This is a genomic window from Bradyrhizobium sp. USDA3516 (assembly GCF_057651995.1).
This window is the reverse complement of record NZ_JBYGYN010000008.1, coordinates 114787-338452: the sequence shown is the minus strand read 5'-3', so window position 1 is coordinate 338452 and position 223666 is coordinate 114787. Positions and strand designations below refer to the sequence as shown.

222 protein-coding genes, 1 tRNA gene and 1 pseudogene (1 of these 224 cut by a window edge) are annotated in these 223666 nt (G+C 63.5%); 128 read left to right on the top strand and 96 right to left on the bottom strand.

What is annotated here, in order from left to right; all coding sequences use genetic code 11:
* The first annotated feature begins 62 nt into the window (after positions 1–62).
* A complete protein-coding gene (locus tag AC24YW_RS25345; protein WP_487485275.1) occupies positions 63–1340 on the top strand; it encodes a FecR domain-containing protein in 1278 nt (425 codons plus the stop codon).
* A 48-nt stretch (positions 1341–1388) separates the two neighbouring features.
* On the top strand, positions 1389–4130 hold the full coding sequence (locus AC24YW_RS25340; protein WP_487485274.1) for an EAL domain-containing protein: 2742 nt from the start codon (positions 1389–1391) through the stop codon (positions 4128–4130).
* A gap of 142 nt (positions 4131–4272) precedes the next feature.
* On the opposite strand, the gene AC24YW_RS25335 is transcribed toward AC24YW_RS25340, so the two are convergent.
* The 9 genes from AC24YW_RS25335 to AC24YW_RS25295 form a co-directional block, all read right to left on the bottom strand.
* Positions 4273–5235 (bottom strand): VOC family protein, encoded by a 963-nt coding sequence (locus AC24YW_RS25335; RefSeq protein ID WP_487485273.1) that lies wholly within the window; start codon positions 5233–5235, stop codon positions 4273–4275.
* A gap of 67 nt (positions 5236–5302) precedes the next feature.
* On the bottom strand, positions 5303–5911 hold the full coding sequence (locus AC24YW_RS25330) for a glutathione S-transferase family protein (protein WP_487485272.1): 609 nt from the start codon (positions 5909–5911) through the stop codon (positions 5303–5305).
* A gap of 14 nt (positions 5912–5925) precedes the next feature.
* Positions 5926–6699: an ABC transporter permease gene (locus AC24YW_RS25325; RefSeq protein WP_487485271.1), complete on the bottom strand. Its 774-nt coding sequence runs from the start codon at positions 6697–6699 to the stop codon at positions 5926–5928.
* A 38-nt stretch (positions 6700–6737) separates the two neighbouring features.
* A complete protein-coding gene (locus tag AC24YW_RS25320; protein ID WP_487485270.1) occupies positions 6738–7535 on the bottom strand; it encodes an ABC transporter ATP-binding protein in 798 nt (265 codons plus the stop codon).
* Positions 7532–8299, bottom strand: coding sequence for an ABC transporter permease (locus tag AC24YW_RS25315; protein ID WP_487485269.1), 768 nt, complete (start codon positions 8297–8299; stop codon positions 7532–7534). The genes AC24YW_RS25320 and AC24YW_RS25315 overlap by 4 nt, the downstream gene beginning before the upstream one ends.
* Positions 8300–8320: 21 nt before the next feature.
* The gene (locus tag AC24YW_RS25310) at positions 8321–9346 is read right to left on the bottom strand and encodes an ABC transporter substrate-binding protein (protein ID WP_487485268.1); all 1026 of its coding nucleotides are present in this window, start codon (positions 9344–9346) and stop codon (positions 8321–8323) included.
* Between the two features lie 48 nt (positions 9347–9394).
* Positions 9395–11113 carry an FAD-dependent monooxygenase gene (locus tag AC24YW_RS25305; protein ID WP_487485267.1) on the bottom strand — a complete coding sequence of 573 codons (1719 nt, stop codon included), beginning with the start codon at positions 11111–11113 and terminating at the stop codon, positions 9395–9397.
* 127 nt (positions 11114–11240) lie between these two features.
* Positions 11241–11849 carry a TetR/AcrR family transcriptional regulator gene (locus AC24YW_RS25300; protein WP_487485266.1) on the bottom strand — a complete coding sequence of 203 codons (609 nt, stop codon included), beginning with the start codon at positions 11847–11849 and terminating at the stop codon, positions 11241–11243.
* 377 nt (positions 11850–12226) lie between these two features.
* Entirely contained in the window at positions 12227–12487 is a 261-nt protein-coding gene (locus AC24YW_RS25295) for a hypothetical protein (protein ID WP_025037643.1), read from the bottom strand.
* A 261-nt stretch (positions 12488–12748) separates the two neighbouring features.
* Here AC24YW_RS25295 and rocF point away from each other — a divergent pair, with 261 nt between their 5' ends.
* The gene (gene rocF / locus AC24YW_RS25290; protein WP_487485265.1) at positions 12749–13726 is read left to right on the top strand and encodes an arginase; all 978 of its coding nucleotides are present in this window, start codon (positions 12749–12751) and stop codon (positions 13724–13726) included.
* A gap of 168 nt (positions 13727–13894) precedes the next feature.
* The gene (locus AC24YW_RS25285) at positions 13895–14173 is read left to right on the top strand and encodes a hypothetical protein (RefSeq protein ID WP_487485264.1); all 279 of its coding nucleotides are present in this window, start codon (positions 13895–13897) and stop codon (positions 14171–14173) included.
* 94 nt (positions 14174–14267) lie between these two features.
* Here AC24YW_RS25285 and AC24YW_RS25280 read toward each other — a convergent pair whose 3' ends face one another.
* From AC24YW_RS25280 to AC24YW_RS25255, 6 genes are all read right to left on the bottom strand, one after another.
* Positions 14268–15482 (bottom strand): mandelate racemase/muconate lactonizing enzyme family protein, encoded by a 1215-nt coding sequence (locus tag AC24YW_RS25280; RefSeq protein ID WP_487485263.1) that lies wholly within the window; start codon positions 15480–15482, stop codon positions 14268–14270.
* A 138-nt stretch (positions 15483–15620) separates the two neighbouring features.
* Entirely contained in the window at positions 15621–16907 is a 1287-nt protein-coding gene (locus tag AC24YW_RS25275; protein ID WP_487485262.1) for an NRAMP family divalent metal transporter, read from the bottom strand.
* 148 nt (positions 16908–17055) lie between these two features.
* Complete coding sequence (locus tag AC24YW_RS25270; RefSeq protein ID WP_036007759.1) at positions 17056–17241, bottom strand: hypothetical protein; 186 nt, start codon at positions 17239–17241, stop codon at positions 17056–17058.
* Between the two features lie 220 nt (positions 17242–17461).
* Entirely contained in the window at positions 17462–18094 is a 633-nt protein-coding gene (locus AC24YW_RS25265; RefSeq protein WP_487485261.1) for a hypothetical protein, read from the bottom strand.
* A gap of 40 nt (positions 18095–18134) precedes the next feature.
* Complete coding sequence (locus AC24YW_RS25260) at positions 18135–18455, bottom strand: hypothetical protein (RefSeq protein ID WP_487485260.1); 321 nt, start codon at positions 18453–18455, stop codon at positions 18135–18137.
* Between the two features lie 154 nt (positions 18456–18609).
* Positions 18610–18942, bottom strand: coding sequence for a hypothetical protein (locus AC24YW_RS25255; RefSeq protein WP_487485259.1), 333 nt, complete (start codon positions 18940–18942; stop codon positions 18610–18612).
* On the opposite strand from AC24YW_RS25255, the gene AC24YW_RS25250 reads away from it, so the two are divergent.
* Both AC24YW_RS25250 and AC24YW_RS25245 read left to right on the top strand, forming a co-directional pair.
* Complete coding sequence (locus AC24YW_RS25250) at positions 18935–19162, top strand: hypothetical protein (protein WP_487485258.1); 228 nt, start codon at positions 18935–18937, stop codon at positions 19160–19162. The two genes, AC24YW_RS25255 and AC24YW_RS25250, sit on opposite strands and share 8 nt — an antisense overlap.
* A gap of 193 nt (positions 19163–19355) precedes the next feature.
* Complete coding sequence (locus AC24YW_RS25245) at positions 19356–19547, top strand: hypothetical protein (RefSeq protein WP_487485257.1); 192 nt, start codon at positions 19356–19358, stop codon at positions 19545–19547.
* 45 nt (positions 19548–19592) lie between these two features.
* Here AC24YW_RS25245 and AC24YW_RS25240 read toward each other — a convergent pair whose 3' ends face one another.
* The 3 genes from AC24YW_RS25240 to AC24YW_RS25230 form a co-directional block, all read right to left on the bottom strand.
* Complete coding sequence (locus AC24YW_RS25240; protein WP_487485256.1) at positions 19593–19937, bottom strand: response regulator; 345 nt, start codon at positions 19935–19937, stop codon at positions 19593–19595.
* 113 nt (positions 19938–20050) lie between these two features.
* A complete protein-coding gene (locus AC24YW_RS25235) occupies positions 20051–20305 on the bottom strand; it encodes a DUF3551 domain-containing protein (RefSeq protein WP_487485255.1) in 255 nt (84 codons plus the stop codon).
* A gap of 156 nt (positions 20306–20461) precedes the next feature.
* A complete protein-coding gene (locus AC24YW_RS25230) occupies positions 20462–21232 on the bottom strand; it encodes an EAL domain-containing protein (protein WP_487485254.1) in 771 nt (256 codons plus the stop codon).
* Between the two features lie 345 nt (positions 21233–21577).
* Here AC24YW_RS25230 and AC24YW_RS25225 point away from each other — a divergent pair, with 345 nt between their 5' ends.
* Complete coding sequence (locus AC24YW_RS25225; protein WP_487485253.1) at positions 21578–21826, top strand: hypothetical protein; 249 nt, start codon at positions 21578–21580, stop codon at positions 21824–21826.
* A gap of 121 nt (positions 21827–21947) precedes the next feature.
* On the top strand, positions 21948–22217 hold the full coding sequence (locus tag AC24YW_RS25220; RefSeq protein ID WP_487485252.1) for a DUF6894 family protein: 270 nt from the start codon (positions 21948–21950) through the stop codon (positions 22215–22217).
* Here the strand turns inward: AC24YW_RS25220 and AC24YW_RS25215 are convergent.
* The 7 genes from AC24YW_RS25215 to ligD form a co-directional block, all read right to left on the bottom strand.
* Positions 22211–22435 (bottom strand): hypothetical protein, encoded by a 225-nt coding sequence (locus tag AC24YW_RS25215; protein WP_487485251.1) that lies wholly within the window; start codon positions 22433–22435, stop codon positions 22211–22213. The two genes, AC24YW_RS25220 and AC24YW_RS25215, sit on opposite strands and share 7 nt — an antisense overlap.
* Positions 22432–22632: a hypothetical protein gene (locus AC24YW_RS25210; RefSeq protein WP_487485347.1), complete on the bottom strand. Its 201-nt coding sequence runs from the start codon at positions 22630–22632 to the stop codon at positions 22432–22434. Before AC24YW_RS25210 ends, AC24YW_RS25215 begins: the two co-directional genes overlap by 4 nt.
* Positions 22633–22949: 317 nt before the next feature.
* The gene (locus AC24YW_RS25205; protein WP_487485250.1) at positions 22950–23609 is read right to left on the bottom strand and encodes an SOS response-associated peptidase; all 660 of its coding nucleotides are present in this window, start codon (positions 23607–23609) and stop codon (positions 22950–22952) included.
* Positions 23610–23624: 15 nt separating this feature from the next.
* Positions 23625–24038, bottom strand: coding sequence for a hypothetical protein (locus tag AC24YW_RS25200; protein WP_487485249.1), 414 nt, complete (start codon positions 24036–24038; stop codon positions 23625–23627).
* 107 nt (positions 24039–24145) lie between these two features.
* Complete coding sequence (locus AC24YW_RS25195) at positions 24146–24373, bottom strand: hypothetical protein (protein WP_487485248.1); 228 nt, start codon at positions 24371–24373, stop codon at positions 24146–24148.
* Entirely contained in the window at positions 24370–24594 is a 225-nt protein-coding gene (locus AC24YW_RS25190) for a hypothetical protein (protein ID WP_487485247.1), read from the bottom strand. The genes AC24YW_RS25195 and AC24YW_RS25190 overlap by 4 nt, the downstream gene beginning before the upstream one ends.
* On the bottom strand, positions 24594–25517 hold the full coding sequence (gene ligD, locus AC24YW_RS25185; protein WP_487485246.1) for a non-homologous end-joining DNA ligase: 924 nt from the start codon (positions 25515–25517) through the stop codon (positions 24594–24596). Before ligD ends, AC24YW_RS25190 begins: the two co-directional genes overlap by 1 nt.
* A 135-nt stretch (positions 25518–25652) precedes the next feature.
* On the opposite strand from ligD, the gene AC24YW_RS25180 reads away from it, so the two are divergent.
* Complete coding sequence (locus AC24YW_RS25180) at positions 25653–25841, top strand: DUF3606 domain-containing protein (RefSeq protein ID WP_487485245.1); 189 nt, start codon at positions 25653–25655, stop codon at positions 25839–25841.
* Positions 25842–25956: 115 nt separating this feature from the next.
* Here AC24YW_RS25180 and AC24YW_RS25175 read toward each other — a convergent pair whose 3' ends face one another.
* Complete coding sequence (locus AC24YW_RS25175; RefSeq protein WP_487485244.1) at positions 25957–26739, bottom strand: FRG domain-containing protein; 783 nt, start codon at positions 26737–26739, stop codon at positions 25957–25959.
* Positions 26740–26770: 31 nt separating this feature from the next.
* Between AC24YW_RS25175 and AC24YW_RS25170 the strand changes: the two genes are divergently transcribed.
* From AC24YW_RS25170 to AC24YW_RS25160, 3 genes are all read left to right on the top strand, one after another.
* A tRNA-Pro gene (locus AC24YW_RS25170) sits at positions 26771–26844 on the top strand.
* Between the two features lie 221 nt (positions 26845–27065).
* Entirely contained in the window at positions 27066–27509 is a 444-nt protein-coding gene (locus AC24YW_RS25165; protein WP_487485243.1) for a hypothetical protein, read from the top strand.
* Between the two features lie 472 nt (positions 27510–27981).
* Positions 27982–29097, top strand: coding sequence for a RelA/SpoT domain-containing protein (locus AC24YW_RS25160; RefSeq protein WP_487485242.1), 1116 nt, complete (start codon positions 27982–27984; stop codon positions 29095–29097).
* 160 nt (positions 29098–29257) lie between these two features.
* Here the strand turns inward: AC24YW_RS25160 and AC24YW_RS25155 are convergent, their stop codons facing one another.
* On the bottom strand, positions 29258–30775 hold the full coding sequence (locus AC24YW_RS25155) for an FAD-dependent monooxygenase (RefSeq protein ID WP_487485241.1): 1518 nt from the start codon (positions 30773–30775) through the stop codon (positions 29258–29260).
* Positions 30776–30970: 195 nt separating this feature from the next.
* The gene (locus AC24YW_RS25150; protein WP_487485240.1) at positions 30971–31180 is read right to left on the bottom strand and encodes a hypothetical protein; all 210 of its coding nucleotides are present in this window, start codon (positions 31178–31180) and stop codon (positions 30971–30973) included.
* A 569-nt stretch (positions 31181–31749) separates the two neighbouring features.
* On the opposite strand from AC24YW_RS25150, the gene AC24YW_RS25145 reads away from it, so the two are divergent.
* The gene (locus AC24YW_RS25145; RefSeq protein ID WP_487485239.1) at positions 31750–32136 is read left to right on the top strand and encodes a hypothetical protein; all 387 of its coding nucleotides are present in this window, start codon (positions 31750–31752) and stop codon (positions 32134–32136) included.
* On the opposite strand, the gene AC24YW_RS25140 is transcribed toward AC24YW_RS25145, so the two are convergent.
* Entirely contained in the window at positions 32022–33188 is a 1167-nt protein-coding gene (locus AC24YW_RS25140) for a hypothetical protein (protein WP_487485238.1), read from the bottom strand. The two genes, AC24YW_RS25145 and AC24YW_RS25140, sit on opposite strands and share 115 nt — an antisense overlap.
* A gap of 261 nt (positions 33189–33449) precedes the next feature.
* On the opposite strand from AC24YW_RS25140, the gene AC24YW_RS25135 reads away from it, so the two are divergent.
* A complete protein-coding gene (locus tag AC24YW_RS25135; protein ID WP_487485237.1) occupies positions 33450–34736 on the top strand; it encodes a PBSX family phage terminase large subunit in 1287 nt (428 codons plus the stop codon).
* Positions 34737–35987: 1251 nt separating this feature from the next.
* Positions 35988–36563, top strand: coding sequence for a portal protein (locus tag AC24YW_RS25130; RefSeq protein WP_487485236.1), 576 nt, complete (start codon positions 35988–35990; stop codon positions 36561–36563).
* Between the two features lie 75 nt (positions 36564–36638).
* On the opposite strand, the gene AC24YW_RS25125 is transcribed toward AC24YW_RS25130, so the two are convergent.
* Entirely contained in the window at positions 36639–36935 is a 297-nt protein-coding gene (locus AC24YW_RS25125) for a hypothetical protein (protein ID WP_487485235.1), read from the bottom strand.
* On the opposite strand from AC24YW_RS25125, the gene AC24YW_RS25120 reads away from it, so the two are divergent.
* From AC24YW_RS25120 to AC24YW_RS25110, 3 genes are all read left to right on the top strand, one after another.
* Positions 36934–37233, top strand: a complete 300-nt coding sequence (locus AC24YW_RS25120; RefSeq protein WP_487485234.1) for a hypothetical protein — start codon at positions 36934–36936, stop codon at positions 37231–37233. The genes AC24YW_RS25125 and AC24YW_RS25120 overlap by 2 nt on opposite strands.
* A gap of 12 nt (positions 37234–37245) precedes the next feature.
* A complete protein-coding gene (locus tag AC24YW_RS25115) occupies positions 37246–37431 on the top strand; it encodes a hypothetical protein (protein ID WP_487485233.1) in 186 nt (61 codons plus the stop codon).
* 746 nt (positions 37432–38177) lie between these two features.
* Positions 38178–38939 (top strand): hypothetical protein, encoded by a 762-nt coding sequence (locus AC24YW_RS25110; protein WP_487485232.1) that lies wholly within the window; start codon positions 38178–38180, stop codon positions 38937–38939.
* Here the strand turns inward: AC24YW_RS25110 and AC24YW_RS25105 are convergent.
* Complete coding sequence (locus AC24YW_RS25105; protein ID WP_487485231.1) at positions 38936–39436, bottom strand: hypothetical protein; 501 nt, start codon at positions 39434–39436, stop codon at positions 38936–38938. The two genes, AC24YW_RS25110 and AC24YW_RS25105, sit on opposite strands and share 4 nt — an antisense overlap.
* 801 nt (positions 39437–40237) lie before the next feature.
* On the opposite strand from AC24YW_RS25105, the gene AC24YW_RS25100 reads away from it, so the two are divergent.
* The 36 genes from AC24YW_RS25100 (at position 40238) to AC24YW_RS24925 (ending at position 68664) form a co-directional block, all read left to right on the top strand.
* Positions 40238–41899, top strand: a complete 1662-nt coding sequence (locus tag AC24YW_RS25100) for a portal protein (RefSeq protein WP_487485230.1) — start codon at positions 40238–40240, stop codon at positions 41897–41899.
* Positions 41892–42524, top strand: coding sequence for a hypothetical protein (locus AC24YW_RS25095; protein WP_487485229.1), 633 nt, complete (start codon positions 41892–41894; stop codon positions 42522–42524). Before AC24YW_RS25100 ends, AC24YW_RS25095 begins: the two co-directional genes overlap by 8 nt.
* A gap of 109 nt (positions 42525–42633) precedes the next feature.
* Positions 42634–43581 carry a hypothetical protein gene (locus tag AC24YW_RS25090; protein ID WP_487485228.1) on the top strand — a complete coding sequence of 316 codons (948 nt, stop codon included), beginning with the start codon at positions 42634–42636 and terminating at the stop codon, positions 43579–43581.
* Positions 43582–43657: 76 nt separating this feature from the next.
* Positions 43658–43837, top strand: coding sequence for a hypothetical protein (locus AC24YW_RS25085; protein WP_487485227.1), 180 nt, complete (start codon positions 43658–43660; stop codon positions 43835–43837).
* Positions 43830–44129, top strand: coding sequence for a hypothetical protein (locus tag AC24YW_RS25080; RefSeq protein WP_487485226.1), 300 nt, complete (start codon positions 43830–43832; stop codon positions 44127–44129). Before AC24YW_RS25085 ends, AC24YW_RS25080 begins: the two co-directional genes overlap by 8 nt.
* Before the next feature lie 115 nt (positions 44130–44244).
* The gene (locus AC24YW_RS25075) at positions 44245–45336 is read left to right on the top strand and encodes a YncE family protein (protein ID WP_487485225.1); all 1092 of its coding nucleotides are present in this window, start codon (positions 44245–44247) and stop codon (positions 45334–45336) included.
* A complete protein-coding gene (locus tag AC24YW_RS25070; protein ID WP_487485224.1) occupies positions 45333–46181 on the top strand; it encodes a M23 family metallopeptidase in 849 nt (282 codons plus the stop codon). The genes AC24YW_RS25075 and AC24YW_RS25070 overlap by 4 nt, the downstream gene beginning before the upstream one ends.
* A complete protein-coding gene (locus AC24YW_RS25065; RefSeq protein ID WP_487485223.1) occupies positions 46178–46513 on the top strand; it encodes a hypothetical protein in 336 nt (111 codons plus the stop codon). Before AC24YW_RS25070 ends, AC24YW_RS25065 begins: the two co-directional genes overlap by 4 nt.
* A gap of 148 nt (positions 46514–46661) precedes the next feature.
* A complete protein-coding gene (locus AC24YW_RS25060) occupies positions 46662–47291 on the top strand; it encodes a hypothetical protein (RefSeq protein ID WP_487485222.1) in 630 nt (209 codons plus the stop codon).
* 324 nt (positions 47292–47615) lie between these two features.
* Positions 47616–48107 (top strand): hypothetical protein, encoded by a 492-nt coding sequence (locus tag AC24YW_RS25055; protein ID WP_487485221.1) that lies wholly within the window; start codon positions 47616–47618, stop codon positions 48105–48107.
* A 424-nt stretch (positions 48108–48531) separates the two neighbouring features.
* A complete protein-coding gene (locus AC24YW_RS25050) occupies positions 48532–49494 on the top strand; it encodes a DUF5309 domain-containing protein (protein ID WP_487485220.1) in 963 nt (320 codons plus the stop codon).
* Between the two features lie 68 nt (positions 49495–49562).
* Positions 49563–49925, top strand: coding sequence for a hypothetical protein (locus AC24YW_RS25045; protein WP_487485219.1), 363 nt, complete (start codon positions 49563–49565; stop codon positions 49923–49925).
* Position 49926: 1 nt separating this feature from the next.
* Positions 49927–50238, top strand: coding sequence for a hypothetical protein (locus AC24YW_RS25040; RefSeq protein ID WP_487485218.1), 312 nt, complete (start codon positions 49927–49929; stop codon positions 50236–50238).
* On the top strand, positions 50238–50570 hold the full coding sequence (locus tag AC24YW_RS25035; protein ID WP_487485217.1) for a hypothetical protein: 333 nt from the start codon (positions 50238–50240) through the stop codon (positions 50568–50570). Before AC24YW_RS25040 ends, AC24YW_RS25035 begins: the two co-directional genes overlap by 1 nt.
* Positions 50567–51220 (top strand): phage adaptor protein, encoded by a 654-nt coding sequence (locus AC24YW_RS25030; RefSeq protein ID WP_487485216.1) that lies wholly within the window; start codon positions 50567–50569, stop codon positions 51218–51220. The genes AC24YW_RS25035 and AC24YW_RS25030 overlap by 4 nt, the downstream gene beginning before the upstream one ends.
* A 9-nt stretch (positions 51221–51229) precedes the next feature.
* The gene (locus AC24YW_RS25025; RefSeq protein ID WP_487485215.1) at positions 51230–51661 is read left to right on the top strand and encodes a hypothetical protein; all 432 of its coding nucleotides are present in this window, start codon (positions 51230–51232) and stop codon (positions 51659–51661) included.
* A 1-nt stretch (position 51662) separates the two neighbouring features.
* A complete protein-coding gene (locus AC24YW_RS25020) occupies positions 51663–52424 on the top strand; it encodes a hypothetical protein (protein ID WP_487485214.1) in 762 nt (253 codons plus the stop codon).
* Positions 52425–52520: 96 nt separating this feature from the next.
* Positions 52521–53132, top strand: coding sequence for a hypothetical protein (locus AC24YW_RS25015; RefSeq protein ID WP_487485213.1), 612 nt, complete (start codon positions 52521–52523; stop codon positions 53130–53132).
* Positions 53133–53620: 488 nt separating this feature from the next.
* Positions 53621–54028, top strand: coding sequence for a DUF6968 family protein (locus AC24YW_RS25010; protein ID WP_487485212.1), 408 nt, complete (start codon positions 53621–53623; stop codon positions 54026–54028).
* A 306-nt stretch (positions 54029–54334) separates the two neighbouring features.
* Complete coding sequence (locus AC24YW_RS25005) at positions 54335–55807, top strand: hypothetical protein (protein WP_487485211.1); 1473 nt, start codon at positions 54335–54337, stop codon at positions 55805–55807.
* Positions 55804–56118 carry a hypothetical protein gene (locus AC24YW_RS25000; RefSeq protein ID WP_487485210.1) on the top strand — a complete coding sequence of 105 codons (315 nt, stop codon included), beginning with the start codon at positions 55804–55806 and terminating at the stop codon, positions 56116–56118. The genes AC24YW_RS25005 and AC24YW_RS25000 overlap by 4 nt, the downstream gene beginning before the upstream one ends.
* Positions 56119–57294: 1176 nt before the next feature.
* The gene (locus tag AC24YW_RS24995; RefSeq protein ID WP_487485209.1) at positions 57295–57735 is read left to right on the top strand and encodes a hypothetical protein; all 441 of its coding nucleotides are present in this window, start codon (positions 57295–57297) and stop codon (positions 57733–57735) included.
* 169 nt (positions 57736–57904) lie between these two features.
* On the top strand, positions 57905–58483 hold the full coding sequence (locus tag AC24YW_RS24990) for a tetratricopeptide repeat protein (protein ID WP_487485208.1): 579 nt from the start codon (positions 57905–57907) through the stop codon (positions 58481–58483).
* Between the two features lie 244 nt (positions 58484–58727).
* A complete protein-coding gene (locus tag AC24YW_RS24985) occupies positions 58728–58949 on the top strand; it encodes a hypothetical protein (RefSeq protein WP_487485207.1) in 222 nt (73 codons plus the stop codon).
* Complete coding sequence (locus tag AC24YW_RS24980) at positions 58946–59260, top strand: hypothetical protein (RefSeq protein ID WP_487485206.1); 315 nt, start codon at positions 58946–58948, stop codon at positions 59258–59260. The genes AC24YW_RS24985 and AC24YW_RS24980 overlap by 4 nt, the downstream gene beginning before the upstream one ends.
* 1187 nt (positions 59261–60447) lie before the next feature.
* A complete protein-coding gene (locus tag AC24YW_RS24975; protein WP_487485205.1) occupies positions 60448–61017 on the top strand; it encodes a tetratricopeptide repeat protein in 570 nt (189 codons plus the stop codon).
* 131 nt (positions 61018–61148) lie between these two features.
* A complete protein-coding gene (locus AC24YW_RS24970; protein ID WP_487485204.1) occupies positions 61149–61604 on the top strand; it encodes a hypothetical protein in 456 nt (151 codons plus the stop codon).
* A 248-nt stretch (positions 61605–61852) separates the two neighbouring features.
* Entirely contained in the window at positions 61853–62632 is a 780-nt protein-coding gene (locus AC24YW_RS24965; RefSeq protein WP_487485203.1) for a hypothetical protein, read from the top strand.
* Positions 62633–63349: 717 nt separating this feature from the next.
* Positions 63350–64204, top strand: a complete 855-nt coding sequence (locus AC24YW_RS24960; protein WP_487485202.1) for a tail fiber domain-containing protein — start codon at positions 63350–63352, stop codon at positions 64202–64204.
* Positions 64205–64211: 7 nt separating this feature from the next.
* Complete coding sequence (locus AC24YW_RS24955; protein WP_487485201.1) at positions 64212–65408, top strand: hypothetical protein; 1197 nt, start codon at positions 64212–64214, stop codon at positions 65406–65408.
* Between the two features lie 109 nt (positions 65409–65517).
* Positions 65518–65958, top strand: a complete 441-nt coding sequence (locus AC24YW_RS24950; protein ID WP_487485200.1) for a hypothetical protein — start codon at positions 65518–65520, stop codon at positions 65956–65958.
* A 114-nt stretch (positions 65959–66072) separates the two neighbouring features.
* Positions 66073–66594 carry a hypothetical protein gene (locus tag AC24YW_RS24945; RefSeq protein ID WP_487485199.1) on the top strand — a complete coding sequence of 174 codons (522 nt, stop codon included), beginning with the start codon at positions 66073–66075 and terminating at the stop codon, positions 66592–66594.
* A gap of 55 nt (positions 66595–66649) precedes the next feature.
* Complete coding sequence (locus AC24YW_RS24940) at positions 66650–66916, top strand: hypothetical protein (RefSeq protein WP_487485198.1); 267 nt, start codon at positions 66650–66652, stop codon at positions 66914–66916.
* 11 nt (positions 66917–66927) lie between these two features.
* Positions 66928–67401: a hypothetical protein gene (locus AC24YW_RS24935; RefSeq protein ID WP_487485197.1), complete on the top strand. Its 474-nt coding sequence runs from the start codon at positions 66928–66930 to the stop codon at positions 67399–67401.
* On the top strand, positions 67367–67588 hold the full coding sequence (locus AC24YW_RS24930; RefSeq protein ID WP_487485196.1) for a hypothetical protein: 222 nt from the start codon (positions 67367–67369) through the stop codon (positions 67586–67588). Before AC24YW_RS24935 ends, AC24YW_RS24930 begins: the two co-directional genes overlap by 35 nt.
* Before the next feature lie 74 nt (positions 67589–67662).
* The gene (locus AC24YW_RS24925) at positions 67663–68664 is read left to right on the top strand and encodes a phage tail protein (protein WP_487485195.1); all 1002 of its coding nucleotides are present in this window, start codon (positions 67663–67665) and stop codon (positions 68662–68664) included.
* On the opposite strand, the gene AC24YW_RS24920 is transcribed toward AC24YW_RS24925, so the two are convergent.
* Positions 68647–69840, bottom strand: coding sequence for a hypothetical protein (locus tag AC24YW_RS24920; RefSeq protein ID WP_487485194.1), 1194 nt, complete (start codon positions 69838–69840; stop codon positions 68647–68649). The two genes, AC24YW_RS24925 and AC24YW_RS24920, sit on opposite strands and share 18 nt — an antisense overlap.
* Before the next feature lie 75 nt (positions 69841–69915).
* Between AC24YW_RS24920 and AC24YW_RS24915 the strand changes: the two genes are divergently transcribed.
* From AC24YW_RS24915 to AC24YW_RS24880, 8 genes are all read left to right on the top strand, one after another.
* On the top strand, positions 69916–70605 hold the full coding sequence (locus AC24YW_RS24915; protein ID WP_487485193.1) for a hypothetical protein: 690 nt from the start codon (positions 69916–69918) through the stop codon (positions 70603–70605).
* Positions 70602–70832: a hypothetical protein gene (locus tag AC24YW_RS24910; RefSeq protein ID WP_487485192.1), complete on the top strand. Its 231-nt coding sequence runs from the start codon at positions 70602–70604 to the stop codon at positions 70830–70832. Before AC24YW_RS24915 ends, AC24YW_RS24910 begins: the two co-directional genes overlap by 4 nt.
* Before the next feature lies 1 nt (position 70833).
* Entirely contained in the window at positions 70834–71217 is a 384-nt protein-coding gene (locus AC24YW_RS24905; protein ID WP_487485191.1) for a hypothetical protein, read from the top strand.
* A complete protein-coding gene (locus AC24YW_RS24900; RefSeq protein ID WP_487485190.1) occupies positions 71214–71513 on the top strand; it encodes a hypothetical protein in 300 nt (99 codons plus the stop codon). Before AC24YW_RS24905 ends, AC24YW_RS24900 begins: the two co-directional genes overlap by 4 nt.
* Before the next feature lie 63 nt (positions 71514–71576).
* Complete coding sequence (locus tag AC24YW_RS24895) at positions 71577–72005, top strand: GNAT family N-acetyltransferase (RefSeq protein WP_487485346.1); 429 nt, start codon at positions 71577–71579, stop codon at positions 72003–72005.
* A gap of 212 nt (positions 72006–72217) precedes the next feature.
* Entirely contained in the window at positions 72218–73486 is a 1269-nt protein-coding gene (locus AC24YW_RS24890; protein ID WP_487485189.1) for a CaiB/BaiF CoA transferase family protein, read from the top strand.
* An 89-nt stretch (positions 73487–73575) separates the two neighbouring features.
* Positions 73576–74781 carry an acyl-CoA dehydrogenase family protein gene (locus AC24YW_RS24885; RefSeq protein ID WP_487485188.1) on the top strand — a complete coding sequence of 402 codons (1206 nt, stop codon included), beginning with the start codon at positions 73576–73578 and terminating at the stop codon, positions 74779–74781.
* An 8-nt stretch (positions 74782–74789) separates the two neighbouring features.
* A complete protein-coding gene (locus AC24YW_RS24880; RefSeq protein WP_487485187.1) occupies positions 74790–75353 on the top strand; it encodes a flavin reductase family protein in 564 nt (187 codons plus the stop codon).
* Between the two features lie 7 nt (positions 75354–75360).
* Here the strand turns inward: AC24YW_RS24880 and AC24YW_RS24875 are convergent, their stop codons facing one another.
* Positions 75361–76278, bottom strand: a complete 918-nt coding sequence (locus tag AC24YW_RS24875) for an NAD(P)-dependent oxidoreductase (protein WP_487485186.1) — start codon at positions 76276–76278, stop codon at positions 75361–75363.
* A 160-nt stretch (positions 76279–76438) separates the two neighbouring features.
* Between AC24YW_RS24875 and AC24YW_RS24870 the strand changes: the two genes are divergently transcribed.
* From AC24YW_RS24870 to AC24YW_RS24845, 6 genes are all read left to right on the top strand, one after another.
* The gene (locus tag AC24YW_RS24870) at positions 76439–77422 is read left to right on the top strand and encodes an ABC transporter substrate-binding protein (protein WP_487485185.1); all 984 of its coding nucleotides are present in this window, start codon (positions 76439–76441) and stop codon (positions 77420–77422) included.
* 75 nt (positions 77423–77497) lie between these two features.
* Complete coding sequence (ilvD, locus tag AC24YW_RS24865; RefSeq protein WP_487485184.1) at positions 77498–79192, top strand: dihydroxy-acid dehydratase; 1695 nt, start codon at positions 77498–77500, stop codon at positions 79190–79192.
* 94 nt (positions 79193–79286) lie between these two features.
* On the top strand, positions 79287–80132 hold the full coding sequence (locus AC24YW_RS24860; protein WP_487485345.1) for an ABC transporter ATP-binding protein: 846 nt from the start codon (positions 79287–79289) through the stop codon (positions 80130–80132).
* Positions 80129–80914: an ABC transporter permease gene (locus tag AC24YW_RS24855; RefSeq protein ID WP_487485183.1), complete on the top strand. Its 786-nt coding sequence runs from the start codon at positions 80129–80131 to the stop codon at positions 80912–80914. Before AC24YW_RS24860 ends, AC24YW_RS24855 begins: the two co-directional genes overlap by 4 nt.
* Positions 80911–81678, top strand: a complete 768-nt coding sequence (locus AC24YW_RS24850; protein WP_487485182.1) for an ABC transporter permease — start codon at positions 80911–80913, stop codon at positions 81676–81678. The genes AC24YW_RS24855 and AC24YW_RS24850 overlap by 4 nt, the downstream gene beginning before the upstream one ends.
* Before the next feature lie 32 nt (positions 81679–81710).
* A complete protein-coding gene (locus tag AC24YW_RS24845) occupies positions 81711–82757 on the top strand; it encodes a 2,5-dihydroxypyridine 5,6-dioxygenase NicX family protein (protein ID WP_487485181.1) in 1047 nt (348 codons plus the stop codon).
* Here the strand turns inward: AC24YW_RS24845 and AC24YW_RS24840 are convergent.
* Genes AC24YW_RS24840 through AC24YW_RS24820 form a run of 5 tightly spaced genes read right to left on the bottom strand, consistent with a single transcriptional unit; the run spans position 82754 to position 88472 of the window.
* Entirely contained in the window at positions 82754–83746 is a 993-nt protein-coding gene (locus AC24YW_RS24840) for a 3-hydroxybutyryl-CoA dehydrogenase (protein ID WP_487485180.1), read from the bottom strand. The genes AC24YW_RS24845 and AC24YW_RS24840 overlap by 4 nt on opposite strands.
* Before the next feature lie 3 nt (positions 83747–83749).
* Positions 83750–84838: an NAD/NADP octopine/nopaline dehydrogenase family protein gene (locus tag AC24YW_RS24835; protein WP_487485179.1), complete on the bottom strand. Its 1089-nt coding sequence runs from the start codon at positions 84836–84838 to the stop codon at positions 83750–83752.
* Complete coding sequence (locus AC24YW_RS24830; RefSeq protein ID WP_487485178.1) at positions 84835–86370, bottom strand: class I adenylate-forming enzyme family protein; 1536 nt, start codon at positions 86368–86370, stop codon at positions 84835–84837. Before AC24YW_RS24830 ends, AC24YW_RS24835 begins: the two co-directional genes overlap by 4 nt.
* Before the next feature lie 2 nt (positions 86371–86372).
* Positions 86373–87662 carry an acyl-CoA dehydrogenase family protein gene (locus tag AC24YW_RS24825; RefSeq protein WP_487485177.1) on the bottom strand — a complete coding sequence of 430 codons (1290 nt, stop codon included), beginning with the start codon at positions 87660–87662 and terminating at the stop codon, positions 86373–86375.
* A gap of 12 nt (positions 87663–87674) precedes the next feature.
* The gene (locus AC24YW_RS24820; protein ID WP_487485176.1) at positions 87675–88472 is read right to left on the bottom strand and encodes an alpha/beta fold hydrolase; all 798 of its coding nucleotides are present in this window, start codon (positions 88470–88472) and stop codon (positions 87675–87677) included.
* A gap of 211 nt (positions 88473–88683) precedes the next feature.
* Between AC24YW_RS24820 and AC24YW_RS24815 the strand changes: the two genes are divergently transcribed.
* From AC24YW_RS24815 to AC24YW_RS24805, 3 genes are all read left to right on the top strand, one after another.
* On the top strand, positions 88684–89445 hold the full coding sequence (locus AC24YW_RS24815; RefSeq protein WP_487485175.1) for an SDR family NAD(P)-dependent oxidoreductase: 762 nt from the start codon (positions 88684–88686) through the stop codon (positions 89443–89445).
* A gap of 41 nt (positions 89446–89486) precedes the next feature.
* On the top strand, positions 89487–90323 hold the full coding sequence (locus AC24YW_RS24810; RefSeq protein ID WP_487485174.1) for an enoyl-CoA hydratase family protein: 837 nt from the start codon (positions 89487–89489) through the stop codon (positions 90321–90323).
* 312 nt (positions 90324–90635) lie between these two features.
* A complete protein-coding gene (locus tag AC24YW_RS24805; RefSeq protein ID WP_487485173.1) occupies positions 90636–91886 on the top strand; it encodes a flavin-dependent oxidoreductase in 1251 nt (416 codons plus the stop codon).
* Between the two features lie 9 nt (positions 91887–91895).
* Here the strand turns inward: AC24YW_RS24805 and AC24YW_RS24800 are convergent, their stop codons facing one another.
* Positions 91896–92351: a cupin domain-containing protein gene (locus AC24YW_RS24800; protein ID WP_487485172.1), complete on the bottom strand. Its 456-nt coding sequence runs from the start codon at positions 92349–92351 to the stop codon at positions 91896–91898.
* Positions 92352–92380: 29 nt separating this feature from the next.
* On the bottom strand, positions 92381–93556 hold the full coding sequence (locus tag AC24YW_RS24795; RefSeq protein ID WP_487485171.1) for an ABC transporter substrate-binding protein: 1176 nt from the start codon (positions 93554–93556) through the stop codon (positions 92381–92383).
* 251 nt (positions 93557–93807) lie between these two features.
* On the opposite strand from AC24YW_RS24795, the gene AC24YW_RS24790 reads away from it, so the two are divergent.
* The 3 genes from AC24YW_RS24790 to AC24YW_RS24780 all read left to right on the top strand — a co-directional run bounded on the left by AC24YW_RS24790 (position 93808) and on the right by AC24YW_RS24780 (position 96619).
* Complete coding sequence (locus tag AC24YW_RS24790; protein WP_487485170.1) at positions 93808–94326, top strand: MarR family winged helix-turn-helix transcriptional regulator; 519 nt, start codon at positions 93808–93810, stop codon at positions 94324–94326.
* A gap of 124 nt (positions 94327–94450) precedes the next feature.
* Positions 94451–96139, top strand: coding sequence for a benzoate-CoA ligase family protein (locus AC24YW_RS24785; protein WP_487485169.1), 1689 nt, complete (start codon positions 94451–94453; stop codon positions 96137–96139).
* Between the two features lie 15 nt (positions 96140–96154).
* Positions 96155–96619, top strand: a complete 465-nt coding sequence (locus AC24YW_RS24780; RefSeq protein ID WP_487485168.1) for a RidA family protein — start codon at positions 96155–96157, stop codon at positions 96617–96619.
* A gap of 12 nt (positions 96620–96631) precedes the next feature.
* Here the strand turns inward: AC24YW_RS24780 and AC24YW_RS24775 are convergent, their stop codons facing one another.
* The gene (locus AC24YW_RS24775) at positions 96632–97360 is read right to left on the bottom strand and encodes a CBS domain-containing protein (RefSeq protein WP_487485167.1); all 729 of its coding nucleotides are present in this window, start codon (positions 97358–97360) and stop codon (positions 96632–96634) included.
* A 210-nt stretch (positions 97361–97570) separates the two neighbouring features.
* On the opposite strand from AC24YW_RS24775, the gene AC24YW_RS24770 reads away from it, so the two are divergent.
* Complete coding sequence (locus AC24YW_RS24770) at positions 97571–99424, top strand: PHA/PHB synthase family protein (RefSeq protein ID WP_487485166.1); 1854 nt, start codon at positions 97571–97573, stop codon at positions 99422–99424.
* Here the strand turns inward: AC24YW_RS24770 and AC24YW_RS24765 are convergent.
* Genes AC24YW_RS24765 through AC24YW_RS24755 form a run of 3 tightly spaced genes read right to left on the bottom strand, consistent with a single transcriptional unit; the run spans position 99421 to position 102952 of the window.
* On the bottom strand, positions 99421–100407 hold the full coding sequence (locus tag AC24YW_RS24765) for a CHAD domain-containing protein (RefSeq protein ID WP_487485165.1): 987 nt from the start codon (positions 100405–100407) through the stop codon (positions 99421–99423). The genes AC24YW_RS24770 and AC24YW_RS24765 overlap by 4 nt on opposite strands.
* Positions 100407–101945 carry a bifunctional aminoglycoside phosphotransferase/ATP-binding protein gene (locus AC24YW_RS24760; RefSeq protein ID WP_487485344.1) on the bottom strand — a complete coding sequence of 513 codons (1539 nt, stop codon included), beginning with the start codon at positions 101943–101945 and terminating at the stop codon, positions 100407–100409. Before AC24YW_RS24760 ends, AC24YW_RS24765 begins: the two co-directional genes overlap by 1 nt.
* Before the next feature lie 23 nt (positions 101946–101968).
* Complete coding sequence (locus tag AC24YW_RS24755; RefSeq protein ID WP_487485164.1) at positions 101969–102952, bottom strand: zinc-dependent alcohol dehydrogenase family protein; 984 nt, start codon at positions 102950–102952, stop codon at positions 101969–101971.
* Between the two features lie 169 nt (positions 102953–103121).
* Between AC24YW_RS24755 and AC24YW_RS24750 the strand changes: the two genes are divergently transcribed.
* Together AC24YW_RS24750 and AC24YW_RS24745 are read left to right on the top strand one after the other, a co-directional pair.
* The gene (locus tag AC24YW_RS24750; RefSeq protein ID WP_487485163.1) at positions 103122–103955 is read left to right on the top strand and encodes a universal stress protein; all 834 of its coding nucleotides are present in this window, start codon (positions 103122–103124) and stop codon (positions 103953–103955) included.
* A 64-nt stretch (positions 103956–104019) separates the two neighbouring features.
* Positions 104020–106713 carry a bifunctional acetate--CoA ligase family protein/GNAT family N-acetyltransferase gene (locus AC24YW_RS24745; protein WP_487485162.1) on the top strand — a complete coding sequence of 898 codons (2694 nt, stop codon included), beginning with the start codon at positions 104020–104022 and terminating at the stop codon, positions 106711–106713.
* Between the two features lie 347 nt (positions 106714–107060).
* Here the strand turns inward: AC24YW_RS24745 and AC24YW_RS24740 are convergent, their stop codons facing one another.
* Both AC24YW_RS24740 and AC24YW_RS24735 read right to left on the bottom strand, forming a co-directional pair.
* Entirely contained in the window at positions 107061–107549 is a 489-nt protein-coding gene (locus AC24YW_RS24740) for a phage holin family protein (protein ID WP_487485161.1), read from the bottom strand.
* Entirely contained in the window at positions 107550–107825 is a 276-nt protein-coding gene (locus tag AC24YW_RS24735) for a hypothetical protein (protein ID WP_487485160.1), read from the bottom strand. It abuts the gene before it with no gap.
* A gap of 175 nt (positions 107826–108000) precedes the next feature.
* Here AC24YW_RS24735 and AC24YW_RS24730 point away from each other — a divergent pair, with 175 nt between their 5' ends.
* From AC24YW_RS24730 to AC24YW_RS24720, 3 genes are read left to right on the top strand one after another with little or no spacing between them, the layout of a single operon-like run.
* On the top strand, positions 108001–109137 hold the full coding sequence (locus AC24YW_RS24730) for an ABC transporter permease (protein ID WP_487485159.1): 1137 nt from the start codon (positions 108001–108003) through the stop codon (positions 109135–109137).
* A gap of 2 nt (positions 109138–109139) precedes the next feature.
* Positions 109140–109907 carry an ABC transporter ATP-binding protein gene (locus AC24YW_RS24725; RefSeq protein WP_487485158.1) on the top strand — a complete coding sequence of 256 codons (768 nt, stop codon included), beginning with the start codon at positions 109140–109142 and terminating at the stop codon, positions 109905–109907.
* A gap of 3 nt (positions 109908–109910) precedes the next feature.
* Positions 109911–111014 carry an ABC-type transport auxiliary lipoprotein family protein gene (locus tag AC24YW_RS24720; protein ID WP_487485157.1) on the top strand — a complete coding sequence of 368 codons (1104 nt, stop codon included), beginning with the start codon at positions 109911–109913 and terminating at the stop codon, positions 111012–111014.
* Between the two features lie 6 nt (positions 111015–111020).
* Here AC24YW_RS24720 and AC24YW_RS24715 read toward each other — a convergent pair whose 3' ends face one another.
* Positions 111021–111338, bottom strand: a complete 318-nt coding sequence (locus AC24YW_RS24715) for a c-type cytochrome (RefSeq protein WP_487485156.1) — start codon at positions 111336–111338, stop codon at positions 111021–111023.
* Between the two features lie 152 nt (positions 111339–111490).
* On the opposite strand from AC24YW_RS24715, the gene AC24YW_RS24710 reads away from it, so the two are divergent.
* The 3 genes from AC24YW_RS24710 (at position 111491) to AC24YW_RS24700 (ending at position 113431) form a co-directional block, all read left to right on the top strand.
* Positions 111491–112204, top strand: a complete 714-nt coding sequence (locus AC24YW_RS24710) for a helix-turn-helix domain-containing protein (RefSeq protein ID WP_487485155.1) — start codon at positions 111491–111493, stop codon at positions 112202–112204.
* A 97-nt stretch (positions 112205–112301) separates the two neighbouring features.
* A complete protein-coding gene (locus AC24YW_RS24705; RefSeq protein ID WP_487485154.1) occupies positions 112302–112427 on the top strand; it encodes a hypothetical protein in 126 nt (41 codons plus the stop codon).
* Between the two features lie 275 nt (positions 112428–112702).
* Positions 112703–113431 carry a Crp/Fnr family transcriptional regulator gene (locus tag AC24YW_RS24700; RefSeq protein WP_275514340.1) on the top strand — a complete coding sequence of 243 codons (729 nt, stop codon included), beginning with the start codon at positions 112703–112705 and terminating at the stop codon, positions 113429–113431.
* A gap of 10 nt (positions 113432–113441) precedes the next feature.
* Here AC24YW_RS24700 and AC24YW_RS24695 read toward each other — a convergent pair.
* Positions 113442–113570: pseudogene (locus AC24YW_RS24695) on the bottom strand (cyclase family protein); the annotation flags it as partial.
* Between the two features lie 300 nt (positions 113571–113870).
* On the opposite strand from AC24YW_RS24695, the gene AC24YW_RS24690 reads away from it, so the two are divergent.
* The 5 genes from AC24YW_RS24690 to AC24YW_RS24670 all read left to right on the top strand — a co-directional run bounded on the left by AC24YW_RS24690 (position 113871) and on the right by AC24YW_RS24670 (position 119860).
* Positions 113871–114842: a TRAP transporter substrate-binding protein gene (locus AC24YW_RS24690; protein ID WP_487485153.1), complete on the top strand. Its 972-nt coding sequence runs from the start codon at positions 113871–113873 to the stop codon at positions 114840–114842.
* Between the two features lie 65 nt (positions 114843–114907).
* Positions 114908–115459: a TRAP transporter small permease gene (locus AC24YW_RS24685; protein WP_487485152.1), complete on the top strand. Its 552-nt coding sequence runs from the start codon at positions 114908–114910 to the stop codon at positions 115457–115459.
* Positions 115450–116742 carry a TRAP transporter large permease gene (locus tag AC24YW_RS24680; RefSeq protein ID WP_275500581.1) on the top strand — a complete coding sequence of 431 codons (1293 nt, stop codon included), beginning with the start codon at positions 115450–115452 and terminating at the stop codon, positions 116740–116742. The genes AC24YW_RS24685 and AC24YW_RS24680 overlap by 10 nt, the downstream gene beginning before the upstream one ends.
* Before the next feature lie 22 nt (positions 116743–116764).
* Positions 116765–117571 (top strand): SDR family NAD(P)-dependent oxidoreductase, encoded by an 807-nt coding sequence (locus AC24YW_RS24675; RefSeq protein WP_487485151.1) that lies wholly within the window; start codon positions 116765–116767, stop codon positions 117569–117571.
* A gap of 162 nt (positions 117572–117733) precedes the next feature.
* Positions 117734–119860: a molybdopterin oxidoreductase family protein gene (locus AC24YW_RS24670; RefSeq protein WP_487485150.1), complete on the top strand. Its 2127-nt coding sequence runs from the start codon at positions 117734–117736 to the stop codon at positions 119858–119860.
* Here the strand turns inward: AC24YW_RS24670 and AC24YW_RS24665 are convergent.
* Complete coding sequence (locus AC24YW_RS24665; protein ID WP_487485149.1) at positions 119833–121221, bottom strand: caspase family protein; 1389 nt, start codon at positions 121219–121221, stop codon at positions 119833–119835. The two genes, AC24YW_RS24670 and AC24YW_RS24665, sit on opposite strands and share 28 nt — an antisense overlap.
* A gap of 166 nt (positions 121222–121387) precedes the next feature.
* Between AC24YW_RS24665 and AC24YW_RS24660 the strand changes: the two genes are divergently transcribed.
* A complete protein-coding gene (locus AC24YW_RS24660) occupies positions 121388–122170 on the top strand; it encodes an enoyl-CoA hydratase/isomerase family protein (protein WP_487485148.1) in 783 nt (260 codons plus the stop codon).
* 116 nt (positions 122171–122286) lie between these two features.
* Here AC24YW_RS24660 and AC24YW_RS24655 read toward each other — a convergent pair whose 3' ends face one another.
* The 3 genes from AC24YW_RS24655 to AC24YW_RS24645 form a co-directional block, all read right to left on the bottom strand.
* Positions 122287–122715, bottom strand: a complete 429-nt coding sequence (locus tag AC24YW_RS24655; protein ID WP_036007469.1) for a GlcG/HbpS family heme-binding protein — start codon at positions 122713–122715, stop codon at positions 122287–122289.
* On the bottom strand, positions 122708–125683 hold the full coding sequence (locus AC24YW_RS24650; RefSeq protein ID WP_487485147.1) for an FAD-binding and (Fe-S)-binding domain-containing protein: 2976 nt from the start codon (positions 125681–125683) through the stop codon (positions 122708–122710). The genes AC24YW_RS24655 and AC24YW_RS24650 overlap by 8 nt, the downstream gene beginning before the upstream one ends.
* A gap of 104 nt (positions 125684–125787) precedes the next feature.
* Positions 125788–126522, bottom strand: a complete 735-nt coding sequence (locus tag AC24YW_RS24645) for a GntR family transcriptional regulator (protein ID WP_487485146.1) — start codon at positions 126520–126522, stop codon at positions 125788–125790.
* A gap of 133 nt (positions 126523–126655) precedes the next feature.
* Between AC24YW_RS24645 and AC24YW_RS24640 the strand changes: the two genes are divergently transcribed.
* The 8 genes from AC24YW_RS24640 to AC24YW_RS24605 all read left to right on the top strand — a co-directional run bounded on the left by AC24YW_RS24640 (position 126656) and on the right by AC24YW_RS24605 (position 138993).
* Positions 126656–127858: a pyridoxal-phosphate-dependent aminotransferase family protein gene (locus tag AC24YW_RS24640; RefSeq protein ID WP_487485145.1), complete on the top strand. Its 1203-nt coding sequence runs from the start codon at positions 126656–126658 to the stop codon at positions 127856–127858.
* 132 nt (positions 127859–127990) lie between these two features.
* Positions 127991–129190 carry a pyridoxal-phosphate-dependent aminotransferase family protein gene (locus tag AC24YW_RS24635; RefSeq protein ID WP_487485144.1) on the top strand — a complete coding sequence of 400 codons (1200 nt, stop codon included), beginning with the start codon at positions 127991–127993 and terminating at the stop codon, positions 129188–129190.
* A gap of 57 nt (positions 129191–129247) precedes the next feature.
* The gene (locus AC24YW_RS24630) at positions 129248–130045 is read left to right on the top strand and encodes an enoyl-CoA hydratase/isomerase family protein (protein WP_487485143.1); all 798 of its coding nucleotides are present in this window, start codon (positions 129248–129250) and stop codon (positions 130043–130045) included.
* Positions 130046–130614: 569 nt separating this feature from the next.
* Positions 130615–134523, top strand: coding sequence for a beta strand repeat-containing protein (locus AC24YW_RS24625; RefSeq protein ID WP_487485142.1), 3909 nt, complete (start codon positions 130615–130617; stop codon positions 134521–134523).
* 199 nt (positions 134524–134722) lie between these two features.
* Positions 134723–135697, top strand: a complete 975-nt coding sequence (locus AC24YW_RS24620; protein WP_487485141.1) for a Bug family tripartite tricarboxylate transporter substrate binding protein — start codon at positions 134723–134725, stop codon at positions 135695–135697.
* 167 nt (positions 135698–135864) lie between these two features.
* Positions 135865–136407, top strand: coding sequence for a tripartite tricarboxylate transporter TctB family protein (locus tag AC24YW_RS24615; protein ID WP_487485140.1), 543 nt, complete (start codon positions 135865–135867; stop codon positions 136405–136407).
* 16 nt (positions 136408–136423) lie between these two features.
* Positions 136424–137941 (top strand): tripartite tricarboxylate transporter permease, encoded by a 1518-nt coding sequence (locus tag AC24YW_RS24610; RefSeq protein ID WP_487485139.1) that lies wholly within the window; start codon positions 136424–136426, stop codon positions 137939–137941.
* Positions 137942–138111: 170 nt separating this feature from the next.
* Entirely contained in the window at positions 138112–138993 is an 882-nt protein-coding gene (locus AC24YW_RS24605; protein WP_487485138.1) for an outer membrane protein, read from the top strand.
* Positions 138994–139069: 76 nt separating this feature from the next.
* On the opposite strand, the gene AC24YW_RS24600 is transcribed toward AC24YW_RS24605, so the two are convergent.
* Positions 139070–140263 (bottom strand): CaiB/BaiF CoA transferase family protein, encoded by a 1194-nt coding sequence (locus tag AC24YW_RS24600; protein ID WP_487485137.1) that lies wholly within the window; start codon positions 140261–140263, stop codon positions 139070–139072.
* A gap of 118 nt (positions 140264–140381) precedes the next feature.
* Positions 140382–140594, bottom strand: coding sequence for a hypothetical protein (locus AC24YW_RS24595; protein ID WP_487485136.1), 213 nt, complete (start codon positions 140592–140594; stop codon positions 140382–140384).
* Between the two features lie 286 nt (positions 140595–140880).
* Between AC24YW_RS24595 and AC24YW_RS24590 the strand changes: the two genes are divergently transcribed.
* From AC24YW_RS24590 to AC24YW_RS24575, 4 genes are all read left to right on the top strand, one after another.
* Positions 140881–143853 (top strand): M10 family metallopeptidase C-terminal domain-containing protein, encoded by a 2973-nt coding sequence (locus AC24YW_RS24590; RefSeq protein ID WP_487485135.1) that lies wholly within the window; start codon positions 140881–140883, stop codon positions 143851–143853.
* A 262-nt stretch (positions 143854–144115) separates the two neighbouring features.
* Positions 144116–145144 (top strand): right-handed parallel beta-helix repeat-containing protein, encoded by a 1029-nt coding sequence (locus AC24YW_RS24585; protein ID WP_487485134.1) that lies wholly within the window; start codon positions 144116–144118, stop codon positions 145142–145144.
* Positions 145145–145229: 85 nt separating this feature from the next.
* Positions 145230–146060 carry a right-handed parallel beta-helix repeat-containing protein gene (locus AC24YW_RS24580; RefSeq protein WP_487485133.1) on the top strand — a complete coding sequence of 277 codons (831 nt, stop codon included), beginning with the start codon at positions 145230–145232 and terminating at the stop codon, positions 146058–146060.
* Between the two features lie 124 nt (positions 146061–146184).
* The gene (locus AC24YW_RS24575; RefSeq protein WP_487485132.1) at positions 146185–146739 is read left to right on the top strand and encodes a tetratricopeptide repeat protein; all 555 of its coding nucleotides are present in this window, start codon (positions 146185–146187) and stop codon (positions 146737–146739) included.
* A 201-nt stretch (positions 146740–146940) separates the two neighbouring features.
* Here AC24YW_RS24575 and AC24YW_RS24570 read toward each other — a convergent pair whose 3' ends face one another.
* Both AC24YW_RS24570 and gspD read right to left on the bottom strand, forming a co-directional pair.
* Positions 146941–147534, bottom strand: a complete 594-nt coding sequence (locus AC24YW_RS24570; protein ID WP_487485131.1) for a prepilin peptidase — start codon at positions 147532–147534, stop codon at positions 146941–146943.
* Between the two features lie 3 nt (positions 147535–147537).
* Positions 147538–149922, bottom strand: coding sequence for a type II secretion system secretin GspD (gene gspD / locus AC24YW_RS24565; RefSeq protein ID WP_487485130.1), 2385 nt, complete (start codon positions 149920–149922; stop codon positions 147538–147540).
* Between the two features lie 138 nt (positions 149923–150060).
* On the opposite strand from gspD, the gene AC24YW_RS24560 reads away from it, so the two are divergent.
* Genes AC24YW_RS24560 through gspM form a run of 9 tightly spaced genes read left to right on the top strand, consistent with a single transcriptional unit; the run spans position 150061 to position 157513 of the window.
* Positions 150061–151749 carry a GspE/PulE family protein gene (locus AC24YW_RS24560; RefSeq protein WP_487485129.1) on the top strand — a complete coding sequence of 563 codons (1689 nt, stop codon included), beginning with the start codon at positions 150061–150063 and terminating at the stop codon, positions 151747–151749.
* Positions 151750–151752: 3 nt separating this feature from the next.
* On the top strand, positions 151753–152964 hold the full coding sequence (locus tag AC24YW_RS24555; protein ID WP_487485128.1) for a type II secretion system F family protein: 1212 nt from the start codon (positions 151753–151755) through the stop codon (positions 152962–152964).
* 22 nt (positions 152965–152986) lie between these two features.
* Positions 152987–153442 carry a type II secretion system major pseudopilin GspG gene (gspG, locus tag AC24YW_RS24550; RefSeq protein ID WP_487485127.1) on the top strand — a complete coding sequence of 152 codons (456 nt, stop codon included), beginning with the start codon at positions 152987–152989 and terminating at the stop codon, positions 153440–153442.
* Complete coding sequence (locus AC24YW_RS24545) at positions 153405–153896, top strand: prepilin-type N-terminal cleavage/methylation domain-containing protein (protein WP_487485126.1); 492 nt, start codon at positions 153405–153407, stop codon at positions 153894–153896. The genes gspG and AC24YW_RS24545 overlap by 38 nt, the downstream gene beginning before the upstream one ends.
* Positions 153877–154269, top strand: coding sequence for a PulJ/GspJ family protein (locus AC24YW_RS24540; RefSeq protein ID WP_487485125.1), 393 nt, complete (start codon positions 153877–153879; stop codon positions 154267–154269). The genes AC24YW_RS24545 and AC24YW_RS24540 overlap by 20 nt, the downstream gene beginning before the upstream one ends.
* Positions 154270–154280: 11 nt before the next feature.
* Positions 154281–154985 (top strand): hypothetical protein, encoded by a 705-nt coding sequence (locus AC24YW_RS24535; RefSeq protein ID WP_487485124.1) that lies wholly within the window; start codon positions 154281–154283, stop codon positions 154983–154985.
* Positions 154982–155896, top strand: a complete 915-nt coding sequence (locus AC24YW_RS24530) for a type II secretion system minor pseudopilin (RefSeq protein WP_487485123.1) — start codon at positions 154982–154984, stop codon at positions 155894–155896. Before AC24YW_RS24535 ends, AC24YW_RS24530 begins: the two co-directional genes overlap by 4 nt.
* Before the next feature lies 1 nt (position 155897).
* On the top strand, positions 155898–156935 hold the full coding sequence (locus tag AC24YW_RS24525) for a PilN domain-containing protein (RefSeq protein WP_487485122.1): 1038 nt from the start codon (positions 155898–155900) through the stop codon (positions 156933–156935).
* A complete protein-coding gene (gene gspM / locus AC24YW_RS24520; RefSeq protein ID WP_487485121.1) occupies positions 156932–157513 on the top strand; it encodes a type II secretion system protein GspM in 582 nt (193 codons plus the stop codon). The genes AC24YW_RS24525 and gspM overlap by 4 nt, the downstream gene beginning before the upstream one ends.
* 16 nt (positions 157514–157529) lie before the next feature.
* Here gspM and AC24YW_RS24515 read toward each other — a convergent pair whose 3' ends face one another.
* Entirely contained in the window at positions 157530–161129 is a 3600-nt protein-coding gene (locus AC24YW_RS24515; protein ID WP_487485120.1) for an autotransporter outer membrane beta-barrel domain-containing protein, read from the bottom strand.
* A 380-nt stretch (positions 161130–161509) separates the two neighbouring features.
* Between AC24YW_RS24515 and AC24YW_RS24510 the strand changes: the two genes are divergently transcribed.
* A complete protein-coding gene (locus AC24YW_RS24510; protein WP_487485343.1) occupies positions 161510–162148 on the top strand; it encodes a hypothetical protein in 639 nt (212 codons plus the stop codon).
* Between the two features lie 64 nt (positions 162149–162212).
* On the opposite strand, the gene AC24YW_RS24505 is transcribed toward AC24YW_RS24510, so the two are convergent.
* A complete protein-coding gene (locus tag AC24YW_RS24505; protein ID WP_487485119.1) occupies positions 162213–163175 on the bottom strand; it encodes a UDP-glucuronic acid decarboxylase family protein in 963 nt (320 codons plus the stop codon).
* A gap of 213 nt (positions 163176–163388) precedes the next feature.
* Here AC24YW_RS24505 and rfbF point away from each other — a divergent pair, with 213 nt between their 5' ends.
* On the top strand, positions 163389–164159 hold the full coding sequence (gene rfbF, locus AC24YW_RS24500) for a glucose-1-phosphate cytidylyltransferase (RefSeq protein ID WP_487485118.1): 771 nt from the start codon (positions 163389–163391) through the stop codon (positions 164157–164159).
* A complete protein-coding gene (rfbG, locus tag AC24YW_RS24495; RefSeq protein WP_487485117.1) occupies positions 164156–165214 on the top strand; it encodes a CDP-glucose 4,6-dehydratase in 1059 nt (352 codons plus the stop codon). Before rfbF ends, rfbG begins: the two co-directional genes overlap by 4 nt.
* A gap of 6 nt (positions 165215–165220) precedes the next feature.
* Here the strand turns inward: rfbG and AC24YW_RS24490 are convergent, their stop codons facing one another.
* Positions 165221–166111 carry a phosphotransferase gene (locus tag AC24YW_RS24490; protein ID WP_487485116.1) on the bottom strand — a complete coding sequence of 297 codons (891 nt, stop codon included), beginning with the start codon at positions 166109–166111 and terminating at the stop codon, positions 165221–165223.
* On the bottom strand, positions 166101–167054 hold the full coding sequence (locus AC24YW_RS24485; protein WP_487485115.1) for a sulfotransferase family protein: 954 nt from the start codon (positions 167052–167054) through the stop codon (positions 166101–166103). The genes AC24YW_RS24490 and AC24YW_RS24485 overlap by 11 nt, the downstream gene beginning before the upstream one ends.
* Positions 167055–167223: 169 nt before the next feature.
* On the opposite strand from AC24YW_RS24485, the gene AC24YW_RS24480 reads away from it, so the two are divergent.
* The 3 genes from AC24YW_RS24480 to AC24YW_RS24470 are packed head-to-tail and all read left to right on the top strand — an operon-like array spanning position 167224 to position 169857.
* Positions 167224–168141 carry an NAD-dependent epimerase/dehydratase family protein gene (locus tag AC24YW_RS24480; protein ID WP_487485114.1) on the top strand — a complete coding sequence of 306 codons (918 nt, stop codon included), beginning with the start codon at positions 167224–167226 and terminating at the stop codon, positions 168139–168141.
* The gene (locus AC24YW_RS24475) at positions 168119–168937 is read left to right on the top strand and encodes a transketolase (protein WP_487485113.1); all 819 of its coding nucleotides are present in this window, start codon (positions 168119–168121) and stop codon (positions 168935–168937) included. The genes AC24YW_RS24480 and AC24YW_RS24475 overlap by 23 nt, the downstream gene beginning before the upstream one ends.
* Positions 168934–169857, top strand: a complete 924-nt coding sequence (locus tag AC24YW_RS24470; protein WP_487485112.1) for a transketolase family protein — start codon at positions 168934–168936, stop codon at positions 169855–169857. The genes AC24YW_RS24475 and AC24YW_RS24470 overlap by 4 nt, the downstream gene beginning before the upstream one ends.
* On the opposite strand, the gene AC24YW_RS24465 is transcribed toward AC24YW_RS24470, so the two are convergent.
* The 11 genes from AC24YW_RS24465 to AC24YW_RS24415 form a co-directional block, all read right to left on the bottom strand.
* On the bottom strand, positions 169840–170829 hold the full coding sequence (locus AC24YW_RS24465; RefSeq protein ID WP_487485111.1) for a glycosyltransferase family 2 protein: 990 nt from the start codon (positions 170827–170829) through the stop codon (positions 169840–169842). The two genes, AC24YW_RS24470 and AC24YW_RS24465, sit on opposite strands and share 18 nt — an antisense overlap.
* A 363-nt stretch (positions 170830–171192) precedes the next feature.
* On the bottom strand, positions 171193–171942 hold the full coding sequence (locus AC24YW_RS24460) for a glycosyltransferase family 2 protein (protein ID WP_487485110.1): 750 nt from the start codon (positions 171940–171942) through the stop codon (positions 171193–171195).
* A gap of 11 nt (positions 171943–171953) precedes the next feature.
* Positions 171954–173357 (bottom strand): capsular polysaccharide export protein, LipB/KpsS family, encoded by a 1404-nt coding sequence (locus AC24YW_RS24455; RefSeq protein WP_487485109.1) that lies wholly within the window; start codon positions 173355–173357, stop codon positions 171954–171956.
* Positions 173358–173361: 4 nt separating this feature from the next.
* A complete protein-coding gene (locus AC24YW_RS24450; protein WP_487485108.1) occupies positions 173362–174750 on the bottom strand; it encodes a surface carbohydrate biosynthesis protein in 1389 nt (462 codons plus the stop codon).
* Between the two features lie 25 nt (positions 174751–174775).
* Positions 174776–175708: a phytanoyl-CoA dioxygenase family protein gene (locus tag AC24YW_RS24445; RefSeq protein WP_487485107.1), complete on the bottom strand. Its 933-nt coding sequence runs from the start codon at positions 175706–175708 to the stop codon at positions 174776–174778.
* Entirely contained in the window at positions 175705–176595 is an 891-nt protein-coding gene (locus tag AC24YW_RS24440) for a class I SAM-dependent methyltransferase (RefSeq protein WP_487485106.1), read from the bottom strand. The genes AC24YW_RS24445 and AC24YW_RS24440 overlap by 4 nt, the downstream gene beginning before the upstream one ends.
* Complete coding sequence (locus AC24YW_RS24435; protein WP_487485105.1) at positions 176592–178118, bottom strand: oligosaccharide flippase family protein; 1527 nt, start codon at positions 178116–178118, stop codon at positions 176592–176594. The genes AC24YW_RS24440 and AC24YW_RS24435 overlap by 4 nt, the downstream gene beginning before the upstream one ends.
* A gap of 10 nt (positions 178119–178128) precedes the next feature.
* Positions 178129–178950: an SDR family oxidoreductase gene (locus AC24YW_RS24430; RefSeq protein WP_487485104.1), complete on the bottom strand. Its 822-nt coding sequence runs from the start codon at positions 178948–178950 to the stop codon at positions 178129–178131.
* 13 nt (positions 178951–178963) lie between these two features.
* Positions 178964–179665, bottom strand: a complete 702-nt coding sequence (locus tag AC24YW_RS24425; protein WP_487485103.1) for an acylneuraminate cytidylyltransferase family protein — start codon at positions 179663–179665, stop codon at positions 178964–178966.
* A complete protein-coding gene (locus AC24YW_RS24420) occupies positions 179662–180570 on the bottom strand; it encodes a Gfo/Idh/MocA family protein (RefSeq protein WP_487485102.1) in 909 nt (302 codons plus the stop codon). Before AC24YW_RS24420 ends, AC24YW_RS24425 begins: the two co-directional genes overlap by 4 nt.
* On the bottom strand, positions 180567–181616 hold the full coding sequence (locus AC24YW_RS24415) for a nucleotidyltransferase family protein (protein WP_487485101.1): 1050 nt from the start codon (positions 181614–181616) through the stop codon (positions 180567–180569). Before AC24YW_RS24415 ends, AC24YW_RS24420 begins: the two co-directional genes overlap by 4 nt.
* Positions 181617–181815: 199 nt before the next feature.
* On the opposite strand from AC24YW_RS24415, the gene AC24YW_RS24410 reads away from it, so the two are divergent.
* A complete protein-coding gene (locus tag AC24YW_RS24410; RefSeq protein ID WP_487485100.1) occupies positions 181816–182427 on the top strand; it encodes an acetyltransferase in 612 nt (203 codons plus the stop codon).
* 1 nt (position 182428) lies between these two features.
* On the opposite strand, the gene neuB is transcribed toward AC24YW_RS24410, so the two are convergent.
* The 7 genes from neuB to AC24YW_RS24375 form a co-directional block, all read right to left on the bottom strand.
* A complete protein-coding gene (gene neuB, locus AC24YW_RS24405) occupies positions 182429–183499 on the bottom strand; it encodes an N-acetylneuraminate synthase (RefSeq protein ID WP_487485099.1) in 1071 nt (356 codons plus the stop codon).
* The gene (neuC, locus tag AC24YW_RS24400) at positions 183496–184674 is read right to left on the bottom strand and encodes a UDP-N-acetylglucosamine 2-epimerase (protein ID WP_487485098.1); all 1179 of its coding nucleotides are present in this window, start codon (positions 184672–184674) and stop codon (positions 183496–183498) included. Before neuC ends, neuB begins: the two co-directional genes overlap by 4 nt.
* Positions 184667–185893 carry a LegC family aminotransferase gene (locus AC24YW_RS24395; protein WP_487485097.1) on the bottom strand — a complete coding sequence of 409 codons (1227 nt, stop codon included), beginning with the start codon at positions 185891–185893 and terminating at the stop codon, positions 184667–184669. The genes neuC and AC24YW_RS24395 overlap by 8 nt, the downstream gene beginning before the upstream one ends.
* The gene (locus AC24YW_RS24390) at positions 185886–186905 is read right to left on the bottom strand and encodes an NAD-dependent 4,6-dehydratase LegB (RefSeq protein ID WP_487485096.1); all 1020 of its coding nucleotides are present in this window, start codon (positions 186903–186905) and stop codon (positions 185886–185888) included. Before AC24YW_RS24390 ends, AC24YW_RS24395 begins: the two co-directional genes overlap by 8 nt.
* Positions 186906–187039: 134 nt before the next feature.
* Positions 187040–188242, bottom strand: coding sequence for an HAD-IIIA family hydrolase (locus AC24YW_RS24385; protein WP_487485095.1), 1203 nt, complete (start codon positions 188240–188242; stop codon positions 187040–187042).
* Between the two features lie 83 nt (positions 188243–188325).
* Complete coding sequence (locus AC24YW_RS24380; protein ID WP_487485094.1) at positions 188326–190836, bottom strand: hypothetical protein; 2511 nt, start codon at positions 190834–190836, stop codon at positions 188326–188328.
* A 62-nt stretch (positions 190837–190898) separates the two neighbouring features.
* Complete coding sequence (locus AC24YW_RS24375; RefSeq protein WP_487485093.1) at positions 190899–191771, bottom strand: class I SAM-dependent methyltransferase; 873 nt, start codon at positions 191769–191771, stop codon at positions 190899–190901.
* 459 nt (positions 191772–192230) lie between these two features.
* Here AC24YW_RS24375 and AC24YW_RS24370 point away from each other — a divergent pair, with 459 nt between their 5' ends.
* Genes AC24YW_RS24370 through AC24YW_RS24360 form a run of 3 tightly spaced genes read left to right on the top strand, consistent with a single transcriptional unit; the run spans position 192231 to position 195127 of the window.
* Entirely contained in the window at positions 192231–192971 is a 741-nt protein-coding gene (locus AC24YW_RS24370) for a hypothetical protein (protein ID WP_487485092.1), read from the top strand.
* A gap of 59 nt (positions 192972–193030) precedes the next feature.
* A complete protein-coding gene (locus AC24YW_RS24365; protein WP_487485091.1) occupies positions 193031–193906 on the top strand; it encodes a hypothetical protein in 876 nt (291 codons plus the stop codon).
* Between the two features lie 30 nt (positions 193907–193936).
* A complete protein-coding gene (locus AC24YW_RS24360; protein WP_487485090.1) occupies positions 193937–195127 on the top strand; it encodes a hypothetical protein in 1191 nt (396 codons plus the stop codon).
* 13 nt (positions 195128–195140) lie between these two features.
* On the opposite strand, the gene AC24YW_RS24355 is transcribed toward AC24YW_RS24360, so the two are convergent.
* From AC24YW_RS24355 to AC24YW_RS24315, 9 genes are all read right to left on the bottom strand, one after another.
* Positions 195141–197102: an acyltransferase family protein gene (locus AC24YW_RS24355; protein WP_487485089.1), complete on the bottom strand. Its 1962-nt coding sequence runs from the start codon at positions 197100–197102 to the stop codon at positions 195141–195143.
* 99 nt (positions 197103–197201) lie between these two features.
* Complete coding sequence (locus AC24YW_RS24350) at positions 197202–198041, bottom strand: SDR family oxidoreductase (protein ID WP_487485088.1); 840 nt, start codon at positions 198039–198041, stop codon at positions 197202–197204.
* 12 nt (positions 198042–198053) lie between these two features.
* Positions 198054–198815: an SDR family NAD(P)-dependent oxidoreductase gene (locus tag AC24YW_RS24345; RefSeq protein WP_487485087.1), complete on the bottom strand. Its 762-nt coding sequence runs from the start codon at positions 198813–198815 to the stop codon at positions 198054–198056.
* A complete protein-coding gene (locus tag AC24YW_RS24340) occupies positions 198812–199660 on the bottom strand; it encodes a sugar phosphate isomerase/epimerase family protein (protein WP_487485086.1) in 849 nt (282 codons plus the stop codon). Before AC24YW_RS24340 ends, AC24YW_RS24345 begins: the two co-directional genes overlap by 4 nt.
* Entirely contained in the window at positions 199657–200421 is a 765-nt protein-coding gene (locus tag AC24YW_RS24335; protein WP_487485085.1) for an SDR family oxidoreductase, read from the bottom strand. Before AC24YW_RS24335 ends, AC24YW_RS24340 begins: the two co-directional genes overlap by 4 nt.
* Positions 200414–201103 (bottom strand): acylneuraminate cytidylyltransferase family protein, encoded by a 690-nt coding sequence (locus AC24YW_RS24330; RefSeq protein ID WP_487485084.1) that lies wholly within the window; start codon positions 201101–201103, stop codon positions 200414–200416. Before AC24YW_RS24330 ends, AC24YW_RS24335 begins: the two co-directional genes overlap by 8 nt.
* The gene (locus AC24YW_RS24325; RefSeq protein ID WP_487485083.1) at positions 201103–203022 is read right to left on the bottom strand and encodes an N-acetylneuraminate synthase family protein; all 1920 of its coding nucleotides are present in this window, start codon (positions 203020–203022) and stop codon (positions 201103–201105) included. The genes AC24YW_RS24330 and AC24YW_RS24325 overlap by 1 nt, the downstream gene beginning before the upstream one ends.
* 22 nt (positions 203023–203044) lie before the next feature.
* A complete protein-coding gene (locus AC24YW_RS24320; RefSeq protein WP_487485082.1) occupies positions 203045–204421 on the bottom strand; it encodes a GHMP family kinase ATP-binding protein in 1377 nt (458 codons plus the stop codon).
* A 226-nt stretch (positions 204422–204647) separates the two neighbouring features.
* Positions 204648–205871 (bottom strand): phenylacetate--CoA ligase family protein, encoded by a 1224-nt coding sequence (locus tag AC24YW_RS24315; RefSeq protein ID WP_487485081.1) that lies wholly within the window; start codon positions 205869–205871, stop codon positions 204648–204650.
* 86 nt (positions 205872–205957) lie between these two features.
* On the opposite strand from AC24YW_RS24315, the gene AC24YW_RS24310 reads away from it, so the two are divergent.
* A complete protein-coding gene (locus tag AC24YW_RS24310; protein WP_487485080.1) occupies positions 205958–207109 on the top strand; it encodes an AGE family epimerase/isomerase in 1152 nt (383 codons plus the stop codon).
* A 12-nt stretch (positions 207110–207121) separates the two neighbouring features.
* Here the strand turns inward: AC24YW_RS24310 and AC24YW_RS24305 are convergent, their stop codons facing one another.
* The 6 genes from AC24YW_RS24305 to AC24YW_RS24280 form a co-directional block, all read right to left on the bottom strand.
* Positions 207122–207961 (bottom strand): ABC transporter ATP-binding protein, encoded by an 840-nt coding sequence (locus AC24YW_RS24305; protein ID WP_487485079.1) that lies wholly within the window; start codon positions 207959–207961, stop codon positions 207122–207124.
* A 144-nt stretch (positions 207962–208105) separates the two neighbouring features.
* Positions 208106–209389: an ABC transporter substrate-binding protein gene (locus AC24YW_RS24300; RefSeq protein ID WP_487485078.1), complete on the bottom strand. Its 1284-nt coding sequence runs from the start codon at positions 209387–209389 to the stop codon at positions 208106–208108.
* Between the two features lie 35 nt (positions 209390–209424).
* Positions 209425–210498, bottom strand: a complete 1074-nt coding sequence (locus tag AC24YW_RS24295) for a branched-chain amino acid ABC transporter permease (RefSeq protein ID WP_487485077.1) — start codon at positions 210496–210498, stop codon at positions 209425–209427.
* A gap of 3 nt (positions 210499–210501) precedes the next feature.
* Positions 210502–211395 carry a branched-chain amino acid ABC transporter permease gene (locus AC24YW_RS24290; RefSeq protein WP_487485076.1) on the bottom strand — a complete coding sequence of 298 codons (894 nt, stop codon included), beginning with the start codon at positions 211393–211395 and terminating at the stop codon, positions 210502–210504.
* 118 nt (positions 211396–211513) lie between these two features.
* The gene (locus tag AC24YW_RS24285; RefSeq protein ID WP_487485075.1) at positions 211514–213445 is read right to left on the bottom strand and encodes an AMP-binding protein; all 1932 of its coding nucleotides are present in this window, start codon (positions 213443–213445) and stop codon (positions 211514–211516) included.
* Positions 213442–214263, bottom strand: a complete 822-nt coding sequence (locus AC24YW_RS24280) for an ABC transporter ATP-binding protein (RefSeq protein ID WP_487485074.1) — start codon at positions 214261–214263, stop codon at positions 213442–213444. Before AC24YW_RS24280 ends, AC24YW_RS24285 begins: the two co-directional genes overlap by 4 nt.
* A 334-nt stretch (positions 214264–214597) precedes the next feature.
* Here AC24YW_RS24280 and AC24YW_RS24275 point away from each other — a divergent pair, with 334 nt between their 5' ends.
* On the top strand, positions 214598–215272 hold the full coding sequence (locus AC24YW_RS24275; RefSeq protein ID WP_487485073.1) for a Crp/Fnr family transcriptional regulator: 675 nt from the start codon (positions 214598–214600) through the stop codon (positions 215270–215272).
* A gap of 8 nt (positions 215273–215280) precedes the next feature.
* On the opposite strand, the gene AC24YW_RS24270 is transcribed toward AC24YW_RS24275, so the two are convergent.
* Together AC24YW_RS24270 and AC24YW_RS24265 are read right to left on the bottom strand one after the other, a co-directional pair.
* Positions 215281–216543, bottom strand: a complete 1263-nt coding sequence (locus AC24YW_RS24270) for an MFS transporter (protein WP_487485072.1) — start codon at positions 216541–216543, stop codon at positions 215281–215283.
* Positions 216544–216629: 86 nt separating this feature from the next.
* Positions 216630–217511 (bottom strand): uroporphyrinogen-III synthase, encoded by an 882-nt coding sequence (locus AC24YW_RS24265; RefSeq protein WP_487485071.1) that lies wholly within the window; start codon positions 217509–217511, stop codon positions 216630–216632.
* 141 nt (positions 217512–217652) lie between these two features.
* On the opposite strand from AC24YW_RS24265, the gene purU reads away from it, so the two are divergent.
* The gene (gene purU / locus AC24YW_RS24260) at positions 217653–218516 is read left to right on the top strand and encodes a formyltetrahydrofolate deformylase (protein ID WP_487485070.1); all 864 of its coding nucleotides are present in this window, start codon (positions 217653–217655) and stop codon (positions 218514–218516) included.
* A 58-nt stretch (positions 218517–218574) separates the two neighbouring features.
* Here the strand turns inward: purU and AC24YW_RS24255 are convergent, their stop codons facing one another.
* Positions 218575–218871: a hypothetical protein gene (locus AC24YW_RS24255; protein ID WP_487485069.1), complete on the bottom strand. Its 297-nt coding sequence runs from the start codon at positions 218869–218871 to the stop codon at positions 218575–218577.
* A 470-nt stretch (positions 218872–219341) separates the two neighbouring features.
* Here AC24YW_RS24255 and AC24YW_RS24250 point away from each other — a divergent pair, with 470 nt between their 5' ends.
* From AC24YW_RS24250 to AC24YW_RS24230, 5 genes are all read left to right on the top strand, one after another.
* On the top strand, positions 219342–220520 hold the full coding sequence (locus tag AC24YW_RS24250) for an ABC transporter substrate-binding protein (protein WP_487485068.1): 1179 nt from the start codon (positions 219342–219344) through the stop codon (positions 220518–220520).
* A gap of 161 nt (positions 220521–220681) precedes the next feature.
* Positions 220682–221551 carry a branched-chain amino acid ABC transporter permease gene (locus AC24YW_RS24245; protein WP_036015727.1) on the top strand — a complete coding sequence of 290 codons (870 nt, stop codon included), beginning with the start codon at positions 220682–220684 and terminating at the stop codon, positions 221549–221551.
* An 8-nt stretch (positions 221552–221559) separates the two neighbouring features.
* Positions 221560–222588: a branched-chain amino acid ABC transporter permease gene (locus AC24YW_RS24240; protein ID WP_487485067.1), complete on the top strand. Its 1029-nt coding sequence runs from the start codon at positions 221560–221562 to the stop codon at positions 222586–222588.
* Positions 222585–223340: an ABC transporter ATP-binding protein gene (locus tag AC24YW_RS24235; RefSeq protein ID WP_487485066.1), complete on the top strand. Its 756-nt coding sequence runs from the start codon at positions 222585–222587 to the stop codon at positions 223338–223340. Before AC24YW_RS24240 ends, AC24YW_RS24235 begins: the two co-directional genes overlap by 4 nt.
* Positions 223333–223666 carry the beginning of an ABC transporter ATP-binding protein gene (locus tag AC24YW_RS24230; protein WP_487485065.1) on the top strand. The gene runs 383 nt beyond the window's last position, so only the first 334 of its 717 coding nucleotides appear in the window; the start codon lies at positions 223333–223335; its stop codon lies beyond the right edge, outside the window. The genes AC24YW_RS24235 and AC24YW_RS24230 overlap by 8 nt, the downstream gene beginning before the upstream one ends.

The window sequence follows — 223666 nt, the reverse complement described above, 5'->3', positions numbered from 1 at the left end:
TAATCCTATCTTGAGTGATTCCGGATACCCCTCAGGCTTGGAACCGCGGGCTGAGGATCATCATGTTCGGCAAAGTTGGAATGCGGCGCGCCCTGGCGGCGGCGCTGATCCTGGGAACGGCCTCCAGTGCACTCGCGGCGGACGACGGTGTGTGGTCGGTCGGCAAATCCTCGGGTGAGGTCTGGCTGGCAGCGAGCGGCGCCCAGCAGGTCTCGTTGACGTCGGAAGGAACGCTGAAACCTGGCGATACCATTCGCACTGGCCGCAACGGGCGCGTCCTCCTCGTCCGCGGCGAGGAAACGATCCTGATCTCTCCCAATTCGGTGGTGGGCCTGCCGGCCGAGAAGAAGGAGGGCCTGTCGACCACCATCATCCAGCAGGCGGGTTCGATCCTGCTCGAGGTCGAGAAGCGCAACGTCAAGCATTTCGAGGTCGAGACGCCCTATCTCGCCGCCGTCGTCAAGGGCACGCAGTTCAGCGTCACGGTCGGTGCCGGTAGCACCAAGGTCGGCGTGCTCCGCGGCCAGGTCGAGGTCTCCGATTTCAAGACGGGACAGATCGCGCAAGTGATGCCCGGACAAGCGGCCACCGTCTTCGAACACGGCAAGTCCGGTCTCAGCCTCAGCGGTGCCGGCACGCTCAATCCGATCGAGCAGGGCAAGCCCCGCGCGCCCACGATCGAGCGTGTCCCGGTGCCGAAGTCGGGCCTGTCGGCGCCGCGCCATGCGGCCAACGGCCATGCCATCCATGCGCTCGGCCCGATCGACAAGGCAAGCAAGCCGGCCGGCGCACCCAAGGCATCGGGGCAGGCGGCCGGGGGGCATGCCCCCAAGGCGGGAGCCGTGCGCATTTCGGTCGCGCTGGGGGAGGTCAAGCTGAACGTCCACAAGGCGACGCGCGGCCTCGCGCACGGCGGCGTTCCGCCAGGGCAGGCGCGTAACGCGAATGCCAGGGGCGACAGTCAGACGGTCTGGAGCGATGGCAAGACGAGCCCGGCCACATCCAACGGCGCGGCAGGCAGCGGTGCCGCCAGCACGAACGCCACGATCGCCGCGACGACAGCCGGCGCATCCAGCGATGCGCCGCGAGCAAACAACGGAAACGCCGGCGGCAACGGTAATTCGGGTAACAACAACGGCAGTGGCGGCAACAGCGGCGGCAGCAACAACGGCAACAACGGCAACAATGGCAACGGCGGTAACGGCGGTAACGGCGGCAAGAACGGTCACGGCAACAGCAGCCATGCCGACAACGGCGCCACCGGCAATGGCAGAGGCAACAACGGCAACGGCCACGGAAATGGCGGCGGCAATGGCAGCAATGGGCACGGCAGACGCTGAACTCTAGGTGGACGCGTCCGTCGGGGGCGGGTGTGGGGGGAGGCTCGGGTGAGACGCTATCGGCCGCATATTCTTGTTGTGATCGCACTTGCGATCGTGTTGTCCACGGGCTGGCACGCCGCGCTTCGCAACGCGCTCACCGATCTCAGGTTCAAGTGGCAACCCCGTGAGGCCACCGGCGACATCGTTGTGGTCGGCATCGATACGCCGTCGATCGACCAGATCGGGGTTTGGCCGTGGCCGCGGCGTCTCCATGCCGAGCTGCTGCAAAGGCTGGAAGCGGCAGGCACGCAGGACGTTGCCTTCGACGTCGACTTCAGCACGCCGTCGGACCCTGCCTCCGACGAGGCCTTCGCCAAGGCGCTGCGGGACGCTGGCGGCTCGACCATCCTGCCATCCTTCAAACAGCCGACTGCGAAGGGCGGCCCGGCCCACGTCAACCGCCCGCTGAAGTCGTTCGCCAACCAATCGTGGCCGGCCGTCGTCAATGTCGCGATCGAATCCGACGGGCTGGTTCGCCGCTATCCGTTCAGGGAGAAACTTGGCGACGCCTTCGTGCCTTCGATGGCCGTCGTGGTGGCCGGGCAGGACGCCAATCGGCGGCCGCCCTTTCTGATCGATTTCAGCATCAGCACGGCGTCCATTCCGAGGGTCTCCTATGTCGACGTTCTGCGCGGCGATAGCGCCACGCTCGACAAGCTGAAAGGCAAGAGGATCATCATTGGCGCCACCGCGCTCGAGCTTGGCGATCGCTTCAGTGTCCCCAATGGCAAGATCGTCTCGGGGCCGGTGCTGCAGGCGCTGGCCGCGGAATCGATCCTACAGAACCGCATGCTGCGCTGGACGTCCGACTTCGGCATGATCCTGGGCATGGGTGCGATCTGTCTGCTCATGATGTATTCGTGGCGCCGCCTCGCTCCGGGAACTCGCGTCGCAGCGCTGGTCGGCTCCGGCGCAGCCATGGAATTGGCCGCGATCTTCGTGCAGGCGAGATGGCCGCTCGTGATCGACACATCACTGTTCCACATCACCATCATCGCCTATCTTGCCGCGATCGCGCTCGACGAAATCGATTTCCGCAGCCTGCTCGGGCGCATCGCCGAAAGCCGCTTTCATCGCATCGCGATGGCGCTCGGCGACGGGCTGGTCTGCACCGACGAGGATCACCGCATCACGGTCTGGAATCCCGGCGCGAGCGCGATCTTCGGCTACATGCCCACCGAGATCATCGGCCGCCCGTTCGACACGCTCTGTGCCGTGCCGGCGAATGGCGATGCGAGGCCATCGATGCTCGACTCCGCGCGCCAGGCGCTTCTGGTGCCGGGCGGCGCCGTCGTCGTCGAGTTCGAAGGCCGGCGCAAGAACGGGGAAACCTTCCCGGTCGAGGCGAGCTTCTCAGGCTGGCAGGGAACGGACGGCTTTCAATATGGCGCGATCCTGCGCGATATTTCGGTGCGCAAACGTGAAGCCGAGCGCATCAGGTATCTGGCTGAGCACGACGCGCTGACCGGCCTTGCAAACCGGAACATGCTGCATGTCGGTCTCACCGACCTGATCGCCGCGGCGGAGCGGCAATCTTCGGGAGTTGCCCTGCTCGTGCTCGGGCTCGACGGCTTCCAGGAGATCAACGACATGCTCGGGCACTCCGCCGGCGACCTCGTGCTGCGCGCGGTCGCCGAGCGGCTCCGGAGCGAAGTCGACGGCAAGGCGATCGTCGCCCGGCTCAGCGGCGACGAATTTGCCATCGCGATCGATTGCGCTGACCTCGGCGAGCTGATGCCCGCGTTCGCCGAGCGGATCGCGCGCGCGTTCGAAACCCCGCTCGTGGCCGGCACGCGCCAGCACCGGGTCAAGATCAGCATTGGCGTTGCCGTCTATCCTGAGGGCGGGAGCAACGCCGATGATCTCCTGAGCAACGGCCATCTCGCGCTGACGAAGGCCAAGGCGACCAGGCGCGGCGGCCACGTCGTATTCGAATCCGCGATCCGGCAGGAGCTCGAGAACCGCTTGATGCTGGAGAGCGAGCTGGCGCTCGCCGCCGATCGCGGCGAGTTCGAGCTGTTCTATCAGCCCCAGGTTCGCCTGATCGACGGCAGCCTGGTCGGAGCCGAAGCGCTCATCCGCTGGCGGCATCCGGTACGTGGCTACGTCTCGCCGGCCGAATTCATGCCTGTCGTCAACACCTCTGCGCTCTCGGAGCGGATCGGGAACTGGGTGATGGAGACCGCCTGCCGTCAGGCGCGAGCCTGGGAATTGTCGGGCAAGGACGTGCGCGTGGCGATCAACCTCTCGCCCTCGCAGCTCCAGTCCGGCGATCTCGCGCATTCCGTCGCAGCATTGCTCGAAGCGACGGGGCTGACGCCGTCGCTGCTCGAGATCGAAGTCACCGAAGACATCCTGCTGCAGGACGAGCGCCGCGTGCTCGCCATCTTCAAGCGGATTCAGGAGCTCGGCGTCCGGATCCTGTTCGATGATTTCGGCACCGGTTATGCGAGCCTGAGCTACCTGAAGAAGTTTCCGCTCGACGGCCTCAAGATCGACCGTTCCTTCGTCTTCGGTCTGCTTTCGAGTTCCGACGACGCCGCCATCGTCGGCTCGACCATCGGCCTCAGCAAGCAGCTCGGCCTCACAGTCGTGGCCGAAGGCATCGAGAACCACGCAACGGCCGACTTCCTTGTCAGCATGGGATGCGAGGAAGGGCAGGGCTATTTCTTCGGCCGTCCGATGCCGGCCGAGGCATTCGAGAAGCAGTTTTTGGCGGATGAGCTCGAGGCCGTTAGCGCCGCCTGAGCGGGCTTTCGCCTGCGCGTTGACGCCAGCACTCCGAATGAGGCTGGTTGTTCTGGCGAGCACCGTCGCGCGGGCCAACATCTGGTATTGGCATCCAGTGACGGTGCGCGCTCCGCAGTTACTCCTGGTTCTCTAGCGACTCTCAGGCCACGACCGAGGCGAGCCAGGCGCAGTTCGGGTCGGGGACCCGGACGCCGCGAGCTGCTGCATCCAGTCGCATGTTGCGCATGCGAGCTCGCTGCTCCTCCGGAAGGTGCAGTCGCTCATGCCCCCATAGACTCGGGCCATCAAAGGTTTCGAAAGGCTGCCATGTCGCGGGGTCGATCACTTGCGCTCCCCAACCGTACTCCACGAAGAAGTCGGAGGGCGAGTGAGCATAGAATGATGTCATATGATCGTTCGTGTGCCGACCGAGCGTATAGGCTATGCGCCCCTCTTCGAGCTGGGCGAGATCATAGCCTTGCCCCACATCGTCGAAGCTTTGCATCTCGACCATGAAGTGGTGGAAACTGCGTTTGCCCGAGCCGACCATGGCAAAGCTATGGTGGCGGCCGTTGATATGCAGGAAGTAGAGCGGGTATGGCGACAGACCATAGTCGGTAATGTGGAAGCCCAATAGATCGCGGTAGAACGGCAAGAGATCATCCACAGTCGCGACGTTCATCACGACGTGCCCCATCCCAAGAGGGCCGGTCTTGAAGCCCGAGATGGGCCGCCCTGGCTTGAACGGGTCGGGCGAGATCTCCTGCCCATGAAACACTTCCACCCGGTGGCCCCCCGGATCGCGAAATACGATGAGATCCGCGACGCGGCGCTCGTCCGCAAGAGCGCGCGTGCCCTTGGCAACAGCCACGCCGGCGTTATCCAGGCGAGCGGCCAACTCGTCGAGGTCCGCCTTGCTTTCGGCCTCCCAGCCAAGGAAGCCCAGACCATTATTCTCAGCTCCGGTCACGACGAGCCTTTGCTGTCGATCGTCCATGCGAAACGCCAGAACCTTGGCGGCTGCGTCGACCTTCTGCATCCCGAGCAGCCGCGTCGCGAAGCCCTCCCAGTCCTCAAGTTTGGTCGATTCTACGCCGACGTAGCCCAATGATTTGAGTGCCATGAACCGTTTCCTCCGCCGTTTCCCAGATCGATGTGTTGCTTAAACTCTCGGCGCCAGCCTCGCAGGCCTAAAGGGCTATGCCTTCCGCTACGAATACGCGTTGCGCGGAAGGACGGGATTTCAACTCGCTCCAGCGAGCAGCGCACGCCGCCGGGACTTCGAGTTTGAGACGCTCGCAAGCCCAGAAGAGCGTGTAGAACAGCGCGCCATCGGCGAATGTTTGCCCTGCGTTCCGTCGCAGGTGACGATCGACCACTACGAACCCTTCCTGGATGATCTCCCGGCCGCGCGCTCGCGTCGCCTCATGATCCGCTTCAGCCATCGCAAACTTGTCCGGACGAAACGCGCGCGAGAAGCCCTGCATGTGGATGGTCGAAACGATGAACTCGGCCAGCTCACTTGCGCTCAGAAGCGTCTCCGGATCAGACGGTATCAGGCCCGCCGAAGGCGTCTGCTCGGCAAGATAGCGCGCGATCACGGGGAATTCGGTGAGCACCGACCCGTCTGCACGTTCGAGCGCAGGCACCTTGCGTTTCGGATTGACCGCCGTGTACCAGGCCTGAAAATTATCACCGTTGCGGATATCGACCTTCCGCAGTTCGAAATCGCACCCGATTTCATGCAGCAGATAGTGAATGCCGATCGAGCAGGCGCCGGGCGCAAAGTAGAGCTTCATCGTTCGACTCCCGATTAATGCAAAACGACATCCTGATCGACGGGACGCCAGGCAAGACAACGCCGCTGCAAAGCCATCAGCACTGCGTCGGACGCGAAGACGATGAGTACTATCAGGGTTATGCCGGCATAGACGCCCGCAATGTCCGCAGAATTGTAGGATTGCTCGATGTAATGACCAACACCGTTCTCGGCCGCGAGAAACTCGCCGACAAGGGCCGCATTGATCGCCCATGGAAGCGCGGCCCGCAGCGCCGTCCACACGAACGGCTGGACGCTGTTCCAGATCACCTCGCGCGCCACTTCGATCTTGCTTGCACCGAAGATCGACACTGTCTGCACGAGGTATGGGCCGATGGACCGTATTCCGGCTGATGTCGCGACGAAGACCAGGAAGAAGGTCATCAACGCGACGAGCACGACTTTCGATCCGAGACCAATGCCGAACCACAGGATGAGGATGGGACTCAGCGCCAGCTTCGGAATACCGACGCCGGCTCGGGCGAACGGCTCGACCACCGCTCGAAGCCGTTCGGACAATTGGACCAGAAAGGGAAGGACGACACCGAGACCCGCTCCCAACATGAGGCCTATGCTGGCCTCTGCGGCGGTCGTCGCCATCATCGGGAAAAGTTCTCGATTCGAGATCAGCTCCATGACCCTCTGGAGAGTGGCTTGCGGCGTCGCCACAAGCGTCGGATATACCCGCGCGGCGGCGAGCCACATGCCAGCCAGCACGACGGCGACCGCCGTGCGCGCGATGATCAATGGCGACGGAACGATCGCCATCTGCGACCGAGCTGCCGAGATAATTGACAAATTCGGCATCAGACTTGCGCCCTGATCCGGCTAAACAGGCCCGGGAACTGCGGTGCGGTCACGATACTATCGAGTGCTCTGGGCCGCGGGATATCGATGACGTGTTCGCCTCGAACGCAAGCGGGCGACTTCGTCAGCGTTATCGTCCGGTCTCCAAGGGCGATCGCCTCATTGATGTCGTGGGTGACGAACAGGATCGTCTTCCCTCCTCGTTGCCACAACTTGACGAGATCCGACTGAATATGGAGCCGAGATTCGGCGTCGAGCGCCCCGAATGGCTCGTCCATCAGGATGACCGGCGGATCGTAGGCCAGCGTTCTGATGATGGACGCGCGCTTGCGCATGCCGCCGGAAAGTTGGTGCGGGTAGTAGCCTTCGAAGCCGCCGAGCCCCACCGTCACGATCAATTCGTCGACGCGCGTTTTCGTTTCGCTGTTGAGCCGACCTTGGACGAGGAGTGGATACTCGACATTCTCTCGCAGCGTCCGCCAGGGCAGGAGATTGTCGTCCTGCATCACATATCCGATGCGACCGCCGCATCCCGGAGACGGCTTGCTTCGGCTCGAGTCGTTGATGACTTCGCCGCGAAACAATATCTCCCCCTTCGAAGGGATATCGATCTGCGCGATCATATTGAGCAACGTCGATTTGCCGGAGCCTGAGGGACCGATCAACGTGAGGAACTCACCTTCGTAGAGCGCAAACGACATGCCCTCCACGACCCAGCGATCGCCGTCTTTGCTCTGCCCTTGGAAGCGCTTGCCAAGGTTGCAAACATCCAGGAGCGGCTTACCATTCTCTCTCATGTGAGGCTCGTGCCTTTGGAATGAGAACCCTTCCAAGCCAGCAGGCGGTCGTGCAAACGATCGATGCCAACGTTGGTGATGGCGACGACCAGCGCGAGCGCTGTCACGGCGGCGAGTGCGCCTGTGACCTCGAAATTCCCTGCAGAAAATTGAACAAGATAACCCAATCCTCGGTTCGAGGAGATTAATTCGGCGATGGCTGCTCCGCCAATTGAAAGAGGTAGCGTGACCTGCACGGCCTGAAAAATGAACGGTAAAGCAGAAGGCCAGATGATTGTGCGCAACAACTGCGGTTCACTCGCGCCAGCAACCTTTGCCATCCGGAGAAGTCGAGGATCGACGCCTCGAACGCCTTCCATTGTGCTGAAGAACACGAGGAAGAAGCTTACGCTCGCGACGAGTGCAACTTTGCTCCAGATGCCGATTCCAAACCAGATAATGAAGAGGGGAATGAATGCGACCTTCGGCAGCCCGTATCCAATCAATATGAATGGGTCGAGCACCGCCGTCACGAACGGCCGTTTCCGCAGGACAAACGGAAGCGCCAAGCCTGGCAATCCGCCGATGACAAATCCGAGGATGGCAGCCAGCAACGTGTAGCCTGCGTTGCCACCCAGGACGCCGTTCAGCGACCACTGATACAGCTGCTGACCAACGAGAAGCGGCGAACTTATCAACTCGGGCCCGGTCCAGACACTTGCTGCTTGCCAAACGAGCAACAGCATAGCGCCGAACCCGAATCTATCGAAGGTTGCTTTACTCATGGGTTCTATTCCGCCGTCCCGCTACGGGGTGAACGCTGTCAGATAAAGTTCCGACTCGGGGGGCAGTTTGGCGTCAGGAGGAATGATTCCGCTGATCCGATCGAAGGCGATAACGTTGTCCAGCATCGCGCTCGTCAGCTTCATGTCCGGCTGAGCGAACGGGGCAAACACCTCGTATGATGCCTTCAAGATATCGGGCTCCATCTTGTCGAATGATTTGCCGAGCGCCTCCAGACTCGCGGAACGGTCTGTCTTCATCAAGGCGATGGCATCCTTCAGGGCCGCCACGAATCCCTGGCAGCGCACCGCCTCGGCATCGCAGTAGCCCGGCCTGACTAGAACGACGTTGTATGGAAAGGGCTTCAGCTCAGGGAGCGAGACTTCCGGCCCCGACAGCCATCGAATACCGCCTTCTTTGACGGCCAGAAGAGAGAACGGAGGCGAGAACACCATGGCGTCGATCGTGCCTGCCTTGAGCGCCGCTACCATTGCGGGCGGCTGTAGCGCGGTAATCGTGAAATCGGTTTCCGGGTTCATTCCCGCCTTCACCGCGACGAACCGCAGGAAACTGTGGGGTAAACCGTTGATTGCGTCGACCCCGATCGTGAGGCCTTTCAAGGCGCGGATTTTCGCCATTGCGTCCGCGTTCGGCGCCATTTCCAGCCTCTTGGCTACGACGTCGCGGATCACGATATCCGTCGTGAAGCGATCCTGTGTATTGGCTATCGCGACGAGCTTCTGATTTCGCGCCGCGGCCGCGATTTGGATGCCTCCTGAGATCAACGAGAAGTCTGCGCTCTTGCCGAGCATCGCGTTGATGACGCCGGGACCGGCGACATAGATGACCTTCGGCTCGATCCCATGCCGGCGAAAGAAGCCGCGCTCCTGCGCGATGTAGAGCGGCGCGAATAGGAGGGACTGAGCCGGCAAGGCAATCGTCGTCGGGACCGGGGATTGTGCGAGCGCTGGCGAAAAGCCGTACAGGGCGCCCAGAGCGATCATCGCAAGACTCAATGTACGTCCTGCGTACTGCATTCCCTTGTTCATAGAATTCCTCCCTGGCATTTTTGTTGATTTCGTGAGTTTGCGTTGCTCTCAAGCGGCGGACGGCTCCTCGTCGTTTCTGATGTCCGCGCCCGCCAATGCCGTTCCAAGAGCACGTTCGAGGAATTTTCCCGGATCGGGCGCGGCGTTGAAGCTACGCGCGGCGACGTAGCCGTCGGGCCTGATCAGGACCATCCCTCGCGGACCGATGCCGTACGATTGGATGAAGAGTCCGTCTTGATCGACGTAGTCGCCGCCGGCGCCAATGCTGCAGGAGCGCCCTGGAACATGAAGCTCTACGGAAACCTTGGCAAAGGCGCGCTGCCAATCTTCTCCGCCGGGTGTCGTCAGCATCAGGAAGTAGCCGGCACGGGCGAGATCGATGGTCGACAATCTGTCGTTTGGTCCTTGCAGCCAGAGATGGGGTGCTCGGTGTCCGGGACACGCAACCGGTTCGTACTGCTCAATGCGGAAGGGCGGAGCCGACGTCCCGTCAGGCGATATCCATCGGGAGGAATAGGCGTGACCGAATGTCTGGCCTATGTAGTCAAAGTGCTCGCGAAGGCCTGGGATCACGTCCCGAATGTGACGCTCCGCCGCCGCGGAATCCGGGCCCTCGAGCATCTTGGCGATCGGGCTGTCGTGCGTTGCCATCCCGGAAAGACCGCTCTCCGCCATCTTCATTGCGTTGTGAACGCTTTGCTCGATGTTGGTCTGAGCGACAGGACGACGCTCCTCGTTATAGCTTTCGAGAAGCGAGGCCGGAGCGTTGCCGCGCAACACGAAGGCCAATTTCCACGCCAGATTATGCACGTCACCGATGCCGGTGTTCATTCCTTGCCCGCCCGTTGGCGGCAGCGGATGGGCGGCATCCCCCGCAATGAATACACGACCTTTGCTGAACTGGTCCGCAAGGCGGGCCTGCATTCGCCACGGCAGGATGCTATGGATGTCGAGCGGAACGTCGTCCGAGCCGATGGCTGCGCGAACGATCGCTTCGCAGCGCTCGCTCGTGAACGACTCGACGCCTTCCTTGGCCGGGTCGAAGGCGAAATTGTACGTCCAACGTCGCCGGCCATCGAGAGCAATGAGCACTCCGCATGTCGTGGCGTTGTAGATCCACCACAGCAGATAAGGCCGCTTTTCGACGAACTCCCACAGGTCGGCCTCGAAGTAGATGCCGATCTGCCGGCCGATCCGTCCTCGCCCCGTCATCCCGATGCCGAGGCGGTCCCTCACGAAGCTACGCGCGCCGTCCGCGGCAATCACGTAGCGCGCGTCGATCATGAGATCCGCGGCCCCCTGCCGACATTCGAGCCGCACACCATCAGGTCGGGACGCGAGTTCCTTGAGCTCGGTCGAGAACAGCAATTTAACGGGAGCAAAGCTTCGCGCAACATCAACCAGGATCGGCTCGAGCACGTCCTGAGGGCATGACGTCTTGCGGCTCGGACTGGCGGCTTGATGGGCCCGGTCGCGATCGGGAATGCCCCGCGTCGCCAATACCGCGATATCCGGCCCTATCAGCCGGGACAGGAAGGAGACTCCCGCGTTGCGCTCTGGAGGCAAGCCGGCTTTTGCGACCGACTCTTCGCAGCCAATCGTTCGGAATATCTCCATCGTACGCGCGTTGACCACATGCCCCCGCGGATGAGCCGATGTCGACGCATTTCGCTCGACGAGAATCGTGTTCACGCCCAACGAACCCAGCAAGGCGGCAGCCGTCAGACCCACCGGCCCGGCACCGACAATCGCCACTTCGGTCTCCATGAGACCTCCTCCCGATCGCCCTGAATTATATTTAGCGACGGAGAACCAAGCGCAACTTTGACTGACAGTCAATAGAATCTTGACTAACAGTCAATCAGGCAGCGCGGAACGCGCCGTCAACCCTCTGTCAAACGGATGGAATATTCTTTTCGCCAAGAAGCTCGGCGTTGGCGACTGCAAGCGGGAAAAGCCGAAACGCCATCTCGACGATGGCCGCCTTGTTCTTTATCTGTCCCTGAACCCAGGCCAGAACGAGCTCATCGAAATAGCCAAGCCATGCCCGCGTCGCGACAGCAAGTTCAAGCGAGGGCGCAGTCACGCCATAGAAGCCGAGGACCAGCCGAATTCCGTGGCTGCGCGAACGTTCCCAAATGTCCTGGATTGCCGCAGTGCCACCGCCGCGCGAGTGGAAAACGTAATCGACCCGGCGTCGATGGACCTCCTCCATATGCGCTACCAAGAAGCTGCGCAGCTTTTCGGGAGCCGACCCCGTGAGTGTGGCCCGCAGATGAATCCGATCCAGGCGGTCAGCGGCAGCTTGTGAAATTTCCTCGTAGAGTTTGGCCTTCGATCCAAAGTAGTGGAATGTGAGTCCATGGGCTACGCCCGCTTCTCGGGCAATGTCTTCCGCTGAGATCTCGTCGAAAGGGCGTTGGGTAAACAGTCTGGTTGCAGCTTCAAGGATTCGGTCGCGAGCCGGAATGTCGGCGCGTTTCTTCTTTCGTGCAGTGACCACCGGTTCGACTCAGCCATTGAACTGTGAAAGCACGACCTAACCATTCAGGTTGACGGCGAGTCAACCGGTGGCCGCGGTGGCCGAGCTGACGCGGGCCGTGCTCACTTGGCCACCGATGGCGACCAGGCAGGCGTTAGGCTGTTCGCGTGGGCAGGCTGCTGGTGTTGCCATGCCGCCTTGCCTTGAGCATGTGGCTTGTCGACGTCGCGAACGCAGCTGGCGAAGGCTTGCACGACCGGGCTCAGCATTCGGCCCTTCGGCGTGAACACTGCCGTTTACAGGTGCCAGCGGGACATGCGACGAATCGTGCCTTCGGCACATCCTCAGCGGCCGAACCGCCGCATCGCGCCGATCTTGGTGCGGCGGTTGCAGAAGCGCTACCGCCGGCGCGCGACCGCCACACCAAACAGGAAGGCGACGAACAGGCTCGCGAGCGGTGCTTCGCGCGTGATCGCGGAAACCGTCGCGAGTGCCCCGCCGGGCTTGCGCGATTCCTCGACTGCGGAGGTCAGGCGGTCGACCGCCGCGTGCAGGCCTCCCGCGACTTCACCGATGGTGCGGGAGACGTCCGCGGCCGTATCGATGGCGCGCTCGGCCATGCCGGGTTGGGACGTGGATTGCGGTATCTCCGTGCTCAAGGACGCGACCTCCCAGGCGTGATGATCGAAGCCGGCACCTTTGGCTATCCGCGCGAGCGCTCGTTTTGAACAGCGGGTCTCAAGACCTTTGGCTATCCGCGACAGGCGCCGTGATTGACGGCGGGTGCCGGCCTTGGATGGGCAATTCAGCGCGAGCAATTTTGTTCCTGATGACAAGCCGCTGGCTGCGGCTCCCCCGGGAAACGACGGGGGCGAATCTCTGTTAGGCTGGGGTGGCCTTGCTGATGTCAGGAGACAGCCGTGACCGATCGGACCATGACGGATCGAGCCCGGCGCATCGCCTTGCTCGGTGCTCCCATCGACATGGGCGCTTCGCAGCGCGGCACCTTGATGGGGCCCGCGGCGTTGCGCACCGCCGGCCTCGCGACGCTGCTGGAAAGCCTTGATTTCGAGGTCGTCGATCATGGCGATCTGTCGGTCGCCGACGTCCGGGACCTCACCGACAGGCCGCCCGAAAACGCCAATCACTATCGCGAAATCCAGCGCTGGACGCGCGCCCTCAGCCGCAGAGGCTACGAGATCGCGACGTCAGGTGCGCTGCCGATCTTTCTCGGCGGCGATCACACGCTGTCGATGGGGTCGGTCAATGCCATGGCGAGGCATTGGCAGGAGCGCGGCCGCGAACTCTTCGTGCTCTGGCTCGACGCCCATGCGGACTACAACACGCCGGAGACGACGATCACCGCGAACATGCACGGCATGTCAGCCGCGTTCCTGTGCGGCGAGCCCGGGCTCGACGGCCTGCTCGGCGAAGATCCACGCGCCTCGATCAGCCCGGACAAGCTCGACCTGTTCGGCGCGCGTTCGATCGACAAGCTCGAAAAGGAGCTGATGCGCTCGCGCCGGATCCGGATCGTCGACATGCGCCAGATCGACGAGTTCGGCGTCGCCGTCCTGATCCGCCGTGTCATCGAACGGGTCAAGGCGAGCAATGGCGTGCTGCACGTCAGCTTCGATGTCGATTTCCTTGACCCTTGCGTGGCGCCGGGCGTCGGCACCACTGTGCCGGGTGGCGCCACGTACCGCGAGGCGCATCTGATCATGGAGCTTCTGCACGATTCCGGCGTCGTCGGATCGGTCGATATCGTCGAGCTCAATCCGTTCCTGGACGAACGCGGCCGGACTGCGCGCACGGCGGTCGAGCTGATCGGCAGCCTGTTCGGTCAGCAGATCACCGACCGGCCGACGCCGAGCAATGCCATCGCGCCGGGCGAGTGACGCGGCGCATTCAAAGTCTGAAAGCGCGGTGGTCCAACAACCGTGCCATGGAACTCGTCTGAAGCCATCGGCGATGCCCCGTGGGCAGCAAACCTGCCGGTGGGAAGCGCGGAACCGGAGCAGGCTCGAATGGGTTAACCTGCGATAGGAAAATTGCGGACCCCTTCGATGACAAATGGTCGCTTCGCCTACTCCATGTCCAGAGCCCTGCGCCATCCCGGCGTGATCGCACTGATCGTGGCGGGCATGACAATTGCGGCCATGCTGATCGTCGATCACGGCCCGTGGAGCCGGGCCAAGACACAGCCGGCCCATGTCGCGATGTTTGCGACCACGGGCGAAGCGGCACGCGCTGCCGGTGCTCTGGTGCTCCCGACCGACCCGAAATCGCCGATCGAGCCGCAGCGGCCGAAGACGTCTCCAACCGTTAATCCCGTGACGCCGTAAAGCGCGACGAATCGTCATCGCGCTTTACGTTATTGTTTGAGCATGATCTCTTCGGAAAACCGCTACACACTTTTCCGGATCATGCTCTAGCCTCTCAGCCCTTGCGGCCGTAGTTGAGGAGCCCGCCAGTCGTCTTCGGCGGATGGGCCCGCAAGGCGTCCTCGTTCGGCTCGGTGCCCCAGCCAGGCCGGTTCGGGATGATGAGATGGCCGTTCTCGATCTCCGGCTCGTGCGTGAACAGCTCGCGGTCCCAGGACAGACGATCGATATCGATCTCCATGATGCGCAGGTTCGGCACCGCGGCGCAGAAATGCGCGTTCATCATCGAGCAGAGATGGCCATAGAAATTGTGTGGGGCGACGTTGACCTCGAAGGCTTCAGCCGCTGCTGCGATCTTCATCGACTGCCAGACGCCGTTCCAGGGCGTGTCGATGATCGCGACGTCCATGGCCTGAGCGTGGAAGTAGGGCAGGAACTCGCGCAAGGAGAGCAGCGTTTCGCAGGATGAGATCGGGTGCGGGCTCTGCTTGCGAATATAGCCGAGCGCTTCCGGGTTGAAGCTGTCGATCTCCACCCAGAACATGTCGAGGTCGGCGATGGTGCGCAGGATCTTCAAGTAGCCTTCGGTCTTGGCGTTGAAGTTGCAGTCGAGCAGGATGTCGACGTCGGGCCCGGCGCCGTCGCGGATCGCCTCCAGATGCATGTGCAGGTCGCGCAGGATCTTGCGGTCGACGTTGATCTCGGGCGCGAAGGGCGAGCCGAAGCCGGGGCGCCAGCCGGTCGGCTTGCCCTCGTCATAGGAGAAGATGTTGGTCTTGAGCGCGGTGAATTTCTTCTCGCGCACCTCGCGCCCCATCGCCTTGACTCCGTCGAGGCTTTCGATCGCCGGCTTGTACCAGGACGGGTGATTGATGCGCCACGTGGCGCAATGCGACCAGTAGACCCTGACACGGTCGCGGATCTTGCCGCCGAGCAGCTCATAGCAGGGAATGCCGAGCGATTTCGCCTTGGCATCGAGCAGCGCATTCTCGATTGCGCCGAGCGCTTGCGCCACCACGCCGCCGGCCGCAGGACGCGTCGCCGCGAACAATTCGGCAAAGATGCGCTCGTGCTGGAAGACGTTCTGCCCCATGACCCGGGCCGAGAGGCGCTGGATCGCGGCGCCGACCCCAGGCGAGCCAAAGCCTTCGTCGAATTCGCTCCAGCCGACGATGCCGTCCCCGGTCGTCAGCTTGACGAAATGATAGTTTCTCCAGCCGGCATCGCAGGCGAGGATCTCGAGACTCGTTGCTTTTGAAGATTCGGTCATGTCGCTCCCTGTTGCCCGGCCGGGCTTTTCTTATAGCCCGATCTTGAGCCGGGCCCGGACCGCATTGTTAAGCCAAGCGCGGGGCGGCGGGAAGATGCAGCGATGCGGCGCGGCAACGCGTCCGAAGCAGGCCTTGCGTCAGCCGATCAGCGACGAGCCGAGCAGGGCGAGAACGGCGAGCGCCATGACTGCGGTGCCGAGCCAGCCCAGCGCGATCAGCCAGGAGCGGGCCCTGAAGCGGCCCATGATGGTCCGGTTCGAGACGATCAGCATCATCATCGCCATGATGGGAACGGCGACGATGCCGTTGAGCACCGCGCTCCACACCAGCATGTGGATCGAGTCGATGCCGGTGAAGCCGAGGCCGAAGCCGATCAGGGTTGCCGCGGCGATGATGGTGTAGAAGCCGGCCGCCTCGTCCGGCTTGGCCTCCAGCGTGGCGTGCCAGCCGAAGATCTCGGCAACGCCATAGGCCGCCGAGCCCGCCAGCACGGGAATCGCGAGCAGGCCGGTGCCGATGATGCCGGTCGCAAACAGGGCGAAGGTGAAATCGCCGGCCAGCGGCCGCAGCGCTTCGGCCGCTTCCGTCGCCGAGCCGATATTGGTGACGCCGTTGGCGTGCAGGACCGATGCGGTGGTCAGGATGATGAAGAAGGCGATGCCGTTCGAGAGCAGCATGCCGGAGATGGTGTCGGTCTTGATGCGATCGAGCTCGTGGTCGCCGCCGCGCTTGAGCTGGCGAAGCGGCTTGTCGCGCTCGCCCTGGTTCATCTCCTCGACCTCCTGCGAGGCCTGCCAGAAGAACAGATAGGGGCTGATGGTGGTGCCGAGCACGGCCACGACCATCAGGAGATAGTCGGCGCTGGCGTTCGCCTTCGGCCATACCGCGGCGAGCAGCGCCGTGCTCCAGGGGATCTGCACCGTGAAAGCGGTGGCGACATAGGCGAACAGCGCCAGCGTGAGGAATTTCAGCACCGGCGAATAGCGACGATAGGGCACGAACACCTGCAGCAGGGTCGAGCCGGCGGCGAAGATCAGCGCGTGCTCGTGCTTGAGGCCGCCGATGACGAGCGAGAGCGCCTCGGCCATCGCGGCGATGTCGGCGGCGATGTTGAACGTGTTCGCGGCGACCAGCATGGAGACCAGCGCCAGCACCGCCCAGCGCGGCGCGACCTGCATGACGTTGGCGGCGAGCCCCTTGCCGGTAACGCGGCCGATCTGCGCGCTGACGAGCTGGATCGCGATCATGAAGGGCGTCGTCAGAAACACGGTCCACAACAGACCGAAGCCGAATTGCGCGCCGGCTTGCGAATAGGTGGCGATGCCAGAGGGATCGTCGTCGGCAGCTCCGGTGACGAGGCCGGGCCCGAGCCTTTGCAACAGCGTCGGCGCGGATTTCGTCGGGGTGAGGGCGCTGTCGCTCATGAACGGGCTCGAACGGAGGCGGACGTCGTCTTAGCAAATGCGAATCGAATACCATAAGTTCCCGCTACCGAAGCGGGCGGCTGATTTCCGAAAATGCTAAGTGCGTTTGCTCCGTCGGGCAAAACAGGGCTATATTGCCATCATCGGCCTACCTGATACTGACGAACATGCCCCAGGCGGCGGCCAGCGCCGCGCCGGTGAAGAGAACCACCGGGTTGTCGCAGAACGTGCCGCCATATCTGCACACGTCCGCGCCGAATTGGCCGAGCTCATGACGGCTCGCGGAATAGAACAGTCCCGACAGCACCAGCAATGCAGCGGCGACGTAATACATCGAAGGTCTCTCCGGCTTGCCCCGTCCATTCGACATGTCCCAGCATGAGGCGAAGAGATTTCACTTCGCCCAATCCACTTTGCGGCATTTGAGATAAAGTTTGACCCGTCGGGCAAAACACTGGCAAGATGGCACCATCGAGCGTGCCGGCGTGATGACCGGTCGTCGACATCAAAAGGCCCCGCATCGCGGGGCCTTTGTCGTGTCGGGGCTCTGCTGCCTATCGCCGCATTCCATAGAGCTCGCGCTCGCGGACGATATCCTCAGGCGACAAGGGCGGGCTTGCCGCGTCGAAGTCGGTCCAGCCGGACTTCTGCCACGCGGCGCTGCGCTCCTGAAGGTTGACCGCGCGCTCGTGCAGAAGCGCATCGAGGCGCGCACGGTCCTGGTCCGGCACCCGCGCCGACACCAGCGTGCCGCCGCGGCGGACGCCCTCGGCATAACGCGATGCGTCTTCCTTGGAGACGCCGGCTTCGGTCAGGGCGCCGATGATTCCGCCGGTGGCCGCGCCGGCAGCAGCGCCTGCCGCGGTCGCGGCGAGCCATCCGGCCGCGACCACCGGGCCGAGGCCCGGAATGGCGAGGAGGCCAAGACCTGCGAGCAGGCCGGCAGCGCCGCCGAGCCCCGCGCCGATGCCGGCACCCGTGCCGGCGCCTTCGGCGCGATCGTCGACGCCGTCGCGGTCACGATCGACCTTGCCGGCGACCTTGCCGGAGCGTGAGCCGTACCAATTGTCCGAATTGTTGGCGACGAGGCTAATGTCGGAATGCGGCACGCCGGCGCTTTCGAGCCGGGTCACGGCCCGCTCGGCATCGGTGTAATTGTCGTACAGGCGAGAGATGGTGGTCGTCATGTCTGGATCTCCTTGCTCGCGGATGACTTGATGTCGCGAATTACTTGGCGGGATTGACGTTGCCCTGGAAGTCGACGCTGACGTCGGTCTTGGTGCCGGCCTTGTCGGCCTTGCCGCGCCAGACGCCCTCGTTGTCCTTCTGCAGGCCGGAGACGTTGGAATAGCCCGCGCCTTCGATCCGCGATTTCGCCTGTCCTTCGGTGAAGCTGTTGCGGCCCGCGACCGGTGCGTTGGAGTTGTTCTGGTCGGAGCTGTTGACCGCGTTGTTGCCCGGCCCGCTTTGCGCCGGTTGCGACTGAGCGCCGGCGGGCGCCGAGCCGAGCAGCGCCAAGGTTGCGGCCAGAACTGTCAGACGTTTCATGTTGTTGTCTCCTGCAAGTGATTGTGCCGGCGACAACAGGTGAGATTCGAAATGGTTGCTATCCTCGAGGAGGAGTTTGCTGCGGCGCTCTGGGCGGGACAATCCGGCAGCAGCGTCGTCGCTGGTCCGCCGCGCCGGCGTGCGTCGCCGCCCGCTACTTCGAGGCTTGCACGGACTCGGCCTGGCCCTTGCTGGACTCCCACGGCGCCGGAAGGATCACGCGAATGGGGCGGGCTTCGGTGGCGGTTTGAACCACAGGAGCAGCCTGGTCCTTGACGGGCTCAGCCAGCGCTACGCTCATCAGTGCAACCAGCATCGCCAGGGAAGTTGTCATCAGCCGCACGTCAAGCATCGAAGCCTCCTGTTTGCGCACCAACGCGATCAGCCGGCATTGGTTCGAGCGACGGCCGGGAACAAGTGGCAATTTATCGGGTTTGTAAGCACAAGCCTGGATGACCGGGCTGCTGGAGGAGGACACGATGAACACCAAGGCAATCATAGCGGCCGCCGTGCTGACGTCGGTTGCGGCTCCCGCGTTTGCGCAATCGTTCTACGTGGTGCAGGACGTCAAGACCAAGAAGTGCACCATCACGGAATCGAAGCCGACGACCACGGAAACGACGGTGGTCAGCGGCGACACCGTGTACAAGACCAGGTCTGAAGCCGAGACCGGCATGAAGACCGTCAAGGTCTGCACCTCGAACTGACGCACTGAGCGAGGGTCTCACCCGAGCCTTTCGTTTGAACGTGCCCGCGCGGAGCAATCCGTCGCGGGCTTATCTTTTGCTAACTTCACGCCGCGCACCCCGTGCTATGGCCGTCACACGCGGCAGATGGGAACTTGTGGACTCCCTGGGGATTGTTGTCAGCGCTTTGAACGACGGGTGAGCCGCTCCGACCATGCAATCACGCTATCCCTTGTTGAAGAGGTGGACGGCGGACGATCATGAGCGGCTGAAAGCGCTGGCCGAGGCAGGCCGGCGGCCCGACGAGATTGCCGCAGTGCTCAACCGGAGCGAAGCCGCCGTGCGGGTGCGGGCCTGGCAGCACGGCATCGCATTGCGCACCGTCACGCAGAAGCGCGGCAGATAGCGCGGGCGAGGGCGGCAGGGCGCCGCAAGGCCTCAAGCTCCTGCCCTAACCAAGTCCCGTCGCTTGTTGCATCAGGCGCGCGAGATCATCTTCGGTGAAAGGCTTTCGCAGCAGGGGAAGGCCGCCCCGTCGCGGCTCCCGGCCCGACACCTGAAGCACCTTGACGCTCGGGCGGACGCGTCGCGCGCGCTCGGCCAGCTCGTGACCGTCCATGTCCGGCATGTTGATGTCGGTGATCAGGATGGAAATGCTTTCATCATCCTGCAACGAACGTAGCGCTTCGGGTCCGCTCCGTGCGCGAACGACCATGCATCCGAGATGCTTCAGCATGCTTGCGAGCACGTCGAGCACGTCGGGATCATCATCTACGAGCAAGACTGTCTGGCTCATGGGCAAAGATCTCCTTGCCCGTCAACTTAGGTAAATCCGATACGTTCCCTGGCAAAGGCGCCTTGGCACGCCGATCGCGTCGGCTGCCAGGGTACAGGGTTCGTTGACTTACGTCACCGATCGGGCCTTGGTCTCGTCGCAGGACGGGCCGGGTGCGGGGCCTGCTGCTGGAATCTCACGCGCGGATTGATATCGCAATAGCTGGTCCATCGTCCCGACGCCGAAGCCAGGCACTGCTCTCTGGTCTCGTACATGCACTCGCCGGGGTAGCCGACATTGCCGCCGAAGACGCACCAGGGATAGTCGCGGGCGTTTGCTGCTGAAGACAATCCCGCCAGCACGACCCCGGTAAGCAAAGCGAGTCGCATTCGACCCTCCATCGTTAGTGGCCGACGGATGATAGAACATCCCGACGAGGAGTGAAGTCTCGACGGGCGGTCCGCGCAGGCCGGCAGTCATCAACCAGGGAGATGGTGTTTTGTTCTTGTGCTGTCGCAAAGGTGAACGAACGCTCGCCGCGTTCCTCAACCGGCCAGCGACGCCTCGAGCGGCTGAAATCCCGCGACCTGCGGCAGCGACATGAAGCCGGGCCTGGCGAAATAATAACCCTGGAACAGGCGGATGCCGGCGGCGCGCAGGATGGTGAGCTCGGCCTCGGTCTCGACGCCTTCGGCGAGCAGGGTGATGTCCAGCTCGCGGGCGATTGCGGCCAGGGCCGACACGATCACCTGCTTCGGGTGGCTGGCGTCGATGCCGCGCAGCAGCTCCATGTCGATCTTGATCAGGTTCGGCTGCAGCCGCGCCAATAGGCTGAGGCCGGCATAGCCCGCACCGAAATCGTCGAGCGCCGTCCAGAAGCCCAGCGCCTTGTAGGCCCGCACGATGTTCTCGACATGCGCCGGATCGCTCATCCGCTCGTTCTCGGTGAACTCGAACATCAGGTTCTCGGCCGGAAAGTTGGCGCGCTGCGCTGCGGCGAGCGATTGCTGGATGCAGGCGCGCGGCTCGTACACGGCGTTCGGCATGAAGTTGATGGAGAGACGCGCCCGTGGATCCCTGAACAGCCTGCCGGCCGTCTCGATCGCCATGACGCGGGCGGCCTGGTCGAAGCGGTAAAGCTGATCGTCGGTGAGCTGGCTCAGCACGCTGTGCGCGCTTTCGCCGCCGGGGCCGCGGACCAGGGCCTCGTAACCCCAGACGCGGTGCGCCGTGATGTCGACGATCGGCTGGAAAGCCATCTTGAACGCGAACGGCAGCTCCGTACCGTCTCTGCATCCCGCACACGTCACAGCCATCACGCAACCCCATGCCCTGAGGCCGCAACCCTACCTGCTCCGGAGTTAAGGAAGAGAGAAACGGGTCGCGATTGGCGAAGGGCGGGGGGCAGCGTTCAATTGTGCACGCAAGCAGGCTCGAGGTGCGGTGCAGGCCGGCCCGCGAAACACGCCTGAAACAGTGCTGAAACCAGATCGTCCTGAACTCGGCGCCCGCCGGCGCCGACCAACCAAGCGAAACGGAGAGACAATCATGATCCAGATCGGTTCGAAGGAAGAAGTCGCGCTGCTGCTGGCGCTGTTCGGCACCCACACCCAGAAGGCAGAGCGGCCGAAGCCGAAATCGCAAGAAAGGTGAGAGACGCCATGCCCGGTTTGGCCGAATGCCAGAGCCTGCTCCGGCTCCTGATCGCCAGGGGCGATCCCAAGGCCATCCCGCTTGCCAAGGGCGCCATCGACCAGTTCCTGAACACGGCACCCGCGTGCATGCGCGGGCGGGGTCTGCGCGTGCTGCAGCGCGATGCGCTCGACCAGCACGATGTCGCGGTCGGCGTGCAGCGCTCGTTCGCCGAGACGGTGGACGCCTATATCGAGCACAAGCTCGCCGAGGAGTGAGGCCGGCCCACGGTCGCGGATCCCGCGGTGTTCCCGGAACACATTGATCCCAAGCGATTCTTTTCGACGCGCTAGCAACCTTTGCCCGCTCTTGGGCCTATAGGCCAAAGGGAATGCGGACATGCCCAGATATTACTTCGACCTTCGCGACGACAAGGGAATTGCGCTGGACGAGGAAGGGCTGGAATTGTCGAGCCCGCGCGCGGTTCAGGCCGAGGCCGCCAAGTCGGTTGCTGACCTCGCGCGTGATGCGCTGCTCTCCGCGCCGCTCACCGGCGATCGGCAGGAGATGGCGACCGAGGTTCGCGATGCGAGCGGCCCGGTGATGCAGGTGAAGTTCAATTTCCAGATCGAAGATCTGAAGTCGCTGCCGCGGTCACGCGGTCATTGACGCGTCAGCGTCGGCCGGGACGGCTCGCGCAACGGCGGCGGGGACTGCTCGCCGTCCAGCACCGCGATCTTGCGGCCGAGCTGCCAGACCTCGACCTTGCCGAGCCGCGTGAACCGCTTGGCAAAATCCAGCGCGCTGGAATCGGACGGGGCCTCGAAGGCTTCGGCGGAGCGGAACACGCCGTTCTCGCCGATGAGATAGGCGCGATATTGCATCATGTCGGCGCCCTCAGGCCGGGCGAGCGCAGCCAGGCGTCGATCTGGATCGCCGTCTCGTCCTGTCGCGCCTGGCGCAGCAGCATGTCGCGGCGGCGGCCGGGCGAAAGCGTGCGCGCCTCTTCGCGGCAGCGCGCAGCTTCGCCGGCGAGTCTTTCACTGAGGGTGTTGGTCTGTTTGAAACGACGCCGCTTCAGCATCATGGCGCTGCCTCCTTGATGGAGTGGGGCGGGAGCGCGGTTGCGTTCTCATCACCGATACATGCCAGGGGACCTTGCGGTGATGATATACCTTAACCCCATCGGCGGTGGAGAGTCATTTCATTTGATAGGGCGCGCAGATTAATTTTGCGGGAGAAGCTTGAGCATCTTGAGCCACTTACTCAAGTCGCTCGGCGTGCGCCTTGTTCGGCTTCGCGGAGGACGTCGTCGGCGCGCGCCAACAGGGGATCATCGGTTGGTCCGGGCATAGCGGGCGCAGCGCGGAGGGGTGCCGGATGTTCCTGGCTGCAAGCCCACTAGGCGATTATGTCTTCTTTCTCAGTCCCCCTCGCGACGATTTTCAGGGCGTTGTCTTCAAGGGGTCGCTGCAATGCCTTGGCTTCGTCCCAAGGGGCTCGCATCCAAACGTCCCATTCTTCCGCGGTCGTCAGGATTACCGGCATTGCCTTGGGGTGGATCGGCTCAACAACGGCATTCGGGGCAGTCGTCAGAAACCCGTAGACCTGATGCGGTCCCGGAACGGGCTTCGACTTCGTGCCCCGGTCGCCGTTGAAGGTGGTCCAGATGCCGGCGAACGCGTATAGCGGCCGCTCTTCCGCAAGCGCAAACCAAACGACGTCTTTCTTCTTCGTCTCCGGGTTGGGCTCGGGCGCGTACTCGGCAAAGCTGTTGGCGGGCACGAGGCAGCGGTGCTCCGGCTTGAGCCAAGCGCGCCAATGTGGGGATGAGGTATTGCGGATGTTCGTGACAGGCGGCCCGCCGGTGCGGGGCGGCGGCGGCATGCCCCAACGCATCATCACCAGCTCGCGCTCGCCACCTGCATCGCGAATGACAGGGGCGGGGTAATCCGGAAAGACACCGGGCATCGGCGGCAGGTTGCCTTCGTAGCGACGAACGATGCGGAAGAGGTCGGCGATAGCCGCCTGATTGGTGGTGATCGAATACAGATTGCACATGAGTGGGATTGTCTCTTATCGCTCGCCCGGCCACCAGATCGAGGGCGGGTGGCCTGCTGAAATCTTTGTCGGTCGCAGCGCCACAAGCTCGCTGCGCTTGTAGGGATAGCCCCGCACCTGCGAACAGTCCTTGCAGCGCATGTAGCGTTCGAGTTCGTGTATGGGCGTGGTCTTTGGGCGTCGAATGATCTCGAGTGCTACTGTCTGGTTGGTGTCGCAGCCGTGACAGCGGACCTCGAGGTATGGGTATCCTCCATTGATGGCATCGCCAATGGTCGGCGAGGGCTGTGCGGGTCCCTTGTAACCGAGCATCCGGCTGTTCCACGCCACGCAGGCAAGCTTGTCAGCTTCCTTGCGCGCCTCTCGGGCGCGCTCGGCCGCCATCTTGATCTGAGTGCCGAAGAGATATGAGCGCGACTTCGTGGACATACAGTCATCAAAGGCATGAGCCGACAGGGTTTGGCAAATTATCGATTCCTAGTAGGCGACGGTGCCGGCGAGCTACTGCCTCTCGTGGCTGTGGACAACCAAGGCACTCAGATGCTCACCAGCTGGCGGCCGGTGCCTTTGCAATCAACGCATGCGCAATCTGGCCCGACAATCTCCGGGGCGAACTTGCCCCAGTTGCCGTCACCACCGCATTCGAGACAGCGGATTTCGCCGGCGCCGCAGCCGAGGTCAAGGACTTCCGTCGGGGCCTCGGTATTACCGTTGAAAGCACAGAAGACCACCATCCACGCGGTAGTGCTCGGCGAAGTCGTCATGTTTTGTAAGCCCTCGCAAAGGCACTTTCAGGATATGCGTCGATAGTTTGACGACGAAGCCACTCGACCGCTTCAAAGAGGTTGCTGACCGTTTTGGTCGCGCTAAATCCATTCAGATCATCACCAAGCTTCACTTGGAAGCCAGCGTCCCAAAATGTGACGATCGCAAAGTTGATTTCGCTATCGTAAAGATCCTGAAGTATGCGCGCGCTGTTGTCCATCACAGGTCCTCTCTCAATCCTTTGAAGAACGGATGCCGCACCTTTCCCTCGGCCGACTTGGCGCGGTACTCGATCTCGGCAAGCAGCTTCGGTTCGACCCAGATGCCCTTGTGCGCGATGCGCTTGGCATAAGGCTGCGTCCTGCGCCGCAGCGGCTCCAGACGCTTGCGTAGCTCGGCTGCTGATGTCTTGTCGAAACCGTGGTCGACCTTGCCCGCATAGATCAGATCATCGCCCTTGCGGCGGCCGAGATAGACGCCGTCCCACTTGCCCTCATCAAGGGCGAAGCCCGCGATGGTCAAGGTTTCGCGCTGCGCGCAGGTCGTCTTGGCCCAGTTGTTATTCCTGCCACTGCTGTAGATGCTGTCACGGACCTTGGAGACCACGCCCTCAAGGCCGACCTTGCAGGCATGCGCGAACATCTCGCGGCCGTCCATCTCGAAACTCTCGCTGAACTGCACGTCTGTGCCGGCAATGACCTTTTTCAGCTCGGCCTTGCGCTGTTCCAGCGGTACGCGGCGGAGGTCTCGTCCATTGAGATAGAGCAGGTCGAAAACCACGAGCACGATCTTTGAGGACGTGCCCTTGAGCTCATTCTGAAGCACCGAGAAATCGGTCGTGCCGTCCTCGGCCGGGACGACAATTTCTCCGTCGATGATCGCCGAGCCGGCCTTGATGTGCCAGGCGTCCTCGGCAACCTTCTTGAAGCGCCTCGTCCAATCGTGGCCCCGGCGGGTGTAGATGGTCACGGCTTCGTTGGCCAAATGCACCTGGACGCGATATCCGTCGAACTTGATTTCGTGAATCCACCGTTCTCCGGAAGGCACCCTCGGGACGGAGGATGCCAAGGCCGGTTCGATAAAGCCCGGGAAGGGCGCCTTCACGCCGGTCGCCGATGCTTTCCGCTGACGCTGGGACGCCACTCAACAACTCCACGCTACAAACTCGTTTGATTCGAATCTTTGTACGGGGATTCGTTCCGGGCGTTGTGGCGCGCTTAACGAGCTGAAGGAACCAACTGAATCTCCATGCGTTTTCGCATGGCATGGAGGTGCCATATGGCTAAAGCGAAGAAGCAGACCGCTCGCGGTCGTAAGCAGGACCGCGCGCGCGTGGCGGGCGGACAGAACTATGAGGTGCAGTACGAGGCGAAGAAGACCCGTCGCTCCGCTTCGGCGGTGAAGAAGGCGGTCAAGAAGGTGGGCAGCAGCCGGAAGAAGGTGGAGAGCAAGCTGAAGCGGGGCTAAGTGATCGGATTTTTTCGAGCCGATGCGAGCCGAAGCTGCCCCGTTCCTTTTTTGGAAGGCGGGGCAAGCTGGCTGGCCCTAGCCCGTGAGCCCGGCCACCGGCAAACGGTGGGCGCTAGGTTGAAGGGTGATACTTCTTTTTAAGAGCTTCGGCCAAGCCAGAAAGATCACCAAATATTTGGAATGCATCAATGCCGCTCAATTCCAAGCGTCGTAGAAGCCCAATCTTTGCTTTATGTGAAATCTCAATTGACGTCAGGCATCTTTCATTGGACGCGAGCAACTGAAAATCCAAGTCGTTGTGCACGGTGAACAATCCGCTTTGCCTTTCAACCCGAGTGAAATCACGTCTAAAAAAAATAGGAAGAGGCAGGGCAAAGGGCCAATCCTTTCGATTCAGAAAACGCTCTTCATAGTCCAAATCCTGGTCGTTACTCACGTCGAAGATAAACTTGTCGGAAGGCGAGGCAGAAGTCGGGCTCAGTTGACCTTTCGTTGTTAGCGAGGAGAGGATGAACGGGTTTAGGAACCAGATTCTTGGACAATCTGTTTCCCCAGACAATGCAAAGTACATTGCGATGTCTAAGCGATCAGACCAATCAAGCAATCTGGTCGGTACGCCGTGGTGCTGCATTAAATACAGAGTTTGCCAGGCGCTGTAGTGGTGAGGAATCAATGATCCCCCTCGCTGCCGGAATTCGGCGAAGTAAGCATGCTCAGCATGACTTGGATGAGTTACTCGGAGCAGACCGGGCTGCAGGGACCATGCGCCCATCCGCTGGCCTCGAAACCAACAGCCGCTTTTGATAGCCATCACGCGAGCCTGGGCGTCGGCTACGGCCTGATCGAACTCCGAGACGTCTTTCACCTGACGCCATGGAGGGACGACGTTTGACATCAACTCGGCTCCTATCTTACGTTGTTCCTTAAGGGGATTAGCTCAGCCCGGTAGAGCACCCGCCTGGGAGGCGGGGGGTCCGTAGTTCAAATCTACGATCCCCGATCGTCGCACTATTCAAGAGACATATCCACTTTGGTGGGATTAGTTCGATGACGCAATATGCTCGACAGAGCGTTTCTCCCCTTTGACACGTCGGGCAAAACACTGGCAGAATAGCATCATCGAGACGAGTTTGTTTTGAGCCCGCGCCGGGGATTTCCGCCGCGGGTTTTTTGCGTCTCGATTCAGAATTGACCGGAGTGAATTTTCAGACGGATTTCCAAATGACTGAAGCAGCGAACTACAACCTTCTTTCACAGAATGCGCTCGCGAGGGCGGCTGCGCGCCGCGCTCTGAAGCAGCGGACGTTGACTGAAATCAAATCCCTGGCGCGGACGCACACAAATCTTGCGATCAAGACTCTCGTGCAAATCATGCGCGACAAGGACGCCCCCGCCCACGCCCGCGTCATGGCGGCCAACGCCATTCTTGATCGCGGATGGGGCAAGCCGATGCAGCCGATCGTGAGTGAAGACGACAATCCCATACGGTTCGTCCACCGCATCGAGCGCGTCATCGTGCATCCCGGCGACGACGTGACGATGGAAGCGCATATCGAGGAGAGCGTGCAGCACGCGTCTGTCAGTGTCCTTGGCAGCCTCGGCGCGGTTCGTGATCGCGATGCTGATCACGAAGAGCTTTGGTTGCAATCGCAGGAGCAGGCATGAGCGATATACTTCAGAAACTGTTTCAACGGCGTGTTGAGCCAGAGCCGAAGCCCGAATGGCCGCGATGGATTGCGGAGGCGCTTGCTTACAGGCCCCAGGAGCCCGCTCCGGTGGAAGCCGCGCCAGCTAAACCGGTCTCGCCGGAAACCGAGGATCGCCGCAATATTCGGGTATTGACCCGGGTATCGAGCCCTTGAAACTCAAGCCCGCGCAATAGCGCGGGCTTTTGACTGCCCATTTCGGCTACAGGGAGCCGAGTTTGGTGACTTCCACAGCATTTCAGCTCGTGGACCCTGGCCGGACCTGCTCGTCGTTCTCAATATGTTCGGTTGTCGAGACGAGTATATTGTACTGCCGTACCCACCCCCGAGGCGGTAATATGGACTTGTTGATTCCGCCCTCAGCAGGGCGACAGCCATATATTATGGACGTAGGCCGCCCTGTGTCTGAATTTCCTCGTTTCAATTACAGCATGAAAGAAGTGCTGCGAGCGGGTGAGGCCCTGGCCGGGTCTGTGCCGTGGAATAACGAGGCCGAAGCAAGCGCGGCTAGAGAAGTCTTCCGGGTTGCGCACAACTGGCGCGATTCTCATGCCTACCCCATGAGGATGGTTCGACAAGAGTTGGTGAGCCAACTCCGTCGGCAAAAGCTGGGCGTGGCGGGCGCAACTGGCGCGCGGCTAAAAAGAATGCCGTCGATACGCCGTAAGCTTGCGAATATCCCGGGCAATTTAAACCAGATGAATGATCTCGCGGGCTGTCGCGTTATCCTGCCATCCATGGGAGACGTCGAGAGTTTCCTCCAAGGTTTCCGGCGCGATACCTCGAATGAGGTCTTCCGTGAGTATCCGTACATCCAGCAAATGAAGCCGGATGGATACCGAAGCCATCACATGGTCCTGAAGTTTCGTGGCGAGGGTGACGCGCAGGTTTATCAGGGGCGCCGTGTCGAGGTTCAGATCAGGACCCAGTTGCAACACTCTTGGGCAACCGCAGTCGAGGCCGTTGGCTTATATCGTCGCGAAGATCTAAAAGCCGGTCGTGGCGATCCTGACTGGCTTCGGCTTTTTAAACTTATGTCGGAGGAGTTCGCCGTAGAGGAAGCGTGCGAGCAACTGAGCGGAGAGCGACTTTCCGAGATAACCAAACTAGAAAGAAAGCTGGACGCTGTCGAAACGCTTGAGCGCCTTAGTCAGGCGTTTGCGTACAGCGAAAGTATCGTTTTCGATCCCAACGACAAGCCAGACTATTTCCAGATTGAATATGACCGCGCTGAGGGACGTGTTCGCATCAAGCCATTCTTCGGGCCGATATACGCCACCATGTCTTACGATGCTGCCGAAGTGAAAAATGCAGAGAGCGGCACTAAAGACACAAAGATCGTTCTTGTTGAAGTTGACGAGATAGAAAATCTGCGCGCGGCATACCCGAATTATTTTGGCGACGTTCAAAAGTTCAAGAGCAAGCTTCGTATTGCCGCTGGGTTGCCCGAAAAACTTGATCGTTCGATCCCAGTGCAAGAACGAGTTCCGAGACGGAAAGAGCGAGTTTATGATCTGTCTTGGCTTCGCGGCTACAAGAAGTGGTAATTTCTAGTTCGTGGGCTAGAGCTGGAGTTGAGGCTCTCGCCTGTCGGTGCGTTGACCCGTCGGGCAAAACACTGGCAGAATGGTATCATCGGAAATTCGGAATAAGCCCGCGGGTCTGCCGCGGGCTTGTTTGCTTTGGCGGCGCAGAGACGTTCGTGCGTTACGCACCACCCGGCCCGAACCACCGCGTCAGCGCCTCCGCAAGTCCGCACTGGCTCTCGTCGCCCACCCAGGCGACATGGCCATCGGGCCGCACCAGCACCGCGCTCGGAGCGGCGACCGCGCCGATGACCGGAAGCTGCCAGGCGCCGTCGTAATCGGCATCAACGATCGCAAGGCGATCCGCCCAGGACGTGATGTCGATGCCGCGCTTGCCGAAATTGAGCAGCACGCCGCGCGCGCCGTGCAGCAGCGTGAACAATTTTTGCGGCCGGCCGTCGACCACGAGATCGAGATCGGGCATGCGGCGGCCGAGCAGTGCGTGGCCTTCGCCGAGATCGTAGGCAATGTCGAGCCCGCTCATCATCGCGCCAAGGCGCCGGCGCGGCTCGTCCATGGCGAGCAGCTCGGCGATCACCTCGCGGGCGGCCTTGCGGCCGTCGTCGCCGCGGCGGAGCAGGGCGATCTGCGCCATGGTGGTCTTTAGGACGCGCGCGGCCACGGGATGGCGCTCGCTGTGATAGGTGTCGAGCAGGCTCTCGGGCGAGATGCCATGGACCACCTGCGCCAGCTTCCAGCCGAGATTGACCGCGTCCTGCACACCGAGGTTGAGGCCCTGGCCGCCGACGGAATGATGAATGTGCGCGGCATCGCCGGCGAGCAGCACGCGGCCCCTGCGATAGGACGCCGCCTGCCGCGCCGCGTCGGTGAAGCGGGAGATCCAGGCGGGATTGTTGACGCCGAAATCGGTGCCGTAGACGGCTTCGAGCGCCGCGCCGAGATCGCTTAAAGAGGGCTCGCCAGTGCGCGCGAGATTTGGCTCCGTCAGCACGACCAGCACGCGGCCGCTTCCCGTCTTGCTGAGGCCGTGGAAGCCGAGCGCGTCGTGACGCAGGCCAAATTCGGGCGGGTCGCGCATCTCGACCTCGGCCATGAGGTTGCTGAGCGTGGGTTCAGAACCGGGAAAGTCGATGCCCGCGTGCTTGCGCACCAGGCTGCGGCCGCCGTCGCAGCCGACGAGATAACGCGCGCGCAAGCGCATCCCGCCGGACAGCGTGACGTCGAGGCCGGTCTCGTCTTCTGTAAAGCCCGTCACCTCGCGGGCCCGATAGATCGGCACCGCGAGCTCGGCGACCCATTCGGCGAGGAGGCGCTCGATCTGGTTCTGCCGCAGCGCGAGGCCGTAAGGATGACGGGTGGGGAGATCGCCGATGTCGAGCCTGGTCCAGGCGAAACCGGCGAGCTGGGTGATCTGCCCTTCGCGCAGGAAGCGCTCGGCGACTCCGCGCTGATCGAGGACCTCGATCGTGCGGGCATGCAGTCCGCCGGCGCGCGTCTCGGCGATGTCCTGGCTCGCGCGCCGCTCGACGATGGCGACGTCGACATGCGCGAGCGCGAGCTCGGCGGCCAGCATCAGGCCGGTGGGTCCGGCGCCGGCGATGATGACCGCATGGCCGGCAGCTGCGTGGTCTGCGCTGGTTCGGCTGCGCGACCGGGCCGTCGGAATCGGGAAAGGCATGGCATGACCCCCTTGACCTGTTGTTCGGGTCGAGCGTCTTACGCGATCATCGGGGGCTTGAAGCAAGCCCCTTGCACACCACATATCGAGATGGGAGGAGAGGTTTTGCGATTTTTGCGCGCTGTCGATTGACGCGCCGGGCAAAACACCTTCGTAACTGGCATCATCGAGATGCGCGCTGCCCCGCGGGGCGGCTCAATCGTCCTTCGACATATCGCCGGGTTTGGTGGGCAGATCGATGCTGCCGCCCTCGCCATGCGCGAGATCGCGGCCGTCATCCGCCGTCGCGCCGGCGTCTTCGACGATCTGCGTGGAGTGTTCCTTCTCGATGCGCGGCTTTGAGGGCGGACGATCTCGCAACGTGTCGTCTTGCAAAGTGCCGGGTGCGTTCGTCTTGTTGGTCATGGCCGGGTCGCTCCTGACTGTCCAACGCGGCCCGCACGAATTCGTTCGTTTGACACGTCGGGCAAAACACTGGCAGAATGGCATCATCGAAACGAGTTTGAGTTGGCCCGCGCGGAACGCAATCCGCGGCGGGCCTTTTCAATTCAGCGGAAGGTTTTGACACGTCGGGCAAAACACCGGCAGAATGGCATCATCGAGACGAGTTTGGTTGACCCGCGCGGAACAATCCGCCGCGGGTTCTTTCGTCTCGATGTCGCAATCGGACGGCGGCGGCGCATTGCGGCCACGCACTTAGCTTGAAACGCGTTCAGGGAGCGCCGATCGGCGCGCCGTCGTCCGAACCCATTGCTGGCCGTGCACGCGCGAACGTGCCGGCCCGCGGCGCCGGGCGAATAGCCCGCGCCGCTGCGGTCTCCGGGTTCAACGGAGATAGGGTTCGCGCCCGAAACGATCGCGCCTCGCCGCGCGATCTGCCGCGCATTTCTTTTATAGGGAGAGACGATGACCGCCTATCTGATATCGCTGGCCCTCGCGGGCCTCGTTGCCATCGTGCTGTGGGAGACGTTCGCGTGAGCGAGGACATCATCGAAGGTGAGCTCGAGCCTGCGCCGGTCCGCTTGCCCGCGCGCGGGAAGACGTCGCGGGCGCGTAATCTGACCGAAATACGCTCGCTCGCGCGCAGCCACACCCGAACCGCCATCCGGGTGCTCGTCGGCATCATGCGCAGCGAGGATGCAACGCCCGCGGCGCGCGTCTCGGCGGCCAACGCCATCCTCGATCGCGGCTGGGGTAAGGCCGCACAGCCGGTCGAAAACGGCCAGGACGGCGTGCTGGAATTGATTCACCGGATCGAGCGCATCATCGTGCATCCGGGAAGCTCGAACAGCGGCGACGCCGTCGCGACGCTCGAGACGGCGGAGCTCCCGATCTGCAATGGCGCCTCGATCGAGCGTTGACCCGTCGGGCAAAACACTGGCAGAATGACATCATCGACAGAACTTGGTGTTGCCCGCGCGGATGCAATCCGGCGCGGGTTTTTCGTTTGATGCCTTCGGCTAGTTCCTGGTCTGCTTATCGGTCGGATGCCGCCCGCCATAGGCGCGCTGCACCTGGTCGCTGCAATAGGAGAGCTTTCGGCCGTCGCCGGTGAAGCGCCGTTGTCGATGATCCAAAGGATGACGGTCTTGTCGTCGATCTTCTTGAACATCAGGTTCTCGCGGTCCGGAGTGGTGTCCACGTTTTGTACGCTGACGGCGTCTTTGTCCGAAGCCGGCTGCAATGTGCAATCGGCGCCCACTCTGACGGTGTCGGGAAGCTGAACCCGCGTCTTTTCGATCTTGCAAATGTTCGAGGCCGTGGTGATCGACTTTCCGGAGAACGTAACGACGGTGTCGTTGAACTTCGCGCAGCGCTTCTCAAAGTCGGGGCCGGCCGCTGCGTAGACGCCGTTCCGCGGGTGAGCGCCTTTCAAAGCTTGCTCCAGTTCGGTTTGCCGGTTTGCTTCCACCTTGGCTCTCAGTGTGGCCTCGGCGATCGCGCGCTGTGTCGTCAGAGGGCAGTAGGCCGCACGCCAGGGCGGATCCTTGAGCTTCCCATTCAGGCTCTTCTGAACGGAGATCGTCGCATCGTCGATCCGCTTGACGAACATGACTTCGTTGAATTGCCTGTTCTCCCAATTGGGATCGCGTGGGTTGAGGTTCTGCGCCAGATTGTAGTCATCACAGACCATTTGAACCTTCAGCGAGCCCGGGCCAAGATCGATGATCTTCTTGAAGTCGCAGCCCCATTCGTAACCGCTAACAGACTTTTCGCCGATTCTGATGTCATTGCCTTCATCGCAGGACGACTCGAAATTCTTGCCGGGTTCGGCATAGGCGCCGGCCTTCGGACGCCATTTGTCGAATCTCGGAGCGGGCCGCTCTTGTGCGATCGCGTCGGACGCGAATGTGGTTAGCATCAACGCTAGCATCGCATGATTCAGAATTCCGAGGGTCGGTAACGTTCTCACACGAGTCTCCCCTGTCGGCCGGATCGCGCAATCACCTCGCGCGAGCAACGTAGTTAGTCAATCATCAATGGTTGAGCAAGTTGGCCGAGATCGCATCATCCTGGCTGCGGGCGGGGCGTGCTGGCCTATCTCATTCGAATGGAGTTGAACATGTCCTGGGAAGATATGATGCGCAGGATCTTGCAGCCCGCAGTGCACGAAGACTGGTCCGCGATGTGGCGCAGGCGCACCGGCCTGCCCTAGGGCGAGTGAGCGCAGCCATTGTCCATCCTGAAAATTCCGACGGCGAAGATCTTCGAGCCGCTGCTCAAACCTGCCCGCTATAAGGGCGTTTACGGCGGACGCGGCTCGGGAAAGTCGCATTTCTTCGGCGAGCTCCTGGTCGAGACCTGCCAGGCCGAGCGCGGCACGCTCGCAGTCTGCATCCGCGAGGCGCAGCGCACGCTGGCGCAATCGTCGAAGCGTCTGATCGAGGCCAAGATCGCAAGCCTTCGTCTCGGCCACGGCTTCAAGTTGTTCAGCGACAAGATCGAGACGCCCGGGGACGGGCTCATCATCTTCCGCGGGCTTCAGGATCACACGGCCGACTCCATCAAATCGCTGGAGGGGTTTCGCATCGCCTGGATCGACGAGGCACAATCCTTGAGCGCGCGCAGCCTCGCGCTGCTGCGGCCAACGATCCGCACCAAGGATTCCGAGCTCTGGGCGAGCTGGAATCCGCGTCGCAAGAGTGATGCGATCGACGATTTTTTGCGGGGGCGGCAGCCGGACGGCGTCGTGGTGGTGAAGGCGAACTGGCGCGACAATCCCTGGTTTCCGGATGTGCTCGAGGAGGAGCGGGTGCTCGACCAGAAGCTCTATCCGGAGCGTTACGACCACATCTGGGAGGGAGACTATGCGCGCGCCTTCGAGGGCGCCTACTTTGCCTCGCTGCTCTCGGAGGCGCGTGCGCAGGGGCGGATCGGGAAAGTTGCCGCGGACCCGCTGCTGCCGCTGCGTGCCTTCATCGACATTGGCGGCGCCGGCGCCGCGGCGGATACCTTCACGATCTGGATCGTGCAGTGGGTCGGCAGCGAGATACGCATTCTCGACTACTACGAGAGCGTCGGCCAGGTGCTGGCGTTTCACGTCAACTGGCTGCGTTCGCGCGGCTATGATCACGCGATCCTTTACCTGCCGCACGACGGCGTCGCCACGAACAACATCACCGGCAAGCGCTATGAAGATCACCTGCGCGAAGCCGGCTTCACGGTCGAGCCGCCGGTGAAGAACCAGGGACCTGGCGCGGCCATGATGCGGATCGAAGCGCTGCGGCGGCTCGGCCCGCAGCTCTGGTTCAATGCAGAGACGACCGAGCCCGGCCGCGAGGCGCTCGGCTTCTATCACGAGCGCAAGGACGAGCCGCGCAACATCGGTCTCGGCCCCGAGCACGACTGGTCGAGCCACGCCGCGGATGCGTTGGGGTTGATGGCGATCTGTTACGAGCAGCCGGGCAGGGTGGCCGCTTTCAATCGGCCGATCCGGTATGCCGAGCAAGGCTGGGTGTAAGACAGGGTGCACCCGGTAGAACCTGCGGTTGACACGTGTGTTCTATTGAATGTGACTTCAACCGCTGCGTGAGTTGCTGAAACGCAGCTCCCGTCCTCGATGGGTTAGCCGGGGCACAATTTTTCTGACGCCGGTCGGTCCGCTCTGATCGCTACTTCTTCTCGACGCGCCCGAAAATTCTGAGGAACGCGAGGCCCGAGAGCCCCGCCACGTAAGCGAGGAGGACAAGTCCGGGCCCCTCGGGTCCAAGAATGAGATACCAAAGGAATCCGAAGATGCCGAGTATGAGGGAGTGTAGGAGGGCGGTCTTCAGGCAACCCGCGCTTTCTCGCCCTGAAGGAGCCGGCATCTTCAATCTCGCTGTTGTCTTCTTTGAAGTTGTAGCATGGGTGGAATGGAATGGCTGTCGGGAATTTGCTGGCTCGCCTGATCACAATGTTCGGAAAAGGGGAGCTGGCGAAAACGCTTGCGCAATATGACCCGCCCTCGCGGCGATATTCTCCATGACGGTCTCGTTGGAGCAGAAGACCTGGGGCGGAATTCTCGGCACTGCGGCGGGAATAACCGGTGGAGAGGCTCTTGGCGGTCCCTACGGAGCAACTGCTGGCGTACTTGCGCTGGCGCCAGCAGGGGCTCTCGCGGGAGGATGGGCCGCGCACGGTGCCTATCTTCAAGGTTTGCTCATCAACGACATTCACCCCGAGAACTGGACCGTTGACGCGGCGGGCGCGATCATCCCGGCAATGCCAGGGATGGCGAACGATCCGCCGCGACAGATGCGAGCCGTTCGAGCGCCTTCGATAGCGGAGCGCCTCCGCTTCAGTATTCTCCTGTTCCGAATGCAAGAACGTTCGGCATGCCCGTGCCGAGCTCTGACGTGCTCGGCACGGATCCATCGAAACCGGTTTCGCGGGGCAGCCGCGCCCTGGGACCTTGCCGACCACTTCGGCCATCGGAGCGGCCTCGTTGGGGTATTGGGGCCGGCGAGCGCAAGCTATGCGTCCTTCCAGCGTGGATACGACACGCCGTCGCTTCCAGTCGCGAGCGCGCCGTCTCCGAACGCACCCGAAGAGATCATCGTCGAGGCGCCCGCGGTCCGCGCAGCCACATCCGCCGATTGACGCGGCGCGATGTGTCTGACGAGACGGATGTGTTTACCTCAGGCGCCTCGCCCGTCCCATACCTGCCACGCTGGTGAAGTGTTGCGCCTCGCATGTTGCAGTGAATGAGTTCTGACCAAAAGAGTGTTTCATGGCAAAGATGTCGATCTCCGAAGTGAAGGCGATGCTCGCCTCCGAGAAAGCCAACGCGCTCGCCGCCATGCCAGCGGCGCGGCTCGCGGAGGAGCGAGCCGATGCGATGGACTATTATCTCGGCGACATGCGCAAGGACATGCCGGCGCAGGATGGCCGCTCGCGTGCAGTGTCGACCGACGTCGCCGACACGATCGAAGGCCTGATGCCGCAGCTGATGGACATCTTCGCCGGATCTGACGAGGTCGTGCGTTTCGAGCCGGTCGGTCCGGAGGATGTCGCCGCCGCGCAGCAGGAGACGGACTACGTCAATCACGTCTTCATGCAGCAGAACGGCGGCTTCATGGTGCTGTACTCCTTCATCAAGGACGCGCTGCTGTCGAAGGCCGGCATCGTCAAGGTCTGGTGGGAGGAGCGGGAGGAGGAGAGCCGCGAGACCTATTACGATCTCAGCGACGACCAGTTCGCGCTGCTCGCCCAGGACGTCGCGGAATCGAACGGCGCAATGAAGATCGTCGCGCATACGGTGCATGGCGCGACTGATCAGCGAGATACGTCGCAGGCGACGGCTTAGGGTTCACGGTCGCGGCGAGCCTCGAGGTTATCGACCCAGGTGCCATTGTCTGCCAGTTCGCGCGATTGCCGCGGGTCAGTCGACGAGGCCGGAATCAGCTTCTGGAAAATGTACAGGATCTGAAACATGGCTGAAGGGCAATATCCTATCGCCAAAGTCGAGCTTCCCCTTCTTGGTGGGATCGCCGGCCACAATGGCTTGATCCGGGACTACATTCGTTACGGCACGTACTAGATCGGTCAGCCTACTTGCCGGCAAACGAAAGTGCACGCATGTTTCCTGCGCAAAGCTTGGTTCACCGGAAAGAACATCATGGTCGCTCTCTTCACAGTTTTGACGGGGTTCGCCGTCATCTGGTCGGTCGTTGTACATGCGGGTCTTCAATGCCGCACGCGAGCATCTTCCGCCGCAGTTTCAGGACTACGAGAGCGCGCGTTATGCACTCGATGTGTGGGCGTTGCAGCACCCGATGCCACTGACCGTGCAGGCAGACTATGTCCGACTTGTCAGGGGAGCTCCCTTCATGGTGCTCGCCGGCGCATTGGCCTGCCTTTCATCTGGTCGGGCGGATCTGATGGTCTTCGGCGTGTTGTTCTTGGCGGGCTTTGTTTACAGCGTATTTTACGAGGATCGACGAGCAGAACTGCAAAAGGGCCGAAGCCCAGAGTGATGAGGAGAATCAATGAGCGACAAAGTGGGCGCGCAGGCAGCGTCGACATCCTGCGCCTGGCGCCACGCTGTTGAGCACCACGCGAAGGTCGTTGAGATAAAGCCCCGCGATGAAAAGAAGACCGCAAACCCAGATCGCAGCGAGGATGGTCAAAAGCCGCGCTCAGCATCGCCAAAACTTCCACTGCGGTCAACTTAGGAGATTGTGATGGCGAAAAGCCACAACCCCGATCGATGGCCGGATGGCCTGTCGTTCGCAGCGCGGTTTCCGCTCTTGCCGATCGGCAGGGTTGCGGAACATATTACTGGAATCCCGGCTCCACGACAGCGCCGCGATGGACCGTGAACCGGAGTCTGGGTGCGCCCGGAGCGGGATTGGAGACTGTTTTCCTTGCACCTGGAATGACCACCCGCGATACGCTCGGATTCGGCGTCAGCGGGAATGCTTCGACGCTCATCCCGTCGGTCAGCTTGAATGCCACGTTTCCCGATCGGGGTGGTCTTCTTCCGCCGCTTGCAGCACCCAAGACGCCATGCGCGACGGGAGCCACTAGCCTGACTCGCTACGTTTAGGCGCCGCTTGCAACGCGCGCCGCTTTCGTTCAGCAATCCCGGATCAATCGCGGACTTCCCTTTCCGAGGTTCGTGTTGGGCGCTCCGCTTTCTCGGAGTCCAACGGAGTGGCAGGCCTTTTCTTATGACACAAGAATGGCTCTGCGCGCGCGTAGGGCTGGACTGACGTGATTGGACAGTCGACCGCTGATGGTCCGAACCATGAGTCACCTTGACAATGTTTTCGTTTTGTTCCATTCCTATTCTGGGTCGTCTGTATGAAGGCATGCGATCTAGACGTGATCAGTTCCGCTGTTTATGCCATTGCCGCGCGTCGCTTACGCGGCGAGGAGTTTGTCACACAATGCGCGTGATTGACCTCGGATATCGCAGGTGATGAAGCGGTGCGCTCGCGTTTGCCTCGCCGTGGTGGCGATGGGGGTATCCAACCCTGTCTTCGGCGCTCAACAATCCATCCGATGGGTGGACGGCGCCTTCTGCGAGTTCGAGACCAGATTCGATCCGGCCAAGGATGACGAAGAGAGTCTGCAGAACACCATCAACGTGATCTTCGACGACAAGTTCTATTCTTACATTTCCGCCTTCACACCACCCGACGCGCCAGGCGGCGTGCGTCGAATGACGACGGCCGAACTCGAGCGGACGTGCAAGCTCGCAAAGGACAGGGCCGCCAGTCTTCCGGTCATCGCGCTTCCCGGGATCGAACAGTTCAGAAGATTGAAGATTGAGGAACTGGAGGATCATTGCTGGTTCTCCACGATCCGGAATCGCGCGGAAGCTGGTGAAACGGCCGCACTTCGGGAGTACACGCCGTCGGCAGCCGCCTGTTCGGCATATATCGATGCGCTCGAGGGGAAAACGGATATTCGAGCTTTCTGGCGTAGAATGACCGACACTAAATGCCGTGCTTCCACGGATCCTGAGAGATGCAGGATTGATGCTCAAAAAGGGCACAGCGATGCGGATGCTGACGAACAGAGAAAATCCGACGTGCTTGGATTAGGATGGAACAACTGCTCGACCAGTTATCTGAAGAAGAACATGTGGGCCAAGCAATCCGAATTGATGCGAAAGGCCCTTGAGGCAAATTTCCGTCGGCGCTTCAAGGTCAAGGCGTTTCCCTGCGCCGACTAGCTGATCCCGGTCGCAGGTGACCGGGCTTCTGAAAGCTCGATAGAATTCTGATTGCCGATCGGGTGCGGGCGGCGTCTGCAGCCGATGTCGGCGCATGTCGTGATGGAGAATGCTGCGTGCCTCTTGATCCCGTAATTCAGAGCCTCATAGACATGATCGAGCCACCGGAAGACGGCCATCGAGCCGTCGGAACAAGCGACTTCGGTGCTGACAGGGATGTCGGCACGACGCCGCATGTGGGCGTCGACATGAACCGTGGGCGTGGCGTGCTGCCGCACGGCAGCGTCGCGTCTCCTGTTTATGGCAAGGTTACGGAAGTTCATCCAGCTCTTGGCCGTATCGTCATCGAAGAGTGGGATCCGATCCGCAAGCAGCCCACGGGCTACCATGTCGAGATACTCCACACGCAGACGCAGAGTGTAAAGCCGGATGACAAAGTCAAGCCAAGGGACCAGATCGGCACGCAAGGCGACGTCGGAGCCCGTGGTGCCTTCCATGCGCATATCCAGGTTCTTCACGGGGCCGACAGAACACCGATCAACCCGCTGAGGCACCTGTTCGAGTACCACAATCCCGGCGAACCCGTGCCGCCGCTGCGTCAATTCCAGCCGGAGCGGTTGCCTCCGCGACTTCGAAATGCTCCGACCTCGCGGCCGGCCAACCAGGGGAGGCCAACGTCCGATCGCGCATCGGGCGTCTTGCCCCAACGCGCGACACCGTCACAGCTTTCGCCGAGCACAGCAATTCCGGGTGCAGAAGGACCTACGTCGATTGGTGGCCCCGCGGGCCCGAGGCCGTTGTCGCCCGCTGCGCGCCCGCAATCGGCGGCGCCGCGTAGCGTTGCGCCGCCTGCCGATCCGGGATTGCCGCCGCTGCATTTCAAACCCGAGGCGCCGCGGAATTCTGGTCCGTTCACAGTGCCCGGACCATTCCGATCCGATGCCTCGGACCGACAAGATATCTCGCCGCCTTCTTCGGGCCCCAGAGCGCAGGTCTTGCCGGCCCATCCAGGTTCATCATTGCTCCGGCAGCCGGCATTTCCGTTCGAAGCGCTATTTGCTTCCGACCGCGGTCGAGCGTTGGACCAATGGGCGTCGTCCTCGATTGCCAGATATGCGGTGCCGCCGTCAGAACCTTCAGCTGGACCGATCACCCCAGCAGGCCGACCCAATCCCGATCAGGCGTCAGCGGGTGGAATACTCGGCATGATCCAGGAATACATGCGCAACAACGGCTACTAGCCGCTGCTGCCCCTCTGCCGCCAATCCACGCGGCAAAACCTGAGAGTTCAACCAGACATGCCCGTTCCCTTGCTAGCCCCGGCGCTCTCGGCGCCGATGGGGTCTCTCGTCACGCACGACGTCACCATCGTCACCACGCGCAGGCTTGCGCAGGCGCGGGTGATGGGGGTGCCGCCGGAAGAATTCGGCATCGAGCGCGGTGCGCGCAGCATCCGTGACTGCAACTATTGCTTCCACGAGGTCGTCACCAAGACCGAGGCGCAGCTGATCGCGGAGGGGTTTGACGCCGCCCAGATCAGGGCCTTGCAGCCGCATACCGGAACGACCGAGATCGAGACCCTGGCGCGCGACACCGTCGAGGAGCACCTGTCCGCGACCGCCGGCGGCGGCAGCGCCAATTCGGCGGCGCGGCTGGTGCGCATCACCGAGCATTACGTCCGGATGGACTATGAGGGCTCGGGCCGGCCCTGCCTCTACCAGGTCATCACCGGCGGCGACCAGGCCGAGATCCTGCGCAAGGACGGCAAGGACTGCATCACGCCGTTCGACGAGATGCCGTTTGCGGCGACCACGCCCGTGCCGGTGACCCATCGCTTCTTCGGCCGCTCGATCGCCGACCTCGTCATGCCGTTGCAGCGCGAGAAGACGGCGCTGAAGCGCGGCGCGCTCGACAATCTCTACCTGCACAACAATCCGCGCGTCGAGGTCGCCGAGCAGAATGCCGGGCCGAATACGCTGGACGATCTCCTGGTGTCGCGGCCGGGCGGGGTGGTTCGGACCAAGACGGCGGGCGGGCTGAACTGGCAGGTGGTGCCAGATATCACCACGTCGATCTATCCGATGCTGCAATACATCGACGCCGAGCTCGAGATCCGCACCGGGCTGGCTAAGCAGACGCAAGGCATCGACGCCAACGCGTTACAGAACCAGTCGGCGACCGCGGTCGCGCAGGTGTTCTCGGCCTCGCAGATGCGCATCAAGTTGATCGCCCGTATCATGGCCGAAGGCGTTCGCGACATCTTCGCGCTGCTGCACGGCACGATCCGCAAGCATGGTCAGCGTCAGGAGACGGTGCGGCTGCGCAATGCCTGGGTCGAGGTCAATCCGCGCAACTGGAAAACGCGGGAGGACATGACCATCAATGTCGGCCTCGGCGCCGGCGGCAAGGCGCAGCAATTCGCCCAGACCATGGCGATCGCCAACGTCCAGAAGGAGCTGCTCGCCGGCGGCAAGCTCAATCTGGTCGGCGACCTTCAGCTCTACAACACCGCGGCCGAGCTGACCCGGATCATGGGGCACCGAAATCCCGATCAGTTCTTCAACGATCCTACGGCCGTCAATCCACAGACCGGGCAGCTGTTGCATCCGCCGCCGGCACCGCCGCAGCCGCCGCCCGATCCGAAGCTGCTCGCGCTCCAGGCGCGCGTTCAGGCGGACCAGCTTGCCGCCGCGCACCGGGTGCAGATCGAACGTGAGAAGGCGCAGGCCGACGCGATCCATCTCCAGGTCAAGACGCAAGGAGAGATCGAGCTCGCCAAGATCAAGGCCGCGCTCGAGGCCAAGATGACGGTGCTGGAGACGCATCTGAAGGCGGCGATCGAAACTGGGAAGATGCAGCGGTCATATCCGCCGGGTGCGCGCAAGGCGAGAGACGGCCACCACTACGTGCCGGACCCGAACCGCCCCGGAAAGCATCTGCTGGTGGTTCATCATGGCTGATTATTCTCTGGTGCCGGTCGAGCATCAGCCGGACTTGGAAAACGTCTCTCTCGTTCCGGTCGAGCATGATCCGTTCAGTGATAGTGGCCTGCCCCAGCAGGCGCCTACGCAGCTGGCGCAGATGCCGATTCAATCTCCGCAGGGCCAGCCGCAGGTTCTACAGGCACAGTTTCCGTCGCCACAGGCACAACCGGCGTGGCCAGAGCCGCCAACGCAGCCGCAACAACCGGCAACGGGAGCCGATCAACCCGCCGTGAATGGGCAGGTGCCTGGTGATGGCTATCGCGGTGCGTTTGGCGACGTTGGACGTGATTCAAACAATCCGCCATCGGATCAGGGAGCGGTCGAGCCAGCTCCTTTTGGCGGCTACGCCAATCCGACACTGGCGGAGTCGCTCGTGAATCAGGCCAAGATGAACGAACAGAAGAAGATAATCGAAGCCGACCCCCGCGCAGGTCGGTACTTGGATGGAGGAGAGCTCTACGGTTTTGCGACCACAAAACTCCCGATCTCCGAATTTCCGATCGACGGGGGACGGGATGGCAGTTCACAACAGACGGGCCGTTCTACGCATTTGACGGGAAGCGCCGTGCGGTCATCGATGCCAGCCCAGAGCGGCCGGTGACGGTCAAAATCCCCGAGAACGGGAAGTTCTCGATAACTCGTCCTTGATGGATGCGATATTGCAACCACCTTATAACCAGCTCTCTCTCCACAAAGTGTGAGGCAAACCGATGTTGCGGGCAGCTCGGATTATTTCGGTACTGACAGCGATGGTGCTCGCCCCAGTCGCTCTGGCACAAAAATCAAGCGGGTATATGAACCTGGATGACTTGAGCAGCGATTACGGCGCGCAGCTCGCCGTCTTCCGCATCATGATTTCGAAAACGGACGCGATCTGTCCGGAGCAAATGGGACTATTGCGAATTGCGCCGAGTGGTCGCGTGACGGACATCGAGGCCATTCTCTGGCAATTGCCCGAGTTGCGGAGTAGCGACGGCAAGATCGTCAAAGGCGCGGACCTATCGCCCGTTCCCGCCCCCGATGACTTTACTTACCGACGGCGTTTCGCGATGGAAGCCTGCCGTATCGATCTTGATATCACCGAGCAACAGAAACGGGATGGCGAATGGGTACCGTTGTTGTCGCTACTACGGCCCAATGCTCCGGAACGGCGGAGTGCCACCCCGAGCCGTGCAACCGACGAGCCTCCGGCCGCGTCGTCAGCCCGGCTCGAAGCATTCGATCGGCATATGCGCGCACGGGCGCATGCGGGAAATTTACTGCAGGGATGGACCGCGACTTCCAAGGGCACCGTGGGATTTGAGGGGGCGAAAGACTGCTTCGAGGCAGTTGCAACCTACCGGATCGATCAACTCGGCTTGACGCTGTTGTTTCCCGCCGGTCTGGAAGGCGAACTTAACCGGTTCTTTATCGAACGCGTCGACGCGGATGCCGACCACAGCACGCTTTTTCTCTCGCGCGGTTCCTGCCGCGTCGGGTTTACGCTCAGCGCGTCGATTTTGCGCGATGGCGTCTGGACTCCGCTTCCGATCGCGCCGCCAAGGCCGGAGCCGAGCCCGGATACCGGACCTGCCTTTGGTGGCTACGCCAACCCGACGCCGGCTGAGTCTCTGGCCAATCGGGCTCAGATGGAAGAACTGATGAGAAGTAGGAAATAGCAATCCAAGACACGCGTACGGCCGTATCGTCTCCCGATCATGTTTGGCCAGCGCGAGCGTGAGAGGAGGGCGGGTGATGGTTGTTTTTGAATGGACTGCTTCACCGCTTCCGAACCGGATATCATGCACATGGAGAGCTTGCCAGGCGCAGGTCGACGCCGCGCTCGCCGCGCATCAGGCGCAGCTCCAGCAACGAAAGCTGCGGCGCTCCATTTCACCACATCCGCCGTACAACGTGGAGGAAATCAATGTCTGACGAGAGTGCACTGGAGAGGGCGACCGAGCGCGCGGCGCGCGCCGAGGCGCTGCTCGGTGACGAGTTGCTGTGCGAGTCCTTCGACGCGCTCGAGAAGAGCTACATCGCGGCATGGCGTGCCACCACCGTCGACGACGCCGCCGGTCGCGAGAAGCTATTCCTCGCCATCAATATCGTCGGCAAGGTGCGGGATCACCTCGCTGGCGTCGTTGCCAATGGCAAGCTGGCGCGGGCGGAGCTGAAGGAGCTCGCGGAGGCGGCGGAGCGGCGGAAGCGGTTTGGGATCATTTAGCTCTTGCAACCGAGGCGAGAGCCGTCAATAATGTTCTTCGTTTGTTCTTTGACCGGTGATGGGTCATTGTACAGGGGGCCCCACCCAAGGCTTGAGTGATTGCATGCGGTTCTGCTTGATCGATATTGATCTGCGTTCTTCGTTCTTTTTGGCTGCGCTGGGGTTGCTTGTTACGGCCACTGCGTGCCGTTCCCAAGGGGCTTCGCCTGCACCGCCAGCCAAGCCTCCAGCCGTTCCCACGTTCGAGAAATTGCCGCGTGCGCCGCTGCCGAAAGGCGAGTTCATCGCGTGGTGCGGCGAGCGCGAGCGCTATCTGCTCGCGACGGATGGTCAGTATATCGACGCATACGATCGAAGCACCAAGATCTCCGCCCCATCTCCTACCGGATCCAGATTGGTCCAATGCGGAGCGGATGGTCAGTACATCGTTTTTCCTGAGGAAAGTGCCGGGCGTGTGAGGAAGTTCGACCTCGAGACCGGCAAGAGCGCGATCTTGGCGACATTCGACAACCGGTCACGTCCCATCGGCATTACATTCTCATTCTCTCCGGACATGAAGACCATAGTTTCGGACAAGCCGCTGCAATTAACGGCAGAACCTGGAGAGTTGCGCACCATCAGCCTCCCCGCGAGGGTCTTCAAAATCGTTTGGTCGCCCGACGGCTCGAAGTTCTTCGTGGTCCACTCCGATGCAGTCGATGTCATGGACGCGCAGGGCAAGAGAATAGGAGGAGGCAAGATTCGAAGAGATTCGGCCGTCACCGCAGGGTGGTTCGACGCTGAACAGACGTCACTGTTTCTGTTTCTCTTCTCGGACGAAATTCAGGGCATCGGCTCTTTTGTGAGATGCCGCATCGCGGATTGGCGATGTGTGCAACTAAAGGAGCGGGTTGAGCAGGCCGCAGGCGGTGGTAAGGGCTTGATGGGGATCGTCGGTCCGATCGATCGACCCAAGTTGCCCGACGATGATTCAAGCGTGCCCTATGCGCGCTACGCGGCGGAGCTTCGGGACAATTCATTTCGTCTGCTGTTCCGGCAGGAGTTTACTCTGGCTGCCGGTCAAACCAACCCTCGGCTTTATGTGTCCCCATCGGGTGCAACGGCGGTGTTATCGTGGCGGCTGACGGAAACCGCGAAATGTCCGGATCCGGCCAACGACAAGTGCCAGCCCGGATGGATACTGGATATCGGAAAGGCCATTAAATGAGTGATCCTTACAATCCGGGGTCGCCGTTTCGCCCGACCTCGGCCTATGGCACGCGAAAAGATCCGATCACCCGCGAACTCGGAAAATTCCACTCGGGCCAGGATTTCGCGGCCCCCGCCGGCACTCCGATTCCGGCAGCGGCGGCTGGAGAAGTCGTTTACGCTGGCTTCAACGACAACTTTGGCAACACCGTCATCGTGAGGAATGAAGCGGGCTACAGCCTCTATGCTCATATGCAGGAAGGCAGCCCGATGCCGAAGCCCGGCCAGCGCGTCTGGCCCGGCGATATCATCGGCAACGTCGGAAGCACTGGTGCCCGCAGCACCGGGCCTCATTTGCATTACTCGGTCATTAAAAATGAAAATGCGACCCCGGCCTTCGGACCACCCTATCGAAATGGAGGAGCTCTTGGCGTTGCCGTAAACCGCAACACCACGATTGACCCTGCCAGATTTGACACCAGTGTCCCTCATCTGGTTCAGGCGGCGGCCGCAGCCGGGGGGCCGGTTACTTTGGCTCCCCTGCGCGGAGTGGGTTTTCCAAGTCGCGACGGTGTTGTTGCCGATCGCTACGGCGCCTGGAATTCTCCGTCGGGTGACCCTGCCGCCGCTCAATCGGCAATGGCACCGCGGCCCGGTGGATTGCCGGGAATGATCGCCGACTATCTGCGCCAGAGCCAGGGAACGGCAGGCACCTCCGCAACCGATAGCTTGCCCGCCGTGCCCGCAGTGCCATTCGTGACGGAAGAAGATCCATTGTCCGAAGGGCGGCCCGCCAGTTTCAAGGATCGCTTCGGCGATTGGTCTGCCATTCGCCAATTGTCATCGCACTGGGAGTCAAGATGACTATCGGCGCCGATGCATTGGCGCGCCTGCGCGCGAGGCTGGTCGGAAACCAGGCGGCGACCAGCACGCCCGTACGAAACTTCACGCGCGTCGGCGTGATCGGCATCTTTCGTTCGCTCAAAGGAATGCTCTCGTTCTGCGCTTTCACTCTCCTCCTCTTCGGTCAGTCAGGCGCGCAAGAGAACCTGCTCGACAAGGAGGCATTCCATCGGGGGGTTGATTATTGCCGCAGTGTCGTCGTGCGCCCGATCGCGCTCAGCGACGAAGTTTGTTCAGGACCAAGATTGTCTATGAAGCCTATCCCGAAAACCAGGCCGAGGTTGACGAGATGATCACAAGACTGCGCCTGAACATGAAGGTGATCTACGATCCGTAGCCAGACCTATAGAAACTGAGCAGTCCGTCTATTGAAGAGGGCACGTTCGCGTTATCAAAGATGAACCTTTGGAATCATGAAAAGAACGTCGCAAGGGGTGCCAAATGAGTATTGATCAGGTGCATCCCGCGGCCGATCCCTCTAAAGAAATCGGTCGCTCACCATGGTTCGCCTATGCCTTGGCCGGCGTTACCCTGATTGGCTGGTTCGGCGGGCGTTTCCTGATGTTTCTGTTGCCCGATGCGTCTTACTGGCTGCTCCTGATCGGTGCAATTGGTGCGATCATCGCGATGATCTGGCTGATCGCGTGCGCCTTTCTGCCAAAGCCTCGGGCCGCACCTATTCTCCTAGCCACTCTCGTGATCATTCAGGCTGCAAGTATGATGGAGCCGCAGTCTCACGGAGGCGTCACGGGACTTGGATTCCGCATCCACGCCTCGCCGATCGAGCAGTATCTTGCGAAGTGCAAGAAGTTCGATTTCGCGGAGAACGGCGAAATGCGCGTCATAAGGGTCTGCGAGAGCAGTTCTCTTGAGCCGGGATTTCCACCCGGATTGGCGTATTCAACGGTCATACATGATCCCACGGGGAATCTTCTCAAGCCGGAGTCGGAATGGTCGCAAGAATGGAACCGGGCGTTCGACAAGGCTCGAGAGACTGAAGCGGCGATATTGAGGTTTCGGGGCGCTACACGGCCGTTCGGCGATTTTTATCTCGCCAATCTTTCATACTAGAGCGGATCTCCAATGAGATCCGGCTAGCGTTCCGCGAAGGTCGTTGACCATCCTTACATCCTAGAGTGCAAAACCGGTTCGGCCGGCTTTTTTTTCAAGGCGGCCAGCCAAGCTGCGCGATGCGACGCGTATTCGACGCACGTTCTGGCGTCCGTGGCGCGCGAGTGCCCTGGATTCAGATCAGCCGACATGCATCTGCTGAAACGTCAGTGTGCGCCAACCCGACATATTTGAGGAAATGAAATGACAGATCCCACATTCTACGTCGCAGCACAGTAGCGCGGTACCAACAAGATAACTGGGTACGTTCCGTCGACTTTTCTCATGCGCACCGGCAAGTATGTGATTGATCCCGCGGCCGGAGCATCACAGCAATTCCTGTACTCCGATTCGTTGGGGAGCAACAAAACGCCGGGGCCGATCGCAAACCCCAAAAACTACGTGATCGTTCCAAAAGTCCATGATGAGGCTGCGGCGAGACGTGTCGCTGACGCGATCGCGGCGATGCGAGGTCTGGGTACAGTGCCAGCATTGACGCTGCTGACGCATTCATTCATGGCCGATGGGCCAGAAGATCTGCAGCGCCATCAGCGATGGGGAATCCCAGCAAATTCGTTCGTCCCCGCCTATATCAGCTCCGCGTCTGACCATTTCGGATATGTGACTGGGGCGGCGGGGCTACCGCGCGAACTGGCCGAGACTGGTGGAGGGATGCGCAATCTGTTCAACCGGATCATTCATCCACGAGGCAATATTGACACCAGTGGAAAGCTTTCTGAGCAAGATCAACGAAGCCAATATTGCTCAAGGTTATGAAGCTGGCGCTGCGGCAAAGCAACAGCCATCGGCCTTCAACGATTACGGCTATCCCGCCTCAGCTCGAATCACCGGCAAGGGGATTGGGGAAGGCAGTGGCGTCTTGTCGTTCGCGTCTTCGCTGACCGGCATAAATCCGGACGAGCTGGTGCCGCCCGCGTGGCCGCCAAAGACTGATGCGCCGGTGCGCTATCTCAGTTCGTACGTAGTGCGACCATAACGTCACATTCGCCGCAATGCCGCCCCTGCGTTGGCGGGCTCCCGGCAACGAGGTTTCGCCCTGCCGAACCGGAATTGAAAGTTCCGCGCGATCGTTTCAGGCGAGACCGCAACCCTGAAGTTCGAAATTTCCACGCCTTGACGCACCGGCGGTCGGACGACATCCCGCACGCAAGGTGACGCGCGGCTTCTTGAAGGAATCCCAATGGCTCTACCAACCTCAACTTTCGTCACCTACTCCGCGGTGGGCAACCGCGAAGACCTCAGCGACATGATCTATCGCATCGACCCCGTCGACACGCCCTTCATGAGCGGCGTCGACAAGGAGAAGGCGACTGCCGTCAATCACGAATGGCAGACGCAGGCTCTTGCCGCGGCCGACGGCGCCAATGCCCAGCTCGAGGGCGACGATCCCAACACCAACACCACCACGCCGACCGTGCGCCTCGGCAATCTCTGCCAGATCTCCTACAAGGTCGCCCGGGTCTCGGGCACCCAGCAGGCGGTCGATCACGCCGGGCGCGACAACGAGCTCGCCTACCAGGAGATGCTCAAGGGTCTCGAGCTCAAGCGCGATCTCGAGACTATCCTGTGCGGCACCAACCAGGCCAAGGTGGTCGGCAACACCACGACGCCGCGCAAGACGGCGTCCATCCTGTCCTGGATCGTGTCCGCGACCTCGAAGGGCACGGCCGGCGGGGCTGCGGACCCGGCGGTCGCCGACGGAACCGGCACGCGAACCGACGGCACCCAACTCGCCTTCACCGAGGTGCGCCTGAAAACCGTGCTCTCGACGATCTGGACCAATGGCGGCAAGCCAGGCACCATCATGACCGGCGCCTTCAACAAGCAGGTGTTCTCGACCTTCACCGGCCGGTCCACCGCGATCGAGGAGTCCAAGTCGAAGAAGATCGTTGCATCCGTCGATGCGTACGAATCCGATTTCGGCAAGCTCAAGGTGGTCGCCAATCGCTTCCAGCGGCCGCGCGACGTCCTGGTGCTCGAGCTCGACAAATGGGCGGTGGCCTATCTCAACGGTCGCAACATGATCTCGATCCCGCTCGCCAAGACCGGCGATTCCGATCGCCGGCAGATCCTGGCCGAATACGCGCTGGTATCGCGCAACGAGAAAGCCTCCGGCGGCGTGTTCGACAACACGACGTCCTGAGCGCCCGCGATCATTCACCTCAACCTCGGGGCAGCCTTCGGGCTGCCCTTTTCTTTTGGAGAGCCAAGATGCCGATTCCCGGCAATCGTACCCTCAATACCGCCGATCTCACCGCCTACACCCCGTCATGTGGCGCGAGCCCCGTCGCCGCTTATGTTCGCGTTCCCTTTCGCTGCCGCGTGTTGAAGGTCGCTGGCATCCTCGGTGGTGCGATCACGACCGCCGACGGCACCATCACCGTCGCGGCGAATGCGGCAACGCTGGCGACGTTCACGGTGACCCAGGCAGGATCTGCTGCGGGTCAGCTGTTCTCTGCGGTCCCGCCGTCGCCGACCTATCTCAACGAGGACGACGTGATCGTGCTGACGCCCTCCGGCGCGTCAGGTGCCTCGATCCCCATGCATTACTCCATCTCCGTGAGGACCGCCTGACATGCCGTTCCAGTCCAAACAAAACTCCTCGCGTGTCGGCCCGACCCAGACGATCGTCTATGACAGCAGTGTGGGTGCCGCCAGCGCTTTCGGACCGGGGACCTATCAGGTCCGTCTGGTCGCGAATTCAGGCTGCTGCTACCGGATCGGCGACGGCGCCCAGACTGCAACCATCTCCGATCCTTATCTGCCGGCCAATGTGGTCGAGTACGTCACCGTGAGTCCCGGCCAGCGCATTGCGGCGCTGAAAGCCGCGACCAACGGTCTGGTCACGGCGACTGCCGGTACGCTGTGGGTGACGGAGCTGTCGTGATGGAAGGCATTCTGATCAGGCCTCACCTCGACAGCAACGGCCGCGAACTGGCGATCGAGCACGTCCAGGATGTAGCGCCAATTCTGGAATGGAATAGGCGGGCGCGCCAGGACGAGCAGCGCGGTGACTGGGGGCGGCATGTCGCCCGCATCCCCAACGTCATCTACGTGCAATGGCTCAACGAGGAGCATGCGAGGGGCAACACCTCGCTGCGGCTGTTCACGCCCGAATTCGACGCGATCGTGCAGAAAAAGCTCGACGACCCCGAATGGGCCTATTTGCGAACCGATAGGCCGAGATTGCAGGCCGGCTGGTCAGCGGAGCTCACGTGACCCAGATTACCGATTACACATCGCTGCAAGGCGCAGTGATCGAATATCTCGCGCGCGATCAGGATACGACATTGATCGCGCGGATCCCGACCTTCATTCAGCTCGCGGAAGCCAAGTTCAATCGCCAGCTCTTCGTGCGGCAGATGGAGCAGAGGGCGACGGCCCTCGTCGACCTCGGCTCGAACGAGCCGGAGTTCATTTCGTTGCCATCGGACTTTCAATCCATGCGTCGGGTCCGGCTGTCCAGCGTGACAGGAAAGCCCTGCCTCGAGTTCAAGTCGGGGACGCAGATGGACGAGTATCGCTTTGCGACCTCCGATGTCGCCGCGCGGCCGCGCTATTTCACGGTGTTCGGCGGCGAGCTCGAACTGGCTCCGACGCCGGATGCGGCCTACACGATCGAAATGGTCTATCGGCAGAACGTTCCGTCGCTCGCGGCGAACGGGAATAACTGGCTGCTCACCATGGCACCCGATCTCTATCTCTACGCAGCCCTGCTGGAGTCCGCGCCGTACATCAAGGAAGACGCGCGCATCCAGACCTGGGGCCTCGGCTTCACGTCGGCGCTCGCCGACATCAACAATCTCGGGCTGACGTCGACCTTCAACGCAGGGCCGATGACGGTGCGCGTTTCCGGACAGGTCATCTAGGAGGGCGACATGGCAAGCTTCAACAAGTTCTATTGCTTCGTGCAGGACGTAGCCAATGCACTGCACGACATGAAGACCGGCACGGCGCAGGTGTACAAGGTCTATCTGACCAACACGGCGCCGGTCGCGACGAATACGGTCTATAATACACCGGCAGATCTCGCGACCGGCAACGGCTATACCGCGGGTGGGAGCAGTGTCGGTACGATTACCGGTGCGCAGACGACCGGCACGTTCAAGTTTGTGGGCAGCACCGATCCGAGCTGGACCGCCTCGGGTGGTTCGATCGGGCCGTTTCAATATGCGGTGCTCTACAATTCGACCTCGTCGACCAAGCCGCTGATTGGCTGGTGGGATTATGGCCTCGCCCTCACGCTTACAAACGGTAATACCTTCACTGTCGATCTCGACCAGGCCAACGGCATTTTGACGATCACCTGATATGGCAGCTTTTCTCGATGTTTGCCGCTTCAATCCGTCCGCCGGCGGAACGGGCGATTGGACCTTCGCGTCGGCCGTAACCGGCTATCAAAGCCCGGCTGCGGCCGGGGTCGTCAACGGACTCTCGTACAAATACCGCGCCGAGAGCGCCGATCTCAGTCAATGGGAGATCGGGGAGGGCGCCTACAACACCGCGTCCGGCGTGCTGGCCAGAACAACGGTCTTGTTCAATTCTTCGGGGACCACCGCAAAGATCAACTTCGCGACGATACCGCAGGTGGCGGTCGTGGCGCTCAAGGAAGACCTGATCTCGGTCGAAGAGAGCAACGGCTTTACCTCCGCCCAGAAAGGCCAGGCGCGAAGCAATATCGACGCGCAGCAGACGATATCGAGCTTTTCGGCCATCCTCGGCGCAGACGTGACGATGTCCGCCGTCAACACGCTGTTCGACGCCGTTTCCCTCTCACTGGGAACGAGTGGGACTTTCTTGATGATCGGGACCATGTCGCTCAAGGATACCAGCGCCGCTGCCAAGTTTCTGGCTCGGTTGACTGATGGCACCAACATCTTCGCTTACAGCGGATGGGTCTATTCCACGGGAGCTGGGAACGCCGTACAGGTTACGCTCGCGGCGATCGTCACCAACCCTGTGGCTCCCGTCAGAATGCAGGGGTTCAATGCGACCAGCGCGAACGGCAAGATCGTCTACAACGACGCCGGCGCCGGTAGGGACACGCAACTCGTCGCGATCAAGATCGGCTGAGCTTTTCGGATGCTGCACCTGGCCAGCGGCCAGGCCGAACGCTGCTGCATTCGGTACCAAGCCAATAGCGATCGGACGCAATTCGGAGCCTGATTGATGTCGCTTCTTGGTTTTGACGCTGCCGGGCGGCTTGCGCTCGGGCAGTTGCCGACGCTCGGCCTGACCAACACGGTCCTGCTCACCACGACGGGGAGCTGCGCGATTGCGGGGCAAACGACGACTTTCAGGTCGGCACACTCGGGCGATCGCGGTGTGTTCTCCCTATCTGGGCTCGCAGCCACAACCACGGCCGTGCTGCAGGGGACGGGCCGCAGCTACGCCGCCGCGGGAGGCGCTGCCTCGTTCAAACGGTCCTTTGCAGCGGCCGCTGCCGGCCTCTCTGTCAGTGGGCAGCCGGCAAACTTTGCTGTGCGGTTTGCTCCTTCGCCTTCTACCTATCTGCTCGCGGGCAACGTCGTTGCGCCGCGCGTCTCGATGCGAGCTGCCTGCGGCCCTTATGACGCGAGCGGCTATCCTTCGACGTTTTCCCGCAATTTCGAGGCTTGGTATCCGCGGCCTTTCGATCTCGACGGCTGGACTGCAGCCGCGCGGCAGCACGAGGCCTGGACATCGAGCAACGGTGCTGCGGCTTCCTGGGTATCGGAGGCGGAGGCATCGACCGCCTGGACGCTCGCTTCGATCGACCCTGAACCTTGGACGATGGAATAATGCCACTCCTTTCTTACGGCGAATACCGCCCGGATCTCAGCGATTATGAAGGCCAGGCCTCGCGAGTTCTCAGCAAGAGTTACACACCACGTTTTCGGACAGTGCACTTCCTTTCACCCGGCGCACGTTCGGCGTGATCGTACAAAGCCAATGAATTGAAAATAGAGAATTACATGAGCGATCCCCGGTTTGTGGCGGTGGCGATTTCAATCGTTGTCTACGTGCTGCCAGTGGAAGCACGAGTGACTGGGAGGAATTCTGTAAGAGTATTCCGGCTGATTTGATGAGCAGTGAGACCGCAGGACGGGCTTGCTGGTCCAAAACGTTTGAGAGCGAACAGAACAAGACCGGGTGGTGCAAAAATCAATACGGCAACTTTGACCCGCCTCAATGGTTGACAATGTTCCGCATTTGTTCTAGTCCCTGTTAGGGCAAGGTGTTCTTCGGACTCCATCGTTTCAGGGTGAAAAATTGAACGGGCTTTGTCGATGCCGTGGACTGAACGCGCGCTCATAGAATATGTATTCCATTACGGCAAGCGTCAGCGTAGGGCAGTAGCGCGGCTTGGATTTCCCGACCGAGATGAAACTAGCGAGGACCTGTGGGTTTGTTCGTTTCAAATCGAAGGTCTTAAAGACAGCAGCGTCCGCCGAGCTCGAGGAGTGGACGGGCTTCAAGCTCTTACAATTGCGAGTATGGCTGTTCGCCGCACTCTCGAGCGTTTGAAGATGATCACCTTCGCGAGGGAATCTTACGAAGTCGTTTTTCCACGGTATTTGCCGTTCTGCTACGGTGTCGAATTTCATCGACAGCTTTGCAAGATGGTCGATGAGTGCATCGCGCAGAAGAAGAGGCAGATTTCCAGGCGGCGCAGCCAGAGAAATTCGCGCTCATAAACTGATGTCAGTTTGCTGGTCGGCATGCCTCGATCGCGCGACCCGCGCGTGCGGGGCTTGGGCCTGTTAACGCGCGAAGCCGTCGGGTAACTGGTCGGAAATCCGTTTCCCGTCGTTCAGGATCAGCCCGCCGCGGGTATGAAGATCGCATCTTACCGAGAATCCTTGCCGGCTTGGCCTGGCAAACAGACGCAACTTTACTCGGCGCCCAGATGTCGAGCTCTGTCGCAGGGCGCTTTCAACCAGGCGCCACCGAGCAATGTGCAGCACTTCGCGCATACAACGTCGAAATGAGATCAACGAACAATGCCACTCCTTGCCTACGGCGAGTATCGCCCGGATGTCAGCGATTATGAAGGCCAGGCCTCGCGCAACATCCTCAATGTCATTCCGCGCGGCGACGGCTACGGGTCGTTTCCGTCTTTCTCGGCGTACACGTCTGCGCTGCCGGCACCGTGCCGCGGCGCATTCTATGCGCTGAAATCGGACGGTACGGTCGTCACCTTCGCCGGCACGGCCACCAAGCTCTACCGGCTCAACAACATCGACTTCACCTGGATCGATGTCTCCAAAGGTGCAGCCTCCTATTCGGCGCTTTCGGCGACCGCACAGTGGCAGTTCGCGCAGACCGGCAACTTGGTCTTTGCGACGCAGGCGAACGCGGTTCTGCAGGTCTTCGATCTCTCGTCGGCCACGGCCTTCGCCGATGCGCTCGGTTCGCCGCCGCAGGCCGCCTATATCAGCGTGGTCGGCCGCTTCCTGGTGCTGTCAGGGCTGCTGTCGACGCCGTACCGGATCCAGTGGTCCGGGCTGAACAATTTCAACGCGGCGGACAGCTGGACCAGCGGCATCAAGTCGTCCGATTTCCAGGACTTTCCCGACGGCGGCATCGTGCGTGGCGTCGCCGGCGGCGAGTCCGGCATCGTGTTCCAGGACCAGGCGATCCGGCGGATGTCCTATGTCCCGGGCTCGCCGATCATCTTCCAGATCGATCGTATCACCCAGGACAAGGGCCTCTATGCGCCGTACTCGATCATTCGCGCCGGCGAGCGCATCTTCTTCTATGCCGGCCAGGGTTTTCACAAGATCGAGCCGGGCGGCGTCCCGCAGCAGATTGGCCGCGAGAAGGTCGACCGCAGTTTTCTGGCAGATCTGGATAAGGGCAACCTTCAGCTCTTTATGGGCGCCGCCGACCCGCGCTCGACGCGCGTCTATTGGGCCTACAAGTCGGTATCGGGCATCGTTGGTGCTTACGACAAGCTGCTCGGCTACGACTTCCTGCTGGATCGCTTCTTCCCGGTCGCCGTCACCGGCGAGTATCTGCTGGGCATCTCGCAGACCGGACTGACGCTGGAGAACCTCGACAGCATCTCGTCGTCGCTCGATGCGCTGACGCTAAGTCTCGATGCCTACGCGACGGCGGTGCAGCCGGAAATCGCGCAGTTCTCCGATGTCCATTTGCTGGGCTTCTTCCGCGGTCCGAGTCTCGAGGCGACGCTGGAGAGCGCGGAGCAGGGCACGGACGAGAACCGCATCACCATCCGCGGCTTTCGGCCGGTGACCGATGCGGCAACGCTGTACGGCTCGGTCTCCTGGCGCGATACGCCGGCGGCGGCCGCGACGGCGGGTGCGGAAGTGCTGGTCAATGCGCGCACAGGCCGTTGCGACGTCAGGCGCGACACCCGCTATTCCCGCTTCAAGGTCCGCATCCCGGCCGCGACCAACTGGTCCTTCTGCGCCGGCATCGTTCCCGATCTCACACCCAACGGCACGCTATGACGGCTTACGTCCCCGGCATTACCGAAACCGACCTGAAGAAGATCGTGCTCGCGATCCAGCAGCTCGCGGCCGGACGATCAAATGCCGTCGGCAGCGTGACGCTGGCGACGGGCGCATCGAGCACGACGGTGACGACGGTGAATTGTGCGGCGGGATCGGTGCCGATCCTGGTGCCGGCGTCGGCGAACGCGGCGGCGGAGGCCGGCAATGGCACGATGTATGTGAGCGCCGTTGCGAACGGCGCGTTCACGATCGCGCATGCGAACTCGGCGACGACGGGCCGGGTGTTCTTTTGGGCGGTGGTGGGGTGAGAAATCCTGGGAAGATCAAGCAAACCATTGCTTAGCTGGCCTGTCTCAATTTGCGATGGGCCTGTCCGGGTGTCTCTGACTTCGCTCGCGATCTAACGAATACTCCGATCCGTCGCACCGAAGTGCAAAAGGTATCGGGCATTACCGTAGTTTCAACTCAATGAATTTCGAGGAGAGATGATGTCTAATGCTGATAGTTGGCTAGGCCCCTATCGTGTGCCTGTTGATCCCTGGCAGCAGTTCCTCACGCGGCCCACAGATCTTGACTTGTTGCAGTACGTCGATAAGTCTCTGAATACGCCCATCGATGCGGGCTTGAACAGGAGCTCGAATCTCGGGAGAGAGCAGCTCTTCCAGTCACGTGGATCCGATCGAGCCAATCTGTTCCCGGTGAAAGGCTGGACCGTCGCTGATGCGACTCCCACAGGCCCTGCAGCGATATTGCGCAGCGGGCCCCTAGAGCAGCCCCGAGCCGGTATCAGTTCATTCGTCTCTCGTGCTGGGGATGCTCCTATCGGAAATTCCCATCCACCAGGCCCGCGCCTGCCGGGACGAAACCCCGGCGCTTTAGGAGCACTCCTGATGATCATCCAAGCTTTGGATGATCTAGTCGAAAAACCGCAGCGAGTTTTTCCTCCACAGCCTGAACCCAATCCGAATACAGAATCCGAACGGCGCATGTCGTCGGACGAAGATGACGACACGCCCAAGACGCAACGGCCGGATCCAAACATCAGACGGCTGACGACGGTCGAAGAGTCTCCACCCTTGGCACCAGAGGCTGAAGCCGGCGGAGAGAATTACGACGGGTGCGACGAGGAATGGGCAGAAGCGCGAAAAACTTGCGAGGACGGGTTCAGAGGCCCGCGCGGGTATGCTCCGCAGTCGAGGCCGCTTGGCCGTCGAAGGTGGAGTTTAAATGACTGCATCGAGAGTCTCGTAAGCGCTCGGTGCGGCGGAAAGCCACTTAAGGAAGGACCTAGTGGTAAGGAACGTGCGAAGCGCAACAATGAAGCGGTCCAAAAGAAGCGAATGGATCGAGAACCCAGGGATGACCCACCAAAACAGCGCTAGATGCCGATCCCGTGAAGTGACATGGTCATGCTTCCATAATCGCTGGGGTTTGAGATAGACGGACCCCGGCGCGGCCTGCGTAACTGCGCCAAGGGGGCTATGATGTCATCGCTGTCGACAAGGATTGTGTCGCTCTCGTTTGAACTATTATATGATGAGCTCGAGCCTCTTCTGAGAGCTGCACGAGCGGCGTCGCCGGAGGAAGCTAGTGTTGTCGGGCTATCAGAGGCACTTCAAGAGAAGCTCGGACAGCTGGAAGGAGAGCGATCACATGCGAGATACCTTCTCTCCGGCCTTAATGCCTTAAATTTCAATCTGATGGAGTGGGAGTATTGGAGAGACGCCGAACTCGTCTCAAGAGAACTCGTGCGATTGTCATTAGCCTTCGACGAGGTGTTTTTTCTCGATGATGCTCGATTGAGGCAAGCAGCCTGCTTAAAGCGCCTGGGCCGAATAAGAGACTTCAAGAATGTAGAGAGAGAGATTCCAGCGGGCACAAGATTCTGGATGCGGGACAGATTTTGGTATGTCGACGAGATATGATTCGCGAAGAAACATCTTGATGCAGATTTATGCAGGGCGTCGACAACTGGAGCCTTGATCCGCATGAGGAGCTCTTCATCAATATAGACCGCTGACAGGTCGCGGCAGGCAGGACGTTGACAAGAGTGCTGGGGGCGTCAGAACATGCACTCGGATAGGAGTCCGAGTAATGACGATGGAGCGCGATGATCCCCTTTTGAAACTGGCTGAGTGGGTATGGCAATTGCGCCGAGAGCAGCCGCTTCACCGCGTCATCGAGATTGTCAGTGAGCGGGCGCAGCAAGCAGATAGTGACGACTATCACTTCCTTGCGTTTGAACTCGCGGGCCTGCTGCGTTATGCGGGACGAATTGACGAAGCAATCCAGATCCTCGATGAGGTGTCTGATCGTTTTCCTGATGACGTTCGTGCTCTAATGGCCAAGTCGTCCATTTATTTCTGGACGCTCGATCAACCCGAGCGAGCGCTTGAGTGTATTGAGGTGGCATTGGAGCGTGCCCGACGGACCGGCTTCTCCCGTCGGGAAGCCCTCGGGGACAAGGCTCGGATTTTGGTGGAACTCTCTCGCGGTGACGAGTTGTCCGACGTGCTTGAGGAGATCATGTCTCTTCAAATGCTGCCGGGCATTCCCGATGTTGCTCGCGAGCGCGATTTCGTCGACCGCGCCCCCCCAAGGTCTTATCCGGAAGAACGTCCTGGAGCGCTACAACGAGTTTCGTCCAAGGCGTCCCGGGGATGGTGCTGGTGACGAACCACCCAAATTCGAACCTGCAAACGATTGGATGTGAAAACGTCGGCCGCCTTCGTTGAGGGTTCATCTGCGGTCCGGCGCGAGCGGCCTTGGGAGAGCAAAGGCGCTGCTCGATGTCCAGAGCGCGAGCGCCGTTTCTCACTCCCCCACGTGCTTGGTGTCTCCCGCCGCCCCAGCCCGAGATGACAGTACGGAGCAGGGCACGGACGAGAACCGCACTACCATCCGCGGCTTCCGCCCGGTGACAGACGCCGCAACGCTGTTCGGCTCGGTGTCCTGGCGCGATGCGCCGGCGGCGGTCGCAACGGCGGGTGCGGAAGGGCTGGTCAATGCCCGCACCGGCCGTTGCGACGTCCGGCGCGACACCCGCTATTCCCGCTTCAAGGTCCGCATCCCCGCCGCGACCAACTGGCCCTTCTGCGCCGGCATCGTTCCCGATCTCACACCCAACGGCACGCTATGACGGCTTACGTCCCCGGCATCACCGAGCCCGACCTGAAGAAGATCGTGCTCGCGATCCAGCAGCTCGCGGCCGGACGATCAAATGCCGTCGGCAGCGTGACGCTGGCGACGGGCGCGTCAAGCACGACGGTGACGACGGTGAATTGTGCGGCTGGATCGGTGCCGATCCTGGTGCCGGCGTCGGCGAACGCGGCGGCGGAAGTGGGTAACGGCACGTTCTATGTGAGCGCCGTGGCGAACGGCGCGTTCACGATCGCGCACGCGAATTCGGCGACGACGGGGCGGGTGTTCTTGTGGGCGGTGGTGGGGTGAGGGGGCGACCGTTGTCGCCCGTCACCTACTGACGCGCCTGAAAACAAGCCCGCCTCCATGCGCAATCTTTTTGATCATTGATACTTTCGGAGAGCTCATGAACTACATTGAATATCGGCAGGGATTTGGTCGTCCATTTGAGCCGGACCAGGAGCCTGGGAAGCGAGCCACAGATTTTGATCTTCTGCAATACATCCGCGGCTTGCCTGGAGCGCAGCCGAGATATTCCCCCGCCGTCCCGATAGGGATTGGATATGGGAGCGTTGCGCCGGGATCACCCGTCGAGACAATGCGCTTCTTGGGGCTGAATCCTGGCCCGGCGAATGGATTGACCGTAGCCGAAGCAACTACGACCGGACCTGCGGCCGTACTGCGCAGTGGCCCTTTGGAGCGAACCCCGCAAGCTGCAGATCGGTCCCTCCCCCGTCCACGAGGCGCCCCTGTAGGAAGACCACGCCCGCAAGGCCCGGGAAGAGTTTCTGGCGGAAGACTGGGAGCGTTGTGGATGCTTCTACGGACGCTGGATGGGCTCGTCGAAACGCCAGAGCCGATCCAACCGCCGGATCTGGGCTCTGGCCTAGGGGCGGAGACGCCTCGAACTACCGATGCAGAGGCCGGAGGAGCTGTGAATCCTGATGAGCGGCACCTCACGCGGATGCCTTCTGAGCGATCCAACTCGGATGACCTTAATCCGCTTGCCACTCGCAGGCGGCCGACCGGAAATCTTCCTACTCTCGGGGGCCAAACGTCAGTAGGAAGAAAGCGTTCCGGTATGAGAGTGGACGCTCGAAATGGTGGCGGAGGCCGCAATGTAACCCGAACTGACGACGAAGACTTTTGTGGAGCTCGTTGGGCTCGGGAGAAGGAGCAATGTTGGAATACTTGGCAAGAGCGCCGTGATAACGGGTTGAACGGCTACCCGTGGGACGACTTTCTTGACGGGTGCAAGGAGAACGCTCGTCAAAGGTTCATGGCCTGCTTTCAAAACGGGGGGCGTCCGCCTCAACCAGAGCTCCCCGAGTGGGGGCCTGAGCATGAAGAAAGATGGCTCAATGAGCAGCGCTGAGTTGGTTGCTCGACGCTGGTGAGCAATGTTATGTTCAGCAGATAGAGAGGTATTCTAACTAAGTTGAGAAGGTGTCGTCATAGCTTCGTTCATCTCACCCAAGGTGTTTGATGACTGGATCGTGGAAGTCCGTAGTGGGACTTCTTTGGATGCAGTTATTCGCGTTGTGGCAGACCGGATGGCGAGTGCGGACGATGGGGACTATCGGTATCTTGCCAATGAGCTTGCGTGGTTGTTACGGGAAGCCGGGCGAGACGAAGAAGCGCTACAGGTTTTGGATGATATGCTAGAGCGCTATCCTAGCGATGTTCGTCCTGCCATCAGCAAGGCAAACATCTATCTAAATGCTCTCGATCTACCCGAGGAAGCTCTTAGATCGATTGACGTTGCGGTGATGCGTGCGCATCGAACGAAGTTCTTTCTGAGGGAGGCGCTTGGCGACAAGGCTCGGATTCTGCTGAAACTCTCCCGCGGCGATGAGTTGTCCGACGTGCTCGAGGAGATCATGTCTCTTCAAATTATGCCGGGTGTTCCCGATATCGGTCGCGAGCGTGACTTTGTCGATCGAGCACCCCCGGGCCTCATTCGGAAGAACGTGCTCGAGCGTTACAACGAGTTTCGTCCAAGGCGTCCGGAGGACAGCTTGGCTGACGAACGACCCAAATACGAACCGGCAAACGATTGGACGTGAAAACGTCAGCCGCTTTCGTTGACGCTTCATCTGCGATCCCACGCGATCGAAATTGGCCGCGCTGAGGCTGGCGAACGTTCGCGTCGTCACGGGAGCTGGCGTTTATTCATTGTCTTCATTCGGAATTGGTCATGAGCAATAGGCTGCCGCAGACATGCGGCGTCTACCCGGATCGACACCACCACGCGCAACTCGTCTGCGTCGATCCGAACAGCGTGCGCGAGGTCTGGCCGCTTGCCGCTCCACTCATTGAGCGGGCGATTGTCGAAACGGGCTTGGCGTCGTTCGTGGCAATCGAGCGTGACATCCTCGTTGGCACGTCGCTGCTTTGGGTCGCCTGGAATGGTTCGGTGATCGAGGCGGCTGCATCCACCAGCCTCCAGCAAACGGATGCCGGCAAGGTCTGCGTCATCACGGCATGCGGCGGCACTCGCATGACGCGCTGGCTGCCGCTGATCCGCGGCATCGAGGCGTATGCGCAAGCGGAAGGATGCCATTGCGTGCGCATCTTCGGGCGGAAAGGCTGGGCTCGCGTTCTCGATGGATATGAACAGACCTACGCGATTATCGACAAGCGCTTACCGTAGCGGCGAGGCGCTCGTCCGGTAGCGGCAGTCGATACGGTACCCATTGCAATTCATGCACCGGGGGTTGCGTAGGTTCATGATTTGTTCTAATATGATCCTCCGCTTGGCAAGCATCGAGGCCGAAGATGTCGTGTATCGAGCGTCGTTCCGGTGAGAAGGGCGTCAGGCGGCGCGCGACGCGCCGGTGGCGATACAGCTTGACGCTTGGGGACGGAGACCGGCTATCCCGTCTCGTTGCGAGAAGCGGATTGGCGCTGCTCTGCTTGTTGATTGGCCTGGACGGTCGCACTCCGGCGGCGCAAGAGGCTGACTTCTCGTCCTACGTTCGCGCGGCTGAATATTGTCGTGGCGACGTGGCCCGGCCGGTCGCCTTGTCGCAAGACAAGCATGTGCTCTGTCTCGATGGCGCGATCCCACCGGACCTCAATGTTTCGATCGCAGCCGATTTGGCAGACCATGGCATCGCTATCGTGCGCAGCCGCGGAGGCGACGCCGAGCGGGCAGTCGAGTTGGCGAATATGCTCCGAGATCGCAATGCAGTCGTCGTTGTCAGCGATTTCTGTCTGTATGCCTGCGCCAGTTTTATCCTGCTTGCTTCGTCCGAGGCCTATGTTCCCAGCGATGCCTTGGTGGCCTGGGGAGTTTTTCGGCGATATGGCAATGACGACTGCATCGGCTTTATCGAGGGGGAGGACCAGCTGGGGCCCTTCCTGACGTCGTTGCGCTGCTCGGCGGCTGACGCTGACGAGATGCAAGTGAGTCGTCGGTGGAATGAATTCTATCGCGAAAGAGTCTCCGCTACTGCTTTCGCCGATCCACCGGAGAGCAGGTTCGTCAGGCGCGAATTGATGAATCTGTATCGATCGACTGGTGAGTATCCTGTCGTGCTGTGGACCTGGAACCCTCGCCATCATGCCGCTGCGATCAAGACCAGGATCGTCTATCAGCACTATCCGGATAGTCAGGAAGAGGTCGATGCAATCGCAAAGCGGTTGGGTCTCACTCGTCGCGTGATCTACGACCCCTAGTGAGCAAGTCGTCCACGAATTGCCAGATCGGTGCCACACCTCTCGCATGAGGCGCCTGTGTGGCATGTCGATCGATACATCGTTCAAATGACTTTTGTTCCGTGAGAGCACAAATGACACGATCATTCAGATATCCCTATACGCGTGTCCCCAATTTCGGCATTGAAGGCGCGATACCTCGGCCGCCCTGGTGGGCGGATCCCGATCATTGGAGAGTGGTCCCACCGGCGTCTCCGCCATGGTCGCCACCGCCATCCGTCTCTCCCGATTCGAATCCCTTCGGTGATCCACCGCAGATGCCCGCTCCGCTGCGGCCAACTCCGAACAGAGAGCGGGCGCCTGGCGGATCAGATTTGCTTGATTGGCTGTTAGGCGCGCGTCGTGCTGAGCGGGGCCGGGATGCAAGGCCGCTTCCGTCAACGCCCGGCATTGACGGGCCGTCCCCGGATTTCATGGACCGGCAGCCTTGGCGGTTCGCGCAACCGGAGTCCGATCGCGTCCGGCCGCTGCCATTTCAGTCGAGTCAGCTGGAAGCATTGCTGCGGCAACGGCCGGTGGAGATGCTCCGTTTGAGCGGAAACGAGCGTTCGGAAGGCAGGGCAGTCCAACCGCCGATTTTCTTTCCATTCGACTGACAATTTACATCTTTGCATCGCAGGCCTCGACGTCTGTCGCGGCTTCGTCTTCACATAGCCTCAAGTTCAGAAGGAACCGTCCATGGGTGGACAATCCACTTCCACACAAACTGTTCAATCTCAGTCGGCACCCTGGGCTGCCGCGCAGCCCGCACTGCAAACGATGCTGAGCCAGATCAGCACCGGACTCAACAACACCGGCCTGACATCTGCGGAGAGCTCGGCGCTCGATACGCTGAAGAACAACGCTGCGGCGGGCAATCCCTATGCGGGCCAGATCGCGGACTATGCGCAGTCGCTGCTGAGCGGCGGCAATGCTACCGCGCAGGCAGGCAAGGTGCAGGACAATCTTGCTTCGTATCGTGACCGGCTCACGCCCTACGCAAACGGCAGCATGGTCGGCAGCAATCCGGCGCTGATGGCCCAGCTTGCACAGATTCGATCCGACGTTGGGGACTCCGTAAACTCGCAGTTTGCCGCCGCCGGCCGCGACTTCAGTGGCGCGAATCTGATGGCTTATGGAAGGGGCGTGGCGGCGGGAGAGGCGCCGGTGATCGCTGCGCAATATAACCAGGATGTCGCCAACCAGCTTGCGGCCGCGGGGGCGCTCTACAATGCCGGCAACACGACGGCCAACACCCTGGCGCAGATGCAGCAGAGCGACCTGGCCAACCGCGGACAGGGTGTCGCGGCCGCGCAATCGGCTCTCGATGCCAGGAATTACGGAGCCAACGCGACCCTGGCAGAGGAGGCGCAGCGTCGCGGCATTCCCGTGCAGGCGTTGAGCATGCTGGCGCAGATCGGCGTGCCCATCGCGCAACTCGGACAGCAAGGGAATAGCACGACGACGGGCACGCAGCAGAAGTCCGGCGTGGATCAGTTCGCAAGCATTGCGAACGGAATTAGCGGCCTGATCGGCGCGTTTAAGGGGAAATGAGTCCGAGATGACACAGCAGACCGATGCGGAGTTGACCGGAGCCGCTTTCGACCTTGATAACGCGGGTTATGCGCAAATGCCCGATTCCGAGTGGGAGGCGGAAATCCCGGCGATCGACAGCGACAGTGCGTCCTTGCGCGATGCAGCTGATCAACTGTCAGATCAGCAGCCAAAGACCGTCGTCAGGCGATATACCGACGGCGAAGGCAAGCCCGCTGCCGCAAACGAGGCTGTCACTCTCGCGCGCGCCGCGCGCGATTATGCGAGCGCGACGGCCGGCGACAGGCAGGTTGCCGAGGAGGAGTCTTCGGAGGCACTTGCGACAAGGATCGATGCGCTACGCGCGGAAGTGGCCGCCAATGATCCCGATGCGCCGGACTTCTACGGCTTCGAGCAACCTGAGGCCGGCGATAAGCAGCACGAGGACGCCGAAAAGACGTCCGACGCGGCCAAGGATCAAGGCAGTCGCTCTGCCGAGCTCGATCCCGATATCGAGCAGCTCATGCAGCATCCGCAGGTGCGCCTGGCCCTCGAAGAAAAGGTCGGTGAGGTCGAGCGCGCCCGGCGGAGCTATGTCGAGGGTCTCGACGCGGCGATGCAGATCGCGCAAGTCAGCTTCGTCAGCCAATTTCCGGAGCTGGCGGGCCTCGCTCCGGAGCGACTGCCGGAAGCGCTGGCGCAAATCGCGCAGCAGGATCCCGCAAAGCTGGCGCGCATCCAGGCGATCGTCGCCGGCAGCGAGCAATTACGCGCTCGTCAGAACGAGGAGATGCGGCGGACATCGGATGCCGCGCGCCGCAACTTTCAGCACTATGCGAAGGCAGAGGACGCCCGGCTTGAAACCATGTTGAAGGCGGAGGCGAGGAACGTCAGGCAGGCCGTCGCCCAGGAGATCATGGCCTCGGCCAAGGCCAGCGGCATTGAACCGGAGGAAATGCAGCGCCTGTTCGACAGCGAGCCCTTGATGCGCAATGCCACATTCCAGCGCATGATGTATGATGCCGGAAAATACCGGTTGATGATGAAGGCGAAGGAAGCGGCTGCGGCTAGACCGATGCCGCCGGTGCAAAGGCCGGGCATGGCGTCGAGCCGAGGCGAACGTGATCAGCACGATCTCCGAGCGCTGAACGCGCGGCTCTCGAGCACGGGCGATCTCAAGGACGCTGTTGCGCTTTACCGAGCGAAGACGGCCATTCGAACATGAGGCGTGTATCGGTCAGCCTTCGAATACGACATCAACCCGTTTATCTCGGTCGGCTCGGAATTGAGAATTTTGCATGTTGGATAGGATGCCAATGCTCTTGAGACCTGTTTTGTCCCTCGTGATCGTCGCTACAAGCCTTCTTCTATCGCTCGAGGCCTTCGCCGGCGACTACATCGTTTCGTATGCCTTCGACGGTACAACGAGGGCAGACGTTGCCGCCGGCACGACGAGCGCGCTCAACGAAGCAGGGAGCACGAAGGAATGTCAGTACGACAGACGTTGCACGATAGAGCTGACAAAGGCGGATCTAACGATATCGTTCTACGTTAGACGTCTGGCGGCCCACGAGGTGATGGTCTTCGCCGATGGCGGCCGCAGCCTCAGCGACGGTTGTTGCTACTTCTCGGGCGGCGATCGCCTGGTCAACAGGAAGCTTGCCGAGCCACTGCTTCGCCTTTGGATCTACGAAGGACAATCTCGCAAGGGAAACGAGTACGTCCAAAATCTTCCCTTGGGTCTTCTCTATCTGCAGTTCTTGGATTTCAAATAGCTTCGGTGCCCGGACGCCGCCAGCCCGTTTAATCACCTTATTCACCATCCGAATCATTCTGCGATCGTTTGTCGATCGCGGGACGGCTTCGGCATGAGTCGACAGGAGTTCGTTATGGTCACGATCGAGCAACAGTATCTCCCGCCCCCGATTTACGAGACGACGATCGGGGAGACAGACCGTTCGCGCATTTACGATGCCGTTCGTAAGCAACTGGGCGATCTCCTGGAAGGCGACCAGTCCTATTATCCGGATGGCGTCCAGAAAGATTGGCAGGCCCGGGCTGATGATCTGGACCGCTACATCAAGTCGTTCATGAGCTCGCAGGGGCGCGTCAATGATCCGGCGAATATCCTAGGAGATGTGGTCAGATATCTCCGCGCGCACGCCGAACAGTTCCGCGACAGAATGAAGGAAGTAGGACCTTCCGATCCGATCGAGCTCCCGTCAGGGCTGTCGCCGACAACCCGGGACCGAAATGAGCTGTACGTGGATCCAAATCCGTTCGCTCCTCCCATGAAGAACCCGCCCGTTCCGCGCGAGGAATGGTCCATCTCGACCTCTCCCAATCGGCCCGGCGGCGGGGCGAACAGGCCGGAGCGACGGCTCGCACCACCCATTTTCTTCCCCTTCTAGAAGCCGCCGTCTCTCACCGTACCCATCACGCGAATTCGCGGCAGGAAATCATTCCATGAGCGAAGATAATCGAAACTTCATCCAACGCGCCGAATCCATCACCGGAAATCTCTACGGCGAACCAATGTCACCGGATCGCATCGCGGAAAACTTCGCGCTCTATGGACTGAAGAAGCGCGCGGCGGCCCTCGAGCGGTTCGACGCCGAACTGCAGGGCGAGATCGATTCGAGTCCTCACAGCTTGAGGAAACGCGTTCAGCTCGTCGATCTGCGCCGGCGCATGGGCAAGCTCCATGAGGCGTTGCGCAAAGCGAAGCGATGACCCATCCATTGTTGACGGCGCTTGCGCAGGCGCGACTCCGCGACGCCCCGATCTTCGTCAAATGGTGCGAGCTGAACGGTGTGCCGGCCTGTCCGGCGACGCCCGCCTCGGTCGCGCGCTTCGTGACCGATTGTGCGTCACTGGGTATGAGCCGGCTGTGGCCCGCGGTGCAGGACATTTCGCGGATGCACGTCGCGCTGGGCCTCGCGGATCCCACGCTCGGAGGCCCCGCGTCGCGCGCAATCAGTGCGATTGCGGCCATCCCGCCGCCGCGGTCCTGGCCCGGCCCATTCAAGCAACGGTTCGCCGCACTACCTTACGACATCCAGGTTCATCTCGCCGCGCACGAGACCCAGCGCGAACGCGCGCTCCGGCGCGCACAGAATGATGCTGCCTCCGCCCGCCAGAAACTGGCAGCATGCGAGGCTGAAGCGAAGGACGGAAAGACCAATGGCAACGAAGTTGCAACGCGTGACCAGAATTGAAGATCGCATCGAGGAACTGCGCGCGGAAATCGACGGCATCATTGATGCGCGTGTGGCTCGGATCGCAAGCGAAAGCCCCGGCGTCCCCGCAGGCGTGATCCGCAACCTCCTGACGGCCCGCGCGCCATCCTGCCGCTGCGCCCAGTACATCGAGCTGTGCGGCAGCGAGACGAAAACGCCGGACTGACGGCAGGCACGACGACACCACGAAACGGCATGCCGGTGGCTTATGGCATCGCCTCTTCACATCAAGGATACAGGATGACTCTTTACAAGTGGTCTCAAACGGCGTCCGCCGACGCCACGGCAGATTCGACGATCAATTGGGCGGAAGGGCAGTCCCCGTCCAGTGTCAACGATTCGGCGCGAGCGATGATGGCAGCAATTGCGAAATACCGCGACGACGTCGCTGGGGCGATGGTGACGACGGGCACCAGCACGGCTTATGCGGTCAATACATATCAGGTGTTTCAGTCGCTCTCGCAGTTGAACGGCCAGGTGATCGCGTTCACGCCGCATGCCACGAATGGCGCGGGCTCTCCGAACATCACGCTGAATGTGGACGGCTTGGGAGCAAAATCGATCCAGCTCAAGCCTGGAGTTGAGGTGCCGGCAGGTACGTTGATCCAAGGCTCTCCCTATGTGGTGCTCTACAATGCCTCGAACGGCGTTTTTTACCTTCATAACTTCTTCGGCAATCCGTACCTGATCCCGATCGGCGGGAGCATTGATTTTTGGGGCTCGACTTCGCCGAATAGCTCGTTTGTACTACCCTATGGACAGGCTATCAGCCGCACGACTTACGCAACGTTGTTCTCTTTGATAGGCACCACTTATGGCTCCGGGGACGGAACGAGCACCTTCAACGTCCCGGATTTGCGCGGGCGCGTCGTCGCCGGCAAGGACGATATGGGCGGGAGCGCTGCAGGTCGCCTGACAGGCAGTTTTATCACGGGGCCGACAACGCTTGGTGGCGCGGGCGGATCGGAATCCAGACAGCTCGTTACGGCGAACTTGCCGCCATATACGCCATCCGGCACGATCAATACGGGCTCGTTGACATTTGTCGGTGATACGGTTGGCTACGGCAGCGGCTCTAACAACGGTCTCCGTAGCCTGCTATCCTCTGGCGGAAGCCCAACGTACGTCTGGACGGGCTTCAGCGGGTGGAGCTTCACGGGCACCGCGCAGGGCGGCACGAGCAATGCCTTCGGCATCCTTCAGCCCACCATCGTTGCCAACAAGCTACTTAGGATCATCTGACGCGCGCATTTGCGCAGACGCGAGAACAACGCCGATTGCGGCTGCTGCGCTCCGCGAGACGAAAACAGCGTGTATCTGACTATGATTGCTCAACAGCTCAAACCACATGATGGGGATCAGGGCGGGCCACGCAGTGAGGCGTGGTAGGACCCTGATCCTGAAGAAGATCAGGGATGGGATGAAAACAATAACGCCCCAGCTTAAGAAGGTGCTCAAGAATACCTTCGCAGTCGCAGCAAGGGGGAAATGCGAAACCTTCGCATTGTCACCGGCGATCCTGAAGGATGCAGCGCCCAACACGTCTGCCATGACGTCAAACGACGGTTCGACCAAGTACACGGCCATCCATTTCGCCGACCAAGTTATGGCATAAGCCGAGAACCAAGCCGCGACGCAGAACAGCGCGATGCTTGTGCGCCGTCCAGACGCAACAACAAGAAACGCAAGGAGCATCGGCATCCACGGCGGGTTGACGAGGAAGTCAACAAAATTGAAGATAGAACCGAAGACGGCTGCGCTCACAATGAGCTTACGATCTGATGATCCGCTCATGATCATCCGCGCGAAGATGCCGGCGCCGCCAACAATAACAACGGTACTTACTGTGTGTGGCGTGACGTGCCAAATGCGAACGAAATCGGTCAGGAATAGAATCGGCGCGCAGAGCCAGATGGTCGGGCGCGTTCCAATCAGCTGATTGGCCTGAATGACGAAGAAGACAGCAACACCTGCCAGCGCAGCGAGATTGACCAGCTTCAAGAGAAGTATCGGCATCAGCGACGCGAGTGGTGCGTTGTACAGCCTGTATCCGTGCCAATAACGAGCATAGCGTTGCCATGTAACGCTGTCCGGGTCTTTCGCGGCCTGCTCCAAGTCGTCGCAGGCGTGGCGCTCAGAGACTGGACGTGGCGCCAGAATACCGTTTTCGATCGGACCAACGCGGGGCTGCAACCCCTCGCCAAGTGCGTAGCAGTCCGTGAACCGATCGCCACTCGCAATGATCTGGTTCCGGTGAGAGGCATCGACAAGGACGCCGGATTCAAAAGCGCTATTGATATGCTGCCACGTCCTCTCCTTTGAGATGACGTAGTCTAAGTTTGACATCGCAAAAAAATAGATTGGTTGCAGTAGCAGAACCAAGACTGCCGCAATCACTAAAGAAACGAAATTCCGCAAGCGCCACTCCCCAGCCGGGGCGGAACCTACCACCACAACCACCGATAGATCAACGGCAACCGAAAGGATCTGCCCATGGTAGACTTTGACGCCCTCACGCGGGCGAGCCTAACGCGTTGGCAAATTGCCAAGCTGACCAGGAAGACTCTGAGCGACAAGGTCGCTCAATCGCTAGTAGCCGCAAAGAAGCGATATCAGGTGGTAGAGGCTAAGACGGGCGTCCCGTGGTCAGTCATCGCCGTCATCCACCAGCGCGAATCTTCCCAGAACTGGAGCCGGTCGCTGGCTCAGGGCGATCCCTGGAACAGGGTTTCGGTTCATGTGCCGGCGGGTCGAGGTCCATTCAAGTCGTGGGAAGAGGCGGCCATCGATGCGCTGCTCAATTGCCATCCGTACCTTGCGAAGCGCAAGGACTGGTCTCTTGCCGGCGTTCTGATCGCGCTGGAGATGTACAACGGTCTTGGCTACGCCGGCAAGGGTGTTCCGAGCCCATACCTGTGGGCGGGCACCACTCAATACAGGTCCGGCAAGTATGTTCGCGACGGGGTCTATGATCCGGACCATGTCGACCAGCAGCTCGGCTGCGTTGCGATGCTGCTCTCGATGATGGCGATCGATCCCACCATCACATTCACGGGCACCAAGGTTACGCCGTCAGCACCGCAGGAACCGCACAAGGCGCCCTCCGTCGCCAATCCCTCCAAAGGCTCCATCGGTGCGTTCATCGCCCGCATCTTCAACGTCGTCGCCAAGAGGAAGTCATGACCATCACATTCGACAGGGTTAAAGCTTGGTTCAAGGACTCGCTGACGATCCTCTGGGCCCGCATTCAGTACGTCCTGGGAGTGCTCGGCGCCGGCCTGATCGCGGCGTTCTCCGGCTACGATTTCACGCAGCTCACGAGCATGGACGCGAATTCTGCGTTCAAGATGCTGCTCGCGGTCGCGACTGCTGGCGTGTTGACCGAGATTGCCCGGCGCCGGACGCTCTAACATGTGGATGATCATCCTCAGCTTCCTCGGCGGCCCCGTCATCAGGGGCCTGATCGACGCTTACCAAGCCAAGCTCAAGGCCGGCAATGTCGACGCGAAGATCGCGGCAGATCTCGCCGCGGGTGAGATCGCCGCGCAGACGGCCGAGGTCAACGCCATCATGCGATATCGTATCGCCGAGATCGGGCATTGGTACGAGCCCGACAAGCTGATGGGCTATTGCGTCGCGCTCTATTTCGCAAAGCTCCTGGTCTGGGACAAGGTTCTCGGATTGGGCTCGACAGACGCTTTGGCCGGATTTGCGGCGGTCACCGCCAATCTCGTGGTCTCGTTCTATTTCGCCAAGCGTGGCTTCGAGAATGTCGCAAGGATCATCAAGCGATGAGGATGCAGGACGACGAGATCAGGGCCATTTTGACCGAGACGCTGGCCGAGCAGCACAGGCTCCAGCAGGAGAGCATCGATGCGATCGTGTTGAAGGCGGTCGCGTCGGTGCTGGCCTCTTTTGGCATCGAGGATGACGACCGAAAGGAGCTACGAGCCGACTTTCAACACTTGCGGAGGTGGCGAAAGAGCGTGGAGCAGGCCCAGAGCTATACCTTCAAGGCAGTGATCACAGTCATTGCTACCGGTCTCATGGGAGCAGTTTGGCTCGGCGTCAAGGTCGTGCTGGGCAAATGAGCCTTCATGGTGCCGGCGACGCGCTCCGTGCTCGATCAAGATCAGCTGCCCAATGAGTGGCTTATGTACAGAATTCGTATCGTCGACGCCTCCGATGACGACGTTGCCGAGACCCTGGCTGATCTGCATCGATTCACGTTCTTCGATGCCGCGGCGATGCCCGCGTTCGACCTCGGCGCGTGGTGGCTGGCTTATCACGACGCGGACGCAGTCGCCTTCGCCGGAGTTGTGCCCTCGACGCACGTTCGAAATGGCGGCTACTTCTCCAGAGTCGGCGTGTTGCAACGGCATTGGGGACGCGGCCTTCAGCGCAGATTGATGCGTGTGGTGGAGGCGAGAGCGCGGCGTATTGGATGGGACAGCATTGTCTCCGATACGACGGGCAACCCCGTATCCGCGAACAACTTCATTCAGGCGGGCTATCGGCTGTTCGAGCCCGAGACCCCTTGGGCCTGGGCGCATACGCTCTATTGGCGGAAATGGCTTCACTGAGCAGGTTTGCCGCCGCACGGAACGCGCCGTCTATCCAATGGCCAGTACGCGCCTGGAACGTCCGAGGACCCGGCAGCCTGGGGCTGCCGGGTCTTTTTTGCGTTTTGAAGCGATGCCGGCATGGGACTTGCGAAGTCGGCAGTGCCGGGCTTTAAGTTTGCTCTTGCAGGAAATTCGGCGGCCATAAGCCGATGTAAGGGAGAGCGCGATCGATGCCCACCAAGCCTCAATTGCCGGTACGTGCCTCGCAAGCGACGGGAGGACCGACCGCGCTCGATGGTCTATTGGTCGTTGATTTCACGCGTGTGGTCGCTGGCCCGGCCTGCACCCAGACGCTCGCCGACTACGGTGCGCACGTCATCAAGATCGAGAATCCCGATGGCGGCGACGACACGCGTGCCTATGAGCACGCGGAGATTGGAGGCGAGAGCGCCGCCTTTCTCAGCCTGAACCGCAATAAGCGCGGCATCGCGCTCGATCTTGCCGTGCAGGAGGCGCGCGAGATCGCGCTGGACCTGATCCGCAAGGCAGATGTGGTCGTGGAGAATTTTTCGAGCGGGGTCATGAAGAAGTTCGGGCTCGACTATGAATCGGTCGCGCCGCTCAACCCGCGGCTGGTCTATTGTTCGATCTCCGCCTACGGACGCAGCGGACCGTTTGCATCGCGGCCAGGCTTCGATCCGATCACCCAGGCGGAAAGCGGCTTCATGTCGCTCAATGGATTTGCCGACGGCCCGGCGGTTCGCACCGGCCCGCCCATTGTCGACATGGCGACGGGGATGTCGGCCTGCAATGCCATCCTGCTGGCGCTGCTCGCGCGGGAGCGGCTCGGCCGGGGACAACATGTCGAAGTTGCCCTGTTCGACGTCGCGATGGGAATGACCGGTTTCTACGGCATGGCTTACCTCATCAACGGCGAAAATCCCGGCCGGTTCGGCAATTCGCCGAGTGGGTCCCCCACCGTCGGCGTCTACGAAGCCTCAGACGGGCCGCTCTACATGGCCTGCGCCAACGACCGGCTCTACCGCCGGCTTGTGGTCGAAGTGCTCAATCGGCCCGATCTCATCACCGATCCGCAGTTTGCGACGCGCAAAGCCCGTTCGGAGAACAAGGAGCTCCTGCGGGCAGCCATTGCCGAAGTCTTCGCCGGCGATACTCTGGAGAACTGGATGGCAAGGATGAAGCTCGCCAATATTCCGGTCGGCTATCTTCGGACAGTCGAGGAGGGCTTCAATGCCCCCGAGGCTCGCGAGCGCCATCGGTTGAACCGGATTCCGCATCCGACAGCCGAGTGGGTGCCCAACATCGAGCCGCCGATCACGATGAGCCTGACAGGTGCGGTCGACCCCGTCGCGGCACCTCTTCTGGGCGAGCACACCAAGCAGATCCTGCAAGATATCCTCGGCTACGACGAACGCCGGATCGCGGATTTTGGCGAGAAGGGCGCTTTTGGGCTGGTCAAGCCTCCGAGGTCGACATGAGGCACTGGCTTGGCTTGATTTGGCGAAGGTCCCGCCGCATAAATGTGTGAAAGCGAGGGACACGAATGGCGCCTGGCCAGGAGCCGAGCATGACCCAGCCCGCAGGTCTGCAAGCCGGCGGTGAGGTCTATGCGGCCATGATCGCGAAGGCCCGGAGCCTCCTTCCGCGACTACGTGAGCGGGCGGCAAGGACGGAGGAGCTGCGGCATCTACCCTCGGAAACCGAGACAGATCTTCATGAGGCGGGCCTGTTCCGGATGCTGCAGCCGGCCCGGATTGGTGGCGCTGAGCTCGACTATGTCGCTCTCGTCGATTGCGCTGAGCTGCTCGGGCAGGCGGACGCGTCGGTCGCCTGGAATTTCGCCAATCTGGCCAGCCATCATTGGATGCTCGGCATGTTCGGGCGACGGGCGCAGGATCTGGTCTGGGGCCGCAATCCGGATACTTTGATCGCGTCCTCGTTCATCTTTCCCGCCGGACGCGCGACGCGGGTCAAGGGCGGATATCAGCTGCATGGCAGCTGGCCATTCTCGTCCGGCGTTGCCTCCTGCGAATGGAATATGCTTGCGAGCGTGGTCTATTCCGACGACGATGCCGACGGCATCGAGTATCGAATCTTCTTGCTGCCCAAGGGCGATTACAAGGTACTGGACACTTGGAACGTCGCCGGATTGCGCGGGACGGGGTCGTGCGACGTCGAGGTCAGGGATGCCTTCGTGGCTGACCATATGACGGTCGCCGTAGGCGACCTCTCAGGTGGCCCCACGCCGGGAAGCGTGGTCAATCCGAATCCTCTGTACACGCTGCCTGTCTTCTCGCTATTTCCTTATGTCCTCTCCGGTGTCGCGCTGGGGAATGCACAGGCGTGCCTCGACGATTACACGGAGGTCGCACGCCATCGTATTTCGACGTATAACCGCGCCAAGCTGAGCGATTTTCAAAGCACGCAGATCAAGATCGCCGAGGCCTCGGCCAAGATCGACGCTGCGCGCCTGATCATGCGGTCGGCCTGTCTCGATGCCATGGAGGACGCACGGCGCGGCCATATTCCCGACATGGCGACCAAGACCAGATATCGCCGCGACGGATCCTTTTCCGTAAACTTGTGCACGGACGCGGTCTCGATGCTGTTTGCCGCGAGCGGCGCGCGTGGTTTGTTCACGAGCGGCGTGTTACAGCGGCAGTTCCGCGATGCGCACGCGATCAACTCACATCTCGCATTCAACTTCGATGCGGCTGGGACCAACTACGGACGGGTAGCGCTGGGCCTACCTTCCGAGAATCTCACGCTGTGAGGCGGCCGATGAATGATCTGCCGAAGCATCCCCGCGCTCCGGATCCCGCCAACGAGTTCGCGAGCGACAGCTCGCAGATTGATCCTCGCGACTTTCGCAACGCGCTCGGAACTTATGCAACGGGCGTGACGATCATCACGGCGGCAGCGCCTGACGGCAAGCCGTACGGGCTGACATGCAATTCCTTCGCCTCGGTCTCGCTGAATCCACCGCTGGTTCTGTGGAGCCTCGTGGTCTATTCCTCGAGCCTGACCATCTTCCAGAACGCCAGCCATTTCAGCGTCAACGTTCTCGGCGCTTCGCAACAGGCGCTTGCGAACAAATTCGCAAAATCGTCGGACGACAAGTTCACCGGCGTCGACTGGACCCCTGGCCTCGGCAATGCGCCGGTGCTCGCCGAGAGCGTCGCCAACTTTCAATGCCGCTCGGTAAATCGCTATTATGGCGGTGACCACGTGATCTTTCTCGGTGCGGTCGAGGCATATACCTACAATGCGAAGGAGCCGCTGCTCTTTGCGCGAGGGGCGTTCGGTCGCTTCATGGCCGACGATGAGCGCAAGAACGTGCCGTAAGCGCCCCCTATAGAGCTTTGCGCTCTGCCGCCGAAAGCTTGTAGATCTCCAGCGCGTCCGCGTCCTCACCCCGCGCGGCCTTCGCCAGCCTGAAAAGCTGTCCGGCAAGCGCGGCCATCGGCACCGGCGTTGACGTCGCCTGTGCAACATCGGCGACCGTATCGAGGTCCTTGAGCATCGTTGCAATGTGGCCGAGCGGCGGGGTGTGAATGCCCTTGACCATCCGCGGCACGAACAGCTGGAGCGGGATGGAATCCGCAAACCCGCCGGCGAGCGCCTCGGGCAATCGGTTGGCATCAATTCCGGCATTCACGGCAATGCGCGTTGCTTCCGCGAGGACGGCCATCGCGCATCCGACGATCACCTGGTTGCACAGCTTTGTGGTCTGGCCGGCGCCGATCGGGCCCATGTGCGTGAACCTGCGCGCCATGGCCAGCACATAGGGCCGCACCCTCTCGATGTCACCAGCTTCGCCGCCCGCCATGATGGCGAGTGTGCCTTCCTCGGCGCCCGTCGCGCCCCCGGACACCGGCGCATCGATCCAGCCCGCCCCGTTCGCGTTTTTCAAACGGGTTGCGAGATCGCGCGCCGCGTCGGGATGGATCGACGAGAAGTCGACCACAAGCTTGCCCGCGCCGGGGGCGGCTGCCAGACCTTCGACCCCGAAGATCACCTCCTCGACCGCCGCCGCGTCCGTAACGCACATGAAGACGATGTCCGAGTTCGCCAGGAGATCACGGGGCGTGACCACGCGCTTGGCGCCAGCCTCGACCAGCGGCGCCACCTTGCCCTCCGAGCGATTCCAGACGGTGACCTGATAGCCGGCCTTCAGCAGGCGTCGGGTCATCGGCGTTCCCATGAGTCCCAGGCCGAGATAGCCGAGCTTCTCGATGCCTTGCGGGTTTGCCTTGCTGTCATCAGCCATAGGTTGCCTCCTTCTGTCGCAGACGCCGCTTTACCATACATTGCCCATCTGCCGGCAAAACCGCCGGCCTCGCATGGCTTGCCTGATTGTTTGAACCATGAAACATTTGAGACGGTCGGGTTGGGGGCGCCGGTCGGCGCCGGAGCAGCGGAGTGGCACGATGCGAACCGTTTCGAAGTGGATCCTGGCTTTGGGGGCGGCAGCAGCCGTGAGCGCGGGCGCAAGCCCGTCATGGGGGCAGCAGACGATCCGCGTCGGCTGGACTATTCCTGCGGAGGAGTCCAAGTACTGGATGATGCGCAGGCCGGCCGAATTTCCCAATCTCGGCAAGACATACAACATCGAATGGACCCAATTCCAGGGCACCGCGCCGATGACGCAGGCCCTGGCGGCCGGTGCACTGGACTGCGCGACGCAGGCGCCGCTCTCGCTCTCCAACGGAGTCGTTGGCGGCAATCTCAAGGCCTATATCGTGGCCCAACACGTTTTCGAGATGCCCGGCGGCTTCTCGGTCTACTGGGCCGTCATGGATGACTCGCCCATCAAGACGATCGCGGATCTCAAGGGTAAGACGGTCGGCATTTCCGTGATCGGTGGCGGTACGCAAGGGCCGTTCAATCTGCTCTTGAAGCAGAATGGCGTCGATCCGGCCAAGGACATCAAGCTGGTCGAGGTCGGCTTTGCCGTTTCCGAGGACGCGCTGCGCCAAGGCCGCGTGGACGCGGTGAACATGAACCAGCCGTTTGCTGCGCGCGCGGAGGCAAAGGGCGGCACAAGAAAGCTGTTCTCGCTCTCCCAGGCCATGCCGAACATCGTGCACATTCTGGAAGCCTGCCGTGCCGATTTCGTCGACAAGAACCCGGAACTGGTCAAGGCCTATGTCCGCGATATCACCTCCGGCATGAAGAAGGCTCTCGCGAACCGCGAGGAAACCCTCAAGGTCGTCAATGAAGTGCTGAAGGCCCCCATCCCGGTGCTCGAGACCTACCTGCTCAAGGACAACGATTTCGGCCGTGACCCGGGTGCTGCACCGAACTTCCCGGCGATCCAGAAGATGCTGGACATCTATGCAGAGACCGGAATGCTGCCGAAGCTGGATGTCGCACAGTTCAAGCACCCGTCGATCGTTGCGCCGCTGCAATAGAAGCGGGGCGAAATACCGAACGTAATATCGTGGCGTTCCGGATCATCCGGGACGCTGCACGAAGAAGATGCATATATGAAGAAGTTGCGATCCCGAGTCACGACAGAAGGCCTCGACCGAGCGCCGCATCGTGCATTCATGCGCGCCATGGGGCTCGATGACGCTGCGATTGCGAAGCCGATGGTGGGCATCGTCAGCATGAAGGGCGAGCAGACGCCCTGCAACATGACCCACGACTTCCAGGTGGCTGCAGCCAAGACCGGGATCGAGGAGGCCGGCGGTACGCCCCGTGAGTTCTCGACCGTTTCGGTGTCCGACGGCATCAGCATGAATCATGAGGGGATGAAATTCTCCCTGTTCTCGCGGGAGCTGATCGCCGATTCGATCGAAGCGGTGGTCCACGGGCTGGCCTACGATGCGCTGATCGGATACGGCGGGTGCGACAAGACCCTTCCCGGCGTGATGATGGGCATGGTCCGCTGCAACGTGCCCTCCATCTTCATCTATGGCGGCAGCTCGCTGCCGGGCCGCGTGGATGGGCGTACGCTGACGGTGCTTGATTCCTATGAGGCCGTCGGCAGCTTCATGACTGGCGAGATCGACGGCGCCACGCTCGAGCGGATCGAGCGCGCCTGCCTGCCGACGATCGGTGCGTGCGCCGGCCAGTTCACCGCGAACACCATGGGCATGGTATCGGAGGCGATGGGGCTGACCATTCCCAACGTCTCGATGGTGCCCGGTGTCTATTCCGAGCGTGCGCAGATTTCGCGACGCGCCGGCCGACTGATCATGGAGATGCTGGGCCGCGGCGGTCCGCTGCCGCGCGACATCGTGACGCGGAAATCCCTGGAGAACGGAGCGGCGATCGTGGCAGCGACGGGCGGCTCGACCAACGCCGCGCTGCACCTGCCGGCGATCGCGAATGAGGCCGGAATTGCATTCGGCATCGATGACGTGGGGGAGGTCTTTGCCAGGACGCCGTTGATCGGCAATCTGCGCCCCGGAGGCAAGTATACGGCGAAGGATGTCTACGATATCGGCGGCGCTGCGGTCATCATTCGCGAGCTGATCCAGAGCGGTCATATCGATGGCGGCTGCTTGTCGATCACCGGCCGCACACTTGCCGAAGAGTATGGTATGGCCAACGCGCCCGACGGAGAGGTTGTGTACACGGCTCGCGCGCCGATCATGCCTGATGGTGGCGTCGCGGTGCTGAAGGGTAACCTCTGTCCCGATGGGGCGGTGATCAAGGTGGCGGGCTTGAAGAGCCAATTCTTCGAAGGCGTCGCGCGTGTTTTCGAGGATGAAGAAGCCTGCGTCGCAGCCGTTCGTGACCGCAGTTACAAGGCGGGCGAGGTTCTCGTGATCCGCAATGAGGGGCCGGTCGGCGGACCCGGCATGCGTGAGATGCTCGGCGTCACTGCACTGATCTACGGGCAGGGCATGGGTGAAAAAGTGGCGCTGATCACCGATGGCCGGTTCTCCGGCGCGACCCGCGGGATGTGCATCGGCTACGTATCCCCCGAGGCGTTTGTTGGCGGTCCCCTGGCGCTCGTCCGGAATGGTGACCGGATCCGGATCGATGCCGCAAATCGGCGGGTGGATGTCCTGCTCGAGGAACAGGAGCTCACCGCGCGGCGCCGCGATTGGAAGCCGCGCCCGCCACGCCACCGTGCAGGTGCGCTGGCAAAATATGCGCGGCTGGTCGGGCAGGCGCCAGGCGGAGCCGTGACGCATGAAGGCCCGGCAGAATGGCCGTGGTTCGAATGACGCACCGCACGGCTGCGTAAATGACAGCCTGTCTGGCAGGCTTCTTGCTAAGCTCGTGCCGCTGAATCCTCGTGCGAGCGGGACGGAAGACGGGATGACGGTAGTGTCTGCGAAATCGAGAGAATGGGTGAGACCGGTGACGCAACGAGACCCGGCTTCCGCAATCATCGAGATCGACCGCGTCTCGCAGGTCTTTCAGACCTCGGCACGTAAGGATCATGTTGCGCTTTCGGATATCTCACTGACGATCGAGGAGGGAGCTTTCGTCTCCATCCTTGGTCCGTCCGGTTGCGGCAAGTCGACACTGCTCTACATTGTCGGCGGCTTCGTCAGTCCGACCAGCGGCGCGGCGAAGATGAAGGGGCAGGCGATTACGGGACCCGGTCCGGATCGCGGACCGGTGTTCCAGGAGTTTGCGCTGTTTCCCTGGAAGACCGTGCTCGGCAACGTGATGTACGGGCCGCGTCAGCAAGGAATTCGCGCCACCGAGGCCGAAGCGCAGAGCCGGGCCCTGATCGAGATGGTCGGCCTCAAGGGCTACGAGAACTTCTATCCCAAGGAGTTGTCGGGCGGCATGAAGCAGCGCGTGGCTTTGGCGCGGACGCTTGCCTACCATCCCGAAGTGCTGCTGATGGACGAGCCGTTCGGCGCGCTCGACGCGCACACGAGGACGCGCCTGCAGAACGACCTTCTGAACATCTGGGAGCGTGACCGCAAGACGGTGCTCTTCGTCACCCATTCGGTCGACGAAGCCGTCTTCCTCTCGGACAAGGTCGTCATGATGTCAAAATCGCCCGGGCGGATCCGGCAGGTCATCGACATCGACCTGCCGCGGCCGCGCCGCCGCAACGAACTGTTGCTCGACCCACGTTACCAGAAGTACGTCGTCGATATCGAGCGCATGTTCGACGAAAGTGACGATGGGGACGTGCCCGCATGACGTCGTCGGCCGGCATGACCAAGCGCGCTGCCCCGGTGCTGGCCTGCATCGGATTGCTGGTGGTGTGGCAGGTCGCTTCACTGGCGCTGAAGAATGACAGCTTCCCGACTGCGATCGGAGCGATCAGAGCGATTCCGGACATCCTTGGGGACAAGGAATCGCTGATCAATATTCTCGCCTCGCTCCGGCGCATGGCGATGGGATTTGGCGCGGCCGTGCTGGTGTCGATTCCGCTTGGCCTCTTGATGGGACGTAGCGCCGCAGTTGCGGCCTTCTTCAATCCGCTCCTTATGGTGATCTATCCGGTACCGAAGGCGGCCTTGATGCCGATCATCATGCTGTGGCTGGGCGTCGGCGACATCACGAAAACGCTCGTGATCTTCCTCGGCGTCAGCCTGCCCGTGATCTATCACAGTTTCGAAGGTGCCAAGGCGGTCGAAGAGAAGATGCTGTGGTCGGGCGCTGCGATGGGGCTCTCGCCGGTGCAGCGTCTTGTGCGTATCGTGCTGCCGGCGGCGCTGCCGGAAATTCTGACGGGGTGTCGTACGGGATTGGTGCTGGCGCTGATCACGATGATCACCAGCGAGATGATTGCCCGTCAGTCCGGTGCCGGGAACATCCTGTTCAATGCGCTCGACATGGGCCAATACGACACCGTCTTTGCGATGATCATCATCGTGGGAGCGATGGGGATCTGCCTCGACGCGATCTTCGAAAGGGTTCGTGCCAGGCTCGTCCGTTGGTCCGAGCCGCAGTTCGACATGCCGCTGAGCTTCTCATGATGTCGCGGCTTCTCTCTCCAAATTTCGTTCTTGGGATCGCTCCGATCGCACTGGTGATCGCGCTGTGGCAAGGCTTGGTATCTTTCGGCTTCGCGCCGGCAGTTCTGCTGCCGCCGCCAGGCTTCGTCTTCGGTCGGCTACTCCAGCAACTCGTGACGTCGACGTTCCAGCAGGAGATCGCGGCGACCCTGATCAGGCTGTTTGCCGGCTTCGCGATTGCTGTCGTGCTCGGTGTCAGCATCGGCATCGCCGCCGCCGCAAGTCCTGCGATCAACGCCGTGGTTCGGCCTATCGTGCGCGTCCTGGCGCCTTTGCCCAAGGTCGCGCTCTATCCGGCCTTGCTGCTGCTGCTCGGATTTGGCCACGGATCGAAGATCACACTAGTCGCTGCCGACGCTCTTTTCCCGATCCTGCTCTCGACCTATTACGGTGCCTCGACCGTCGAGCAGAAGCTGATCTGGTCGGCCATGGCGGCAGGAACGCGGCGCTATGAAATTCTTTTCAAGGTGGTGCTGCCGGCAGCGATGCCGTCGATCCTGACCGGGTGCCGGATTGGCCTTGTCATCTCCTGCATCGTGGTGTTTCTGGCCGAAATGATCACGTCGACGGATGGATTGGGCCACGCGCTCGTGACTGCGGCCAGAACCTTCCGGGCCGTGGACATGTTCGTGCCGCTGATCACGATCTCGCTGCTGGGCCTGATCCTGAACGGATTGCTGGGAGTGGTGCGCTCGTACTTGCTCCGGGGCTTCCCCGAAGCTTAGCAAACAAGAATCCAGAAGACCGGGAGAGGACCATGCTGGCTGATCGCATCGAGGCAAAATGGATCGACGCATTCTGCGAAATCTTTGAGCGATGCGCGGTCAAGGCCGGCGATACGGCGGCGATCCTGTCGGAAACCCAGTCGCGCGCGTTGAACGTGCATCTCGCGGAACTGGCTCTGCTGCGGATGGGGGCGCGGCCGTTTCATGTGGTGATGCCGACTCCGCGTAACCGGCATGTCGTTCCGGTCCGCTCCACCGGGGCGAGCGAGGCAATCCAAAAGCTTGGTCCAGTCATCACGGCGCTTCAGCAAGCCGGCTTCGTGGTGGATTGCACCATCGAAGGCCTCATGCACGCCGTCGAGACGCCGGAAATCCTCAAGGCCGGCGCGCGAATCCTGGTGATCTCCAACGAACATCCCGAGGCGCTGGAGCGGATGGTGCCGGATTCCGCGCTCGAGAAACGCGTTCGTGCCGCGGCCAAGATGCTGCGCGGAACGAAGCGCATGCGTGTGACCTCAAAGGCCGGCACGGCGCTCGATGTCGACATGGTCGGCGCGTCGACGGTCGGTGTGTGGGGCTGGACCGACAAGCCTGGCACGCTGGCGCATTGGCCGGGCGGCATCGTCGTCAGCTTTCCCAAGAGCGGCACCATCAACGGCACGCTTGTGATGGCGCCGGGCGACATCAACCTGACCTTCAAGCGCTACCTGACCTCGCCGGTGAAGATGAGCCTGAAGGACGATTATGTCGTCGAGCTGGAAGGCGATGGTACGGACGCCGCGATGATGCGCGCTTATCTGGCCGCCTGGGGCGACCGCGAAGCCTACGCCGTGTCGCATGTCGGCTTCGGCATGAACCCCGGTGCGCGCTATGAGGCCTTATCCATGTACGACCAGCGCGACACCAACGGCACCGAAATCCGGGCCGTCGCCGGCAATTTCCTGTTCTCGACCGGCGCGAATGAATTCGCAGGGCGCTACACGGCGGGACATTTCGACCTGCCGATGATGGGAACGACCATCGAGCTCGACGGCGTTGCGGTGGTGCGCGAAGGCGTGCTCCAGGACGTCTTTGGCTAGCCGCGATCGAGCACGGGCGGCCGGGCGAGGTCGAAGTGCCGGAGCAGGTCGACCATGGCCTGCAACCGCTTCACGCGATAAGCATCGATATCCATCCCGGAGTAATCCAGGAAGCCGGCGCCCGTGCGCAGGCCGATCCGGCCTTCATGCATGTTGCGGGAAATGACCTCCGGCGCGCGATAGCGGTCACTGCCGAGCGCGCCTTCGAGGTAGCGGCTGGCGTAGTACAGGATATCGCCGCCGCCCCAATCGATGAATTCGAGCAGCCCGAGCACGGCATAGCGAAAGCCGAAGCCGTAGCGGATCGCCTTGTCGATCTCTTCGGCGCTGGCAACGCCCTCTTCGACCATGCGCGCGGCTTCATTCATCGCCAGCGCCTGGATGCGGGGGACGATGAAACCCGGTGTGGCGGCACAGACCACCGGCACCTTCCCGATGCCTTCGAGCAGCGCCTTGACCTCGCCGATGACGGCCGGGTCCGTCGCCTTGCCGGGCGAAACCTCGACCAGCGGGATGAGATAGGCCGGGTTGAGCCAATGAACATTGAGAAAGCGGCGCGGATTCACGATCCCGCCCGAGAGATCGTCGACGAGGATCGTCGAGGTCGTCGACGCGATGATCGTATCCGGTCCGACTTGCTTTGACGCCGCCCCCAGTACCTCGCGCTTGAGCTCGACGACTTCAGGAATCCCTTCGAAGACCATGCCGGCTTCGGCCAACGCTACGCCGCTCTCGTTCGCCGGCACCACCGAGATGCGCGCGATCAGCGGACCAACATCTGCCTCGGTCAACAGCCCCAGCTTCGACAGGCTGGCAAAGGTCTTCCTGACCTCGCCGAGTGCGTCCGCCTCCAGCCTGGCAAAGTCCTCGGCGGACCGAGTCTTGACGTCGATCATCGTGACGCTGTGGCCTGCATAGGCAAACGCGACGGCGATGCCGCGCCCCATGCGGCCGGCTCCGAGACAGGCGATATTGGCGCGATTGTTCATCGATCAGTATCCGTTGCGGAGCAGCGTCTGCAATTCAGTCTTGCCGAGGTCGTCGAGCCCCAGCGTCCGGAGCGTTCGGCCGCGGCGCGCGAAATCTTCTCCGCAGATCGCGCCGCCGATTGACAGGAACGCTTTGGCCAGCGGTGCATCCACGCCAGCCAGGCCCGCGACGGACACCAGCAGCGACAGCCCAATCCGCAGATCCTCGCGCATGTAGCGGTGCTCGGTCAGCACGATCCGCTCGCGCCAATCACCGGAATCGGTCAGACGGTCATGCGAGCCGCGGCCATACATCCAGACCTCGCCCTCTCTCGCGTAATGGTGAGCAAGCGGGAAATGCGGCGCGCCGTAGCCGAGCGCCTCGCGCACTGCGATCCGTTCGGCGTCCAGCGCGTCGGTGACCCGGCGGATTGCGGGCTGCGTGCCTTCCTTGTGAATGTCCCAGCGTTCGAAATGCTCGATCGGACCGGCGTTCATCACGATCAACGGCGGATGGATGATTGGGCCGGCATTCATCAGTGCGCCCGATAGGGCATCTCCGCAGGGTTCGATGACGTCCGGGAAAGCGCGTCCGATCACCTCGAGAGCATGGGGCGCCTGGTCGAGCGGGAATACGCCGACCGGGAGCCGCTTGGCGCGGATGGTGATCGCGACCTCGAACGGTCCGTGCTTGCGGGTCAGCCACGGAAGCGTGCCGGTTTCGGCAAAGCTGGCCTTGGCATTGTTGCCGGCCTCTCGCGCGGCCTGGGCGAAGATCATCGAGCCGAATGTCGCCGGCGGCAGAAAGACGACTTGACCGTCGCGCAGATGCGGCGCGAGCAGGCGAGCAATATCTGCTTGCGCGAAGGCAGGAGCCGGGCACAGGATCAGTTCCGTGCCATCGACGGCGTCCGCCATGTCGGTCGTGACAAGCGCCAGCTTCACGTCATGACGGCCGTTGTGATCCTTGACCAGGATACGCGAGCCGGCGGCGCGATGTGCCGCGACCTGATCGGCATCGCGGCGCCACAGCCGCACCTCATGCCCCGCCAGCGCAAAATCGCCCGCGGCCGCGAAAGAGCCGTTTCCCCCACCCAGAACTGCGATCTTCAAGATGTTTCTCCTTGCGCCCGTGACTGCGCATCAAGCTGCTTCAGCAGGAAATGCTGGACCTTGCCCAGCGCCGTCCGCGGCAGGTCGGTGACGAAGACGATCTCGCGCGGAACCTTGTAGCGCGCGAGCTGCGCCTGAAGATGTGTCCTCAGTTCGTCCGCTTCGAGCCGGCAGCCGGATCTCGCAATGACATAGGCGATCGGCACCTCGTCCCAGCGCGGGTCCGGCCGGCCGATCACGGCGCATTCGCTGACGTCGGGGTGTTCGAGCAGGACGCGCTCGACCTCGGCCGGGTAGACGTTCTCTCCGCCCGAAATGATCATGTTCTTCTTCCGGTCGCGGATCCAGAAATAGCCGTCGCCATCGCACAGGCCGACATCGCCGGTGCGATACCAGCCGTCGTGCAGCGCGTCGCGCGTTGCAGCCTCGTTGCCCCAGTATTCGAAGAACACGTTGGGACCGCGCACTGCGATCTCGCCCGGCGTGCCCGCGGGCAGTTCGTCGCCGGCCTGGTTGATCACCTTTGCCTCGCAGCACAGCCCGGCAAGGCCGGTCGACCCCGCGCGCGAAAGATCGCCGCCAAGCCGCGTGTAGACGGCGATCGGGCAGGTTTCCGTCGAGCCATAGACCTGAAGCACCGGGACATCGCGCGCGACGAAGCGCTCGATCAGGTGCGGCGGCACGATGGTCGAGCCGGTGGCGACGGCCCGGAGGGATGAGAGATCCGCGGTCGGCCAGGCAGGATGCTCGCTCACCGCCTGGAGGATCGCAGGCACCATTACCGTGAGTGTCGGCCGTTCCCCTTCGATGGCTGCCAGCGCGGCGTCCGGCGTGAAGCGGGCATGGACGGTGACCGTCGCGCCCAGCTGCAACGCTGGCGTGGTCTGGATGTTGAGGCCGCCGACGTGGAAGAATGGCAGCACGGTCAGTACGTGGTCGTCGGATGTCATGTTGTGCATGTGCTGGCTCATGACGCCGTTCCAGAGCAGCGCCTCCTGGCGCAGCACCGCGCCCTTTGGCCGTCCCGTCGTGCCTGACGTGTAGACGATGAGCAGCGGGCAGGAGAGGTCCGTGTGCGGATTTCGCCCCGCGCCGTCGCCGCGGGCCAGTAAATCTTCGAACGACGCGCCGCGAGGTGGAGCGAAGTCGAGGCCGACCACCGCCGTCCCCACCGCGGCCTGCCCCAGCCCGGCAAGCACTCCGGAAAACGCCTGCTCGAGCACCAGGACCTTGGCACCGGCATCACTGAGAATGAAAAGCTGCTCGGCGACCGCCAGGCGCCAATTCAGCGGCACCAGCATCGCGCCAAGCCGCGCACAGGCGTAGAGCAGAACCAGATAATCCGGCCGATTGAGACTTAGAATTGCGACGCGGTCGCCACGGCCGACGCCGAGCTCCCGCTTCAAGGCCGTCGCAGTCCGTTCGATCCGTGCGGCGAATGCCGCATAGCTCAGCCGCGTCCCTTCGAAGGCAATGGCCGTCTTGTCTGGCGCGAACGCCGCGTTGCGGTCGATCAGGCTACACAGATCCACGGTCAGTCGTCCGTTTCACCGGGCTCGTACAGCGCCTCGCGCCCGATGCGATCGAGGCAGAGCTCGGCGGTCCAGGGCAGCATCAGCGAGCCGCAGCGGCTGTCACGGTAGATCCGCTCCAGCGGCAGCGACCGGAGCATGGCCTGGCCGCCGCAGGTGCGGATCGCGAGCGCGGCGAGCTCATTGGCGCCCTCCATCACCGAATATTGTGCGGCGTAGGCGCGCAGCACCTGCTCCTTGCTCGGATTGGCGCGCGCCTCGGTCACGGCCTGGAACCAGATTGCCTTGATCTGCTCCAGCTTGATCTGCATCTGCGCCACCGCGATCTGCTTGGTCGGGTACATCCGCCGCTTGACCGGCGGCATGCCAGGGACCTCGCCGCGCAAGTAGCGTACGGTGAAGTCGTAGGCGGCTTGCGCCAGTCCCATATAGGTCGGCGACAGCGTCAGGAACATGTGCGGCCAGCGCTGAGCCGCCTGGAAATAGACGCCGCGCGGCATCAGCGCCGAATCTTCCGGCACGAACACATCCTTGAACAGCAGCGTCCGCGAAACCGTGCCGCGCATACCCAGCGGATCCCAGTCGCCGACGACCGAGACGCCTTCTGATTTGGCTGATATCGCCAGGTAAAGCGTATTGCGGCGCGACGCCTTCTCGCCTTCCTCGATCTCGGTGCAGAGCACGCCGTAATAATCGGCGTGGCCCGAGAGCGATGCAAAGATCTTCTTGCCGTTGACGATCCAACCGCCTTCGACCGGCCTTGCTTCTGTGCCGAATGCGACCCCACCGGCAGCGGCAGCTCCGCCTTCGGAGAAGGGCTGCGAGTAGATCGCCCCATCCTCGACGATGCGCTTGTAGTGGACCGCGCGCCGCCGCTCGTGCGCGGCACGGGTGTCCGCGTCCATGTCGAGATCGTCAGCGAGCGGACCCGACCATAGCGTCGAGCAGACATGCATGTTCCAGGTCAGCGCTGTGGCGCCGCAATAGCGGCCGATCTCGGCCGCCGCCAAGGCATAGGTCTGGTAATTGGCACCCAGGCCGCCGTGCTTCTTGGGCACGGCAATGCCGAGCAGGCCGACGCGATGCAAATCGCGGTAATTTTCAGTGGGGAAAGTCGCCTCGCGATCGTAAGTGGCGGCGCGACCGGCAAACACGGTCTGGCCGATCTCTCTCGCGCGGGCAATGATGCCGGCCTGCTCCTCGCTCAAGCGAAATGCGACAGGATCGAATATCGGCGCATCCAGCGCGACCTTGTTGGTCGCGCCGATCGTCTTGCTGACTTGCATGGTCATCGCGCAGTTACCTTAGGCTTTGGTCGCGAGAGAGTTCAGGAACCGGCCGAGAGCTTCGTCGAAGGCCTCGGGGCGTTCGAGATTGGCGAGATGGCCGACGCCACGCAGCTCGACATATTCGGCCCCCGGGATATAGGTCGCCGTCTTTGCCATCATCGGCGCGGGCGCGTTGTTGTCCTTTGAGCCGGACAGCAACAGCGTGGGAACGGAGATATTTCCGAGCGTGCTGCGCTGATCGAAGCCGATGAGGGCCAGCATCATGGCGCGATAACTGGCCTCGGGCAGGCTCCCCATGCATTCGCGGGCAACCTCCATCCCATTCGGATCGGGACCGTCGCCGACGAGCTCCTTCACCAGGGAGGGGGCCAGCGATCTCATCGTCTCCCCCCGATCGAGCGGTCCGAGCCTTGCCGCGATGAACGATTTCTGCCAGTCGCCGTCCGCCTTTCCGAAGGCAGGGCTGGTCTGCGCCAGCACGACTGCGCGTGCCAGCTTGGGGGACTGAACCAGCCACTTCTGAACGATCATGCCGCCGATGGAATGGCCGACCAGAACGGGCCTGCTGACGCCGAGTTGCGCGATGAACTGCTGCAGCGCCTCCGCCAGGGCAGCGATACTGACGTTCGCAAGCGGTGCCGATCCGCCATAACCGGGCATGTCCCATGCGATCGCGCGGAAGCGGCCGCCGAATGTGCCAAGCTGCCGCCGCCACGCCCGCGCTGCGCCGCCGATGCCGTGCAGAAAGATCAGCGGTATCGCGTCCGGATCGCCCGCGGCTTCGTAGGCGAAGCGTCCGTCCCTTGTTATCATTGGCACAGGCTGCGACACGCGACGTCCTTCTGTTGGGCCCCTCGATGCTAACAGGCCTTTCGAGGATGGAAAGCGATAATTTTATACTTAAAGCAATTTTCGGGCCGTCGCTCGTGCGGCGTCATTCGTCGTCCGAGCGCCGCTTTCGTTGCAAAAACTTGAAGGTTAAAATATATCGAACACTGGTCACGAGATCCGAAGGAGCCAGCGCATGTCCGGATTGCCGCATTCGCCGCACGCGCTGGTCACCGGTGGTGGGCGCGGCATCGGCCGCGCGATCGCGTCCGCTCTCGTCGGCGCCGGTGCGACCGTGACCGTGCTTGGCCGGAACGCGGCGGTTCTCGACGAGGCGGTCAATGCAGGCGCGGCGCACTTTGCGGCTGTCGCTGACGTCGCGAACGAAGCGTCTCTGAAAGCCGCGATCGCCGGGTCAAGTGCGCGTAAGCCGATCGACATCCTGATTGCCAACGCGGGCAGCGCTGAATCGGCGCCATTCGCGAAATCGGACAGCGCGCTCTTCAGCCGGATGATGGATGTCAATTTCATGGGCGTCGTGCATGCCGTCCAGGCCGTGCTGCCGGGCATGAAGGATCGTCCCTACGGCCGCATCGTCGCGGTGGCGTCCACCGCAGGCCTCAAGGGCTACGCCTATGTCAGCGCGTATGCAGCGGCCAAGCACGCCGTCATCGGCCTCGTGCGTTCCCTTGCTCTCGAGACGGCCGGAAGCAGCGTCACCGTGAACGCGGTGTGTCCCGGCTTCACCGATACCGATCTCGTCGCCGGGAGCATCGACAACATCATGAAGAAGACGGGCCGGACCCGCGAGCAGGCAATTGCCGAGCTCGCGAAGCACAATCCGCAAGGACGCCTGGTCACGCCTCAGGAGGTCGCAGACGCGGTTCTCTGGCTGTGCGGGGAGGGCGCGAGCGCGATCACCGGACAGGCGATCGCGGTGGCCGGTGGCGAAGTCTAGCCTGCCTGGCAGGCACGAAACAAGAAAGCCAAGGAGATCCCATGAGCAGACCAGCCAATCCCGTCACCGTGCCGCTTGCGGATTACTCGCCGCAGCACTTCCTGCTGGCCGTGGTCGACGGCGTTGCGACGATCACGCTCAACCGCCCCGAACGAAAGAATCCGCTGACGTTCGAGAGCTATCGGGAACTGACCGATTTCTTCCGCGCCTGCGGCTTCGACGACGCGGTCAAGTCCATCGTCGTCACGGGTGCCGGCGGCAACTTCTCGTCCGGCGGCGACGTGTTCGAGATCATCGGCCCGCTGGTGAAGATGGACACCAAGGGCCTGACCGCCTTCACGCGCATGACCGGCGACCTCGTCAAGGCAATGCGGGCCTGCCCGCAGCCGATCGTGGCGGCGGTCGAGGGCATCTGTGCCGGGGCTGGCGCGATCGTCGCCATGGCATCCGACATGCGGCTTGCGGCGAGCGGGGCCAAGGTGGCGTTCCTGTTCAACAAGGTGGGGCTGGCTGGTTGCGACATGGGCGCTTGCGCCATCCTGCCGCGGATCATCGGGCAGTCCCGCGCCTCCGAGCTGCTCTACACCGGCCGGTTCATGACTGCGGAAGAGGGGGAGCGCTGGGGCTTCTTCAGCCGCATCGTCACCCCGGAGCAGGTGCTGCCCCAGGCGCAGGTTCTGGCCAGGCAGATCGCGGAAGGCCCGACCTTCGCCAACACCATGACCAAGCGGATGCTGGCCATGGAATGGGCGATGTCGGTGGAAGAGGCGATCGAGGCGGAGGCCGTGGCGCAAGCGCTGTGCATGACCACAGCGGATTTCGAGCGCGCCTTCGAGGCTTTCGCCAACAAGGTCAAGCCGGTCTTCAGAGGCGACTGACCCGGCCGCAATGATCTGCAGGCCATCCAGCGAGGGGGACTTGCGCGAGATTACTTTAGGCTTAAAATAGTTTCGTGACCCCCCCCCCTTGCGTGAGATGAAGCTCGCCAATCGCGCGGTGATGTCGACGATGTGTATGTATTCGGGTTCCGGAACAGCATGCGCGACCGGCAAGATCTCGAGCAGCTGAGAATTAAGGCTAAGCCCAAGACCCGGGCCGAGCTCAAGACGGAGGCGACAAAGCCGCTTGCGGCGGAGTGACCGCCCGTGCGACGTTAACCTATTGCCTGTGGTTCGAGTGGAGTTAGGGCGATGAAGGCGATTATCGTCGGTGGCGGCATCGGTGGTCTCACGACGGCTTTGATGTTCCGCTCGCGCGGCCTGGATTGCGAGATCTTCGAGCAGGCCGACACCATTCGCGAGCTCGGCGTCGGCATCAACACGCTGCCGCATGCGATGCGGGAGTTGGCCGGGCTCGGCCTGCTGCAGAGGCTCGACGAGGTCGCGATCCGCACCGATCAGCTCTATTATCTCAATCGCCACGGCCAGGAGGTCTGGCGCGAAGCGCGCGGCATCGACGCCGGCCACGACGTGCCGCAATTCTCGATCCATCGCGGCCGGCTTCAGGGCGTCATCCATCGCGCCGTCGAGGAACGGTTGGGCCGTGAGGCGATTCACACCGGCTGCCGGCTCGGTGCCTTCAAACAGGACGAGGGCGGCGTCACCGCTTACTTCTTCGATCGCGCCGGCGCTCATGTTCACACCGCGCGCGGCGATATCCTGATCGGCGCCGATGGCATTCACTCGCGCGTGCGCGAGACGCTGTTTCCGAACGAAGGGCCGCCGTGCTGGAACGGCCTCATGCTGTGGCGCGGTGCGCGTGACTGGCCGCTGTTCCTCACCGGCAAATCGATGATCGTGGCCGGCGGTCTCAATGCCAAGGTGGTGATCTATCCGATCGCGGAAGGATCGAGCCCGGCGAGCCGCCTGACCAATTGGGCAGTGCTGGTGAAGGTGGGCGAGGGCAACGCGCCGCCGCCGCGGAAGGAAGACTGGTCGCGGCCGGGCCGCCGCGAGGAACTGATGCCGTACGTGGCGCGCTTCTCGGTGCCCTATATCGACGTGAAGAGCCTGATCTCGGCAACGCCCGAATTCTACGAATATCCGACCTGCGATCGCGATCCCTTGCCCTATTGGTCATCGGGCCGGGTCACGCTCCTCGGCGACGCCGCGCATCCCATGTATCCGGTGGGGTCGAACGGCGCCTCGCAGGCCATTCTCGACGCGCGCTGCCTTGCGGATGCGCTGGTGCGCGCCGAACATCCGCGTCAGGCCTTGCTCGAATACGAGAAGAAGCGTCTGCCCATGACGGCCGAGATCGTCCGCTCCAACCGGCGCGGCGGGCCGGAAGGCGTCATCGACGCCGTCGAGCAGCTCGCGCCCGACGGCTTCGACAATGTCGACAACGTCCTGAGCTATTCCCAGCGCGAAGCCATCGTGCGCGGCTATGCCACCAAGGCGGGCTTCGCCGCGGTGCCGGGACTCGCGGCGGTGCGCGCCTGAGGCGCGCTGCTAGCCGCCGGGCGGCGGCGGCAGGAAGTGGATGTTGAACTCGGCGGCCATCGCCACGACGTCCTCGGGCTTCTGCTCCTTCATGTTGTGAAGCCCCCAGAACAGGTCGAACAGCTTGCGGCTGGGTGACACCCAGAACAGCACTTTTGCCGTTTGTTCCGACTTGTTGAAGATGCCGTGCGGCACGCCCATGCCGAGGCGGATCAGGTCGCCCGCACTTGCCTGCGCCTCCGTATTGCCCAGCACGAAATCGAGCTTGCCCTCCAGCATGTAGAGATACTCATCTTGGTCGGGATGAATGTGCGGCGGCACGAAGGTGCCCGGCGGCAGCGTCGCGTGCCAGGAGAAGCTGTTCTCCGCGTAGCTCTTCGGCACATAGGTCTGGCCGAGGATGTTCCAGGAGATCCCCTGGATGCCCTCGTTGGCCCGGGTGATGCCGGTGATTTCGCTTTTCATTGCAGTCCTCCCGTCACGCGATACGCAGCTTATTTTGCCGCCTTGCAGTCCTTGGCATAGCGGTCGCCGTAATTCTCGAACACTTTCTGCACGATCTCGGTCTGGAACTTGCCGTCAGGACGCTTGGCGACCTTGGTCAGGTAAAAATCCTGAATCGGATAATTGTTGTCGTTGAACTTGAAGGCTCCGCGCAGCGAGGTGAAGTCGGCCTTCTTCAAGGCGGCGCCGACTGCGTCCTTGTTGGAGAGGTCGCCTTTCACGGCCTTGACGGCGCTGTCGATCAGCATCGCGGCATCGTAAGCCTGGAAGGCGTAGGTGCCGGGAACGCTGTTGTAGGCGGCCTCATAGGCGGCAACGAACTTCTTGTTCTGGGGATTGTCGAGATTGGGCGCCCAGTTCGCGCCGCCGAACATGCCGACCGCCGCATCCTGCTGCGCCGGCAGGGTCGATTCGTCGACCGTAAAGGCCGAGAGCACGGGAATGGTGTCGGCGAGCCCCGCCTGGCGGTATTGCTTGACGAGATTGACGCCGAGGCCGCCCGGCATGAACGTGAACAATGCATCGGGCTTCTGCGAGGAGATCTTGGACAGCTCCGGCTGGAAATCCAGCGTGTTCAGCGGCATGTAGGATTCCTCGACGATCTCGCCCTTGTAGTCCAGCTTGAAACCCGCCACCGAATCCTTGCCGGCCTGATAGTTCGGCACCATCAGGTACATCCGCTTGTAGCCGCGATCCTGCGCGACCTTGCCGAGGATCTCGTGAACCTGATCGTTCTGATACGAGGTCACGTAGAAGAACGGGTTGCAATCCTTGCCGGCGAATGTCGACGGACCGGCATTCGGGCTGATCAGGAAGGTTTTCGATTCCGTGATGGGCCGGTGGATGGCCTGGAGAATGTTGGAGAAGATCGGCCCGATCACGAAGTCGACCTTCTCACGTTCCAGAAGGCCCTTCACCTTGGTCACCGCAGCGTCCGGCTTCAGCTCGTCGTCGACGACGACGACCTCGACATCGCGGCCACCCATCTTGCTGCCGAGATCCTTCACGGCGAGCGCGAAGCCGTCGCGAACCTGCTGGCCCAGCGCTGCGGCAGGCCCCGACAGGGTCACGATCACACCCAGCTTGATTTTTTCCTGGGCGAGGGCAGGGGTCACCACGGTGCCGAGTAGCATCGCAGCTGCGGCCAAGGTCATTTGCGTCTTCATGATCTGTCCCTCGTGACGATTGGCTTGCGCTGCAAGCCACGTACTCCAATCCAAAGCTTATGCCGATGATGGCCGCGGCGGCAAGCCGAGCGCGCGACCTCGCATCCTGCGAGCAGCGATGCATGCAAGCGGCGCGCCAATTATTTGAAGCCTAAAGAAACTGGCGTGCGGTCGATTGTTGCAGCTTTGGACTTGCGGCCGGCTCGGATTTATTTGAAGCTCAAAACGTTGGGGAATCCGTGCCCGCGCCAATGCCGGCCGTGAGTGACTGCATCGACATGCTCGATTCCGAGACCAAGGCCGTCGAAACACCGGAGGACCACGCCGAGGAGCTTCGGCTGTGGTTGCGGCTCCTGACCTGCACGACGCTGATCGAGGGCGAGGTGCGCGGCCGGCTGCGGCAGCGGTTCGACGTCACGCTGCCGCGTTTCGACCTGATGGCGCAGCTCGACAAGGCGCCTGACGGCATGACCTTGTCCGATGTCTCCAAGCGCATGATGGTGTCGAACGGCAATGTGACCGGCCTCGTGGAGCGCCTGGTGGAATCAGGCCATCTCGACCGGCGGACCTCGGAGACCGACCGCCGCGTCCAGGTGATCCGGCTGACCAAGCTCGGGCGTGCCGAGTTCCGCAGGATGGCCGCCGAGCACGAGACCTGGATCGCCGATCTCTTCGCCGACCTTTCGCCGAAGGACGTGCGCGAATTGATGCGCCTCCTCGCCAAGACCAAGGCGTCCGCGCAGAAATCGGCCGCCCGCCGCCGGCCGTAGCCGCCCTTTGCCGCATGAAAAAGCACGGGATGCCCAAAATCCCCTATTGCGCCGAATTGTTTTAAGCATAAAATGTTTTCCAGATCGTGCTGCCGGGTGCAATCCATGCTGAAAGGAGCGTGCGATGGCCAACGCCGCCAAGATTCAAGTGTCGGGCTCGTCTGACGGCAATGCCGCGACGGCCCATGTCGATACGTTCGCGCGGCAACATCTGCCGCCGCGCGAGCTCTGGCCCGAATTCATCTTCACGCGGCCGGAGCTGCACTATCCGCCGCGACTGAACTGCGTCAGCTATTTCCTCGATCGCTGGGTCGAGCGGGGCCATGGCGATGCGCCTTGCGTCGTCAGCCCGGGCGTCAGCTATACCTATCGCGAGCTGCAGGCGCTGGTGAACCGCATCGCCAATGTGCTGGTTGGCAAGCTCGGTCTCGTCACCGGAGGGCGTGTGCTGCTGCGCTCGGCCAACAATCCGATGATGGTTGCGACCTATCTCGCGGTGATCAAGGCCGGCGGGATTTGCGTGGCGACGATGCCGCTGCTGCGCGCCAAGGAGCTGTCCTATCCGATCCAGAAGGCGGAGATCACGCTGGCGTTGTGTGACGGAAAGCTCGCCGAGGAGATGGAGAAGGCGAAAGCTGCGGCGCCCGGTCTCGATCGGGTCGTCTATTGGGGCAATGGCGCGGCGGATTCGCTGGAGGCGCTGATCGCCGATGCCAGTCCGGACTTCGAGGCGGTCGATACCGCCGCCGACGACATCTGCCTGATCGCGTTTACCTCGGGCACGACCGGCGATCCCAAGGGCACCATGCATTTCCATCGCGACATGCTCGCGGTCTGTGACGGCTACGCGCGCAACATTCTGCGCGCCGAGCAAAATGATCGCTTCATCGGCTCGGCGCCGCTCGCCTTCACCTTCGGCTTCGGCGGCGTGCTGTTTCCGATGCATATCGGCGCCTCCTTCGTCGTGCTGGAGAAGACGACGCCGGACGACATTCTGAATGCGATCGAGCAGTACAAGACCACGGTCTGCTTCACGGCGCCGACCGCGTACCGCGCCATGCTCGGCAAGCTCGCAGGCCGCGACATCTCTTCGCTCCGCAAATGCGTCTCCGCGGGCGAGACCCTTCCCAAGCCGACATTCGATGCCTGGCTCAAGGCGACCGGGATCAAGCTGATGGACGGCATCGGCTCGACCGAGATGCTGCACATCTTCATCAGCGCGACCGAGGACGAGATCCGTCCCGGCGCGACCGGCAAGCCCGTGCCGGGCTATGAAGCCAAAATCCTCGATGATGAAGGCCGCGACGTGCCGCCCGGAACGATGGGCCGTCTCGCCGTGCGCGGGCCGACCGGCTGCCGCTATCTGGCCGACGAGCGGCAGCGGAAATACGTCCAGAACGGCTGGAACATCACCGGCGACACCTATTTGATGGATGGCGACGGCTATTTCTGGTACCAGTCGCGCTCCGACGACATGATCGTGTCGGCCGGCTACAACATCGCAGGAACTGACGTCGAAGCGGCGCTGCTCACGCATCCGGCGGTCGCCGAGTGCGGTGTGGTCGGTGCCCCGGACGAGGCGCGCGGCATGATCGTGAAGGCCTATGTCATCGCCGCACCCGGCGTGACGCCCGACGCTCAGCTGGTGGCCGAGTTGCAGGAGCATGTCAAACGTGAGATCGCGCCCTACAAATATCCGCGCGCCATCGAGTTCGTGACGCAATTGCCGAAGACCGAAACCGGCAAGCTGAAGCGCTTTGCCCTGCGGCAGCTGGCGCAGGCAGTGACGTCCTCAGGCGTCGCCGCGGAATGAGAGAAGGATAGAGAATTGTCTGTGACGACGCCGAAAAGCACGCAACTCGCGGTGCTGCCGACCGCAGCCGAGGATGGAGCGCGCAGCAAGGCGCAGATCCTGCAGCCGTCAGGCTGGCCGCTGCCGAAAGGCTATGCCAACGGCATGGCTGCCGAAGGACGCATCGTCGTCACCGGCGGGGTGATCGGCTGGGACGCCGAGGAGCGTCTCGCGGACGGCTTCGTCGCGCAGGTGCGCCAGACCCTCGATAACATCGCCGCGATCCTGGCCGAGGCCGGTGCCCGGCCCGAGCACCTCGTGCGCCTGACCTGGTACGTCGTCGACATGGACGAGTACCTGGCCAATCTGAAGGAGCTCGGCAAGATCTACCGCGACGTCTTCGGAACGCACTATCCAGCGATGGCCCTGGTTCAGGTCGTCCGCCTCGTCGAGAAGGCGGCGCGCGTCGAGATCGAAGCCACCGCCGTCATTCCGAGCTGAACTCCGCCGCGATCAGCTCGCTTTGGCGAGCTCGTCGTCTTCGGGCGAGTTGAGATAGACGCCGGACAGGGTGTCGACCCAGCAGAGATGGTCGTGCACCTTCTTCACGCCCTCGACGTTTTCCGCGGCGACGATCGCGGCCTGCCGTGCGCGCTCTTCGGTGATGACGCCGCTGAGATGAACGATACCGTCGCGCACGATGACGTTCAGCCCGAACGGGCACCAGTCGTTCTTCTCCATGGTGTCGATGATGCGGCTGCGAATGTGGTCGTCGTCGGCGGTGGGATCCGGCACTTCGCGGGCGAGCCCGGCCACGGCCTGTAACAGGTTGGCGCGGGACACAATCCCGACGACCTTGTCGCCGCGCACAACCGGCAGCCGCTTGACGTTGTTGCGCTCCATGAGATCGACGATCTCCGCAAGCGCCGTATCCTCGGTGATGGTCACGGGCGAGTCGGTCATGACTTCCGAGACCTTGCGGCCGTGCTCATGGACGAAGTCGCTGGCGGATTTTCCCGGACCGAGGATGAACCGCAGCCAGCGCCCGCGCTTGCGCCCGGTGCCGATCTCGCTGCGGCGGATGAAATCTCCTTCCGACACCACGCCCACCAGCTTGCCGGTAGCGTCGACCACCGTGAGACCGCTCACATGTCGCTTCAGCATGATGTTGGCCGCCTCGACGATGCTGGTGTCGGGGGTGACCGAGATGACCGACCGGGTCATGATCTGGTGGGCGCGCATGGACAAACTCCGCTGGCTTTTTGGAATTTTCGATGCTCGAAACCTAACGCGGGTACCAAGGTGCGGTTTGACGCAGGTCAATCGGGCGAACAATGTTCGTTCTGATTGAGCAATTGTGACACGGCTCCGCGTTTGATGCAGCTCAAGATGGATTTGGAGCCTCGCCATATCCTGTGCCGGCGCAGAATCGAGCCCGCAGGAAAATGAGCTATGAGCGTTGTGCAGATACTTCCACGGGCCGAAGAGTCCGCAGTGCAGGTTCTCCCCGCCGATTCCGTCGCTCGTCCCGAAATCCCGGCGGTGCGCCCGGAAAAGCTCGAACATACGCCGGTCGCCGCGGCTCCTCAGTCTGGATCGGAGCCATATCCCTTTGACCGCGCCCTTCACGCGATGCTGGCGCGCTTCACCGGCGGGATATCGCCGCTTGCCTTGTCGCTCGCCTGGCTCGATTGGGGTTCGCATCTCGCCGCGGCTCCCCAGCGGCAGATGGAGATTTCCCGCAACGTCATTCGCGACACCGGTCGGCTCCTCGAGGCTGCCGCGCACGCGACGTCACCGGGCCAAAAGCCGTGGGCTGTGATCGCGCCGCAGCAGCGGGACCGCCGCTTCAGCGGACCGCAATGGGAAACCCCACCATTCAATCTGCTGGCGCAGGCATTTCTGCTCGTCGAGCACTGGTGGCGTGATGCTGCGACCGGAGTGCGCGGCGCATCGCCCGCAAACGAGGCCATCGTCGAATTCTCGATGCGCCAGATATTGGACATGCTGGCGCCGTCGAATTTCGCGGCGACCAACCCGAAAGTGCTGGAGAAGGCGTTCCAGAGCGGCGGGGAGAATTTCGTCTTTGGCTGGCAAAACTGGTGCAGCGACCTGATGCGCCTGCTCTCCGGCTCGAAGTTGACGGACGATGGGCAGTTTGTGGTCGGCAAGACGGTGGCGGTTTCGCCGGGCAAGGTCGTCTACCGCAACGAGCTGATCGAATTGATCCAGTATTACCCGACCACAGCGCAGGTGCGACCCGAACCGATCCTGATCGTGCCGGCCTGGATCATGAAGTACTATATTCTCGACCTGTCGCCTCATAATTCGCTCGTGAAATATCTGACGGGGCAAGGCTTCACGGTGTTCGCCATCTCCTGGCGCAACCCGGATGCCAGGGACCGGGATCTCGCTTTCGACGACTATCGCAAGCTTGGCGTCATGGCGGCGCTGGACATGATCGGCCTTATCGTGCCGGGTCGGAAGATTCATGCCCTCGGCTATTGTCTGGGCGGCACATTGCTGTCGATCGCTGCCTCCGCGATGGAGCGCGACGGTGATAACCGGTTCGGCACTGTTACGCTCCTGGCAGCCCAGACCGACTTTACCGAGGCGGGCGAGTTGACGCTCTTCATCAACGAGAGCCAGGTGGCATTTCTCGAAGACATGATGTGGCAGCGGGGCTATCTCGATACGACCCAGATGGCCGGCGCCTTCCAGCTGCTGCGCTCCAACGAACTGATCTGGTCGCGATTGTCGCATGACTATCTGATGGGCGAGGGCGCGCCGCCAAGCGACCTGATGGCCTGGAATGCCGATGCCACGCGGCTGCCTTATCGGATGCACTCGGAGTATCTGCGCAAGCTGTTCCTGAACGACGATCTCGCCGAAGGCCGCTATCACGTCGAAGGCAAAAGCGTCTCGCTATCGGACATTCACACCCCGATGTTCGTGGTCGGCACGCTCGCAGATCACGTGGCGCCCTGGCGATCGGTCTACAAGATCCATTATCAGGTCGATGCCGACGTGACGTTCCTGTTGACCAGCGGCGGTCACAATGCCGGCGTCGTGGCGCCTCCGCAGGAGGAGGGCCACTTCTATCAGGTGCTAACCAAGGCTGCCGATGCGCCCTATGTCGGTGCCGATGAATGGCTGAAGCTGGCCCCGCGCATTGAAGGCTCGTGGTGGCCGGAATGGACCAATTGGCTGGCAGCACGCTCCGGGACGCCCTGCGATCCGCCGCAGATCGGCCTTGTCGGCGCCCTTGGCCTGCCCGATGCGCCGGGGGACTATGTCCACACCTAACCCTCCGGCTCCGAACTCGGCGTGAGATCCGAGGAGCGGAACGGTTTGGCCTTGTCCAATTTGCCGTAGGCCGTCGACGCCTTCCGCAACAACTTTTTCTCGCGCTTGCGGTTGAGAAAGCGACGGCTGGCATCGATTCCGGCGCCATTCAACGACGCCGCCAGGGTCTGTCCGCGCGCATCGTCGTTCAATTGACCGAGCGAGCGTTGTGCCTTGCGCAATTGCTTGAGGATGGACTTCTGTTTCGTCGCCGCCCCATCGGCGAACAGATCCGCAAGCGACTCGACCGAGTAGGTCATCCGCTTGTTGAGGAGCCGCAGCTTGTGTCGTTTCTCGACATCGAGTTTCTTCAGCTTACGGGCCTTCTTGAGCAGCGTCGTCTCCCACTCGGTCAGCCGCTCCGTCGCATGGTCGGCGAGGGTGCGGCGGCGCAACCGGATCGCTTCCTTGCTGCGGCGGGTCGACCAGGGGCCGCTTTCGATCCACGTTGAGGTCTGCTCGACCAGGCGGCGATATCGCGCGGATTGCAGCGCACGCGCCAGCAGCCGATGGCTCTCCGCGCGCTTCTCGTCCCAGCGCTGAAGCTCCGCGACAACGGCGAGCTCCTCGCCGCTCTCTGCGACGACCCGCTCGATGGCCACGTCGAGGTCCCGCACCATGCCGAGCTGACCGTTCAGCCATTTCAGTTCGGCCCAGACTTCCGGTCGCACGGTATCGTCGACCATCGGCGAGAAGAAACGGATGGCAGTCCGAAGATGCGTCAGTGCGATCCGGATCTGGTGCAGCGCATCCGGATCGCCGCGGCAGGTGCCGTCGTGCTGAGCGATCACCGCGTCGAGGTGACGGCGGGCGATGATGCGGAAGGCCGTGTCGCAGGCCATGCCGGGGCTGAGGCGGGCGGGCAGGGCATTGCGCCGCGGCGCCGGCTTGGCGTCCGTGGTCGCTGTCGAGCGCGTGGTGGGTCGCGACTTTCTTGCCCGCATCAATCCGATTGCCTTGTTTGCCCCTCAGCGATGGCGTTCCGGCAGCTCTGAAGGGTCTGCTCTTGTGTCCCGGATGCATCGATGGTCGCCCAGCCGACATGGCCGATATTATAGTGCTCTTGCAGCGCGGCAACCTCCGGCGTGGCGTCTGAAGCGTCGCCTCGGCGGCTGCCGATGCGCGCTTGCCGGCTTGCAAGGTCCGCGACCAGGAACAGCCCATTCAACGGCACGTTGCACTCGCGCGCCAGCGCCACGATCGTGTCGCGTTCGTCCTCGCGCGCGAATACGCCGTCGACGATCGCCGAATGACCCTGCGCCAGCACCCTCCGGGCCTGCTGCACCAGCGTGTCGTAGACGCGGGCCGTGACCTCCGGCGTATAGGCCGAAGGCGGCAGCCGGTGGGTGTCCTCGACCGCGAACATCTGCTTGCGGACGAGATCGCTGCGCAGCACGACGGCGCCCGGCTCCGGTCCCACGACCGGTGCGAGCGCGTGCGCCAGGGCGGTCTTTCCGGTGCCGGACAGTCCGCCCACCGCAATCAGACGTGGAGCAGGAGGACGGATCAGCATCCCGGCGAGGTCGAAATAACGCCGCGCCTGGTCGACAATGCCGGGATCATCGGAGTGCGGCGGCTTCAGTCGCGCCAGCGCCACCTGGGCGCGGATCGCCGCCCGGATGGACATGAACAGCGGCAGGGTCGAGAGCGCGCCGAGATTGTCGGTCGGCGTCGCGGCGAGATAGCGGTTCAGCACCATGTTTGCCGCGCCCGGCTGGTGGTGCTGCAACAGGTCCATCAGCGTGAATGCGAGGTCGTAGAGCACGTCGACCGTCGCCATCTGCACGTCGAACTCGATCGCATCGAACAGCACGGGCCGATCATCGATCATGACGATGTTTGCCAGATGCAGATCGCCGTGGCAGCGGCGCACGAAGCCCCGGCGGCCGCGCTCTGCGAGCAGGGGACGAATACGCAGACAGGCCGCGTGAGAGGCCTTGCCGAGTTGCTCGATCGCGTCTGCGCTGAAATGGCCGCCGGCCTGCAGACCATTGCTGTTGCCGTCGATCAGGCCCGGGATGGAGGAGATCCACTCTTTTCCGTCGGCGCGTGTCGCCGCCGCGTGCGAAGCCGCGATGGCGTCGGCGGCGGCCGAGGCAAGCTTCGCGTCCAACGGGCCCGCCTCGGCCAGATGATCCAGCGTCCTGCTCTCGTCGAAGCGCGACATGTCGACCGCATATTCGATCGGCCGGCCGGCGCCCTCGACCTTCACCGATCCATCCGGCTCTTCCGTGATCGCAACCACGCCACGATAGATCTGCGGCGCCAGGGGCCGGTTGATCCGGATCTCCTCCTCGCAGGCCGCCTTGCGCTTTTCGAGCGTCGAATAGTCGAGAAAGGGAAACCGGACGGCGCGCTTGATCTTCAGCGCGCGCTTTGCGTCCAGGAACACCGAGGCAGCATGCGTGTCGATGCGCATCACGCCGGGATGGTCGGTCAGCATCCGAAAGATGCGCTCCTGAGCCGCCGTGTCATCCTTCATCGAAGCGGACATGGCAAGCACCATCAGGGCGTCAGCACGGCCGCGCCGAGGATCTGGCCATGGCGTAGCATGGTCAGGACCTCGTTGGCCCGATCGAGCGGAAACGCCGTCGTCTCGGTGCGCACGCCGGCTTGCGGCGCGACCTTGAGAAAATCGAGGCCATCCTGCCGGGTCAGATTGGCGACCGAGACCAGCTGCCGCTCCTGCCACAGCAGATCATACGGAAAGCTCGGAATGTCGCTCATGTGGATGCCGGCGCAGACGACGCGGCCGCCTTTGCGCACGGCGCGCAACGCAGCCGGGACCAGCTCGCCGGCTGGAGCATAGATGATCGCGGCGTCGAGCGGCTCGTCGGGCATCTGGTCCGATGACCCCGCCCAGACAGCGCCGAGACGGCGTGCAAGGTCTTGTGCCGCGGCATCGCCGGCCCGCGTGAATGCATGGACGGAGCGTCCCTGCCAAGCCGCGACTTGCGCGATGATGTGGCCGGCCGCGCCAAAGCCATAGAGGCCGAGCCGCTCGGCGGGCCCGGCCAGGACCAGCGAGCGCCAGCCGATCAGCCCCGCGCACAGCAGGGGCGCAATCGCCACGTCGCTGCCGGTCTCGCCGAGCGGAAAGGCGTAACGTGCATCGGCGAGGGTGTGGGTCGCGTAGCCGCCGTCGCGCGTGTAGCCGGTGAACTGCGGTGCGTCACAGAGGTTTTCCATGCCCTCGCGGCAGAAGCGGCATCTTCCGCAGGTGAAGCCGAGCCAGGGGATGCCGACCCGGTCACCAGGCGCATGTGTCGTCACATTCGCACCGATGAGGTCGACCCGACCGACGATCTCGTGGCCAGGCACGATCGGATAGCGGATGCCACCCAGCTCGGCGTCGACGAGATGAAGATCGGTCCGGCATACACCGCAGGCGCTGATCTTCACCCGGATCTGACCCTCGCCCGGCATCGGGTCGGGCCGCTCCTCCATCTGGAGTCGCGCTCGTGGGGCCGGCAACACCATCGCACGCATGTCTGTCTCCGGGGCGCGAACCGCTCCGACTGAACTATCCATAGAACGACCGAGTGACCAGTCCTTGACGTCAGTCAACGCCTGCTTCCCGGGTTGATTTCCTGCGGTCTTGACGCGGATCAAGGGTCTCGACGACAGCCGGCCTATCATGGCGGCTCAGGAGATTTTGATGCCCATCAAGGATGTCTTTCTGCCCCTTGTCGGCCAGCCGCGTGGGCCGGCCCTGGTTGCGATCGAGAAATGCGTTGCTGTCGCCGCCGATCTCGGTGCCAGGATCACCGCGCTCGCGCTCGAGGAAGATGTCTTCGAGCGACCGAAGGTGCTGCTGCCTGACGATCGCGAATTCGCGCAGGCCAGCCTCGAGGCCAGCGACATGCAGCAGCTGCTGAATGTCTTCACCGATGCGGCTTGCCGCGCCAACATCCGCGTCCAGAGCCGGTCGGGCAAGGTGCCTGCGGATCAGATCGGAGCGATCCTGGCCGAGCATGCCCGCTTCAGCGACCTCACACTGGTTCCCGTGAAGCCCCACGACAGTCGAACGGAGGCCATCGTGGAGGCATTGTTGTTCGGATCCGGACGGCCGCTTCTGCTCTGTCCCGAACGTCGCGCCGACGAGCTCCGGCCGGAGTTCGAGAATGTCGTGATCGCCTGGGATCATTCCGCACGGGCCGCTCGCGCCGTCGGCGACGCGCTGCCTATTCTTCAGGCTGCCGCCTCGGTCCGTGTGCTGACGGTGACGGAGGACAAGACGGACGCCGTCGTTCAATCCGGTACGGCACTCGTCGACCATTTGCGGGAACACGGCGTCTCTGCTTCGTTTGAAACCACGAAGGGGAGCGGCAACTCGATCGGCAAGGTCTTGGCAAGCTGGGCGAATTCCCACGGCATCGATGCGATCGTGATGGGTGCTTACCATCATTCGCGCCTGAACGAGATCGTCTGGGGCGGTGTCACAAAGACCGTCATTGGCCAGCCACCATGCTGGGTTATGATCTCGTACTAGGCGTCTTCTTCCAGCCTGATCCTCAATCATCGGAACCGCGGCCGACGCGGGCGCATTTTCCTTCATGTCGACTTATCGTCTGAACAACCTGCTGTCGCCGCGCTCGGTCGCGCTCGTCGGCGCGAGCGCGCGTCCGGCGTCCGTTGGACGTGCGGTCCTGGAGAACATTCGCAAGGCCGGATTCAAGGGGCGGTTTGGCCTCGTCAATCCGCGCCACGCCGAGATCGGCGGCCTCGCGGCGGCGAAGAGCCTGGACAGGCTGGACTTCGTGCCCGAGCTCGTCGTCGTCACCGCGCCCGCGGGCGAGATTCCAGGCATTATTGAGCAGGCCGGCCGCCGCGGGTCGGCGGGTGCGCTGATCGTCTCGGCCGGGCTCGGCCAGGGACCGGGATCGCTGCACGAGGCGACCCGCGCTGCTGCCCGCAAGCACGGCATGCGGCTGATCGGGCCGAACTGTCTCGGCATCATGATGCCGGGCGTCAGCCTGAATGCCAGTTTCGCCGCGCACATGCCGGGGGCCGGCAATCTCGCGCTGATCTCGCAATCGGGTGCCATTGCCGCCGGCATGGTGGATTGGGCCGCGCAGCGCGGCGTAGGCTTCTCCGGCATCGTCTCGATTGGCGATCAGATCGACGTCGACATTGCCGATCTGCTCGACCATTTCGCGATGGATCACAAGACCCGCGCGATCCTGCTCTACATCGAGGCGATCAAGGACGCGCGCAAGTTCATGTCTGCGGCGCGCGCAGCCGCGCGGGTGAAGCCCGTCGTCGTGGTGAAGTCCGGCCGCATGGCGCAGGGTGCGAAGGCCGCCGCCACGCACACCGGGGCGCTCGCCGGTGCCGACGCCGTCTATGACGCGGCGTTCCGCCGCGCGGGTGTGCTGCGGGTGTCCGATCTGCGCGAGTTGTTCGATTGTGCCGAGACGCTCGGCCGGGTCGAATCGCCGACGGGCAAGCGTCTCGCCATCCTGACCAATGGCGGCGGCATCGGCGTCCTCGCCGTCGATCGACTGGTCGAGCTCGGAGGTATTCCGGCGACGATCTCGACCGAGGCGCGCAACAAGCTTGATGCGGCGCTGCCGCCGACCTGGTCGGGTGCAAACCCCGTCGACATCGTGGGCGACGCCGATGCCTCGCGCTACGCCGCGGCGCTGGAGGTGCTGCTGGCCGACAAGGACAACGACGCGGTCCTCGTGCTCAACGTGCAGACCGCGATCGCATCGGCCGCCGAGATCACAACCGCCGTTACAGAGCTCATCGGTAAATATCGGAAGGAGCACAGCCGATGGGCCAAGCCCGTGCTGGCCGCCTGGGTCGGCGCCGATCAACAGATCATCCAGGCGCTCTCCAGTGCCGGCGTGCCGAACTATCCGACCGAGGACGATGCCGTGCGCGGCTTCATGCATCTGGTCCGGCACCGCGAAGTGGTGGAGGAGCTGAGCCAGGTGCCTCCCGCAATGCCCGATACGTTCGTTCCGGATGCCAGGGGGGCCAGAGAGATCGTCACAGCCGCGATCGCGGACGGCCGTCAATGGCTCGAGCCGGTCGAGATCAAGCATCTGCTCGAAGCTTACGACATCGCGATGGTGCCGACCTATGCGGCAGCCGATGTCGAGCAGGCGGTAACCTATGCAAAGGACATCTTCGCGCAAGGCGGCACCGTCGTGCTGAAGATCATGTCGCGGGACATCACCCACAAATCCGACGTCGGCGGCGTCGTGCTCAATCTGACCACGCCCGAAGCAGTCCGAGGCGCGGCCACGGGCATTATGGCACGTGCGAAGAAGCTGCGGCCCGAGGCTCGCATCGGCGGCGTCATCGTCCAGGCCATGGTCGTCAAGGCAAAGGCGCGCGAGCTGATCCTGGGTCTTGCCGACGATCCGACCTTCGGCATTGTGGTGGTTTTCGGTCGCGGCGGCACGGCAGTGGAGATCATCAACGACAAGGCGCTGGCGCTGCCGCCGCTCGACCTGCAACTGGCCCGCGATCTGATCGACCGCACGCGGGTGTCGCGGCTGCTGAAGGCCTATCGCGACGTGCCGGCGGTCAAGCAGGACGCCGTCGCCATGGTGCTGGTCAAGCTGGCGCAGATGGCGGCCGACATTCCCGAGATCCGCGAGTTCGACATCAATCCGCTGCTGGCGGACGAAACCGGCGTAACCGCGGTGGATGCTCGCGTCGCGGTCGGGCCACCGCAGCGGAAGTTCACCGGCTCCGGCCCCGCCAATTTCGCCGTCCGCGCCTATCCATCGCAATGGGAGCGGCGCCTCGAGCTCAAGGACGACTGGCGCATCTTCGTGCGGCCGATGCGCCCCGAGGACGAGCCGACCATCCACGAATTCCTGCGTCACGTCACGGCACACGACCTTCGCCTGCGCTTCTTCGCCCCGATGAAGGAGTTCACCCACGAATTCATTGCACGCCTGACCCAGCTCGACTATGCGCGAGCAATGGCCTTCATCGCATTCGAGGAGGCCAGCGGCGAAATGGTCGGCGTGGTCCGGCTCCATTCCGACTCGATCTACGAGACCGGTGAATACGCGATCCTGCTGCGGTCCGACCTCAAGGGCAGGGGGCTCGGCTGGGCCCTGATGCAGCTGATCATCGACTACGCGCGGTCGGAAGGATTGAAGACCATATCGGGCGACGTGCTGCAGGAGAACACCGTCATGCTCGACATGTGCCGGCAGCTCGGCTTCGAGGTTAAGCCGGACCCGGCCGAGCCTGAAATCTGCGACGTCAGGCTGAAGCTCTGACGTCCGGAGCTGCGCGCTGAATCAGGCGTACAACCGTGACGCTCGTGACTGTTGCGATGATGCCAGTATGCCACTGTTTTGCCCGACGCACCAGGATTTTTTCTCAAAATCAGAAAATTTGCTTCATCCGTCCCGCAAGTCCTTGTTCTGACAGGGGCGGTCTACTGTGCATGGGGTTGTTTTCGCGTTTTTGCTGGGAGCGTCTGGCGTAGCGCCTTCGATCCTCATGACGACGGGAGTCTCGAAGGATGGCCACAGGCGAAATCGCTCCCTATGCGATCGCTCTGCCGCTTGCGGGAAGTAGAACAAGCCGCCGCGGCATACGGATCCAAACCGGAGCCGTTCCTTCAGGGGCGCGCCTCGTCCGAATTGGCGTCATCGGACGGCCTGGCCGTCGCCCGCAGATTCTTGATGATGACCGCGATCAGCGGCAGCAGCACCGGCACGATCGCGCTGAGCGGATGATGCACCGCGCCTGACACCTGGGCCTGGAGCGCACGCGCCTCGAGCTGGAGGGCTTCGATGGACGTGTCATGAATTTCGCTGGCGAGCTCGATGTCACGGCCCGACGGCGCGCGGCCGGCGATCAGGAAAAGAGCGGCCGCGATGACGAAGTTGACGGTGCCGAGGATGGCAGCCGCGGCAATCGCGCTCCAGATCTGCACCAGCGCGAAATAGGCCGACAGCTCCAGCATCAGCAGCCCGAACGCGGCGATCAGCGCCGCGAAGGCGCGCAGCCCGAGGCCGATCAGCAAATGGCGCAGCCTGATGTCGGCGATGATCCTGTCGGTGCGCCACAGCACGCGCAGATGTTTGACGACATTCTCGGTATTCACCTAGTGTCTCCTCAGCATGAAGCCGACAACCACGCCCAGCGCGAAGGCGGAGGCGAGCGAGGTGATCGGACGCTCCGCAACGAGGCCCTGGAGCTGCTCCCCCTCCCGTTCGACGGTCTCGCCGAGTTCGGCGAGTGCGGCCCTGATCTGATCGGCCAGCGCTTCGGTGCGAGCTTTCGAGCTCTCGAACATTTCCTCGCCGGCGGTGCTCAACAGGCGCGTGACGTCGACCTTCAGCCCGCGCAATTCCTCGCTCATCCTGTCACTGTCGAACATGGATTTGGTGTCCTCGTTGCATCCGCGCGAGCCTAAGGCCTGCCCGCGCGACGGCGCTTGATTTGCGTCAAGAGGCGGAGGTGTTCGGGGGTCTTGAGACAGGTCAATCCGGCCGCCGCATGCCGGTCTAGAAATGCCGCTGAAAGGGACCGATTGTCCCGATGAGGTGGAAAGCGTGAACCACGAGCCGCTGCTGCACGCAACGCCGTCCGACGCCGTGCTGAAATTGCGCCCTGAGGGGCCATGGACCGCCGCAAACGTGGTGACGCTCGAGACCTTGTCGCGCTCGGTCGGGGCCGATGTCGATCGCTCGCGCGCCGTTACCCTGGACATGTCGGGCGTCAGCGCGCTCGATACGCTCGGCGCCTGGGTCCTGGAGAAGCTCTCGCGCAGGGCTGCCTCGTCGGGTAGGCCAGCCGAGTTCGTCGGCGTCGCCGATCATTTCACCGGACTGCTGGACGAGGTGCGCCAGGTCAACCGCCACACACCGCCTCCAAGCCCTGCGCCCAATCCCGTTCTGGCGCGGCTGGGCGAGCTCGGCAAGTCCGCAGTCGGCGCGCGGGAAGACATCGCGATCTTCCTCCAGATGCTCGGCGCCTTGTTCATGGCCGTCGTCGGCGTGCTGCGCCGGCCACGTTCGCTGCGCCTGACCTCCTTGGTGTATCAGCTCTACCGCATCGGATGGCAGGCGATCCCCATCGTCACGCTGATCACCTTCCTGATCGGTGCCATCATCGCGCAGCAGGGCTTCTTCCATTTCCGCAGATTCGGCGCGGAATCATACACGGTCGACATGGTCGGCATCCTGGTGCTGCGCGAGCTCGGCGTGCTGATCGTCGCCATCATGGTCGCGGGACGGTCGGGGAGCGCCTACACCGCCGAGCTCGGCTCGATGAAGATGCGCGAGGAGATCGACGCGCTCTCGACCATGGGGCTCGATCCGGTCGACGTCCTGATCCTGCCGCGCGTTACGGCCCTGGTCATTGCGCTGCCCATCCTCACCTTCATCGGATCGATCGCCGCGCTCTATGGCGGCGGGCTCGTCGCGCAGTTCTATGGCGACATGGGGCCGGCGATCTACATCGCGCGGCTGCACGAGGCCATCTCCGTCGCGCATTTCGAGGTCGGGATCCTGAAGGCGCCGTTCATGGCGCTGGTGATCGGGATCGTGGCCTGCAGCGAGGGATTGCGCGTCAAGGGCAGCGCGGAGTCGCTGGGGCGGCAGACCACGACCTCGGTGGTGAAATCGATCTTCCTGGTGATCGTGCTCGACGGCCTGTTCGCGATCTTCTTTGCCTCGATCGGAATGTGACGATGGAAGAATCGCAAGATCAGTTCGCGATCCGCGTCCGCGATCTCGTGGTCGGTTTCGGCCGCCAGACCGTGCTCGACCATCTGTCGCTCGACGTCCGCCGCGGCGAGATTCTCGGACTGGTGGGCGCCTCCGGCGGCGGCAAGTCGGTCTTGATGAGGACCATCATCGGCCTCATCCCGCGCCGGAGCGGGAGCATCGAGGTCATGGGACAACCCGCCGGCGGCCACGGCCGCGGCGCGGCGATGGCCTGGGGCATCCTGTTCCAGCAGGGCGCGCTGTTCTCCTCGTTGACGGTGCGCCAGAACGTCCAGTTTCCCTTGCGCGAGAATCTCGTCCTGTCGCAGGAGCTGATGGACGAGATCGCGATCGCCAAGCTCGAAATGGTCGGTCTGCGCGCCGAGGACGCCGACAAATATCCGGCGGAGCTGTCCGGCGGCATGACCAAGCGCGTGGCGCTGGCGCGCGCGCTCGCACTCGATCCGCCGATCCTGTTTCTGGACGAGCCGACCTCGGGCCTCGACCCGATCGCCGCCGGCGAGTTCGACGCGCTGATCAAGACGCTGCAAAAGACCCTGCAACTCACCGTGTTCATGGTGACCCATGACCTTGCGAGCCTGACCACGGTCTGCGATCGCGTCGCCGCGCTCGCCGACGGCAAGATCGTGGCGATCGGCCCGATGCGCGAATTGCTGCAATCCGAGCATCCCTGGGTGCGCGCTTATTTCCACGGCAAGCGCTCGCAGATGCTGCAACACGAGATGAGATGAGAAATGGAAACCCGCGCTCCCTATGTGCTGATCGGCAGTTTCGTGCTGGCCGCGATCGTCGCGGTGTTCGGCTTCGTCTATTGGCTGAACAACACCGGCGGCCTCGGGCCGCGCACCAGCTACCACGTGCAGTTCCAGGGGCCGGTGCCTGGCCTGCTGGTCGGCGCCGGCGTGCTGTTCAACGGCATTCGGGTCGGAGAGGTCACCCAGCTCGGGCTCGCGCCTGATAACCCGCGCTTCGTCAATGCCACGATTTCGGTTGCCACCGCGACGCCGGTGCGTGCCGACACCAAGGTCGGGCTCGAATTCCAAGGCCTGACCGGCGTTCCCGTGGTGACGTTGGAGGGGGGCGTGATCGTCGCCAAATCCGGCGAACTGCCGACCTTGATCGCGGAGGCCGGCGCCGGCCAGAGCATGACGCAGGCGGCGCGCGATGCGCTGCGGCGGGTCGACACGGTGCTTCAGGACAATTCCGGCCCGCTGAAGGACACCATGGCCAATTTCAAGACCTTCTCCGACGGGCTCGCGCGCAACACCGGCAAGATCGACGGCATCCTGGCAGGCCTCGAGAAGATGACCGGCGGCGGCGCGCCCGTGCAGAAGGTTACCTACGACCTGCGCACGCCGCAGAATCTCGGGCCGGCCGGCAAGACGCTATCCGCCTCACTGGCCATTCCCGAGCCGACGGCGGTGGCAATGTTGCAGACCCAGCGCATGCTGTTCGCGCCGAGCGGGGACAGGCCGGGCTTTGCGGACTTCCTCTGGGCTGACAGCATTCCGAAACTGGTGCAGGCGCGCCTGATCGACAGTTTCGAGAATTACGACATCGCCCACGCCCCGCTGCGCACGACGGATATCGGGCAGGTGGATTACCAGCTCCTGATCGATATCCGGCACTTCCGGATCGCGACGGATGGGGAGACCAGGGCCGAGATTGCACTGTCGGCGCGGATCGTCGACAAGAACGGCAAGGTGATCGCATCGCGGCTCATCGAGGCCAACGAAAAGCTCGACAAGGTCGAACCGGCCGCTTCGGTCGCCGCCTTCGATGCCGCCTTCGCGCGCATCGCGAAGGAGTTGATCGGATGGACCGTGCAGGCGGTGTAAGGCCGACTATTCCAGCGTCTTCAGATAGGACAGCAGGTCGTGGATCTGGTCCGGGCTGAGCGCGAAGGCCGGCATGTCGGCATGTCCGGTGGAGATCCCCTCGGCCAGCGCCTCGCCAAGGCTGTCGATCGGATAGCGCCGATGCAGGGTGCGTAGCGGAGGCGCGATCTCCAGCGGGCTCTTGGAGGCGCGGCCAATCGCGTGACAGCGTGCGCAATTGGCTCGGGCGAAAGCCTTGCCGCGTTGTTCGGCGGTCGGGGCCGCTAGCGCAGGCGTGATCAGTAGCAGCCCAATCAGGCCGTGACGCAGTGCGCTTTGCAGCATGGAATCATCCCCATCGAACCGTGGACGCAGAATAAGAGGGGGATGCCGGCCAAATTTGATCTGGGTCAATCGGCTGCGGCACGGTGCAGTAAAATGCAGCCGCGCGGTGGACTCGGCCTGACGTCGGGAGCGGCTGGCGCGGGGAGCGGCGGATGAAGCCTTTCGCGGTCACGAGTGAGCCGACCGGGCATTTTTGCGACGATTGTGCGGTGCGCGGAGCGGCGGTCTGCTCATCGCTAAATGCGGCCGAACTCAGGGAGTTCGAGCATCTCGGCCGTCGCGTCCATTTCGATTCGGGCGAGACCGTGTTTTCCGAGGAAGACATCACGACCTCGTTCTACAACGTCCTCGAAGGCGTGATGCGGCTGTACAAGCTGCTGCCCGACGGCCGGCGGCAGATCGTCGGCTTCGCCTTGCCCGGTGATTTCCTGGGGATGAATCTGTCAGGCCGGCACAATTTTTCGGCCGATGCGATCGGCGTGGTGAACGTGTGCCAATTCCCAAAAGGGCCTTTCGGCCGTTTCATCGAAGACCGGCCGCAATTGCTCAGGCGCATCAACGAGCTGGCCATTCGCGAGTTGAGCCAGGCGCGCGACCATATGGTCCTGCTCGGCCGCCGCTCGGCCGACGAGAAGGTCGCGACCTTTCTGCTCGGCTGGCGTGAGCGGCTGGTCGCGCTCAAGGGGCCGTCCGACATGGTCGCGCTTCCGATGAGCCGTCAGGACATTGCCGATTATCTCGGCCTGACCATCGAGACCGTCAGCCGCACCTTCACCAAGCTGGAGCGTCTCGGCGTGATCGAGATCATTCACGGCGGCATCAGCCTGCTCGATCCGGCCCGCGTCGAGGCCATGGCCGCAGCCTGACCTCCCCTCCATGGCGTCTTCGGCAAAATTTGATCCCGATCAATGACGCCGGCCATGCTCCGCAAAATACTGCCGGAGACAAATCCGGGAGGGGATGATGCCTGCTGACGCGTTGCTGGTGTCCGTTATCGTCGTCGCGATCTTTGTCGTGTTCGCCGCAGTTCTGGCCTGGGCTGACCGGCAAGCCAGCGCGGGCCGGCTCGATCCGGATTCCAGGCACTGAGGCTTCCTCAGGTCTGGGTCCGAGTCCGGCGCATCAGGCCGATATTCGTCCAGGCGGTCGCGGGCTCTCGGCAGCGTCTCGACGCAATCGCGGTTTGCGTAATCCGCAACTCTGCGTCGAAGAGGACGCATCGCCGCAGCTTTCGGCTGCTGACTTCCGACGTTACGGCCTTTTCGTGGCATTTGCCTCGAATCGCACGCGTGCTTTCCGGTTGAAATGCCTGGTAACGTTGACTACGCAGGAACTCTGTGCCTCGTAGTCTTAGGAGCCCCGGCGTGCCTCAGGACAAGACCGGCGATCCCCGACAGCAGGCGGGCAACAAACTATCGGTCCTGCGCAAGCACCCGATCTTCGCGGATCTGGAGCCGGAAGCGCTCGATCAGCTCTGCCGCTACGCCAAGCACACCACCGTCAAGCGCGGTGCGACGATCGCCGCCAAGGGCGATCCCGGCAACAGTCTGTTCGCGGTGATCGCGGGGACAGTCAAGATCTCCTCCTCATCGCCTGATGGCCGGAACGCAATCCTCAATCTCATTGGCCCGGGAGAAATCTTCGGCGAGATCGCCGTGCTCGACGGCGCGCCCAGGTCGGCGGATGCGACCGCCAATACCAATTGCGAGCTCTACGTTATCGATCGCCGGGACTTCCTGCCGTTCGTAAAGAGCCAGCCGGCGCTGGCGATGAAGTTCATCGAGCTGCTGTGTGCGCGTCTGCGCTGGACCAGTCAGCAGGTCGAGCAGGTGATCCTGCAGAATCTGCCGGGCCGGCTTGCCAGCGCGCTGCTCGGTCTCACCGAAGAGCGCAAGCTGGATTCCGGCAGCGGCACGCTCGCCATCACGCAGCAGGAAATCAGCGAGATGGTCGGGATGACGCGCGAGAGCATCAACAAGCAATTGCGCGCCTGGGCCGGCCGCAACTGGGTCCGCCTCGAGCACGGCGCCATCGTCGTTCTCGATACCGACGCGCTGCGCGAGCTCGCCGAGAGTGGCCTCGGCGGCGAGTGACGCCTCTGGCCTAGCTCTCGATGATGGCGACCGCGCGGGTCCAGCCTGCGGAGGCGCGCTCGACCTTCACCGGGAAGCACGAGATCGTGAAACCGGCCGAAGGCAGCTGGTCGAGATTGTGCGCCTTCTCGAGATAGCAATTCCTCGAGGCAGTCCGGTGTTCGTGACATCTTGAGGGGCCTCGATTGGAGGCGTCAAGTCACGGGCCAGCGACGTCGAGCCAGGCCGCCATACCCACCATAGGGCGAATTGCGTCAGAAATCGATCGATGCAAGTCTTGCATCGATCGATGCCGGATTTGGCTTGGACAGAGAATGCCGCCCGCCCTAGGGACGACATTGGCGCTTGACTTCACACCTGAAGCGGAGCGACCCAAGGCGGCCTGCAGCCGGGCCGACAACGATATAATCAATCCAATCAACCCAGGAGGAAAGCCCAAATGAAGACGCTCACCGGTATCATCACAGCCGTTGCACTGGCGGTCTCAGCGCCCCTGGCCACCGCACGCGATTTCCGCTCCGCCGACGTTCACCCGGCCGATTATCCGACCGTCGAAGCGGTCAAGTTCATGGGCCAGCAGCTCGCGTCGGCGAGCGGCGGCAAGCTTGGCGTGAAGGTGTTTCCGAACGGCGCCCTCGGCTCGGAGAAGGACACGATCGAGCAACTCAAGATCGGCGCGCTCGACATGATGCGGATCAACGCATCGCCGCTGAACAATTTCGTGCCCGAGACCATCGCCTTGTGCCTGCCCTTCGTTTTCCGGGACACGCAGCACATGCGCACCGTCCTCGACGGGCCGATCGGCGATGAGATCCTGGCGGCCATGGAGCCCGCGGGCCTGGTCGGCCTTGCCTATTACGACAGCGGCGCGCGCTCGGTCTATACCGTCAAGGGACCGGTCAAATCGCTGGCCGATCTGAAGGGCCTGAAGATCCGCGTCCAGCAATCCGACCTGTGGGTCGGCATGATCCAGAGCCTCGGGGCCAATCCGACGCCGATGCCCTATGGCGAGGTCTACACCGCGCTGAAGACCGGCCTCGTCGACGCTGCCGAGAACAACTGGCCGTCCTACGAATCCTCCCGGCACTTCGAGGCCGCGAAGTTCTACAACATCACCGAGCACTCCCTCGCGCCCGAAGTTCTCGTGATCTCGAAAAAGGTGTGGGACACGCTGAGCAAGGAGGACCAGGCGATGGTCCGCAAGGCCGCCAAGGAATCGGTGCCCGTCATGCGCAAGCTTTGGGACGCGCGCGAGCAGGCCGCCCGCAAGACCGTCGAGGCCGCTGGCGTTCAGGTGGTCACGATCGGCAACAAGGCGGAGTTCGTCGATGCGATGAAGCCGGTCTACCAGAAGTTCGCCGGGAACGAGAAGCTGCAAAGCCTCGTCAAGCGCATCCAGGACACGAAGTAAGACAATTCGGGGATGGGGTCCGGGGTCGCCGCAAGGCGGCACCGGATCCCTTAAGGAGGCGCGGGATGACAGACCCACACGTCGCAAGTCACGAGCAGGGGGCCGTAGCAACACGCCCGTCCACCGGCTTGCTGTCGCGGGTCAATGCCCCCATCGCGCGCCTTGGCATGTACCTTTCGGTCACCGGCCTGCTCGTCATCGTCGCCATCGTCTTCTACCAGGTGTTCGGACGTTACGTGCTCAACTCCAGCCCGACCTGGACGGAGAATTTGGCGCTGGTCCTGATCCTCTACGTCACGCTGATCGGGGCCGCCGTCGGCGTCCGCGATGCCGGGCACATCGGCATGGACAGCCTGCTGGTCATGCTCCCCGATCATGCGCGGGAGAAGATCGAGATCGTGATCCACGTTCTGGTCGGCGTGTTCGGCCTTGCCATGGCCTATAACGGCTGGATCCTCGGCGCCTCGGTCGGCACCGTGAAGATTCCCAATCTCGGCCTGCCGGAGGTGATCCGCTACGTGCCGCTGTTCGCCTCCGGCATCCTGATCGTTTCGTTTTCCATCGAGCACATCATTGCTCTGCTGCGCGGCGAAGAGGTCGTCCCCTCATGGAACTGATCATCCTCGGCGCCACCTTCTTCGGCTTTCTGATCCTCGGCGTCCCCGTTGCCTTCGCGATCGGCCTGTCGGCCATCTGCACCATTCTCTACGAAGGCCTGCCCGTCGCCGTCATCTTCCAGCAGATGATGTCGGGGATGAACATCTTCTCCTTCCTCGCCATTCCGTTCTTCGTCTTCAGCGGGGAGCTGATGCTGCATGGCGGTGTCGCCGACAAGATCGTGCAGCTCGCCAAGAACCTCGTCGGGCACATCCGCGGCGGTCTCGGCATGTCGAACGTGGTCGCCTGCACGCTGTTCGGCGGCGTCTCGGGCTCGCCCGTGGCCGACGTGTCGGCGATGGGCGCGGTGATGATCCCGATGATGAAGAAGGAGGGATACGATACCGACTACGCCGTCAACGTCACCACCCACGCCTCGCTCGTGGGTGCCTTGATGCCGACCAGCCACAACATGATCATCTATGCGCTGGCGGCCGGCGGCAAGGTCTCGATCGGCGCGCTGATCGCGGCCGGCCTCCTGCCGGCGCTGGTGCTGATGGTCTGCATGCTGGTTGCCGCCTACGCGGTCGCGGTGAAGCGCGGCTATCCCGCCGGCAAGTTCCCGGGCTGGGCCGAGGTGGTCCGCTCGCTGGCGGCCGCGCTGCCGGGGCTTCTGATCGTCGGCATCATCCTGGCCGGCATCCTGTCCGGCGTCTTCACGGCAACCGAATCGGCGGCCATCGCCGTCACGTACTCGATCCTGCTGACGTTCTTCATCTATCGCACCATGACCTGGGGCAACTTCCTGCGCGCCGCCGCCAAGGCGGTGAAGACGACCGGGGTGGTGCTGCTGCTGATCGGCGTCTCCACCATGTTCCAGTACCTGATGGGACTTTACGAGGTGGCGGATCTCGCCGGCGCGATGATGAACAAGTTGTCGACGCAGCCCTGGGTGATCTTCCTGCTCATCAACATCATCCTGTTCGTGCTCGGCACGTTCATGGACATGGCGGCAACGATCCTGATCTGCACCCCGATCTTCCTGCCGATCGCGATGAAGGCGGGAATGGACCCGGTGCAGTTCGGCATGTTGATGCTGATCAATTGCGCCCTCGGGCTCAACACGCCGCCGGTCGGAACGACGCAGTTCGTCGGCTGCGCCATCGGCGGCATCTCGGTCGGTGCGGTGATGCGCACCATCCTGCCGTTCTATGCTGCGCTCATCGCAGCACTGATGTTCGTGACCTACGTCCCTGCATTCTCGCTGTGGCTGCCGCGCCTCCTGATGGGCTACAAGGGCTAGCGGCACCAGGGAGACATCGTCAGTGACGGACTATCGCAAGCTCTTCGATCTCACCGGCAAGACCGCGCTCGTTCTCGGCGCCGCATCCGGCATCGGCAAATCGTCGGCCGAAGCGCTTGCGGATCTGGGCGCCCGTGTCGTCTGCGCCGATCGCGCGCGCGATGCCGCGGAGGCCACCGCCGCCGGCATTCGCGACAAGGGCGGCTGGGCGGAAGCAGCTGGCTGCGACGCCGCAAGCGCCGCGGACGTCAACGCGCTGGCCCAAACCGTGATGCAGAAGTTTCCGCGGCTCGACATCGCCGTGACGACGCCCGGGCTCAACATCCGCAAGACCATCCTCGACTACACCGAGGAGGATCTCGATCGCGTCCTCAACCTCAACGTCAAGGGCACGGTCTTTTTCTTCCAGGCCTTCGGCCGCATCATGGTGGCGCAGAAGGGCGGCAGCATCATCGCCTGCTCCTCGGTCCGCGCGGTGACGATCGAGCCGGGCCTCGGCGTTTACGGCTCGACCAAGGCGGCGATCGGTCTCCTGGTGAAGGGCTTTGCCTCCGAGGTCGGGCACGCCGGCGTGCGCGTCAATGCGATCGCCCCGAGCATCGCCGAGACCGCGCTGACGGGGCCGTTCAAGCAGCGCCCCGACATCTACAATCTCTACGCCGGGCACACCGTGTTCAACCGCTGGAGCAGCGCCGACGAGGTCGCGACCGCCGTCGCCTATCTCGCCTCGGATGCCGCGAGCTATGTCAGCGGCAGCACGCTGTTCGTCGACGGCGGCTGGACCGCAGTCGACGGCCCGCCGACCGGTCTTACCCAGTTGCACAAGTAGCGCAAGGCGTAGCTCGGGTTGCGCTACGTCGCGCGGTTCACTGGCCCGCCTCCTTCGCAACCGCAGCAGGAAGCTCCGGCGCGCGCGGCTTGAGCAAATCGCATGGCGCTTGCCGGATAAATGCGCTCGGCTGGCCGGTATTTTGGTGTTACGAACTGGGACATGAACCAGCACGCCAAGATCAACCCGAAGATCGAGATCCGCCATTCGACCTGTCCGCATGATTGCCCCTCGGCCTGCGCGCTCGATGTCGAGGTGGTCGAAGGCCGCAGCATCGGCCGCGTCCGCGGTTCGAAGAAGCAGACCTACACCGCCGGCGTCGTCTGCGCCAAGGTCGCCCGTTATGCCGAGCGCATCCATCATCCCGAGCGATTGATCTATCCGCTGCGCCGCACCGGGCCCAAAGGTTCAGGTCAGTTCGCGCGGATCTCCTGGGACGAGGCCTTGGACGAAATCGGCCACCGCTTCAATGCGGCCGAGCGCGAGTTCGGCGCGGAATCGATCTGGCCCTATTACTACGCGGGGACGATGGGGCTCGTGATGCGCGACGGGCTCAACCGTCTCACCCATGTGAAGAAATATTCGCGCTTCTATCAGACCATCTGCGCCAATGTCGCGCGCATCGGCTTTGCGATCGGCACCGGCAAGATCGCCGGCGTCGACCCGCGCGAGATGGCCCTGTCCGATCTCGTCGTGATCTGGGGCACCAATCCCGTCAACACCCAGGTCAACGTGATGACGCACGCCGCGCGCGCTCGCAAGGAGCGCGGCGCGAAAATCGCGGCGATCGACATCTACGACAACGAGACCATGAAGCAGGCCGACATCAGGATCATCCTGCGCCCCGGCACCGACGGCGCCTTCGCCTGCGGCGTCATGCATGTCCTGTTCCGCGATGGCTATGCGGACCGCGCCTATATGGACAAGTACACCGATTGTCCGGCCGAGCTCGAGGCGCATCTGAAGTCGCGCACGCCGGAATGGGCCTCGGCGATTTGCGGCGTCCCGGTGTCGGAGATCGAGGCGTTCGCCAAGGCCGTCGGCGAGACCAAGCGGACCTTCTTCCGTCTTGGCTATGGCTTCACCCGCTCGCGCAACGGCGCGACGCAGATGCATGCGGCGCTGTGCATTCCTGCCGTGACCGGCGCCTGGCAGTATGAAGGCGGCGGCGCCTTCTTCAACAATTACGCGCTGTGGCGCTTCAACGAATCCATCATCGAAGGCCATGACGCGATCGACAAGACCACCCGCGCGCTCGACCAGTCGCAGATCGGACGTATCCTCACCGGCGATGCCGAAGCTCTGCAGCGTAAGGGCCCGGTCAAGGCGATGCTGATCCAGAACACCAACCCGATGACGGTGGCGCCGGAGCAGGCGCTGGTCGCCCAAGGCTTTGCGCGCGAGGATCTGTTCGTGGCGGTGCACGAGCAGTTCATGACCGAGACGGCGCGGATGGCCGACATCGTGCTGCCGGCGACCATGTTCATGGAGCATGACGACCTCTATTACGGCGGCGGCCATCAGCACATCTCGGTGGGTGCGAAGCTGATCGACCCGCCGGGCGAATGCCGTTCCAACCACCAGGTGTTGCAGGCGCTGGCGCCGCGGCTGGGCGCCAGGCATCCCGGCTTCGAGATGAGCCCGCGCGAATTGATCGATGCCACCTTGAAGCTGAGCAATCACGGCGACATCGCCGGCCTCGAAGCCGACCTCTGGCGCGATCTGCAGCCGGATTTCCGCACCTCACATTATCTCGACGGCTTCGCTCACGCCGACGGCAAATTCCATTTCAGGGCCGATTGGGCGCATCCGCCGTTCGGCGTCACCATGGGCGATGTCGACAAGATGCCCGATCTGCCGGACCATTGGGCGGTGATCGAGCACGCCGACCGGGCCCATCCGTTCCGGCTTGCGACCAGCCCCTCGCGCAGCTTCCTCAACACCACCTTCAACGAGACGCCGTCCTCGCAGGCGCGCGAGGGCAGGGCCAGCGTGATGATCCATCCGTTAGATGCCGCCGCGCTCGGCATCGCCGATGGCGATGCGGTGACGCTCGGCAATAGCCGCGGCGAGACCACGCTGATCGCGACGCTGTTCGAGGGCGTGCGGCGCGGCGTCCTGATCGCCGAATCCGTCCATCCCAACAGCAACCACATCGGCGGTCGCGGCATCAACGTGCTGACGGGCGCGGACACCATCGCCCCGATCGGCGGCGCGGCGTTCCACGACAACAAGGTCTGGATCAGGATGGCGGCCTCAGCTCAAGGCGTGCACTCCGTGACGCCGTAGCCTGCGAATTCCCTCGCAATGTTCGGGTTCATCGACTTCGCCTGCGCGATATCGGTGGCGCCGTCGCTGCCGCTTCTGCGCGCAGCGACGCCGCGGCCGAACAGCGAGGACGAGGAGCGCGGGTTGCGCTGGATCGCGTCGGTATAATCCTTGATCGCCTCGGCATTGCGCCCGAGCTTGAGGTTGACGAGCCCGCGGCTGTCGAGTGCATCGCTCAAGCCGGGGTCGATCTGGAGCGCCAGATTGCAGTCGGCGAGCGCGCCTTGCAGGTCGGCCGTCGCAGCCCGGGTCCAGCAGCGGTTGTTTAGGGCTTCCGCGTCCCTGGGCGCGCGGCGGAGCACTGCGTCGAAATCCTGCATTGCGAGCGCATAGGCTCGCTTGATCGCGTAGACCTGGCCGCGCTTGTAGCGCGAGGTGACATCGTTGGCGTTCGCCGCGATCTTGCGGCTGAGATCGGCGATGACGGAATCTCGTGCCAGCTCGTCCGCATTCGGGGCGGGCTCCGCCTGGGGCACCTCGCAGACCGGCTTCTGCGGCTCGATTGTCTGCGGCCCCGGCTTGGTCGGAGCCGGGTCGTCCCGCGGTGGCCGCGCCGCCGGGCTTGCGAACGAGAACTCCGTCGTCAGCGAGGACGACAGCCAGGGCACCTGTTCGCGCTTGGTGGCGGCAACGACGCCGTTCTTGGTGTTGGTCAGGGCCTGCTCGGCGCTGATGTTCGGCGCGCGCATTTCGCGCAGCAGCTCGGCGACGAACAGGCTGCGATCGGTCTTGCCGGTCGCCGTGACCGCGCCGAGCGCGGCGGAGTAGAGCACCAGCGTATTACTCGGGGCGATTGCCGGTGCCAGGCCGGCCGAATGGCGGCGGAAGCGCCGCTCGAACGGGTTGCGTCGGGAGGCGTCGATCAGCGCGATCTTGATCGCGGCACCGCGCGTATTCATCTCGGCGAGGATGGCGTCGAGGCTGAAGCCGTCGCGTGAGACGTCCGGCTCGGTCCAGATCTGGGCGTCGACCGGCAGCAAATAGGTCTGGCGGTTGGACTGGATGGCAAAGCCGTCGAAGAAGATCAGCACCACCGCGCCGCGCTCGATGCGGTCGTAGAAGCGCCCCAGCGCCTGCCGCATGGCATCGCCGGTGAGATTGCTCTGCCTGTCGACGACGAAGCCACCGCGCTTCAATTCCTCGGCGACGTCCTGGGCATCGTTGGCGACCTCGCCGAGGACGAACTCATTGTCGGGATATTTCGCGTTGCCGATCACCAGCGCGATCTTCGCGGCGTCGGCCGCATGGCATGCGGCACCGCCGCTCAGCACGACCAATCCTGCCAGCAACAACATGAATGCGGCGCGCATGAAATGGCTCATCGGTGATCAAATCTCCGGTCAGGATAGCGCGCGCAAGCCCCAGTTCAATCGCGAAGCGAAGTTGCGCCCACACGCTATGGTGAGGCGACCTCGCAGATTGCCCTTGCGCGCGCCGCCGGTCCTGCCGCAAATGGCTGCAAAACGGGACCAAGTAAGCGAGCATGCCATGACCGATATCACCGCTGTCATCACCGAGAAGCGCGGGCAGGCGTTCTGGATCACCATCAACCGGCCGGAGAAACGCAACGCGCTGAACGGCGAGGTCATCGCCGGCATCACAAGAGCCTATCGCGACGCACATGACGACAAGGACGTCCGCGTCATCGTGCTGACGGGCGCGGGCGACAAGGCGTTCTGCGCGGGCGCCGACTTGCAGAATTCCGGCGCGGCTTTCGCGATGGATCATTCCAAACCAAATGTCGACTATGCTGATCTGTTACGTTTGTCACAGAACGCCACAAAACCGGCGATTGCGCGGGTCGGTGGCGTCTGCATGGCCGGCGGCATGGGCCTTCTGTGCATGACGGACATGGCGGTTGCGGCCGATCACGTCGTCTTCGGCCTGCCGGAGGTGAAGGTCGGCGTGTTCCCTATGCAGGTGCTGAGCCTGTTGCAGAACATCGCGCCGCCGCGCCTCGTCAACGAATGGGCGCTGACGGGCGAGCCGTTCGACGCCAAGGCGGCGCAGGCCGCGGGCCTCCTCAACTACGTCGTGCCTACGGCGGAGCTCGATGCCAAGGTCGACTGGCTGATCGGCCGCATCGTCGACAAATCCCCGACCGCGATCCGCCGCGGCAAATACGCCATGCGCGCGATCGCCTCGATGTCGTTCGACGAGAGCATCGCCTACACCGAAAGCCAGATCGCGCTGCTCGCGATGACCGAGGACGCCAGGGAGGGACTGAAGGCGTTCAGCGAGAAGAGGAAGCCGGTCTGGACCGGGAGGTAAGGGAAGGGTCCGGTCATTCCGGGGCGCGCGCAGCGCGAACCCGGAATCCATCGTGCAGCGCAATAGGGAGGAATGGATTCCGGGCTCGCGCCAATGGGCGCGCCCGGAATGACGAGCTACCCCGCATTCGCCTTGAGCCCCGCCGCCTGAATCCCCGCCACCGCGCAGGCCTCGTCGTTGTCGGAGGTGTCGCCGGAGACGCCGACCGCGCCGAGCAGGGTCGTGCCGTCCATGATCAGCACGCCGCCGGGCACCGGCACCAACGCGCCCTTGGCGATCGTGTTCACGGCATCGATGAAATAGGCCTGCTCCTGCGCGCGCTGGAACAAAGCGCGCGAGCCCATGCCCATGGCAAGCGCGCCGTAGGCTTTGCCATGCGCGATCTCGGCGCGCATCAGGCTGGTGCCGTCCTGCGCGGCCGCGAGCTTGAGCACGCCGCGCGCGTCCAGGATGGTGACGACCAGCGGCTTCAGCTTCAGCTCGCCGGCCTTGGCGAAGGCGGCATCGAGGATTTTTCGGGCGGTGTCGAGGGTGAGATCAGCCATGGCTGGTTTCCTTTGCAGCTGGAGAAATGGTGTTGGTTTTGGCGCGATCGAGGCTCATGGCCAGCACGCGCGCAACGTGAAGCGCCTCGCGCTGGGCGCCGTCTCGGATCTGGTGCCGGCAGGAGGTGCCGTCGGCAACGACCAGCGTATCCGGGTCCGCGCGCCGCACGGCCGGCAGCAGCGACAGCTCGGCCATCTCGATCGATGCATCGTACGTGTCGGCGCCATAGCCGAACGCGCCGGCCATGCCGCAACAGCTCGACTCGATGGTCCCGACCTCAAGTCCCGGGACGAGGCGCAGCACCTGCTCGACCGGCTTGAAGGCGCCGAAGGATTTTTGATGGCAATGGCCGTGCACCACGGCCTTGTCGGCGACGACGCCGAGCGGCAGTTGCAGCCTTCCGGCCTCGGCCTCGCGCACCAGGAATTCCTCGAAGGTCAGCGCATGGGCGCCGATCGCCTTGGCTTCGTCGTCCTTGCGCAGTGACGCGAGCTCGTCGCGCAGCGTCAGGAGGCAGCTCGGCTCGAGGCCGACGATCGGCACGCCCCGCGCCGCGTATGGCGCGAAGGCCGAGACGAGCCGGTCGAGCTCGGCTCTGGCTTCGTCGACGAGACCGGCAGAGAGGAACGTGCGGCCGCAGCACAGCGGACGGCTGCCGCTCGCAGGTTTGGGCAGATGCACGCGATAGCCGCCGGCCGCGAGCACACGCAGCGCGGCGTCGAGATTCTCGCGCTCATAGATGCGATTGAAAGTATCGGTGAACAGCACGACCTCGCGCCCCGTCTCCGGGCCAATGGTTTCGGCGGGCGGTACGAACACATCGCTGCGGAAGGCGGGGAGGGCCCGGCGCGCGCTGATGCCGGCGAAGCGCTCGAACAGCCTTCGGAGCAGCGGGCTGCCGTTGCGCACATTCGCCAGCGGCGCCAAGCGCGAAGCAAGGCCGGCATAGCGCGGCAGATATCCGACCAGGCGGTCGCGCAGCGTCAGGCCGTGAGAAGCGGCGCGCGCCGCGAGCACCTCGATCTTCATCTTGGCCATGTCGACGCCGGTGGGGCATTCATGGCGGCAGGCCTTGCAGGAGACGCAAAGCTTCAATGTCTCCATCATCTCATCCGACGACAGCGCATCGGGGCCGAGCTGGCCGGAGATCGCAAGCCGCAGCGTATTGGCGCGGCCGCGGGTGACGTCCTTCTCGTTGCGTGTGGCGCGGTAGGACGGGCACATCACGCCGCCCTCCAGCTTGCGGCAGGCGCCGTTGTTGTTGCACATCTCGACCGCGCCCTGGAAACCGCCGCCGGCGCCGGGATAAGCGGACCAGTCGAGCTTCGTCTTCAGCTCGCCGACCCGATAGTCCGGCTTGAAGCGGAACAGCGAGCGGTCGTCCATCCTTGGCGCATCGACGATCTTGCCGGGATTGAGCACGCCGGCGGGGTCGAAGCGCTGCTTCACCTCCCTGAAATCGGCGACGAGACGCTCGCCGAACATCGCCTCGTGGAATTCCGAGCGCACCAGGCCATCGCCATGCTCGCCGGAATGCGAACCCTTGTACTCGCGCACCAGCGCAAAAGCCTCTTCGGCGATGGCGCGCATCGCCTTGACGTCTTTCTCCAGCTTCAGGTTCAGAACGGGACGCACATGCAGGCAGCCTTCGGAGGCGTGCGCGTACATCGTGCCGCTGGTGCCGTGCTTGGAGAACACTTCGTTCAGCCGCGCGGTGTAGTCGGCGAGGTGCGGCAGCGGCACCGCGCAGTCCTCGACGAAGGAGACCGGCTTGCCCTCCTGTTTCATCGACATCATGACGTTGAGCCCGGCCGCACGGAAATCGGCGACGCCGCTCTGCAGCGCCGGCTCGGTGATCTCGACCACGCCGCCCCATTTGCGCCTGTCGTTGTGCCAGCCGAAGCCGAGATCGCCCATCAGCTCGCTGAGCTGCTTGAGGCGCACCAGATTGTCGGCTTGGTCCTCTTCGGCGAATTCGACCACCAGCACGGCATCCGGATCGCCCTTGATCGCCGCGGAGATGACCGGTGCGAACATCGCGATGTCGCGGCCGAGCGCGATCATGGTGCGGTCGACCAGCTCGACAGCGATCGGCTTGAGCTTGACGAGGTGCTGGGCCGCGTCCATCGCCTCGTAGAAGCTGCCGAAATGGCAGACGCCGAGCGCCTTGTTGCGGATCACGGGCCACAGCTTGAGCTCCACCTTGGTGGTGAAAGCGAGGGTGCCTTCGGAGCCGACCAAAAGATGCGCCATGTTGTTCGGCGCATTGCGCGGCACCAGCGCATCGAGATTGTAGCCGCCGACGCGGCGCTGCACCTTTGGGAAGCGCGCGGCGATCTCGTCGGCCTCGCGGGTGCCGAGGTCGAGCATGTCGCGGAACAGGGCGCGGGTGCTGTCGCTCGCATCGAGGTCGGAGAGATCGCGCGCGACCTCACCGAAACGGCTCAGCGTGCCGTCGGCGAGCGATGCCTCCATCGACAGCGTGTTGTCGCGCATGGTGCCGTAGCGCAGCGAGCGGCCGCCGCACGAATTGTTGCCGGCCATGCCGCCGATGGTGGCGCGGGAGGCCGTGGAGACGTCGACCGGAAACCACAGGCCGTGCTTTTTGAGCTGACGGTTGAGGTCATCCAGCACGATGCCGGGCTCGACCACGCAGCTGCGGCCTTCGACGTCGAGCGACAGGATCCGGTTGAGGTGCTTGGAGAGATCGACCACCAGGCCGTCATTGACGGTCTGGCCGCATTGCGAGGTGCCGCCGCCGCGCGGGGTGACCTTCAACCCCTCGTCCTGCGCGATTGCCAGCGCCCGCAACGCCTCGTCCATGGTCTTGGGGACCACCACGCCCGCCGGCATGATCTGGTAGAACGAGGCGTCGGTGGCGTAGCGGCCGCGGCTGAAGCCATCGAACAGGACGTCGCCGGTCAATTCCGACCGCAGGCGCCGTTCGAGCGAGGAGGCGTTCGTCATCCCTGATCCCGGACTGATCCAGCGGGGCGCAGCCTTGCTGAGTTATTCATTGTGGTTCCTGACCGACTATCTTGTGAATGCAAAATGAGCGGAGCCGGGTGTCCTCAAGGCGATTCCGGCACGCTCTCCTGGGGCTCGGTCAGATGCTCGATCGCCGCCGTCCGCTTGTTGCGCAAATGCTGGAACAGGATGTCGCTGAGCTCGCTGCCGGCGCGGCGGCGCAGCGCATCGAGGATGGCCTCGTGCTCGCGCATGGCTTCCGCCCAGCGCTGCCGCTTGCGGGCGAAATTGGCGGAGTAGCGGACGCGTCGGATCCGGCCGGCGAAATTAGCGTAGGCAATCTTCAGCGTCTCGTTGCGCGCGGCCGCGACGATGCTCTCGTGGATGCGCTGGTTGGCCTGGAAATAACCGTGCATGTCGCGATGCAGGTAATGGCCGTACATCTCGTAGTGCAGCTGCTCGATCGCTGTGATTTCCGCATCCGTTATGGCTTCGCAGGCGAGGCGCCCTGCCAGGCTTTCCAGGCCTGCCATGACGTCGAACAGTTCCTCGAGATCAAGCTGGCTGAGCTGGCGTACCCGTGCGCCGCGGTTGGGCAATAGCTCGATCAGGCCCTCGGCGGCGAGCACCTTGAGCGCCTCGCGCAACGGCGTGCGGGAGATGCCGAGCATCTCGCAGAGCTGCCGCTCGGGAACGCGCGCGCCTTCGGGAAGGTTGCCTTCGACCACGTAGTCGCGCAGCCGCAGCAGGATCTCGCCATGCAGGGAGGCCTCCTGCCGGTCGCCATTGCCGGCGAGCGGGGTGATCGGAACCCCATTGTCGGGAATCGTCGATTTCATTTGCAGCACAGTAATTTGCCCGATTGGTCGCGTCGACGCTTGCAATCGAATACCAGATTTCGATTGAACGGACAAAAAATGAATGCAAAATAGCCAATGGAGCCGACCATAGCCCGCCAAAGGGGAGCTTTTTATGCCTCAGGGACGCCATTTCCTGCAGATTCCTGGGCCGAGCCCGGTCCCCGAGCGCGTCCTGCGCGCGATGGACATGCCTGTCATCGACCACCGCAGCGCCGAATTCGGCGAGCTCGGCCGGACCGTCCTCGAAGGCAGCCAGAAGATCTTCCAGACCAGGGGGCCGGTCGTGATCTTCCCGTCGTCGGGGACCGGCGCCTGGGAAGCTGCGATCGTCAACACGCTGTCGCCCGGCGACAAGGTGCTGATGGTCGAGACCGGCCACTTCGCCACGATGTGGCGGCAGATGGCCACCCGCTTCGGCATCGAGGTCGATTTCGTCCCGGGCGACTGGCGCCGCGGCGCCGATCCCACTGTGATCGAGGCCAAGCTCTCCGAAGACGCCGCGCGCACCATCAAGGCGGTGATGGTCGTGCACAACGAGACCTCGACCGGCGCGACCAGCCGCATCGCCGAGATCCGCGCCGCGATCGACCGCGCCTCGCATCCGGCACTCTTGATGGTCGACACCATCTCCTCGCTCGGCTCGGTCGACTACCGCCACGACGAGTGGAAGGTCGATGTCAGCGTCAGCTGCTCGCAGAAGGGTTTCATGCTGCCGCCCGGCCTCGGCTTCAACGCGATCTCGGACAAGGCCTTGGCCGCGTCCAGGGCCAACAAGATGCCGCGCTCCTATTTCGACTGGGAGGAGATGCTCAAGCCCAACGCCAAGGGCTTCTTCCCCTATACGCCCGCGACCAATCTGCTCTACGGCCTGCGCGAGGCGATCGCGATGCTGCTCGAGGAGGGGCTCGACAATGTCTTTGCGCGGCATCAGCGCCTCGCCGCGGCGACGCGGGCCGCGGTCAATCATTGGGGCCTCGAAGTTCTGTGCCAGGAGCCTTCGGAGTTCTCGCCGGTGCTGACGGCCGTGCTGATGCCTCCGGGGCATGATGCCGATCAGTTCCGGAAAGTCGTGCTCGACAATTACAACATGTCGCTCGGCTCGGGCCTGTCGAAGGTCGCCGGCAAGGTCTTCCGCATCGGCCATCTCGGCGAATGCAACGCGCTGACGCTGCTCGGCGCGCTCACCGGCGTCGAGATGGGCCTGTCGGTGGCCGGCGTGCCGCACCGCTCCGGCGGTGTGGACGTCGCGATGAAGCTGCTGGAGCAGCGCCCGCAGGGCAATGCCGCGCCGCATCTGAAAATCGTCGGCACGTAAGGTGGTCGCGACGGAGCGGCCGAGGGCAGGCCGGCCCGCTATGCACGAATGGCCCTTTCGAGGAGGGGACAATCCAGTCAAATGGTGCTATTCGGCGCCCACCAAACCAAGGCAAGACCGGGAAGGACGCCGATGACCGTGCATACTGGAAGGCATTTCTTACAGATTCCAGGACCGACCAACGTGCCTGATCGGGTGCTGCGGGCGATGGACATGCCGACTTTGGACCATCGCGGTCCGGAGTTCGCCGAGCTCGGTTTTGCCGTGCTTGCCGCAATGCAGCGCGTATTCCGCACCAAGCAGCCCGTGATCATCTTCCCCTCGTCCGGTACCGGCGCCTGGGAAGCGGCGATGGTCAACGTGTTTGCGCCGGGTGACAAGGTCCTGATGTGCGAGACCGGCCAGTTCGCCGTGCTCTGGCGCGGCATCGCCGACAAGTTCAAGCTCGATGTCGACTTCATCCCGAGCGACTGGCGCCACGGTGCCGATCTTGCGGAGATCGAGACGCGCCTTGCCGCCGACAAGCAGCACGCCATCAAGGCGGTCTGCGTCGTGCACAACGAGACCTCGACCGGCTGCGTGACGCCGCCGCTGGAGGTGCGCAAGATCCTCGACCGCACCAAGCATCCGGCGCTGCTGATGGTCGACACCATCTCCGGCCTCGGTTCGATGGAATATGAGCACGACGCCTGGGGCATCGACGTCTCGGTCGCGGGCTCGCAGAAGGGCCTGATGCTGCCGCCGGGCCTCGGGTTCAACGCGGTCTCGGAGAAGGCGCTTAGCGTCGCCAAGGCGAACCCCGGCATGCGCTCCTACTGGGATTGGCAGGAGGTCATCAATTTCAACAAGCTCGGCACCTTCCCCTACACGCCGGCCACCAACCTGCTCTACGGCCTGCGCGAGGCCGTGAAGATGCTGGAGGAGGAGGGGCTGGAGAACGTCTGGACCCGGCACAAGCGCCACAGCGCCGCGACGCGTGCTGCGGTCAAGGTCTGGGGCCTGGAGACGCAATGTGCCGATCCCGCCGCGCATTCTCCGGCGCTCACCGGCGTGCGCGTCCCCGAGGGCTTTGATGCCGATGCCTTCCGCAAGGTGGTGCTGGAAAACTTCGATATGTCTCTCGGCACCGGCCTGAACAAGGTGAAGGGCAAGGTGTTCCGCATCGGCCATATCGGCCATTTCAACGATTTGATGCTGATGGGCACGCTCGCCGGCGTCGAGATGGGCCTCGACCTCGCAAAGATCCCGCACCGGAGTGGCGGCGTGCTCGCGGCCATGGACGTCCTGAAGGGACGCGACGTGGTGCCGATGACCAAGGCTCAAGTCGCCTAAGGCTCAGGTTGCCTGAGGGCGGCCTGAGCGAACTTTAACGAAGAAAGTGAGCGCGCGATGAACGCACCGATGGCGACCAACGAAGACCTGCTCTACTCCGTCACGGACGGTATCGCGCGGATCACCTTCAACCGCCCCCAGGCGCGCAACGCCATGACCTTCGCCATGTACGACCGCATGGCGGAGATCTGCGAGGAGATCAACGCCGACCGTTCGATCAAGGCGCTGATCCTGACCGGGGCGGGCGACAAGGCGTTTGCCTCCGGCACGGACATCTCGCAATTCCGCGCCTTCAAGACCGCGCAGGATGCGCTCGACTACGAGGCGCGCATCGACCGCGTGCTCGGCACGCTCGAGCAGTGCCGCGTGCCCGTGATCGCGGCGATCGCCGGCGCCTGCACCGGCGGCGGCGCAGGGATCGCGGCCTGCTGCGATCTTCGCATCGGCACCGAGACGACGCGGATGGGCTTTCCGATCGCGCGCACGCTCGGCAACTGCCTCTCGATGTCCAACATCAGCCGCATCGTCGCGCTGGTCGGTCCCGCCCGCACCAAGGATATGATCTTCTTGGCGCGCCTGGTCGAGGCGCAGGAGGCGCTGGCGCTCGGCCTGCTCAACGAGATCGTGCCCGACGTCGAGACGCTGCAGCGCCGTGCCGACGAGACTGCAAAGCTCGTCGCCAGCCACGCGCCGCTGACGCTGGAAGCGACCAAGGAGGCCGTGCGCCGCATCCGCCGCACGCTCTCGCGCGAGGAAGGCGAGGATCTGATCCTGAAAGCCTATATGAGCGAAGATTTCCGCGAGGGCATGGATGCCTTCCTCAACAAGCGGGCGCCGGTCTGGAAGGGCAAATAGCCCGCCTCCGTCCGACTTTCGCCGTGCCGGATGTGGCGCGGCGAGCTGGCCGATCGCCGGACGTTAGCCGTCGGTCGCGCGCAACTGCAATTGTCACAAATTCATCAAGCGGTTCCACGCGTCGGAACTGCGATTGCGTGGGCCCGAATTTGCGCGGCAGCGTTGACGGGCGAGGGGGCTCATGCATAAGATCGCGGAGGTTGCATCGTGCCTTCTGAAGTTTTGCGCCGACCGGCCGGCAAGCATTTTAGTTTCGATCGAAATTGAGTGACGTGAATTTGCGTGAGGCGTTCTGACCGGCCGTGCGGCAACCAGGCGTCATTGAAGTGAAATTGAACTGTAGACTTAGCGACGTAATTTCGACCACGCGAGCCGCGTCAGAATTTCATTGACCATCTCGACCCCAGGCTCGGTCTCGCGAGCAAACCGAATGTCCTGAACCAAGACCCCTTAAGCCATCGCTTTGATGCGAGACCGTCGCGTCTCGTCTGATTTCTCAGGCCGATTAGTCACGCCGCCGCATGCATCTGCGGCGGCGCCTCCATGGCAACGCAGGCAGGGATTTTTCCATGACCAACCGCACGCCGGTTTTCACCTCGTCGTCCGCAACGGGCAGCTTCACCGAATTTGCCAACCTCAACGATTCAACCTCGCTGCACACGCTGTCCGGAACGATGAGATTCAGGGACAGCGACAGGACCGACACCCACACGACGTCGGCGACGCTGCGTTCCGCCGTGGTATCAGGCGGAACGACCATCCCGGCGGCGTCGCTCGGGCATTTTCAGACCGCGATGCAATCGCAGATCCTGAGCGATGCAAACGGATCGGGCCAGCTCAGATGGAGTTTCAGCGACGCGGACGGGGATTTCGACTTCCTCGCCAGGAACCAGACGCTGGTCCTGACCTACGACATCAAGGTATTCGACAATCACGGCGGCTTCGCCATCCAGACGGTCAAGATCACCGTCACCGGCACGGACGACAAGCCGGTCTTCAACATGACGACGGCGGCGACCGTCACCGAGCAGGCCAATCAGACGCTGTCGCTCTCGCCCGACACGGTTCACGTCGCGCTCAACTTCACCGACGACGACCTCGCCAACACCGGGCACACCGCGACCGTGACGGGCGTCTCCGCCTCCGGTGCCACCGCCGGCCTGTTGCCGGGCCCGTTCGGCACTGCCGAGCTGATGTCGTTCTTCCATGTCGACAACGTCGTCAAGGCGTCCGGCTCCTCGGCCGGCACCATCAACACCACCTTTTCCGCGCCCGATCTCGCCTTCGACTATCTGGCCGCGGGCCAGCATCTCGACATCACCTACACCGTGCGGCTCGACGATCATGCCGGCGGCGTCTCCACCCAAACAGTGACCGTGACGGTGGTCGGCACCAACGACCGGCCGCTGTTCCTGTCGTGCCCGGACTCGGCCGCTCTCGTCGAGGATGAAGATGTCGACCCGGCCGGCAATCTCACCGCGCATGACAGCCTGGTCTTTGCCGACATCGATCTTGCCGACACGCATGTCGTCTCGACGACGGTCACGGCGAGCCGTTCCGGCGGCGGCGCGATACCTCTGACGAATGCGCAATTGCTGGCCGCGTTCGGCACTTCGCTCCAGGATTCGACCGGCCATCTGATCGGCGAGGTCGACTGGAATTTCGCGTTTCCAAATTCCTCGGCCGGTTTCCTCAACGGCGGCGAGACGCTCGAGCTCGTCTATCACGTCACCGTCACCGATCCCTCCGGAGCTGCCACGACCCGGGACGTCACCATCACGATCCTCGGCGTCAATGAGCCGGTCGTGATCACGAGTGGACCCCAATCCTCGACCGTGGCCGAGCTGGAGGCCACCACCGGCTCGCCGGTTCTCGACACGACGCCGACGAGCCCGGCCGGCACGCTGGCCTTCACCGACCAGGACACCAGCGACACGCACACGGTGACGGTGACGCTGGACTCGACCTCGGGGCCGACGCCGCCCGCCGCGACACAGGCCGATCTCGCTGCGGCGCTGACGACGACGCTGCACGATTCCACCGGTACCGGCAGCGGCAGCATCGACTGGGACTTTGCGATTCCCGATCAGGATCTCGACTATCTCGCCGCCGGCGAGACGCTGACGGTGACCTACGATATCACGGTCGCGGACGGCTCGACCAACGCGACCCAGACCGTCTCCGTCGTGATCGCCGGCGCCAACGACGCGCCGGTGATCACGAGCGGGCCGGAATCGGCCTCGTTGTCCGAGCAGCCGGGCGTGACCGGCTCGCCGTCGCCCAACACCACGAGCCCGGTGCCGACGGGCACGCTGAGCTTCAATGACGTCGATCTGTCGGACACGCATTCGATCAGCGTCGTGCTGGATTCGGCGGTGTGGTCGGCCAATCCTTTCGCCGTCCCGGGGCAGACGCTCGTGGACCTGCAATCGGCGCTCGCCACCGTGCTGCACGATTCCACGGGCACCGGCTTCGGCAGCATCGATTGGACCTTCAGCATCCCCGATGCCGATCTCGATTTCCTGAGCCTCGGCGAGACGCTGATTGTGCAATATTCCGTCAACGTCTGGGACGGCTACATCTATTCGGCCCAGACCGTCACCGTCACCATCGATGGGGCGGCCGATCCGCTGGTTCTGACGCCGCTGACGATCGCAGCGTCCGATACCGCCGGCCCGGATGCCGGCACGGGCATCGCCACGGGAGCCATCTTCGACATCACGCAGCCGGTGGATTTGAGCACGCCGCGGACCGTGACCGAGGTCAACGGCAGCGCCGCCAATGTCGGCGTTGCGGTAGCCGGTGCGCATGGAACGCTGGTGCTGAACGCCGACGGCTCCTACGGCTATGTCGCGGATCCCTCGGTCGACGCGCTTGTTGCCGGCGACAGCGTCACCGACCAGTTCACCTTCACCGTCGATGACGGCCAGGGCCATCAGGCCTCGACCACGCTGACCTTCGAGGTCGCGGGCGCCAACGACAATCCGCTCGTCACGGCGGCCAGTCTCAGCGGGGCGGTCACGGAGGACGCCGGCCCACCGGTGATCCTCAACGGCGATTTCGAGACCGGCAATTTCGCCAATTGGACGGTGAGCGGCGGCGGACATATCCAAGTCACGCAGCTCGAGCTCGGCGGCAGCTTCGGCCATTATTCGGTCGAGCTGCAGGCGAACAGCAGCCCGGAAACGCTGTCGCAGAACGTCGCGACCACGCCGGGCCAGCACTATTTCGTCAGCTTCGACGTCATCGGCGACCCCGAGAGCGTCAACGCGCCGTTCACCGTGTCGTGGAACGGCGTGACCATCCTGGCGCTCGCCAACGTGCCGTCCGGCGTCAACCACTATTCCTTCGACGTGCTCGGCGACGGCTTGCTGTCCTCTACGCTGCTGCAGTTCTCCTACCAGACCGACGGCACCGGCATGATCCTCGATTCCGTCAACGTCAGTCCGGCGACCGGGCCCGCTACCGAGTCCACGCAAGGTGCGCTGTCGTTCTCCGACGTCGATCCCGGCGATACGCACAGCGCGAGCTTCGTGCCGAGCGCCGGCGGCTATGTCGGCACGTTCTCGCTCGATCCGGTCAGCGAGGCCGGCGGCACGGGATCGGTCGCCTGGCATTTCACGGTCGACAATGCCGACATCCAGTTCCTGGCGCAGGGGCAGACCCTGACCCAGGACTATCAGGTGACGATCGCCGACAACAACGGCGGCTCGACCACGCGTGACGTCACCGTCACCATCATCGGCACCAATGACGCCCCGAGTGCGGTCGGCGAGACGGTCATCACCGACGTCGGCGCCAACGCGACGGTCGCGATCCCGGGCTGGGCGCTCGCCATGAACGATACCGACCCCGACAGCATCGACCATTTGTCGCTCGGCACCATCACGGCGAGCTCCGGCGGCAGCGCCTTCCAGTTCGGAGATGCCTTCTTCGGCGACGACGCGACGCTCGGCGGCTCGTTCAGCTACACGACCTCCGACGGCAACACGACCTCGTCCAATGTGGCCACCGCGACCATCGTCAACAACGCGGCCGGCGCGACCGCGCTGACCGGCACCGGCGGCGACGATATCCTGATCGCCACCAACGGGACCGAAACGATGAGCGGGGGCGGCGGCAACGACGTCTTGATCGCCACCGCGAGCGGCAATGCCATGACCGGCGGCAGTGGCGACGACTGCTTCGCCTTCCTGCAGCCGTCCGGCCCGAGCGCGGTCGGCGATTTCAACAACACCACCGAGCACGACCGGATCGCGGTCTCGGCGAGCGGGTTCGGCGGCGGGTTGACGGCGGGGATGGACGTGACGTTCGAAGCTTCCGGTGACGATGTGTTTTCGGGCTCGTCCCAATTCCACTTCGACACCGCGAGCCAGACGCTCTATTTCAGCGCCGACGGGACGCAAGGCGCTGCGGTCGCCTTGGTCACCCTCCAGAGCGGCGTGCTGCTCGGTCAGCACGACATATTGGTCGTCTAGATCCATCGCCATCGCGCCAAGGCGCGGGCCAGGCAGGCCCGCGCCGTCATGCGCCGAGCCACCTCATTCCAAAATCATGAGTGGGATGATGCGGGGATGGCTTGAACTCGGCTGCATTCGCCAGCACAATGGACGTTGAATTCATCGTTGAATTTCCAATGCAAACAAGAACACAGGGAAGACGCACGTGGGACATGGAATGAAGGCTGCCATTGCGCTTGCAACCGCGCTTTGTGGCACGCCGGCCGTTGCGGCCTGGGAGCCGACGAAACCGGTGGAGATCGTGGTGGCGGCGGGTGCGGGTGGCGCCTCCGACCAGATGGCCCGGATGATGCAGGCCGCGATTCAGAAGAACAATCTGATGAAGCAGCCGATCGTGGTCTCGCTCAAGGGCGGTGCCTCGGGTGCGGAAGCGCTGATGTACATGAAGTCCAGCGAGGGCGATCCCAACAAGGTGCTGATTGCCTATTCGCTGATCTACATGCTGCCGCTGTCGGCGAAGATCCCGTTCAACTGGCGCGAGCTGACGCCGGTCGCCGTGGTCGCGCTCGACCAGTTCGTGCTGTGGGACAACAGCGCAGGCCCCAAGACGTTGAAGGAATTCGTCGCGGCTGCGAAGGCTGCGAGCGCGCCGCTCAAGATGGGCGGCACCGGCTCCAAGCGCGAGGATCACGTGCTCACCGTGTTCCTGGAGCAGAAGACCGGGGCGAAATTCTCCTATCTGCCCTACAAGTCCGGCGGCGAGGCCGCGACCCAGCTGGTCGGCAACCACACCGAGGCCAACGTCAACAACCCATCCGAAAATCTCGAGGTCTGGCGCGCAGGCCAGGTACGTCCGCTCTGCGTGTTCGACCGGGAGCGCATTGCCTATACGACCAAGGTGACGGACACCCAGTCCTGGGCCGACATCCCGACCTGCAAGGAGGAGGGCGTCGACGTGCAATATCTGATGCTGCGCGCGATGTTCCTGCCCGGCAAGGTCACGCCGGAGCAGCAGGCGTTCTACGTCGATCTGTTCCACAAGGTGACGCAGACCGCGGAGTACAAGGACTACATGGAGAAACAGGCCTTGAAGCCGATCTTCCTCACCGGCAAGGACATGGTGCAGTTCCTCGAGGAGGACGATGCGCTGAACAAGTCGCTGATGACGGAAGCCGGTTTCGTCGCGAAGTAGCCGGCCTCCACCTCGCCCCGCTTGCGGGGAGAGGTCGGATTGCATCGAAGATGCAATCCGGGTGAGGCGGACTCTCCGCGAGTCCGACTCTCACCGTCCTCGTGGAGACTCCCCCTCACCCTAACCCTCTCCCTGCAAGGGGGAGAGGGGATTGGTCCAAGCAGTCCATGTCCCAAACCGATATCGAGATCGTCGTCGAGGATCCCACCGCGCCCGAAGACGATTCCCCTTCCGTCGTCTCTTCCGGCACGGTCGAGATCGTCGTCTGCCTGCTGCTGCTCGCGCTCGCGGTCACGCTCGGCCACGACAATTGGCGCACCGGCGCGTCCTGGGATGCGACCGGGCCGGAGCCCGGCTATTTCCCGTTCTATCTGTCCGTCATTCTCGCCGGCGGCAGCCTCTACGGCCTGATCACCGCGTTGCTTGCGCGGCGCGCCTCGTCAGGAACCTTCGTCACGCGCGCGCAAGGCCGCCGCGTGCTGGCGGTGTTCGTGCCGACGCTGCTGTTTTGCCTGGCGACGCAGTTCCTCGGCCTCTATGTCGCGAGCTTTCTCCTGATCGCGGGCTTCATGCGCCTCGTCGGCCGGATCGCGCTGTGGAAGTCGCTGCTCACCGCGTTCGCGTTCACGGCGATCATGTTCGTCACCTTCGACGTCGCCTTCGACGTCATCATGCCGAAGGGGCCGCTCGAAGCGGCCCTCGGGCGCTAGGCGGAGCCCCCGCGCGATGGAAGCTCTCGGTCTCCTGTTCCACGGCTTTGCCGTCCTGCTGACGTGGAAGACGCTCGTGCTGATGATGGTCGGGCTGGTTCTCGGCATCTTCGTCGGCGTGCTGCCCGGGCTCGGCGGCCCCAACGGCGTTGCGATCCTGTTGCCGCTGACCTTCACGATGGACCCGACCTCGGCCATCGTGATGCTGTCCTGCATCTATTGGGGCGCGTTGTTCGGCGGAGCCATCACCTCGATCCTGTTCAACATCCCGGGCGAAGCCTGGTCGGTCGCGACCACTTTCGACGGCTATCCGATGGCGCAACAGGGCAGGGCGGCGGAGGCGCTCACTGCGGCGTTCACCTCCTCTTTCGTCGGCTCGCTGGTCGCTGTGCTCCTGATCACCTTCCTCGCGCCGATGATCTCGTCCTTTGCGCTGAAATTCGGCCCGCCCGAGTTCTTCGCGGTGTATCTTCTCACCTTCTGCTCCTTCGTCGGCCTCGGGCGCGAAGCCAAGCACAAGACCGTCATCTCGATGTCGCTGGGCCTGCTGCTCGCCGGCATCGGCATGGATACGGTGTCCGGCAGTCTGCGTATGACCTTCGGCTCGCCGGAGCTCTTGCGCGGCATCAACTTCCTGGTCGCCGTCATCGGCCTGTTCGGCATCAGCGAGATCCTGCTGACGATGGAGGAGCGCCTTGCGCTGCGCGGACATGCGGCCAGCATCTCGCTGCGCGTCGTGCTCGGCGTCTGGAAGGATCTGCCGAAATACTGGGTGACGCTGCTGCGCTCCTCCTTCATCGGCTGCTGGCTCGGCATCACCCCGGGCGGTGCGATCGCGGCCTCCTTCATGGGCTACAATCTGGCAAAACGCTTCGCCAAGGAGCCCGCGAGCTTCGGCAAGGGCCGCATCGAGGGCGTGTTCGCGCCGGAGACGGCGGCGCATGCCTCCGGCACCTCGGCGCTGCTGCCGATGCTGGCGCTCGGCATTCCCGGCTCGGGCACGGCCGCGATCCTGCTCGGCGGGCTGATGGTGTGGGGCCTCAATCCGGGGCCGCTGCTGTTCGTCGAGCACAAGGATTTCGTCTGGGGCCTGATCGCCTCGATGTATCTCGGCAACGTCGTCGGCCTCGTGCTGGTGCTGACGACGGTGCCGATCTTCGCCTCGATCCTGCGCGTGCCGTTCGCGGCGGTGGCGCCGATGATCGTGGTGTCCTGCGCGATCGGCGCCTATGCCATCCAGAACGCGATGTTCGACATCTGGCTGATGCTGGGCTTCGGCGTGGTCGGCTACGTCTTCAAGAAGATCGGCATTCCGCTGGCGCCGTTCACCCTGGCGCTCGTGCTCGGCAACCGCGCCGAGGATGCCTTCCGCCTGTCGATGATCGGCTCCGGCGGCACCCTGAAGGTGTTCTGGTCGAACGGCCTGGTCGGTTCGATCACGACCCTGGCGATTCTGCTGCTGTTCTGGCCGGTGATCGACGGCTTGCTTGCCCGTGTCGGGTTGACGCACAGGACCGGAGCTACATCGCCCTAGGACGGGGGATCGATGTCTCTTTTAAATCAATAACTTAAAAGAACGGGTGGTTTTTCGGCCGGGATACTACCGCGAGTGCGATTGTTTCCGAATGTTGCCGCGGCGGCACAGCCCCTGGGCGGACATGCGGCTATATTTCGATCACAAGATTGTGCAAGGGGGAATTCTCCATGAAGCGGATAGTGATTGGAATGGCGGCCGCGATGTCGCTGTTTGCGACCGGCGCGCTGGCCGCCGATCTCGCGGCAAAGCCCTATGTCAAGGCGCCGATCGTCGATCCGGTCTGGAGCTGGACGGGCTTCTATGTCGGCGCCAACGGCGGCTACAGCTGGGGCCGTTCGCGCACTGACGTCTCCTATTTTAACACGCCGACTGGCACACCGATCGCGCCTCCGGCCGGCTCCATCACCAGTGGGGCGTTCGACATGAACGGCGGTATCGCGGGCGGCCAAGCCGGCTACAATTGGCAAAATGCCAACTGGGTCTATGGCATCGAGGGCGACCTCCAGTGGTCGGGCGAGAAGGGAAGCGCCGGCTTCAGCTGCGTCGGTACGGCCGTCGCGCCGGTCGCCGGACCCTGTCTTCCCGGCCTGACGTTCTTGCCGCCCGGCGGTCTGGCTGGCACGACCTTGACGGTCGACCAGAAGCTCCAGTGGTTCGGCACGGTCCGGGGCCGCGTTGGCATCCTGGCGACTCCGAAGGTGCTGTTCTATGGCACCGGCGGTCTGGCCTTCGGCGAAATCAAGACCACAGGCACGATGACCAGCTTCAGCGGCATTGCGCCCTTTGGCGCTCCGATTACGTCGGTCGGCTCCAACTCGACCACGCGCGTGGGCTGGACTGCCGGCGTGGGTGTCGAGGGCAAGATCACCCGGAACTGGAGCGCCAAGCTCGAATATCTCTACATGGATCTCGGGCGCTTCTCGTCCGGTCCGTTCACGCTGTCGCCCGCCTTGCCGATCAGCGCCAATGTCTCGTCGCGCTTCACCGACCACATCCTGCGCGCCGGCATCAACTACCAGTTCGACAGCCCGGTCGTCGCCAAGTACTGAGATCAACCAAGGCGTCAACAAGAAGCAAAGCCCGGCTCGCGCCGGGCTTTGTCGTTGCAGACGGGGCGCGCGAGGTTCACACCACCTTCGCGTCGCGGAGCCTTGCGATTTCGTCGGCTCCGAAGCCGAACTCCTTCAGCACCTCCTCGGTCTGCTCGCCGAATTCCGGCGGCCGCGCCACCATACTGCTCGGCGTGCGCGATAGCGTCACGGGCTGGCCCACCAGCCGGATATGCCGGCCTTCGTCGTTCGGCACGTCCTGTGCAATGCCGAGATGCTTGACCTGCGCGTCCTCGAACATCTGGTCGATGGCATAGATCGGCCCGCAGGGCACGCCGGCCTCGTTGAACTCGCGGACCCAGGTCTCGGTCGACTTCGTCACGGTGCGCTTCTCGATCTCGGCGTTGAGCGCATCGCGGTTCTTGGAGCGGGCGGGAGCCGTTGCGTAGTCGGGATGAGTGTAGAGCTCCGGTGCGCCGATCGCCTGCGCGCAGCGCTCCCAGATCCGCCCGCCCGTGGTGGCGATGTTGATGTAGCCGTCGGAGGTCTTGAACACGCCGGTCGGAATGCTGGTCGGATGGTTGTTGCCCGCCTGCCTGGCGACCTCCTTCTCCATCAGCCAGCGCGCGGCCTGGAAGTCGAGCATGAAGATCTGGGCCTGCAGCAGCGAGGTCTGCACCCACTGGCCCTTGCCCGAGACCTCGCGCTCGAGCAGGGCGGTGAGGATGCCCATCGCGCAAAACAGACCGGCACTGAGGTCGGCGACGGGAATGCCGACCCGCATCGGGCCTTCGCCCGGCGCGCCGGTGATCGACATCAGCCCGCCCATGCCTTGCGCGATCTGATCGAAGCCGGGCCGCTTGTGGTAGGGACCGTCCTGGCCGAAGCCGGAGATGCTGCCATAGACGATCCGCGGGTTGATCGCGGCGAGGCTGTCGTAGTCGATGCCGAGCTTCTTCTTCACGTCGGGCCGGAAATTCTCGACCACGACGTCGGCCTTGGCGGCGAGGCGCTTGAACACCGCGAGCCCGCGCTCGTCCTTCAGGTTCAGCGTCATCGCACGCTTGTTGCGGTGCAAATTCTGAAAGTCGGAACCGCGCCGCGGTCCGCCCGGCTGCTCGCCGCCGGCATCCTCGGTCAGGGCGTCGATCTTGACGACGTTGGCGCCCCAGTCGGCGAGCTGCCGCACGCAGGTCGGTCCGGAGCGGACACGGGTCAGATCGAGCACTGTGAAGCGCGACAGGGCTTCCGAGGCATGCGGGAAGGGCATCGTGAAAGGCTCCGGGACAGGTTGCGGACCTACCATAGTGGCCAGAGATCACGCGACAAGCCGGGCCGGCGCCGATGCCGCCTGCTGAAATGCCTTGCCTGAGGCGCTGTCTGCGAGGTCAGCGCGACACGCGCTTCAATTCGGCTCGCGCCTGCGCGGCGAGGGGATCATCGCCATGGCGCGCAATGAAGAGTTCAAGGGCCTCCCGCGTTCCCTTCCGGCGGGCAGCTTCATATTCCTCTGCCACCGCAGCGGCGGGAGCTCGCGCCATCGGCATGGAGGGCGCGCGCCCTGCCTTGCTGCTGTCGTCTGCCTTGGCCTTGTCCACCATGACAGGCAGTCCTCCGAGACGTTGATGGGACAGTCCAGCAAGCGCAATCAAGGCGCCAAACAGGCTGGCCGGGAGTGTGCGTCGTTTCATGAAACCCTGCAAATCACGGGCGTCCCTGAACGAAACTCTAAGCTGCCGTTCCGTATGACTACGGGATTTAACGGCTAACACAGCCTTATGGAAGCAGCGCAAACGCCGCTGCCCCATTTAAACCAAACGTTTAACTCTCTAGCTAGAATCATGTGTCCCCGCGGCGAATCACACGACGCGTTGCTTGGAGAGTCCATTGGCCACAGCCGTTTATGTCAGTGCCACCAACAACGCCGAGATCGACGGCCTGCTGTCGGGCGTCAAATGGTCGGGCACGATCACCTACAGCTTTCCTGACGCACCGAGCGACTATTCGAATCCTTATTCCGGCGGCAGCGGCGAGCCGACCACCTCGGGCTTTGCCTCGGCGCCCACGCAGATCCAGGCGGCGATCGACTACGCGGTCGGATTGATCCTCGGCTATACCAACGCCAACATCCAATATGCGGGCACCAACGGCGCCGACATCATGATCGCGCAGTCGCCTGCGGCCAATCCGACCGCCTACGCCTACTATCCCGGCAATTATGCGCCCGCCGGCGACATCTGGTTTGGGACGCAATACAATTTCTCGCTGGCCAAGCTCGGCAATTATTACTTCACCACTGCGCTGCACGAGCTTGGTCACGCGCTCGGCCTCAAGCACAGCCAGGAGGCTGGCGGCCCCGGCAACGTCGCAGTGCCGAGCGCGCATGACAGCAGCGAATACACCGTCATGAGCTATCGCAGCTATGTGGGCGCTTCGACCACGGGCGGCTACACCAACGAAGCCTACGGATATTCGCAGACCTACATGGCGAACGATATCCTCGCGCTCCAGACGATGTATGGCGGCGCGGATTACACGACGCAGAGCAGCAGCACCGTCTACACCTGGAATCCGACCACGGGGCAGCAGTTCGTCAACGGCGTCGGCCAGCTCGCACCGGGAGGAGGCGTCGGCGGCTCGGCCAACCGCATCTACGAGACCGTCTGGGACGGCGGCGGCACCGATACCTACGACCTGTCGAACTACACGACGAACCTGAGCATCAATCTCAATCCGGGTGCCTCGTCGGTGTTCTCCTCCGTGCAGCTGGCCTATCTCGGCAACGGCCACTACGCATCGGGCAACGTCTACAACGCCTATCTCTATAACGGCGACGCGCGCTCCTACATCGACAACGCCACCGGCGGGTCCGGCAACGACACGATCATCGGCAACGCCATCGCGAACACGCTGAACGGCAGCGGCGGCAACGACACGATCACCGGCGGTGCGGGCAACGACACCATCAACGGCGGCTCAGGCACGGACAACGCGGTGTACTCGGGTAGCCAGACCAACTACACCGTTTCATACAACGCCACGACACAGACCTTCACGCTGGCGGACCTGCGCAGCGGGTCTCCTGACGGCACCGATACGGTCACCGGCGTCGAGTATTTCCAGTTCGGTGGCGCCACGGTGACCGCCTCCAGCCTGGTGCCGAGCGCGATCGAGACGTTCGGATCGACCAGCGTAGCTCTGACGAACGGCTATTATTACCTGAACAACATCTCGACAGGCAGCGGACCGACGCTGAAATACGCCGGCGCCGCGGTGATCGCGGCCAATTACAGCACGTGGTCGGTGATCGGCGCCGAGCAGGTGTCGGGCGGTGGTTACGACGTCGTCTGGAAGAACTCGGCAAATGCCCATTATTCGATCTGGAGCACCGACAACACCGGCAATTTCATCACCACTCTCGGCTCGGCTTCCGAGATGCTGGGGACGGATGCGGCTCTGAAGGGGCTGGAGCCGACGCTGCAGCAGGATCTCAATGGCGACGGCACGATCGGAATCACCGTCGTCGGCGGAGCCACGATCGAGACGTTCGGATCGACCGCGGCGGTCCGGTCCGGCGGCTACTACTATCTGAACGACATCTCGACAGGCAGCGGACCTACGCTGAAATATGCGGGCGCAGCGGTGATCGCGGCCAACTACGGTAGCTGGTCGGTGGTTGCCGCCGAGCAGGTGTCTGGCGGCGGCTACGACGTGGTCTGGAAGAACTCGGCGAACGCTCATTATTCGGTCTGGAGCACGGACAGCACCGGCAACTTCGTCACGACCCTGGGCTCGGCCCCCGAGATGCTCGGGACGGACGCGACCCTGAAGGCGCTCGAACCGGCGCTGCACCAGGATATCAACGGTGACGGCACGATCGGCGTCCCGATTGCCCCGGTCGTCAGCGGCGTCACTATCGAAGCCCAGGGATCGACCAGCGTGGTCCTGTCGGGTGGCAATTATTACCTGGACAGCATCTCGACCGGCAGCGGCCCCGCCTTGAAATACGCGGGTGCTGCGGTGATTGCAGCCAATTACAGCACCTGGTCGGTGATCGCCGCCGAGCAAGTGTCGGGCGGCGGGTATGACGTGGTCTGGAAGAATTCGGCGAACGCGCACTATTCGGTCTGGAGCACGGACAGCACCGGCAATTTCGTCACGACTATCGGCTCGGCTCCCGAGATGCTGGGGACGGACACCGCTCTGCAGACGCTGGAGCCGACGCTCCATCAGGACATCAACGGCGACGGCACGATCGGCCGCCCCGTACTCCCCGTCAGCGGCGTCACGATCGAGGCGTTCGGAGTGACCCGTTCGGTTCTGTCCGGCGGCAACTACTATCTGTACGACTGGGCCGGGACCGGTCCCACGTTGAAATATTCCGGCGCTGCGGTGGTCGCGGCCAATTACAGCACCTGGTCGGTGATCGGCGCCGAGCAGGTCTCCGGCGGCGGCTATGACGTGGTCTGGAAGAATTCGGCGAACGGCCATTATTCCGTCTGGAGCACGGACAACAACGGCAACTTCATCACCACTCTCGGCTCGGCTTCCGAGATCCTGGGGAGCGATTCATCCCTGAAGGCGCTGGAGCCGACGCTGTACCAGGATCTCAATGGTGACGGCGCCGTGGGCGCAGCGCCAATCGCGATCGCCGACGACGGCTTTGTGTTCGATCAGGTTGCAGGCGGAACCATGCTGCTCGCCCCGTCGGAGCCGCCGGATTTCATGCCCGCGCCCGCAGACCAGCAGATCCTGTCACGAGAGAATGTCGTCGCTGCGGCGGCGGGGCACGGCCCTGCGGCGACCGACGGCCTGATTGCCTTTCTTCACCTGCACGATACTGGCTTCATGCTCGGTTGAGGGGCGTGGCTGTCGTCTCGAACGTGGACGGCGCGGTGAATTCTGTCACAGATTGGGTGTAGTATCGCCGTTGTGCACGACGCGCCACCGGCTAGGTTCAGCGCGTCACCGACGACGTTTAGTACAAGTTCCTGAGATAAAAAATTCGGTCAAATTGAACCTTGGCCGATCGGGCGCGACCACTAGAAGGCCCGGGGCCCATCGCGCAACCCTCGCGTGATGCGAATTTGATGAAGTCTGATTCCGGTGTTTCCCAGTAGCGTTGCGTACTCAATCATTTGAACGTGAAGGTTCTGTACGAGCCGACGGCGGCGGGGGGAAGTTTCAACGACATCTGGAGAGAGATGCTGCGGGCGAGCGCAACGCGTGGCCCGCGGCAGCGACGATTGTGCATCGCAACTGGCTGGGAATTCAGCTCATTTTTTTTTTGGAGGACGACAAAATGCGTCGAATTGCACTCTTGGCTCTGCTTGCCGGATTGTTCGCGCCGGTGATCGCATCGCAACCGGCTCATGCGCAGGCCACCCGCACGTGGGTGTCCGGCGTGGGTGACGACGTCAACCCGTGCAGCCGCACCGCCCCTTGCAAGACCTTTGCCGGCGCGATCTCGAAGACCGCGGCGGGCGGCGAGATCAATTGTCTCGACTCCGCCGGCTTCGGCACGCTGACGATCACCAAAGCCATCACGGTCTATTGTGAAGGCGTCGTTGGCGGTGTCCTCGCCTCGAACACTACCGGCTTCATCATCAACGCCGCCGCGACCGATCACATCGTGCTGCGCGGCCTGGACATCGACGGCGCCGGAACCGGCATCAGGGGTGTCAACATCATCCAGGCCGCTTCAGTAGTCATCGAGCATTGCTCCATCAGGAATTTCAACGCCGCGAACGGCACCGGCGTTTTCGTCAACCCCTCGAACTTCAACTCCATGCTCATGATCCGCGACAGCGTGATCTCGCATAACGGTACCGCGGCTGCTGGCGCCGGAATCAGCATCAACACGAACGGCGGCAGTTCGCGATCCCTGATCAACAACACGGCGGTTCACAAGAACTTCGTCGGCGTCAGCGTGCAGGGATCGGCCAATGTTCAGATCAACGACAGCAATATCTCGGAGAACCTGAGCACGGGTCTCGCCCTCAGCGGCGGCGCCGGCGTGCGTGTGGGGCGATCGATGATCGTCAACAATCTCGGCGCAGCAACGAGTGGTAACGTGCTGTCGTACCTGGACAACCAGATCAATGGCAACAACCCCGACACCACGCCGGCAACAGCTGGAGGGTATCACTAGTCGCTTGCTTCCAGAAGCACCTAGCATGGCAACAGCGTTAGATTTTCGGTTCATTTGGAGGTTTGAAATGCGCAGGATTGCTCTTTTGACCCTTGTCTTGGGATTCCTCATCCCGTTTGCAGTATCGAAGCCGGCTCACGCTCAGGCGACCAGAACGTGGGTGTCGGGTGTCGGCGATGACGTCAATCCGTGTAGCCGCACCGCTCCGTGCAAGACCTTCGCCGGCGCAATCTCGAAGACCGCGGCCGGCGGCGAGATCAACTGCCTCGACTCCGGCGGCTTCGGCGGGGTGACGATCACCAAGGCCATCACGATCTATTGTGAAGGCGTCATCGGCGGCGTCCTCGTGTCGGGGACCAACGCCATCACCATCAACGCCGCGGCGACCGATCATGTCGTGCTGCGCGGCCTCGACATCGAGGGCGCCGGCACCGGGCTCAGGGGCGTCAACATCCTCCAGGCGGCCTCGGTGCTCATCGAGCACTGCTTCATCAGGAACTTCAACGGCGCAAACGGCGCCGGCGTCTTCGTCAACCCGACGAACTTCAACTCCATGCTCATCATCCGCGACAGCGTGATCTCGCATAACGGCACCGCGGCCGCCGGCGCCGGGGTCAGCATCAACACCAACGGCGGCAGTTCCAGGTCTTCGATCGTCAATACGGCGATCCACAAGAACTTCGTCGGCTTGAGCGTGCAGGGATCGTCCAACGTTCAGGTCAACAACAGCAATATCTCGGAGAATCTGAGCACGGGCGTCGCGCTTAGCGGCCCTGGCGGCGTTCGGATCGGCCGCTCGATGATCGTCAACAATCTCGGTGCGGCGACGACGGGTAACGTGCTGTCCTATCTGGACAACCAGATCAACGGCAACAATCCGGATACGACGCCGGCGACCGCGGGCGGCTACCACTAGGTCTGCGCCAGATCGATCGACGAGCTCCGGGCGCGCGCCCGGGGCTTTGTCGTGCCCGGCGGCACTATGGATTTCGGGATGCCTGCGGACTAGTCTGGCCGCCTACGTGGGGAGAGACGGTCGCATGGAGATCCTCGACAGCCGGAATCCAGGCTTTGGCCGCACGGTGCCGCAGGTGCGCGGCTTCTCGCGACTTGGGTGGGGCTGTGCCGCCGTGCTGCTCGCGCTCGTCTCCGCGATGCCCGCCCACGCCCAATCGTTCCGTCAGGGCGTTTCCGCCTTTCATCGTCAGGACTATGTGACGGCGTCACGCATCTTCATTCCGCTCGCCGAGCGCGGCAATGCGGCTGCGCAATCCCATCTCGGGATGCTGTTCGAGACCGGCCGCGGTGTGCCGCAGAACTATACGGAAGCGGCGATGTGGTACCGGCGCGCGGCGGAGCAGGGCGACAGCCGTGCTCAATATTCCCTCGGCCTGCTCTATGACCGCGGCCTCGGCGTGCCGCAGGATATCGTCGAGGCCTCCAAATGGCTCAACCTCGCCACCGCCGCAGCGCCGCCGCAGGTGCGCGAGGCGCGGGCGCGGATCCGGGATGCCGTGACCACCAAGATGACGCGGGGAGAGATCGCGCAGGCCCGCCTGCGGGCGCTGGAATGGGCGCCGAGCCGCGAGCAGTGACCGACTGCCTTGGCCGTCCGCCGGCAAGCGGTGCCCGGAGCGGGCGGCATCGCCACTATGACATCCTGCGGGTGATTTGCCCGACGTGTCAAATCGCTTCGTAAAATCCGTAGGCGCTTGCCGCGCTCCGGTAAGTCATTGATAAAACTGGCCTCGCCTACTGTGCATGGGGTTGTTATCGAAAATCTTAATGCAGGGCCGCTACCGCCAGCCGCCGAGCCAGTTCGCGTACCAGGTCTCGCCCAGCCAACCGATCCAGATCGCGGGCGCCAGGAATAGTCCGAAAGGCAGGAACGCCGTGGCGCGCAGCGGCCTGCCTTGCCGCGCTGCGTTGGCGACATAGGCACCGATCGCCAGCAACGCGGCCAGCTCGATCACGGCGGCGACGGTCGCAAGATCGAGCCAGGCGCCGCATACCGCGGCGAGCTTGACGTCGCCGAGCCCGAGGCCGTCCCGGCCGCGCCAGCGCCGGTAGGTCGCCATCAGCAGCAGGAGCGGGAGTGCCACGGCCGCCGCGCGCGCCAGCGGCCAGAGCAGCGCCTCGGCGCCGGCATCGGGCACCATGGCGCCGGCACGAAGCAAGGCGAGTGCGAAGCCGGCGCCGGTCAGCGCGTTCGGAATGCGGTACTCGCGAGCATCGTTGGTCGCGATTGCAAGCATCAGGGCGGCCAGGAACGCGCCGTACAGGCCTTCGGCGCCCGGAGCAGCGATGAGGCTTGTGATCACGCCGGCCAACAGGCCCGTGCCGAGCACGAGCGGCGGGCCCGTCCCGATTTTCGACGGCCGGTCGCTCACGCCTCAGCGCGCCGCCTTGGGCGGGCTCACGGTGACCACGGGATTGCTGGTGCCGACCAGGCGGCTGTTCATCTTGCTGCGCATTTCCTCTGCGATCACGTGCGCATCGACGCCGTCCTTGATGACGGTCGGGCGGATGAAGAGGATCAGCTCGGTGCGGGCGCGCGTGTTGCTCTGGTGCGAGAACGCATCGCCCACGCCCGGAATGGAATCGAGGATCGGAATGCCCTGACGCTGCTTGTTCTCGGTCTCGCTGATCAGGCCGGCGAGCAGCACGGTCTGGCCGCTCGTCACCGCGATCGAGCTCTTGACCCGGCGCTGCGAGATCGTCGGCGTCAACGATCCCGTGCTGCCGGCGGCCACGCTCGAGATCTCCTGCTCGATGTCGAGCACGACGTTGCCGTTGGCATTGGCGCGCGGCAGCACGCGCAGGATGATGCCGGTGTTCTTGTAGTCGATGGTGTTGACGACGGTGTTGTTCGCGGTCAGCACGGTCGCCGTGCCGGTCGAGAACGGCACCTGGTCGCCGACCTGCAAGGTCGCGGGCTGGTTGTCCAGCACCACCAGCGACGGGTTCGACAGCACCTTGACGGTGGTGACGTTGTGGAGCGCGTCCAGCACCACGCGCGGAGAGTTTTCCGCACCGATCAGAAAGTTGAAGCCGGGCAGCGCACGGCCAAGCAGCGCACCGGCGGCGGCGTTGACCGCGCTGGTCTGCTGCTCGATGTTGCTGCCGACCGCGGCACTGTTGCTGACGCCGCCGATGACGTTGGAGACCGAACCGTGCTTGCTGGCGATGAAGAACTGGACGCCGTAGTTCAACGCGTCGTTCAGCGTGACCTCGGCGATCGTGGCCTCGATCGCGATCTGGCGCTGCGGCCGGTCGATCTGCCGGATGGTCTGCTCGACAATGCGCTGCGATTCCGCGTTGGCGTAGACCAGCACCGCGTTGTTGCTGACGTCGGCCGTGATCCGCACGTTCTGCAGGATCGCATTGTTGACGGGCTTTGCGCCGGTGCCGAGCAGCGAGCCGGAGCCGTTGTCCTGCCCGGGCGCGCCCGATGCGGCAGGGGCGGGACGCGCGGCCAGCGAGGAGCCGGGAGCGCCGGTGACCGGGGTCGCGGCACCCGCGGCAGCGGTCGGGAGCGCGCTGAGCGATGCGATCGGATTGGTCCCGGATGAGGACGTCGCGATGCCCGAGCCGGGTGAGATCTGGCCGGCGGAATTGTCGAGCGAGGACGTGCTGGAGGCGCCCTGGCTGAACAGGATCTCGTTCAGCAGCGCTACCACCGCTTTCGAATTGCCGTAGCGCAGCGGATAGGATTTCAGGTTCACGCCGTCGGTGTCGGAGCGGTCGAGCCGCGCGATCCACGTCTGCGCGCGCTTGAGGTATTCCGGCTTCTGGCTGACGACGAGAATCGAGTTGAGACGGCCGATCGGCTGGAATTTGATCACGCTCTGGCTCAGTCCGCCTTCGCCGGAATCCATGATCTTCTCGATCTCGGCGATGAGCGGCTCCGGCGTGGAGTTCCGCACCGGGAAGACGCCGACAGACTGCCCGCGCATCCAATCGGCGTCGAAGGAGAGAATGGTGTCCACCGCGGTCGCCCGCTCGGTGCCGCTGCCGCTGACGATCAGCGTGTTGCGGGCGGTGTCGGGACGCATCGTCTGCGCCTTGACGCCGAAGGCATCGAGCAGCTTGAAGATGTTTTGGGCCGAGACGTAGCGCAGGGGCACCACCGTGATGCCCTGGCCGGCTGCGGCGTTCATCGAGCGGTCGATGCCGCCGGGGCCGGCTTCCGGTGCCGGCAGCAGGCGATAGCCGGTGCGGTCACGGACCAGCGCGACACCGGACATGCGCAGCGCGTTCTCCAGCACGTAGATCGCGTCCGCCTTGGGCACGGGGCGCACCGAGGCCAGCGTCACGGTTCCCTGCACGCGCGGGTCGATCGTGTATCCGACGTTGAGCACGTCACCAAGGATGACCTTTGCCACGGTGGCGACGGGTGCATTCTCGAAATTGAGGTCGTAGCCGCTGCCGCCCCCATCGTCGCGTTCGGCCAGCCCGCCGCCTTGCGGCGCTGCACCATCGCTGAGGTAGATCGCCGGTTTCGACGATTTCGCCTGGGCAATGCCACTTGCACCTGAATCCGCAGGCTGCCGCGGCTGCAGATCGAGGGAGCGGACCTTGTCGGCAATGTCCTGCGCGCGCGGATCCTTCGGATCGGCTTCGATCGACTGGTCGGCAGTGACGATGCAGGCGCCAAGCAGCAGCGCCGACGACAGCAGGATGAGCGTTCCAGGCAACGCTGAGCGAAGGCGCAAGAGCGGTTGAACCACCTCGGTCAAAATACGCCTGCTAACACTGGAAGTGAATGGACGTCGCATCCGATCCCCCTTGGTTCGGACGCGCAATAATTTGCGCCACGATTATGTTTTTGCTAAGCAATAAGTCAAGGGCAAAGGGCCTGCTGCGTCCCGTCGAAGTTGTTGCATTCGGGTAACAAGGTCAACGCTGTGAATGCGATGCGCGACCGCTCTGCAGATAGCTTCCGAAAGCATCTTCTGGACAAATATTCATTGCCGCCACGGGCGCATGTCCATCTCGACAAGTCGGGCAATCCCGCGCTCACGCGGCCCTTGCGTGAATTGTGGGAGGCCACAGACTTATCGGCGGCCGAATTCGCAGACGAGGTCTCCGATCATTTCGGTCTGCCGCGGCTGAGCCTTCCGCAACTGCTTGCGGCGACGCCCCGCCTCGACGGCTTCTCGCGCCGCTTCCTGCGCGAGTCCACCATCTTTCCCTTCAGTGCGCCGAACGACGTCCTTCGGCTGGCTGTCGCCGATCCCTCCGACAGGGCGGCCATTCGCGCCGCCGAAATCGTGTTCGGAGCCTCCGTCGACGTCGTCGTGGCCTCCTACGAGGATATCACGACGGTGCTGGATCAGCGCGACGATGCCGATGAGGCAAACGCCGATCGGGGCGGCAGGAGCGTCGCGCAGCAGTCCGACGACGACATCGAGAGCTTGCGCGATCTCGCCAGTGGCGCTCCGGTGGTGCGTGCACTGAACGATCTCCTGGAGCGCGCCGTGGACCTGCGCGCCAGCGACATCCACGTCGAGCCGTTCCGTGCCGGACTTGCCGTGCGCATGCGCGTCGACGGCCTGCTGCGCGCGCTGCCGTCGCCTCACGGCATTCCGCCGCAGGCGCTGATCTCGCGCATCAAGATTCTCGCCAGCCTCAACATCGCGGAACGGCGCCTGCCGCAGGACGGTGCGGCGCGCGTGCGGGTCGGGCGCAGCGAGATCGATGTTCGCGTCGCGACCATGCCGACCCAGCACGGCGAGAGCGCCGTCATCCGCTTGCTGCCGCGCGACCGCGGCCTTCTGGAGATGAGCAAGCTTGGCCTCGCCGCGCGCGACGAGAGCGTGATGACGCGCCTCTTGGCAATGCCGCACGGCATGATCGTCGTGACCGGCCCGACCGGCAGCGGCAAGACCACGACGCTCGCCACCATGTTGTCGATCCTGAACGAGCCGACGCGAAAGATCCTCACCATCGAGGATCCCGTCGAATACGAGATCCCCGGCATCAACCAGTCCCAGGTCAAGCCGTCGATCGGGCTGACCTTCGCTTCCGCCATGCGTGCCTTCGTGCGCCAGGACCCCGACGTCATCATGGTCGGCGAGGTCCGCGACGCCGAGACCGCCCATATCGCGATCCATGCCGCGCTCACCGGCCACCTCGTCTTGACGACGCTGCATACCGAAACCGCGGCCGCCGCCGTACCGCGCCTGATCGATCTCGGCATCGAGGGCTTCCTGCTGAAGTCGACGCTGCGTGCCGTGGTGGCGCAGCGCCTGGTCCGCGTGCTCTGCGACCGCTGCAAGGTGCCGCATGCGTTGACCGAGGCCGATCTCGCCAAGGACCCGCGCCTTGCGGTGATCGGCTTCAGATGCGACGAAGTCGTGCACGAGGCCGGCGGCTGCGAGCGCTGCGGCGGCACCGGCTATCGCGGCCGCAACGGCGTGTTCGAGATCCTCGAAATGTCCGACGAGGTGCGCGCGCTGGTCGGGCCGCAAACGGACTCCCATTCGATCGACGCCGCCGCCATGCGCGGCGGCATGACGACGATGCTGGAGGATGCGGTCGCCAAATGCCGGGCCGGACTCACCACCGTGCCCGAGGTCTTCCGCGTCACGACGGTGCGCTGACGCATGCCGAATTACCGCTACCGCGCGCTCAACGCCAACGGCGAACTGGTCTCCGGGGCCATCGCTGCGCCGGGACCGGGCGACGTCGCACAGCGGATCGAGCGGCTGGGCCTCGTGCTGGTCGACAACGTCACGCCGGAAGAGGGCGGCTCGGCGGGCCGTGTGTTCAGCCTCTTCAACCGGCCGAAGCCAGAAGACGTCACCATCTTCACCCGCGACCTTGCGCTCTTGCTGCGCGCCGGCGCCCGCATCAATGACGGATTGGAGCTGCTTGCGGCCGATCCCGACTTCGGCCGGTTGCGTCCGGTCGTCGCCGACATCCGCTCGCGCGTCGTGTCGGGCGAGAGCTTTGCCGAAGCGCTGGCGCGGCACGAAGGGCTGTTTCCGCCGATGTATGTCGCGCTGGTGCGGGTCGGCGAGGCCTCGGGATCCCTCGACCAGGTGCTGGAGGTGCTGGCCGCGGAGCGTACGCGCAGCGAGGCGCTGAGACAGCGGCTGTCGGACGCGATCCGCTATCCCCTGTTCGTGCTGGGCGCGGCGGGATGCGTGTTGCTGTTCTTTCTCACCTTCGTGCTGCCGCAGTTCGCCTCCGTGTTGCAGGATTTCGGCGCCAAGATCGATCCGGTCGTCGGCGCCTTCCTCAACGTCTCGACGTTCCTGCGCGGCAATTCCGATGCGGTGCTGGCGGGGCTTGCGACGATCATCGCAGCAGTGTGGCTCTCGCTGCGGCAGGAGCGCGTTCGTCGCAGCATCGCCAATGCGATCACTCGGCTGCCGGCAATCCGCAATGTGATGAGCGCCTACCGCACGGCGCTGTTCTGCCGCAATCTCGGCCTGCTGCTCGGCAGCGGCGTCAATCTCACCATCACGCTGCGCATCCTCGTCGACATGATGGCGACGACCGGCGCGTCCACAGTCTGGAGCGATGCCGCCGACCGCGTCCGCCACGGCTCGAAGCTGTCCGATGCGCTCGCCGAAACCGAGGCGCTGCCGGCGATGGCCGTGCGCATGCTCCGGCTCGGCGACGAGACCGGGCAGTTGCCGATGCTGTCGGGGCGCATCGCCGAATTCTACGAGGCCAAATTGCAGCGCACGCTGGACCGCGCCGTCGGCATTGCGGGTCCAGCGGCGATCATTGCGATATCGCTGGTCGTCGGCGGCCTGATCACCTCGGTGATGACGGCGCTGATGTCGGTGAGCCAGATTGTCGGATAGCACGGAACGGGAGAGGCTTGCAGTGACCAAACATCCATGCGCAAGGCGCGGCAGGTGGCGCGCGCGGCCAGGGGAGGCGGGCTTCACCCTGGTGGAGATGCTGGTCGTCATCACGATCATCGGCATGATCATGGCGCTGGTCGGCCCGCGCGTGCTGAACTACCTCAGCGAGTCCAAGGCGAAGGCGGCGAAGATTCAGATCGAGAGCTTTTCCAGCGCGCTCGATCTCTACTTCATCGATCTCGGCCGATACCCGACATCGAACGAAGGGCTATCCGCGTTGACCCGCAGCAGCAACCAGCCGGGCTGGAACGGTCCTTATTTGCGCGGCGGCGTGGTGCCGAACGACCCCTGGGGCCACCTCTACGTCTATCGCTCGCCGGGCGCGAGCGCGCCTTACGAGATCATCTCGCTGGGATCGGACGGTCAGGAAGGCGGCAGTGGAACGGCGGCCGACATTGTCAGCGGCGCGCGCTGACCGCCTCGTCGAGGCGCGCGGCTTCGCGCTGATCGAGATCCTGTGCGTGCTCGCGATCATCGGTCTGCTCGCGGCGATCATCCTGCCGGCGATCCCGCGCTCGACGACGCGCGCCAGGCTCGAGAGCTACGCGGTCGAGACCGCGGCGCTGCTCAAGGCCGACCGCAACGCGGCGCTGCGCCGGAAAACCAGGGTGGCGACGCAGGTCGATGCGGAGGCGCGCGCGATCCGCTCCGGCGTCACCGGGCGGACCATCCGCCTGCCGGCCGACGTCGTGGTGCAGGCGATGCTGGCCGCGCGCTGTGCCGACCGCACGGCCGGCAGGTCCATCGATTTCTTTCCGTCGGGCATGTCGTGCGGCGGCGTGATCGCCCTGGCGCGGCCCGGCATGGGATACGAGGTACGGGTCAATTGGCTGACCGGAGGCGTCGAGATTGTCACGCAGAGGCTCTGATGCGGCCGGCTTTACCCTGATCGAGGCGCTGATTGCGCTCGCGATCATCGCGGTCGTGCTCGGCACGATCGGCTCCGTCATCGCTGCGACGGCGAAGGGGACGCGCTCGATCGACCAGCAGCTGGCGCTTGCGGGCACGGCCGAGAGGCTGCTTGCGGATTTGCCGGCGCGCGCTCTGCTGAAGCCCGGCCGACGGAGCGGCGAGCTGGCCGGCAGCCGGTGGCGGATCGATGTTGCGCCGATGCGCGTGGCCGGCGGCGACCCCGCCACCGATCGCTTCGTGCCGCTGGCCGTCAACCTGCGCCTGCAGCGCGGCGACGGCGCTGCGATCCAGGTCACGACGGTGAAGCTGGTGCCGAGGACCTCGCAGTGAAGAGTCTGGCAATGAAACGGCTGCGCCGCGCACTGGCCGACGAGGCGGGCTTCACGCTGCTCGAAGTGCTTCTGGCGACGCTGCTGATGACCGTCATCCTGGCGGCGCTCGCGACGGTGACGGCGCAATGGCTGCCGAACTGGAACCGCGGCATCGCCCGCGTGCAGCGGGCTGAGCGGCTCGCAACCGGGCTCGACCGCATCGTCGCCGACCTCTCGGTGGCCGAGCAGATCACCGTCAACAGCGACGCCAGGGCGCCGCTGTTCGACGGCGCCGAATTGTCGGTGACCTTCCTGCGCACGGCGCTCGGCCCGAACGCGCGTCCCGGGCTCGAATTCGTCCGTCTGATCGAAAAGGCCGACGCGCAGGGTCTCGCGCTGGTGCGGGAGCGCGCGCCGTTCCAACCGATGCCGACGGACGGGCAGATCCGCTTCGTCGATCAGGTCGTGCTGATCAGGGCACCGTTCCGCGTCAGCTTTTCCTATGCCGGACCCGATGGTCAGTATCAGCCGACCTGGCGTGGCCAGACCCAACTGCCGGATCGCATTCGCATCACGGTGCGGGACAGTGCGAGCGGGCAAGTGCTCGCGGTCTCGGGCGCGGCGGTCCCGCACATCACGGCGCCGGCCGAATGCGCGCGCGCCAAGAATCCGGCGACTTGCGTGACGGCGCGGACCCGGCCGCAACAGGCGGAGAAAGAGGAGCGGCAGCTGTGAACGCGGCGCGACGCGACCAGGCGGGGCTTCGTGACGGCCGCGGCTTCATCGTCGTCGCGGTGCTGTGGATGCTGGCGGCGCTGGCGGCGCTCGCGCTGACCTACCTGACCTATGTCACCAACACGGCGGTCACGGTCGCCGTCAATACCGACAGGCTGCAGGCCGACGCGCTGGTGAACGCCGGACTCGAGCTGGCGGCCTACCGGCTGACGGCGCAGGACGAGGCGGTGCGCCCGACCAGCGGCACCTTCAATGCCCGCGTCGGCGCTGGCCGGGTGAGCGTGACGTTCCGCTCGGAGGCCGCGCGCGTCGATCTCAACATGGCGCCGAAATCGCTGCTGGCGGGGCTGATGACCGCGCTCGGCGTCTCCGCCGCGGACGCACCCGCCTATGCCGACCGAATTCTCGCCTGGCGCTCGTCGGCGGAGCCCGGCCAGGACCATCCGGAGGATTCCTACTACCGCACGATCGGCGCGCCCTATCTGCCGCGCCACGCGCCGTTTCCGCACAGCGAGGAGCTCTGGCTGGTGCGCGGCATTCCGGGCGCCGTCGTGGAGCGCGTGCTGCCCTTCGTCACCGTGTTCAGCAACATGCGGACCGTGAACGTGCTCGATGCCGCGCCGCAGGTGGTCGCCGCGCTGCCGGACATGACACCCGAGAGGCTGCAACGGGTCCTGCGCGACCGCGCCGACCCCAATGTCGATCCGCGCACCCTGGTCGGGCTCGCCGGCGGCGCCAACGCGACGGCCGAGGGCTCGAGGGCATACCGCCTGACGGTCACGGTCGAGCTGCCGTCGCAGCGTCGGAGCTCGGCCGATATCGTCATTCTGCTTCTCGACGGCGGCGATGAGCCGTATCGTGTATTGTCGTGGCACAATGCCGTCGACGGCTCCGCCGGAAAGCCTCTGTGAGATGAGCTCGCTCGATCCCCTTCGCGCCGTTCTCGATGCCTGGACCGGCACCGTGGCCGGCACGATCGTGGCCGCCCTGGAGCGGGTCGTGGCGCCGCGCGCGGTGAGGCTGGTCGAGACCGACACGGGCGCGTTCACGCTTGAGGCGGCGAGGTCGGAGAACCTTCCGAAGGAGATCGCGTTCGAGAATGGTAGGTTCGCGAGCGCCGACCTCGCGCAGATCGTGCGCGCCAGCCGCGTCGAGATCGTATTGCGGCCGTCGCGCTTCCTGTCTCGCCCCCTGGAGCTGCCGGCACGCGCGGCGGATTTCCTCGACGGCATCGTGCGGGCGCAGATCGACCGGCTGACGCCGTGGAGCGCGAGCGAGGCCGTATTCGGTTGCAGTGCTCCGGTGACGCATGGCAGCGACGGCATCACCACGGAAATCGTCGCGGCGCCGCGCAAGCTGGCGATGAGCTATGTCGATGCGGTGTCGCCCTTCCATCCCTCGGCGGTTGCGATCGCGACGGAGGGGGCGGCGGGCTCGCGCATCAAGGTGTTCGAGCAGAGGTCGCGCGGCGCGGTAGACCCGGTCCGGCTAAGCCGGGTGCTGCAAGCGGTGCTGGCCCTCGCCGCCGTCGCCGCGGTGATCGGATCGGTCGCAGCGAACTATTTGGCCGACAGCCTCGGGGCGCAGGAGAGGGAGCTCGAACGGCAGATCGCCCAGCGCCGGGCCGCGCTCCGCGGCAGCGACAGCGGCGAGCGCTCGCCGCTCGCGCTGCTCGAGCGCCGCAAATACGAGACGCCGGCGAGCGTGATCGTGCTGGAATCGCTGAGCCGGGTGTTGCCGGATCATACCTATGTCACGGAGCTGCGTCTTTCGGGCAACAAGCTCCAGATCGGCGGTTTCACCCGCGATGCCCCCTCGCTGATCCCCTTGATCGAGCAGTCCCAGCATTTCACCCGTGCCACCTTCTACGCTCCGACCACGCGCAGTTCGTCCGATCCCGGCGAGCGCTTCCATATCGAGGCGCAGATCGAGCCGAGGAACGTGCCATGAGCAGCGCAAAGGCCAGCGGCGGCAATGCGGTTGCGCGGGCGCTTGCCGGCTCGCCGCTGATCGCGGTCACGCTGTATGCGGCGGTTGCGGGCGGGCTGCTGCTGACGACGGGGCTGTCGATCGCCGAGATCATCGCCCATCGCCAGGCCATGGCGCAGACCTCCGACCTGCTCGACCAGTTTCGCGGCCGCAAGGGCGGCGGCAAGAATGCCACGGCCGCGATCGCCGAACGCCCCGGCACGCCGTTCCTTGAAGGCCCGACGGTGACGGTCGCGGGCGCCAATCTGTTGCAACGGGTTGCCGCGGCGGTCGGCGATGTCGGCGGCTCGGTGCAGTCCTCGCAAGTCGACTTGACGGGCGCGCAAGCCAAGGACGGCTTCGTCGGTCTCGTCGTGAGTTGCGAGCTGGAACAATCCGCGCTGCAAAAGCTGCTCTACGATCTCGAGGCCGGCATGCCGTTCCTGTTCGTCGATCAGCTCGATGTCCAGGTGCCGCAGACCACGTCGCTGAACGAGGCCAGCGCCGGCCGCGTCAGGGTGATCCTGGGCGTCTCCGGGCAGTGGCAGGCGGTGAAGTAGCTCCCAGATCCGGTGCTCACCAAGAGTACTTGAAGACGCCCTTGCCGGCATAGCTGCTGACATTGCCGGAGAATTCGCCGTCGAATGTACCGGCGATCGAGAACCCGCTCAGCCATTTCATCTCGGCGCTGCCGCTCACGAGCGCGGAGTCGGCGTCAACCCTGGCGCCGTTGACCACGAAGCTGGTGCCCGGCAGGGTCTGGAACAGCGCGGTGACGGCACGGCTCGGATTGTAGCCGTGCGCCCAGGCGGCGCGGCCGCGCAGCGTCAGCACGCCGTTCTCCATGGCGTAGGACTTGTCGGTGCGCAGGCCGAGCTCTGAACGGGTGTCGGTGAGCGATTGGGCGGTGTAGTTCAGCGCGAACAAGCCGCCGCCGTTGAGGCTCGTTTCGGAATAATTCGGCAGTTTGAAATTCGTCACCTGCGCCGCCGCGTAAGGCGTGATGCCCATCAGCGGCGTTGCGAACCGATAGCCGCCTTCGAAGCGGGCCGAGAAGGTGTCCGCCTTGAAGCGGCCCTGGAGTTGGTCGGTGCCGGCGAGCGCCACCGTGCGGTTGGTGGTGACGTCGTGCCAGCCATAGGCGAGGGCGGCCGAGACGTACGCCGGACCGAAATTGTGCCGGCCATAGGCGCCGGCCTGGAACAGGTCGGCCGAGCCCGAGCCCATCGTATTGGCGAGCGAATAATTCAACCCGCCGCCGCCGAGCGCGAAGCCGACCAGCGTGTCCATGGACACGCGGTAATCGGCGCCGGCTGCACCGCCCCAGACCCGTGCGGTGAGGTCCTGCGAGCCAACCTGCGCGTTGCCGCCGACCTCGGCAGAGCCGCCATAGCCGGCCGACCAGACGCTCCAGCGGCTGCTCGGCTGCGAAGAGAGCAGTGGCGCCTTGGTCGCCATCGCATATGCCTCGCGTTCGCGCGCGGAGGCCGGCCGCATCCTGGCATAGGCGGCCGCATCGTCGCTCTCTGCGAAGCGCGCGACGCTGCCCGCCTTGGCGAAGCCACCGTTCCGGCCCGCGATGGTCGGGTCGAGCATCAGGTTCAGGAACTGGCCGTCGGCGTTGATCGCGGACTGGATGATGCCGGTGCCGAGCTCGCCGGAGGCGGTGGTCAGTCCCGCCGGCGTCAGCGCGGCAAAGGCCGCGGGAATGCTGCCGGTGCTGTTGAAGAAATTGGTCAGCGTGTTCGCGACGTTCTGCTGGTTGACGTTCAGCCCGCCGGCTGGCGCGAAATTGACATTGACGTTGAGGAACACGTTGCTGGTGTCGTAGCTCAGCGTCGCGCTCAGTGTCGGCATGTTGGAGACGACGGTCGGATTGAACGTGGTGCCGACCAGGCTGCCGGCCGCGGTCAGGATCGTGTACTGCTTCTTGACCGTGCCCGAGGCGAAGTTTGCGCGCACCGTCGCGCCGCCGAGGTCGGTGGCGCCCGTGACCTGGGTGAGGCTGGCGTTGGTCGAGGAGACCTGCACCAGATAGGTCGAGGCGGCGGTGAAGGTCAGCGATCCCGTTACCGTCATCGGGCCGAACGGGTTCGCCGTGCTCCCGGGCGCCAGCGTGCCACCATTGACCGCGACGCCCGCGATCGTGCCGCTGCCGGCGAGCGTGCCGCCGGTATTGACGGTCGTCGGGCTGTTCAGAAGAGAGCCGTCCACCACCAGCGTGCCGCCGTTCACATTGGTGGCGCCCGTATAGGTATTCGAGCCGGTCAGCGTCTGCGTGCCACCTGTCAGCGTGAGTCCGCCGCCGGCGGCGCCATCGTCGATGACGCCGGCGAAGGTGCCGTTGCCGCTCGTGATCGTCAGCGTATTGGCGCCGAGATTGACATTGCCGGACCCCGACAACGACTTGATTGAGGTGCCCGCGTTGAGGCCCGTGATGTCGAACGTGCCGTTGACCACAGCGCCGCTCGAGGTCGCGATGCTGCCGTCGGTGCCCCCGGAGTTGACGAGGTCCAGCTCGCCGAGGGCCTGGATCGTGGTCGCTCCGGTATAGGTGTTGACGCCTCCGAGCGCTTGAACGGCGCCAGCGGCGATGACGACGCTGCCGCCCGTGCCGCCGCCGATGCCGCCGTCCTGGATCACGCCGCCGAAGGTGCTGCCGGACGTGATCGTCAGCGTCTTGGAGCCCAGCGCGACGATGCCGCTGCCGCCGGGGGAGCCCAGACCGCGAACCGACGTGCCGGAGGTGGTCTGCGAGATGTCGAGCGTGGCGTTCGGCGCGCTGAACGAGACGAATGCCGAACTCGCGATCGAGCCGGCCCCCTTCAGCGCCAAGGTGCCGCCGGCATCGATTTGGGTGGCGTTCGAATAAGTGTTCACGCCGGAGAGCGTCTGCGTGCCGCTGAAAACCTCGAGTCCGCCGGTGCCCTGGATCACGCCCGCAAATTCGGTCGAGGCATTGGTCATCACCAGCCCGTTGCCGCCCAAATTGACGACGCCGGAAGAGCTGCCGGCAAGCGTCGCGATGGCGTTGAACGGGACTGAAGAAGCCGAGATGTCGAACGTCGCATCCGCGGTGACGACGCTGGATGACGAGATGCTGCCGAAGCCGGAGATCGCGAGCGTTCCGGCCGAGATCGTCGTCGCACCGCCATAGGTGTTGGTGCCGGTCAGCGTCAGCGTGCCGGTGCCGACCTTTGTCAGCCCGCCGCCGGCGCCGGAAATCACGCCGTCGACCTGGGTCGAGGTGTTGAGGCTGCCGGTGGTGAGCGTGTTGGCCCCGAGGGCGTAATTGCCCGCGCCTTCGATCGATCCGGCCGTCATGCCGCCGCTGGTCAGGCCGGAGATGTCGACCGTGCCGCCGGCATTGGTGACGAACTTCGCGTTGCCGCCGGTCGAGGCGCCACTGAAATTGGTCGTTGCGAGGTTGTTGGTGGTGATGGTGGCGCTGCCGGCGGTGGCGGAGCCGTCGAAATTCACCGTTCCGTCATTGATGATGGACGAGGTCGCCGCGGTGGTCGTGTTGTAGAAATTCAACGACGCGCCGGCTGCGTTGTTGATCGTGGCGGTCCCGGCCGAGGCGCTGATGAAGAAGTCGATCTGGCCGTTGACGTTGTTGGTGATCTGCGCGCTGCCGGCAGAGCTGGAATCCTCGAAGGTGACGAAGCTGTTGTTGACCAGGCTTGCCGTTCCCGCCGTGCTGTCCTGGATGAAGTTGACGTTGCCGCCGACATCGTTCGTGATGATCACGGCACCGGCGCCGCCGCTCGCGGTGCTGCTGTTCTGGAAGACGAGGTTGTTGCCGGAGGTGACCTGGAAGTTCTGGGTATTGACGGTATCGTTGTTGATGATGCCCGTGCCGTTGACGATGAAGGGATTGCCGATCGTGACCGAGTAGGCTTGCGAGATGGTCGTGAACGCGACCGTGCCGATGCTGACGACGCCGTTGTTGTTGTCGACCGCCGTGCTTCCGGTGTTGGTGAAGGTCGCGGTGCCGTCCGGCACGCTCGGATTGGACGACCAGTTGGCGGGATCTGTCCAATCGCTGCTGCCGCCGACCCACGTGCCGTCTACGGCGTGAGCGGCGACGACGCCGAGCGCCGTGGTGGCGAGGAGCGTGCCCAGGGAGTGGCGCATCAGGGATCGCAGTCCCCGTCCGATCCGCCCTCCTGCCATCGTTGGTCCACCCATCTGATCGTATCGAATCCGCAAAGAAATCAGTGCAAGCATGCAACCGGGGCGCGTGGCGACGCGCCTGTGCCATGATCCCACAGCGTTGCAGCGGCCGGCAATGAACAGGCGTCCATTTGCCCCGGGTTCCAGCACACCTCGCTCTGTATTTCTGGCGATCGTGGCGGTCGAGCAACATCTTCACGCATTGCAACCCGCCGAGACGGGGCCGGGCCCATTGAGTTCGGCGAGCGGGTGTGGGTTGATGACGCACCGGATCGGAACTAGTTTGGCGCGGACACCTCGCCGTCCGAGGCGCGGCCGGCGGTCGCAGAGGAATATCAATGTCCGGGTGGCTTGGGCCGACAGGATTGGCTGTCTTGTGCGTGGTTCTGGGCACCGCGGGGACCATTGCGGCGACCTCTTCACGCGTCGACGTCCTGTCCGATGAGGCCGTAGGCAGCCCTGCCGAAAGTGTCGATGTCGGGACGATCCGGCCGATCGCGCCCCCTGCGCAACGGGCGCCGGCCAAGCCCGTTCCGCGCGGCAACCCGTTGTGGTCGGTGCCGCTCTCGGCGCTGACCGCGACCCAGGAACGCCCGATCTTCTCGGCCATGCGCCGGCCGCCGCCGCGCGCGGTTGCCGCAACGCCGGGCGAAGAGGTCTATGCGCCACCACCCAAGCCGGTCGAGGCACCGCCGCCTTTGTTGCTGGTCGGCGCCGTCGTCGGTGAGGGCGATGCCATTGCTATCCTGATCGACCGCACCGATCAGAAGGTCGTGCGGCTGCGGCAGGGCGAATCGCTCGGCGGCTGGTCGCTGATCTCGGTGCAGCCGCGCGAAGTGACGTTCAAGCAGGGCGAACGCAGCGAGGTGCTGGCGCTGCAGCGGCTGGACGCAGCCGGTCCCGCCGGCCCGCCTGCGGATGCCGGGGGCAAGCCGACCATGCCCGGTCCGGCCGACCCGTCGTTCGCGCCATTCGTGCCGCGTTCGACGCCGAAGAACGGCGAGTCGGACGGGCTCTGAGTGTGCCCGGCGGTGCGCGCTGATTGCCGAAGCACGCCGCGGAGGCTGAACGCTGCGAGCGGGATCAGGCGATTTCGAGCGAGTGCTTGAAGTAGGCGATCGTCTCCTTCAGCCCGTCTTCGAGCGCAACCTTCGGCTCCCAGTTCAGCACCGCCTTCGCCTTGGTGAGGTCGGGCTGGCGCTGACGCGGGTCGTCCTGCGGCAGCGGCTTGAATTCGAGCTTGGAGCGCGAGCCGGTGAGCTTGATGACCTTCTCGGCGAGCTCGCGGATCGTGAACTCGGAATTGTTGCCGAGATTGATCGGCCCGGTGACGTCTTCCGCGGTCACCATCAACCGCATGATGGCCTCGACGAGGTCGTCGACGTAGCAGAACGAGCGGGTCTGGCCGCCGTCGCCGAACACGGTGATCGGCTCGCCCTTCAGCGCCTGGACGATGAAGGACGACACCACGCGGCCGTCATTCGGCTGCATCCGCGGGCCGTAGGTGTTGAAGATGCGCGCGACCTTGATCGGCAGGCCGTGCTGGCGCCAATAGTCGAAGAACAGCGTCTCGGCGCAGCGCTTGCCCTCGTCGTAGCAGGAACGGATGCCGATCGGGTTGACGTTGCCCCAATAATCCTCGGTCTGCGGATGGATCAGCGGATCGCCATAGACCTCGCTGGTCGACGCCTGGAAGATGCGCGCCTTGAGCCGCTTGGCGAGCCCCAGCATGTTGATGGCGCCGTGCACCGAGGTCTTGGTGGTCTGCACGGGATCGCGCTGGTAGTGGATCGGTGAGGCCGGACAGGCCAGGTTGAAGATGGCGTCGACCTCGATGTAGAGCGGGAAGGTGACGTCGTGCCGGACCGCCTCGAACAGCGGATTTGCGATCAGATGGGCGATGTTGCGTCGGCTGCCGGTGAAATAATTGTCCGCGGACACCACCTCGGCGCCGGTATCCAGCAGCCGCTCGCAGAGGTGCGAACCGATGAATCCGGCGCCCCCGGTCACGAGAATGCGGCTGTTCCTGTAGTTTTCAAACGGCATGATCGGTTCCAGCGCGTGTGTCGGGAGAGGGCTCGTCCGGGTGCGGCCAGCAGAGTGGTATCGGCTACGGGCGGAAAGGCCAATAGCTTTGGTTAAGGTAATAAAATACCTATAAACTGGGCAGCTGTGTGGACGAAGATTTTCCAGCTCGCGCCACTTCGTATAGAAGCCGTCTGAAATGCGCGGGAGGCGCACCCCGTCCGGAGCAGGTGAATGAAAGTCGTAATTCTAGCGGGGGGCCTTGGTACCCGAATCGCAGAGGAGACCAGCACCCGGCCGAAGCCGATGGTGGAAATCGGCGGGCGCCCGATTCTCTGGCACATCATGAAGATCTACAGCCACCACGGCTTCAACGACTTCGTGATCTGCCTCGGCTACAAGGGCTACATGATCAAGGAGTATTTCGCGAATTACTTCCTGCACATGTCCGACGTGACGTTTCATCTGGCCGAGAACCGGATGGACGTGCACCGCGAAACCGCCGAACCATGGCGAGTCACCCTGGTGGATACCGGCGAGGACACCCAGACCGGCGGCCGGCTGAAGCGTGTGCTTCCTTACGTCAAAGACGAACCTTTCTTCGCGCTGACCTATGGCGATGGCGTCGCCGACATCGACTTGGCGGCCGAGGTCGCCTTCCACAAGGCGCACGGGCGCCGCGCTACAGTGTCGGTGGTGCGCCCGGCCAAGCGCTTCGGCGCGGTCGCTATCGAGGGCGACCGGGTCGTCAATTTCGAGGAGAAGCCGAATGACGACGGCGGCTGGATCAATGGGGGCTTTTTCCTGCTGTCGCCGTCGGTCGGCGAGCTGATCGCCGGCGACAAGACGATCTGGGAGCGCGAGCCGATGGAGCACCTCGCGCGCGGCGACGATCTGCGCGCCTATGTGCATCCGGGCTTCTGGCATCCGATGGATTCGCTGCGCGATCGCAATTTTCTCGAGGGTGAGTGGGTGAGCAACCGTGCCAAGTGGAGGATCTGGTGACGGATCGGGCATTCTGGCGCGGCAAGAAGGTCTTTCTAACCGGCCATACCGGCTTCAAGGGCGCTTGGGCCTCGCTGCTGCTACGCCGTCTCGGAGCTGACGTCTACGGCTATGCGCTGCCGCCAACAAATCAGTCCGCGCTGTTCGTCAAGGCGCGCATCGCCGAAGACATCAAGTACCGCTTCGCCGATATTCGCGATCTGCCGACCTTGCGCACTGCGATGGCGGAGGCCGAGCCCGACATCGTCATCCACATGGCGGCGCAAGCGCTGGTGCGGCCCTCTTACGAGGAGCCGGTCGAGACCTTTGCGACCAACGTGATGGGCACGGTGCATGTGCTGGAGGCGGCACGGCACCTGCGATCGGTGCAGGTGATCCTGAACGTCACCAGCGACAAGTGCTATGAGAACAACGGCATGGGCGCCGCCTTCGGCGAGGGTGATCGGCTCGGCGGCGACGATCCCTACAGCAACAGCAAGGCCTGCGCCGAGCTCGTCACGCATTCCTATCGTCACAGCTTCTTCAACGAGAGAGGCGCGGCGCGCGTTGCGACCGCGCGCGCCGGCAACGTGTTTGGTGGCGGCGACTGGGGGCGCGATCGCCTGGTGCCCGATGCGATGCAGGCGTTCCTGGCAGGCGAGGCGCTCCGCATCCGCAATCCCAATTCGGTTCGACCCTGGCAGCACGCGCTCGATCCCGTGCTTGGCTATCTCTTGCTGGTCGAGCGCCTGGCGAGCGACGAACGTTTCGTCGGCGGCTGGAATTTTGGGCCGGATACCGCAAGCGAGGTGCCGGTCGGGACGGTAGTCGATCATCTGATCGCGCTATGGGGCGACGGCGCGCGGTGGACGGCGGACGCCGGCCCGCATCCGAGCGAAGCCGCCTATCTCAGGCTGGACTGCGCGAAGGCAAGGAGCGAGCTTGGCTGGAAGCCGCGGCTTGATCTGACAGAGGGCCTTCGTCTCACCGTCGACTGGTACAAGGCGCTGCGCCAAGGGCGCGACCTGCGCAGCTTCTCACTCGAGCAGCTCGATCAGGTCGTTGGCAGCGTGTGAGCCTGATCAGCGCGGCAGATCGAGCATCCCGGCGATGCGGTCCTGGGCCGACATCGCGTGCGTCAGATGCGCGCCCGACAAGACCGCCAGATAGGATTTGAGCAGGACGACGAGCACGAGAATGGCGCGCTCGACGTCATGAGACAGGCCGGTTCGGCCGAAGGCGGCCGTTTGCAGGAACGGCCGGTTCTCCATGAACGTGAGCCAATAGAGATAGTCGTAACCGGCAATCCCGCGGAACGCGTCTTCCCAATCGATTGCGCGCGGTGTGGTCCCCTGGAGCATGATGTTCCTGGGGCCGAAATCGCCGTGACAAAGCGCTTCGGGGAGGTGCGGAAGACGATCTCCGAGCAGCACGATCAGTCGGCGCACCTCCGCTGCGCTGGTCCGCTCCAGCAGACCGCGGTCCGACAGCGTTTTCAGGGCCTGTTCGGCAGATGCAAGATATTGCTCGAACGAGGCAAGGTGATCCGGCCGCCAGTCCTTGAGCCGCACTCCGAACGCGTCCGCCATCGCTGCGGCATCAGCGGGCGGCATCGGGGCGGGCAGTGGTACGAGCAGGGGCATCATCAGGCAGAGCCGCGTCGCCCCATCCGCGAGCGGGATTTCGCAGCGGTCGAGCACGACCGTGCTGCCGTAGAGCTGCTGGAGGATGTCGGCTTCCTTGGCGAGGTTGGCGCGCGCCTTCGCGTCGGGGAGATGGGTCTTCAGAAAGCGCCTCTCGCCAGAGACATGCGCTTCATAGCAGGCGCCGAGCGTGCCGCCGTGCGCCAGCGTGACGGCGGCGTCATGGTCGAGGGACTGCAGATACCCCCGGAGCGCGGGCAGCAGGCGCACCCGATCGGCGGCAATGTCGGGGCGGTCCTCGGTTTCGAAGAACGCGATCTTACTCAGCACGATAGAGCGAGCTCAGATAGTCGATCCGATCGTAGCCGAAATGACGGGCGAGCGCCGCGGTGCCCTGCGCGATCTGCTTGCGCTCCTCGTCCGAGAGCTCGTCGATGACGGCCCGGTTGTAGTCCTTGGTGCTCTTGAGCACGGTACCCCAGGGCGCGATGGAGTCCTTGATCTCGACGCCGTTCCAGCTCGGGTAGAGCATGGTGTCGGCAAAAGGCACGCCGATGAAGTTGGCAGCCTCGGTCATGAATTTGCGCTTGTCCTCGACGAGATCCTCGTAGCGGAAGATGCGCACGTTGTTCGGATACATCCTGGCGAACATCTCGACAGTGGAGTGATAGATGTTCCAGGTGATCAGGTATTTCGTTAGCGGCTGCGGGAACGGGCGGCGCTTGGTGTCGCGATAGGCCGAGAACGGATTACGCACGACATGCAAGATGCGGATGTCGGGGAAATCGCGCACCATGCGGTCTGCGTCGATGCCGATGGCGGGTGAGTAGCCGACATGAACCATGCCCGGGCGCGGCCTGGTGTAGTAGTTCTCCCAGGCCGCGAAGGTCGCCCGGAAGAAGGCCTCGATCACCTGGCGGCGGAAGATTGGCGGCTGGCCGACGATCCGGGCGAACTCGGCGACGCGCCTCTTCTCGTCCATCACGCAGTCCGCATCGCGGAACTTGGAGCCGTTGCGCTTGCGCAGGAAGGTCTTCAGTTCCTCGTCGATCATCTGCTCGTAGAGTTCGATCGCCGTGAGCCCTTCCGGGAATTCGGGATAGCGATACTGGACACGCTCGACCGAAGCCAGGAAGTCGTTGAAGTTCCGGTTTCCGAGCTGCGACTCGAAGGGGTAGACGAGCAGGTCGGGATGGCCGTCGAAGTGGCGATGGGTGACGTTCCCGCCGTGCTCGAAGCCTGCGGAAACCATTGCCAGCCTGAAATCGCTCATGCATCTACCCCTATGTCGACGAACCTCGATCCTAGCCCCCGTTTAGCTGTGTGGGCCGGATAATCAAGTTCGGATCGGTCCATGGGCTTGGGGCGAGGCTCCCAACCCGGGCGTGCTTACGCAACCCCGACATTGACGGGCCCCGGTCGCTGATCTACGCCGGGGGCGCATGCGTATTTTCGTGACCGGCGCGAGCGGTTTTCTCGGCTCCTATCTCGTTGCGGACCTCGTGGCGCGAGGCCACGAGGTGGCCGTCCTGCTGCGGCCGGCAGGCGTCGCTTGGCGCCTCAGGGAGGTGCATGAGCGCCTGCACGTGATTCCCGGCGTTCTGGAACATCTGGACGGGCTGCGCGGGGCGCTGACGGACTTCGCCCCGGAGGCGGTCGTGCACATGGCCTGGCGCGGCGTCGCAGGTAGGGAGCGCAACAGCCCGGTTCAGGCCGTCAATGTGGCCGACACGGTGGGCCTCGTCGAACTCGCAGCCGAGGCGGGCGCCAGGATTTTCGTGGGGGCCGGCTCGCAGGCGGAATATGGGCCCTACGACCGTGCTATCCGGGAGGACGACGCGCCGCGGCCAACGACGTTATACGGCATGGCCAAGCTCGCGGCCGGATCGATGGCGGTGCGCCTGTGCGAGCAGCGCGGGTTGCGCGCAGCCTGGCTCAGGATCTTCTCGACTTACGGCCCGAAGGACGCCGACCACTGGCTGATCCCGAGCATGATCCGGAACTTGCGCTCCGGACAGCACATGGCTCTGACGGCTTGTGAGCAGCGCTGGGGATTTCTGCACGCGCGCGACGCTGGCAGCGCTTTCCGCCTGGCGATCACGCATGATGCGGCGAGCGGCATCTTCAATGTCGGCAGTGCGGACGCACCGCCGCTGCGCGAGACCGTGACGCGACTGCGCGATCTGATTGACCCGGGCGCTGCTCTCGGCTTCGGCGAGTTGGCGTATCGGCCCGATCAGGTTATGGTCCTGGCTGCGGACGTTTCGCGCATGCTCGCCTTGGGTTGGAAGCCCGAAGTGCCGTTGGATCAGGGATTACGCGAGACGGTAGCTTGGCATGACGCGACCAAATCTTCCTGAACCGAAAGAATTCGCGCGACGGATTCGAGCGCACGCCTTGCGCATGGTGCATGCCGCGAAGGCATCGCACATCGGAGGCTGTCTCTCCATGGCGGACGTCTTGGCGGTGCTCTATACCCGGATCCTGCGCATCGATCCCGCCGAGCCGCAAAGTCCAAGCCGCGATCGCTTCGTGCTCAGCAAGGGGCACGCCACGGCGATCATGTACGCAACGCTCGCCGAGTGCGGCTTCTTCTCCCCGGCCGAACTCGACACCTATTGCCGCGATGGTTCGATCTTCACAGGACACGTCAGCCATGCCGTCCCCGGCGTCGAGGTCTCGACCGGCTCGCTCGGCCACGGCCTGCCGATTGCAATCGGGATGGCGCTCGCAGCGCGCGCGGCGAAGACCGGCAGCCGCGTGTTCTGCCTGCTCAGCGACGGCGAATGTGACGAGGGCTCGAACTGGGAGGGCATCCTGTTCGCGCCCCATCACAAGCTCGACAATCTCTGCGTCATCGTCGACTTCAACAAGATCCAGAGCTTTGGCTCGGTTGCCGAGGTGTTGAACCTCGATCCGTTTGCTGAGAAATGGAAGGCGTTCGGCTGGCAGGTCGAGGAGATCGACGGTCACGATCTCTCTGCGCTCGAGCGTGTGCTGGGCGGCGTGCCGGCAGCGTCGGGCCGGCCGACCGTCGTGATCGCCCACACCGTGAAGGGCAAGGGCGTGAGCTTCATGGAGAACAAGCTCGAATGGCACTACCGCTCGCCTTCGGATGAGCTGCTGGCCCAGGCGCTGGCCGAGGTCGGCGCATGAGGACGACCTTCATCGAAAGCCTGTCGCAGGCCGCGAGCGAAAATCCCGACATCTGGCTGCTTTGCGGCGATCTCGGCTACTCCGTGCTGGAACCGTTCGCGGCGAAGTTTCCCGATCGTTATCTCAATGTCGGTGTTGCCGAACAGAACATGGCGGGGATCGCCGCCGGCATCGCGCTGTCGGGCAAGACGGTCTTCATCTATTCGATAGGCAACTTCCCGACCTTGCGCTGCCTCGAGCAACTGCGCAACGACGTCTGCTATCACGGCGCCGACGTCAAGGTCGTGGCGGTTGGCGCCGGCTATGCCTATGGCAGCCAAGGCTACACCCACCACGCGCTCGAGGATGCAGGAATCATGTCGATGCTGCCCGGCATCGAGGTGTTCGTGCCCTGCGATCCCATGGAGGTGTGCGCCGCGACTCGTCTGATCGCAGCAAGCGGCAAACCATCCTACTTGCGGCTCAGCCGGGCAGGGGAGCCGAATCTCGGCGCTGTTGTAACCGACCTGCGCAAGCCGCGTGTGCTGCGCGCGGGGCGGGAGATCATCATTCTCGCGTCCGGACCGATCGCCTCGCGCGCGCTGGAGGCCGCCGGCGAGCTTGCCGCACGCGGCAGGGACGTCGGTGTGGTCAGCGTCTCCTGCCTGAAGCCACTGGACGAGACTGCGATCCGCGACGCCGTGCGCGATGCTTCGCTCATCGCGACCCTCGAAGAGCACATTCTGCGGGGCGGCTTATTCAGCTTGGTGGCGGGCATGTTTGCGGGCGACACGCAGCGACCGCCGGTTGCGGGCATCGGCATTCCCGAGCAGGGCGGCAAAGTGTCGAGCGCAGGTTCGCGTGAGGCGCTGCTCGATGCCGCGGGCCTCTCGGTTCCGGCGATCGTCGCGCGGATCGAGCAATCACTGGCAAGGCGCTGACCCGGCCAGCGCGTCAGGGCCGGACGGCGGCGGATCGAAATTGACGCGCTCGCGTTCGAACACCACGGGCTTGTCGCGCACCTGCCCGTATATCGCCAGGACATATTCGCCGATCATGCCCATGAAGAACAGCTGGACGCCGCCGAAGAAGAACATGGCGACGATCAGCGTGATGATGCCAGGCTCGGCGAGCTGCCGGTACAGGATCAGGCCGACCACGAAATTGACGATCGCATAGCCGATGCTCAGAGCCGAGATCAGGAAGCCTGCGAGCAGGCCGAAGCGGACCGGCGCGGTCGTAAAGGATACCAGGCCGTTGAGACCTTGGTCGATCAGCGCACTGGCGCGGTTCTTGGAAAATCCCTTCTTTCGCTGGCGCCAGGTGTAGGGGACGCCGACGGCGCGGCCGCCGCATTCGAACGTCATCATCCGCATGAACGGATAGGTGTCACGAACGTGCCGCATGGCTTCGACCACGCGTCGGTCGACCAGCTGGAAGTCGCCGACGCCGGGGGGGACGTTCACCTCCGAGAAGCGGGTCAGCAGGCGGTAATAAGCGTTGCGGATGCCGCGCATCAGCCGCCCTTCCTCGCGCACGGCGCGGATGCCATAGACGATCTCGTAGCCGGCCTCCCACAATTTGACGAATTCGGGCAGCAATTCGGGCGGATCCTGAAGATCCGCCGGCATGAACAGAAGAACCGCATCCCCCCGCGAGGCCATCACGCCGTTGTAGGTGTTGCGCAGCGGCCCGAAATTGCGTGCGTTGACGATGATCTTCACCGCAGGATCCTGTGCAGCGATCTCGCGCAGGATTTCCACGGTGCGGTCGTCGGAGGCGTTGTCGCAGAAGATGTGCTCGCGCCGATACCCCGGGAGCTCGCTGTCGAAGATCTTCCGGATCGCCTCGTAACAATCCCGGACGTTAAGCTCTTCATTGTAGCAGGGAGTGATGACGCTGATTGTTTTCACGTTCGCATCTCTGGAGCAGGGGGCAAGTGGTCAGCGCGGTGTATCGGCAGCATAGACAGCGGACTCGTGGTATCTGGCGATGCAATCGTTAGGCAACCCGTCGGCGTTGGCCGTCACGTCGGCGGCGCCGTGGTCGCCAGGAGCGCAAACAGAACCAGCAGAAAAATCGCAGCAAACAGGCCGCAGGGGGGCCAGCCGATCCGGGTCTGGCGATCGCTGACGGGACGCGGTTCCAGTGGAATAACACCTTGATTGTGCACGCAAAGCCCCTCCGATCCCGGTCAGACTAGAGACAACTGACCGGTGTCGCAATGTTCATTTCGGCCGCTGCAGCGCGCTTGCGCGGTGCGCCGGCAATTGCTGCTAGAACTCCCGCCGCTTCAGCCAGGCCCGGGCCCCCCAATGGGCAAAGCACCAGGCCGATCGGGCCAAGGAGAGCTGCTCGACGTTGCGATAGATCTGCCAGACCCATTTGGCCGAGCGCAGCGGGCGGCTGGAGACCGAGGAGCCTCTGACCCGGTAGCGGGCCAGATCCTCGTTAAGGCCGTATGCGGTATGGCCGCGCTCGAGGATCGAGAGCCACAGGCAAAAATCGTCGTAGCCCTCGTTCTTCATCGCGACGGGACCTGCGATCTCGCGGTCGACCATCGCGGTCAGCGTCGCGATCGCGGTGTTCTTCAGGAGCTGACCGTAGGTCAGCGAGGCCGGCACCTCGATCAGCCTCCCGGTGACCGTGTTGGTATCGTTGATGCGGCGGAAGGCGGTGTAGCTGAGCGCGGCCTGCTTCGCCTTCGCGAAGGCAAGCTGCCGCTCGAGCTTCTCGGGCAGCCACAGATCGTCGCTGTCGAGGAAGGCGAGATAGCGGCCCTTCGCCTGGTCGATTGCGGCCTGACGCGCCAGCGCCGGCCCGCCGTTCTTCGCCTGCCGGATCAGCTTGACGCGCGGATCGCGCTCGCCGATGCCGGCGACGATCTGCGGGGTCTTGTCCGTCGAGCAGTCGTCGGCGATCAAGAGCTCCCAATCTGTGAATGTCTGGCTCTGCACCGAGCGGATCGTCTCCTCGATCAGGCCTTCGACGTTCCAGGATGGAGTGATGATCGAAACGAGCGGCATGACGGGTCCGTTCAGTTCGCGCGGTCAGGCGCGGCGATTGCGGCACGCAAAGAGGCCGCAAACGTGTCGAGCAGCTTGGTGTCGCTGACATAGAGCTCGCCGGGATAGGACCGTCGCCAGGCCGACTCGAAATAGGGCGCGCCCTTGGCGGGATCGAACGGCCCGGCGGCGAGCGCCTCGCGCAGCCGTGAGGGTACATCGGCCAGACGATCGACCGCAAAGACCAGCGGACAGGAGCGGTAGAATGCATCGCCCATCACCACCACCGGCTTGCCGAGCAGCAGCGCTTCGGCGCCCGACTTGCTGTTGACGGAGACGACGGCAGCGGCGCGATCGAGCACGGTGTAATTGTTTGTCTGAGGCGGCAATAGCACGAAATTATCGAATCGCCGCGCGAGCTCGAACAGGCGGGCGGCCGAAATTGCACCGATCTGGGCGGGATGCTCCTTCACCACCAGCACATGCGAATCCGGGATCGTGCGCAGCAGGAAGTCGACGGTCGCGACCTGGTCGAGATAGTCCGGGGAGCGCAGCGTCAGCGCCATGTCGGCCGGAACGTGGAACGGATAGTAGACGAAGGGCGTTTCGGGAAGCGGTTGATAGAGCCTGCGCAGCCGCGTCGCATTGAGCGCCATCGCGGCATGCACCTGAGCGTGACGCAGATTGTGCCCGAATTCCTGGTGCTTGCCGAGCGCGAACTGATCCCAGAGCTTTTCGACCAGACGATTGGCGTTGCGCAAATTGACGACCTTCTTGAAGGCCGCCGAGTAATGATGCTGATCCTTCTTGGGAATGACGATCGCGCGCTGCGTCAGAGTGTCGTCGAGATATGTACGTACCTCGGGCGACACGGGTTCGGCGGCTTCCGCCATCATGTCGGGAGCGGCAAGGCTGTCCGGGGTGAAGTACATGCGGCCGCGAAAGAACGAAGGCTCGATGAACCAGTTGCGGATGTCGCGGCGCCGTGCGGCGTAGAAGCTCGCGATCACCGAAAGAAAGCCGCCGAGCTCCTGCACCAGCTCGGCGCGCTTGCCCTGCCGCTCCAGCCGGTCGAGCGCCGTCTCCATCGCGTTGGCGTAGATCATGAAGCGGCGGCGCAGGGCGGCAGTATCGCGGATGCCAAAGGTGAAGCGCTCATGGCTGAAGAGGAAATTGGTTCCGTCCAGTCCGTAAGATGCGACGCGCGTATCGAACGCGCCGCGATCGTCGGGCGAGGGGCCGGCCTTGAGGCCTTCGCGATACATGTTCGTGACCGGAACGCCCTCGGCTGCGGACATCTCGGCGCTGCGATCGTCGAAGGCGAGTAACTCCACGTCATGGCCTGCCGCGCGCAAGCGTTGCGCCACCGGAATCCAGAACCGCGTCTGGTATTCGGCAAGCGTGGTGATGAGAATGGTCTTTGCAGCTGCTGTCATGGCTCTAATGGGCGTGTTCGATCGCAATGCTCGCGAGCGGCAAGCCCGTCATCGCGCAATGCGCGCGCCTTGCCGTATACTGCGACGGGCTCGCCTGATCGTGCGCGGCGATGCGCTGAAGCAGGGGCTGGACGATGGACGGTGCGATCCGCTTGTCGCGACGGGCGGGATTGAACTGGCTGCGCAGCCGCTCGGTGAGGGCCGAGCCGAGCGCCGCGCTGGCGGTGCCCTTGATGACCTGGCCGATGCTCGGCTTGTCGCGCGTGCCCTTCATGGTGGCCAGCAGCGATACGTAGGGCCGGCGCGCGTTCGTCGCGCGCGTCAGGACCTCGGCGACGCGTTCGGCGGCTTGCCCGTCGTTCAGATGAAAGAAGGCCTCGATATCGGCGGCGTGAACGCGGGCGAAATCGAAGGCCTCGGTCTCGCGCTCGATGTAGTCGATTGCGCTCAGCAGCTCGTCGAACGAGGCGACCGGCCGGCTCACGCGTGCGGGCAGCGCGGCATGGCCGGCGGTCGTCGGCGTGTTCAGGTATTCGAGCTGGAGCGGGAGCTTGCCGAGCAGGACCGATTCCACGGCCGTTCCGCAATTGAGATGAATGACGGCGGCCGCATTGCGGATGCGGTCGAGCACGCTGCCGGTGCCGTCGATCAGGACGTTGGCGTGGCGCGAGAGCGCGCTGCGGTAGACGTCTTCGCTCTCGAAGGGATGCGGACGCAGGAGAATGGTGCGGTCAGGGCGCGCTGCGGCGAGCCGGTCGATCTCGGCGAGATAGTCGGCGAAGACCTGCTTCAGGTCTGCGATGAAGCGATCGACATAGGTGCCGTCCCAGCCGGCTCGCACCATCGCTTCGCGCTCACCGCCCGGCCTGCCGGTGAAGCGCGAATTGACCAGCGGAAAGTTGGCGTTGACGAGCAGGTAGCCGCGCGGCTCGCCGTCGAGCAGCGTGCGCCAGCGTGGGGCCGCAAAGTCGAAGCGCGGGCATCCGGTGAGGTGAAGCTGTTCCGGCTTCATGGTTCCGGCCTCGAGAAAGGCGTCGTGCAGCCGGCTGCCCCAGAAGAAATAGCCCGTCAGGATGTCTGCGTAGCCGCTGCCCTTGATGTGGGCCGCCATTGCTGGTGGCGAATTGCCGCCCTTCTCGGCGAGCACGCCGCCCTCGGTATCGAGCACGTAAAGCGCAAGGCCCGCCTTGGCGAAACTGCGCATCAGGTCGAGATTGACGGCACGTGCGTAGTTGACGACCAGTGCGTCCAGCCCGAGCCGCGGGACGTCGACGGCCTGCTCGTACATCGGCACAAGCACGACCGAGACGCCACGCCGCGCGAGTTGATAAGCGAGCATGACTGCCCCAGGCAGGTCACGCTTGGGGTGATCGACCACCAGGCCTATACGCAAGATGTGAGCTCCCGGCAGATCCGCGTTAGAGCCGCATCACGGTGCGCTCGAGCTCCGTCAGGGTACCGACTGCGCGGAAGCGCGGCGGCGGTTCGGGAAAGATGCGCGGCTGCTGGATGTAGGTTGCCGTGTACAGCAGGCGGCTGCGATCCGACTGGATCCGGCTTCCCATGTGCAGGCAGCGCGCCGTGTTGACGATGAAGGACGACAGCCGGGGCGCGATCATCTCCTTGACCGCGTCCGGACCGGTCTTGGCGAACACCTGAGCGTCGCTCATATGGCTCTTCAGCGAGTTGCGGAACGCCTTCGACGGCCCGGCCGGAATGAAGGTAAACGGACCGTCCGCGGTGTCCTGAACATCGGTCAGATAGATGAAGAGCTTGCAGACCCGCTTGTCGTCGTGATCGAGGTGCCACAATTGCGAGAAGCTCAGCGCCTGGTTCGGAGTCGGTTGCGACAACGTCAACACCACATCCGATAATTGCGGAAGGTCATGCATGAAGTCGCCGATGATACGCAGTGCAGCAGGTTGCAAAGCATAGCGCACGAAGGGATGGTCGGTTGCGAAGGACCCGTTGACGAGGTCCTCGTCAAGCAGACTGACCCAGAATGATTTGTGCCGTTCCTTCTGCTGGCCGACGAGCTCGTTGAGGCGCTTCACCTTGGCGTCCGCGAACGAGGCGACGGCTTCCGCGAGGCTGCGTTCCACAAGCGTGGACACGTCGACATAACCATCCTCGGCGAGCTTGCGGCTCGCCTCGGACCACTCGGGCTTCGTGGGAAGCTGCTTCAGCAGCGCGACGCGCTTGCTGCGCGCAGGCAGTTGCAGGGCGGTCAGACCCGCCTTCACCGCCCATCCGAGGTCGGTGCGGTTGACGTGCCACAACAGGCGGCGGAACTGGCTGATCTTCGCCTTCTTCGGGGCTGATTGAACAGCTGTCGTGTTGATGGTTGTCATGTGGGCTCCCAGCAATACAAAAAACCATCATTGTGGATCGTCGGCGCGAACGGCATCCGTTCGCGCGCCAGGACGCGGACGCGGCCCTGCCGCTCGTATTCGTCGAGCGTCGAGAATAGCTGCGTCTGGTAGTCGACCGAACGGATATAGAGGAAGCTGACGATATCTCGCGGACTCAAGAGATTTAGCAGCTCCGTCGTCGGCTCGATGTTGATGACGCGCTTTGGCCTCGCAGCAATGATGTTGTCCACGACCTTGCGCACGTCATAAGGGATCTGCTCGATGCAGAAATAAGTGAAGACGACCTGACCATCGATGGCGGAATAATTCGGGTCGTTGCCGTCGGTCAGGTCGATCCTGTCGAGCGAAATCCGGTCCGACAGGCCATAGTGTGCCGCGATCTCGCGGCCTGCGGCGATTCCGTTCGGTGCAATGTCGAACCCGTGCAGCTTCCAGTCCGGATGATTGAGGTGGAGCGAAAGCAGATTGATGCCGCAGCCGGCGCCGAGCTCGACGATCTCCGCGGCGCCGCCTGCATGCCGCGCGAGCAGGTCGCCGAGGGCCCGGGCACGATAGCGATAATAGTCGTCGGCCGCGATCCTGCAGATCTGATTGTCCACCTTGCGAAGAGCCTGCGCGGGATTCTTCGGTATCAGGAACTCGTCGATGCTGGCGGCTTTCGTCCAGCTCTTTTCGGTCAGCATTCGCAGCCAATGCGTCAGGTTGTACTCGGAATCCACGACGTCGGCCGTGCGCTTCACGCGGCGCATGGCAAGACGGCCAATGCTCCTTGCCGCGTCGATGGCATAAGTCGTGGCCTTGTCCGTCAACGAGGCCGGAGCGAACCCAGTGGTGACCGCCTTCGCATCTGTCGCGTGGATGTTCATTTAGCTGCTTTGGATGTCAGTCCCATCAGTTGGCCGACTGCGGGAAATACGGTCCGGTGCCGCTGCTCGAGGACCAGAAAGTACTGGAGCACCCACGTCACCAGACAGAAAACCATGGAACCGAGCGCGAGCTTTAGCACGCTGTCGAACCGAATGTAACCTGCAATTGTTGCTAGAAAAACGCTTGCCAGGAGAAGGATTGCGAACTGGGTTCCGATCATTTTCGCGAACTGATTGCGATCGAGCTCGAGTGCATTGCGCAACTCCCTCAGTTGCAACGGAAGCACGGCGATACTGCCGATGACCTGGCCCAGTATCAGGGCGCGTTCCGCGAACAGATGCAGCGTCGCGGCGGAGACCGCCGCCCAGATCAGAAGCTGAACGGCCACCAGCCGGTTGAGCTTGGCCTGCACCTCGGGCCGCGTCAGGAAGATCAGGCTGCCGATTGCCACATATTGCGCGCAGATCGGAACCAGGAAGCTCAGGCCCATCCAGAACGCGTAGGGCGCGAGAAGCGGGCCGATCCAGATCTGCATGATCTCAGGCGAAAGGATTGCGGTGCTGGCAAGTGGCGGCACGACGAACATCGGCATCATGACGAGGCCGAGGTCGCCGAGGCGTTGGAACGAGGCGGCGCTGCCGCGCTCGTCGAGCCGGCTGGCAACCGGAAGCAGAGCGGATGTCAGGAGGCTGACCACAACCTTGGAGAGCCGCGACAATCGTACCAGCGCGTCGTAGGTGCCGACGGCCCTGGGTCCGAACAGCAATCCGATCAGGAACGGTTGAAGCGGTCCGGAAATGCCGCCCATCAGCTTGCCTTGCAGCAGCAGCAGGCAACGATGCAGGATGTCCTTTCGGATGTCGCGGGTCCATGGCAGCAATCGCACGTGCTTGTGTCGCAGGGCAACGAAGGCGGCAATTCCGATGACAACGGCGCGGGCAACCAGGGTGGCGAGATAGATGTAGGCGACCGCCTCGAAGCCTGCCGCCGCCGACGATGCTGCGAATGTCAGGCCGACATAGGCCGCCGTCGACGTGACCTCGGCGGCGCGGAGCAGGTTGTAGCGTTCGAAGCCTTTGACAATGCCTTCCCACACCAGCGCCGGAACGAAGATCAGATTCGCGAGGGCCGTGTAGTGCATGATCCCGGCGAAGGTCTCGAGGTGCGCGGCGTCAACCTTCATCACGATGACGAACAGCGGTGTCGCGAGCCAGATCGCGGTGCTGAGGATCAAGGCGAGAGCGATGGAGGCCGCTCCCAAGAAGGCGATCTGGCGGCTGGCCTGGATCCAGTTGCGGTGCTCGCGCGCGCGCGCGACGACCTGGGTTGCGATCTCGGAGAGACCGAGGTCCAGCACCGCCATCATGCCGCTGGGAAGCAGAAGCCGCGAAATGACGATGAGACCGAACTCGGTCACCCCCCAGGTTCCGATGATCAGGGGAATGACCGCGAGGCCCAGCAAGGCGGCCACGCCGAAGGCAAACGCCGAAATCACCGTGTTCTGGATCAGGCGCTTGATCATTGGTGTTTTGTTACCAGGCGCTCAATCCGCCGTCGACTGCGATGTTCTGCCCGGTCACGTAGGAGGCCGCATCGGACACCAGGAACAGCATGGTCCCGACCATCTCATCCGCCCGCGCCATGCGTCCAAGCGGGACGCGAGCACCGTAGCGCTGCTTGAAGGTCTCGTTCTGGCCGCTTTCCACCCCGCCCGGGGTCAGCGTGTTGACCCGAACACCCTTCGCAGCCCAGTAAGTCGCAAGGTGCTTGGTCAGGCCGATGACCCCGGCTTTGGAGGCCGTATAGACCGCCGGCGTGTTGATGGCGCGGCCGAGATATTCGGAGCCTTCGTAGATGCGCTGGTCGGGCGCCAGCAGTCCGTAGATCGAGGCGGTCTGCACGATGGCGCCGTAGCCACGCTCGGCCATCCGGCCGCCGAACACCTGCGCGACGGTGAACATGCCGTCGAGATTGACCGACATGATCTCGCGCCAGGTATCCTGCGAGAACGCCTCGACCGGGGCGAAGAAGGCGTCCACATCGCGGGTCTTGCTGGCGGCGTTGTTGAGCAGGATCGAGACCGTTCCAAGGTCGGATTCGATCGCATCGGCCGTCTTGCGCACCGCATCGGGATTGGTGATGTCGCAACCGTAGCCCTTGGCGCGGACGGCATGGCGTGAGGCGACGTCGGCCGCCGCTGCGTCGGTCGCGGCCTGATCGAGATCCACGATCGCGACGTTGGCGCCGAACTCGGCAAGCCCCTCGGCAAATCGACGTCCGAGAATGCCGCAGCCGCCGGTGACGACGGCCGTACGCCCGGTCAGATCGAACAGCGCCTTGAAGCCAGTGGTCATCGCTTGCGCCTCCTCAAGCCGGCACTCGCTGGCGGAGCAACAGCTCCACCAACGCAAAATCGAGATCCGAATCGATGTCGATCGAACGCTCTTCCGGCATCTCGAACAGGCGTGTATCCGGATAGAACACCGCAGGCTGCTCCAGGAACGGTGCAACGCGCCAGACATAGATCGACGCGTTCATGTCGAAGCAGCGCGGGGCATCCTGCCGTCGGGTGATCGGCGGATTGGCGGATTTCGAGAGACCGACGCTGCCGTCGGTGCGCTGCTCGACGAGGTTGAAATACGGCGAGCGCCGCGCCGGCGCACCGGTAATGACATTGCGCGCGCCGCTCTCGCGCAGCAACGCCACCGCGCCGGTGATGTCGGAGGCCAGCCTGAGCGGGGACGTGACGTCGAGATCGACGAAAATCTCCGGCGTCGTAGCCGTTTGCGCGATGGCCTGCTCGAGACAGTGCCGGATCGCCGGCAGCTTCGGCGCGGTATCGGTCGCCATCTCATCGGGGCGCTTGACCGCGATATCGGCGCCGGCCTTCACCGCCGCATCGAGCAAGGCGTCCGAATCGCTGCTGAAGGCGATCGCGTCGAACAGGCCGGTCTCGCGCGCCTGCTCGATGCTCCATGCGAGCACGGGCCTGCCCAGGAGATCGCGCGCGTTCTTGCCGACGACACCTTTCGAGCCGCCTCGCGCGCAGATGGTACAGACAAGACTCATGGCGACACCCAGGTCTTGCTGCGCAGCGCGCGCTCGCTGGCGTCGATCAGATGCACGACCCCGAGGGCCTCCGGCAGCGAGCAGGCCGGACTGACGCCACGCATCGCCGCCACATGCATGTCGCGGTAGGTCTGGTCGCGTTCGCTGGGAATCTCCCTTGCCTTACCGTTGACGGCGAGGCGCCCGCCGACGAGATCGGCCTCGATGGTGTCGTCGTCGACATTGACGCGAATGCGACGGACGCCCTGACGGTCGAGATAGTCCATGTGAACGTGGACGGACGGTGCGCGCTGCATATCGAGCAGCAGGTCGAGGTGGTCCTCGACGTCGATGTCGCGCGCGCCGGACGCGCCGCCAAGCGCCGCGACGCGATGCCATGGCCCGAACAGCCAGAGCAGATAGTCCAGCTCGTGGCTGAGATCCCTCAGCACGCCGCCCCCGGCATCAGCCGTGGCGGAAGCGGTTGTGCGGTGATCGCGGTCCGGTCGCCAGTCCCTGATGTCCTGGCCGACATAGGCGCCGACCGTGATCACCTCGCGCCCGCGCAGTGTGTCCGCCAGCGCCGTCATCACCGGGTGAAAGCGCAGATTGTATCCGACGCTGACATGGGCAAACGGATATTTCGGGGCCGGTGCAGGCGTTGCGAAAAGCGGCTTTTCAACCAGGACTTTGCCATGGAAGCCGGTTTGCGCCAGCTCTTGCAGATTGTCCGCATGGCGCGCCGTCTCGGTGGCAATCACCACGTAGTCCGGATGCGTCGCCGCGACGGCCTGTGCGATCGATCCGTAGTCGCCACCTTCGCGCCGGCTGACCGTCGCGACCCGAAGGCCGAGCTCGCGCAGGACGCGCGCATGCCTTGTGCCGATCGAGCCGAGGCCGACCACGACGGCTGTTGTCGAGGTCACGGGAAGACCTCGTGAAACTCCGCATGCGCCTGCTCGAAATCCTCCAGCCGGCCGATGTCGAGCCAGTACTCGCGAATCGGATAGACCGCGACGCGTCCCTTGTCGGCGATCACGCGCTCGAGCACGGTCGGCATATCGATGCTGACGCCCGGCGTGACGTGGCGGAAGACCGACCTGCCGATCACATAGATGCCCGCACTGACGAACCAGCTCTCCGTCGGCTTCTCGCGAATGGTCTGGAGAAATCCGTCCGTGGTGGACACCACCCCATAGGGCACGTGCACCTTGTGCTCGCGGACAGCCATCGTCGCTTCCGCCGGCGCTCCGTTGTGGAAGTCGAGAAGCGCTCCATAGTTGATCGTGGTGAGGATGTCGCCGTTGGTGACGATCATCGGCAGATCCGGCGGTGTCGCAAACAGCCCGAGCGCACCGGCGGTACCGAGGCGTTCGGTCTCGTGCACGTACTGGATGTTGGCGCCGAAGGCGGCGCCATCGGCGAAGTAATCCTTGATCGTCTGGGCCTTGTAATTCACCGAGATGAAGATGTTGCCAAAGCCTTGCTGGACGACGTTGCGGACGATCGTCTCGAGCAGTGGCCGGCCGCCGACATTGAGCATCGGCTTCGGAACGTCGCGCGTCAACGCGCCCAAACGCTCGCCGAGGCCGCCGGCCATGATCAGCACCGGATTCGGATACTGGCGCGGCTCGAGCAGCTCATCGAGCGTCTCCACCACGACGAGATGGCCGCCTTCATCGACGAGCGGGAGCTGCTTGATCGACCTCTGCCGCATCAAATGCAGGCGATCCTCACGGGGCAAGGTCGCAGGGGCCGACACCGGCGTCCGGTTCATGATGTCGGTCGCAAGCCCGGTGAGAGCGATGCCGCGCAGCAGCCCGCGTCTGACGTCGCCGTCGGTGACCACGCCGAGCAACCGGTTCTGGTCGTCGAGCACCAGCGCAATCTGGATGCTTCCGCTCTCGATCGCGGCAATGGCCTCGCCCACACTTGCCTGGGTACCGACGATGGCCTTGCGCCAGGATTTCATGGCAATTCTGCCTCGTATACGCCGGATTTGTGGGCGGCCCACGGCTGAGCCTGCTATATCGCGGCTGCGAGAGGCGGCGTCAACCCCGTCAGGGGACCCGGGCTTGTCCTTGCTAATTCACGCGTTTTCCGGCGCAATCGGGCGGTTTGAAGCGCGCGGGCCCGGCCGCTAAGATCGGTGCGGCTCAGGGGGAATCGCGATGGACGATCTGATCATCATCGGCGGCGGCGAACATGCCTTCATGGTCTACGAGGCGGCGCTCCTGTCGGGCCAGTTCAACGTCATCGGTTTCCTCGATCGTCAGCCGGGAACGTTGGGCGATGCGCGCTATCTCGGAACCGATGACGTTGCGCCGAACTATCCGGATGCCGCCTTCGTGGTCGGGGTCGGAACGATGCAGGCAGGGCCCGCGCGCCGGCAGATGATCGGCCGGCTGCAACTGACGCACTGGGCATCGGTGATCCATCCGCGCGCGTTCGTCTCGCCGTCGGCCACGATCGGCCCGGGCAGCGTCGTCATGCCCGGCGCGATCGTCAACGCGCGAAGCATGATCGGCCATCACTGCATCGTCAATTCGGGCGCGGTCGTCGAGCACGATGTGCGCATTGGGCACTACACCCATCTCTCTCCGGGAACGGTGGTCGGCGGGGGCGCAGAAATCGGCGACAATTGCTTCGTCGGGCTCGGCAGCCGTGTCCGCGATCATATCTCCATCGGTCACGATACGCTGGTGGCGATGGGTTCGGTCGTCACGGGGGCATGGCCGCCCGGGTCGACGTTGCGCGGCGTTCCGGCAAAGCCTCGCCGCTAGTCTAGATCGGATCGTCGGGCTCGAGCGCCCGCGGCGCCGCGGTTCCGATCAGCGACCAGTACTCGACCGGCGCACGCCCCGTGCCCGGCCGCTTGGCTGTGATGTCGGCCGCGCCGATGATCTCGCCGGCCTTCAGCGCGCGCGCCGCCACGATGCTCTTGCGCGCCACCGGCACATTCCTGACCTCGGACTCCCTCGGCGCCTTCACGCCGTCGCCGAGCGCGGCCTCGACATTGCGGATCGCGCTGACCATCCGCTTGAACTCATCGGGTTCGAGCGAGGCCGCGTGGTCGGGACCAGGCGCATTGCGATCCAGCGTGAGGTGCTTCTCGATGACGGCCGCGCCGAGCGCGACGGCGGCGACCGAAACCTCGAAACCGTCAGTGTGATCGGAATAGCCGACCGGAAGCTGGAACGCCGACCGCATCGTCGCCATTGCAGCGAGGTTCACATCGGCGATGGGGCAGGGATATTCGGTCGTGCAATGGAGCAGGCTGACGTGCCGCGCCAGCGCGGCCCGCGCCGCCGGATCGCGCCACGCCGCGCGGAAAGATGCAAGGCCCGCAGCATCGTTGCGCTGCGTGTAGCCGTGCGCCAATACGCCAAGGGCTTCCTCGATCTCGCTGAGCGTCGCCATGCCGGTCGACAGGATCAGCGTGGCGCCGGCCCTCGCTGCGGCGTGCAACAGCGGGGCATTGGTGAGATCGCCCGACCCGATCTTGATGCGTGGCAGTTTGAGCGACAGCAGAAAGGCGAGCGAAGCGTCGTCGAACGGTGTCGACAGAAACTCGATGCCGCGCGCCTCGGCACGCGCGATCAGCGTGTGATGCGCCGCCTGCGGCAGCTCGAGACGTTCCAGCATGGCCAGCTGGCTCTCGGCGGCGTCCGTCGTGCGCTGCTGGTAGTCGGCCTTCTTCGCGGTTCCGCCCGCCAGCGCCTTCGCATTGAAGGTCTGGAACTTGACGATGTCGGCACCGGCGTCGGCCGCCGCATCGACCAGGGCCAGTGCCTTGTCCAGGCTGCCGTCGTGATTGACGCCGGCCTCCGCGATGATCAGCGTGTGGCTCGTCATGGCCGCGCTCCGCTTGCGGGAGCTTCGTAGAAGCCCTTCTTCAGGAGTTGCCCGAAATCCGGGATAGCGGCGATGATGTCGGCAAATCGCCGGCTGGAATCGCCGTCGCCATAGGGATTGACGGTGTCCTTGCGGCCGCGCTGAAGCGCTTGCGAAATCGCCGCGGCGATCGCGCCGCGTTCGGCAGCGGCGTGAAACACCGAGTCCGCACGCTCGCGCCCTTTCTGACGGTCGCCGATATCCACCGTCGGAACACCGAATGACGGCGCTTCGAGGATGCCGCTCGACGAATTGCCGATCACGACGTCCGCCTGGCTCATCAGGCTGAGATAGCGGAGCTGCCCGAGCGAGGCGACCGCGATCGTGTTCGGCCGGCCGGCCGCGAAGGCCTTGGTCCGGTCGTTCAGCGCGCGCCCTTCGGCATCGGCATTGGCGAGCGTGAAGATGAGACGAAAGCCGGGATCGAGCGTCGACAGCGCCGCGAACAGCTCGTCCAGCTCGGCCACCGAGCGTCCGGCCTCGATCGTCACCGGATGGAACGTGACAAGCGCATTGCGTTCGCCGAGCGGCATCCCGATCGCGTTGCCGATGTCGTCGCGGTTCATCAGATCGAGATGCTTGATGGCGTCGATGCCGACCGAGCCGATGGTGTGGATACGGGTAGGGTGCTCGCCAAGCTGCATCAATCGCCGCGTCGAGTCCTGATTGCTGGTGAAATGCAGATGCGACATCTTGCTGATGGCGTGGCGGACGGATTCGTCGACCGCGCCTTCGGTGACGTCGCCGCCGAACAGATGCGCCATGGGTAGCCGCATGAACATCGCGGCCTGGGCGGCCGCGAACATCTCGAAGCGGTCGCCGAGCACGACGACGAGATCCGGTTGCAGCCGCGCGAACGCGTCGGCAAATCCGATCGCGCCGAGCCCGACCGATTTTGCAACGCCCGCGCCGGTGTCGCTGGCAAGCAGCGTCTCGATGCGCTCGTCGACCTCGAAGCCCTCGTCGCGGATGGCGTTGAAGGTGTAGCCGAACTCCGGCGCGAGATGCATGCCGGTGGCGATGAGCTGGAGCCTCAAACCTGACGTCTCGCGGATCGCGCGCATCGGCCAGACCAGCAGCCCGAAATCGGCCCGGCTGCCGGTGACGAAGCAGATCTTTCGCGCGCCGCTATTCATCGCGGGCTCTGATGCTGGCGCTGCTCGGCAGGTTGATCAGGCGGCGCTCGATCGACTCGGCGGTGGCGAGATCGCCGCGCGGGCTGTCCGAGAACATCGGCAGGCGGTGCATCAGGGTCCAGGCCGGCCGCGCGCCGAAGCCGGCTTCGTTCAGCGCCGTCAGCACCTCGTCCCGCCGCGCGGCATGGGCCTCGTCGAGCAGGATCGCGTTCAGCCAGTAATTGCTCGTGGTGCCCTCGGGCTCGCGCGAGAAGCTCACGCCGGGAACGTCCGCAAAGACGCGCTCATAGGCTGCAGCCAGCCGGCGCTTGCTTGCCAGGAAGCCGTCGAGCTGCTCGAGCTGGGCGCAGCCGAGCGCGGCGTTCAGGTTGGGCAGGCGGTAGTTGAAGCCGATCTCGTCGTGCACGAAGGCCCATTTGTGCGGCAGCTTCGCGGTGGTGGTGAGATGCTTGGCGCGGCGTCCCAGCTCCTCGTCGTCGGTGAGGATGGCGCCGCCGCCGCCGGTGGTGACGATCTTGTTGCCGTTGAAGCTCAGCGCCGCGAGCCGCGCCTTCGATCCGACGGCGTGGCCCTTGTAGGTCGAGCCCAGGGACTCAGCGGCGTCCTCCACCAGCGCGATGTTCCAGTCTCGCGCGATCGCGGCGATCTCGTCGAGCTCGACGGGATGCCCGAACGTGTGCATCGGGGAGATCGCGGCGATGCGGCGCCCGGTCTCGCGATTGACCGGGCCTTGCGGCGTTCGCTCGGCAATCCTGCCGAGCCGCGCGGCGAGGGCGCGCGGGTCCATGCCGAGCGTGACGAAGGAACTGTCGACGAAATGCGGCACCGCCCCGCAATAGGCGATCGCGTTGGTGGTCGCGATGAAGGTCAGCGCCGGCGAGAGGACCTCGTCGCCGGGCTCGACGCCGGCGAGGCGGAAGCAGGCGTGCAGCGCGGCCGTGCCGTTGACCACGGCGACCGCGCGCCTGGCGCCCGTCACCTCCTCCAGCATCCGCTCGAAGCGATCGACGAACGGGCCGACCGAGGAGACAAAGGTGCTCTTGATGCATTCTTCGAGATAGGCGACCTCGTTTCCGGCGAACACCGGCTCGTGCAGGCCGAGGATGCCGTTGGGGGTGCCTGCGGCGCGACGGACGGCATCCACCACGGCCTTCGGATCGAATGTGCGCGCAGAGACGTCGGATCTGGTCGCGGTCGTTCCCATCCGTGCCTCAGACATTGTAGACGTCCGCCTTGTAGCGGCTGAGATTGACGGGATTGGTGAACCAATTCGCCGTCTTCACGATGCCCTGGCGCATGCCTTCGATCCCACCGAATTCCGGGGCCCAGCCGAGCTGCTGGCGCGCCTTGGAATTGTCGGCCCAGAGCCGTTCGACCTCGCTGTTCGCCGGGCGCAGCCGTGCCTCGTCGGTCTCGATCTCGATCGTGGTCCCCATGACGTCGGCGATCATCTGCGCGGTGGCGCCGACCGAGATCTCGAAGCCGCTGCCGAGATTGATGGTCTGGCCGACGGTCTGCTCGGCCGGTGCGGTGAGTCCCGCGATCAGGCCGCGCGCGGTGTCGGTGACGAAGGAGAAGTCACGGGTCGGGCTGACGGCGCCGAGACGGATCCTGCGCTTGCCGGTCGCGATCTGGCTGATGATCGTGGGGATGACCGCGCGCGCCGATTGCCGCGGTCCATAGGTGTTGAACGGCCTGATCACCACGACCGGCAGGTCGAACGAGGCGTGAAACGATAGCGCCATCTGATCGGAGGCAATCTTCGAGGCCGAATAGGGCGACTGGCCGACCAGCGGATGGCTCTCCTTGATCGGAACGGTCTGCGCCGTGCCATAGACCTCGCTGGTCGAGGTCTGCACGAAGCGCCGCACGCCGACCATGCGCGCGGCCTGGAGCACGTTGACGGTGCCGCGTACATTGGTCTCGACATAGGAATCGGGCGCGACATAGGAGAAGGGGATCGCGATCAGCGCCGCCAGGTGCAGCACGTCGGTGCAGCCGCTGGCGGCCGCGATCATGAAATGCGGATCACGGATGTCGCCGGCGACCACCTCCACGGACTTCATGATGTCGGCGGGGACGGTGTCCAGCCAGCCCCAGGAGTTGAAGGAGTTGTAATAGACGACGGCCTTGACGCGGGCCCCGGCTTTCACCAGCTCCTCGACGACATGCGAACCGATGAAGCCGTCGCTGCCGGTAACGAGGACGCGGGCGTCCCTCAGATCTGCCATGCCGGACCCCAAAAGGCGATTAAGCCAATCTTCGCAACAAGATGGCGCTATAGCATACTGGCGGTCGCGCGCAACTGAGCAGCGGTGCGAAAGCTGCCAAATGCCCGGGGATGCAGCAGTTTTTGACGGGCCATCTAAGTCTTCCCGGCCGCGTTCAGGTGCGCTCTCACGAACGCCTCGAGATTGCCGCCCTGGAACAAATGGCCGGGAAGTCCGGCAGCCTGCGCGGCCTCGAGGTCGCTCGGCTTGTCGCCGATCACCAGGCTCCGCGCCATGTCGATCGGAAAACGCTGCGCGAGGTCGGTGATCATGCCCGGCCCCGGCTTGCGACGGTCGCTGACGCGGCAATAGCGGGCGACGGTTCCCTCGGGATGGTCGGGGCAATATTCGAAGGCGTCGATATGCGCGCCGACCAGCGCCATCTGATCCGCCATCCAGCGGTGCAGGTTGACGACGTGATGCTCCTCGTAATAGCCGCGCGCGACGCCGGATTGATTGGTGATGACGAAGGCGAAATAGCCGGCGTCGTTGACGGCCTTCACGGCCTCGCGTGCCCCGTCGATCCATTCGAGCTTGTGCGTCTCGAATGCGTAGCCGGTATCATGGTTGAGCACGCCGTCGCGATCGAAGAACACGGCCGGCCGCCGCAGCTTGTCCTGCAATTCGCGGTCAGCGCGCGCGAAATCGTCGGGGATGCCGATGTCGATGAAATAGCCACGATAAGCGGTGCCGCGCAGCTCGCCGCGCATGGCAAGGCCGGGAAACACGTCCTGTTCGAGGGAGGCGGGAAGCTTTGCGATATCGGCGAGAACGGACTTATCGACGACGTAGATCCCGGCATTGACCGGCCCCGTGGCGCCCGCACCCGGGGCGATGAAATCGCGCACCACCTCGCCATCGAGCGCGACGCGCCCGTAGCGGTCCCCGACGACGCCGTCGCGCAATGCCATGTGAATCCGACCGTCCCGCGCACGCGCGATCAGATCAAGCAGGTTGAAGTCGAACAGCGAGTCGCCATTGAGCAGCAGGAAACGGTCGTGCAGCAGATCGCGCGCGTTCACGAGCGCACCGCCGGTCCCGAGCGGCTCGGTTTCGCGCGACACCAGGATCTTTGCCCGGCCCCGCGCCGCGCCGGCGTAGTGGCTCTCGACGATGTCGGCCTTGTGGCCGGCTAGCAGGAGGATTTCGTCGAAGACGTGGTAGCGGACGAGTTCATCGATCAGGGTGTCGAGAAACGGCCTCCCCCCGATGTCGAGCATCGGTTTCGGCACCGCCTTGGTGCGCGCGCCAAGCCGCGTACCCAGCCCTCCGACGAGGACGACAGCCTGTCTCAGCATGATTTGTCCCTTCGAATGCATGAACGATGCAACACGGCGCCAATCTGCGGCAATGCGGCGGGCATCCACGCCTTGTTGTCATATCAGCGCGCACAAGGAATGCGAACGACGACCGTCTGCCTGTTGGCGAACAGGACCGGAAACGGACTTGCGCGAAGGGCGTCAATGATCGTCGGCTCCATCGGCCCGGCGGGAGGAAAATAGCCGAGCCGCTGGTTGGCTGCGAGATGGGTCCACTCGATGGTGCGGGGTGTGATGATCGCGACCAGGTTCCAGGCGTTCTCCCCCGTCTTCAGGATGTTCTGGATCCTGGATTTGGCCTCTTCAGGCGGAATATCAGGGATCAATGCCGCGGTGACGTCGGAAGCCGGTGGGGTCGTTTCCTGGCCTGGTGCCGGCGCAGTGCGCACCGCCCGCATGATTCCGCTCAGAGCGTCGGCCCGTCGCATCTGGAACAAGGCCTCGGAGTTGATGGCCCCCACCAGAGGGGCGATCAGACTACAAGTGCTTGCAAGTCGCTGATCTGCTTCGGCCGGCTGCAGAATTGTGCGCACGACCGATTTTGCGCGCGTTGCGACCATTTCGTTCACAGTGTCCAGATTGGAGAACAGATAGGCGGCCGGCGCGCCGGTGGTCGCCCGGAGGATGCCCATCGTGTACGGGTCCGAGAGAATGATGCCCTTTCGTAGATTCTCGCGGAGCCAACGGGCAAGTTCGAGATCGTCGGCGCTGTAATGTGAGACGATTGCAGTGCGGTCGGGAAGGGCGCCGTAACTGTAGCTCCTGTTGATGCCGGACAGACCGACCTTATCGATGGCCATTCCCAGGCCCACGATCCCCGCCAGAGCGAAGATGTAGACCCGTCGCGACTGAACCAGGGTCAATAGCGCGAGCGCGACGAGTAGTGCGACGCCGGCCAATTCCACTGGTCGCAGGACGGCCTGATAGCCGGCAAAAGGCAGGTGGGTTCGCCAGGGAAAGGCATAGACCAGAATCACGAGAGCGCTTGCTAGCAGTGTGACGGCCGCGGCCATCAGGGCCCGCCGATATCGCGGGAACGGACTGATATCGAGCAATAACTGGCAAAAGACCTCAGTGGCCGTGATCGTGAACAGCGACAGTATGATCGTGCTGGTGCGATACAGGAACGGGAAGCCGGAGAGTACGGCAAGGCTCAGGCCGCAGCCGGCGATCCAGGACCATACAAGTGTCACAAAACCGTCGGCACGAGGCACGATTGCACCGGAGGGGTCACGAAGAGCAGGCCGGGTCATCCACCACCACGCAACGGCCAGCGTGGTGCAGACGGACAACACCGGACCTATCGTCCGGCCAAGCTCGATCGTGGCGACCACCGGTCCGGAGCCCAGGAACAGCTCTTCACCGCCTTCGATCCTTCTGCCCAGCATCAATTCCGTAATCGAGGAAAAAGCGTCATTGGCGCTCATCGAAGGGATGTAGCCGAAGCGCATTCCCGCCACCCAGACGACAATTCCGAGAATGATCGGCGGCAGCACGAAGGACAGAAGGCGCAGCACCGCGATGCTGCGGGACGGCCAGACGGAAATCATTCGCGCGATCGCGAGATACAAGAGCCAGCCGGCCACAACGGTCGGAACGAACAGGTAGGAACCGCGATGTGCGAGCGCCAGCGTCGCTGGCCAGATGCAACCAAGAAGGAAAACCGCGCCATATTTTCCGGCGCCGCCCAAAATCCTGAGTAGGAAGAGCCCGGCCATGAGCAGTGCAAGCACGAGCGTGTTGTTGTTGAAGACGAACGCCAGCAGCAGAGTCGCGCCCGCGCCAACAGTCAGCAGCAGAACAGATCGGGCCGAGATAGCGTTTGCCTCGCGCGGCGCGTTGCTGATCAGCACGCCGAGAAATACGACGCTGCTGACGACCGCCAGGCTGCCGTTCGTCGTCAGGGTGACGGCATTGCCGGTCGCGGCGAAGAAGAAAGCGATCCATTTCCGGGGCGAGGTGGAGTAGACGCCCTGCACGAAGGCGTAGGACGCCAGCAGGAAAAACAGGATCGAGAAGAAGCGATAGGTCCAGGTAAATCTAAGGAGTTCCAGGCCCAGCGCTCCCGCGAGCGCGCCTGCCACTCCCGAACGAAGATCGACATAGGACTGGGCCGCATAGGGATTGATGATGCCGCCATCGGCGTACTCTTGTGCAGTCTTCATCCAGTGAACATCAGCGCCGATGTCCGCAAAGGGGAAACTGGAAAATGCGCCGAACGACCACCACCATGTCAGCAGCGCGATCGGTAGCGACAGAATGCACCAATTGGCAGCCGCGCGCGCCTCATGGGGGCTCGGGCCCCAGTCGGGCCATGACCAGGCAAGTCCGAAGCAGGATACGACGACCAATGTCGCGAACTGAAGCCAGATGTCGGTCACGAATAGCGATAGGGCGCCGAGCAGGATGCCCGTGGCAGAGGCGCCGACGGTAAATCCAAGGACAACGAATTGAGCCTTCGTGAGTCGGCATGCCGATACCAGGTTCGCCGGCGCAATGGCCAAAATCGAACAGCCGGTCCCGAGCTGGATCAGGAAGAACAGCAAGGTCAGGACAAATGTGGTCGTCCACATCGCGAGATCTCTAGAATGAGTGCCGGCGTCGCAGCCAAAAATTGGTGGCTGTCATTTCCTTTCTACGGGTCGGCCGGGCGGCCAACGATCAGGGAGCCGAGTGTGAACAGATCCTCCGGGGAGAAGCTTTTGAAGCGCGGTGCCAACCGTTCCAGGATCTGCTGCTCCGGCGGCCGGCGGTCGGGTTGGTCGTAGAGCAGTTCAAACCCGGCCTCTCGGAACAGCTGTAGATATTCGCTATGGCGCAAACGATTGATGTATTGGAAGCGAGATTGGAATGGCGCCCAATCCTCGTCGGAATAGGTCAGGAAGTTGAATGAGCTGATCGACTTGTCGAACCCCTTGAAGTGGTCGCCGTAGTCGATTTGCATCAGGATGAGCCCGTCAGGACGCATGATGCGGCGTAACTCCTTCAAGATTGCGGTGATGTCGCTCCTGGGAATGTGCTCGAGCGTTTCGACGGAGACCGCGCAGTCGATGGAAGCGGTCGGCAGGCCCGTCATCCGGGCATCGGCCGGTGCGCGGTAGTCGATCCGCCAGGAACGCTCGAGGTCCTCCAGGGAATTCAAGTCGGAGTGGTCGGTCCCGCTCAGTCGAGAGATGATGGCTGCATTGGAGCGGATCAGCTCCAGCTTGGCCAAGCGCTCGATGTCGACGGTGATGAAGCGGCGGGCCCCATGTGCACTGAAGGCGAGCGGAATGATCAGATCACGCCCGGCGCCGAACTCGAAGCAGGTCGAATCCCGCAACGGGCGGAGGCTGTACCTCTCGTGGACAACTAGCAGCCGCTGCGCGAGTGTGTAGATGGACTTGACCTGCTTTTCGGGGCGCGGCAGCCGTCGTGTGACGTAGCGCTGCAGGGCGTAGTGCAGGTCTTCGCCCCACGGGATATTCGACAGCAGGGAGAACGCCCGTGCCTTTGTTTGCCAGCGCACGTCAGCATTTCCTCGATGGAATGGCCAGGATCGGAGTGATGCTGACGAGCGGTCGTTGAAGCACGGTGTAGGTCCAGGAAAGCCGATGTTCCGCCTGTTTGAGGCGGATACCAAGTCACATGGCCAGTTTCGGTCATACGGGAGCCGCAGCTCCAACGCAAGGATTCGACCGTAGAGATGGCAGCACTCGTTCCGGTAGCAAGAGCGCCCTCATGTTCAGCGGCCGCTTCGGCGCCGAAACGTGAGCCTGACGGCGGCCCTGCGGATTAAAGTGCGTTGTTTGGTATCGCCCGCTGCAGCGGCGTTCCCGGTTGATTCCCTTGTCGGCACAGCGTAAACAGGCGCTGAAATCGCGACGACGTTTTAGCATGCGGGCAAGAACATCGCGTATGATTCGGGTTAAGCCGCCGGCCGGTTCGGTCTGTGTCGATCCCTTGCTCTCCCGCCGAGTCCTGTCGAATGTCCGGTGATTTGCTGATTGGCGAAGCCGTCGCCAGAGGTTATCCACCCGCTGTTCTCTACCTCCGCAATGACGAAACCGTCACGACTGAGGTCTCCGCATTCAACTATTTCTCGGTCTTCATGAAGGACCATCCGGAGGTGGATGCGCATGTCTGGTTCTTTGACGGTGCGGGCGCGCCGGCCGGTCATTTCCACAGGGAACTCGGCATCAACGGCCAACTGCAATTGCAGACTTCGGATCTGTGTCCCCGGGTTTCGGGTACGGTGGCGATGGCGCTGATTCCGAAGCACGAGACCAAGCTTCGTCCCGGTCGGAAGGTGACCACCGGCTATTACGCACAATATTTCTCGCAGCACGGCGCGGTGACATTGTCGCACGAGCGCGAGCCGGTCGCCGCGGCACCCTTCCCGACCTCCGCCTGGATGCAATCCTATCTCACGCGTTTCCTGAAGGAGTCGGGCGTCGTGCTGGTGAACTCCTGCATGGCGTCCGAGGGCGTCTCCGTCGGGACCGCCCGGCTCATGGCCCTGGACGGCACCGAATTGGGCCAGCGTGCGCTGCCGGAAATCGCGCCGATGGGAGCCGCCCGCATCAGCACGCTGGACCTTTTCCCCGAGGCCGAAAGGCTGATCGGCGCGGCCGAAGGGTTTGCCCTCGAGTTCAAAGGCACCAACATCGCCAGTCCTTTCAGCTATTACGAGTTCGCCAACGGCAAGTTCAGCTTGCATCATTTTTGAAGGGCGCGTCCGTGTCTCGTTTCCCATCCCGTCCCTGGAAGCCCCACGAGCCCAGATTCATGTTCCCGACGTTTGCGGGCGTCGAGTCGCGCATGGGTTTCTCGATTCCTGCCTGGTATCGCCCGATCGACGTCAGGTATCTCCGCAGCCTCGTCGCCGGCAGCCTACGCAAGAATTTTCGTGAGACGGTCAAGGATCTTGTTCCCGAGCTCGCCAGCCTGGTCGCGTCGGGCTTCAGCAAGAAGCTGAAGTTCAAGCTGCACATTCTCTCGCGCGACGGCGAGTACCGGGCAACTTACGAGTTTCCTCGGGACTACGCGCCCGGTGCATCCGTCGAGATCGAGCTGTCGCGTCTTTTCGCCTCGCTCAAGCTGCCACAGGACGATTATCTGGTCATCGCGGTGATGTCGCGCGGACGAATGGACGGCTTCCGATCCTCGCCTGCCAGCTATTCCATGACCTATGTCGACCAGGACAACGTCGCGATCTACCGCACCGGCGCGTTTGCCCGGCCCTTGAACGAGGGCCGGCTCAAGGCGCATGTCGGCTTCACCGGCATCAATCCGAAGATCATTGCGACCAGCGACGTCGTCAGCAGCGTGATGTTGATCAATCACTCCTCGGATCCCGAATATGCCCATTCGGCACGGCCGACGACGAGGCTGATCCGCGAGGACGGCGAGGAGCTCCAGGCGGATTTCGGCGAGATCCCGCCGCTCGGGGCGCGCGAGACGTCGGTCGTGGATATGTTCGGCGCTCGTGTGTTCGACTTCCTCAGGCCGTTCAGCGGTCGCGGAAGCACCGTCACCACCTGCGCCGGGGTCACGCTCGCCAGCCTGCACCTGCAGCGCACGAATGACAACCGGCGCACGCTGCTGGGCATCGAGCACTCGCGTCCTGCGCACATGAATCTCGCCGGCATTCTGCAGCACTGATCGGGAGGGCGTGTGTCGGAGCGCGGGGCAATGCTGTCGTGGTCTGGCGGTCTTGGCCGCTTATTGAAACTCGACGATCACATGAAAACCCCATCGCTCAGCCTGGTGCTCGGGTTTTGGCTCGTCTCGAACGTCTTGGTCATCGCCTGGTATTGGGTGAATATCTCCGACAGATATCTTCCAGGGCTGCTACGGTATGCAGGGATCGCCTTTTTCGTGGTCGTCGCCCTCGCTCCTGTGCTGCTCCTGTTCAAGGTGAGAAGGAGCTTCTTCAATCCAGTCACGCTTGGACTGCTCGTGAGCTGCTGCCTCGCGCTGTCCATCACCGCGCACGAAGCGAACCTCCTGCGCGAGCAAATGCAGTTCAGCCTCGATCACGAGCGCGAGTTCGCCCACACAAACGCCGTCGAAGGCGTCATGCGGCCGCTGCTCGCCAAGATTACCGAGGCGTACGTCCGGATATTCGGCGACGACCGCAGCCCGGGTGGCTCGACGTATCACACCCACATCATTGCCAACTACCTGTTCGATTCGTTGTCGTTCCTTGCCGTGTTCGCATTGGCAACTCTGCTGCTTTCGCCGACCGCGGCTTGGCTCTGTCTGTTGACTTTTGCGTTCTACACGCAGACCGCGATGTATCCGGGACGCATGGGGCCCGTTTTCATAGCGGGCGGGTTGTTCTGGCAGCTTTATCTGCTGACGTCGCGGCGCTATCTGGCCGCGATCATTTCAGGGCTGATCATCAGCTTCGGGCGTACTGACGTCGTGTTCGCTTCGAGCTTCGCGCTGTTGGGCCTGGCGGCGTTCGAGCGCCGCTGGCCCGATATGAAGGAATGGGCCATGTTTGCCGCGCTGGTCGGCATTTCTCTGGCTGTACCGAAGATGCTTATCTGGATGAATCCCGCGACCGATTACGGCTCGTTCCTCGTTACGAAAGGCGACTTCAGCAAACTTGTGGTCAATCTTCAGACGATGAAGCTTGTCGTGGCAATCGCGAGCCCCGTGCTTGCAATCGTTATTGTGAGGACGTTTGCATTGACCCGGGCGAATGCCATCGTCGGTTCGGCTTGCCTGGTCCATGTCGGGCTCGTCTTCTTCATCGCCGACTTTTCCGAGACGCGCCTGATCCTACCCGGTTTGGCAGGGTTGACCTTCGTAGCCAGTGAAGGGCTTGGAAAGTTGCTCGAAGGACAGAAGGAGATGAAAGCGGGCAGCGGCTGAAAGCGGGGGGCGGTTAGCGCGCGGCCGATGTGTATTTCATCAGAACTGCTTTGAGGTCTTTGCCGACGACACGCTCTCCGCAGACGCTGAGATGGTCGGAATCTCGATACATCAAGCAATCGCCGTCCAGAAGTCCTCGTGCGTTCTGGTCGATGACATCGAAGAACGAGATATACTGAAAGTTCCGCGGTGGCTGGCTGGTCTTGTCCCGGAGGTGCTTGTCGAGGGTCGAGAAGATGCTGACCGTCGCGGGGTTGAGGTGAAATCCAGCGCGCGCGACCCGTTTCATGCCTTCGAAATCGCGGAAGTCCATTCTCGATTCGACGAATGGCCCCAGCCAGATCGTCCTGGTCATTCTGGACAGGGCTTGCAGGTAGTCAATCGTGATGGCGATCGGGCGCTCGTTGAAATGGTACCTGCCTCCGAACTTCATCACATCTTCCGGCTCCTGCCGGTTATGTTCGTCGACCACGAGGTGGGAGCCGGAGAAATGAAGTATGATCGTTCCGACTGCATCGCGATGAGCTTCCATGAACTGATCGAAGGTGACATAGGGGCATTCGGGGATCCTGCCCCAGGGGCGACATCCGGGGCCAACCAAGCCGACCAGGAACTTCGCATAATCGTTCCTGAATAGTGCGTTGTAGATGTTCATCGCATGGGAATCGCCGAGGACAACGGTCGCAGGCCCGAAGCGTTTCGAGCAGTCGATGAGCCGGCTCTGTTCCGCGGGCCCTAGCTTTGAAGTCCAGAACACGCAATCGCCGTCCGATGCCATGTCGCGCATGAAATCGCCACCCGTGCTGCGCTCGAGCAACTCATACAGACGGCGGGTATCGTTGCTGCTGAAGTAGAGGCTCTGCTTCTCGAAGCCGTTCATGGCGATCGCGAAGATGCTGGCCCCGGCCAGGCCGAACAATCCGGAGCAGGACAGGGCAACCAGGGCAGGCATTTTGAGCCGCTTTCGATCTCTGGCCGGCTGCTCAACAAAGCGATAGGACAACGCGGCAAGCGCGAGAGAGAGCGCTGTCAGGATGAAAGCAACGGCGACATTGGGCCGGGTGAAGCCGCTCAATCTGGCGAAAACGAAAACCGGCTGATGCCATAGATAGGCGCTGTAGCTGATGAGCCCGATGGCGACGGGAACGCGGCTTCCGAGCAGTTTTCCCGTCGGCGTCCGCGCGGCAGCAAATGCGATGACGAGGCCGGCTCCGAGCACGGCAGGTAGAGCGCGCAAATCGGGGTATCGGATATCGCCGTGGTCGAGGAAGCCATAACAGATAAGCCCGATGCCAAACACGACGAAAACGTCGAGCACTGCATTGGGTAGTTGAGCTCTCAGTTTTGTAACCGGCCACAAGGCCAAAAGCGCGCCTGTTAGCAATTCCCAGAGACGACTTGGTATCAGATAGAACGTCGCCTCCTTGCTTTGAGGGCCCCATTGCGCATAGGCAAGGCTTGCAATCGCAATCGCGAAAATTAGATGGCCCGCTCGCTTGCGGCCAAATCGCAAGGCGCCCATCAGCACAATGGGGAAGATGAGATAAAATTGCTCCTCGACGCCGAGGCTCCATGTATGCAGCAGAGGCTTCAGTTCTGCTGCCCTGTCAAAGTAGCCACTTTGCGCCCAGAAGAAGACATTCGATACGAATGCACACACTGCAAGCACGCTTTTCGAGAACTCGGTTACCTCGCGTGGAAGCATGAAGATGGGAACGAAGGGGATGCACACGAGGATGACGACGATGAGTGCCGGCAATATCCGTCGGACCCGCCGTTCGTAAAAAGCCGCAAATGTAAATCTGCCGTCCTCCATCTCCCTGCTGATGATGGAAGTGATCAGATAGCCGCTGATGACGAAGAATATGTCTACGCCGAGATAGCCGCCCGGAATCGCGTCAAGTCCGGCGTGGAAGAAGATAACCGACAGAACGGCAATGGCTCTAAGGCCATCAACTTCGGGGCGATAATCCACTTAAGAAGCCTGATTTGGGTCCTAGCTCGGCATGATGATCGTGATCGAGCGCCCAAGTAGCGCTGTCTTTGGGCCTGAAAGAAATCGTGCGTAGTCCTGCTACCACACGCTTCGTCCGCCATCCATCACCAGGTTCTGCCCGGTCATGTAGCTCGACGCATCCGAGCACAGGAACTGCACCGCGGCGCGGTACTCGTCGACCTCGGCCATGCGGCCCATCGGGATCAGGCGCGTCAGTCGCTCGACGAAGGCGGGATCCTGGTTGTTGAAGACGCCGCCCGGTGAGATCGCGTTGACGCGGACGCCGTGATCGGCCCAATACGTCGCCAGATATTTCGTCAGCCCGATCAAGCCGTGCTTGATCACTGAGTAGGTCACCGGCTTCACCGGCTGCTCCTCCTCGCGTGTCACCTGCGGCTGGCGATAGAGCCGCTGGTCCGGCGCGATCACGCCGAGATCGGAGGCGATGTTGAGGATCACACCCCGGCCGCGCGAGGCCATCGCGGCGCCGAACACCTGCGCGCACAGCATCGCGCCGGTGAGGCCGACGGCGATCTCGGTCTGCCATTGCGGTACCGGAAACGCCTCGAAGCGGGAGGAATGCATCACGCCGGGTGCGGAGGTCACCTTGGGATCGATGGCCGCGTTGTTGACGAGGATGTCGACGGAGACGCCGCGGCCGGAAAGCTGCTCGTGCGCAGCGCGCACCGAATCGAGTGTGGTGACGTCGATCGCAAGCGCGATCAGTTCGGCGGACGGCGCATTCTGCTTGAGTGCGGCAATTGCGGCTTCGGCCTGCGCAAGTCCGACGTCGGTGACGACGACGCGCGCGCCCGCCTCGGAGAGCGCGGCGACATGCTGCCGGCCGAGCAGGCCGCCTGCACCGGTCACGAGAGCGGTGCGGCCGGTCAGGTCATAGCGTGAGGACGGGCTTGCCATCGGGAGCTCCTGTCAGCTGCGTAATTGGCCGCCGTCGGCGACCATGACGCTGCCAGTAATGAACGCCGCGCGCGGCGAGGCGAGGAACGCGACGAGGTCGGCGACCTCTTCCGGCTTCCCTAACCGGCGCAGTGCCACCTCGCGAACAAGCATGTCCTCGACCGCGGCCCGGTTCTCGGCGAGCTTGCGCGCCCAGGTGCCGTCGGCGGCGAGGATGTTGCCGGGCGCGACCGCATTGATGCGGATGCCCTCGAGCGCCAGCGGCCGCGCCAGCCCACGCACGGTCGCGTTCAGCGCGGCCTTCGCGGCATAGTAGGTGACGGGCGCGCCCAGCGCCGCCATGCCGGCGATCGAGGAGATGCAGACGATGGACCGGTCACCGCTGCCGCGCGCCATCAGCGGCCGTGCGGCCTCGATCATGTTGGTCGTGGCAAAGAGATTGAGGTCCATCACCCGCGACCATTCCGCCGCGTTTTCCTGTCCGGGCGGCACAGAAGCGCCGCTGCCGACGTTGCAGACGAGAATGTCGAGGCGTCCCCACTGCCGTTCGATCTCGTGCAGCAGCCTCGCTGCGGCAGCCGGATCGGTGACATCGGCCACGTGGACCGACGTGCTGCCGCCGACCGTACCCCGCGCGGTATCGAGCGCATCTGCGCCGCGCGCCGCGAGCGCGACTCTGGCGCCTTCGGCGGCGAGCGTCGTCGCGATCGCGAGCCCGATCCCGCGGCTGGCGCCGGTGACGAGCGCGACGCGATCATCCAGCTCGAGCCTCATCGCGCGGCATCCTCGATCCAGCGAACCGTCATGTCGCGATATGTCGCCAGCGCGCCGGCGTGATCGCCGTCGCCGGCCCGCGCGGTTTGCAGGATGTATTGTCCCCTGTAGCCGGAGCGCTCGATCAGCCGGATCGTCTTGGCGAGATCGGCGTTGCCGGTGCCGAGCGGCACGGTGGTGCCGCCGCGCACGCGGTCCTTGACATGGACGTTGAGAATTCGGGGCGCGTAGGCCTCGATCTCCTCGGCGCTGTCGTAGCCCAGCGAAGCGCTGTTGCCGCTGTCGTAATTGATGCCGAAGACCTCCGCCGGAAACGCCTCGATGAAGCGGGCGAGGTCGCGCGGCGGCAGATCGGATTCGAAGACGATCTTGACGTTCTGTCTCACGAGCTGTTCGCGGCGGGCGATCAGCACCCGCTTGAGCGTGTCGCTCTCGCTCTCGCGCTCGATCTTGCCGTTGTCGACCAGCGGGACCACGATGAACTCGATGCCGATCCGGCTGCAGGCGGCAATCAGGAGATCGAGATCGTTGACGAGCGCATCGCGCACGACCGCATCGACCTTCCAGAACGGCGCCTGCATGAAGCAATCGCCGGTCAGGCTCGGGATGCGCACGCCGTTCTCACGTGCCAGCGTCAGAATCTCCTGTTGTCCCGGCTCGGTCATCAGCGGGTTCTCGCGCAGCCGCTCCTGGTCGATGGTCCATTCCATCCGCCTCAAGCCGAGCGCCTTGGCGCGGGGAAATTCCTCGCGCCATTCGTTCCACGGGAACGCCTGGATCTTGCCGTCGACCAAAGCCGACAGGCGTCCCTGCATGAAGCCGATACGTTCGAGCGTTGCGGTCACGATGTGCTATCCGAGCTGATGGCGAGGCCCTTGGCGATCCAGCCGCCGTCGACGAAGATTTCCTGGCCGGTCACATAGGCGGAGGCTTCCGACGCCAGAAAAACGGCGGCGCCCACCATGTCGGCGGGCTGCCCCCAGCGGCCGAGCATGGTGTGGCGGCGCCGATCCTCGTGCATGACGGGATCGGCATAGCTCTTCGCCGTCATCTCGGTCGCGACGTAGCCCGGCGCAAGTGCGTTGACGCGGATGCTGTCGGTTGCGTAGTCGGCGGCGAGAGCGCGCGTCAGCCCGGCAAGTCCCGCCTTTGCCGCGACGTAGCCGGGATTGCCGGGGAAGCCGCGAACCGAATTGATGCTGGTGACGTTGACGATCGCCGCCGAGCCCGCGTTCTTCAGCAGCGGATAGGCGGCGAGGATGGTGGCGTAGACGCCGGTGAGATCGGTTGCGACCGTGGCGCGGAAGCGCGTGAGCTCGCTTTCGCCGCTTTGGGCCGGAAGACTGATGCCGGCGGCGTTGACGAGTGCGTCGATGCGATCGCCCTTCGCCGCGATGCTGCGGAATGCGCCTTCGATCGCGCCGTCGTCGGAGAGATCGCAGACAATGGCGGTGACGCCTTGCGGCGCGATACCGGACCGGCTGAGGCCGAACACGGTGGCTCCGGCATCCTTGAGGCCGCTCGCAATCGCCGCGCCAATGCCGCGCGAGGCGCCGGTGACCACCGCGATCTTGCCTGCGAGCGAGAAGGTGCTGAGATCAGGCATAGCCGTAACTGCGCATGATGGCCGCGCAAAGCTTGACGTCCTCGGGGCGGTCGATCTGGAACATCTTGTGACGATCCATGACGTGGAAGCCGATCTTGCCGCCGAGACGATTGTTCTGCTCGCGCAGGAGGGATGGGATCAGGACGTAGAACGAGCCGTTCTCGAGGTAGCGCTTCTCGATCTGCTGGCGCATGCGGCGGTTGCGATAGTCGTAGTTGATCGGCTCCGGGCCGTTCGCGCCGATCCGCCAGTTGAAGTAATCCTCCACCTCACAGACCGACAGCAGGCTGTCGAGATGGTCGCGATCGAAGGTCGCCAGCGCGTTCTCGATGTCGTCGGGCTCGCGGATCGGCGATGTCGCCTGAAGCGCGACCACGCGCTCGAACCGGCCCATTTGCGCCTCGGTCGCATCGAGGGCATGCAGCCAGGCGGATTCGGAGGAGGCGAGGTCGCCTGAAATGTCGTCCGGACGCCGCACGCCGACGGCGCCGACGGCCTCGGCCGCGGCGAGGATCGCGTCGCTGTCCGACGAGACCGCCACCACGTCGACGCCGCGAGCCGCGCGGGCCTGTTCGACCGTCCAGGCGATCAGGGGCTTGCCGCAGAGATCGAGCAGGTTCTTGTGCGGGATGCCCTTGGAGCCGCCGCGCGCGGCGATCACGGCCAGCGTCTTGCGCGCCATCAGATGTGTCCCTCGAGACGCTCGAGCGCGGTCCAGAAGCCTTCGCCCATGTTCTTGTGACCCTGCCATATTTCGGGAATGAACGAGGCCGCCGGTGCATGCTTGCGCAGCACCTGTCCGATCTCGTCGAAATCGATCTCGCCTTCGCCGATCTGGAGACCTTCGCCGTCGAGGCCCTTGGCGTCGCCGAAATGCAGATGCGCGGTGTGCGGTCCGAGCTGGGCGAGACCTTGGGCGAAGTCGAAGCCGAAATGATTGGCGGCGAGCTTGGTGTGGGAGATATCGACGCACATGCGCAAACCATGCTTGGCGCAGAACGCGGCCGATTCCTCCGGGAAGATGAAGATGTTCTGGTGGCGCTGGCCGCCGAAATGCCAGGGGAACGGCGCCATGGTCTGCGGCGTCAGCTCGACGCCGTCCATGTCGAGCTCGGTCAAGCTCTGCGCAAAGATGCGGTAGCGCTCGGCTTTCTCATCCGGCGGCAACGGCTCGTCCATGGTGAAGCCGCCGATGTTGGCGACGATGGGCGGGCGCTTGGTCTTGGGGAAGAACTTCTTCAGGCCGCGGGTGATGTCGATCACCGCCTGCGTCTGCTCCAGCGAGTAGCGCCGAAGCGCCTCGTCCGGCGTTGCGAGGTCCATCAGCTTGGAGCCGGCAAACAGCTCGGGAGCGTGCACGACGAAGCCGAGATCATAGGTGCCCGAAAGATAGGCCGCCGGATCGCGCTCCATGTCGCTGTAGCTGAGATGGAATTCGATGATGTCGGGCTCGCAGATCTCCAGGAAGCGCTCGGTATCGTGATAGCGCACCGGCACGCCCCAAGGGCGGTCGAAGCGGTAGCGCCGCGCCTTTGCGGCGCCTTCATTGAGGTCGCTCTGGAAGAAATAGTCGTCGGCCGCCATCGTTCGCGTCAGCTTGCGGCCGAGCAGCGCCGGCATCTTCAGCGGCGAAAGACCCTGTCCCGGGCTCTTCACGGCGATGTCGCTTTCGGAGATCACGGTGCCGGCCGACAGGTCGCGCGCCGCCACCAGGCTCTTGGCGAGATTTTCGCGGTTGATCAGCTCGCCCTGGCTCAGCGCGCGCTCGGCGAGCTTCTCGCCGCGCGCCGCTTCAACCTCGCGAATGCCGGAGACGAGCGCCTTGAATTCCTCCGGCTCGAGACTTGCGGCATGGTCCGGGCCTTCCATCTCGCGATCGAGCGTAATGTGGCGCTCGATGACGACGGCGCCGAGCGCGACGGCGGCCGTCGAGACGGCAATGCCGCGCTCGTGGCCGGAATAGCCGACGACCGGATGGATCTCGCGCAGCGTTTCCATGAAGCGCAAATGGATGTTGTGGAGCGCGGCCGGATAGGTGCTCTGGCAATGCAGCAGCACGTAGCTGGCATTTCGGTCGTCGAGGAACTTCGCCGCGGCCTTGATCTCGTCCGTCGTGCTCATGCCGGTCGAGACGATCAGCGTCTTTCCGGTGGCGGTGAGGCGGGCGAGCAGCGGCAGGTTGGTGAGGTCGGCGGAGGCGACCTTGTAGGCCTCGACGCCGAAGCCTTCGAGCACGGCGACGCTCTTGGCGTCCCAGGGCGTGCAGAGGTACTCGATGCCCTTGGCTGCGCAGTACTCGGCGATCTTCTTCTGCTGAGCAGTCGGCAGCTCGAAGCGGCGTAGAAGATCGAGCGTATATTCGACGGCGAGGTCGTCGTCTTTCCCTGATAGGCTCGAGGCGCGATAGACCTCGTCGAGCTTGCGCATCTGGAATTTGGCACAATCGGCTCCGGCCGCGACCGCGGCGTCGACCAGCGCAATGGCGCGGTCGAAATCGCCATTATGATTGTTGCCGATCTCGGCGATGACGTAGCAGGGTTCGCCATCGTCCAGAAGACGGTTGCCGATGCGGACCGGAGCAGGCTGTTTGGGCGATGTCATCAGCATTCTCGTCTCATCTGCGTCAGGCCAGCTGGGCGGGAACACGCGACTTCCACGTCCGCAGCCCGTTCTCCTCGAACATGATGCGCGAACAGCTGTGCCCCTGCTGTTCCAGGGCCGCGATCAGCTGGTAGCGCTCGAACGGGCGGACGAAGAACATGAAGTAACCGCCGCCGCCGGCACCGAGCAACTTGCCGCCGACCGCGCCGTGCTGCTTGGCAAAATCATAGATCGCGTCGATCGCGTCCGACGAGATCTTGGAGCTCAGCTTGCGCTTGGCGTGCCAGGCCTCGTCGATCAGCCGGCCGCATTCCAGCAGTTGGCCGCGCAGCAGATGCCGTCTTATGTCGCGCGTCACTTCCTTCTGCTTGGCGGCTGCGGCCACCGCGTCGCTGGTCTCGTGCCGAGCCTTCTGGTCGCGGTGAATGGCGCCGGAATCGCGCCCCGAGCCGACGTAACAAAGCACCAGGCTCTCCTCGAGCTCGGCGATGATGTTGGGATCGAGGCGAAGCGGCACGATAGTGTTCTGGTCGGAGAAGAACTCCATGTGATTGAAGCCGCCGAACACGGTGGCGTACTGATCCTGCCAGCCGCCGGGAATGTTGAGCATCAGCCGCTCGGCCTGGAAGGCCATCTCCGCGATCTCGTGGCGGTCCCACTGGTCGCTGCGAAATTCGTTGAAGCAGCCGATGATCGCTGACGAGACCACCGCGGAGCCGCCGAGCCCGGAGCCGACCGGGAAGTCGGCGGATACTTCGAGCTCGAAGCCGTAACTCGGCTTGATCAGGCGTACGACCGACTTGATCAGTGCGAGATCTCCGCCCGTTCCGAGCTCTGCGAGATTGTCGGCCTCGACCGTGCGGCGGAAGTCGTGCGAGTAGATCCGGATGCTGGGATCGCTCCGGCGCCGCAGCGTCGCGTGAGCGTACATCTTGATCGTGGCGCTGATGACCGCGCCTCCGTCATTCGCCACGAAGTAATGCGTCAGGTCGGTGCCGCCGCCGGAGAAACTGATCCGCACCGGCGAGCGGGCGCGCGCGAACACTTCGCTCTCTTCCGACAGGTTGAACAGCTCGCGGCTGAACACGTCGACCAACCGGCCCTCGCCATCGAGGATCGGCACCACGTGGACGCGCTGGTCGAGCAGCTTGAGGATCTGCTCGCGTGGCCCGCCGGTCGGCGCCCAGACGAACTTGCGGTTGATGCAGGACACAACCCGGTCCTGGATCGTGATGCCGGTCAGCATGCGCCTGCGGATGTCGCCGTCCGTCACGGCGCCGACGATACGCCCACTCGCGTCCTGCGCGAACAGGATCCCGAGCATGTTCGCGTTCAGGCGCCGGAAGGCTTCCTCAATGGTCTCGTTCTCGGCGATGGTGACGAGGGTTCGGTCAAGCACGTTTTGGGGTCCAGAAAGGGCCGATTCCGGCCATATCGCAGCAGGGTCTGGTAATACGGGAGCGGCCGGGACGATGCAAGGTTCCTGCGCCCCGCGGCATCGCAGCCATAGCCCGAAGACCCGGCTACGCTCGTCATCTTCGTCATGCCGAGCTCGTTTCCGCGCTCCTGTTTCGCGGAAGGATGTGCTCGGCCGGCAATGACCTGCTATCGAAATCGAGCTGAGACTAGCGTTCGTCCGCGATCACCTTGCCGTCATTCGGCAGCGTGCCGGGACTGACCAGCTCGACGGCTCCGCCGAGCTTCGTCACGGCGCGCAAGCTGGCCGCGATCTCGTCGCGGAGCGAGTCGCTGGCGGTCGCGGCTTCCGCTCTCAACGTCATGGCATCGGTCTCGCCTTGGCGCGTGACGACGAGACGAAGCCTTCCGAGTACAGCGTGGCGCTTGCCGATCTCGACGATCTGCTCGGGCCGGACGAACATGCCCTTGATCTTGGTGGTCTGGTCGGCGCGGCCCATCCAACCCTTGATGCGCATGTTGGTACGCCCGCACGGGCTCGTGCCGGGCAAGGCCGCGGTGAGGTCGCCGAGCGCGAGCCGGATCCAGGGATGGTGCGGGTCGAGGGAGGTCACGACGATCTCGCCGACGTCGCCCGGCGCGACCGGATCCCCAGTGCCGGGCTTGACGATCTCCAGGATCAGGTCCTCGTTCACGACCATGCCTTCGCGTGCCTCGGTCTCGAAGGCGATGAGGCCGAGATCGGCGGTGCCGAAGGCCTGGTAGGCGTCGATGCCGCGCCCCTTGATCTCGGCCTGGAGCGAGGGCGGGAACGCAGCGCCCGAGACCAGTGCGCGCTTGATCGAGGAAACGTCACGCTCCGAGCTTGCCGCGGCATCGAGCAGGATCTTCAGGAAATCCGGCGTGCCGCTGTAGCCGACCGGCCGATACGCCTCGATCAGCTCGAATTGCTGCTCTGTGTTGCCGGGGCCGGCCGGGATCACCGCGCAGCCGAGCGCACGCGCCGATGCATCGAAGATGAAACCCCCGGGGGTAAGATGATAGCTGAAGGTATTGAGTACGATGTCGCCGGGGCGGAACCCGGCTGCGAACAGCGCTCTCGCGCCGCGCCAGGGATCGGCCTGTCGCCCTTCCGGCTCGAAGATCGGGCCGGGGGAGGTGAAGAGACGGGCGAACGAGCCGGGCGCCGCCGCCACGAAGCCTCCGAAGGGCGCGGAGGCCTTGTGCAGGGCGGGCAGTTCCGACTTGCGCAACACCGGCAAATCCGCCAGAGCCGCCCTGGAGGTCACGGCTGCGGGATCTAAGCCTTTGAGCCGCTCGGCATAGGCCGGGGCGGCCATCGCGGCTCGCAACACCTCCGGGAGGCGGGCGAACAGGTCGGCCTCGCGCGCGGCTTGCTCACGCGTCTCGCGGGCGTCGTAATGGGCGGTCATGGCTGTTCTTTCCGTGTTGGCATCCGTTGCGCGCCGCCACCGGCATGGCTATCAGACCGCCAGTGGCGAGGCTTGAAAGGGACCCGATGGCGGACGAAGGAATCATTGCGGCGGACGAGGCGTCGAACGTCGTTGCGCGCCTGAAGCGCCGTATGATCGACGAGGCGCTGCCGCTGTGGTCGACGGTCGGCTGGGATCACGCTGCGGGCGGCTTCATCGACAGGCTGCACCGCGACGGCGCGGCGGATGCGGCTGCGCCTCGGCGCGTGTTCGTGCAGGCCCGCCAGATCTGGTGCTACGCCAAGGCGGCACAGATGGGCTGGTATCCCGAGGGGCGCACGATTGCGCTGAAGGGGCTGGAGCACCTGCTGGCCAAAGCGAAGGCGCCCGATGGCCGGCCCGGCTATGTGCACCGGCTGACGCCGGACGGGTCGGTGCTGGATGCCCGGCGCGATGCCTATGACCACGCGTTCATCCTGTTCGCGCTCGCCAGCCTCTATGCGCTCGACCAGGATGCGCAGGTCCGCGCCGAGATCGATGCACTGCTCGCCTTTCTCGACGGTCACCTGCGCTCTCCGCATGGCGGCGTTCACGAAGGCCTTCCGGTCTCGCTGCCGCGCCGGCAGAACCCGCATATGCATCTGTTCGAGGCGATGATCGCGTGCTTCGAGGCGACCCACGATCTGTCGTTCCAGAACCGTGCCGGAGAATTCTTCGCACTGTTCCTCGCCAACCTTTACGACAAGCAGAAGCACGTATTGTCCGAGTATTTCGAGGAGGACTGGTCGAAGATCGAGCCGGTCAGCGTCGAGCCGGGCCACCAGGCGGAATGGGTCTGGCTGCTGAAGGGTTTTGAACGCATCACGGGCTGCCCGACCGGCCAGCGTCGGGCGGAATTGCTTGAGACCTCGCTGCGCTATCGCGACGAGGCCACGGGCTGCCTCGTCGACGAGGGCGACGCAATCGGCAATATCCGCCGCAGCACGCGCCGGCTGTGGCCGCAAACCGAGATCGCGAAGGCGTGGATCGCGCAGGCCGAATCCGGTGAGGCAGGTGCGGCGGACGAGGCGCGCGCGGCGCTGGTGCGGCTCGAACGGCATTATCTCAGCCATCCCGTCAAGGGCGGCTGGTACGACCAGTTCGACCGCGACGGCAAATCGCTGATCGACACCATTCCTGCGTCGTCGTTCTATCATGTTCTCTGCGCGGTCACGGAAGCCGAGCAGGTGCTCGGCTAGGCTCCTTGTGAATCACAGCCAGCGCTTGCGCCGCTTGAAGCTCTTGAGGTTCTTGAAGCTCTTGCGCTGGTCGCCGGCGCCGCCGAGGTAGAATTCCTTGACGTCCTCGTTGTCGCGCAATGCGTCGGCGCTGCCGTCGAGCACGACCTTGCCCTGCTCCATGATGTAGCCGTGGCTCGCCACGGAGAGCGCAGCGCGCGCATTCTGCTCGACCAGGAGGATGGTGACGCCGAGGTCGCGGTTGATCTTCTGGATGATCGAGAACACCTCTTTCACCAGCAGCGGCGACAGGCCCATCGAAGGCTCGTCCATCAGGATCATCTTCGGGCGCGCCATCAGCGCGCGGCCGATCGCGAGCATCTGCTGTTCGCCGCCGGAGAGATAACCGGCAAGGCCGGTGCGCTCCTTCAAGCGCGGGAAATAGTTGAAGACCATGTCGAGGTCGGAGTCGACCTCGCGGTCCCTGCGGGTGAAGGCGCCGAGCTTGAGATTCTCGAGCGAGGTCATGTCGGCGACGATGCGCCGGCCCTCCATCACCTGGAAGATGCCGCGGCGGACGATCTTGTCGGGATCGATGCCGTTGATCCGCTCGCCCTCGAACAGGATCTCGCCGCGCGTCACCTCGCCGTCCTCGGTCTTGAGCAGCCCCGAGATCGCCTTGAGCGTCGTCGACTTGCCGGCGCCGTTGGCCCCGAGCAGAGCCACGATCGCGCCCTTGGGCACGTCGAGGCTGAGGCCGCGCAGCACCAGGATGACGTCGTCATAGACGACCTCGATGTTGCGCACGGCGAGGAGAGGCGGCGTCGCGACAGCGGCGGGAGTTGAGCGGGTTGCTTCAATGGTTTGGGACATGCGTCTTCATTCTCCGCTGTCGTCACCCGCGAAGGCGGGTGACCCAGTATTCCAGAGGCGCCGGAGATTCCTCGAGAAGCTGCGGCGTACTGGATCCCCCGCCTTCGCGGGGGATGACAGTGTTCGTGTGGGTATGAGCCGGGCTCACCACCCCAGCAGTTCCGGCTTGCGCGGCAGCTCCACCGTCTTGACCTTCTCGAGCTTGATCGCGCCCTTGGCCATGAGATCGTTGAGGTCGCCATCGGTCGAGCCCGAGATCTTGGTGCGATAGAGATCCACCTTCAGCGTGCCGCGGTGGTCCTTCTCGGTCCAGGTGGAGGGATTGCAGACGCCTTCCATGCCGGATGGCACCCAGTCCTTCTTCTGGTGGAAGCCCTTGGCGACGTTCTCGCCGGTGGCGCCGCCGTTCTTGGCAGCCCAGTCGATCGCTTCCTTCATGTACATCGCCGAGCAGACCGCCGCGACGTAGTGCACGGGACGATAGACCTTGCCGCTGGCGTCGGACATCTTCGAGATTTCCATCACCGTCTTCATACCGGGCGCGTCGCCGCCCCAGCTCACCGCGGTGCGCAGCGGGAAGATCACGCCGTTTGCGGCATCGCCCGCGGTCTTGGCGGCGTTCTCGTCCATGCCCCAGACGTTGCCGAGGAACTGGATATCCACGCCGGCGGTCTTGCAGGCCTTCATCACCGAGATGTTGGAAGCCGCGGTATTGCCGAGATAGGCGTAGTTGGCGCCCGAGGATTTCAGGCTCAGGCACTGCGCGCTGTAGTCACCGGGCGTCAGAGCGAATATCAGCGGCGGCAGCACCTCGAAGCCGAGCTCCTGCGCCATGGCTTCGCCGGCAGCCTTCGGTGCGTTCGGATAGGGATGGTTGGCGCCCATGTGCACGAATTTGGGTTTGCCGGGCTTGCCCTTGGCCTTCCAGTCCTCGGCCGCCCAGATCAGCATCGCGCGCAACGCGTCCGAATAGCTCGGGCCGTAGAAGAAATTGTAAGGAGCGGGCTTGGCCTTGCCGCTGACGCCTTCGGGATCGGTCAGCGCCGCGGCGTAGGAGCCGGACATGTCGGGGATCTTGTCCTGGGCGAGGAAGCCGGTCAGCGCTTCGGTGTCGGCGGTGCCCCAGCCCATGATCGCGGCGACCTTGTTGTCCGGAGCCGACCATTTCTTGTAGAGCGCGATCGCGCGCGGCACCTGGTAGCCGTAATCGTTGGTGTCGAGATTGACCTGCTTGCCGCCGATGCCGCCGTTCTTGTTGACCCAGGCGAAGGTGTCGGCGACGGCCTGCCCGAACGGGGTGCCGACGTCGGAGGTGCCGCCGGAATAGTCGGCGAGATGCCCGATCGCGATCTGCGCCTGCGCGCCTGCCGAGTATGCGGCGATCGCGACCGCGAGCGATGCGGTGCTCAAAAGGGACTTCATCTTCATGGGTCGGTTCCTCCTGTTTATTGTTAAAGTGAAGTTCAATGCGAGAACGGGTAAAGCTTCCAGTACGCCTTGATCTGCCGCCAGCGATGCGCAAGCCCGTCAGGCTCGAACATCAGGAATGCGATGATGATCAGCCCGATCGCGATCTCGCGCAGGAAGGTGATGTTGTTGTTGAGCGACAATGCCTTGTCGATCGCGCCACCCTTGAGATAGTGGCTGACGAACTCCATCGCCTCGGGCAGCAACACCACGAAGGCGGTGCCCATCAGCGTGCCCATGATCGAGCCGGTGCCGCCGATGATGATCATGGCGAGGAACAGGATCGAGCGCTCGATGCCGAAACCTTCCTGGGAGACGACGAGCTGATAGTGCGCATAGAGCGCGCCCGCGATACCGGCGAAGAAGGCGGCGAGACCGAACGATAATGTGCGGTACTTGGTGAGGTTGATGCCCATGATCTCCGCGGAGAGATAGTGGTCGCGGATCGCCACCAACGCGCGGCCGTCGCGCGTGCGCATCAGGTTGGTGACGAGGATGTAGCTCAGGAGCACATAGGCCAGCACGACGTAGAAATACTGCCGGTCGCCCCGCAGCGCGTAACCGAAGATCGAGAACGGCTCGGCACTCGCCGGCACCGAGCCGCCGGAGAACCATTCGGCGCGGGAGAAGAAGTCGAGCAGGATGTATTGCGCGGCCAGCGTCGCGATGACGAGGTAGAGCCCTTTCAGCCGCGCCGCGGGGATGCCGAAGACCAGCCCGACCAGCGCCGTCACGAGTCCCGCGAGCGGGATCGCGAAGAACACCGGGATCGGCGCGTTGTTGGAGATGTAGGCCGAGGTGAAGGCGCCGAGCAGGAAGAAGGCCGCATGTCCGATCGAGATCTGGCCGGTGAAGCCGACCAGGATATTGAGGCCGAGTGCCGCGATCGAGAAGATGCCGATCTGGATCAAGATGCTGAGCCAGTAGCCGCTGAAGAATTGCGGCGCGAGGCAGAGCAGCGCGACGCCTGCGATCGCGAAATTGCGGCCGGTGGTGGTCGGGAAGATCGTGGTGTCCGCGGCGTAAGTTGTGCGGAAATCACCAGCGGGGATGAGGGCAGGGCCGGCCATGGGTCAGATCCGCTCGATGTCGTGGGTGCCGAACAGGCCGTAGGGCTTGATCATCAGCACGATGATGAGGACGTAGAACGGCGCGATCTCGTAGAGATTGCCCCAGTGCAGATATTCGCTGTCGACATATTGGGCGACGTTCTCGAGCAGCCCGATGATGATGCCGCCCAGCACGGCGCCGCCGACGGAATCGAGCCCGCCGAGGATCGCCGCCGGAAACACCTTGATGCCGTAGGCAGCAAGGCCCGAGGACACGCCGTTGACCACGGCGACGACGACGCCCGCGACCGCCGAGACGGTCGCCGAGATCGCCCAGGCCATCGCGAACACGCTCTTGACGGAAATGCCGAGCGACTGCGCCACCTGCTGGTTGAACGCGGTGGCGCGCATCGCAAGGCCGTATTTCGAGGCGCGGAAGAACCAGGCCATGCCGATCATCATGGCAACCGAGACGACGAGGCTCATGACGTAGACGGTCTGGATCTGCAGGCCGAGCAGGCTGACCGACTGGCTCTCGAACACGCGCGGGAACGGCTGAGGGTTGACGCCGAACATCCATTTCAGCGTCGCCTGCAGCACGGTGGAGAGGCCGATCGTCACCATGATCACCGAAATGATCGGCTCGCCAATCATCGGCCGCAGGATCAGCACCTGCACCGCGATGCCGAACATGAACATGAACACCAGCGTGACCGGCATGCCGATCCAGAACGGCACCTGGTATTTCGCCAGCAAGGCCCAGCACACCCAGGCGCCGACCAGCAGCAATTCACCTTGCGCGAAGTTGACGACCTGCGTCGCCTTGTAGATGAGCACGAACGACATCGCGACCACGCCATAGAGCGTGCCGACCACGAGGCCGTTGACCAGGAGCTGGATGAGGAAAGCGGTGTTCATATTGGGTGACTCAGCTCGTCATTGCCGGGCTCGACCCGGCAATCCATCGATGCGGAAGGAAGACTGTTCGGAAGAGGATGGATGCGCGGGTCAAGCCCGCGCATGACGACTATCCGTGTCACTCCGCAGCCTCCGCCATGTGCCCGCGCCCGCCAAGGTCCACCACGCGCAGGGTCGTTCGCACCCGCTGCGTGGTGCCGTCCTGGAAGCGGATCACGGTGTCGACGGGGATCTCGGAATCGCCGTGGTAAATGGCATCGATGATGCCGGCGTATTTCTCGTTGATGACGCCGCGGCGCACCTTTCGCGTCCGGGTGAGCTCGCCGTCATCGGCGTCGAGCTCCTTGTAGAGCAGCAGGAAGCGCGAGATGCGCTGTGCCGGCGGCAGGGTGGCGTTGACGGTCTCGACCTCCTTCCGCAGCAGCGCGTAGACCTCCGGCCGTGAGGCGAGGTCGCTGTAGGTCGTGAAGGAGAGGCGGTTCTTTTCCGCCCATTTCGAGATGATGGAGTAGCGGATGCAGATCATTGCCGCGAGCGCGTCGCGGCCGGCCCCAAGCACCACGGCCTCGGCGATATAGGGCGAGAATTTGAGCTTGTTCTCGATGAATTGCGGCGAGAAGCGTTCGCCGCGGGAGGTCTCGGCGAGATCCTTGATGCGGTCGATCACGACGAGCTGGTTGTCAGCGTTGAAATAGCCGGCATCGCCCGAGCACAGCCAGCCATCCTTGATGTCGGCGACGCTGGCCTCGGGGTTCTTGTAATAGCCGAGGAACATGTTGGGATGTCGCACGACGATCTCGCCGACACCGTGGACGTCGGCATTGTCGATGCGGATCTCGACGCTGTCCGCCATCGGCACGCCGGTGGTATCAGGGTCGACCCTGCCCTCGGGATGCAGCGTGTAGGCCCCGAGCAGCTCGGTCTGGCCGTAGAGCGTGCGCAGCGGCACGCCCATGGCCTGGAAGAACTTGAAGGTGTCGGGCCCGAGCGCCGCGCCGCCGGTCGCGGCCGAGCGCAACCGGGTGAAGCCGAGGCGGTCGCGCAGCGCGCGGAACAGGATCGCGTCGGCAAAGCCCGAGCGCCTGCCCTGTTCCAGCGCGGCAAGGCCCGACTTCATGCCGATGTCGAACAGGCGCTGCTTGAAGGGCGTTGCGTCCATCACCTTGGCGCGGACGTCGGCGGCGATGGATTCCCAGACGCGTGGCGCGAACAGCACGAAGGTCGGTGCGATCTCGCGCAGATCGTTCATCATCGTGTCGGGCTCTTCGACGAAGTTGATCTTCATCCGGCAGAGCAGACCTTTGCCGAGCACGTAGACCTGTTCCATGATCCAGGGCAGCGGCAGCACCGAGACGTATTCGTCATCGGGACCCTTGGGGTCGAAGGCGAGATAGGTCGCGCAATGGCCGAGCACGCGGCCGGCGGCGAGCATCGCGAGCTTCGGATGCGAGGTGGTGCCCGACGTCGTGCAGAGAATCGCGACGTCCTCGCCCCTGGTAGCATCGACCAACCTGTCGTAGAGCTCCGGCTCGCGCGCGGCGCGGGCACGGCCGAGCTCGGCAAGCTTCTCCGCCGGCATCAGGCGCGGGTCGTCGTATTTCCGCATCCCGCGCGGATCGGAATAGATGATGTGCTTCAGCTTCGGCACGCGCTCGGCGAGGATAAGCAGCTTGTCGACTTGCTCCTCGTCCTCGGCGAACACGAGCTGCGCCTCGCCATAGTTGAGGAGATAGGAGGCTTCCTCGTCCAGCACGTCGCGATAGAGCCCGAGGCTGAGGCCGCCAATGGCATGCGTCGCGACTTCTGCCGCGACCCAGTCCGGCCGGTTGTCGCCGATGATGCCGACCACATCACCGCGGCTCAGGCCGAGCTCGATGAGGCCGAGCGCGAAATCACGCACGCGGGCCTGATAGTCGTTCCAGGTGAAGATGCGCCAGAGCCCGAGATCCTTCTCACGCATTGCGATCTCGTTGCCGTGCTCCCTGGCATTGAGCCGGAGCATCTTCGGATAGGTATCGGCCTGCGCGACGCGGCCCGCATAATCCATCATGCCGCGCTCTCCTGCTCCGGAGAGGCATCATCGGGATCGACCAGCACCTCGTCCTCTTCGCCGAGATAGGCGCGCCTGACGTGGGGATCGGCGAGCACGGTCGCCGGATCGCCCTCGGCGATCTTCTTGCCGAAATCCAGCACCATGACGCGGTGGGAGATGTCCATCACCACGCCCATGTCGTGCTCGATCATCACCACCGTCATCCCGAACTCCTCGTTGAGATCGACGATGTAGCGGGCCATGTCCTCCTTCTCCTCGAAATTCATGCCAGCCATAGGCTCGTCGAGGAGGATCAGGCGCGGCTCCAGGGCCATGGCGCGGGCGAGCTCCACGCGCTTGCGCAGGCCGTAGGGGAGGGTGCCGGCGGTGGCCTTGCGCACCGACTGCAGATCGAGGAAGTCGATGATCTCTTCCACCTTGCGGCGGTGCTCGAGCTCCTCCTTGCGCGCCCCGGTGAGCCAGTACAGCGAGCCCGTGAGGAAATTGTTCCTCAACAGGTGATGGCGGCCGACCATGATGTTGTCGAGCACGCTCATGTGGTGGAATAGCGCGAGATTCTGGAAGGTGCGGCCAATACCGAGCGAGGCGCGGGCATTCGGCGTCAAGCCGGTGATGTCGCGATCCTGATAGAACAGCTGGCCTTCTGTCGGCTTGTAGCGGCCGGAAATACAGTTCACGATCGAGGTCTTGCCGGCGCCGTTGGGGCCGATGATCGAGAACAGCTCGCCTTGCCTGATGGCGAAGCTGACGTCGGTCAGCGCGCGGACGCCGCCGAATCGTAAGGACACGCCGCGCACTTCGAGACTGGTAGCCACCAAACGAATCCCTCCCGGTGATGGCGCTTGATTGGCGCTCTTCCGTTCCTGTCGGGCGATCCTAGTACGGTCGTGCCGGCCAGACCATGCAGCTATTGGTCTCGACCGGACCGGCGCAACCTTCGTTCCCGTGAGGGATCAAAAGCCGCATCGCCTGAGGTGGTCCTCAATAGGGGAAAGCGCTATTTTGAAATGTCTCCGGCCTGACAATTCTGCGACAAAGTTTGTTGGACCGAGCGGGTCTTCATCTTTCGTCGGATGGGTGGCCGGAGCGATTCTGTTGCAGTGCAACAGGGACATGGGGTGACGGAACGGTGCGGCTGGCTTCGAGATCATGATTTCAGAGGATCATCTGAAGCGCATTGCCGCCTGGTCGCGTGAGCTCACACCAGCCGAGATCGAGGTCGCGCGCGCCGGAATCACGGAGCGGTCCTACGGCACCGGCGAGAGCGTGTTCATGCGCGGTGATATTTTTGCCTATTGGGCCGGCATGGTGGGCGGCCTTGCCCGCATGGGCGGGGTTTCGCGCGACGGCAAGGAGACCAGCCTTGCCGGGCTGACGGCAGGGGCTTGGTTCGGCGAGGGCAGTGTGCTCAAGAACGAGCCGCGCCGCTATGATGTGGTCGCGCTGCGCGACAGCCGCATCGCGCTGATGGAACGCAGCGCCTTCATGTGGCTGTTCGAGAACAGCGTCGGTTTCAACCGCTTCCTGGTGCGCCAGCTCAACGAGCGGCTCGGCCAGTTCATCGGCATGCTCGAGGTCAACCGCACGCTGGATGCCACCGCACGCCTCGCCCGCAGCATCGCCTCGCTGTTCAACCCGATCCTCTATCCGGAATCGACCGCGCATCTGGAGATCACCCAGGAGGAGATCGGTGCGCTCTCCGGCATGTCCCGCCAGAACGCCAACCGCGCGCTGAACCGGCTGGAGAAGGAGGGGCTGCTGCGACTGGAATATGGCGGGGTTACGATCCTCGATATCGAGCGGCTGCGCGGGTACGGGGATTAGAAGTCTCGTCAGCGCGCATTGGCCGGCGCGTGCACCGGCCAGAGGTCGGCGCGCCAGCGGATCGCAATGGCGAGCATCGCGACGAATCCTGCCACGGCATAGAGCGATCCCGTCGCGGAATAGCCGATGCGGTCGATCAGACTGCCGGCCGCGAGCAGTCCGATCGGCAAGCCGTAGATCACCATCATGCGCACGCCCATGACACGGCCGCGCAGATGTGCGCTCGCGGTGCGCATCAGGATGACGGCAGCCGAGATCATGGACATGCTCTGGGCGATACCGGCGAGCACGAGGCAGGCCATCGCCACCGGCATCGTCCTGACCTCGACGAACACCAGCAGCATGGCGTACCAGGCCAGCGTCGCGCCGATCAGAAGCCGCGCGATGCGCACGCCACTGACCAGGCTGAGCGTGATGGAGCCGATCAGCGACCCGACGGCGAAGCTCGCCGACAGATATCCGAGGCCGGTCTGGTCGGTGTGAAAGATCTCCCGCGCGATGTAGGGCAACAATCCGCCCGTGAAGGGAAATGCGGTGAGATTGGCCAGGAAAGCGACACACAGTGCCGCGCGCATGGCCGGGCCGTTCCAGGCGTAGACGATTCCCTCTTTGAGGTCGCCAAACAGCCGCGAAACGGTGTGGCTGTTGGCGGGGAGATCGCTCGTGGCGACGGTCCTTTTCGGCCGGGTCAGGCAGAGCATGAGAAGCGCTGCTGTGAAGTAAAGGCAGGCGATCGCCACATAGATGAGGCCGATACCGAGCACGGCGAACAGCCCGGCCCCCGTCAACGCTCCGGCAATGCGCGCGCTGTCCTGGGTCGTCCGCGCAACGCTGATGGCGCCCACCAGCTGCTCGGCCGGCATGATATCAGCGAGCAGCGCGCCGCGAACGCCGAGATCGGAGGGACGAATCAGGCCCATGATCGTGACGATGATCATGACGCTCAGCGGCGACAGATGACCGCTCAGCGCCAGGACCATGATGGTCGACGACAGCGCCGTATAGGCAAGACGCATCGCGACCAGGAGATCGCGATGACCGATGCGGTCGCCGATCATGCCGAACACGGGCGCGACCAATGTTCCGACGAACTGGAGTGAGGCGAGGACGGTGAGCAGCAGCACCGAGCCGGTCTCGACGATGATGTACCAGCCGAGCACCAGCGTCTCGACCTCGAAGGCCCAGGAGGTGAGCAGGTCGGACGGCCACTGGAAGCGGTAGTTGCGGATGCGGAATGGCGCGAGCGCCGAAGGTCGTGCAGTGGCGTTCACGACGCGATGACGCGTGTCACGGCGATTCCCTTAACCCTTGTTGTTGCTTCTTGCCGTCGCGCAACCTAACGCTGGCGGTGACTGTGTCAATCGCAGCCGCCGCAGGCCGCCCCCGCGCTCGGCTCTTGTCTCGCTGCGCGTGCCGGCTTCCTATCGGCCAACGCGCTTGCCATGGCCGAGATCAGAGGACGCATGAAATAGGCGTCGTCGGCGGGCGAGACGTCGGTGCGCAAGCCATGCGCGGCGAGCTCGCCGGAAACGGCCGGGCCGACCGATGCGATCAGTGTGCGTTCGAGGCCTGCGCGCAGCTTGGCCTCGCTGCCATGCGCCTTGGCAACCTCGATGAGCCTGCGGACCTGGCCGAGATTGGTCAGGGCGATCGAGTCGATGCGGCCCTCTGCCATGTCGTCGATGGCGGCGACGATGTTGGCATCGGCAGCCTTGGAATCGTAGACGTAGGGCAGCACCGTATCGACGGCTGCGCCTTGCGCGGCCAGCGCGCCGGTCAGCGCGCTGTGATCCTTGTCGGGATAGAGCTGGAGACCGAGGCGCCGCCCGTTCAGGTCGAGCCTGGCCATCATCTCGATCACGCCTTCGGTGGTCGGCTTCTCCGTGGTCTGCTGCGTCTCGAGGCCGATCTCGCGCAGCGCCTTGCCCGGCTTCGGGCCGCGGGTGAACTTGCGCGCCTGGGCGAGCGCCGCGACAAGGGCGGCGTCGAGCCCGCGGGCACGGGCGAGCTTCATGATGCGGCGCAGGCCTTCGCCGGTCATCAGCACGAGATCGTCGAAGGGCTTGTCGATGGCACGGCGGATCCAGGCCTCGATTGGAGCCGGGTCCGGCGCATCATGGATGGTGAACATCGGGCATTGCACGACCTCGGCGCCTTGCTCGGCCAGAAGCTTGGAGAACTGCGCCTCCTCGCGCGTTTCCAGGATCAGGATCCGGTAGCCGTTCAAGCGGTCGGCCATGGGTATGCTCCGTTGAGAATTCGCAATTGTCCGTTCATCCTGACTCCGCGGCTGGGATTGGCGCAAGGGCGGGTCGGTGCTAGAGCAGGGCGCAATCCGCTGGATCGTTCCGCTGCACAAACCTTCATCAAGAGCCGAGCCTTGCCCGACCATCAATATGTCCTGACCCTGTCCTGTCCGGATCGCCCAGGCATCGTCTCGGCGGTGTCGACGTTTCTCGCTCATAATGGACAGAACATCCTCGACGCCCAGCAGTTCGACGACGTCGAGACCAAGAAGTTCTTCATGCGGGTGGTGTTCACAGCGGCCGATCTTGCCGTGGAACTGGCGGCACTGCAGACCGGCTTCGCCGCGATTGCCGAGCGTTTCGGCATGGAATGGCAGATGCGCGACCGCGCTGCGCATCGCAAGGTGATGTTGCTGGTGTCGAAATCCGATCACTGCCTGGTCGACATCCTCTATCGCTGGCGCACCGGCGAATTGCCGATGATTCCGACCGCGATCGTCTCCAACCATCCCCGCGAGGTCTATGCCGGGCTCGATTTCGGCGGCATCCCCTTCCACCATTTGCCTGTCACCAAGGAGACCAAGCGCGAGCAGGAGGCAGAGATCATGGACCTCGTCGGCAAGACGAAGACCGATCTCGTCGTGCTCGCCCGCTACATGCAGATCCTGTCCGACGATCTCTCGGCAAAGCTGTCGGGGCGCTGCATCAACATCCACCACTCGTTCCTGCCGGGCTTCAAGGGTGCCAAGCCCTATCACCAGGCCCATGAGCGCGGCGTCAAGCTGATCGGCGCCACCGCGCATTACGTCACGCGCGACCTCGACGAGGGCCCGATCATCGACCAGGACGTCGAGCGCATCAGCCATCGCGACACGCCGGAGGATCTGGTCCGCAAGGGCCGTGATATCGAGCGCCGCGTGCTGGCGCGGGCCATCCGCTACCATCTCGACGACCGCGTCATCCTCAACGGTCGCAAGACCGTGGTGTTCGTGGATTAGCGCACCGTCATTCCGGGGCGCTGCGCCAGCATCGAACCCGGAATGACGACAGTCCTTCTTAGCGCACCGGGCTGCCCGACGTCGTGCCCGTCGTCCCCGTCGCGCCCTTTTGGGCCTGTTCTTCCTTCTCGCGATCGGCCGCCGGCATCAGCCGCTTGCGCTCGCGTTCCTTCATGTAGGCGTCGTATTGCGGCGTGCCGGGTCGCGGTGGCGCATCAGCAGGCAGGCCGCCAGCCCATTGCGGGACGTAGTCGCCCATGCCGGCAGAGAGCTTTTCGTTGACCGTCCCGCAGCCTGCAAGATTAGAAGCGAACAGGGCGAGTGCGGCGGCGATCGAAAGCGAGCGGGAACGCATGAATATCTCTGGTCGCACCCCGATCGGCGCGGATGGGAGGAGCGCCGGATAGATCTCGGCGGCAAACCATAGCTCTCAATATGTAAAATTGGCCTATTCGAGGGTGAGCTAAGCTGTATACAAGAAAGGTATTAAAGTAAGCATATTTTGCACTTGATGGGGGAACGGCAGTTGATACGGTATACACTCCGCAGCTGTCCTAACGGTCATCGGCGGGGGCCGCGCCGCAAACCGGGGCTTTTTCGTTGACAGGACCATTTTATTTGTACATTCGTACAAATCTCGTCCTGCCGTCGTAAGGCAGATCACGCGGCTTGCGCCGAATGGTCGCCCAAGGTTCGATTGACAACGGGGTTGCAGAGGACGCCATGTGGCCGCACGGCATGGCTTGTCCATGAGTGAAGCGCGGCAAGGACCGGGCACTCGGTCCGGCTCACAAAGAGGTCAGGAATGAAGGGGAGGGACATCTGATGTTCGAACGCAGGATTTTTTCACGCACCGCAGCGGTCGTTGCGATCGCGGGCCTTGCGGCCGTCGCGCCCGCCAAGGCGGAAGACACGGTCAAGATCGGGCTGATCCTGCCGATGACCGGCGGCCAAGCCTCGACCGGCAAGCAGATCGAGAACGCGATCAAGCTCTACATGCAGCAGAAGGGCGACACCGTCGCCGGCAAGAAGATCGAGATCATCGTCAAGGACGACGCCGCAATTCCGGACAAGACCAAGACTGCCGCGCAGGAGCTGATCGTCAACGACAAGGTCAACTTCATCGCCGGCTTCGGCGTGACGCCGGCTGCTCTCGCCGCCGCGCCGCTGGCCACCCAGGCCAAGATTCCCGAAGTCGTGATGGCGGCCGGCACCTCCATCATCACCGAGCGCTCGCCTTATATCGTGCGCACCAGCTTCACGCTGGCGCAGTCCTCCACCATCATCGGCGACTGGGCGGTCAAGAACGGCATCAAGAAGGTCGCGACGCTGACTTCGGACTACGCGCCGGGCAATGACGCCCTCAACTTCTTCAAGCAGCATTTCACGGCCGGCGGCGGTGAGGTGGTCGAAGAAGTCAAGGTGCCGCTGCAGAACCCCGACTTCGCTCCGTTCCTGCAGCGCATGAAGGACGCAAAGCCGGACGCGATCTTCGTGTTCGTGCCGGCGGGCCAGGGCGGCAACTTCATGAAGCAATATGCCGAGCGTGGCCTCGACAAGGCCGGCATCAAGGTGATCGGGCCGGGCGACGTCACGGACGACGATTTGCTCAACAACATGGGCGACGCCGTGCTCGGCACGGTCACCGCGCATCTCTATTCCGCGGCGCACCCCTCGCAGATGAACAAGGATTTCGTCGCGGCCTACAAGAAAGCCTTCGGCAACCGTCCGGGCTTCATGGCCGTGGGCGGCTATGACGGCATCCACCTGATCTACGAGGCGTTGAAGAAGACAGGTGGCGACACCAACGGCGACAAGCTGATCGAGGCCATGAAGGGCCAGAAGTGGGAAAGCCCGCGCGGTCCGATCTCGATCGACCCCGAGACCCGCGACATCGTGCAGAACATCTACATCCGCAAGGTCGAGAAGGTGGATGGCGAACTCTACAACGTCGAGTTCGCGACCTTCGAGGCCGTCAAGGATCTCGGCAAGACCAAGAAGTGACGCGCTCGCTTCACCTCTCCGGCTTGCGGGAGAGGTCGACGCGAAGCGTCGTGTGAAGGACTGTCCCATTGCGGAGACACCCTCTCCCAACCCTCTCCCGCAAGCGGGAGGGGGAGCGCAGCACGGCCCTGGGCTACACGTGAGATGATCTTCGACCCCCAATGACCGCAATCCTCACCAACCTGTTCGATGGCGTCGCCTACGGCATGCTGCTGTTCGTGCTCGCCTGCGGGCTCGCGGTCACGCTCGGCCTGATGAACTTCGTCAATCTCGCCCACGGCGCCTTCGCGATGGCCGGGGGCTATATCTGCATGGTGCTGGTCAACCGGATGGGTTGGCCGTTCTTCGCCGCCCTGCCGCTTGCTTTCGTCTCCTCGGCTGCAATCGGCATCGCGCTCGAACGGACGCTGTACCGTCATCTCTACGCCCGCAGCCATCTCGACCAGGTGCTGTTCACGATCGGCCTGACCTTCATGTCGGTCGCGGCCGTCGACTACATCCAGGGATCCTCGCGGGTCTTCATCAATCTTCCCGCCGCACTCCAGGGCCAGTTCGACCTGTTCGGAGTCGGCATCGGCCGCTACCGGCTGATGATCATCGTGATCTGCGGCCTGCTGACCATCGCGCTTCAAATGGTGCTGGCGAAGACGCGTTTCGGCAGCCGCCTGCGCGCGGCGGTCGATGACCCCCGCGCCGCGAGCGGTCTCGGCATCAACGTGCCGCAGGTGTTCGCCTTCACCTTTGCCTTCGGTTGCGGGCTCGCCGGTCTCGGCGGCGCCCTCAGCGCCGAGATCCTCGGCCTCGATCCATATTTCCCGCTGAAGTTCATGATCTACTTCCTGATCGTGGTCACCGTCGGCGGCTCGTCATCGATAACAGGACCGTTCCTCGCCTCGCTGCTGCTCGGCATCGGCGACGTCGCCGGCAAGTATTACGTGCCGAAGATGGGCCCCTTCGTGATCTACACCATCATGATCGTGATCCTGATCTGGCGCCCGAACGGCCTGTTCGGCCGCACGGCCGCGCGTTGAGTTCGCCGATGAGCGCTGCTTCCGACGTCGGTCATCACGCCCAGCGCCAGGCACGCTGGCACTCAGGCGAAATCGCCTTCTGGCTGATCGTGCTGGCCTGCGGTTTCGCATTTCCCTCGCGCTATCTGATCATGACCGACATCCTGCGCCTCGCGCTGTTCGCGATGTCGCTCGATCTCATCCTGGGCTATGCCGGCATCGTTTCGCTGGGCCATGCCGCCTTCTTCGGCGTCGGCGCCTATGCCGCGGGGCTGCTGGCGCTGCACGGCATCGTCAAGGAGCCCGTGCTGGCGTTGATTGTCGCCGGCCTTGCCGCAATGGTGCTCGGCTTTGCCACCAGCTTCCTCGTCATCCGCGGCGTCGACCTGACGCGCCTGATGGTGACGCTCGGCATAGCGCTGCTGTTGGAAGCGCTCGCCGAACGCTTTTCCAACATCACCGGCGGGACCGACGGTCTTCAGGGCATCGAGATGCAGCCGATCTTCGGCGAGATCCCGTTCGACATGTTCGGCAAGGCCGGCTTCTTCTATTCGCTGGCCGTGTTGTTGCTGCTGTTCCTGTTCGCCCGCCGCGTCGTGCATTCCCCGTTCGGCCTGTCGCTGCGCGCCATCAAGAACAATCCCCTCCGCGCCGCCGCCATTGGCATTCCGGTCAACCGTCGCCTGATCGCGATCTATACGCTGTCTGCGTTCTATGCCGGCATTGCGGGGGCGCTGTTCACCCAGACCACAGCGATCGCCTCGCTCGACGTGTTTTCCATGGAGCGCTCCGCCGACCTGATGCTGGTTCTGGTGATCGGCGGCACCGGCTATCTCTACGGCGGCCTGATCGGCGCGGTGATCTTCCGCCTGCTCCAGGAATTGTTCTCGACCATCACGCCGCAATACTGGCAGTTCTGGATCGGCCTCGTGCTGGTCGTGATCGTGCTGGTCGGCCGCCAGCGCCTGCATCGCTGGGTCCTGTATGTGCCGAACCTGATCATCAGGCAGATTGCTGGCCGCAAGGCGATCGTCGCCGTGCCGGAGAGCGATTCATGACCATCGCGCTCGAAACCCAAAATCTCGAAAAGCAGTTCGGCGGTCTGCGCGTCACCCGCGATCTGTCCCTGAAGGTCGAGCAGGGCGCCCGCCATGCGCTGATCGGCCCGAACGGTGCCGGCAAGACCACGGTGATCAACCAGCTCACCGGCGTGCTGAAGCCGAACTCCGGGCGCATTATGCTGGAGGGCCAGGACATCACCGATCTGCCCGTGCACAAGCGCGTGCTGCGCGGACTGTCGCGCACCTTCCAGATTAACCAGCTCTACCCGGACCTGACCCCGCTCGAGACCATCGGCCTTGCGGTCTCCGAGCGCCTCGGCCATGGCGGCGAATGGTGGCGACGGATGGGCACCCGCAGCGACGTCAATGGCGAGATCGCCGATCTGCTCTCCCGCTTCCACCTGCTCGAGGTCATGAACGAAGAGACCGTGACGCTGCCCTACGGCAAGCAGCGCCTGCTCGAGATCGCGGTCGCCATTGCGGCCAAGCCGCGCGTCCTGCTGCTCGACGAGCCCGCCGCCGGCGTACCCGAGAGCGAGCGCCACGACATTCTCGCCGTCGTGGGCAGCCTGCCGCGCGACGTCACCGTGCTTCTGATCGAACACGACATGGACCTCGTGTTCTCCTTTGCCGATCGCATCTCGGTGCTGGTCTCGGGCGCGCTGCTGACCGAAGGCCCGCCCGATGAGGTCGCGCGCGATCCGCAGGTGAAGGCGGTCTATCTCGGCGAGGAGGCGGTCAATGTCTGACCTGCTCGCGATCGATTCACTTCGCGCCGGCTACGGCGAGGCGGTGGTGCTGCCGAAGATGACGCTCCGCCTCGCTGAAGGACAGGTGCTGGCGCTGCTCGGCCGCAACGGCACCGGCAAGACCACGCTGATCAACTCCATCGTCGGTGTGACGCGCCGCTTCGCCGGCTCCATTGCGCTGGCCGGCACCGATGTCACGGCGATGCGGCCCGACCAGCGGGCGCGCGCCGGCATCGGCTGGGTGCCGCAGGAGCGCAACATCTTCCGCTCGCTGACGGTCGAAGAGAACATGACCGCGGTGGCGCAGCCCGGTCCCTGGACGGTCG

Excerpts from the sequence above, each read along its gene's own strand:
- AC24YW_RS25345 (WP_487485275.1), top strand. The coding sequence starts at position 63 with ATGTTCGGCAAAGTTGGAATGCGGCGCGCCCTGGCGGCGGCGCTGATC.
- AC24YW_RS25335 (WP_487485273.1), bottom strand. The coding sequence starts at position 5,235 with ATGGCACTCAAATCATTGGGCTACGTCGGCGTAGAATCGACCAAACTT.
- AC24YW_RS25330 (WP_487485272.1), bottom strand. The coding sequence starts at position 5,911 with ATGAAGCTCTACTTTGCGCCCGGCGCCTGCTCGATCGGCATTCACTAT.
- AC24YW_RS25325 (WP_487485271.1), bottom strand. The coding sequence starts at position 6,699 with ATGGCGATCGTTCCGTCGCCATTGATCATCGCGCGCACGGCGGTCGCC.
- AC24YW_RS25320 (WP_487485270.1), bottom strand. The coding sequence starts at position 7,535 with ATGAGAGAGAATGGTAAGCCGCTCCTGGATGTTTGCAACCTTGGCAAG.
- AC24YW_RS25315 (WP_487485269.1), bottom strand. The coding sequence starts at position 8,299 with ATGAGTAAAGCAACCTTCGATAGATTCGGGTTCGGCGCTATGCTGTTG.
- AC24YW_RS25310 (WP_487485268.1), bottom strand. The coding sequence starts at position 9,346 with ATGAACAAGGGAATGCAGTACGCAGGACGTACATTGAGTCTTGCGATG.
- AC24YW_RS25305 (WP_487485267.1), bottom strand. The coding sequence starts at position 11,113 with ATGGAGACCGAAGTGGCGATTGTCGGTGCCGGGCCGGTGGGTCTGACG.
- AC24YW_RS25285 (WP_487485264.1), top strand. The coding sequence starts at position 13,895 with ATGACAAATGGTCGCTTCGCCTACTCCATGTCCAGAGCCCTGCGCCAT.
- AC24YW_RS25280 (WP_487485263.1), bottom strand. The coding sequence starts at position 15,482 with ATGACCGAATCTTCAAAAGCAACGAGTCTCGAGATCCTCGCCTGCGAT.
- AC24YW_RS25275 (WP_487485262.1), bottom strand. The coding sequence starts at position 16,907 with ATGAGCGACAGCGCCCTCACCCCGACGAAATCCGCGCCGACGCTGTTG.
- AC24YW_RS25270 (WP_036007759.1), bottom strand. The coding sequence starts at position 17,241 with ATGTATTACGTCGCCGCTGCATTGCTGGTGCTGTCGGGACTGTTCTAT.
- AC24YW_RS25265 (WP_487485261.1), bottom strand. The coding sequence starts at position 18,094 with ATGACGACCACCATCTCTCGCCTGTACGACAATTACACCGATGCCGAG.
- AC24YW_RS25260 (WP_487485260.1), bottom strand. The coding sequence starts at position 18,455 with ATGAAACGTCTGACAGTTCTGGCCGCAACCTTGGCGCTGCTCGGCTCG.
- AC24YW_RS25250 (WP_487485258.1), top strand. The coding sequence starts at position 18,935 with ATGAACACCAAGGCAATCATAGCGGCCGCCGTGCTGACGTCGGTTGCG.
- AC24YW_RS25245 (WP_487485257.1), top strand. The coding sequence starts at position 19,356 with ATGCAATCACGCTATCCCTTGTTGAAGAGGTGGACGGCGGACGATCAT.
- AC24YW_RS25240 (WP_487485256.1), bottom strand. The coding sequence starts at position 19,937 with ATGAGCCAGACAGTCTTGCTCGTAGATGATGATCCCGACGTGCTCGAC.
- AC24YW_RS25235 (WP_487485255.1), bottom strand. The coding sequence starts at position 20,305 with ATGCGACTCGCTTTGCTTACCGGGGTCGTGCTGGCGGGATTGTCTTCA.
- AC24YW_RS25230 (WP_487485254.1), bottom strand. The coding sequence starts at position 21,232 with ATGGCTGTGACGTGTGCGGGATGCAGAGACGGTACGGAGCTGCCGTTC.
- AC24YW_RS25225 (WP_487485253.1), top strand. The coding sequence starts at position 21,578 with ATGCCCGGTTTGGCCGAATGCCAGAGCCTGCTCCGGCTCCTGATCGCC.
- AC24YW_RS25220 (WP_487485252.1), top strand. The coding sequence starts at position 21,948 with ATGCCCAGATATTACTTCGACCTTCGCGACGACAAGGGAATTGCGCTG.
- AC24YW_RS25215 (WP_487485251.1), bottom strand. The coding sequence starts at position 22,435 with ATGATGCAATATCGCGCCTATCTCATCGGCGAGAACGGCGTGTTCCGC.
- AC24YW_RS25210 (WP_487485347.1), bottom strand. The coding sequence starts at position 22,632 with ATGCTGAAGCGGCGTCGTTTCAAACAGACCAACACCCTCAGTGAAAGA.
- AC24YW_RS25205 (WP_487485250.1), bottom strand. The coding sequence starts at position 23,609 with ATGTGCAATCTGTATTCGATCACCACCAATCAGGCGGCTATCGCCGAC.
- AC24YW_RS25200 (WP_487485249.1), bottom strand. The coding sequence starts at position 24,038 with ATGTCCACGAAGTCGCGCTCATATCTCTTCGGCACTCAGATCAAGATG.
- AC24YW_RS25195 (WP_487485248.1), bottom strand. The coding sequence starts at position 24,373 with ATGACGACTTCGCCGAGCACTACCGCGTGGATGGTGGTCTTCTGTGCT.
- AC24YW_RS25190 (WP_487485247.1), bottom strand. The coding sequence starts at position 24,594 with ATGGACAACAGCGCGCGCATACTTCAGGATCTTTACGATAGCGAAATC.
- AC24YW_RS25180 (WP_487485245.1), top strand. The coding sequence starts at position 25,653 with ATGGCTAAAGCGAAGAAGCAGACCGCTCGCGGTCGTAAGCAGGACCGC.
- AC24YW_RS25175 (WP_487485244.1), bottom strand. The coding sequence starts at position 26,739 with ATGTCAAACGTCGTCCCTCCATGGCGTCAGGTGAAAGACGTCTCGGAG.
- AC24YW_RS25165 (WP_487485243.1), top strand. The coding sequence starts at position 27,066 with ATGACTGAAGCAGCGAACTACAACCTTCTTTCACAGAATGCGCTCGCG.
- AC24YW_RS25160 (WP_487485242.1), top strand. The coding sequence starts at position 27,982 with ATGAAAGAAGTGCTGCGAGCGGGTGAGGCCCTGGCCGGGTCTGTGCCG.
- AC24YW_RS25155 (WP_487485241.1), bottom strand. The coding sequence starts at position 30,775 with ATGCCTTTCCCGATTCCGACGGCCCGGTCGCGCAGCCGAACCAGCGCA.
- AC24YW_RS25150 (WP_487485240.1), bottom strand. The coding sequence starts at position 31,180 with ATGACCAACAAGACGAACGCACCCGGCACTTTGCAAGACGACACGTTG.
- AC24YW_RS25130 (WP_487485236.1), top strand. The coding sequence starts at position 35,988 with ATGGCAAAGATGTCGATCTCCGAAGTGAAGGCGATGCTCGCCTCCGAG.
- AC24YW_RS25120 (WP_487485234.1), top strand. The coding sequence starts at position 36,934 with ATGCGGGTCTTCAATGCCGCACGCGAGCATCTTCCGCCGCAGTTTCAG.
- AC24YW_RS25125 (WP_487485235.1), bottom strand. The coding sequence starts at position 36,935 with ATGTACAACGACCGACCAGATGACGGCGAACCCCGTCAAAACTGTGAA.
- AC24YW_RS25115 (WP_487485233.1), top strand. The coding sequence starts at position 37,246 with ATGAGCGACAAAGTGGGCGCGCAGGCAGCGTCGACATCCTGCGCCTGG.
- AC24YW_RS25105 (WP_487485231.1), bottom strand. The coding sequence starts at position 39,436 with ATGGAAGGCACCACGGGCTCCGACGTCGCCTTGCGTGCCGATCTGGTC.
- AC24YW_RS25100 (WP_487485230.1), top strand. The coding sequence starts at position 40,238 with ATGCCCGTTCCCTTGCTAGCCCCGGCGCTCTCGGCGCCGATGGGGTCT.
- AC24YW_RS25095 (WP_487485229.1), top strand. The coding sequence starts at position 41,892 with ATGGCTGATTATTCTCTGGTGCCGGTCGAGCATCAGCCGGACTTGGAA.
- AC24YW_RS25090 (WP_487485228.1), top strand. The coding sequence starts at position 42,634 with ATGTTGCGGGCAGCTCGGATTATTTCGGTACTGACAGCGATGGTGCTC.
- AC24YW_RS25085 (WP_487485227.1), top strand. The coding sequence starts at position 43,658 with ATGGTTGTTTTTGAATGGACTGCTTCACCGCTTCCGAACCGGATATCA.
- AC24YW_RS25080 (WP_487485226.1), top strand. The coding sequence starts at position 43,830 with ATGTCTGACGAGAGTGCACTGGAGAGGGCGACCGAGCGCGCGGCGCGC.
- AC24YW_RS25070 (WP_487485224.1), top strand. The coding sequence starts at position 45,333 with ATGAGTGATCCTTACAATCCGGGGTCGCCGTTTCGCCCGACCTCGGCC.
- AC24YW_RS25065 (WP_487485223.1), top strand. The coding sequence starts at position 46,178 with ATGACTATCGGCGCCGATGCATTGGCGCGCCTGCGCGCGAGGCTGGTC.
- AC24YW_RS25060 (WP_487485222.1), top strand. The coding sequence starts at position 46,662 with ATGAGTATTGATCAGGTGCATCCCGCGGCCGATCCCTCTAAAGAAATC.
- AC24YW_RS25055 (WP_487485221.1), top strand. The coding sequence starts at position 47,616 with ATGCGCACCGGCAAGTATGTGATTGATCCCGCGGCCGGAGCATCACAG.
- AC24YW_RS25050 (WP_487485220.1), top strand. The coding sequence starts at position 48,532 with ATGGCTCTACCAACCTCAACTTTCGTCACCTACTCCGCGGTGGGCAAC.
- AC24YW_RS25045 (WP_487485219.1), top strand. The coding sequence starts at position 49,563 with ATGCCGATTCCCGGCAATCGTACCCTCAATACCGCCGATCTCACCGCC.
- AC24YW_RS25040 (WP_487485218.1), top strand. The coding sequence starts at position 49,927 with ATGCCGTTCCAGTCCAAACAAAACTCCTCGCGTGTCGGCCCGACCCAG.
- AC24YW_RS25035 (WP_487485217.1), top strand. The coding sequence starts at position 50,238 with ATGGAAGGCATTCTGATCAGGCCTCACCTCGACAGCAACGGCCGCGAA.
- AC24YW_RS25025 (WP_487485215.1), top strand. The coding sequence starts at position 51,230 with ATGGCAAGCTTCAACAAGTTCTATTGCTTCGTGCAGGACGTAGCCAAT.
- AC24YW_RS25020 (WP_487485214.1), top strand. The coding sequence starts at position 51,663 with ATGGCAGCTTTTCTCGATGTTTGCCGCTTCAATCCGTCCGCCGGCGGA.
- AC24YW_RS25015 (WP_487485213.1), top strand. The coding sequence starts at position 52,521 with ATGTCGCTTCTTGGTTTTGACGCTGCCGGGCGGCTTGCGCTCGGGCAG.
- AC24YW_RS25010 (WP_487485212.1), top strand. The coding sequence starts at position 53,621 with ATGCCGTGGACTGAACGCGCGCTCATAGAATATGTATTCCATTACGGC.
- AC24YW_RS25005 (WP_487485211.1), top strand. The coding sequence starts at position 54,335 with ATGCCACTCCTTGCCTACGGCGAGTATCGCCCGGATGTCAGCGATTAT.
- AC24YW_RS25000 (WP_487485210.1), top strand. The coding sequence starts at position 55,804 with ATGACGGCTTACGTCCCCGGCATTACCGAAACCGACCTGAAGAAGATC.
- AC24YW_RS24995 (WP_487485209.1), top strand. The coding sequence starts at position 57,295 with ATGTCATCGCTGTCGACAAGGATTGTGTCGCTCTCGTTTGAACTATTA.
- AC24YW_RS24990 (WP_487485208.1), top strand. The coding sequence starts at position 57,905 with ATGACGATGGAGCGCGATGATCCCCTTTTGAAACTGGCTGAGTGGGTA.
- AC24YW_RS24980 (WP_487485206.1), top strand. The coding sequence starts at position 58,946 with ATGACGGCTTACGTCCCCGGCATCACCGAGCCCGACCTGAAGAAGATC.
- AC24YW_RS24970 (WP_487485204.1), top strand. The coding sequence starts at position 61,149 with ATGAGCAATAGGCTGCCGCAGACATGCGGCGTCTACCCGGATCGACAC.
- AC24YW_RS24960 (WP_487485202.1), top strand. The coding sequence starts at position 63,350 with ATGGGTGGACAATCCACTTCCACACAAACTGTTCAATCTCAGTCGGCA.
- AC24YW_RS24955 (WP_487485201.1), top strand. The coding sequence starts at position 64,212 with ATGACACAGCAGACCGATGCGGAGTTGACCGGAGCCGCTTTCGACCTT.
- AC24YW_RS24945 (WP_487485199.1), top strand. The coding sequence starts at position 66,073 with ATGGTCACGATCGAGCAACAGTATCTCCCGCCCCCGATTTACGAGACG.
- AC24YW_RS24940 (WP_487485198.1), top strand. The coding sequence starts at position 66,650 with ATGAGCGAAGATAATCGAAACTTCATCCAACGCGCCGAATCCATCACC.
- AC24YW_RS24930 (WP_487485196.1), top strand. The coding sequence starts at position 67,367 with ATGGCAACGAAGTTGCAACGCGTGACCAGAATTGAAGATCGCATCGAG.
- AC24YW_RS24925 (WP_487485195.1), top strand. The coding sequence starts at position 67,663 with ATGACTCTTTACAAGTGGTCTCAAACGGCGTCCGCCGACGCCACGGCA.
- AC24YW_RS24915 (WP_487485193.1), top strand. The coding sequence starts at position 69,916 with ATGGTAGACTTTGACGCCCTCACGCGGGCGAGCCTAACGCGTTGGCAA.
- AC24YW_RS24910 (WP_487485192.1), top strand. The coding sequence starts at position 70,602 with ATGACCATCACATTCGACAGGGTTAAAGCTTGGTTCAAGGACTCGCTG.
- AC24YW_RS24905 (WP_487485191.1), top strand. The coding sequence starts at position 70,834 with ATGTGGATGATCATCCTCAGCTTCCTCGGCGGCCCCGTCATCAGGGGC.
- AC24YW_RS24900 (WP_487485190.1), top strand. The coding sequence starts at position 71,214 with ATGAGGATGCAGGACGACGAGATCAGGGCCATTTTGACCGAGACGCTG.
- AC24YW_RS24895 (WP_487485346.1), top strand. The coding sequence starts at position 71,577 with ATGTACAGAATTCGTATCGTCGACGCCTCCGATGACGACGTTGCCGAG.
- AC24YW_RS24890 (WP_487485189.1), top strand. The coding sequence starts at position 72,218 with ATGCCCACCAAGCCTCAATTGCCGGTACGTGCCTCGCAAGCGACGGGA.
- AC24YW_RS24885 (WP_487485188.1), top strand. The coding sequence starts at position 73,576 with ATGACCCAGCCCGCAGGTCTGCAAGCCGGCGGTGAGGTCTATGCGGCC.
- AC24YW_RS24880 (WP_487485187.1), top strand. The coding sequence starts at position 74,790 with ATGAATGATCTGCCGAAGCATCCCCGCGCTCCGGATCCCGCCAACGAG.
- AC24YW_RS24875 (WP_487485186.1), bottom strand. The coding sequence starts at position 76,278 with ATGGCTGATGACAGCAAGGCAAACCCGCAAGGCATCGAGAAGCTCGGC.
- AC24YW_RS24870 (WP_487485185.1), top strand. The coding sequence starts at position 76,439 with ATGCGAACCGTTTCGAAGTGGATCCTGGCTTTGGGGGCGGCAGCAGCC.
- ilvD (WP_487485184.1), top strand. The coding sequence starts at position 77,498 with ATGAAGAAGTTGCGATCCCGAGTCACGACAGAAGGCCTCGACCGAGCG.
- AC24YW_RS24860 (WP_487485345.1), top strand. The coding sequence starts at position 79,287 with ATGACGGTAGTGTCTGCGAAATCGAGAGAATGGGTGAGACCGGTGACG.
- AC24YW_RS24855 (WP_487485183.1), top strand. The coding sequence starts at position 80,129 with ATGACGTCGTCGGCCGGCATGACCAAGCGCGCTGCCCCGGTGCTGGCC.
- AC24YW_RS24850 (WP_487485182.1), top strand. The coding sequence starts at position 80,911 with ATGATGTCGCGGCTTCTCTCTCCAAATTTCGTTCTTGGGATCGCTCCG.
- AC24YW_RS24845 (WP_487485181.1), top strand. The coding sequence starts at position 81,711 with ATGCTGGCTGATCGCATCGAGGCAAAATGGATCGACGCATTCTGCGAA.
- AC24YW_RS24840 (WP_487485180.1), bottom strand. The coding sequence starts at position 83,746 with ATGAACAATCGCGCCAATATCGCCTGTCTCGGAGCCGGCCGCATGGGG.
- AC24YW_RS24825 (WP_487485177.1), bottom strand. The coding sequence starts at position 87,662 with ATGACCATGCAAGTCAGCAAGACGATCGGCGCGACCAACAAGGTCGCG.
- AC24YW_RS24820 (WP_487485176.1), bottom strand. The coding sequence starts at position 88,472 with ATGATAACAAGGGACGGACGCTTCGCCTACGAAGCCGCGGGCGATCCG.
- AC24YW_RS24815 (WP_487485175.1), top strand. The coding sequence starts at position 88,684 with ATGTCCGGATTGCCGCATTCGCCGCACGCGCTGGTCACCGGTGGTGGG.
- AC24YW_RS24810 (WP_487485174.1), top strand. The coding sequence starts at position 89,487 with ATGAGCAGACCAGCCAATCCCGTCACCGTGCCGCTTGCGGATTACTCG.
- AC24YW_RS24805 (WP_487485173.1), top strand. The coding sequence starts at position 90,636 with ATGAAGGCGATTATCGTCGGTGGCGGCATCGGTGGTCTCACGACGGCT.
- AC24YW_RS24800 (WP_487485172.1), bottom strand. The coding sequence starts at position 92,351 with ATGAAAAGCGAAATCACCGGCATCACCCGGGCCAACGAGGGCATCCAG.
- AC24YW_RS24795 (WP_487485171.1), bottom strand. The coding sequence starts at position 93,556 with ATGAAGACGCAAATGACCTTGGCCGCAGCTGCGATGCTACTCGGCACC.
- AC24YW_RS24790 (WP_487485170.1), top strand. The coding sequence starts at position 93,808 with ATGCCGGCCGTGAGTGACTGCATCGACATGCTCGATTCCGAGACCAAG.
- AC24YW_RS24785 (WP_487485169.1), top strand. The coding sequence starts at position 94,451 with ATGGCCAACGCCGCCAAGATTCAAGTGTCGGGCTCGTCTGACGGCAAT.
- AC24YW_RS24775 (WP_487485167.1), bottom strand. The coding sequence starts at position 97,360 with ATGCGCGCCCACCAGATCATGACCCGGTCGGTCATCTCGGTCACCCCC.
- AC24YW_RS24770 (WP_487485166.1), top strand. The coding sequence starts at position 97,571 with ATGAGCGTTGTGCAGATACTTCCACGGGCCGAAGAGTCCGCAGTGCAG.
- AC24YW_RS24765 (WP_487485165.1), bottom strand. The coding sequence starts at position 100,407 with ATGCGGGCAAGAAAGTCGCGACCCACCACGCGCTCGACAGCGACCACG.
- AC24YW_RS24760 (WP_487485344.1), bottom strand. The coding sequence starts at position 101,945 with ATGAAGGATGACACGGCGGCTCAGGAGCGCATCTTTCGGATGCTGACC.
- AC24YW_RS24755 (WP_487485164.1), bottom strand. The coding sequence starts at position 102,952 with ATGCGTGCGATGGTGTTGCCGGCCCCACGAGCGCGACTCCAGATGGAG.
- AC24YW_RS24750 (WP_487485163.1), top strand. The coding sequence starts at position 103,122 with ATGCCCATCAAGGATGTCTTTCTGCCCCTTGTCGGCCAGCCGCGTGGG.
- AC24YW_RS24745 (WP_487485162.1), top strand. The coding sequence starts at position 104,020 with ATGTCGACTTATCGTCTGAACAACCTGCTGTCGCCGCGCTCGGTCGCG.
- AC24YW_RS24735 (WP_487485160.1), bottom strand. The coding sequence starts at position 107,825 with ATGTTCGACAGTGACAGGATGAGCGAGGAATTGCGCGGGCTGAAGGTC.
- AC24YW_RS24725 (WP_487485158.1), top strand. The coding sequence starts at position 109,140 with ATGGAAGAATCGCAAGATCAGTTCGCGATCCGCGTCCGCGATCTCGTG.
- AC24YW_RS24720 (WP_487485157.1), top strand. The coding sequence starts at position 109,911 with ATGGAAACCCGCGCTCCCTATGTGCTGATCGGCAGTTTCGTGCTGGCC.
- AC24YW_RS24715 (WP_487485156.1), bottom strand. The coding sequence starts at position 111,338 with ATGCTGCAAAGCGCACTGCGTCACGGCCTGATTGGGCTGCTACTGATC.
- AC24YW_RS24710 (WP_487485155.1), top strand. The coding sequence starts at position 111,491 with ATGAAGCCTTTCGCGGTCACGAGTGAGCCGACCGGGCATTTTTGCGAC.
- AC24YW_RS24705 (WP_487485154.1), top strand. The coding sequence starts at position 112,302 with ATGCCTGCTGACGCGTTGCTGGTGTCCGTTATCGTCGTCGCGATCTTT.
- AC24YW_RS24690 (WP_487485153.1), top strand. The coding sequence starts at position 113,871 with ATGAAGACGCTCACCGGTATCATCACAGCCGTTGCACTGGCGGTCTCA.
- AC24YW_RS24685 (WP_487485152.1), top strand. The coding sequence starts at position 114,908 with ATGACAGACCCACACGTCGCAAGTCACGAGCAGGGGGCCGTAGCAACA.
- AC24YW_RS24680 (WP_275500581.1), top strand. The coding sequence starts at position 115,450 with ATGGAACTGATCATCCTCGGCGCCACCTTCTTCGGCTTTCTGATCCTC.
- AC24YW_RS24670 (WP_487485150.1), top strand. The coding sequence starts at position 117,734 with ATGAACCAGCACGCCAAGATCAACCCGAAGATCGAGATCCGCCATTCG.
- AC24YW_RS24665 (WP_487485149.1), bottom strand. The coding sequence starts at position 121,221 with ATGAGCCATTTCATGCGCGCCGCATTCATGTTGTTGCTGGCAGGATTG.
- AC24YW_RS24660 (WP_487485148.1), top strand. The coding sequence starts at position 121,388 with ATGACCGATATCACCGCTGTCATCACCGAGAAGCGCGGGCAGGCGTTC.
- AC24YW_RS24655 (WP_036007469.1), bottom strand. The coding sequence starts at position 122,715 with ATGGCTGATCTCACCCTCGACACCGCCCGAAAAATCCTCGATGCCGCC.
- AC24YW_RS24650 (WP_487485147.1), bottom strand. The coding sequence starts at position 125,683 with ATGACGAACGCCTCCTCGCTCGAACGGCGCCTGCGGTCGGAATTGACC.
- AC24YW_RS24645 (WP_487485146.1), bottom strand. The coding sequence starts at position 126,522 with ATGAAATCGACGATTCCCGACAATGGGGTTCCGATCACCCCGCTCGCC.
- AC24YW_RS24640 (WP_487485145.1), top strand. The coding sequence starts at position 126,656 with ATGCCTCAGGGACGCCATTTCCTGCAGATTCCTGGGCCGAGCCCGGTC.
- AC24YW_RS24635 (WP_487485144.1), top strand. The coding sequence starts at position 127,991 with ATGACCGTGCATACTGGAAGGCATTTCTTACAGATTCCAGGACCGACC.
- AC24YW_RS24630 (WP_487485143.1), top strand. The coding sequence starts at position 129,248 with ATGAACGCACCGATGGCGACCAACGAAGACCTGCTCTACTCCGTCACG.
- AC24YW_RS24625 (WP_487485142.1), top strand. The coding sequence starts at position 130,615 with ATGACCAACCGCACGCCGGTTTTCACCTCGTCGTCCGCAACGGGCAGC.
- AC24YW_RS24620 (WP_487485141.1), top strand. The coding sequence starts at position 134,723 with ATGAAGGCTGCCATTGCGCTTGCAACCGCGCTTTGTGGCACGCCGGCC.
- AC24YW_RS24615 (WP_487485140.1), top strand. The coding sequence starts at position 135,865 with ATGTCCCAAACCGATATCGAGATCGTCGTCGAGGATCCCACCGCGCCC.
- AC24YW_RS24610 (WP_487485139.1), top strand. The coding sequence starts at position 136,424 with ATGGAAGCTCTCGGTCTCCTGTTCCACGGCTTTGCCGTCCTGCTGACG.
- AC24YW_RS24605 (WP_487485138.1), top strand. The coding sequence starts at position 138,112 with ATGAAGCGGATAGTGATTGGAATGGCGGCCGCGATGTCGCTGTTTGCG.
- AC24YW_RS24600 (WP_487485137.1), bottom strand. The coding sequence starts at position 140,263 with ATGCCCTTCCCGCATGCCTCGGAAGCCCTGTCGCGCTTCACAGTGCTC.
- AC24YW_RS24595 (WP_487485136.1), bottom strand. The coding sequence starts at position 140,594 with ATGGTGGACAAGGCCAAGGCAGACGACAGCAGCAAGGCAGGGCGCGCG.
- AC24YW_RS24575 (WP_487485132.1), top strand. The coding sequence starts at position 146,185 with ATGGAGATCCTCGACAGCCGGAATCCAGGCTTTGGCCGCACGGTGCCG.
- gspD (WP_487485130.1), bottom strand. The coding sequence starts at position 149,922 with ATGCGACGTCCATTCACTTCCAGTGTTAGCAGGCGTATTTTGACCGAG.
- AC24YW_RS24560 (WP_487485129.1), top strand. The coding sequence starts at position 150,061 with ATGCGCGACCGCTCTGCAGATAGCTTCCGAAAGCATCTTCTGGACAAA.
- AC24YW_RS24555 (WP_487485128.1), top strand. The coding sequence starts at position 151,753 with ATGCCGAATTACCGCTACCGCGCGCTCAACGCCAACGGCGAACTGGTC.
- AC24YW_RS24535 (WP_487485124.1), top strand. The coding sequence starts at position 154,281 with ATGAAACGGCTGCGCCGCGCACTGGCCGACGAGGCGGGCTTCACGCTG.
- AC24YW_RS24525 (WP_487485122.1), top strand. The coding sequence starts at position 155,898 with ATGAGCTCGCTCGATCCCCTTCGCGCCGTTCTCGATGCCTGGACCGGC.
- gspM (WP_487485121.1), top strand. The coding sequence starts at position 156,932 with ATGAGCAGCGCAAAGGCCAGCGGCGGCAATGCGGTTGCGCGGGCGCTT.
- AC24YW_RS24515 (WP_487485120.1), bottom strand. The coding sequence starts at position 161,129 with ATGGCAGGAGGGCGGATCGGACGGGGACTGCGATCCCTGATGCGCCAC.
- AC24YW_RS24505 (WP_487485119.1), bottom strand. The coding sequence starts at position 163,175 with ATGCCGTTTGAAAACTACAGGAACAGCCGCATTCTCGTGACCGGGGGC.
- rfbF (WP_487485118.1), top strand. The coding sequence starts at position 163,389 with ATGAAAGTCGTAATTCTAGCGGGGGGCCTTGGTACCCGAATCGCAGAG.
- AC24YW_RS24485 (WP_487485115.1), bottom strand. The coding sequence starts at position 167,054 with ATGAGCGATTTCAGGCTGGCAATGGTTTCCGCAGGCTTCGAGCACGGC.
- AC24YW_RS24480 (WP_487485114.1), top strand. The coding sequence starts at position 167,224 with ATGCGTATTTTCGTGACCGGCGCGAGCGGTTTTCTCGGCTCCTATCTC.
- AC24YW_RS24475 (WP_487485113.1), top strand. The coding sequence starts at position 168,119 with ATGACGCGACCAAATCTTCCTGAACCGAAAGAATTCGCGCGACGGATT.
- AC24YW_RS24470 (WP_487485112.1), top strand. The coding sequence starts at position 168,934 with ATGAGGACGACCTTCATCGAAAGCCTGTCGCAGGCCGCGAGCGAAAAT.
- AC24YW_RS24460 (WP_487485110.1), bottom strand. The coding sequence starts at position 171,942 with ATGCCGCTCGTTTCGATCATCACTCCATCCTGGAACGTCGAAGGCCTG.
- AC24YW_RS24455 (WP_487485109.1), bottom strand. The coding sequence starts at position 173,357 with ATGACAGCAGCTGCAAAGACCATTCTCATCACCACGCTTGCCGAATAC.
- AC24YW_RS24445 (WP_487485107.1), bottom strand. The coding sequence starts at position 175,708 with ATGACAACCATCAACACGACAGCTGTTCAATCAGCCCCGAAGAAGGCG.
- AC24YW_RS24440 (WP_487485106.1), bottom strand. The coding sequence starts at position 176,595 with ATGAACATCCACGCGACAGATGCGAAGGCGGTCACCACTGGGTTCGCT.
- AC24YW_RS24435 (WP_487485105.1), bottom strand. The coding sequence starts at position 178,118 with ATGATCAAGCGCCTGATCCAGAACACGGTGATTTCGGCGTTTGCCTTC.
- AC24YW_RS24430 (WP_487485104.1), bottom strand. The coding sequence starts at position 178,950 with ATGACCACTGGCTTCAAGGCGCTGTTCGATCTGACCGGGCGTACGGCC.
- AC24YW_RS24425 (WP_487485103.1), bottom strand. The coding sequence starts at position 179,665 with ATGAGTCTTGTCTGTACCATCTGCGCGCGAGGCGGCTCGAAAGGTGTC.
- AC24YW_RS24415 (WP_487485101.1), bottom strand. The coding sequence starts at position 181,616 with ATGAAATCCTGGCGCAAGGCCATCGTCGGTACCCAGGCAAGTGTGGGC.
- AC24YW_RS24410 (WP_487485100.1), top strand. The coding sequence starts at position 181,816 with ATGGACGATCTGATCATCATCGGCGGCGGCGAACATGCCTTCATGGTC.
- neuB (WP_487485099.1), bottom strand. The coding sequence starts at position 183,499 with ATGACGAGCCACACGCTGATCATCGCGGAGGCCGGCGTCAATCACGAC.
- neuC (WP_487485098.1), bottom strand. The coding sequence starts at position 184,674 with ATGAATAGCGGCGCGCGAAAGATCTGCTTCGTCACCGGCAGCCGGGCC.
- AC24YW_RS24395 (WP_487485097.1), bottom strand. The coding sequence starts at position 185,893 with ATGTCTGAGGCACGGATGGGAACGACCGCGACCAGATCCGACGTCTCT.
- AC24YW_RS24390 (WP_487485096.1), bottom strand. The coding sequence starts at position 186,905 with ATGGCAGATCTGAGGGACGCCCGCGTCCTCGTTACCGGCAGCGACGGC.
- AC24YW_RS24385 (WP_487485095.1), bottom strand. The coding sequence starts at position 188,242 with ATGCTGAGACAGGCTGTCGTCCTCGTCGGAGGGCTGGGTACGCGGCTT.
- AC24YW_RS24380 (WP_487485094.1), bottom strand. The coding sequence starts at position 190,836 with ATGTGGACGACCACATTTGTCCTGACCTTGCTGTTCTTCCTGATCCAG.
- AC24YW_RS24370 (WP_487485092.1), top strand. The coding sequence starts at position 192,231 with ATGTCCGGTGATTTGCTGATTGGCGAAGCCGTCGCCAGAGGTTATCCA.
- AC24YW_RS24365 (WP_487485091.1), top strand. The coding sequence starts at position 193,031 with ATGTTCCCGACGTTTGCGGGCGTCGAGTCGCGCATGGGTTTCTCGATT.
- AC24YW_RS24360 (WP_487485090.1), top strand. The coding sequence starts at position 193,937 with ATGCTGTCGTGGTCTGGCGGTCTTGGCCGCTTATTGAAACTCGACGAT.
- AC24YW_RS24350 (WP_487485088.1), bottom strand. The coding sequence starts at position 198,041 with ATGGCAAGCCCGTCCTCACGCTATGACCTGACCGGCCGCACCGCTCTC.
- AC24YW_RS24345 (WP_487485087.1), bottom strand. The coding sequence starts at position 198,815 with ATGAGGCTCGAGCTGGATGATCGCGTCGCGCTCGTCACCGGCGCCAGC.
- AC24YW_RS24335 (WP_487485085.1), bottom strand. The coding sequence starts at position 200,421 with ATGCCTGATCTCAGCACCTTCTCGCTCGCAGGCAAGATCGCGGTGGTC.
- AC24YW_RS24330 (WP_487485084.1), bottom strand. The coding sequence starts at position 201,103 with ATGGCGCGCAAGACGCTGGCCGTGATCGCCGCGCGCGGCGGCTCCAAG.
- AC24YW_RS24325 (WP_487485083.1), bottom strand. The coding sequence starts at position 203,022 with ATGACATCGCCCAAACAGCCTGCTCCGGTCCGCATCGGCAACCGTCTT.
- AC24YW_RS24315 (WP_487485081.1), bottom strand. The coding sequence starts at position 205,871 with ATGACCGCCCATTACGACGCCCGCGAGACGCGTGAGCAAGCCGCGCGC.
- AC24YW_RS24310 (WP_487485080.1), top strand. The coding sequence starts at position 205,958 with ATGGCGGACGAAGGAATCATTGCGGCGGACGAGGCGTCGAACGTCGTT.
- AC24YW_RS24305 (WP_487485079.1), bottom strand. The coding sequence starts at position 207,961 with ATGTCCCAAACCATTGAAGCAACCCGCTCAACTCCCGCCGCTGTCGCG.
- AC24YW_RS24300 (WP_487485078.1), bottom strand. The coding sequence starts at position 209,389 with ATGAAGATGAAGTCCCTTTTGAGCACCGCATCGCTCGCGGTCGCGATC.
- AC24YW_RS24295 (WP_487485077.1), bottom strand. The coding sequence starts at position 210,498 with ATGGCCGGCCCTGCCCTCATCCCCGCTGGTGATTTCCGCACAACTTAC.
- AC24YW_RS24290 (WP_487485076.1), bottom strand. The coding sequence starts at position 211,395 with ATGAACACCGCTTTCCTCATCCAGCTCCTGGTCAACGGCCTCGTGGTC.
- AC24YW_RS24285 (WP_487485075.1), bottom strand. The coding sequence starts at position 213,445 with ATGATGGATTATGCGGGCCGCGTCGCGCAGGCCGATACCTATCCGAAG.
- AC24YW_RS24275 (WP_487485073.1), top strand. The coding sequence starts at position 214,598 with ATGATTTCAGAGGATCATCTGAAGCGCATTGCCGCCTGGTCGCGTGAG.
- AC24YW_RS24265 (WP_487485071.1), bottom strand. The coding sequence starts at position 217,511 with ATGGCCGACCGCTTGAACGGCTACCGGATCCTGATCCTGGAAACGCGC.
- AC24YW_RS24255 (WP_487485069.1), bottom strand. The coding sequence starts at position 218,871 with ATGCGTTCCCGCTCGCTTTCGATCGCCGCCGCACTCGCCCTGTTCGCT.
- AC24YW_RS24250 (WP_487485068.1), top strand. The coding sequence starts at position 219,342 with ATGTTCGAACGCAGGATTTTTTCACGCACCGCAGCGGTCGTTGCGATC.
- AC24YW_RS24245 (WP_036015727.1), top strand. The coding sequence starts at position 220,682 with ATGACCGCAATCCTCACCAACCTGTTCGATGGCGTCGCCTACGGCATG.
- AC24YW_RS24240 (WP_487485067.1), top strand. The coding sequence starts at position 221,560 with ATGAGCGCTGCTTCCGACGTCGGTCATCACGCCCAGCGCCAGGCACGC.
- AC24YW_RS24235 (WP_487485066.1), top strand. The coding sequence starts at position 222,585 with ATGACCATCGCGCTCGAAACCCAAAATCTCGAAAAGCAGTTCGGCGGT.